Annotated in this window: 194 protein-coding genes, 1 tRNA gene, 4 pseudogenes and 1 riboswitch; of the genes and pseudogenes, 97 read left to right on the top strand and 102 right to left on the bottom strand. The window is 58.5% G+C overall.

All coding sequences use genetic code 11. The features are described from left to right. Together glyA and ACRZ95_RS16160 are read left to right on the top strand one after the other, a co-directional pair. Positions 1 to 314, top strand: a pseudogene (glyA, locus tag ACRZ95_RS16165) (serine hydroxymethyltransferase); the annotation flags it as partial. A gap of 18 nt (positions 315 to 332) precedes the next feature. Beyond that, complete coding sequence (locus ACRZ95_RS16160; protein ID WP_170641072.1) at positions 333 to 1,310, top strand: HpcH/HpaI aldolase/citrate lyase family protein; 978 nt, start codon at positions 333 to 335, stop codon at positions 1,308 to 1,310. A gap of 11 nt (positions 1,311 to 1,321) precedes the next feature. Here ACRZ95_RS16160 and ACRZ95_RS16155 read toward each other — a convergent pair whose 3' ends face one another. Next, on the bottom strand, positions 1,322 to 2,305 hold the full coding sequence (locus ACRZ95_RS16155; RefSeq protein ID WP_170679698.1) for a GlxA family transcriptional regulator: 984 nt from the start codon (positions 2,303 to 2,305) through the stop codon (positions 1,322 to 1,324). A gap of 111 nt (positions 2,306 to 2,416) precedes the next feature. On the opposite strand from ACRZ95_RS16155, the gene bcoG reads away from it, so the two are divergent. The 4 genes from bcoG (at position 2,417) to ACRZ95_RS16135 (ending at position 6,895) form a co-directional block, all read left to right on the top strand. Then, complete coding sequence (gene bcoG / locus ACRZ95_RS16150) at positions 2,417 to 3,334, top strand: 3-dehydrocarnitine:acetyl-CoA trimethylamine transferase BcoG (RefSeq protein WP_170679700.1); 918 nt, start codon at positions 2,417 to 2,419, stop codon at positions 3,332 to 3,334. Then, the gene (locus ACRZ95_RS16145; RefSeq protein WP_170679702.1) at positions 3,331 to 4,095 is read left to right on the top strand and encodes an SDR family oxidoreductase; all 765 of its coding nucleotides are present in this window, start codon (positions 3,331 to 3,333) and stop codon (positions 4,093 to 4,095) included. The genes bcoG and ACRZ95_RS16145 overlap by 4 nt, the downstream gene beginning before the upstream one ends. Beyond that, positions 4,092 to 5,516, top strand: a complete 1,425-nt coding sequence (locus ACRZ95_RS16140; RefSeq protein ID WP_170679704.1) for a carnitine 3-dehydrogenase — start codon at positions 4,092 to 4,094, stop codon at positions 5,514 to 5,516. The genes ACRZ95_RS16145 and ACRZ95_RS16140 overlap by 4 nt, the downstream gene beginning before the upstream one ends. 152 nt (positions 5,517 to 5,668) lie before the next feature. Beyond that, positions 5,669 to 6,895, top strand: a complete 1,227-nt coding sequence (locus ACRZ95_RS16135; protein ID WP_170679706.1) for a peptidoglycan-binding domain-containing protein — start codon at positions 5,669 to 5,671, stop codon at positions 6,893 to 6,895. A gap of 223 nt (positions 6,896 to 7,118) precedes the next feature. On the opposite strand, the gene ACRZ95_RS16130 is transcribed toward ACRZ95_RS16135, so the two are convergent. The 4 genes from ACRZ95_RS16130 to ACRZ95_RS16115 all read right to left on the bottom strand — a co-directional run bounded on the left by ACRZ95_RS16130 (position 7,119) and on the right by ACRZ95_RS16115 (position 10,579). Next, positions 7,119 to 7,643: a rhomboid family intramembrane serine protease gene (locus tag ACRZ95_RS16130; RefSeq protein WP_480555214.1), complete on the bottom strand. Its 525-nt coding sequence runs from the start codon at positions 7,641 to 7,643 to the stop codon at positions 7,119 to 7,121. Between the two features lie 155 nt (positions 7,644 to 7,798). Continuing rightward, entirely contained in the window at positions 7,799 to 9,424 is a 1,626-nt protein-coding gene (locus tag ACRZ95_RS16125) for an FAD-binding oxidoreductase (RefSeq protein ID WP_170679711.1), read from the bottom strand. 23 nt (positions 9,425 to 9,447) lie between these two features. Continuing rightward, positions 9,448 to 9,924, bottom strand: coding sequence for a nuclear transport factor 2 family protein (locus ACRZ95_RS16120; protein ID WP_170679713.1), 477 nt, complete (start codon positions 9,922 to 9,924; stop codon positions 9,448 to 9,450). 34 nt (positions 9,925 to 9,958) lie between these two features. Then, positions 9,959 to 10,579: a glutathione S-transferase gene (locus ACRZ95_RS16115; protein WP_170679715.1), complete on the bottom strand. Its 621-nt coding sequence runs from the start codon at positions 10,577 to 10,579 to the stop codon at positions 9,959 to 9,961. A gap of 115 nt (positions 10,580 to 10,694) precedes the next feature. Here ACRZ95_RS16115 and ACRZ95_RS16110 point away from each other — a divergent pair, with 115 nt between their 5' ends. Continuing rightward, positions 10,695 to 11,594 carry a LysR family transcriptional regulator gene (locus ACRZ95_RS16110; protein ID WP_170679717.1) on the top strand — a complete coding sequence of 300 codons (900 nt, stop codon included), beginning with the start codon at positions 10,695 to 10,697 and terminating at the stop codon, positions 11,592 to 11,594. Between the two features lie 121 nt (positions 11,595 to 11,715). Next, entirely contained in the window at positions 11,716 to 15,036 is a 3,321-nt protein-coding gene (locus ACRZ95_RS16105; protein WP_170679719.1) for an AAA family ATPase, read from the top strand. Here ACRZ95_RS16105 and ACRZ95_RS16100 read toward each other — a convergent pair. Next, positions 15,033 to 17,468 carry a GcvT family protein gene (locus ACRZ95_RS16100; RefSeq protein ID WP_170679721.1) on the bottom strand — a complete coding sequence of 812 codons (2,436 nt, stop codon included), beginning with the start codon at positions 17,466 to 17,468 and terminating at the stop codon, positions 15,033 to 15,035. The two genes, ACRZ95_RS16105 and ACRZ95_RS16100, sit on opposite strands and share 4 nt — an antisense overlap. 194 nt (positions 17,469 to 17,662) lie before the next feature. On the opposite strand from ACRZ95_RS16100, the gene ACRZ95_RS16095 reads away from it, so the two are divergent. Then, positions 17,663 to 19,183, top strand: a complete 1,521-nt coding sequence (locus ACRZ95_RS16095; protein WP_170679723.1) for a trimethylamine methyltransferase family protein — start codon at positions 17,663 to 17,665, stop codon at positions 19,181 to 19,183. Here the strand turns inward: ACRZ95_RS16095 and ACRZ95_RS16090 are convergent, their stop codons facing one another. Then, positions 19,184 to 20,158 (bottom strand): LysR family transcriptional regulator, encoded by a 975-nt coding sequence (locus ACRZ95_RS16090; RefSeq protein WP_170679725.1) that lies wholly within the window; start codon positions 20,156 to 20,158, stop codon positions 19,184 to 19,186. It lies immediately after the preceding gene. Positions 20,159 to 20,499: 341 nt separating this feature from the next. Between ACRZ95_RS16090 and ACRZ95_RS16085 the strand changes: the two genes are divergently transcribed. From ACRZ95_RS16085 to ACRZ95_RS16070, 4 genes are read left to right on the top strand one after another with little or no spacing between them, the layout of a single operon-like run. Further along, the gene (locus ACRZ95_RS16085) at positions 20,500 to 21,114 is read left to right on the top strand and encodes a CDP-alcohol phosphatidyltransferase family protein (protein WP_170679727.1); all 615 of its coding nucleotides are present in this window, start codon (positions 20,500 to 20,502) and stop codon (positions 21,112 to 21,114) included. 15 nt (positions 21,115 to 21,129) lie between these two features. Further along, the gene (locus tag ACRZ95_RS16080) at positions 21,130 to 22,326 is read left to right on the top strand and encodes an ABC transporter substrate-binding protein (RefSeq protein ID WP_170679729.1); all 1,197 of its coding nucleotides are present in this window, start codon (positions 21,130 to 21,132) and stop codon (positions 22,324 to 22,326) included. Beyond that, the gene (locus ACRZ95_RS16075; protein WP_480555210.1) at positions 22,316 to 24,028 is read left to right on the top strand and encodes an ABC transporter permease; all 1,713 of its coding nucleotides are present in this window, start codon (positions 22,316 to 22,318) and stop codon (positions 24,026 to 24,028) included. Before ACRZ95_RS16080 ends, ACRZ95_RS16075 begins: the two co-directional genes overlap by 11 nt. Continuing rightward, positions 24,024 to 24,656: an ATP-binding cassette domain-containing protein gene (locus tag ACRZ95_RS16070; RefSeq protein WP_170679989.1), complete on the top strand. Its 633-nt coding sequence runs from the start codon at positions 24,024 to 24,026 to the stop codon at positions 24,654 to 24,656. The genes ACRZ95_RS16075 and ACRZ95_RS16070 overlap by 5 nt, the downstream gene beginning before the upstream one ends. Positions 24,657 to 24,684: 28 nt before the next feature. Here the strand turns inward: ACRZ95_RS16070 and ACRZ95_RS16065 are convergent, their stop codons facing one another. From ACRZ95_RS16065 to ACRZ95_RS16050, 4 genes are all read right to left on the bottom strand, one after another. After that, complete coding sequence (locus ACRZ95_RS16065; protein ID WP_170679732.1) at positions 24,685 to 26,082, bottom strand: Dyp-type peroxidase; 1,398 nt, start codon at positions 26,080 to 26,082, stop codon at positions 24,685 to 24,687. Then, positions 26,079 to 26,795, bottom strand: a complete 717-nt coding sequence (locus tag ACRZ95_RS16060) for a hypothetical protein (RefSeq protein WP_170376913.1) — start codon at positions 26,793 to 26,795, stop codon at positions 26,079 to 26,081. The genes ACRZ95_RS16065 and ACRZ95_RS16060 overlap by 4 nt, the downstream gene beginning before the upstream one ends. A gap of 4 nt (positions 26,796 to 26,799) precedes the next feature. Continuing rightward, on the bottom strand, positions 26,800 to 27,813 hold the full coding sequence (locus ACRZ95_RS16055) for a catalase (protein ID WP_170679734.1): 1,014 nt from the start codon (positions 27,811 to 27,813) through the stop codon (positions 26,800 to 26,802). A 133-nt stretch (positions 27,814 to 27,946) separates the two neighbouring features. Beyond that, on the bottom strand, positions 27,947 to 28,996 hold the full coding sequence (locus ACRZ95_RS16050; protein WP_170679736.1) for a patatin-like phospholipase family protein: 1,050 nt from the start codon (positions 28,994 to 28,996) through the stop codon (positions 27,947 to 27,949). Between the two features lie 220 nt (positions 28,997 to 29,216). On the opposite strand from ACRZ95_RS16050, the gene ACRZ95_RS16045 reads away from it, so the two are divergent. Beyond that, complete coding sequence (locus ACRZ95_RS16045) at positions 29,217 to 30,140, top strand: SMP-30/gluconolactonase/LRE family protein (protein ID WP_170679738.1); 924 nt, start codon at positions 29,217 to 29,219, stop codon at positions 30,138 to 30,140. Positions 30,141 to 30,273: 133 nt separating this feature from the next. Here ACRZ95_RS16045 and ACRZ95_RS16040 read toward each other — a convergent pair whose 3' ends face one another. The 6 genes from ACRZ95_RS16040 to ACRZ95_RS16015 all read right to left on the bottom strand — a co-directional run bounded on the left by ACRZ95_RS16040 (position 30,274) and on the right by ACRZ95_RS16015 (position 36,459). After that, complete coding sequence (locus ACRZ95_RS16040) at positions 30,274 to 31,014, bottom strand: 4'-phosphopantetheinyl transferase superfamily protein (RefSeq protein WP_170679740.1); 741 nt, start codon at positions 31,012 to 31,014, stop codon at positions 30,274 to 30,276. Between the two features lie 207 nt (positions 31,015 to 31,221). Next, entirely contained in the window at positions 31,222 to 32,238 is a 1,017-nt protein-coding gene (locus ACRZ95_RS16035; RefSeq protein ID WP_170679991.1) for an endonuclease/exonuclease/phosphatase family protein, read from the bottom strand. Further along, on the bottom strand, positions 32,238 to 33,284 hold the full coding sequence (locus tag ACRZ95_RS16030; RefSeq protein WP_170679742.1) for a sn-glycerol-3-phosphate ABC transporter ATP-binding protein UgpC: 1,047 nt from the start codon (positions 33,282 to 33,284) through the stop codon (positions 32,238 to 32,240). The genes ACRZ95_RS16035 and ACRZ95_RS16030 overlap by 1 nt, the downstream gene beginning before the upstream one ends. Before the next feature lie 11 nt (positions 33,285 to 33,295). After that, positions 33,296 to 34,189, bottom strand: a complete 894-nt coding sequence (locus ACRZ95_RS16025) for an ABC transporter permease subunit (RefSeq protein WP_170640327.1) — start codon at positions 34,187 to 34,189, stop codon at positions 33,296 to 33,298. A gap of 11 nt (positions 34,190 to 34,200) precedes the next feature. Next, positions 34,201 to 35,082, bottom strand: coding sequence for an ABC transporter permease subunit (locus tag ACRZ95_RS16020; protein WP_170376925.1), 882 nt, complete (start codon positions 35,080 to 35,082; stop codon positions 34,201 to 34,203). 72 nt (positions 35,083 to 35,154) lie between these two features. Then, entirely contained in the window at positions 35,155 to 36,459 is a 1,305-nt protein-coding gene (locus tag ACRZ95_RS16015; RefSeq protein ID WP_170376927.1) for an extracellular solute-binding protein, read from the bottom strand. 216 nt (positions 36,460 to 36,675) lie between these two features. Between ACRZ95_RS16015 and ACRZ95_RS16010 the strand changes: the two genes are divergently transcribed. Further along, entirely contained in the window at positions 36,676 to 37,704 is a 1,029-nt protein-coding gene (locus ACRZ95_RS16010; RefSeq protein ID WP_170679744.1) for a LacI family DNA-binding transcriptional regulator, read from the top strand. A 184-nt stretch (positions 37,705 to 37,888) separates the two neighbouring features. Here the strand turns inward: ACRZ95_RS16010 and ACRZ95_RS16005 are convergent, their stop codons facing one another. Continuing rightward, positions 37,889 to 38,284: an Rrf2 family transcriptional regulator gene (locus ACRZ95_RS16005; RefSeq protein ID WP_170679746.1), complete on the bottom strand. Its 396-nt coding sequence runs from the start codon at positions 38,282 to 38,284 to the stop codon at positions 37,889 to 37,891. A 104-nt stretch (positions 38,285 to 38,388) separates the two neighbouring features. Here ACRZ95_RS16005 and ACRZ95_RS16000 point away from each other — a divergent pair, with 104 nt between their 5' ends. The 4 genes from ACRZ95_RS16000 to ACRZ95_RS15985 all read left to right on the top strand — a co-directional run bounded on the left by ACRZ95_RS16000 (position 38,389) and on the right by ACRZ95_RS15985 (position 41,509). Beyond that, on the top strand, positions 38,389 to 39,600 hold the full coding sequence (locus ACRZ95_RS16000) for a CobW family GTP-binding protein (protein ID WP_170679748.1): 1,212 nt from the start codon (positions 38,389 to 38,391) through the stop codon (positions 39,598 to 39,600). Further along, positions 39,597 to 40,232: a DUF1826 domain-containing protein gene (locus ACRZ95_RS15995; RefSeq protein ID WP_170679750.1), complete on the top strand. Its 636-nt coding sequence runs from the start codon at positions 39,597 to 39,599 to the stop codon at positions 40,230 to 40,232. The genes ACRZ95_RS16000 and ACRZ95_RS15995 overlap by 4 nt, the downstream gene beginning before the upstream one ends. Continuing rightward, positions 40,229 to 40,489, top strand: a complete 261-nt coding sequence (locus ACRZ95_RS15990; RefSeq protein WP_170679752.1) for a DUF6525 family protein — start codon at positions 40,229 to 40,231, stop codon at positions 40,487 to 40,489. Before ACRZ95_RS15995 ends, ACRZ95_RS15990 begins: the two co-directional genes overlap by 4 nt. Before the next feature lie 93 nt (positions 40,490 to 40,582). Further along, positions 40,583 to 41,509, top strand: a complete 927-nt coding sequence (locus ACRZ95_RS15985; protein WP_170679754.1) for a hypothetical protein — start codon at positions 40,583 to 40,585, stop codon at positions 41,507 to 41,509. 8 nt (positions 41,510 to 41,517) lie between these two features. On the opposite strand, the gene ACRZ95_RS15980 is transcribed toward ACRZ95_RS15985, so the two are convergent. Further along, entirely contained in the window at positions 41,518 to 42,528 is a 1,011-nt protein-coding gene (locus tag ACRZ95_RS15980; RefSeq protein ID WP_170679755.1) for a fatty acid desaturase, read from the bottom strand. 97 nt (positions 42,529 to 42,625) lie between these two features. Further along, positions 42,626 to 43,480, bottom strand: a complete 855-nt coding sequence (locus tag ACRZ95_RS15975; RefSeq protein WP_170679757.1) for a class I SAM-dependent methyltransferase — start codon at positions 43,478 to 43,480, stop codon at positions 42,626 to 42,628. A gap of 40 nt (positions 43,481 to 43,520) precedes the next feature. Between ACRZ95_RS15975 and ACRZ95_RS15970 the strand changes: the two genes are divergently transcribed. Beyond that, positions 43,521 to 44,288 carry a DUF5765 domain-containing protein gene (locus tag ACRZ95_RS15970; protein WP_170679759.1) on the top strand — a complete coding sequence of 256 codons (768 nt, stop codon included), beginning with the start codon at positions 43,521 to 43,523 and terminating at the stop codon, positions 44,286 to 44,288. A gap of 132 nt (positions 44,289 to 44,420) precedes the next feature. Here ACRZ95_RS15970 and ACRZ95_RS15965 read toward each other — a convergent pair whose 3' ends face one another. Further along, entirely contained in the window at positions 44,421 to 45,047 is a 627-nt protein-coding gene (locus tag ACRZ95_RS15965; protein ID WP_170679761.1) for an adenylate/guanylate cyclase domain-containing protein, read from the bottom strand. A 322-nt stretch (positions 45,048 to 45,369) separates the two neighbouring features. Between ACRZ95_RS15965 and ACRZ95_RS15960 the strand changes: the two genes are divergently transcribed. Continuing rightward, entirely contained in the window at positions 45,370 to 46,077 is a 708-nt protein-coding gene (locus ACRZ95_RS15960) for a response regulator transcription factor (protein WP_170679763.1), read from the top strand. Continuing rightward, the gene (locus ACRZ95_RS15955; protein WP_170679765.1) at positions 46,074 to 48,215 is read left to right on the top strand and encodes an ATP-binding protein; all 2,142 of its coding nucleotides are present in this window, start codon (positions 46,074 to 46,076) and stop codon (positions 48,213 to 48,215) included. The genes ACRZ95_RS15960 and ACRZ95_RS15955 overlap by 4 nt, the downstream gene beginning before the upstream one ends. Positions 48,216 to 48,224: 9 nt before the next feature. Here the strand turns inward: ACRZ95_RS15955 and ACRZ95_RS15950 are convergent, their stop codons facing one another. From ACRZ95_RS15950 to ACRZ95_RS15920, 7 genes are all read right to left on the bottom strand, one after another. After that, a complete protein-coding gene (locus ACRZ95_RS15950) occupies positions 48,225 to 50,234 on the bottom strand; it encodes an adenylate/guanylate cyclase domain-containing protein (protein WP_170679767.1) in 2,010 nt (669 codons plus the stop codon). Between the two features lie 202 nt (positions 50,235 to 50,436). Further along, a complete protein-coding gene (locus ACRZ95_RS15945; RefSeq protein WP_170376954.1) occupies positions 50,437 to 51,702 on the bottom strand; it encodes an ABC transporter permease in 1,266 nt (421 codons plus the stop codon). Further along, positions 51,699 to 52,505, bottom strand: coding sequence for a taurine ABC transporter ATP-binding protein (locus ACRZ95_RS15940; RefSeq protein WP_170376956.1), 807 nt, complete (start codon positions 52,503 to 52,505; stop codon positions 51,699 to 51,701). Before ACRZ95_RS15940 ends, ACRZ95_RS15945 begins: the two co-directional genes overlap by 4 nt. A 69-nt stretch (positions 52,506 to 52,574) precedes the next feature. Next, complete coding sequence (locus tag ACRZ95_RS15935) at positions 52,575 to 53,570, bottom strand: ABC transporter substrate-binding protein (protein WP_170376958.1); 996 nt, start codon at positions 53,568 to 53,570, stop codon at positions 52,575 to 52,577. Positions 53,571 to 53,604: 34 nt separating this feature from the next. Then, complete coding sequence (locus tag ACRZ95_RS15930) at positions 53,605 to 53,904, bottom strand: hypothetical protein (protein ID WP_170679769.1); 300 nt, start codon at positions 53,902 to 53,904, stop codon at positions 53,605 to 53,607. Next, the gene (locus tag ACRZ95_RS15925; protein WP_170376962.1) at positions 53,901 to 54,281 is read right to left on the bottom strand and encodes a carboxymuconolactone decarboxylase family protein; all 381 of its coding nucleotides are present in this window, start codon (positions 54,279 to 54,281) and stop codon (positions 53,901 to 53,903) included. Before ACRZ95_RS15925 ends, ACRZ95_RS15930 begins: the two co-directional genes overlap by 4 nt. A 168-nt stretch (positions 54,282 to 54,449) precedes the next feature. After that, positions 54,450 to 55,547, bottom strand: coding sequence for an aromatic ring-hydroxylating oxygenase subunit alpha (locus ACRZ95_RS15920; RefSeq protein WP_170679771.1), 1,098 nt, complete (start codon positions 55,545 to 55,547; stop codon positions 54,450 to 54,452). Positions 55,548 to 55,681: 134 nt separating this feature from the next. Between ACRZ95_RS15920 and ACRZ95_RS15915 the strand changes: the two genes are divergently transcribed. Further along, positions 55,682 to 58,159 carry an FAD-dependent oxidoreductase gene (locus ACRZ95_RS15915; RefSeq protein ID WP_170679774.1) on the top strand — a complete coding sequence of 826 codons (2,478 nt, stop codon included), beginning with the start codon at positions 55,682 to 55,684 and terminating at the stop codon, positions 58,157 to 58,159. 66 nt (positions 58,160 to 58,225) lie between these two features. After that, positions 58,226 to 59,329, top strand: a complete 1,104-nt coding sequence (locus ACRZ95_RS15910) for an enolase C-terminal domain-like protein (RefSeq protein ID WP_170679776.1) — start codon at positions 58,226 to 58,228, stop codon at positions 59,327 to 59,329. A gap of 5 nt (positions 59,330 to 59,334) precedes the next feature. On the opposite strand, the gene ACRZ95_RS15905 is transcribed toward ACRZ95_RS15910, so the two are convergent. The 14 genes and pseudogenes from ACRZ95_RS15905 to napF form a co-directional block, all read right to left on the bottom strand. After that, positions 59,335 to 60,294 carry a Rossmann-fold NAD(P)-binding domain-containing protein gene (locus tag ACRZ95_RS15905; RefSeq protein ID WP_170679778.1) on the bottom strand — a complete coding sequence of 320 codons (960 nt, stop codon included), beginning with the start codon at positions 60,292 to 60,294 and terminating at the stop codon, positions 59,335 to 59,337. Between the two features lie 11 nt (positions 60,295 to 60,305). Beyond that, the gene (locus ACRZ95_RS15900; RefSeq protein ID WP_170679780.1) at positions 60,306 to 61,433 is read right to left on the bottom strand and encodes an aminotransferase; all 1,128 of its coding nucleotides are present in this window, start codon (positions 61,431 to 61,433) and stop codon (positions 60,306 to 60,308) included. A gap of 22 nt (positions 61,434 to 61,455) precedes the next feature. Then, the gene (locus ACRZ95_RS15895) at positions 61,456 to 62,409 is read right to left on the bottom strand and encodes an ornithine cyclodeaminase family protein (RefSeq protein WP_170679783.1); all 954 of its coding nucleotides are present in this window, start codon (positions 62,407 to 62,409) and stop codon (positions 61,456 to 61,458) included. 93 nt (positions 62,410 to 62,502) lie between these two features. Next, complete coding sequence (locus ACRZ95_RS15890; protein ID WP_170679785.1) at positions 62,503 to 63,492, bottom strand: pyridoxal-phosphate dependent enzyme; 990 nt, start codon at positions 63,490 to 63,492, stop codon at positions 62,503 to 62,505. A 113-nt stretch (positions 63,493 to 63,605) separates the two neighbouring features. After that, entirely contained in the window at positions 63,606 to 64,556 is a 951-nt protein-coding gene (locus tag ACRZ95_RS15885; RefSeq protein ID WP_170679787.1) for a LysR family transcriptional regulator, read from the bottom strand. 371 nt (positions 64,557 to 64,927) lie between these two features. After that, positions 64,928 to 65,196: pseudogene (locus ACRZ95_RS15880) on the bottom strand (transposase); the annotation flags it as partial. A gap of 63 nt (positions 65,197 to 65,259) precedes the next feature. Beyond that, positions 65,260 to 65,523 carry a hypothetical protein gene (locus ACRZ95_RS15875; protein WP_170472389.1) on the bottom strand — a complete coding sequence of 88 codons (264 nt, stop codon included), beginning with the start codon at positions 65,521 to 65,523 and terminating at the stop codon, positions 65,260 to 65,262. A gap of 13 nt (positions 65,524 to 65,536) precedes the next feature. Then, on the bottom strand, positions 65,537 to 66,229 hold the full coding sequence (locus ACRZ95_RS15870; RefSeq protein WP_170679789.1) for a NapC/NirT family cytochrome c: 693 nt from the start codon (positions 66,227 to 66,229) through the stop codon (positions 65,537 to 65,539). Between the two features lie 29 nt (positions 66,230 to 66,258). Next, the gene (locus ACRZ95_RS15865; RefSeq protein WP_170376987.1) at positions 66,259 to 66,696 is read right to left on the bottom strand and encodes a nitrate reductase cytochrome c-type subunit; all 438 of its coding nucleotides are present in this window, start codon (positions 66,694 to 66,696) and stop codon (positions 66,259 to 66,261) included. Between the two features lie 12 nt (positions 66,697 to 66,708). Continuing rightward, entirely contained in the window at positions 66,709 to 67,626 is a 918-nt protein-coding gene (gene napH / locus ACRZ95_RS15860; protein WP_170679790.1) for a quinol dehydrogenase ferredoxin subunit NapH, read from the bottom strand. Beyond that, positions 67,623 to 68,441, bottom strand: coding sequence for a ferredoxin-type protein NapG (napG, locus tag ACRZ95_RS15855; RefSeq protein ID WP_170679791.1), 819 nt, complete (start codon positions 68,439 to 68,441; stop codon positions 67,623 to 67,625). The genes napH and napG overlap by 4 nt, the downstream gene beginning before the upstream one ends. A 27-nt stretch (positions 68,442 to 68,468) precedes the next feature. Further along, on the bottom strand, positions 68,469 to 70,961 hold the full coding sequence (napA, locus tag ACRZ95_RS15850) for a nitrate reductase catalytic subunit NapA (protein ID WP_170679792.1): 2,493 nt from the start codon (positions 70,959 to 70,961) through the stop codon (positions 68,469 to 68,471). A 17-nt stretch (positions 70,962 to 70,978) separates the two neighbouring features. Next, positions 70,979 to 71,251: a chaperone NapD gene (locus tag ACRZ95_RS15845; protein WP_170641165.1), complete on the bottom strand. Its 273-nt coding sequence runs from the start codon at positions 71,249 to 71,251 to the stop codon at positions 70,979 to 70,981. Continuing rightward, complete coding sequence (gene napF, locus ACRZ95_RS15840) at positions 71,248 to 71,760, bottom strand: ferredoxin-type protein NapF (protein WP_170679793.1); 513 nt, start codon at positions 71,758 to 71,760, stop codon at positions 71,248 to 71,250. The genes ACRZ95_RS15845 and napF overlap by 4 nt, the downstream gene beginning before the upstream one ends. A 583-nt stretch (positions 71,761 to 72,343) precedes the next feature. Here napF and ACRZ95_RS15835 point away from each other — a divergent pair. The 3 genes and pseudogenes from ACRZ95_RS15835 to ACRZ95_RS15825 form a co-directional block, all read left to right on the top strand. After that, a pseudogene (locus ACRZ95_RS15835) lies at positions 72,344 to 72,567 on the top strand (hypothetical protein); the annotation flags it as partial. A 106-nt stretch (positions 72,568 to 72,673) separates the two neighbouring features. Further along, the gene (locus ACRZ95_RS15830; RefSeq protein WP_170679794.1) at positions 72,674 to 74,041 is read left to right on the top strand and encodes a cytochrome ubiquinol oxidase subunit I; all 1,368 of its coding nucleotides are present in this window, start codon (positions 72,674 to 72,676) and stop codon (positions 74,039 to 74,041) included. Positions 74,042 to 74,047: 6 nt separating this feature from the next. Beyond that, complete coding sequence (locus tag ACRZ95_RS15825) at positions 74,048 to 75,058, top strand: cytochrome d ubiquinol oxidase subunit II (RefSeq protein WP_170679796.1); 1,011 nt, start codon at positions 74,048 to 74,050, stop codon at positions 75,056 to 75,058. 292 nt (positions 75,059 to 75,350) lie between these two features. On the opposite strand, the gene ACRZ95_RS15820 is transcribed toward ACRZ95_RS15825, so the two are convergent. The 3 genes from ACRZ95_RS15820 to ACRZ95_RS15810 are packed head-to-tail and all read right to left on the bottom strand — an operon-like array spanning position 75,351 to position 77,817. Beyond that, positions 75,351 to 76,514 carry a saccharopine dehydrogenase NADP-binding domain-containing protein gene (locus ACRZ95_RS15820; protein WP_170679798.1) on the bottom strand — a complete coding sequence of 388 codons (1,164 nt, stop codon included), beginning with the start codon at positions 76,512 to 76,514 and terminating at the stop codon, positions 75,351 to 75,353. Next, positions 76,511 to 77,212: a DUF4166 domain-containing protein gene (locus tag ACRZ95_RS15815; RefSeq protein WP_480555197.1), complete on the bottom strand. Its 702-nt coding sequence runs from the start codon at positions 77,210 to 77,212 to the stop codon at positions 76,511 to 76,513. The genes ACRZ95_RS15820 and ACRZ95_RS15815 overlap by 4 nt, the downstream gene beginning before the upstream one ends. Positions 77,213 to 77,253: 41 nt before the next feature. Beyond that, positions 77,254 to 77,817, bottom strand: a complete 564-nt coding sequence (locus ACRZ95_RS15810; protein WP_170679799.1) for a MarR family transcriptional regulator — start codon at positions 77,815 to 77,817, stop codon at positions 77,254 to 77,256. Positions 77,818 to 78,362: 545 nt separating this feature from the next. On the opposite strand from ACRZ95_RS15810, the gene ACRZ95_RS15805 reads away from it, so the two are divergent. From ACRZ95_RS15805 to ACRZ95_RS15790, 4 genes are read left to right on the top strand one after another with little or no spacing between them, the layout of a single operon-like run. Next, positions 78,363 to 78,704, top strand: a complete 342-nt coding sequence (locus ACRZ95_RS15805; protein ID WP_170679801.1) for a copper resistance CopC family protein — start codon at positions 78,363 to 78,365, stop codon at positions 78,702 to 78,704. Positions 78,705 to 78,706: 2 nt separating this feature from the next. Continuing rightward, positions 78,707 to 79,573 (top strand): CopD family protein, encoded by an 867-nt coding sequence (locus tag ACRZ95_RS15800; RefSeq protein ID WP_170679802.1) that lies wholly within the window; start codon positions 78,707 to 78,709, stop codon positions 79,571 to 79,573. Positions 79,574 to 79,581: 8 nt separating this feature from the next. Continuing rightward, complete coding sequence (locus tag ACRZ95_RS15795; RefSeq protein ID WP_170679804.1) at positions 79,582 to 80,892, top strand: multicopper oxidase family protein; 1,311 nt, start codon at positions 79,582 to 79,584, stop codon at positions 80,890 to 80,892. Next, entirely contained in the window at positions 80,889 to 81,320 is a 432-nt protein-coding gene (locus ACRZ95_RS15790) for a cytochrome c (protein WP_170679808.1), read from the top strand. Before ACRZ95_RS15795 ends, ACRZ95_RS15790 begins: the two co-directional genes overlap by 4 nt. Positions 81,321 to 81,476: 156 nt before the next feature. Here ACRZ95_RS15790 and ACRZ95_RS15785 read toward each other — a convergent pair whose 3' ends face one another. Continuing rightward, entirely contained in the window at positions 81,477 to 82,379 is a 903-nt protein-coding gene (locus tag ACRZ95_RS15785) for a LysR family transcriptional regulator (protein WP_170679809.1), read from the bottom strand. A 194-nt stretch (positions 82,380 to 82,573) separates the two neighbouring features. Between ACRZ95_RS15785 and cuyA the strand changes: the two genes are divergently transcribed. The 10 genes from cuyA (at position 82,574) to ACRZ95_RS15735 (ending at position 93,543) form a co-directional block, all read left to right on the top strand. Beyond that, a complete protein-coding gene (gene cuyA, locus ACRZ95_RS15780) occupies positions 82,574 to 83,587 on the top strand; it encodes a D-cysteate sulfo-lyase (RefSeq protein ID WP_480555218.1) in 1,014 nt (337 codons plus the stop codon). 32 nt (positions 83,588 to 83,619) lie between these two features. Then, the gene (locus ACRZ95_RS15775) at positions 83,620 to 84,579 is read left to right on the top strand and encodes an ABC transporter substrate-binding protein (RefSeq protein WP_170377011.1); all 960 of its coding nucleotides are present in this window, start codon (positions 83,620 to 83,622) and stop codon (positions 84,577 to 84,579) included. A 69-nt stretch (positions 84,580 to 84,648) separates the two neighbouring features. Beyond that, entirely contained in the window at positions 84,649 to 85,704 is a 1,056-nt protein-coding gene (locus ACRZ95_RS15770; RefSeq protein ID WP_170679811.1) for a betaine/proline/choline family ABC transporter ATP-binding protein, read from the top strand. Further along, positions 85,701 to 87,245 (top strand): ABC transporter permease subunit, encoded by a 1,545-nt coding sequence (locus ACRZ95_RS15765; RefSeq protein ID WP_170679812.1) that lies wholly within the window; start codon positions 85,701 to 85,703, stop codon positions 87,243 to 87,245. Before ACRZ95_RS15770 ends, ACRZ95_RS15765 begins: the two co-directional genes overlap by 4 nt. Continuing rightward, positions 87,242 to 87,964, top strand: a complete 723-nt coding sequence (locus tag ACRZ95_RS15760) for an alpha/beta fold hydrolase (RefSeq protein WP_170679814.1) — start codon at positions 87,242 to 87,244, stop codon at positions 87,962 to 87,964. The genes ACRZ95_RS15765 and ACRZ95_RS15760 overlap by 4 nt, the downstream gene beginning before the upstream one ends. A gap of 1,071 nt (positions 87,965 to 89,035) precedes the next feature. Next, positions 89,036 to 90,169, top strand: a complete 1,134-nt coding sequence (locus ACRZ95_RS15755; RefSeq protein ID WP_170679816.1) for an ABC transporter substrate-binding protein — start codon at positions 89,036 to 89,038, stop codon at positions 90,167 to 90,169. 50 nt (positions 90,170 to 90,219) lie between these two features. After that, entirely contained in the window at positions 90,220 to 91,140 is a 921-nt protein-coding gene (locus ACRZ95_RS15750) for a branched-chain amino acid ABC transporter permease (RefSeq protein WP_170679818.1), read from the top strand. Continuing rightward, positions 91,137 to 92,114: a branched-chain amino acid ABC transporter permease gene (locus ACRZ95_RS15745; RefSeq protein WP_170679820.1), complete on the top strand. Its 978-nt coding sequence runs from the start codon at positions 91,137 to 91,139 to the stop codon at positions 92,112 to 92,114. The genes ACRZ95_RS15750 and ACRZ95_RS15745 overlap by 4 nt, the downstream gene beginning before the upstream one ends. Further along, positions 92,111 to 92,860: an ABC transporter ATP-binding protein gene (locus ACRZ95_RS15740; RefSeq protein WP_170679822.1), complete on the top strand. Its 750-nt coding sequence runs from the start codon at positions 92,111 to 92,113 to the stop codon at positions 92,858 to 92,860. The genes ACRZ95_RS15745 and ACRZ95_RS15740 overlap by 4 nt, the downstream gene beginning before the upstream one ends. Then, positions 92,857 to 93,543, top strand: coding sequence for a branched-chain amino acid ABC transporter ATP-binding protein (locus ACRZ95_RS15735; protein WP_170679824.1), 687 nt, complete (start codon positions 92,857 to 92,859; stop codon positions 93,541 to 93,543). The genes ACRZ95_RS15740 and ACRZ95_RS15735 overlap by 4 nt, the downstream gene beginning before the upstream one ends. Before the next feature lie 608 nt (positions 93,544 to 94,151). Here the strand turns inward: ACRZ95_RS15735 and ACRZ95_RS15730 are convergent. Next, positions 94,152 to 96,524 carry a transketolase gene (locus ACRZ95_RS15730; protein ID WP_170679825.1) on the bottom strand — a complete coding sequence of 791 codons (2,373 nt, stop codon included), beginning with the start codon at positions 96,522 to 96,524 and terminating at the stop codon, positions 94,152 to 94,154. A 14-nt stretch (positions 96,525 to 96,538) separates the two neighbouring features. Then, entirely contained in the window at positions 96,539 to 97,738 is a 1,200-nt protein-coding gene (locus ACRZ95_RS15725) for a methionine gamma-lyase (protein WP_170679827.1), read from the bottom strand. 115 nt (positions 97,739 to 97,853) lie between these two features. Between ACRZ95_RS15725 and ACRZ95_RS15720 the strand changes: the two genes are divergently transcribed. The 4 genes from ACRZ95_RS15720 (at position 97,854) to ACRZ95_RS15705 (ending at position 101,215) form a co-directional block, all read left to right on the top strand. Further along, a complete protein-coding gene (locus ACRZ95_RS15720; RefSeq protein WP_170554944.1) occupies positions 97,854 to 98,309 on the top strand; it encodes an Lrp/AsnC family transcriptional regulator in 456 nt (151 codons plus the stop codon). A 341-nt stretch (positions 98,310 to 98,650) separates the two neighbouring features. After that, positions 98,651 to 99,538, top strand: coding sequence for a LysR family transcriptional regulator (locus ACRZ95_RS15715; RefSeq protein WP_170554946.1), 888 nt, complete (start codon positions 98,651 to 98,653; stop codon positions 99,536 to 99,538). A 104-nt stretch (positions 99,539 to 99,642) separates the two neighbouring features. Then, the gene (wrbA, locus tag ACRZ95_RS15710; RefSeq protein ID WP_170377257.1) at positions 99,643 to 100,266 is read left to right on the top strand and encodes an NAD(P)H:quinone oxidoreductase; all 624 of its coding nucleotides are present in this window, start codon (positions 99,643 to 99,645) and stop codon (positions 100,264 to 100,266) included. Positions 100,267 to 100,324: 58 nt separating this feature from the next. Then, on the top strand, positions 100,325 to 101,215 hold the full coding sequence (locus ACRZ95_RS15705; RefSeq protein ID WP_170679828.1) for a DMT family transporter: 891 nt from the start codon (positions 100,325 to 100,327) through the stop codon (positions 101,213 to 101,215). A gap of 250 nt (positions 101,216 to 101,465) precedes the next feature. On the opposite strand, the gene ACRZ95_RS15700 is transcribed toward ACRZ95_RS15705, so the two are convergent. After that, positions 101,466 to 101,542 (bottom strand) — tRNA-Pro (locus ACRZ95_RS15700). A gap of 105 nt (positions 101,543 to 101,647) precedes the next feature. After that, positions 101,648 to 102,763 carry a THUMP domain-containing protein gene (locus ACRZ95_RS15695; RefSeq protein WP_170679830.1) on the bottom strand — a complete coding sequence of 372 codons (1,116 nt, stop codon included), beginning with the start codon at positions 102,761 to 102,763 and terminating at the stop codon, positions 101,648 to 101,650. Between the two features lie 296 nt (positions 102,764 to 103,059). Here ACRZ95_RS15695 and ACRZ95_RS15690 point away from each other — a divergent pair, with 296 nt between their 5' ends. Genes ACRZ95_RS15690 through nqrF form a run of 6 tightly spaced genes read left to right on the top strand, consistent with a single transcriptional unit; the run spans position 103,060 to position 108,932 of the window. Further along, complete coding sequence (locus ACRZ95_RS15690; RefSeq protein ID WP_170679997.1) at positions 103,060 to 104,403, top strand: Na(+)-translocating NADH-quinone reductase subunit A; 1,344 nt, start codon at positions 103,060 to 103,062, stop codon at positions 104,401 to 104,403. A gap of 5 nt (positions 104,404 to 104,408) precedes the next feature. After that, the gene (locus ACRZ95_RS15685; RefSeq protein WP_170472437.1) at positions 104,409 to 105,617 is read left to right on the top strand and encodes an NADH:ubiquinone reductase (Na(+)-transporting) subunit B; all 1,209 of its coding nucleotides are present in this window, start codon (positions 104,409 to 104,411) and stop codon (positions 105,615 to 105,617) included. Next, complete coding sequence (locus tag ACRZ95_RS15680) at positions 105,610 to 106,437, top strand: Na(+)-translocating NADH-quinone reductase subunit C (protein WP_170679832.1); 828 nt, start codon at positions 105,610 to 105,612, stop codon at positions 106,435 to 106,437. Before ACRZ95_RS15685 ends, ACRZ95_RS15680 begins: the two co-directional genes overlap by 8 nt. Beyond that, positions 106,437 to 107,090 carry an NADH:ubiquinone reductase (Na(+)-transporting) subunit D gene (locus ACRZ95_RS15675; RefSeq protein WP_170679833.1) on the top strand — a complete coding sequence of 218 codons (654 nt, stop codon included), beginning with the start codon at positions 106,437 to 106,439 and terminating at the stop codon, positions 107,088 to 107,090. Before ACRZ95_RS15680 ends, ACRZ95_RS15675 begins: the two co-directional genes overlap by 1 nt. Further along, positions 107,090 to 107,698: an NADH:ubiquinone reductase (Na(+)-transporting) subunit E gene (gene nqrE, locus ACRZ95_RS15670; protein WP_170377273.1), complete on the top strand. Its 609-nt coding sequence runs from the start codon at positions 107,090 to 107,092 to the stop codon at positions 107,696 to 107,698. Before ACRZ95_RS15675 ends, nqrE begins: the two co-directional genes overlap by 1 nt. A 10-nt stretch (positions 107,699 to 107,708) precedes the next feature. Next, positions 107,709 to 108,932: an NADH:ubiquinone reductase (Na(+)-transporting) subunit F gene (gene nqrF / locus ACRZ95_RS15665; RefSeq protein ID WP_170659344.1), complete on the top strand. Its 1,224-nt coding sequence runs from the start codon at positions 107,709 to 107,711 to the stop codon at positions 108,930 to 108,932. Positions 108,933 to 108,989: 57 nt separating this feature from the next. Here the strand turns inward: nqrF and tviB are convergent, their stop codons facing one another. Next, positions 108,990 to 110,273 carry a Vi polysaccharide biosynthesis UDP-N-acetylglucosamine C-6 dehydrogenase TviB gene (gene tviB, locus ACRZ95_RS15660; protein ID WP_170679834.1) on the bottom strand — a complete coding sequence of 428 codons (1,284 nt, stop codon included), beginning with the start codon at positions 110,271 to 110,273 and terminating at the stop codon, positions 108,990 to 108,992. A gap of 15 nt (positions 110,274 to 110,288) precedes the next feature. Beyond that, positions 110,289 to 111,302, bottom strand: coding sequence for a GDP-mannose 4,6-dehydratase (locus tag ACRZ95_RS15655; protein ID WP_170679835.1), 1,014 nt, complete (start codon positions 111,300 to 111,302; stop codon positions 110,289 to 110,291). Between the two features lie 125 nt (positions 111,303 to 111,427). On the opposite strand from ACRZ95_RS15655, the gene ACRZ95_RS15650 reads away from it, so the two are divergent. Beyond that, positions 111,428 to 112,171, top strand: a complete 744-nt coding sequence (locus tag ACRZ95_RS15650; RefSeq protein ID WP_170679836.1) for a metallophosphoesterase — start codon at positions 111,428 to 111,430, stop codon at positions 112,169 to 112,171. A gap of 43 nt (positions 112,172 to 112,214) precedes the next feature. Here the strand turns inward: ACRZ95_RS15650 and ACRZ95_RS15645 are convergent, their stop codons facing one another. Next, positions 112,215 to 112,739, bottom strand: coding sequence for a CBS domain-containing protein (locus ACRZ95_RS15645; RefSeq protein ID WP_170679837.1), 525 nt, complete (start codon positions 112,737 to 112,739; stop codon positions 112,215 to 112,217). A 112-nt stretch (positions 112,740 to 112,851) separates the two neighbouring features. Here ACRZ95_RS15645 and ACRZ95_RS15640 point away from each other — a divergent pair, with 112 nt between their 5' ends. The 4 genes from ACRZ95_RS15640 (at position 112,852) to ACRZ95_RS15625 (ending at position 116,115) form a co-directional block, all read left to right on the top strand. Beyond that, the gene (locus ACRZ95_RS15640; protein WP_170377287.1) at positions 112,852 to 113,037 is read left to right on the top strand and encodes a hypothetical protein; all 186 of its coding nucleotides are present in this window, start codon (positions 112,852 to 112,854) and stop codon (positions 113,035 to 113,037) included. Positions 113,038 to 113,103: 66 nt separating this feature from the next. Beyond that, positions 113,104 to 114,129 (top strand): FAD:protein FMN transferase, encoded by a 1,026-nt coding sequence (locus ACRZ95_RS15635; protein ID WP_170679838.1) that lies wholly within the window; start codon positions 113,104 to 113,106, stop codon positions 114,127 to 114,129. Positions 114,130 to 114,144: 15 nt separating this feature from the next. Then, the gene (gene nqrM, locus ACRZ95_RS15630; RefSeq protein ID WP_170377292.1) at positions 114,145 to 114,381 is read left to right on the top strand and encodes a (Na+)-NQR maturation NqrM; all 237 of its coding nucleotides are present in this window, start codon (positions 114,145 to 114,147) and stop codon (positions 114,379 to 114,381) included. Between the two features lie 63 nt (positions 114,382 to 114,444). Further along, positions 114,445 to 116,115 (top strand): sulfatase-like hydrolase/transferase, encoded by a 1,671-nt coding sequence (locus ACRZ95_RS15625; RefSeq protein ID WP_170679839.1) that lies wholly within the window; start codon positions 114,445 to 114,447, stop codon positions 116,113 to 116,115. On the opposite strand, the gene ACRZ95_RS15620 is transcribed toward ACRZ95_RS15625, so the two are convergent. Further along, the gene (locus ACRZ95_RS15620) at positions 116,112 to 117,533 is read right to left on the bottom strand and encodes a pyridoxal phosphate-dependent decarboxylase family protein (protein ID WP_170679841.1); all 1,422 of its coding nucleotides are present in this window, start codon (positions 117,531 to 117,533) and stop codon (positions 116,112 to 116,114) included. The two genes, ACRZ95_RS15625 and ACRZ95_RS15620, sit on opposite strands and share 4 nt — an antisense overlap. Before the next feature lie 3 nt (positions 117,534 to 117,536). Next, the gene (locus tag ACRZ95_RS15615; RefSeq protein WP_170679843.1) at positions 117,537 to 118,670 is read right to left on the bottom strand and encodes a DUF819 family protein; all 1,134 of its coding nucleotides are present in this window, start codon (positions 118,668 to 118,670) and stop codon (positions 117,537 to 117,539) included. A gap of 213 nt (positions 118,671 to 118,883) precedes the next feature. Between ACRZ95_RS15615 and gpmI the strand changes: the two genes are divergently transcribed. Genes gpmI through ACRZ95_RS15600 form a run of 3 tightly spaced genes read left to right on the top strand, consistent with a single transcriptional unit; the run spans position 118,884 to position 122,869 of the window. Beyond that, positions 118,884 to 120,398: a 2,3-bisphosphoglycerate-independent phosphoglycerate mutase gene (gene gpmI, locus ACRZ95_RS15610; protein WP_170679845.1), complete on the top strand. Its 1,515-nt coding sequence runs from the start codon at positions 118,884 to 118,886 to the stop codon at positions 120,396 to 120,398. Beyond that, positions 120,395 to 121,525: a peptidase M23 gene (locus ACRZ95_RS15605; RefSeq protein ID WP_170679847.1), complete on the top strand. Its 1,131-nt coding sequence runs from the start codon at positions 120,395 to 120,397 to the stop codon at positions 121,523 to 121,525. The genes gpmI and ACRZ95_RS15605 overlap by 4 nt, the downstream gene beginning before the upstream one ends. Positions 121,526 to 121,531: 6 nt before the next feature. After that, entirely contained in the window at positions 121,532 to 122,869 is a 1,338-nt protein-coding gene (locus tag ACRZ95_RS15600) for a S41 family peptidase (protein WP_480555188.1), read from the top strand. 47 nt (positions 122,870 to 122,916) lie between these two features. Here ACRZ95_RS15600 and ACRZ95_RS15595 read toward each other — a convergent pair whose 3' ends face one another. The 3 genes from ACRZ95_RS15595 to ACRZ95_RS15585 form a co-directional block, all read right to left on the bottom strand. Beyond that, positions 122,917 to 124,443 (bottom strand): MFS transporter, encoded by a 1,527-nt coding sequence (locus ACRZ95_RS15595; protein ID WP_480555186.1) that lies wholly within the window; start codon positions 124,441 to 124,443, stop codon positions 122,917 to 122,919. A 77-nt stretch (positions 124,444 to 124,520) separates the two neighbouring features. Then, on the bottom strand, positions 124,521 to 124,880 hold the full coding sequence (locus ACRZ95_RS15590) for a hypothetical protein (RefSeq protein ID WP_170679853.1): 360 nt from the start codon (positions 124,878 to 124,880) through the stop codon (positions 124,521 to 124,523). Between the two features lie 11 nt (positions 124,881 to 124,891). Beyond that, positions 124,892 to 125,653, bottom strand: coding sequence for a DUF6478 family protein (locus ACRZ95_RS15585; RefSeq protein WP_170679855.1), 762 nt, complete (start codon positions 125,651 to 125,653; stop codon positions 124,892 to 124,894). A gap of 204 nt (positions 125,654 to 125,857) precedes the next feature. On the opposite strand from ACRZ95_RS15585, the gene ACRZ95_RS15580 reads away from it, so the two are divergent. The 4 genes from ACRZ95_RS15580 to ACRZ95_RS15565 are packed head-to-tail and all read left to right on the top strand — an operon-like array spanning position 125,858 to position 132,112. Next, on the top strand, positions 125,858 to 128,965 hold the full coding sequence (locus ACRZ95_RS15580; RefSeq protein ID WP_170679857.1) for an ABC transporter transmembrane domain-containing protein: 3,108 nt from the start codon (positions 125,858 to 125,860) through the stop codon (positions 128,963 to 128,965). Continuing rightward, a complete protein-coding gene (locus ACRZ95_RS15575; protein ID WP_480555184.1) occupies positions 128,958 to 129,848 on the top strand; it encodes a CPBP family intramembrane glutamic endopeptidase in 891 nt (296 codons plus the stop codon). Before ACRZ95_RS15580 ends, ACRZ95_RS15575 begins: the two co-directional genes overlap by 8 nt. A gap of 60 nt (positions 129,849 to 129,908) precedes the next feature. Beyond that, entirely contained in the window at positions 129,909 to 130,841 is a 933-nt protein-coding gene (gene accD / locus ACRZ95_RS15570; RefSeq protein WP_170640185.1) for an acetyl-CoA carboxylase, carboxyltransferase subunit beta, read from the top strand. Further along, entirely contained in the window at positions 130,838 to 132,112 is a 1,275-nt protein-coding gene (locus tag ACRZ95_RS15565) for a bifunctional folylpolyglutamate synthase/dihydrofolate synthase (protein WP_170679861.1), read from the top strand. Before accD ends, ACRZ95_RS15565 begins: the two co-directional genes overlap by 4 nt. Positions 132,113 to 132,187: 75 nt before the next feature. On the opposite strand, the gene zapE is transcribed toward ACRZ95_RS15565, so the two are convergent. Then, positions 132,188 to 133,246: a cell division protein ZapE gene (gene zapE / locus ACRZ95_RS15560; protein WP_170679863.1), complete on the bottom strand. Its 1,059-nt coding sequence runs from the start codon at positions 133,244 to 133,246 to the stop codon at positions 132,188 to 132,190. Between the two features lie 149 nt (positions 133,247 to 133,395). Between zapE and ACRZ95_RS15555 the strand changes: the two genes are divergently transcribed. Beyond that, on the top strand, positions 133,396 to 134,637 hold the full coding sequence (locus ACRZ95_RS15555) for an MFS transporter (protein WP_170679865.1): 1,242 nt from the start codon (positions 133,396 to 133,398) through the stop codon (positions 134,635 to 134,637). An 84-nt stretch (positions 134,638 to 134,721) separates the two neighbouring features. Here the strand turns inward: ACRZ95_RS15555 and ACRZ95_RS15550 are convergent, their stop codons facing one another. The 4 genes from ACRZ95_RS15550 to ACRZ95_RS15535 all read right to left on the bottom strand — a co-directional run bounded on the left by ACRZ95_RS15550 (position 134,722) and on the right by ACRZ95_RS15535 (position 138,503). After that, positions 134,722 to 135,177 carry a YaiI/YqxD family protein gene (locus tag ACRZ95_RS15550; RefSeq protein WP_170679867.1) on the bottom strand — a complete coding sequence of 152 codons (456 nt, stop codon included), beginning with the start codon at positions 135,175 to 135,177 and terminating at the stop codon, positions 134,722 to 134,724. Further along, on the bottom strand, positions 135,174 to 136,631 hold the full coding sequence (gene sthA, locus ACRZ95_RS15545; protein ID WP_170377338.1) for a Si-specific NAD(P)(+) transhydrogenase: 1,458 nt from the start codon (positions 136,629 to 136,631) through the stop codon (positions 135,174 to 135,176). The genes ACRZ95_RS15550 and sthA overlap by 4 nt, the downstream gene beginning before the upstream one ends. A gap of 3 nt (positions 136,632 to 136,634) precedes the next feature. Continuing rightward, the gene (fghA, locus tag ACRZ95_RS15540; protein WP_480555182.1) at positions 136,635 to 137,468 is read right to left on the bottom strand and encodes an S-formylglutathione hydrolase; all 834 of its coding nucleotides are present in this window, start codon (positions 137,466 to 137,468) and stop codon (positions 136,635 to 136,637) included. A 105-nt stretch (positions 137,469 to 137,573) separates the two neighbouring features. Continuing rightward, a complete protein-coding gene (locus ACRZ95_RS15535) occupies positions 137,574 to 138,503 on the bottom strand; it encodes an AEC family transporter (protein WP_170679871.1) in 930 nt (309 codons plus the stop codon). Between the two features lie 147 nt (positions 138,504 to 138,650). Between ACRZ95_RS15535 and ACRZ95_RS15530 the strand changes: the two genes are divergently transcribed. After that, entirely contained in the window at positions 138,651 to 139,268 is a 618-nt protein-coding gene (locus tag ACRZ95_RS15530; protein ID WP_170679873.1) for a TetR/AcrR family transcriptional regulator, read from the top strand. A 77-nt stretch (positions 139,269 to 139,345) separates the two neighbouring features. Here the strand turns inward: ACRZ95_RS15530 and ACRZ95_RS15525 are convergent, their stop codons facing one another. The 3 genes from ACRZ95_RS15525 to ACRZ95_RS15515 are packed head-to-tail and all read right to left on the bottom strand — an operon-like array spanning position 139,346 to position 146,262. Further along, positions 139,346 to 140,716, bottom strand: a complete 1,371-nt coding sequence (locus tag ACRZ95_RS15525) for an HlyD family type I secretion periplasmic adaptor subunit (RefSeq protein WP_170679875.1) — start codon at positions 140,714 to 140,716, stop codon at positions 139,346 to 139,348. Continuing rightward, positions 140,713 to 142,464, bottom strand: a complete 1,752-nt coding sequence (locus ACRZ95_RS15520; RefSeq protein WP_170679877.1) for a type I secretion system permease/ATPase — start codon at positions 142,462 to 142,464, stop codon at positions 140,713 to 140,715. Before ACRZ95_RS15520 ends, ACRZ95_RS15525 begins: the two co-directional genes overlap by 4 nt. 60 nt (positions 142,465 to 142,524) lie before the next feature. After that, positions 142,525 to 146,262, bottom strand: a complete 3,738-nt coding sequence (locus ACRZ95_RS15515) for a CHRD domain-containing protein (RefSeq protein WP_170679879.1) — start codon at positions 146,260 to 146,262, stop codon at positions 142,525 to 142,527. A 358-nt stretch (positions 146,263 to 146,620) separates the two neighbouring features. Here ACRZ95_RS15515 and ACRZ95_RS15510 point away from each other — a divergent pair, with 358 nt between their 5' ends. Continuing rightward, the gene (locus ACRZ95_RS15510) at positions 146,621 to 147,577 is read left to right on the top strand and encodes a LysR substrate-binding domain-containing protein (protein WP_170679881.1); all 957 of its coding nucleotides are present in this window, start codon (positions 146,621 to 146,623) and stop codon (positions 147,575 to 147,577) included. An 18-nt stretch (positions 147,578 to 147,595) separates the two neighbouring features. Here the strand turns inward: ACRZ95_RS15510 and ACRZ95_RS15505 are convergent, their stop codons facing one another. After that, positions 147,596 to 148,297 (bottom strand): GntR family transcriptional regulator, encoded by a 702-nt coding sequence (locus ACRZ95_RS15505; protein WP_170679883.1) that lies wholly within the window; start codon positions 148,295 to 148,297, stop codon positions 147,596 to 147,598. Between the two features lie 78 nt (positions 148,298 to 148,375). After that, positions 148,376 to 149,734, bottom strand: coding sequence for a formimidoylglutamate deiminase (locus ACRZ95_RS15500; RefSeq protein WP_170679885.1), 1,359 nt, complete (start codon positions 149,732 to 149,734; stop codon positions 148,376 to 148,378). Between the two features lie 82 nt (positions 149,735 to 149,816). On the opposite strand from ACRZ95_RS15500, the gene hutI reads away from it, so the two are divergent. The 13 genes from hutI (at position 149,817) to ACRZ95_RS15435 (ending at position 164,708) form a co-directional block, all read left to right on the top strand. Beyond that, a complete protein-coding gene (hutI, locus tag ACRZ95_RS15495) occupies positions 149,817 to 151,025 on the top strand; it encodes an imidazolonepropionase (RefSeq protein ID WP_170679887.1) in 1,209 nt (402 codons plus the stop codon). Beyond that, the gene (gene hutH, locus ACRZ95_RS15490; RefSeq protein WP_170679889.1) at positions 151,022 to 152,560 is read left to right on the top strand and encodes a histidine ammonia-lyase; all 1,539 of its coding nucleotides are present in this window, start codon (positions 151,022 to 151,024) and stop codon (positions 152,558 to 152,560) included. Before hutI ends, hutH begins: the two co-directional genes overlap by 4 nt. Beyond that, positions 152,560 to 153,351, top strand: coding sequence for an N-formylglutamate deformylase (gene hutG / locus ACRZ95_RS15485; protein ID WP_170679999.1), 792 nt, complete (start codon positions 152,560 to 152,562; stop codon positions 153,349 to 153,351). The genes hutH and hutG overlap by 1 nt, the downstream gene beginning before the upstream one ends. Continuing rightward, positions 153,348 to 155,030, top strand: a complete 1,683-nt coding sequence (hutU, locus tag ACRZ95_RS15480; RefSeq protein WP_170679891.1) for a urocanate hydratase — start codon at positions 153,348 to 153,350, stop codon at positions 155,028 to 155,030. The genes hutG and hutU overlap by 4 nt, the downstream gene beginning before the upstream one ends. 126 nt (positions 155,031 to 155,156) lie before the next feature. Further along, entirely contained in the window at positions 155,157 to 156,137 is a 981-nt protein-coding gene (bioB, locus tag ACRZ95_RS15475; protein ID WP_170679893.1) for a biotin synthase BioB, read from the top strand. Then, positions 156,134 to 157,267 (top strand): 8-amino-7-oxononanoate synthase, encoded by a 1,134-nt coding sequence (locus ACRZ95_RS15470; RefSeq protein ID WP_170679895.1) that lies wholly within the window; start codon positions 156,134 to 156,136, stop codon positions 157,265 to 157,267. The genes bioB and ACRZ95_RS15470 overlap by 4 nt, the downstream gene beginning before the upstream one ends. Further along, the gene (gene bioD / locus ACRZ95_RS15465; RefSeq protein WP_170679897.1) at positions 157,264 to 157,884 is read left to right on the top strand and encodes a dethiobiotin synthase; all 621 of its coding nucleotides are present in this window, start codon (positions 157,264 to 157,266) and stop codon (positions 157,882 to 157,884) included. Before ACRZ95_RS15470 ends, bioD begins: the two co-directional genes overlap by 4 nt. Then, complete coding sequence (bioA, locus tag ACRZ95_RS15460) at positions 157,881 to 159,167, top strand: adenosylmethionine--8-amino-7-oxononanoate transaminase (protein WP_170679899.1); 1,287 nt, start codon at positions 157,881 to 157,883, stop codon at positions 159,165 to 159,167. The genes bioD and bioA overlap by 4 nt, the downstream gene beginning before the upstream one ends. Further along, on the top strand, positions 159,164 to 159,784 hold the full coding sequence (locus tag ACRZ95_RS15455; protein ID WP_170679901.1) for a pimeloyl-ACP methyl esterase BioG family protein: 621 nt from the start codon (positions 159,164 to 159,166) through the stop codon (positions 159,782 to 159,784). Before bioA ends, ACRZ95_RS15455 begins: the two co-directional genes overlap by 4 nt. Continuing rightward, positions 159,781 to 160,542: a methyltransferase domain-containing protein gene (locus tag ACRZ95_RS15450; protein WP_170679903.1), complete on the top strand. Its 762-nt coding sequence runs from the start codon at positions 159,781 to 159,783 to the stop codon at positions 160,540 to 160,542. Before ACRZ95_RS15455 ends, ACRZ95_RS15450 begins: the two co-directional genes overlap by 4 nt. A gap of 185 nt (positions 160,543 to 160,727) precedes the next feature. Continuing rightward, entirely contained in the window at positions 160,728 to 162,089 is a 1,362-nt protein-coding gene (locus tag ACRZ95_RS15445; protein ID WP_170679905.1) for a glutamine synthetase family protein, read from the top strand. A gap of 94 nt (positions 162,090 to 162,183) precedes the next feature. Then, entirely contained in the window at positions 162,184 to 163,566 is a 1,383-nt protein-coding gene (locus tag ACRZ95_RS15440) for an aldehyde dehydrogenase family protein (protein WP_170679907.1), read from the top strand. Continuing rightward, positions 163,563 to 164,708 (top strand): iron-containing alcohol dehydrogenase, encoded by a 1,146-nt coding sequence (locus tag ACRZ95_RS15435; RefSeq protein ID WP_170679909.1) that lies wholly within the window; start codon positions 163,563 to 163,565, stop codon positions 164,706 to 164,708. Before ACRZ95_RS15440 ends, ACRZ95_RS15435 begins: the two co-directional genes overlap by 4 nt. 42 nt (positions 164,709 to 164,750) lie before the next feature. Here the strand turns inward: ACRZ95_RS15435 and ACRZ95_RS15430 are convergent, their stop codons facing one another. Both ACRZ95_RS15430 and ACRZ95_RS15425 read right to left on the bottom strand, forming a co-directional pair. After that, the gene (locus ACRZ95_RS15430; protein ID WP_170679911.1) at positions 164,751 to 167,156 is read right to left on the bottom strand and encodes a DUF2309 domain-containing protein; all 2,406 of its coding nucleotides are present in this window, start codon (positions 167,154 to 167,156) and stop codon (positions 164,751 to 164,753) included. 15 nt (positions 167,157 to 167,171) lie between these two features. Next, complete coding sequence (locus tag ACRZ95_RS15425; protein WP_170679913.1) at positions 167,172 to 168,722, bottom strand: proton-conducting transporter transmembrane domain-containing protein; 1,551 nt, start codon at positions 168,720 to 168,722, stop codon at positions 167,172 to 167,174. A gap of 116 nt (positions 168,723 to 168,838) precedes the next feature. Here ACRZ95_RS15425 and ACRZ95_RS15420 point away from each other — a divergent pair, with 116 nt between their 5' ends. Further along, complete coding sequence (locus ACRZ95_RS15420) at positions 168,839 to 169,717, top strand: LysR family transcriptional regulator (protein WP_170679915.1); 879 nt, start codon at positions 168,839 to 168,841, stop codon at positions 169,715 to 169,717. Here ACRZ95_RS15420 and ACRZ95_RS15415 read toward each other — a convergent pair. From ACRZ95_RS15415 to ACRZ95_RS15390, 6 genes are all read right to left on the bottom strand, one after another. Next, the gene (locus ACRZ95_RS15415) at positions 169,711 to 171,444 is read right to left on the bottom strand and encodes a thiamine pyrophosphate-binding protein (protein ID WP_170679917.1); all 1,734 of its coding nucleotides are present in this window, start codon (positions 171,442 to 171,444) and stop codon (positions 169,711 to 169,713) included. The two genes, ACRZ95_RS15420 and ACRZ95_RS15415, sit on opposite strands and share 7 nt — an antisense overlap. Positions 171,445 to 171,546: 102 nt before the next feature. Beyond that, entirely contained in the window at positions 171,547 to 172,458 is a 912-nt protein-coding gene (locus ACRZ95_RS15410) for an SMP-30/gluconolactonase/LRE family protein (RefSeq protein ID WP_170679919.1), read from the bottom strand. Then, positions 172,455 to 173,429, bottom strand: coding sequence for an ABC transporter permease (locus ACRZ95_RS15405; protein ID WP_170679921.1), 975 nt, complete (start codon positions 173,427 to 173,429; stop codon positions 172,455 to 172,457). Before ACRZ95_RS15405 ends, ACRZ95_RS15410 begins: the two co-directional genes overlap by 4 nt. Beyond that, entirely contained in the window at positions 173,426 to 174,352 is a 927-nt protein-coding gene (locus ACRZ95_RS15400; RefSeq protein WP_170679923.1) for an ABC transporter permease, read from the bottom strand. Before ACRZ95_RS15400 ends, ACRZ95_RS15405 begins: the two co-directional genes overlap by 4 nt. A 1-nt stretch (position 174,353) precedes the next feature. Next, on the bottom strand, positions 174,354 to 175,823 hold the full coding sequence (locus ACRZ95_RS15395; protein ID WP_170679925.1) for a sugar ABC transporter ATP-binding protein: 1,470 nt from the start codon (positions 175,821 to 175,823) through the stop codon (positions 174,354 to 174,356). Positions 175,824 to 175,827: 4 nt separating this feature from the next. Continuing rightward, the gene (locus tag ACRZ95_RS15390; RefSeq protein WP_170679927.1) at positions 175,828 to 176,841 is read right to left on the bottom strand and encodes a substrate-binding domain-containing protein; all 1,014 of its coding nucleotides are present in this window, start codon (positions 176,839 to 176,841) and stop codon (positions 175,828 to 175,830) included. Between the two features lie 224 nt (positions 176,842 to 177,065). On the opposite strand from ACRZ95_RS15390, the gene ACRZ95_RS15385 reads away from it, so the two are divergent. Continuing rightward, positions 177,066 to 178,256, top strand: coding sequence for a GAF domain-containing sensor histidine kinase (locus ACRZ95_RS15385; protein WP_170679929.1), 1,191 nt, complete (start codon positions 177,066 to 177,068; stop codon positions 178,254 to 178,256). Beyond that, positions 178,229 to 178,984 (top strand): response regulator transcription factor, encoded by a 756-nt coding sequence (locus ACRZ95_RS15380; protein ID WP_480555177.1) that lies wholly within the window; start codon positions 178,229 to 178,231, stop codon positions 178,982 to 178,984. Before ACRZ95_RS15385 ends, ACRZ95_RS15380 begins: the two co-directional genes overlap by 28 nt. 8 nt (positions 178,985 to 178,992) lie before the next feature. Here the strand turns inward: ACRZ95_RS15380 and ACRZ95_RS15375 are convergent, their stop codons facing one another. From ACRZ95_RS15375 to ACRZ95_RS15325, 11 genes and pseudogenes are all read right to left on the bottom strand, one after another. Beyond that, positions 178,993 to 180,003 (bottom strand): iron ABC transporter permease, encoded by a 1,011-nt coding sequence (locus tag ACRZ95_RS15375; protein WP_170679931.1) that lies wholly within the window; start codon positions 180,001 to 180,003, stop codon positions 178,993 to 178,995. A 1-nt stretch (position 180,004) separates the two neighbouring features. Continuing rightward, positions 180,005 to 180,955: an ABC transporter substrate-binding protein gene (locus tag ACRZ95_RS15370; protein ID WP_170679933.1), complete on the bottom strand. Its 951-nt coding sequence runs from the start codon at positions 180,953 to 180,955 to the stop codon at positions 180,005 to 180,007. Positions 180,956 to 180,967: 12 nt separating this feature from the next. Beyond that, positions 180,968 to 181,744 (bottom strand): ABC transporter ATP-binding protein, encoded by a 777-nt coding sequence (locus ACRZ95_RS15365; protein WP_170679935.1) that lies wholly within the window; start codon positions 181,742 to 181,744, stop codon positions 180,968 to 180,970. After that, positions 181,741 to 182,088 (bottom strand): DUF1636 family protein, encoded by a 348-nt coding sequence (locus ACRZ95_RS15360; protein ID WP_170679937.1) that lies wholly within the window; start codon positions 182,086 to 182,088, stop codon positions 181,741 to 181,743. Before ACRZ95_RS15360 ends, ACRZ95_RS15365 begins: the two co-directional genes overlap by 4 nt. 106 nt (positions 182,089 to 182,194) lie before the next feature. Beyond that, a riboswitch (cobalamin riboswitch) is annotated at positions 182,195 to 182,399 on the bottom strand. Between the two features lie 34 nt (positions 182,400 to 182,433). Then, positions 182,434 to 182,922 carry a hypothetical protein gene (locus ACRZ95_RS15355; RefSeq protein WP_480555175.1) on the bottom strand — a complete coding sequence of 163 codons (489 nt, stop codon included), beginning with the start codon at positions 182,920 to 182,922 and terminating at the stop codon, positions 182,434 to 182,436. Continuing rightward, positions 182,919 to 183,140: a hypothetical protein gene (locus tag ACRZ95_RS15350; RefSeq protein WP_170679939.1), complete on the bottom strand. Its 222-nt coding sequence runs from the start codon at positions 183,138 to 183,140 to the stop codon at positions 182,919 to 182,921. Before ACRZ95_RS15350 ends, ACRZ95_RS15355 begins: the two co-directional genes overlap by 4 nt. 120 nt (positions 183,141 to 183,260) lie before the next feature. Next, on the bottom strand, positions 183,261 to 183,926 hold the full coding sequence (locus ACRZ95_RS15345; RefSeq protein WP_170679941.1) for a D-lyxose/D-mannose family sugar isomerase: 666 nt from the start codon (positions 183,924 to 183,926) through the stop codon (positions 183,261 to 183,263). An 18-nt stretch (positions 183,927 to 183,944) separates the two neighbouring features. Continuing rightward, complete coding sequence (locus tag ACRZ95_RS15340; RefSeq protein ID WP_170679943.1) at positions 183,945 to 184,871, bottom strand: carbohydrate kinase family protein; 927 nt, start codon at positions 184,869 to 184,871, stop codon at positions 183,945 to 183,947. A gap of 28 nt (positions 184,872 to 184,899) precedes the next feature. Further along, positions 184,900 to 185,859, bottom strand: coding sequence for a glucokinase (locus ACRZ95_RS15335; protein WP_480555216.1), 960 nt, complete (start codon positions 185,857 to 185,859; stop codon positions 184,900 to 184,902). Between the two features lie 66 nt (positions 185,860 to 185,925). Continuing rightward, positions 185,926 to 187,227: pseudogene (locus ACRZ95_RS15330) on the bottom strand (GH1 family beta-glucosidase); the annotation flags it as partial. Continuing rightward, positions 187,227 to 188,261, bottom strand: a complete 1,035-nt coding sequence (locus ACRZ95_RS15325; protein ID WP_170679947.1) for a substrate-binding domain-containing protein — start codon at positions 188,259 to 188,261, stop codon at positions 187,227 to 187,229. The gene ACRZ95_RS15325 and the pseudogene ACRZ95_RS15330, both read right to left, overlap by 1 nt. Before the next feature lie 216 nt (positions 188,262 to 188,477). On the opposite strand from ACRZ95_RS15325, the gene ACRZ95_RS15320 reads away from it, so the two are divergent. From ACRZ95_RS15320 to ACRZ95_RS15275, 10 genes are all read left to right on the top strand, one after another. Beyond that, a complete protein-coding gene (locus ACRZ95_RS15320) occupies positions 188,478 to 189,836 on the top strand; it encodes an ABC transporter substrate-binding protein (protein ID WP_170679949.1) in 1,359 nt (452 codons plus the stop codon). Positions 189,837 to 189,891: 55 nt separating this feature from the next. After that, entirely contained in the window at positions 189,892 to 190,899 is a 1,008-nt protein-coding gene (locus ACRZ95_RS15315; RefSeq protein ID WP_170679951.1) for a carbohydrate ABC transporter permease, read from the top strand. Positions 190,900 to 190,902: 3 nt separating this feature from the next. Further along, positions 190,903 to 192,051: a carbohydrate ABC transporter permease gene (locus ACRZ95_RS15310; RefSeq protein WP_170679953.1), complete on the top strand. Its 1,149-nt coding sequence runs from the start codon at positions 190,903 to 190,905 to the stop codon at positions 192,049 to 192,051. A gap of 9 nt (positions 192,052 to 192,060) precedes the next feature. Continuing rightward, complete coding sequence (locus tag ACRZ95_RS15305) at positions 192,061 to 193,716, top strand: alpha-amylase family glycosyl hydrolase (protein WP_480555173.1); 1,656 nt, start codon at positions 192,061 to 192,063, stop codon at positions 193,714 to 193,716. A gap of 3 nt (positions 193,717 to 193,719) precedes the next feature. Continuing rightward, positions 193,720 to 194,802 carry a sn-glycerol-3-phosphate ABC transporter ATP-binding protein UgpC gene (locus ACRZ95_RS15300; protein WP_170679957.1) on the top strand — a complete coding sequence of 361 codons (1,083 nt, stop codon included), beginning with the start codon at positions 193,720 to 193,722 and terminating at the stop codon, positions 194,800 to 194,802. Positions 194,803 to 194,882: 80 nt separating this feature from the next. Then, positions 194,883 to 195,629 carry a sugar phosphate isomerase/epimerase family protein gene (locus tag ACRZ95_RS15295; RefSeq protein WP_170679959.1) on the top strand — a complete coding sequence of 249 codons (747 nt, stop codon included), beginning with the start codon at positions 194,883 to 194,885 and terminating at the stop codon, positions 195,627 to 195,629. Beyond that, entirely contained in the window at positions 195,630 to 196,670 is a 1,041-nt protein-coding gene (locus ACRZ95_RS15290) for a LacI family transcriptional regulator (RefSeq protein WP_170679961.1), read from the top strand. Between the two features lie 27 nt (positions 196,671 to 196,697). After that, entirely contained in the window at positions 196,698 to 197,447 is a 750-nt protein-coding gene (locus ACRZ95_RS15285) for a basic amino acid ABC transporter substrate-binding protein (protein ID WP_419740815.1), read from the top strand. 65 nt (positions 197,448 to 197,512) lie between these two features. Then, positions 197,513 to 199,159, top strand: coding sequence for an amino acid ABC transporter permease (locus ACRZ95_RS15280; protein WP_170679963.1), 1,647 nt, complete (start codon positions 197,513 to 197,515; stop codon positions 199,157 to 199,159). Beyond that, on the top strand, positions 199,156 to 201,117 hold the full coding sequence (locus ACRZ95_RS15275) for a beta-galactosidase (protein WP_480555170.1): 1,962 nt from the start codon (positions 199,156 to 199,158) through the stop codon (positions 201,115 to 201,117). The genes ACRZ95_RS15280 and ACRZ95_RS15275 overlap by 4 nt, the downstream gene beginning before the upstream one ends. A 10-nt stretch (positions 201,118 to 201,127) precedes the next feature. Here ACRZ95_RS15275 and ACRZ95_RS15270 read toward each other — a convergent pair whose 3' ends face one another. The 10 genes from ACRZ95_RS15270 to ACRZ95_RS15225 all read right to left on the bottom strand — a co-directional run bounded on the left by ACRZ95_RS15270 (position 201,128) and on the right by ACRZ95_RS15225 (position 212,412). Continuing rightward, complete coding sequence (locus ACRZ95_RS15270) at positions 201,128 to 203,041, bottom strand: beta-galactosidase (protein ID WP_170679967.1); 1,914 nt, start codon at positions 203,039 to 203,041, stop codon at positions 201,128 to 201,130. Continuing rightward, entirely contained in the window at positions 203,038 to 203,898 is an 861-nt protein-coding gene (locus ACRZ95_RS15265; protein ID WP_170679969.1) for an SMP-30/gluconolactonase/LRE family protein, read from the bottom strand. The genes ACRZ95_RS15270 and ACRZ95_RS15265 overlap by 4 nt, the downstream gene beginning before the upstream one ends. Next, positions 203,895 to 204,500, bottom strand: coding sequence for a 2-dehydro-3-deoxy-6-phosphogalactonate aldolase (locus tag ACRZ95_RS15260; protein WP_170679971.1), 606 nt, complete (start codon positions 204,498 to 204,500; stop codon positions 203,895 to 203,897). The genes ACRZ95_RS15265 and ACRZ95_RS15260 overlap by 4 nt, the downstream gene beginning before the upstream one ends. After that, positions 204,497 to 205,390 (bottom strand): 2-dehydro-3-deoxygalactonokinase, encoded by an 894-nt coding sequence (locus ACRZ95_RS15255; RefSeq protein ID WP_170679972.1) that lies wholly within the window; start codon positions 205,388 to 205,390, stop codon positions 204,497 to 204,499. Before ACRZ95_RS15255 ends, ACRZ95_RS15260 begins: the two co-directional genes overlap by 4 nt. 4 nt (positions 205,391 to 205,394) lie before the next feature. Beyond that, positions 205,395 to 206,159, bottom strand: coding sequence for an SDR family oxidoreductase (locus tag ACRZ95_RS15250; RefSeq protein ID WP_170472607.1), 765 nt, complete (start codon positions 206,157 to 206,159; stop codon positions 205,395 to 205,397). Beyond that, positions 206,159 to 207,868, bottom strand: coding sequence for an IlvD/Edd family dehydratase (locus ACRZ95_RS15245; RefSeq protein WP_170679974.1), 1,710 nt, complete (start codon positions 207,866 to 207,868; stop codon positions 206,159 to 206,161). The genes ACRZ95_RS15250 and ACRZ95_RS15245 overlap by 1 nt, the downstream gene beginning before the upstream one ends. Positions 207,869 to 207,923: 55 nt before the next feature. Next, complete coding sequence (gene melA, locus ACRZ95_RS15240) at positions 207,924 to 209,264, bottom strand: alpha-glucosidase/alpha-galactosidase (protein WP_170679975.1); 1,341 nt, start codon at positions 209,262 to 209,264, stop codon at positions 207,924 to 207,926. 22 nt (positions 209,265 to 209,286) lie between these two features. Then, positions 209,287 to 210,135: a carbohydrate ABC transporter permease gene (locus ACRZ95_RS15235; protein ID WP_170679976.1), complete on the bottom strand. Its 849-nt coding sequence runs from the start codon at positions 210,133 to 210,135 to the stop codon at positions 209,287 to 209,289. A 1-nt stretch (position 210,136) separates the two neighbouring features. Then, on the bottom strand, positions 210,137 to 211,060 hold the full coding sequence (locus tag ACRZ95_RS15230) for a carbohydrate ABC transporter permease (RefSeq protein WP_170555117.1): 924 nt from the start codon (positions 211,058 to 211,060) through the stop codon (positions 210,137 to 210,139). A gap of 92 nt (positions 211,061 to 211,152) precedes the next feature. Beyond that, positions 211,153 to 212,412, bottom strand: a complete 1,260-nt coding sequence (locus ACRZ95_RS15225) for an ABC transporter substrate-binding protein (RefSeq protein ID WP_480555166.1) — start codon at positions 212,410 to 212,412, stop codon at positions 211,153 to 211,155. 149 nt (positions 212,413 to 212,561) lie between these two features. Here ACRZ95_RS15225 and ACRZ95_RS15220 point away from each other — a divergent pair, with 149 nt between their 5' ends. The 4 genes from ACRZ95_RS15220 (at position 212,562) to ACRZ95_RS15205 (ending at position 218,014) form a co-directional block, all read left to right on the top strand. Further along, a complete protein-coding gene (locus ACRZ95_RS15220; RefSeq protein WP_170667152.1) occupies positions 212,562 to 213,368 on the top strand; it encodes an IclR family transcriptional regulator in 807 nt (268 codons plus the stop codon). Beyond that, a complete protein-coding gene (locus ACRZ95_RS15215; RefSeq protein ID WP_170472620.1) occupies positions 213,365 to 214,423 on the top strand; it encodes a sn-glycerol-3-phosphate ABC transporter ATP-binding protein UgpC in 1,059 nt (352 codons plus the stop codon). Before ACRZ95_RS15220 ends, ACRZ95_RS15215 begins: the two co-directional genes overlap by 4 nt. Positions 214,424 to 214,546: 123 nt before the next feature. Further along, on the top strand, positions 214,547 to 215,578 hold the full coding sequence (locus tag ACRZ95_RS15210; RefSeq protein WP_170679978.1) for a trans-3-hydroxy-L-proline dehydratase: 1,032 nt from the start codon (positions 214,547 to 214,549) through the stop codon (positions 215,576 to 215,578). 222 nt (positions 215,579 to 215,800) lie between these two features. Further along, entirely contained in the window at positions 215,801 to 218,014 is a 2,214-nt protein-coding gene (locus ACRZ95_RS15205) for an NADP-dependent isocitrate dehydrogenase (RefSeq protein ID WP_170679979.1), read from the top strand. 377 nt (positions 218,015 to 218,391) lie between these two features. On the opposite strand, the gene ACRZ95_RS15200 is transcribed toward ACRZ95_RS15205, so the two are convergent. The 5 genes from ACRZ95_RS15200 to ACRZ95_RS15180 form a co-directional block, all read right to left on the bottom strand. Continuing rightward, positions 218,392 to 220,812 (bottom strand): FAD-dependent oxidoreductase, encoded by a 2,421-nt coding sequence (locus ACRZ95_RS15200; protein WP_170679980.1) that lies wholly within the window; start codon positions 220,810 to 220,812, stop codon positions 218,392 to 218,394. Positions 220,813 to 221,006: 194 nt separating this feature from the next. Next, entirely contained in the window at positions 221,007 to 221,246 is a 240-nt protein-coding gene (locus ACRZ95_RS15195) for a hypothetical protein (protein ID WP_170463900.1), read from the bottom strand. Between the two features lie 10 nt (positions 221,247 to 221,256). Next, the gene (locus ACRZ95_RS15190; RefSeq protein WP_170679696.1) at positions 221,257 to 221,592 is read right to left on the bottom strand and encodes a hypothetical protein; all 336 of its coding nucleotides are present in this window, start codon (positions 221,590 to 221,592) and stop codon (positions 221,257 to 221,259) included. Further along, on the bottom strand, positions 221,589 to 222,746 hold the full coding sequence (locus ACRZ95_RS15185; protein ID WP_170679981.1) for an aromatic ring-hydroxylating oxygenase subunit alpha: 1,158 nt from the start codon (positions 222,744 to 222,746) through the stop codon (positions 221,589 to 221,591). Before ACRZ95_RS15185 ends, ACRZ95_RS15190 begins: the two co-directional genes overlap by 4 nt. A 104-nt stretch (positions 222,747 to 222,850) precedes the next feature. Further along, positions 222,851 to 223,756, bottom strand: coding sequence for a LysR substrate-binding domain-containing protein (locus ACRZ95_RS15180; protein WP_170679983.1), 906 nt, complete (start codon positions 223,754 to 223,756; stop codon positions 222,851 to 222,853). A 256-nt stretch (positions 223,757 to 224,012) separates the two neighbouring features. Between ACRZ95_RS15180 and ACRZ95_RS15175 the strand changes: the two genes are divergently transcribed. Further along, the gene (locus ACRZ95_RS15175; RefSeq protein ID WP_170679985.1) at positions 224,013 to 224,957 is read left to right on the top strand and encodes a PDR/VanB family oxidoreductase; all 945 of its coding nucleotides are present in this window, start codon (positions 224,013 to 224,015) and stop codon (positions 224,955 to 224,957) included. Positions 224,958 to 225,108 lie beyond the last annotated feature (151 nt).

The raw sequence follows: 225,108 nt of genomic DNA, 5'->3' as shown, positions 1-225,108 counted from the left end.
ACCTGCGCCCCAAAGGCGTGAAGGGCAACGCGACCGAGAAGGCCTTGGGCCGCGCGCATATCACCTGCAACAAGAACGGCGTGCCGTTTGATCCTGAGAAGCCGACCATCACTTCGGGCATCCGTCTGGGCTCACCCGCTGGCACCACGCGCGGCTTCGGCGAGGTCGAGTTCCGCCAGATCGCGGATTGGATCATTGAAGTGGTCGACGGTCTCGCCGCCAATGGCGAAGACGGCAATGCCGACGTCGAGGCCAAGGTCAAAGCCGAAGTCGCAGACCTCTGCGCCCGCTTCCCTATCTACCCGAACCTGTAAAACCAAGGACCCTAAACCATGAGCTTTCACCCAATCGAACAGGCTCCGGCCCGTCTGAACCGCAGCGAACTGGCTGTTCCGGGCAGCCAGCCCGGCATGTTTGAAAAAGCGGCCAAGTCGGATGTGGATGTGATCTTCCTGGATCTGGAAGACGCCGTCGCGCCCGACGAAAAAGAACAGGCTAGAGCGAACATCATCGAGGCCCTGAATGACATCGACTGGGGCAACAAGACCATGTCGGTACGGATCAACGGGCTGGATACTCATTACATGTATCGCGACGTGGTGGATGTGGTCGAACAGGCCGGTCAACGTCTGGACCTGATCATGATCCCCAAGGTCGGCACCGCCGCGGATGTTTACGCCGTCGACATGCTGGTCACCCAGATCGAGGACGCCAAAGGCTACAAAAAGCGGATCGGGTTCGAACATATCATCGAAACGGCGCTCGGCATGCAGAATGTCAGCGAGATTGCTGCCGCGTCGAAACGCAACGAAAGCCTGCATTTCGGCGTTGCCGACTACGCGGCCTCGACCCGTGCGCGGACAACCATCATTGGCGGTGTGAACCCGGATTATTCGGTCCTGACGGATGCGGATCCTGAGGGCGGCCGCATGACCCATTGGGGTGATATGTGGCACTACGCGCTGGCGCGTATGGTTGTTGCGGCGCGCGCAAACGGCCTGCGCCCGATCGACGGCCCGTTCGGTGATTTTCAAGACCCCGCTGGCTATCGCGCGGCGGCAAAGCGTGCAGCGGTTCTGGGGTGTGAGGGCAAGTGGGCCATTCACCCCAGCCAGATCGCGCTGGCCAATGAGGTCATGTCGCCTTCGGATGCCGAGGTGGACAAGGCCAAGCGGATTCTCGTCGCGATGGCCGATGCAGAGGCGGCAGGCAAGGGCGCTGTCTCGCTGGACGGTCGGCTGATTGACTATGCCTCGATCCGGCAGGCGGAGGTGCTGGTTGAAAAGGCAGGTCAGATCGCTGCTGCGTGATCTGCCAAACGTTAGACGGAGCGGGCTGTCCCATCGGACGGCCCGTTTCGGTTTTGCGGGCGAAAGGCGCTGATCGGGCGGCCGAATTCACGGGTGAACGACCGCCCGAGGGCCGACGAACAGGAAAACCCGCATCGCAGGGCGATCTGTTCGACACTCAGGCGTGTTTCCTGCGCCAGATAGCGTGCATGTTGCAAACGATAGAGCTTGTAGTACTTGCCGGTCGTCATCCCCAGTTCATCCGCAAACGCGCGGCTGAGGCTGCGCTCGGAGAGCGAGACGCGTTCGGCCAGCTCAAATGTCGTCAGCGGCGTCTCGACGTTTTCAGCAATGACATTCAGGGCGTCCAGCAGTTTGGGCGACCCACGATCTTGCAATTGTTGAGAACCGCGCTTCAGCTCGGATTGGCGGGCGGGGTCGTAGATGAACATGTTCGATGCATCAAATGCGGCAGCAGGCCCGAACAGGCTCTGTATCAGGTCGAGGGTTAGTTCCAGCGCCGTGCTGGCCCCTCCGCAGGTTAGAAACGGACCAGAATGGACAAACCGGGCGCTGGACACGTTCACTTTGGGAAAGCTTTCGCGAAAGGCATCAAACTCTTGCCAGTGGATCGTGGCTTGGTGCCCGTCCAGAACTCCGGCTTCGGCTAAAATCCAAGCCGCGGTATCAAGGGCCAGAACGCGCTTGGCAGTCCGAACAGCCTGTCGGATCGCAACTAGAAGCTCTCTATTGATCTGCTGCCGGACGCGGTAACCGGCCACGATGACCAGCGTTCCGGTCGATTTTGCTGGGTCGAAGACCCGATTGGGAGAAACTTGTATTTCGCTCGAGCTTTCCACGGGTTCGCCGTTCAGGCTGGTGATCTCCCAACCCGGACTGGCGTAGAGCGCGCGCATCTTGACGTCTCGCAATGGCTCCAGCGCGCTGGCCAGAACCATGTTGGAAAACCCGTCCAGCAACAGGAACTCGAAATGCTCATGAGGGGATGACGACAAAAGTATTCCTCCTGACGAGAAATGTATCGTTTGTTCCGAGGTTTTGAAAGTAGCGTTGCCGCATTCAGTCGCCTTCCAAGGCGCGATTCCTGCTGATCGAAGGACAAAGTTATGCCCCTTGCCATGAACCGCGAAGTTTTCATCACCTGTGCCATCACCGGATCGGGTGGGACGCAGGACAAGTCTCCGCATGTGCCGCGCTCGCCCGAGCAGATTGCCAACTCGGCGATTGATGCGGCCAAGGCGGGGGCTGCCGTTGTGCATTGCCACGTACGCGACCCGGAAACCGGTGTGCCGTCGCGCGATTTGGGCCTGTACCGCGAGGTGACAGACCGCATTCGCGATGCTGAGGTCGACGTGGTGCTGAACCTGACGGCCGGTATGGGCGGTGATATTGTATTTGGCCCGACCGAGAGCCCATTTCCGGTCAATGAAGCGGCCACTGACATGATCGGCGCGACAGAGCGGATGGCGCATATCGCCGAATGCCTGCCCGAGATCTGCACGCTCGACTGTGGCACAATGAACTTCGCCGAGGCAGACTATGTGATGACCAACACCCCCGGCATGTTGCGGGCGATGGGTCAGATGATGACCGATCTTGGCGTGAAACCAGAGATCGAAGCCTTCGACACCGGCCACCTATGGTTCGCCAAGCAATTGGTGAAAGAGGGTATTCTGGAGCCCAACGCTCTGGTCCAACTGTGTATGGGTGTCCCGTGGGGTGCCCCCAACGACATCAACACCTTCATGGCGATGGTCAATGCGGTGCCGTCTGATTGGACATGGTCGGCCTTCTCGCTGGGTCGCGATCAGATGCCCTACGTTGCGCAATCGGTTCTGGCGGGCGGCAATGTCCGCGTCGGGCTTGAGGACAACCTGTTTCTGGAAAAAGGCGTTCTAGCCACCAATGCGCAACTGGTCGAACGTGCCGTGACGGTGATCGAGAACATGGGCGCCAAGATCATCGGCCCGGACGCCGTGCGCGAGAAACTGGGCTTGACCAAGCGCGCTCCCGTCGCGAAATGAACAGGCGCGTTCTTGTAACCGCAGGCGCGGCTGGCATTGGCCGCGTCATTGCGGAGCAATTCATTCAAGACGGATCACGGGTCGCGGTCTGCGATGCAGACCCTGCCGCGGTTCAGAGCTTTGCCGAAGCGCATCCCGGCAGTATCGCCGTGGTGGCCGATGTCACCTCGGAGTCCGCCATGGACGCCTTCCTGAGTTCCGTTGAGGCGGAATGGGGCGGCATTGATGTGGTCTGCGCCAATGCCGGTACCGGCGGCCCCGCCGGGCCGATCGAAGACCTTGCCTATGACGCGTGGCAGCAATGCCTCGCCACCAACGTGAATGGTTCGTATCTGACCTGCCGCTGGGCGGCGCGGGTCATGAAGGCGCAAAAAAGTGGCCTGATCGTCATGACCTCGTCCACTGCTGGGATCATGGGCTATCCGATGCGGTCGCCCTATGCGGCGGCGAAATGGGCCCTGATCGGTCTGACCAAAACCCTCGCGATGGAGCTTGGTCCCTTTGGCATCCGCGTCAACGCGATCTGCCCCGGTGCTGTCGAAGGCGACCGGATGGAGCGTGTGTTGGCCAACGAGGCTGCAGCCCATGGTCAGAGCATTGAGACCATGCGCGCCGCCTATGTGACCGGCGTGTCCATGAAAACATGGGTCACGGCGCAGGACGTGGCGAACAGCATTCATTTCCTTGCCTCAGAGGCGGGAACCAAAATCTCGGGGCAGGTTCTGTCCATTGATGGCCATACGGAGACACTCGCGCCATGACACAAAAAGCAACCATCATCGGCGGCGGCGTGATCGGCGGGGGCTGGGTCGCCCGCTTTCTGCTGAACGGCTGGAACGTATCGGTCTTTGACCCGGACCCAGAAGCCGAGCGCAAAATCGGCGAGGTGTTGGCCAATGCCCGCCGCGCCTTGCCCGCCCTTTATGACAAGGCGCTGCCAGCCGAGGGCACTCTGACTTTTCATGACGATATGGGCGAGGCTTTGGCCGGCGCCGCGTGGGTTCAGGAAAGCGTGCCCGAGCGTTTGGACCTCAAGCACAAGATCCACGCGCAGATCGACAAGCTGTCGCCTGCCGATGCGGTGATCGGGTCTTCGACCTCGGGGTTCAAACCCTCTGAACTGAACGAACACGGCGGTCGTGTCGTCGTCGCGCACCCGTTCAATCCCGTCTACCTGCTGCCTCTGGTCGAGCTGGTGGGGGTTGCCGACACATGCGCCAAGGCGTCTGATATCCTGCGGTCCATCGGTATGTATCCGCTGACCGTCCGCAAAGAGATCGATGCGCATATCGCAGACCGTTTCCTCGAGGCTGTCTGGCGTGAGGCGCTTTGGCTCGTCAAGGATGGCGTCGCCACGACCGAAGAAATCGACGAAGCGATCCGCATGGGGTTTGGTATCCGCTGGGCGCAGATGGGTCTGTTCGAAACCTACCGCGTCGCGGGTGGCGAGGCAGGGATGAAACACTTCATGGCGCAATTCGGCCCGGCCCTGCAATGGCCTTGGACTAAGCTGATGGATGTGCCGGAATTTACCGATGAACTGGTCGACCTGATCGCCGGTCAGTCGGACGCGCAATCCGGCCATATGTCGATCCGCGAACTGGAGCGTCTGCGCGATGACAACCTGATCGGGATGATGCGAGCGCTGAAGAAAACCGGCAGCGGTGCGGGCGGCGTTCTGAACGCGCATGAAGCGATGTTGCCTGACCCCGAAGGTGATGATCTGCCGATCACCGTGGATCGTGTCATCCCGCAAAGCTGGACAGACTATAATGGCCACATGAACGAGGCCCACTATATCGAGGTCTCGGCCCAGGCGACGGACAATTTCATGCTGATGATCGACGCGGATGCAGACTATATCGCGGCGGGCAACAGCTATTTCACGGTCGAGAATTTCGTGCAGTACCACGCGGAATTGCATGCGGGGGATCGTCTGACCGTCACAACGCAGGTTCTGCGGGGCGAAGGCAAGAAAATGCACCTGTTCCACCGTCTGTACGGACCGGATGGAGAGGTCGCGGCCACCGTCGAAACCCTGCTGCTGCATATGGATTTGAACGCGCGCAAGACCTCTCTGCCGACCGAGGGTGTGGCCGCGAAACTGACCGCTTTTGCCGAAGATCACGCCAAGCTGCCGACCCCTCAAGGGGCGGGCCGCCATGTGGGGCAACGGGGCTGATACCAACGCGTGCCGCCTCTGGTTTCATGAATCCAGAGGCGGCATCTACTGGCGGGTCGATCTGCAAGGATACTGATCCGCCTTTTTTGCGCATGCTTTACGGCGTTGTGGTATAATTTCCTCCAATTGTTGTTGTGTTTTGGAGGTAACTTATGATTTTTCGTTTATTGGCAACACTTTGTTTGACCTTCGCTTTGTCGACCGCGAATCCTCAGATTGCCAGGGCAGATGCGGGTGATTTCATTGGCGGCGCGGTTGTCGGAGGCGTGGTTGGCTACGCAATCGGCAAAGATCAGCAAAAGAAGAAAGCGCAGCGCTCGACCACCCGGACATATCGGCCAAGCATTCCATCTACTTCGGAAGGGGCGCAGACGCAAACGGCGCTCAACTATTTCGGCTACAATGCCGGACGGGTTGATGGTCAGGTGGGCGGCGGCACGCGAGCTGCAATCCAACGGTATCAGGCGTCCATGGGGTACCCGGTCAACGGGTATGATTTCCAACCCTATCAGCGCGATTTCCTGATGCAGGCTTATTACTGGGGCACAAGTGGCGGGCAGGCCAGCACTCAGCTCTCCGGTCAGCCTTTGTTGATGGCCTATCGTCGGCAAGTCCAAACTGGCACGGCTGTGGCCGCTGCTCCGCAACCCGCGCCGCAACCTGTAGCGCCTGTGACTGCGACGGCGGCACCTGCTGAACCGGCGCCCGAGCCTGAAGTGACCGAAACGGCCACTGCAGCCCTGCCGAGCCTGTTTGCAGGCGGTACCGGTGGCCCGTCGCTGGCCAACCGTTGTAGCGCGGTGATGCTGCAAACCTCGACCAATGGCGGCTATACCACGCTGGCGAACATGTCGGACCCCGATTTCGCCCTCAGCGAGCAGTTCTGTCTTGCGCGGAGCTACGCCATGGCACGGGGTGAAGATTTGATGCAGGACATTCAAGGCCTGACACCGGATCAAGTAGCGGCGCAATGCGAGTCCTATGGTGAGATGCTAGCGCCACAGGTTGTATCGCTGTCGTTGACGTCGAAAGCCGATGCCGAAACGCAGATGCGCAAGCTGGCTCTGGATTCTGGCCTCAGCCCTGAAGACCTTGCCGCGACCAGCAAGGTCTGTCTGGCGATGGGCTACCGTCAGGATAATATGGACAGCGCCGTAGGCTCGGCCTTGATGCTGGTTGCCATGGGTGAACCAGCATATGGAGAGCTGATTGGCCACCACCTGCGCGAAGGTTTCGGCGTGCAAGAGCGTCGCGATCTGGCGATGCAATGGTATGATGCGAGCCTGTCCGCGCTGGATGCCGGATCTCAGGCCGTGTTCCTGCCATCACAATCGGATCGCCCGGAATTGCTACGTGCGGCGATGACAAAAACACAGTAGGTCTGGCTGACCTATTCCGCGGGCGCATGGATCGCCCGCGGTTTTTTCCAGCGCTTCGATAGCAGGAACTATGATCGGGTGCCGCGCAGACCGGTGCTCTGCGTGACCTGTTCGAAGACTTAGATATCGTAGGGGCTAGTGACAAACCCTTTGGTGCGGACAATTCCTATCGTCAAGGGGGTGTCAGCGATCCGCAATCGGCCCCTTGCCTCACTGTGCTTGTTTAAGGTTGGTCCACGTTCAAAATCCGCGGGGCGTGCACATGGGTTCGGACGAGCAAGGCCGCAGCGACGCCTGCGATTGCGCCGAACAGATGCGCCTCCCACGAGATGCCGGGCTGGCCGGGCAGAACGCCCCAAAGGATTGATCCGTAAAGCACCCCAACCACCATGGCAACGGCAAGGGTCACGGGCGACCGATCAACCAATCCCCGCGCGACCAGAAAGCCGAACCACCCGAACACCAGCCCGGATGCGCCGATATGGATGGCCGTATTTCCGAACAGCCAGACCAGCGCTCCGCCCAAGGCAATGATCACGGCGTTCAAGACCAACAGCGCCCGTGTTGCTGTTGCCGCCAGCAAAGCCCCCATCAGGATCAGCGGAGGCGTGTTTGAAATGAGATGCGGAAAGCTGGCATGCAGGAGTGGCATGCCAAAAATCCCGTCCAACCCGGTGATCTGCCTTGGGATCAGCCCGAACGCGAGGTTCAGGCGGTACCCAACCGTCCAATTGAGAACCTGTATCACCCAAAGCACCGCTATGAAGAGCGCCAGGACCTTGAACCGCGAAAAAACAACACGTTTACCGTTTTTATCAATCATCTGAAATAGATAATCGTGGCAGTGACAACGATCAATACGCCTTGCAGGATGGTCGGATCAGAGTGTGGGCGCTGACGCGCTCAGGTGGTAAAGACCTCGAAATGGATCTGGTTTTCCGCAAGCCCTAACGCTTCAAGACCGGATTTCAGGTCGGTCATGAAATCCAACGGACCGCAGAGCAAATACTGAGCGTTGGGACCGGCATTCAATGCGACCAACGCCTGCGCTGTGATCCGGCCTTTGACGTCAAAATCCTGCCCCGCCACATCCTGGGCCTTAGGCGCGCTGTAGTAGATCCGTTTCCGTGCGGTCGGGCTTGTGGCAATCAGGTCGTCAACTTCGCCGCGCAGCGCGTGAAATCGTCCGTTGCGCGCGGCGTGAATGAACCAGACCGGACGATCAGGGTGCTGTGCCACAGCCTGATGCAGCATTGCGATCATCGGGGTCGCGCCAACCCCGGCGCTGACAAGGACAAGGGGGCTGTCACCGGAAGGGATCAGGAAATCTCCGGCTGGCGGCTTGGCCTCAATCATGTCACCCACTTGCACCTTGTCGTGCAGAAAGCGGGACGCAGCACCATTAGGCTCGCGTTTGACCGTGATCCTGTAGTGGTCCTCGGCCGGGTTGCCGGACAGGGTGTATGTCCTCCGCAGTTTAGTTTCATGCGTCGGAACGTTGAGCGCAATCGGCAGGTGCTGCCCCGCCTCAAAGGCGGCAAGTGGACCTCCGTTTGCGTGTCGCAAGTGAAATGAGGTGATCCCCTCGGCCTCGGCAATCTTATCCGTAACCACCAGCTGTCTCGATGGGGTCGGCTCAGTCGACCATCGCAACGACAGCGCGTTTGGTCGGTCGATCACGGCATCGACCTGTACGTCTATCATGCGCAGAATATTGGGGTCACGCGCCTCGGCCGGAGCCCAGTCGATCTCGGCCCGCCCGGACAGATGCAGCAGTCCTCCGGTCGCGAAATCGACGAATAGCAGCCCGATGCGGGGGTTCTCCAACAGGTTGCCAATCGTATTGAAGAAATTGTTTCCGGAATAGTCGGGAATACGCAGACGGTTTGGAGCGACGACGCGGACAAAACCGGGTGTCCCTCCGCGGTGAGAGGCATCAAACCCGTTCGACGCCGCCTGTTGCGGACCATGTCGACCGGACCCGATGAACAAGGTATCCGAGGCGCTTATACGTGCGATCTGTTCGGGGTTGAGGTGGTCCGATACCAGCGCCTCTGCCGGTTTATTGCCGGCCGCCCGCCGCCAGTCGCGTTCATTGATATACTGAGGGCAGTTGCCGAAGCTCTGGCGAATGTCGATTGCGAAACCGGTGTCGGTTGGACGGGTCCGACCGCTGAACCGATTGCGTCGCCGCGTCGCCAGCTCGATGCCGACAACGCCGATATCGGCCCCTTTTCGCAGGCTTTCTGCCAGCGGATCACGCGGGTCGATCACGGTATCAACCGTCAGTCTGCGGGGATCAGGCGAATGAACGAACCCGTTTTCGCCTTCAATGATTGTCGCCCATATGCGGCCTTCTGCATCGCTGGACGCAGCCACCAGAAACGGCTGCGCCTGATAGAAGGCGCGATGCTGGTCCGGCAAGTGGTCGCGAATGTACGGAGCGGCCCTCCGGGCTATATCGCCCGCACCCGCCCGCACCTGCGCCGCCAGTTCGCCCGCGTGAAACGGAGTATCCGTGCCAGACATCGTCTTACCTCCTTAGTATGTGTTTAAAAGCCCAGATCGCTCAGCCCCGGATGGTTGTCCGGGCGACGGCCCAGAGGCCAATGGAACTTGCGCTCACCCTCTGTGATCGGCATTTCGTTGATGCTGGCAAACCGGTTGGCCATGTAGCCACTCTCGTCGAATTCCCAATTTTCGTTGCCGTAGGCCCTGAACCAATGACCACTGTCATCACGGTATTCATAGGCGTATCGTACCGCGATGCGGTTGCCGTCATAGGCCCAGAGTTCCTTGATCAGGCGATAGTCCAGTTCCTTGTTCCACTTGCGGGTCAGAAACGCCTCGATCTCGGCGCGGCCAACAGGGAATTCGGCCCGGTTGCGCCATTTGCTGTCCGGCGTGTAGGCCAGCGCGACCTTGGCCGGGGTGCGGCCATTCCAGCCGTCTTCGGCCAGACGGACCTTTTCAATCGCGGTTTCGCGGGTGAAGGGCGGCAGAGGGTGGCGAGGTTCTTCGAGTGTCATTGCACGTCTCCGATTGGGTGTTTGGCGCAGACGTTTAAGCGACGAGGCCCACGGCCGTGGCTGGCATCGGCTCGAATCCGTCCAGCGCCTCGAACCGGGCGATCCATGCCCGCACATTCGGATAGGGGTCGAGCGAGACGTTCCCCTCGGGTGCGTGGGCAGTGTAGGAGTAGGCCGCGACATCTGCGATGGTCGGTCGGTCGCCAACCAGCCAGTCGCGGCCTTCCAATCCCTTTTCAAGCTTTTGCATCGCCTTGGCTGCGGTTGCGGCGGCGAAATCGACGTCCAGAGGTGCACCAAACACCGTGATCAACCGCGCCGCGGCGGATCCGAACGCGATCTCTCCTGCGGCGAGGGTCAGCCAGCGCTGCACCGCCGCTTCGCTCATCGCATCGGTCGGCATCCAGTCGGGCGCGTATTGCCGGGCGAGGTACACGAGGATCGCGTTGGAATCCGAGACCACAACATCGCCATCCTCAAGCACCGGGACTTGCCCGTTGGGGTTCATCGCCAGAAACTCGGGCGATTTGTGTTCGCCTGCGACGAGATCGACGAAAACGGCCTCATGGGCGATACCAGCTAGCTTGGCAAAGACCAGAGCGCGGTGCGCGTGGCCGGATTTCGGGAAGTGGTGGATACGTACTGCGTTCGACATTTGTCAGCTCCTGTCATGCGCGGAATTGCTTCTGCGGCTATAAATACAGCTTGCCATCAGGGGCGATAATGGGCACTTTCAGCGGATCATTAAGCCCTAGGAGGGCGTAATACGTATGGACAAGATCGACCGAATGCGCGCCTTTGCGCTGGTGGCGCAGAATGCCTCGTTCACTTTGGCAGCCCAGCGGCTTGGGCGGTCGTCTCGCTTGGTCAGCAAATACGTGGCCGATCTGGAGGAGGCGCTGGGCGTTCAGCTTCTGAACCGAACCACCCGCAGTGTATCCCTGACGGATGCGGGGACGACCTACTTGGCGATGTGCGAACCGCTTTTGGACGGGTTTGACGAAATGGAAGAGGCGGTGCGCAATGCGCAGACCTCTTTGCGCGGTGTGATACGGATTTCCGCGCCGACAGGGTTCGGCTCACTACGGCTGGCCCCGTCGCTGGCGGCTTTTGTCGAAAAGCATGCTGAGGTCGAGATTGATCTCAACCTTTCAGACCGCCGGGTGTCGATCATCGAAGAGGGTCTGGATTTGGCGATCCGGATCGGGCCAACGCGGGACAGTTCGCTTAAGATGCGCCGGTTGGGGCCGATGCCGCTGATTGTGTGCGCGTCTCCTGACTATCTCGAACGTGCAGGTGTGCCCGCGCATCCAAGTGCCCTGGCCACGCATGAGTGCATCCTGGACGGCAACATGAGCGACCCAGCAGTCTGGCGCTTTGATGTCGAAGGCAACGAGGTGGCGGTGCACGTCAATGGTCGCCTTCAGGCCAATGCGCCTGCGGCTTCGGCGCGGCTGGCCGCTGCAGGAGTGGCCGTTGCCAGATGCCCGGCCTACACGGTGGCCGATGCCCTTAGCTCCGGGGAATTGGTCGAGCTGTTCGCCGAACACCGCGTCACGCCTTACGTCGTGGCCGCCCTTTTCCCGCAAAACCGCAGGCTGACCACGCGGGTCCGCGCGTTGATTGACCATCTGGCAAGCGATGACTTGATCTGCAACGCCGGGGCGTGACGGCTATGCCTTCAGGTGCCTAGACCCTTGACCAATCCCTGGCCCCTTGTTTTCGTAGGGTCGAGCGATGGGCAACTCTCACCTGCACTGAGGGAACGCCCGCAGCCGTGGAAGGGATGGTATGGCCGAAATCGAACGTTGGCTGAACAAGCACGGACTGGCCAAATACGCCAGCGCCTTCGCCGACAATGAGATTGAGCTGGGCGACCTGACAGAGCTGACCGACGAAGATCTGGTGACCATTGGGTTGCCTCTGGGGCCACGGCGGCGGTTCATGAAAGCGGTGCGCGCAACCACTGACGGCACCCCCCGACCTCAAAACACGGCACTGGGCGCGTCGATCGTGGCCGAACGCCGTCAGCTGACGGTCATGTTCATTGATCTGGTCGGCTCGACCGAGATTTCGCAGCGGGTCGATCCCGAAGATCTGGCCGAGGTTCTCCGGCTGTTCAAAGAGACCTGCGCGGCATCCGTTGCGGATTTTGATGGTCAGATTGCAAGCTATTACGGCGACGGGATCATGGTGTTCTTCGGGTTTCCGCTCGCCCATGAAGAAGACCCCGAGCGTGCCATCCGCGCCGGGTTGCGTATCATCCGTGAAGTGCCTGAGATCCGCACTCACGCAAAACTCCAGGTGCGGATCGGGATCGCCACCGGTCTGGTCGTGGTTGGCGATTTGCGCGGTGAGAAGATGTTCGAAGACGGCACCGCGATGGGTGAGACACCCAATCTGGCCGCCCGTCTTCAGGCGATGGCGGAACCCGGCACCATGATCGTGTCACCTCGGACCCATCAGTTGGCCGGTGGGGCCTTCGACTATGTGCTGCAAGGGTCTTTCAAGTTGAAGGGGTTCACGAAAGAAGTTGAGGCGTGGCAAGTGATCGGCGCGCGCGACACGGACAGTCGTTTCAGGCGCATTGAGGGTGCCTCGCTCGGCCCTCTGATCGGTCGCATGACAGAATATGAGACGCTGAGCGACAAGTGGAAGCTGGCCAGTGAGGGCGAAGGTCAAATCGTGCTGGTGTCCGGAGAGCCGGGGATCGGGAAATCGCGACTGATCGAGGAGTTGCGGCAGAAAGCCCCTCAAGGCGCGCATGAGCAAATCCGACTGCAGTGTTCGCCGTACCATTTTGCCAGCTCGTTTTATCCGATCATCCGGCGGCTTCACCATGTTGCCGACCTGCGATCTGAGGACTCGGATGAGGCAAAGCTGGAGAAGATATCGTCGGTTTTGAAAGACCCTTCAGATCAGGTTCTGCGATTGGCTGCGTCCCTATTGTCGGTCCCGTTCGAGGATCGGTTGGGGCCACTGACCCTGACGCCGCAGCAGATCATGGATCAGACACATGAGATGTTGTTGGACCATTTGCTAGCCCATGCATCGGAAAAGCCGGTTTTGCTGTTGTTTGAGGACGCGCATTGGCTCGATCCGACGACAAAGGCGCTAATGGATCGGCTTGTGGACCGTCTTAGGGATCTTCCGGTGATGGTCGTGATGACCTTCCGGCCCGAGTTTGACCCAGGTTGGGCGTTGCAATCCAACCTGACAAAAGTGGTTCTCAGGCAGCTTGATTTTCAGGACGTTAAACGCATCGCAAATGAGGTAGCGCGAGGGCAGGACATCCCCGACGCCATGTATGAACTGGTGGCGGCCCGATCCGATGGCGTGCCGCTTTACGTAGAAGAGGTGACGAAGGATCTGTTGGAATCCGGCGATATGCCCGATGCTCCAATCGCCCGCGCCAGCGGAGGGGCCTCTGCTGCAAGCTCGGTTCCCAGTGCCTTGCATGATGCGCTGATGGCACGTTTGGACCGCCTGAGCTCGGCCAAGGAAGTGGCGCAGATCGGGGCTGTGATCGGGCCTCAATTCTCGTACCCGCTGATCTCGAAAGTGTCGCGTTTTAGCGACACCGTGTTGCGGTCCGGTTTGGAACTGTTGGTTGAGGCTGGCATCGTCACGACCTCGGGCGATGATGCGTTGCAGATCTTCAGCTATCGCCACGCCCTGATCCGCGACACCGCCTATAACAGTCTTCTGAAAACCGAACGCCGGGTTCTGCACGCGCGGGTCGCCAAGACGCTGGACCAGAAAACCTCAGCGGTCGAGGATGCAGGCCCCGAAGTTCTGGCCCATCACTATACCCTTGCAGGTATGGTGGATGAGGCGATTGACTGTCGCTATCTGGCCGGTCAGCGCGCCGTCAAACGCTCGGCCAATACCGAGGCGAATACGCAGCTGTCCCTGGCGCTTGATCTGCTGGGCGACCAGACGACCAGTCCTGAGCGTGACAAGCGAGAGATCGAGATACAGACCCTGCGCGCAGGGGTTCTGCGCTCGACGGCAGGTATCGCCGCAGATGAGACCGGTTCGACCTATGCCCGGATACGGGACTTGTGCGAACGCATGGATGAGACAGAGAACTTGTTCCCGGTCCTCAACGGCCTCTATTCCTTTCACTTGGTTCGGGGTGAGTATGATTTGGCGCGGGTCGTGGCGCGGCAACTTCTGGACTTGGCGGACACATCAGGCGAAACGCAACATCAGATGGTAGCCCATCGGGCGATGGGCGCGGTGCTGTTTCATATCGGAGAGCTGGACCCCGCCCACACGCATCTCGAACAGGCGCTGGCGCTGTACCGCCCCGAACGCGATGCGCATCTGGCCTATGTCTATGGGTCCGACCACGCGGCCATAACCTCTTGCTTCCTGAGCCTCGCAACCTGGATACGTGGTGAGCCGGACAAGGCGTTGGAGATTCAGACTCGGGCGGTTGAGGCTGCCCGCGACCTTGAACATGCCCATAGCGTTGCGCAGGCTCTGACTTACCTGTGCATGCTGCACCTACTGCGCCGCGATCCGGACGCTGTGACGCAGGCCGTGGAGCAACTGGAAGAGCTGTCGAACAAGCACGCGTTCACCTTTATGACACTGACAGCCAATGTCTGGAGAAGCTGGGTCAAGGCCTATGCATCCCCCGGCCCGGAAACGATCCGCGACCTGAGAAAGGCGTCTGAAGCATGGTGGGCCAGCGGAGCGGGTAATCACAAACCGTTCTTCATGACACTGATTGCCGAAGTCACGCTTGCCATGGGCGACCATGAAGGTGCGTTGACCGCTTTGGCGGAAGCGCGTGAATATCAGCGTTTGACCAACGAGGGGTGGGCACAGGCAGAAACCGACCGGGTTTTTGCGCTGGCGAAATCCTCGACCAGTCCAGCCGAGGCGGAGTTCCGGCAGGCTTTGTCTCGCGCACAGGACCAGAGGGCGCGGATGTTTGCCCTGCATACGGCCATAGATTTCGCCCGAACCTGCGAGCGGTTTCACTGCGCGGCGATTGCAAAAACAGAGCTTCAGGCGGCGGCTGAGGCGATCTCGGGCGGGGATGAAACGGTTGAGATGCGCCTCGCTCGTGAGTTGTTGGCCGGGGTTGAAACGGCCTAGGCGCGCATCCGTACGTGTTCAGGATCATAGGGTGAGGCAGGGATGACCTGCGCGTCGATCAAATCGCCGCACATGTCGATCTGCACACGGGTGCCTTCGCCCGCCAGCGCTGGATCAATGAACGCGTAGGCCAGGTTCTGCCCGACCCGATGACCCCAATCGCCCGAGGTGACGGTGCCCACCACAGTGTCGCCCTGCATCAATGAGGCCCCGCCATGAGCCGGTGCTTGGGTGGCGTCGATCTGCAGCGTCACGAGTTGCTTGCGCTTTCCGCTGGCGTGGCGTTCAGACAGGGCCTCCTTGCCGATGAACTCGCCTTTGTTCAGGTTTACGAACCGATCCAAGCCGGTCTCATATGGGTCGAATTCCGTGAGAATGTCGGATTTCCAATGCAGAAAACCCTTTTCCATCCGCATGGATTCCACCGCGCGCGCGCCAAACAGCTTCATGTCATGGGCCTCGCCCGCCGCGCGCAAGGCAAGAAAGGCCGCGTAGAGTGAGGCGTTGGGGACGTGGATTTCATAGGCCAACTCGCCCGAGAAGCTGACACCCATGACCGTGGCCGGGGCGAACCCGACGAAACATTCGCGCACGGACAGCCAGGGGAAGGCCTCTTTCGACCAGTCGCCGCGCGCGCAGGAGGACAGGACATCGCGGGCCTTGGGGCCAGCCAGAACCAGAATGGTCTGGTCATTGGTCAAGGAGCGGATCTGAACATCCTCATCCTTGCGAATGTGCTGGGTCAGCCAATCCATGTCGTGATATTCGCTGGCCGCAGCCGAGCCGTACCACACACGCTCTGGCCCCCGATCCGAGGCAGGCAGGTTTGCCACGGTGGCTTCAGCTTTGACCATGCCGTGGTGGTTCAGAAGGTAGCCCAGACCCACGCGGCTGCCGCGCTTCGTGACCGTGCCGCAGATCATACGATCGAGGAAGCTGTGGCGATCGGTACCGGTGATCTCGAACCGGTTGAAGCCGTTGACTTCGCACAGGCCAACATTCTCCTGAACGTTCTTCACGTCGGCGGCGACGATGTCGAACGCCTCGTCAAAGTTGTAGGTAAGGGTCGGGTGAAAATCGGGCGATGGCTTGATGTAGTCCATCCGCTCCCACCCGTTCACAACGGTAAACTCAGCCCCTTCTGCTGCCAGTACGGGCGTCAGCGGGGTCGTCTTGGCCGGGCGTCCGGCGGGGCGATGTTCATGCGGGAAGTGGAACCGGAATTCGTTCTGATAGTCCTCGATAGCTTTCAGTGAGGTCAGTTCCACATTCGTATGACCGGTGAACCGCCGCGGATCGAGGCACCATGTGTCATAACAGGCTTCACCATGCACGATCTGTTGCGCCAGCAGCCAGCCATGGCCGCCACCTTCGCCCAGACCCGCGCGCAGGCCGATGATGCAGAAGGCGTTGCGTTTGCCGGGGATCGGACCCACCAGCGGGGCTCCGTCGATGGTATAAGTGATCGGCCCGTTCACTATGGACCGAATGCCGGTCTCTTCTAGAGCAGGCATACGCTCAAACGCTCCGGCAAGAACGTCCATGACACGCTCCAGATCGTCCGGGCAGAGGGCATTCACAAAGTTCGGATCAATCCCGTCCATGCCCCAAGTTTTGCAATCCTGCTCATAGAACCCGACCAGCAGCCCACCCTTTTCCTGACGGCAGTAATAATCGCTGATTGGGCAGCGCAGCAGAGGCATCCGGTGACCGGCTTTGGCAATACCGGGGATGTCTTCGGTCAGGAAATACTGATGCTCCATCGAGGCTACGGGATGGTGAACCCCCATCATCGCGCCCACTTCGTTTACGCGGTAGCCACAGGCATTGACGACGATGTCACAATCAATGTCGCCATGTTCCGTATGCACAGTCCAAGTGTCATCCTTGTGTTGGGTCAGCGCGGTGACCGGCGTATTGCGATAGACCTCGGCGCCAGCTTTGCGAGCGTGATAGGCCAGCGCCTGACACAGCTGGGCCGGGTCGATGTCTCCGTCCAGAGGGTCCCACAATCCACCCAACAAGTTGGTGGTTGAGATCAAGGGGTGCCGGCGGGCGCATTCCTCGGCATCGATCACCTCAAAATGCACCCCCATCCCGCGCGCCATCGAGGCGAAGTGGCGATAGCCTTGCATCTGCGCCTCGGTATTGGCCAGGCGGATGCCGCCATCGGCGTGGTGGTAGTTGATCGGATATTCGGGGTTTTCGGAGAGTTCTTTGTACAGGTTGATCGAATGCGTCTTCAGCCCGACCATGGTCTGGTTCATGCCGAAATTTGTCACCTGCGCTGCCGAATGCCATGTGGTACCACTTGTCAGCTCGTTCCGCTCGACCAGAACCACGTCGCTCCAGCCTTCCTGCGTCAAGTGGTAGAGCGCCGAGCAACCAGCAATGCCGCCGCCGATGACAACAACTTTGGTACGGGATTTCATGACGGGTGAGCCTCCGGAGTTCGCTTGCCCCGCATACGAAGTCCGTTTGTCACCATGTGCAATTGTAGAGTGATATATTGAGACGTTATCAAAATTAGAAATCTATTTTTTCGAAGTAAAAGAGATGATCTTGCGCCACGGGCAACAATTCCTCTTGCTTGATGTCACAAACCCCCTTTTTCAAAGGACTGGGAATGGCTGGACAGCGTAGCAAGCGAGGTGGGCGCGAAGGGCGTCTGGCACAACGGGCAGCCAAGCCCGCGTTTGATCCATGTCCGCCCGGTCAGATCGGTGGGATGTATAAGCCGCTCAGCGAAGCCGACCTGCGCCGCATCTATGATACTGCCCTCGACTTGCTTGAGAAACTGGGTATCGGTGAGGTGCCGGAGAGACTGCACAACGATCTGTTGGCCGTGGGTGCCGTGGACAACGGTAGAGGACGCGTTCTTTTCCCGCCTGAGCTCGTCGAAGAGGCGATTGATCAAGCCGCAAAGACCTTCACCTTGCATGGCCGCGATCCCAAGAGGTCGATCGAAGTTGGTGGCAACAAAGTGTATTTCGGAACCGGCGGCGCTGCGGTGCAGACGCTTGATATGGAAAGTGCGCTCTATCGGCCTTCGACCCTGAAGGACCTGCATGCCTTTACGCGGCTACAGGACACGCTGGCGAATATCAGCTGGTTCACACGTTGCTGCGTGGCGACCGATGTGCCGGACAACTATGATCTGGATGTTAACACCGTTTTCGCGCTGCTCAAGAACACCACCAAACCGACGGCGACGTCCTTCACGCTGGCCGAATATGTCGCTCCGATAGTCGAGATGCTGGACATCGCCGCAGGAGGGCCCGGAGAGTTTGCCAAACGCCCGTTCATGAAGGCGCATATCAGCCCGATGATATCGCCCATGCGTTATGGCGAAGATGCGGTGGATGTCACTTACGCATGCATCAAACACAATATTCCGATCTCGTGCATCACGGCGGCGCAGGCCGGAGCAACGGCGCCTGCGACCTTGGCGGGGTTTCTGGCGCAATCTCTGGCGGAAACCTTAGCGGCCCTATTGATGGTCCACGCAATCCAGCCCGGTTTTCCGATGGTGTTTTCGAACTGGCCTTTGGTCATCGACCTGCGCACTGGGGCATTTTCTGGCGGCAGCGGAGAGACAGCGGTGTTGAATGCCGCGTCGGCGCAGCTGTCCAATTGGCTTGGTTTGCCGTCTGGCGTGGCCTGTTCGATGACCGATGCCAAGGCCATAGACGCGCAATATGGGATGGAGAAAGGCATAACCTCCATGGCTGCGGCTTTGGCGGGTGGAAACTTGATCTACGAAAGCTCTGGCATGACTGCATCGCTGTTGGGGGCCAGTTTCGAGGCTTTCGTGCTGGATGATGAGATGCACTCCAACACCTATCGCGCCTTGCGCGGGGTCGAGGTGACGGACGACAACCTCGGGTTCGATGCGATTTGTGATGCCGTTCTGGGCGATGGGCACTTCTTGGGTGGCCAGGACACTCATGCCGCGATGGAGCGTGATTACTTCTACCCCACACTTGCTGATCGAGCTGAGCCGCGCACATGGGCCGAAAATGGCGCGCAAGATGCATGGGGTAGGGCAAGGGCTCGCGCGGGCGAGATTCTTCGCGAACACAACCCCTCGTACCTCACGCCTGAGCAGGAGGAGGCCATCCGGTCTCGGTTCAAAATTCTGATCTGATCATTCTACCAGTTTGAAGCTATCCGCCAGCCACGGAGTTTTCTCATATTGCGCAGTCAAAGCGTGATCTCGGATCAGTGCGCGCATCTTGCCATCTATCAGGTCCAACACGGACCGCGAACAATCGGGTGTAGAGACAATCGCAAGGGTGCGGGCAAAGCTTTTGCCCGGAAACTTGTGCATGCTGAGTTTTGGGTGAAACCTTTTGGCACGCGAGAACAGCAAAGGGGTGGTGATGGTCCAGCCCGCACCTGCGGCGACCATCGCCATCAAAGTCTGGTTGTTGCTGCATTCGAAATTGGACTGCGGTGAAAGCCCCAGCCGCCGCATTTGGGACTCGATCTGACGGGCGATGATCAGATTGCCGGAAAACCGCAAGAACGGCAGTTTGGTGCGCCCTTCGACAATGTCCGAAAGGGATTTCTCGCTAAACCGAGGGAGGACGACCACAAACGGGTCTCGTAACAACGGGCGATCCTGTAGGTCCCGTAGCCGTTCCTCTGGGGTGGTCGTGATCCCCAGATCAAGATGTCGGTTGCGCAGCATCTCGACAATAGCGTGGCTGGAATCGGTGTGGTACATGAAATCGCTGCTCGGCATATGGCCCGAAAGAAAGACGGCGAGTTCAGGGATGATATCGCTGTCGAAATCCTCGATCGTGCCGATCCTGAGGTAACTCGCTTCGGCAATATTCCCGGCGGATGCTTCGGCCTTGGCATTACGGATGGCATAGAGCGCATCGCTGATATTGCGCAGAAAGACCTGCCCTTTTGGCGTCAGAACCATCGGCCTGCGCGAGTGGTTGAACAGCTCGACCCCAAGGTGGTCTTCGAGATTGCGCAAGTGATGCGAGACAGTGCTGATGGTCAGGCCGGTCTCTTCAGCTGCGGCCTGAAGCGATCCTTTCTGGGCGCAGATCTGAAACAACTCCAAGCCTTTAAGGTTCAGGTCTTTGGAGGCTGAATGGCGGGGCATGTTTCCTCGGCGCGAACTAGGCGTGAATTAGCTACAATGATTTGAAATTATTGTTGGTAAATAATCAAATCAACGAAAAGCCGCACCTACTAACCGGTACGCCACAATCTTCTCGTGTTGCAGATGACACAACAGCGTGAAGATACGGTATTCCTTTTTTCTTTCGCCCTATCATTCTTTATTCGTACCCAAGAAAAATGGCACGATCCTGCGGATGTCGTGCAAATAGGTAGTGAGGCAACTCAGGTTGGAAAACGGCCTTCTCTTTTCGATTCTGCCCGATGCCACGGCATGTGAAAGCTGCGTCTCCGTACCAATTGTCCGCAGCCCGGAGGCCAACCATGCTTGATGCTCGCATCCGCCCTCTGATCGATCCGCCGCTGAACGCGATTGGGCGGGGGTTGGCGGCGCGTGGTGTCTCGGCTGATCTTGTGACTCTGACGGGTCTGGGCTTCGGCCTCTTGGCCGCTGGGGCGATCGTGCTGGGTCTGCAGGTTCTGGCCGTCCTGTTCATCCTGTTGTCGCGTCTGGCGGATGGTCTGGATGGGGCAATCGCGCGCGCTGGGCGAAAGACCGACTTTGGCGGCTACCTCGATATCACCTGTGACTTTCTGTTCTACGGCGCGATTCCCATGGCGTTTGTCTGGGCGGACCCGTCGGCAAATGCCATGGCCGGGGCATGGCTGCTGGTCAGCTTCTACTTTAACGGCGCGACCTTTCTGGGTTATGCGATCCTGGCCGAAAAACGCGGGTTTAAGACGCAGAAACACGGTGCAAAGTCGCTCTACTTCACTGGTGGTCTTCTGGAAGGCACTGAAACCATTGCCTTCTTCATCGCAATTTGCCTGCTGCCCAACTGGTTCGGCCCGATGGCATGGGCGTTTGGCACGGTTTGCTTTGTCACCGCAATTTCGCGCATCCTGTTGGCGCGGCAGGTCTTCACTCACTCGGAATAAACGCAAGGAAAACCCATGAAACATCTATTTGCTGCCCTCTGCGCGGCGCTGGCCGGAACAGCATGGGCTGAACCTGATCCCGCAAACTGGCAGGACGTTCTGGATGAGGCCAATGGCCAGACCGTCTATTGGAACGCATGGGGTGGTTCGACCACTATCAACGATTTTATCGAATGGGTCGGAACCCGCGTCGAAGAGGAGCATGGCGTCAAGCTTGAGCATGTGAAACTCACCGATACGGCCGATGCGGTCAGCCGGGTGATTGCCGAGAAGTCTGCGGGTCAGGACAAAGATGGAGCGATTGATCTGATCTGGATCAACGGTGCCAATTTCAGTGCCATGAAAGAGGCAGATCTTTTGTTCGGCCCCTTTGCTGAGGCTCTGCCCAACTGGCGGTTCGTAGATGTGGAAGGCAAGACCGTCACTACCGATTTCACCGTTCCGACCGAGGGGTTCGAAAGCCCTTGGGCCATGGCGCAGGTCGTGTTCATCTATAACAGCGAGGCTCTGCCCGAACCGCCTAAATCCTCTGAGGCAATTCGTGAATGGGCGGCTGCGAACCCGGGTCGGTTCACGTTCCCTCAGCCCCCTGACTTTCTGGGAACGACGTTCCTGAAACAGATGCTGATTGAACTGGTCGAAGACCCGGCCATCCTGCAACAGCCCGCTGGTGACGACTATGCGCAGGTGACGGCGCCGCTGTGGGACTGGCTGCAGGATGTCACGCCGGACCTCTGGCGTGCAGGTCGCGCCTATCCGCAAACCGGGCCAAGCCAACTGCAGCTGATCAATGATGGAGAGGTCGACATGGCGATCAGCTTCTCTCCGGGTGAGGCGACAACGGCCATTGCCAACCAACAGCTGCCGGAAAGCGCGCGGACTTTCGTTCTAGAGGATGGAACGCTGGGCAATGCCAGCTTTGTTGCGATCCCCTACAATGCCTCGGCCAAGGCGGGTGCCATGGTCGTTGCAGATTTCCTGATGAGCCCCGAGGCGCAACTGCGAGCGCAAGACCCGGATGTATTGGGCTTTAGCACCGTGCTGGACATGGCCGCTCTGCCCGCTGACGATCGCGCCGGCTTCGACGCGTTGGAGCTGGGCGTGGCAACCCTTTCGCCCGCTGAGCTTGGCCAAGCCTTGCCCGAGCCGCATCCAAGTTGGATGACCCGGATCGAAGCGGATTGGGCCGAGCGTTACGGCGTTGGCAACTGACCTCAGCCCCGGCCAACGATGGGGGCTGGCACCGACGCTGACGATAGCGTTGCTGCTGGGTCCCATCGCAGCTGGGCTTTTGGGAACGATCCTCCCGGCCTTCGGAGGCATGCGCCCGGACGGGCAAAACGGGTTCTCGTTTGATCCATGGGCGCGCCTCTGGGCAGAGCCCGGCGTGGGCCAAGCCCTATGGTTGTCGTTCAAAACCGGTTTCCTTTCAACGCTTGGGGCGCTGATCGGGTGTTTTCTGCTGATCGCAGGTTGGCAGGGCACGCGCGCGTTTTCGCGGCTCGAGGCGCTGCTGTCGCCCCTTTTGTCTGTACCCCATGCGGCAGCCGCGCTGGGGCTGGCGTTCCTGATTGCGCCGTCTGGCTGGATTGCGCGTCTGATCTCGCCTGGTCTGACGGGATGGACCCGCCCTCCCGACGTGTTGATCCTGCAAGACCCCGGCGGGTGGTCTTTGATTGCTGGGCTGATGATTAAAGAGTTGCCGTTCCTGTTGCTGATGTCGCTGGCCGCGCTGCCTCAGATCAAATCGGCCGAGCGGATGCGCGTGACGCAAGTGCTGGGCTACGGCAGGGTCCGAGGGTGGTTTCTGGCCGTGATGCCCGCGCTCTATACGCAGATCCGGCTGCCGATCTATGCAGTCTTGGCCTACGCGATGTCGAATGTGGATGTCGCAATGGTATTGGGGCCGTCGCGCCCGCCGACGCTGTCCATGTTCATCCTGCGCTGGATGACGGACCCCGATTTGGCCCTGCGCGCACCCGCTGCTGCGGCTGCGTTGGTTCAATTGGGGCTGGTGGCCGCAGCCATCATGGTCTGGCGGGGGGGTGAAAGGGCCGTGGCCGCGCTGATCAACCGTGGTGTGGAAAGCGGAACGCGCGGCATGGGCTTGCGCGACACCATCCTCAGAACCCTTGGCCTCGTGGTGTCACTCACGGCTGGGGTCGCGGTGTTTGGCGGGCTAATCAGCCAACTCATCTGGTCTTTCGCCGGACGTTGGAGGTTTCCCGACGCGTTACCGAGCAGCTTCAGCCTAATGGCCTGGGAGCGCCACGGCCCGGACGCGGTAGAGGTCACCTTGGTCACCTTGGCACTAGCCTTTGCCACCGCACTGATCGCCCTGGTTCTGGTGATCGGCTGCCTGAACGCAGAACTCCGCACCGGGCGTGCAATGAACAGAACCGGGACGGTTATATTGTACCTACCGCTCATCCTGCCTCAGATTGCTTTCCTGCCGGGCCTGCAGATCCTGATGATCCAGATCGGAGCGGCACAGGGCATCCTTCCCGTGATCCTGACCCATTTGGTCTTCGTTCTGCCCTACGTGTTTCTGGCCATGGCGGGCCCCTACCGCGCGCTCGACCGCCGCTATGCCACGATTGGGGCCGCTATGGGGCTGAGACCGGTTGGAGTGCTCTGGCGTATCCGGCTGCCAATGTTGCTAGCTCCGATCTTGACGGCGCTTGCGGTGGGGATGGCGGTGTCAGTCGGCCAATATCTGGCCACTCTTCTGGCCTCGGGCGGGCGGTTGAACACGTTGACGACCGAGGCTCTGGCCCTGTTCTCAGGCGGCGATCGCCGTGCGATAGGGGTCTGGACCATCGCACTGGCGTTCACGGCATGGCTGCCGTTTCTGCTGGCCTTGATGATCCCCAGAATTGTCTATCGCAACAAAAGCGGACTACGCCATGATTGAACAGGGCCTCTCACTGGATCAGCTTTCGATCTCTCATGCCGATGGCAGAGGACTGGTGCAGCTATCAGCTGACATTGCGCCCGGAGAGGTTCTGAGCCTGATGGGGCCGTCCGGGGTTGGGAAATCCACCATTCTTTCAGCGATCACCGGAACTTTGTCGCCCGCCTTTTGTCTTGAAGGGCGCATAGCGTTGAATGGGCGGGTTCTGAATGCCCTGCCGCCTCAGAAGCGGCGCGTGGGGATCCTGTTTCAGGACCACCTGTTGTTCCCACACCTGTCTGTTGGTCAGAATGTCGGCTTTGGCCTGCCGCCCCGTACCCCGGACCGGGCCGCGCGCATTCAGGCCGCCCTGTCCGAGATCGGGCTGGACGGGTTTGAAGCCCGCGATCCAGAGACCCTGTCCGGAGGTCAGCGCGCCCGAGTGGCTCTGATGCGGATGCTTCTGGCGGAGCCCGATGCCTTGCTTTTGGATGAGCCTTTCTCGCGTCTCGACGTTGGTCTTAGGGACAGAATGCGGGAGCTCGTCTTTACCCGAGCCCGCGCGGCACGGCTGCCGGTTTTGTTGGTGACGCACGACATCGCCGATGCCGAAGCCGCAGGGGGCAGGGTTGTGACTCTGCCTGAATAGCGGTGTTGGTCGAGATATTCAGCCTTGCCTAATTCGCCAATCCGGACAGATATTTGATCGCCGTCAGGCTTGGCAGGAACGTGTACGCACCACCGCGTGTATGGATCAGGCGGGGAAAGCCGTGCAGTCGGATCGTGCCGCCATCGGGCAGGCTGAGGTCGAACCAGCTGGTCTCCGGCGTGTTCGCCCCCAGCAGAGGGTCATTGGCCCCTGTGATTGACGGGTCGTGCAGGCCGAGGTTGATCCAGTCGCACATCACCGCTTCGAACTGCGCGCCGATATTGGCGCCGATGAAGCTGCCCAGTAAGCCGCGTTCGGCGGTGTCGGGGTTTTGGGGGTCGAAATCCGGGCCGTAGGACATGCCGCGCCGCACCAGACGTCGCGTGTAATTGGCGATGCGTTGCACGATCCGACCGCCACGCGGGTTGCCTCTCCGTAGATGCGAGCCGGCGGGACAGCGGGAGTGGGCGTTGTAGTTGAAATTGGTCAGTGAGACTTCATGCTCGGGCCATTGAGCGTCCGGTGACAGCTCATAGGGGACGCCGTTGCGCCAGCGCCCGCACATCTGGGCCGCGACGACCTCGCGCAGCGCGCCGTGGATATCCAGGTCTTCGCCGATGCGATCCAGATTATTCGGATCGACCAGTTTGTCGCGATCCGGGTGATCCATCAGATCATCGGCGGCTTTGTCCAGATAGGCCTCGAAACCGGCTGCATCCTGCGCCAGAACTCGGAACGCATTAAACGACCCGTTGAAACCAAGCGCATTGGGCGAGGGGACGCGAAACACCACGCCCTCTTGCCGTGTGGGATAGCCCAGCAGGGCGGTGCCAAGTGGGTCGATTGGCTCGTCGACACCGGCTTGCTCGGGGTCATAGACCTGTTCGAACCGGGGCTGGGAAATACCGTCGACATAGCCAAAGAACACCTTGCTGTCGGCCAGATTGCGACCGTCGCGTTTGCCCAGAATGGTGAAGGCCGCGCCAACCTGTTTCTCGACCAGGTCGAGGTGATCCAGGACGTCGGAATAGACCGACGCCATGATGTGAACCCGGTCAGGTTGATCAAACGGAGCCGGCCAGTGATCCGGTGCGCTGGTGCCGAAATCGCCCAGTTTCATCGCGCGTTTCGTCATGCCCTGCATGAATTCGCTGGGGAAGGTTTTCAGATCCTCGGGCGCAGTGCCAAGGGCGCGCAGCCCGGCATAGGTGAGGCCGATGTTGAAACAGAAGGGCGGTTTGACCTCCCACAACACCCCTCGGGTGATTTCGGGGACGGTGTCACTGCCGCCATCGACAGCGGTTGCCAGAAACTGGCGGGCCGCGGCGCGGTCGGTGACTTCAAGAAACAGATGGCGCACCAGATCGCGGCGGTAACCGCGCAGGATGTTGCCCTGAATGTCGGCGAGATCGAGTTTAGCAGTCACCAGCCTTGTCCAAATTTTTGGCGCACTTGCGCGGCGGAAACGCCCGGATAGGCGCGATAACCGCCCCCCAGCGACAGGTTAGGGTTCGCGTAGAGTTGCAGAACAAACGCACGCGGGAGGGTTTCCAGACGATGCGGCGGCTGGTTCGGAGGCAGCCCTTTGGCCTCATCCTGAAGGCCGAACAGGTCGGTCGGGAAATCGGGGGCCTGAAACAGGTCGTGTTCATGGACCCAGTCGATGAACTCCTCGACGTTGTGCTCGGTCGGGATCAGGTGTTCCGCCCCGTCCACGAGCGAGATGACGTCGTTGAACACACTGCCGATGGTGGTGATGAAATCCCGAATGTAGTTGCTGAAATCGCCGTCATAGACCGAAATCATGCAGATCTTGTCGTCGATCAGCAGAAACCGGGCGAAATGCACCGTTCCGACATTGTCGAGCCCTGCAAATATCTCTTCGACATTTTGCGCGATGGCCAGTGCAGCATGGGCACGTCCAGCGGGCGAGGGGTCTTTCAGTGGCATGATCAGGTTCATCATGCGCTGCACGTTCTCGCTGGGTTGCGGCGAGGGGCGCGGGCCACCGGGCAGTTTCGGCTTTGGGTCGCGCCAGTGCCAATAGGGCACAACGATGTAGCGCGACAGAAACTTGAACCATCCCCGATCCGGCAGGGTGTTGACATAGCGATTGAACCAACTGTTCTGACGAGTCATGACCTTACCCCTTCGAAAACGGGCAGGGGGACCCGCCGCGCCAAGCGCTTGAGATTTTGTACGAGTCGATGCGCATTTTCAGCACTGGATCATCCGAAGCCTCGATGCCGGGGGGCAGCAAACCGGGATTGAAGCTGAGCTTTTCGGACTGTTCCACCTGATCCTCGGGCACCGCATTCAGCGTCAGCATACCCATCAAGATCCGCTTGCGATGAGGCGGCCAGGGGCGCGCGGAGTTGTTGAAATCGTCTCCGACCTCACCGATTGTCATCATTAGCGAAAACCGCGCAGGTTCCTTGGCGAGACGTTCCCTAAGTTCAGCCTGCAGATAGTCATCCACCGGTGTCTCATCCGGGTCGGTGTTCAGCACACCTGCGATGGGTTGCCACGAAAACCGCACCCAGCGGCGCACGCCTTCGGCTCCGGTCACGATGAATGTATGGCAGGCGTGATAGGCCGCCCGCGCGTAGCTGGTCGGCGCTCCGATCTGGGCGGCTTGTAACACACCAAGCTGAGAATAGGCGTTTCGGTCGGCAAACCCGATGGCACCTTCGTCCGGGCTGATCGTCTCGCCCGGATAGGGGTCGCGTTCAGGCAGCATCAGCTGAAGGTAGCTCCAGATTTTCTGCCAAGGGGTCTGACCATTGTAGAGCTTGGGCTTGGCGGCTTCGGCGAAATCCAGAAACGTCTCGGGGGTCTGGGTGAAAAACTCGGGCAGATTCATCGCGATCAGGTCGGTATCGGAGCCATCAGACAGGTGAAACCGAACCGCCAGCCCCCGGACATCGGACCAGCCGTCATGCACCACAGCGCAGCCCGATCCGTTCGAAAACCGAACAATCACATCCGTCTTTTCATTGGTGAAGTGATCCGCGGCGCAGAAATTCCGGGCGATGGGCGTGGGCTTGAAATAGCCGGTCGCACTGATCCCGATTGTGTGAACGGGGCGCAGGGCCAGATCACCATCAGGACGATGCAGAACTTCTACCAGCTTCTCGGCAAGGCCGGGATCGCTCATGACTTGACCACCTGTTAACTGAAGTTACCCCAAAAATGTGGCGTTAACCATAAACACTGGTCGGGCAAAGGCAACAGGAAGAATACATAAAACCCGGCGAAGCCACTGTTTGATCACACAAAACTGAGGGCGGCTACCATTTGTTCAGCATCTCTTTGGCATGGGTCCAGTATTCACTTTGCCGACAGGTGTAGAATGCCTTCTCCATCAGATCGTAGGATTCAGGTCGGTGTGTCGCCAGCCCCACGACCTTGGGTAGCGAAGGGTTCAGGCGCACCATCCGCTCTTTCAGCACAAGATGGGCCATCCAATGCTGGTTCTCAGCCGATGTGGTCAGCAGCAGTTCGATCAAAGCCCCCCGAGGCGCGCCCGACGTGATGCCGAACCATTTCAACAGGCCCCAGTCGTCGGGGTTCTTGATCATCTCCTCCGAGATATCTGTGGGCTGTTGCCCGGTGCCGATCGACAGAGCCTCGATATGTGCCAAACCCTCGGCTCGGCCTGCCGCGATGGCCACGTTGATGCCGTTCATCACCGGGTTGTTGGCAAAGGCCCCGCCATCAGCGAAATAGCCATAGTCCACCCCGTCCGAAATGATCTGATGCGGCGGGAAATAGGATGGCGCGGCCGAGCTTGCCATGGCGACGTCCAGCAGGCCGACATCGCTCATATCCAGCCATTTTTCGTAGCCCAGCGTCTGGTTGGTGATAGTAAACGGCGACCACCCTACCTTGTCGCTGCGATGAAGGCATACGGTGTTGACCGCCAGAACCAGATCCGGCGAAAGAGAATTGACTTTGCGGTCTCCCACGAGACTGCGCCCGATCTCCTCCAGCCCGGTGGCATTGTATTGCGAGGCGGTGATGCCCGGGCCGCCGCCGAGTTTGAACCGCCGCAGCACCTCATCCAGTGCCTTGTCCAGAAAGCTGTGTTCGTTTTCACGAAAAATCTTGTCGGCATCTTCGCGGTAATGCGCGGCAAGCTCGCCGATGAGCTGACCCATATCTTTGCCTTGCGTCCGGCCATCCGCAAGCGCCACGGCGATCAGCCCACCGGTCGAGGTCCCCGCGAACCCGTCGGCCTTGTCCAGAACGCCGGTCTCCTCCTGCAGGCTTTGCAAGATCAGGCAGGTCAGGTAGCCCCTGATCCCCCCGCCATCGCAGGACACAAGTTTGAATACCATTCGATGCGCCTCATCGCTTTTTAGTTGTAAGGGGTTTTAGGATAACTGGGCTGGGAAAAGCCAGCCGTTTTGCGACCCGTTGAGGCTTGTCCCGCATAGCAAATTGGAAAAAGCCTTGCGAAAACCTGTATTTGCAAGCACAGTTCGCCGCGAAAAGGACGGGCTTGGCCCGCAATGGCCGACCCCACCGGGGCCACGGCGCAATCAGGGAGTTGAGGCTATGGCGTTGGAACTACATGAGATGTGCAGCGGGCTGGGCTTTCCAGAAGGTCCGGTTGCGATGAATGATGGCTCGGTCCTGTTCGTGGATATCAAAGAGCAGACCCTCGTGCGCCTGACCGTCGATGGCACCGTCAGTGTGGTGGCCGAAATCCCCGGCGGCCCGAATGGCGTGGCAATTGGACCGGATGGCGCTGCCTATGTCTGCAACAATGGCGGTGTCTATAGTTTCGTGCCCTACGGACCCGACGATATCACTGTTCCCGCCCCCATTCGCCCGCATTATAAGGGTGGGTCCGTGCATCGGGTCGATCTTGAGACCGGAGAGGTCACGATGCTGTTCGATTCCTATGAGGGGAAAGGGCTGATCGCGCCTGACGATCTGGTTTTCGACAAGGAGGGCGGGTTCTGGTTCACCGATACCGGGATCGAGGACGCAGAGTCTACGCGTTATGGCGGGCTGTACTATGCCACGATCGACGGCAAGACCCTGATCAAAGCTGCCACGATTCCGATGCCCAACGGGGTCGGGCTGTCGCCGGATGGCGGCACCGTCTATGTCTCGGACACGGTGTTTGGGCGGCTTTGGGCAATGAAGATCACCGGCAAGGGCCAAGTCGAGCCCGGTCCGATTCCGGGGATGCCGGGGCAGGTGGTGCAAACCTTGCCGGGGTATCAATGGCTCGACAGTCTCAAGGTCGAGGCCGACGGACGGGTCTGCGTGGCGACAATTTTCAACGGCGGGATCACAGTGTTCAGCCCTGACGGGTCGACCGAACATGTCGCCATTCCCGACCTCTTCACGACCAATATGTGTTTTGGCGGAGAGGACATGCAGGACATATGGATCACCGCCTCCAGCACGGGCAAAATCTACAAGGCCAGATGGCCTCGTCCGGGGTTGAAGCTGGAGTTTACGGCTTAATGTAAGGACCGTCGGTTTTGCGCAGTCGAGATCAGCATATGCTTGAGCCATGGCCAATAACGGAGGGTGTGTCGCAGGTGCAATCCGGCGACAAAGAACTAGAAGGACAAGGCCTTGGCCGGACTGCCGAGGCTCAGTCTGCAGGCGTGGGTGTGATAAGCCAGGTAATAACGCTGCGGTCCAGTTGTCGGTAGCCAACGTCGAAGACCGCCCCTGCCGTGACCGTATTATTCAACGATTTGGTCAACCGCAGCCTCAGGACGGTTTCACTGGGCGCGCCGTAGAGTTCGGCATGGTCAAAACCAAAGAACTGTTGAACCGCAGGGAACAGGGCCTTGTAGAGAGTTTCTTTGGCCGAGAATACAAGCGTTGCCTTCAACGCCTGCGCGTCGCTTTCCCGGATCAGCCGGGTTTCCTCGGGCTGCAAAGCGACCTTGAAAATCGCATCCAGTGAGGATCCTTCGGCGATGTCCTCTATATCGACGCCAACCAAGGTGCCGGGCTGATCGGTGATAATCGCCGCACAGCGCCCCTTTGAATGCGTGATCGAACCTGCGACGCCTGCGGGCCAGATCGGCTCACGGTTGGGACCTGTGGCGATCTGCGTCGACGCATGCCCCGTTGACGCCAAAGCGGCCATGGCTACGGCACGGCCTGCCAGATACTCGGCCTTTCTCTTTTCAACGGCCCTGTCCAAACGATCCGGCCGGTCGACGTCCAACGTCGTGAAAAGGCCATCTTCAAAACGAGATTGATCAAACCTCGCGATCACAGCAGTCGCTGTCGCAGACCCGATGTCCATGGCCACCACGTCCATCAGGAACTCATCGGAGCGCGTTTCCAGGGAAGAGAGGTGTTGGGCGGGCAGTGTCATGGCCCCCTTGGCTTCCCTCAAGCGTCGCGCCACGTCAATCCGGTTTTTCAAATTGTATGACGCCTGCACAGTGTGGCAGCTTGAATTGTCGCAAACCATTTGAAGGCATCCGCCAAAACCCATCGCTCGCGCAGAGGGTTGAGGGGCTAAGCGCCCCTCATGTCTTCAAAACGCTTAGACGCGTGCCAGACTGCGACCGGAATTGGATCATGTGTCAGAACGTGCGGAGATATCGGCCTTTGTCCACACGCAGTCATGGTCAGAAAGCGGTGTGCCAGTGGCCGAGATTGAACTCAGCACGCCTTTGTCTGCGGGCGTGAAACCCCGCCCGGCCAGCCAATCCAGTTTCATCTTTCGGTCCGGGTGTGGCGTAATCAGACTGGGGCGGGTCGTGTCGCCCTCGGCCGTAAACTCCCACGAATAGCCCTGATCTTCGGCCAGTGCGAACAAGGTTTCGCGGCGCCAGTCGAAATCGGGGGGAAGGTGGTTGCCGGTGTTCAGATCTCCTCCGATCAGAACTGGCATGTCGGGGGCGAAGGCGTCAATCTCCCGTAGCAGAAGTTCGAACTGAACTTGCCGGTGTTCAGCGGCGGAATTGCTTTCCAGATGCGTGGAGACCACGCAGATCGGCCCCCTTTCGGTTGGCACAACGGCGGCAATAGCCATGCGCCCGCCGACCCGGGGTTGTTCAGGGTCTGCTGCCCCGCTTTCGGGGGTGAACCAATGGCCGTGGTCGTCCAATCGGATCAAAGCTGTGCGCTCAAACGGGACCGAGGATAGAACGGCGTTGCCGTGCCAGCCGGTTGTGTTGAAATCATCGGTGCAAAAGGCGCGCTCGGTCGGGCCACCCAGGTCAAGCTCGTGAAACTCGACGCCAAAGGCGTAGGTCATGCCAAGGGCGCGAGCGACCTCTTCGGTGGTGTGTCGTTGCGCGGTGCGGGCCATGCCGCAATCGACCTCGGAGAGCAGAACGATATCTGGCGCAATCGGGTCCAGATGCGCGGCAGTCTCTTCGGGAAATAGGCAGCGTTCAACATTCCAGGCGGCGACGGTGATCTGCGCGGGCAGTTGCGCTGCGGTCGCCTCGCCGCCCAATTGCAGCGCGTTCATAGCCAGCAAGGATGCCATCAGCGAGCGATGCGCCTGCGTTGTGCGCGGGGCGGCCAGGATTTCAGCCCGCTGGTCAGATGTGACAGCGGGCAAAGTCGCGACAGTTTGTGTGATCAAAGGACTTTTCCCGTTTCCATGTCGAACAGGCGTAGGGCGTCGTGTTTCAGGGTGATGCGGGTCTCGCCCGTGTGCACGCTATGGTCCTTGCCGACCATGACGGTAAACGGCTGATCCGCAAGTGTGCCGTGCAGCAGACGATGCGCGCCAAGTTCTTCGAGGATGTCGACCTGGAACGAGACGGATCCGTTCTCATCCAGTTCGACATCCTCGGGACGTACACCCATGGTCACCGGGCCGCTGACGGCCTGTGGCGCGGGCATCAGCCCGTCATAGCCGTTGAGGCGGACCTGTCCGTCTGACGCTTCGGCCTCGATCAGGTTCATGGGTGGGGCACCCATGAACGAGGCGACGAAGGTAGAAGCCGGATTGTGGTAGATCTCGGAGGGGGTACCGATCTGCTCAATCCGGCCTGCGTTCAAAACGATGATCCTGTCGGCCATCGTCATCGCCTCGACCTGGTCATGGGTTACGTAAACTGCCGTCGTGCCAAGACGACGCTGCAGGGCTTTGATCTCGATCCGCATCTGGTTGCGCAGCTTTGCATCGAGGTTCGAAAGAGGTTCATCAAAGAGGAACAAGGCGGGGTCGCGCACCACCGCGCGCCCCATGGCGACGCGCTGGCGTTGACCACCGGACAATTGCGCCGGTTTGCGGTCCAGATATTCAGTCAGGTTCAGCATCTTGGCGGCGTCTTCGACCTTGGCGGCGATCTCGGACGCGGGCGTCCCGCGGTTCTTCAGGCCATACCCGATGTTCTTGCGCACCGTCATATGCGGGTAGAGGGCGTAGTTCTGGAACACCATCGCAATGTCCCGATCCGCCGGGTCCACATCATTGACCACCCGGTCGCCGATTTTCAGCGTACCTTCGGTGATATCCTCAAGCCCCGCGATCATCCGCAACAAAGTGGATTTGCCGCATCCCGAAGGGCCGACCAGAACGACAAACTCGCCGTCCTGAATGGTGAAGCTAGTGGTCTGAACGGCCTTGAAGCCGTTAGGATAGACCTTGCGGATGCCCTCTAATGATACCTGAGCCATGCGCGTATTCCTTATTTGTCGGATTCTGTGAGGCCCTTGACGAACCAATTCTGGAAGAAGATGACGATCGCCACCGGCGGGATCATCGCAACAATGGCCAGCGCCAACGCTTGTCCATGCTCGGGGATCTGACTGTCGGTGTAGGTCAGCACGATCTGCTTGATGCCCCGGACCAGCGTGAAGAAGCTTTCATCCGTCGTGATCAGCGTCGGCCACAGGTACTGGTTCCAGCCAAAGACGAACATGATGATGAAGATCGCTGCAATCATTGTGCGGCTGAGCGGGACGAGGATGTCGATGAAGAACTTCCACGGCCCTGCGCCATCGATCCGGGCCGCCTCGGCCAGTTCTTCGGGGACGGACATAAAGAACTGCCGGAAGAAGAACGTGCCTGTGGCAGATGCGATCAGGGGAACGATCAGACCGGTATAGGTGTTGGTCAGGCCCAGTTTCTGGATCGCTTCGTAGGAAGGCAGGATGCGGACCTCAAGCGGCAGCAACAGGGTGGTGAAGATCACCCAGAAGGCCAGCGTTGCAAAACGCAGACGGAAATAGACGATGGCATAGGCGGCCATCATCGAGATGATGATCTTGCCCACGGCAAAGCCGATGCCCAAAATGAAGGAGTTCATCAGCATCAAGGTTCCATCAACTGTCTGCGTGAATCCGCCTTTTTCAAACATGGCGGCGTTGAAGTTCTTGCCCAGGTCGTCGCCAAGGCCCAGTTGGATGCCCTCGCGGTGGATGGTGACCGCATCGTGGCTGGCCGTGGTCAGCGCCAGCAGAGGCGGTAGGATCATCAGCAAGGACCCAAGGATGAGGACAAAGTGGTCTCCGATCGTTTCCCAGCGGATTCGGCGGGATTTGCGGGTCACGGCGGGTGTGTCGAGTGTGGTGTCGGCCATGATATCCTCCCTCAGGTATAGTGAATCCGGCGTTCCACCAGCCGGAACTGGAAGACGGTCAGGATCAGAACAAGGGCCATCAACACAACGGATTGCGCGGATGATCCGCCAAGGTCGTTGCCGCGGAAGCCATCCAGATACACCTTGTAGACAAGGGTCATCGGGTTGTTGCCCGGCTCACCCTTCATCAGTGCGTCGATGATGCCGAATGTGTCGAACAAGGCATAGGTGATGTTGATGATCAGCAGGAAAAACGCGGTCGGGGCCAGCAGAGGAAAGGTCACGTCCCAGAACCGCCGCGTGGATGAACGGTTGTCGATCATGGCCGCCTCGCGGACCGAGCGTGGGATGGATTGCAGGCCCGAAAGGAAGAAGATGAAATTGACCGGGATCTGTTTCCACACCGCGACGATGATCATTGCCGTTGCGGTGGCGTTGTAGTCAACGCCCAGTTTGAACTCCCAGCCGAACAGCCCGAAGAACTTGGTCATGGGGCCGGTGCTTTGATCAAAGAACAGAATGCCCAGAAACCCTGCTACCGGGGGTGCGATCGCGTAGACCCACATCAGCAGGGTGCGATAGGATCTCGCCCCTCGGATCACCTTGTCAGCCTTGACCGCCAGCAACAGCGCGATGGCCAGTGAAAAGAAAGTGACCAGAATGGAGAAGACAACCGTAAACCACGCGATGCGTTTGTACTGATCATTGCCCAGCAATGAGGTGTAATTGTCCGCCCCCACAAAGGTCGAGCCGAACCCGAACGGGTCCTGCAAAAAGAACGACGATTGCAGCGCCCATCCAGCGGGCCAGTAGAAGAAGATGGCGATGATCATGAGCTGCGGCAGCAGCAGCGCCACAGGAAGCCAGATAGTGTCGAAGCCCGCGCGTTTCATTGTTAGTCCAGTTGCAAAATGGGGGATGGCCGCGCCCAAAGGCGCGACCATCTTGGGGGTGATCCCAGAACCTTAGCCCTGAGTCTTGGCGAAGCGTGCCAGCAATTCGTTGGCTTCGGCTTCAATGTTCTGGAAAGCGCTTTCCACGTCGGTCTCACCGGTCAGGATACGGCCATACTCGCGGTTCATGATGTCGCGGATCTGAACGTAGAAGCCCATGCGGTAGCCCTTGGTGTTGTCACCGGCCTTGGCTTGCAGCTGGTTTACGCCAACTTCGGCGGCAGGGTAGCGGTCATAGTGGCCGTCTGCCTTGGCGGCTTCATAAGCGGCCTCGGTGATCGGGACATAGCCGGTTTCCTGGTGCCAGAAATACTGTGTCTCAGGTGCGGTCAGGAAGCGGAAGAACTCGGCAGTTGCCTTGTTTTCCTCGTCCGACTTGCCCGACATCGCGAACAGAGCTGCGCCACCGATGAAGGTTTGGGTCGGCTCAGCAGTGACAGCTTCCCAATAGGGCAGCTCAACCGCGCTGAATTCAAAGCCCAGGTCTTTCTGCAGCAGGCCGCCGAAGGAACCGGACGAGCCCAGCCACATCGCAACTTTGCCTTCTTCGAACGGTTTTGCGTTGTCACCCCAACCGGTGCCATACCATTCGAACATGCCGTTGTCTTTCCACTCGGTCACGGCGGTGAAGTGCGCCTTGATCGCGTCGTTGTTGACGAGGATCTCGGTGTCCATGCCGTCATAGCCGTTGTTGTTGGTCGCAAACGGCAGGTTGTGGCGCGACATGAAGTTCTCGGTGAAGATCCAGGGCAGGTGCGACTGGCTGAGCGGGATGTAGCCTGCCTCTTTCAGCGCCGGTGCGGTGGTCGACTGGAATTCTTCCCATGTCTTCGGCGGGGTCACGCCTGCGGCTTCCAGAGCGTCGACATTGTAATACAGGATCGGGGTCGACGAGTTGAACGGCATCCCGATCATCTTGCCATCGCTGTCGGCATAGAAATAACGCACGCCGGCGATGTAATCGTTGATGTCGAATTCGACGCCGTTTTCAGCCAGCAGGTCCTGAACCGGAACGGTTGCGCCTTTGGCAGCGATCACGGTGGCGGCGCCTGCGTCAAACACCTGCATGATGTTGGGCTGCTCGCCCGCGCGGAAGGCAGCGATCCCGGCGGTCAGCGTTTCTTCGTAGCTGCCCTTGTAGATCGGAGTGATTGTGTACTCGTCCTGTGACTCGTTGAATTTCTCGGCAACCTTGTTGACGGTTTCACCCAGCTGCCCGCCATGGGCATGCCACCAAGTGATTTCGGTTTCTGCAAAAGCTGCGGTCGCGGTGAACGCGAGCGCGGCAGCTGTTGCGCAAAACTTCAGATTGTTCATTTCGATCCTCCGGTTCGGTGTCGGCCCTTTGCAGCAAAAAGGCCGTTGGCACTATGTGCCAGTTTTCATGCAGGCTCCCCTGCGGCGTTTTACGCGCGCAGCCTCCGACCCGCATCAGTGGAACGCGTCCGCAAACTGCACACGTGACCACATACTGTTAACGTATGACAGTTCGATGAAAGATTTCTAGCAATATTGACAAATTCGACAAAAAAGATGGACAGCTTGGGCGTGGTTGATGAAAGCAAAAAACAACTGGAAAGACCGCGCCGCGTTACGGCGCAGGCGGTTGCCGATGCGGCAGGCGTATCCCGTTCCGCCGTGTCCCGTGCGTTTACGCCCGGCGCTTACCTTGATGCGGAAAAACGTACAAAAATCATGCGGATGGCCGACCGTATGGGGTATCAACCGAATGCGTTGGCGGCGGGGTTGAAGGGGGGGCGATCGCACCTCGTAGCGGTCTTTGTGGGCAACAAGCGGAGCACCTACGACTCGGAGTTTGTGAACCGGTTGGTCGGGCAGTTGAACGCTCTGAACAAGTGGCCGATTCTGATTGATGGCAGTGGAGAGAGCGCTGAATCAGCTATGGATCAGGTTTTGCGCTATCCGCTGGATGCTCTGATTCTGCGCGGGGGCAGCATGCCCGGCGCGCTTGTGGAGCAATGCAGCAAATTCGGTGTCCCCATGATCTCGTCGGGCCGGATCGTGGAGGCGGCGGGGATCGACAATGTGTGCTGCAAGAATGCTGAGGGGATGACCCTCGCGACCCGTGTTTTGTTGGACAAGGGCCGCACACGGTTCGGGTTCATTGCGGGCGCGGCCGAGTTCGGATCTTCAGATGATCGCAGGGCCGGTGTGGTCAACACTTTGGCGGCGGCAGGATTGTCCCTGATTGCGCAAGAGGTCGGAGATTTCACGGTTGGGTCTGGTTACGAGGCAGCGCAGAAACTGCTGCGAGAAAACAGCCTCGATGCGCTGATCTGTGCCAACGATGCCAGCGCCATCGGAGCATTGACCGCGGCACGGGAGTTGGGCGTGGACGTGCCCGAAACACTCTCAATTGTGGGCTTTGACGATATTGAAATGGCTGGGTGGCCCGCGTTCGATCTCAGCACGATCAACAATCCGATCGATCTTTCGGTCGAACATGTGATCACCTTGCTTGAAAAACGTCTGGCTGAACCGGCTAAGGCCAGTGAGACCCTTCTGATCGAGCCCTTCTTTGTCCCGCGCGGTACCCATTGACGCTGATACGGCCTGAGGTTTCAGAAGTCGCGAAGAGTTCGTCGGCGTCGTACTGGTTGTTGATATTCTACACACCGCCTCTTACCCGATTTTGCAGTAAGAGGGAGAGAGGTCCCGACACAAATGCCTTTCTACTGCCGCAGGTGGCTTTGAGTTTGGGCTGACGCCCGGGCCGGAGCTTGTCTCAGACCTCTTTGATCGACGTTTCTGACAGTCTTTCCACCAGGCTTTGCTCGATCTCTTCCAGAACGCCGCGCACGCGTTTTTGCAGGGCGTGTTCGACAGAACAGGTTGGCGCCTCATCTTCAAGGCCGCTTGCGACAAGGCGCTCGTCCAGCGCAAGGTAGACGTCGGCTAGCGTGATTTCGCTCGGCACGCGGGCCAGACGCCACCCCCCGGCATGGCCTTTCTCGGACGTCAGCAAACCGGCGGCACGTAGTTTTCCCAAAACACGACGCACAACAACCGGGTTGGTTCCGGCATGGTCGGCAATTTCGGTTGAGGTGCGCACACGGTCCGGCTCTCCGGCCATGTGGCTGAGCGTATGCAGGGCAAGTGACAGGCGGCTATTGCGCTTCATATGACGGGGTTCTCCTAACCTGCTGGCAACGTAACTTTGGCTGTTGCATTAATCTAGTAACTATGAAAGTTACAAGAACCGCATCCAGAGCTATGGAGACTCATATGTCAGATACGCGCCTTCCCGTCACGGTGCTTTCCGGATTTCTTGGGGCTGGCAAGACCACATTGCTGAACCGGGTTCTCAACAACCGCGAAGGTCGCCGTGTCGCGGTGATCGTGAACGATATGTCGGAGGTGAATATCGACGCCGACCTCGTGCGCGCCGATACCGAGCTGAGCCGCACGGACGAGACGCTGGTTGAAATGTCGAACGGCTGTATCTGCTGCACCCTGCGCGATGACCTGCTGGATGAGGTCCGCCGACTGGCGGCCGAGGGGCGCTTTGACTATCTGCTGATTGAATCGACGGGTATTTCCGAACCCCTGCCGGTGGCTGCGACCTTTGATTTCCGCGATGAGTATGGTGACAGCCTGTCCGACGTTGCACGGCTGGACACGATGGTGACGGTTGTCGATGCGGTAAACCTGCTCGGGGATTTCTCCTCGCATGACTTCCTGCAGGATCGCGGTGAGACCATGGGCGAGGAAGACGAACGCACCCTCGTCCATTTGCTGACCGATCAGATCGAATTCGCCGATGTCGTGATCCTGAACAAGGTCGACGATGCCGGGCCGAAAAAGGTCGACGCGGCCCGCAAGATCATCCGCAGCCTCAATGCGAATGCCGAGATCGTCGAGGTCAATCACTCCGCTGTGGCGGCTGAGAAAATTCTCGATACCGGGCTGTTTGACTTCGATAAAGCCCATGAGCATCCCATGTGGGCCAAGGAGTTGTATGGTTTTGCCGACCACGTGCCGGAGACTGAAGAATATGGTGTTGCGTCTTATGTCTACCGGGCGCGCCTGCCCTTCGTGCCCGAGCGTATCTTTGAGGTTCTGAACGGCGATCTGCCGGGTGTGATCCGGGCCAAGGGGCATTTCTGGATTTCTGCGCGTCCCGATTGGGTGGCTGAGTTTTCGCTGGCCGGGGCGCTCTCTAGCGTGCAGCCTTTGGGCACTTGGTGGGCTTCGGTTCCGGAAGAACGCCGACCGACCCATGACAGCGCCCGCGCCTATATGCAGGCTCATTGGCAAGAACCATGGGGAGACCGCCGGCAAGAGATTGTGTTCATCGGTGCGGGGATCGACTGGCCGACCCTTCGGGCGCGATTGGATGCCTGCCTCGTACCCGCCGTTGCGGCTTTGGGCCCCGACAATTTGCCCGAATATCCCGACCCGTTCCCGATCTGGCGTCGGGCTGAGGCGGCGGCATGAGCGTTGTACGCCAAACCGTGATCGGTGCGGCCGTTGGGGTTGGCGTTGCGGATACGCCCGAGGCGCTGAGCACCTTTCTCAACCCGGGTTGCGCCGCGGCACTTTGGCGGCGTCAAACTCCGCCCAGTGTTCAAAGCTGGCTAAATAGTCTTGACCCCGAGGACCTGCCGAACGGGCGGGTGATCCTTCCGTTGGGCAAGGTGGCCGAAACAATCGGCCATCTTTGCGACATGTCCGGTTTGCCAGCATGCCCTGAGCGGGATTGGCTGGAGGCGGATATCGCCTTACTGGCAGAGGTGTTCTCAGATCTCGTCTCGGCCCGTTATTTGCGGTTGCGGCTGGATGTTGTCACGACCAACGCTTGCCGCAAGTTCCATATCGACGCCATCACCGCGCGACTGGTCTGCACTTATCGCGGCACTGGTACGCAATACGGCATTTCGCGTGATGGCGCTGAGCCGAAACGTGTCTTTACGGTGCAAACCGGTTCTCCGATCCTATTGCGCGGGACACGCTGGCCGGAAACACCGCGGTCGGGCCTTTTGCACCGTTCCCCTCCGATCGAAGGCACCGGCGAGACCCGGCTCGTACTGGTATTGGATCTGATCACCGACCCGGAAGAGGCTGCATGACCGGAAGTCTGGGGCAAAGCAGCTTGCGTCGCAGGAAGCGCGCGGGTGATCCCATGGCCGTCTTTGACAGCCTGCCCGCCCCGTTGCGGCAGTGGTTGTCCGAAGCGGCCCTGCCATGGTCGCCCGTCTCGGCGCGCCGGATTTGGGTCAAAGCGCTGGCCAAGGGTCTTACGCCGGAAGAAACGTTGCTATCGCTGAATCGGGCCGAGGCGAGTACACTGGCACGTGACAAGGTGATGGCCCTGCCGCGCGGTTAAGGCACCCACGCTCTGGGGTCGCTTTGACTTGAAACTATTACGCTCAGCCGTCACCATCCGATCATTGTTGATTGATGAATTACGGAGGGCGCAATGGCCTATAAGCTGATTAAGGGCGAGTTTCATATTTTTTACCCAGACATTCCAAAGCAGGGCCCGGAACCTGACGGAGATACTCTGAAATTCAAGCCAGATGACCCGTCGCTTGTTCAGGACCTTTGGCGTTCGGGCCAGCCCCGGCCCGGCTTCAATGGGCGTGGGATGATCAATCTGCGCTTTGAAGGGCTGGATTCGCTCGAAACCCATTTCCGCAGCGCGCATCAGAACAAACACCTTGCGGAGGCGTCGCGCGATTTTCTATTGGATTGGGCCGGGTTCGGAGACGTGGTGTTCTGGGAGGACAAGCCCAACAAGGTGAAGCAGGTCGAAAACAACCCGGTTCGCGGCTACATCCTGACCAATGGTCTGGACGGCCACGGCCGGATTGTGGCCTTTGTCTACTCGGGTGATGCGCCCGAACCGGACGGTGAGGTATTCAAACTGATGCCGGACCGCGTGGATCTGAGCTTCAACGCGCGCAGCCTGGAGGCTGGTCAGTCCTATCCACTGTTCTACCTGACGCTGCCGATATCTCTTGCGCAGCATCTCGGAGGGATTGCTGATCAGGCCCGCGCGACTGGAAATGGCCTGTATCCCGATGATGCGTCGGCCCCCGGTCAAGACTTCGAAGTAACCCCTGCGAATTATCAGGATCTGGCAATCTGGCCCAAGCTCTTCCGGCGCCTGCATGACTATTTCGCAGATGAATTCGACGATTTGACCGGGTTCGATACCTGGCTGCGCGCGGACCCGAGGGACCGGGACGATCGCATGCTTCTGCCCGAAGACTATGACGCCCATTTCCACAATGTGGTCGAGGTGACCTCGCCCACGTCGATGAGGCTGACAGTCGACCCCAAGGATATCGTGATCCTGCCGGACGATTTCACCATGCCCGACACCGGCCTGCCGTCACAGTAGCGCCAGGTCTAAAGCTCCGCCGAAGGTGCCGGGCCGCGCCAGTCCAGACTGAGATCATGGCGCAGACTATGAGGGAAGGGGATCATCCGATTGGTATCCTCGTCCCACAGCCTCCATTTCAGGCAACTCAGCGCGCCTCGGACGTCGATCGCCGCGCTGTTCCAGTCCTGCGCAATTGAGGCGTTACAGGCCTTGAGGTGATAGCAGGGGATTTTGGCGTTCAGGTGATGCAGGTCATGGAAACCGAAATTCAGCAGAACAAAATCCACAACCGGTCCTAGTCGGAGCGAACTCGCACCGTGCAGAGCCGCTGCATGGGCGGTTTTGTCGCCCGACTGCCGCCAATAGGTTTCTTCGAAGTTGTGCCCGACATAGACGACAAATATTCCGAAACTGCCTGCAAGAAGGCTACCAAGGATCAGGGCGTAAAAACTCCACCAGCCAAGAAGTGTGATGATCAGGCCCCAAAAAGCGAACATTGCGAAATTCTGCAAAAGAACATCCCGGACGCTGACGCGTCGCGTGTTTCGGGGCCAGCGGTATTGGACGAAGTAGATCAGGACCGGGCCGATCAGGAACAATGTGATGGGGTGCCGATAGGCGCGGTAGAAAAGTTTCCTGGACAGGGGCGCGGCTTCGTATTCGCGCCGGGTCATGACATAGACCTCGTGGGCGTCCCGGTGATCCAGATTGCCCAGATGCTGGTGATGCAAATTGTGATTATACCTCAGAACGCTATGCGCGATCCCGGAAAAGAGGCACAGGAGGTTCCCAAGGAGATCATTCCACGTGCGGTTTGTGAAAAAGCTGTAGTGCCCACAATCATGCTGAATGGAGTAGAGCCTAAGTATACCGGCTCCAAACAGAAACGAACCTAAGGTCAGGGAAAGCCATGCCCCGGGAAAAAGGGCAGGGATAGCAAGCCCTGCAGCGACGACGCCCGCGCTGATCGCCAGCGCTTTGAACGCCATCCCATCATCTGGTTTTGTAAATTCCTTCGGAACCTTGATCGAACTCATTACCGTCACTGAAAATGATTGAGACTATGAAATTGCTTGGCGTCCCCAATCGTTAGCACGGCTTTGGATTTCCGCCAAATTCGTTGAGGTGCGCGGCTCAGGCGTCGGTTCGGGACAGCTCCAGAAACATATAGGGCTGTATGTTTTCGAATGGCCAAACGCGGACCACCTGCGTGAGGCCCAGTTTCTGTGCCCCGCGCCCGATCGTGTTGAACACTCCGATATGTTCCTGAAAAACCGGGTCGTCGCTGAACCTGTCGATCATGCGGTCGGTGATCTCAGACCGCACGCGCAGGCGCAGGCTTGACCCTTTTAGGTGGCGTTTGATCTGGGCAAGACGAACGAAGTTGAGGCTGTTCCACAACCCATGAACTTCGTAGGTGTCCTCAACCCATGTGATCCTCTTTCGAAACAATCGCCGTGTCAGGGTCTTTGAGCGAAGCGCGGGGATGTTGAAATGCGGCTCATACGGGAAGCCGTAATTAGGGCACAGGATCAGGCAGCGGCCCTGTGGGGCCAGAAAACGCGGCAGCGTATCCAGGAAATGCCGCCAATCCGGCAAATGCTCCAGCACGTTGACCATGTAGATCAGGTGATAGGGTTGTGACGGAGTGTAGGCCTCATAGGTGCTGCGGTGGATGTCCCCGCCCAGTTTGGCGGCGTGATCCAGAACATGCTCCATCGGTGCGAAGCCTTCGGCGAAAGGCTCAATGGCGTCCAGCGTGATGTTAGGGTTCCGCTGGCGCAGCATGGTCAGCAGGATACCTGCCCCGCAGCCGATCTCCAGCGCGCGCGCGCCGGGGGGCAGGGCGCAGATTTCAGGGTCGAGATTCTGGAAATGAAACCGAGCTGCGCTAAGCCAGATGTCTTTCAGGGGAAAGTCGAACCGCGCGAAATCCTCAAGAATGTCGTCGACCGAAAAAAGGCTTTCTTGAGGGCTGACCGAATGCATACTGATCCCAAGACGAGTGGTTTGAAGGATTGATATAACAATGTGTTGGAGCGGGCCAGCGTCCTATACCATTGCCGCCGTCGGGGTGATCGCCACCGTCAAGGCCATACGCCAAGGCGAGAGCCCGCTGCTTTGGTCTCCGCTGGTGTATTTCACCGCGATTGAGGTGCTGCAGGGCTATTCCTATTCTGTCGAGGGGCAATGCGCATTGCCCCAAAATCAGGTCGCCGCGTTGCTGGCCTATATACATATCGCCTTTCAGCCGCTGTTTACCGGCATTCTCGCCTTGTATTTCATCCCAAAGGATGTACGCGGTATGATAGCGCCCGTGGTCTTAGGTCTTGGCGCAGTGACTGGAGCGTATCTGTTGCTGCAAATTTATCCGTTCGAGTGGGCAGGCCCGTGCCGACCGGGTCGTCTTTTGTGCAGCGATCATCTGTGTGTGAAGGCGGAAAGCTGGCACATAGGGTGGCATTTGCCACTGAATGATCTGGGTGAAAGCCTGCCTGCAACGATTCTTGGGCAGCAATATGATCTGAACTTCCCGGTCTATTTTACGGTGATGTTTCTGCTGCCCGCCGTTCTGGGCGCATGGAAAGTCGCGGGGTTTCAACTGCTTATCGGGCCCACGCTGGCCTGGGCCTCAACCGATAGCCCTACGGAAATGCCTGCGATCTGGTGTCTGTTCTCGCTGGGCATTGTCATGATGATCGTGTTCACGCCGCTCAAATCGGCGCTGCAAGCAAGATCATGGCCTTTGTGGACTGTGCTGCGCTGGGTGAACGGGACCAATAAAAAACCACTCTAATACCCTAACAAACCGTTCACCCGCGCATCACTTTCTTTACCTCGTGCCTAACCTGCGAACCGCGGTTCCAATCTGGTCGGAGACCCGGTTCCCCCTCAAGCCGGTGGGAGGCAAGAAACACTATGGAGGCGACTAAGTCTCGTCGTCATCCTCCAGTTGATACAGAACCCAATCGTCACTCAGGCCTTTCAGTTGTTTGGGTCCAATTTCCTGAAACTCCAGCCCCAGGCCCAAAACCAGATCGCGCACGGTGCTGGAAACCCATGTCTGCCCACCGGGTGTCAGGCTGAGAACACGGGCCGCGATTGCGATTGCGATGCCTGTCACATCGTTGGTGGTGCGCAAGCACTCGCCACAATGAATACCGGCCCGAAGCTTTAGGCCAAGCGCGTCTGCTGTGACCCGAAAGGCCTTAGCGCAGGCGATGGCGGCACTGGGGCGAGGAAAGATCGCCAGCATGCCGTCGCCCATCAGTTTCACAAGTGTGCCTTCGTGTTCTGCAACGGTTTCAAGCGCTGCCGTATCCAGAGCATCCGTGACATCGCGCCACTCGGCATCGCCCAGACGCGCAACGATCTCGGTCGAGTTCGCCACATCGGTCATCATGATCGTGACCAACAGGCTTTTGTTTTCACCATCGGCCGCGCATTCGGCGATATTGTCCTCGAACGTTTGGTCGATCAATGCGCTCGGCTGAGGGTGGATGATCGTCGGGCGAACCGGAAAGGTCTTCACGACCGCCGGTTCGTTACTCTCCATATCAACGACTGCCAGAGTGCTATGCTTGCTGCATGGCGCCCGAAGTTCAGACAGTTCGGGATCGTCGATGGGTTCAATAATTTCAAAAGATGTATTCAACATAACTGCACCAACAAATCGGGACGTTGAAACAGAGATTAAAATCAAATTGTCACCAAACCGCGATGCAGATGTTAACCAGATGTTAACAGGCCCGGTTCTTACGCACGCTAGGCTTGTGTCCGTGGCTGAACATATTCCAAAAAGAGTGTGGGGATGGTTTGGACGAAAACACTCACACGTGCCAAGCTGTGTTTAGAAACAGACATGTAGGACCGCAGAGTTGAAGAAGCTGAACGTATTGTTGGTAGAGGACGACCCGTCATTGCTTGCTCTGACGTCCGCGCTCCTTCGACCGCATTACAATGTTCTTCAGGCGTCCAATGTTGCGGATGCGCGCGCGACGCTTGCGTCCCAATCCGTGGATATCGCGCTGCTGGACCTCGGATTGCCGGATGAAGACGGTCTGGTGCTTGCGCGTTCGATGCGGGCGAAATCGGCACATCCGCCGATCATCTTCGTGTCGTCCCGCAATAGCGCGAGCGACAAGATCAGCGGGTTGGACATCGGGGGTGACGACTATCTGACAAAGCCGTTCGACCCGGATGAGCTTTTGTCCCGGATCAACGCAGTGCTCAGACGTACAAACCCCCAGGCTCAGATGCCCCGTCAAGATACCAAAGTCCGGCTGGGAGAGATCGAGATTGATCTGGACAGTCGACAGGTCTGGAACGCCCAGCACGAGGTCATACCCGTCACACGGGCCGAGTTCGACGTGCTGATGGCCATCGTCAACGCGAACGGTCGGGTGCTGTCCCGCTCGGTGCTGCTGGATGCGGTCGCCCTGTCGCCGGATCATGACGTCGGAGAGCGAACAATTGACGCTCTGGTTGCCAAGATCCGCAGGAAGCTGTCGGATGGCGGCGATGGTCCAAAGATCATCGTGACGGTCCACGGGGTGGGCTATCGACTGGGGGTGACGCGACAGTGAAACCCCGCGCCTTCATATATGATGAGCCGATCAACGCGGTCACCCAGAACTTTCTGGACAAGAAGTTCGAGGCCCAATACCGCGATTGGTACTTCGAATCCACACGCGGGCAATTCCGCACAGCGCTGCTGTTTGGTGCGTCTTTCTATGTCGTCTTTGCTTTTCTCGAAGTTTTTGTTCTTCATTCCCGCAGCTTCTCGGGTCAGGATCTGGCTGTTTGGGGCGCACGGCTGTTCATCATCTCGTTTATCTTCGGGCTGTTCTTTTTCTCACACAAACTTCCCGCGCGTACTTTGCCTGTGATCATCTCTACCGGCTGGTCCATGATGTATCTGGCAATCTGGGCCGCCTTCGCCTTCTCCGGGGATCATGAATCCAAGGATTTTCTGTATCGATTTGCGCTGATCAGCCTTGCGGGCACTGTGTTCCTGCCCTTCGTCTTCTCCCACTCGGCGGCTTTGCAACTTTTGCTGTTCGTTCCAGTCTCGTACTATCTGGTGTTCGACAAAACGAGCTTGAGCAGCGGTATTGATACCTGGATTGGCCCCTCCTTCGTTTTGGCTTCCACTGTTCTGATCGGTCTCTATGCCAAGTTCTTTTCCGAGCGCACACTGCGAGCGAATTTCGTGCAGAGTGTTTATCTGGAAAAGGCGCGCAACGATGCGGAAAAGGCGAATGAGGCGAAATCCCAGTTTCTGGCAACCGCAAGTCATGAGCTGCGCACGCCTCTGAATGGCATCGTGGGCAATATCCGCCTGATCAAATTGACCCCGCAGGATCCCGAGTCTCTGGACCAGAGACTGGATGAGATTGAACGCTCGAGCCTTGCGATGCGCAATCTGATCGACGATGTCCTCAACATCGCGCGTCTTGAGGAAAAGCCCGAAGATCGCGAATTCCGCACCTTCAACCTGTCCGAAGTTCTGCAAGACCTCGAGGCCGTCTTGCGCCCGCTGGCTCGGTCGAAGAACGTACAGTTGATCATCCCGCAGTTTGACGATGGCGTTTATCTCAGCGGCAATAGCGGCCACCTGCGGCACATCCTGCTGAACCTTCTAGGCAACGCGGTGAAGTTCACCAATGAAGGCTCAGTCACATTGTCTTTTGAGCAATCAAAGCAGTCGGTGGCCTTTACGGTCAGCGATACTGGGATTGGTGTGCCCGAACATCAGGTCAAAGATATCTTTGAACCCTTCACGCAGGCCTCGAACATCGACTCGCGCAAAACAGGTGGAACCGGGCTGGGGCTTTCGATTGTGCGTGGGCTTGTATCAACGCTGAACGGGCAGGTGTCGGTCAAAAGCAATCTGGGCGAGGGGACAGTGTTCCGGGTCGAAGTACCCTTCCACGCAGCTCCGGCACCAAGCCCGCAATCCGAGATGGCAGGATTTGCAGCCACGGTCGGGACGAAGCAAAATGTTCTGATCATCGAGGACGACCCGACCAGCATGGAGATCCTCAAAAGCCTGCTAGAGAGGGATGGTCACACGGTCACCGCAGCGGCCAACGGCAAAGAGGCGATTGCGCGCTTCCGTCCAGATGACACCGATTGCATTCTGACCGATATCCGACTGCCCGACACGACCGGCGTTCAATTGGCCCGTGACCTGAAGCAGATTGCCAAGGAAGCGGGATTGGACAAGTCGATCACGACCATCGCCGTGACGGCCAACGTGATGCCCGAAGATCTGGATGAATACACGAACGCTGGCTTTGATGCGGTTGTGTCCAAACCTTTGGACGAGCGGGTACTGTATGGTGCCATGCGAGCCTCACTCGGGCAGCCGTCGTCCGCGATATCCTATATTCCAAACACCGATGACACCAAAGAACGCCTGAGGAAATTCCTGAGCAATGAAGAGTTGGATCAGGTTTTCCTGACATTCCGTGAGTCGCTCGAAGATTGTTATGTCGAGCTTAAGAAAGCGCAGGGGCAGGGTGACAGGGACCGGATCGAGTTTCTCGTTCACCGTGTTTATGGTAGCGTCTCCAGTTTTGGAGAGACGGAATTGGCCGCCAAGGCACAATCGGTCGAGGGGCTTTTGCGAAGCGGCGCCGAGAATTACGGCGCTGAGTTGGACAAGCTAATTCAATCCTGCGGGGTCGTCATTCAGGGCCTTAAACGACAGGCCTCGTGATGTGGTCTGTCAAAGTGCGGCCTGCGCCCGTTCGATCATCACCACTGATGCCGGGTCGCCACCGCGTAGAGTGTCGGCAGATTTGAACGCGTCGATGGCCTGGGCAAAACGCCCGGCCCGGAAATGGGTCAGGCCAGATTCATAGGCCGCGATCCAAGCTGGCGGTTCAGGCGTGTCGCCGGCCATTGCGATCAGTTCAAACACGACCAATTCCTCGGTGCGGCCCGCGATCTCCATCGTGTCCAATTCACGGGCAATGATCGCGTCGCCCGCTTCGCGCCGGGTTTCGGGGCCGATCAGGATCGCGGTGCCGTATGTCTTGTTAACACCCTCCAACCGGCTGGCCACGTTCACAACGTCGCCAATGGCGGTGTAGTTCAGGCGATGCTCGGACCCGATATTGCCAACCAGCGCTTCACCGCTGTTCAACCCGATCCGAACATGTAGAGCCTCGTCCGACTGGCTTTGCAGGGCTGATGAGTTTTCAATGTCTTCCACCAGTTCCAAAGCCGCGCGGCAGGCGTGTTCTGCATGGTTCGGATTCTGCCTTGGCGCACCCCAGAAGGCCATCACCGCGTCGCCGATGAACTTGTCGAGCGTCCCGTCATGGCGTTCAATCGTTGAAGAGGCCGCATTGAAGAACGGCTCCATCAGTTCCACGACCTTTGGGCCGTGTTTCTCGGCCAGACCGGTGAAGCCAGACACATCGCAGAACAGAACCGAGATCTGCTTAGTCTCGCCACCGGGTTGCGATTTTACACCTGCGGCGACCAGCATTTTCACCAGATCGGTCGGCACGTATTTCCGAAAGGCCGACAGCCCGGCCGCCATGCTCGCCGTCGCAGCCGAGAGGTTCTCAAGCTCGACCAAACGCGAGGGACGACGTGAGACCTGCTCGACATCGAACCGCTCAATCCGGCTGAGGTCTTCAGCGACGCGTGACAGCGGGTTGGCAACGACCCGGCGCACCAGCCAGATTGCGGCGATGGTCGCCAAGGCCACCACGCCCAGCAGGATGTAGACCAGATTGACCAGCGTCCGGTCGATCCCGGACAGAAAGGCCGATTCCGGGATAACCGTCGCCACACGCCAACCGTAAAAACCCAGCGGTGTCAAAGCGACCGCATAAGCCACGTCGTCGTAGACGATCCGTTTCGTCAGGGTGCCCGCAACGACCCCGTCTGCGTCGGTCAGCAGTTTCTGGCCCGAGAGTTTCGCCACTTCGTAAAGCTCTCCCTCACCCATGCGGGCGGGGGTGATTTCGTCCGCGTTGGGATCGGGCACGGCAATGACCTTGCCATCGGCGCTGAGGATAAAGGCCGCACCGAACTCACCGGGGCGCAGGGAGCCCAGAAAGCGGGAAAGGCGGTCGGTATCAATGGCAACCGACAGCACGCCTTGCCGTTGGCGACGTACATCGATTGGGCCGGAATATGCAAACACCGTCTTGTCGCTGTTTGGCAGATCGCGCACTTCGATCCAATCTGGCGTGTCGCGGTCGATGAAGTTGTCATACCAGGGGTGTTCGCGCGGGTCGTAATCTGTTTCGGCAAAGCTGCGTTCTTCGAACTGGATGTCGCCAGGGATGAAGATATAGCGGTCTCTGCGCAGCTTCCTGTCGTGAATGTTCTCGTCGATCTCGATCATCTCAAGCCCGCTATCCCCCAGCCGGTGGGCCGCAAAGAAATTACCATCGGGCCAGCCGAAGGTGATCCACGAGATATTTGGTTGAGATTGCAGCTGAGACAGAAACACAAATTCGCGTTTGTCGGCCTGACGTGTCTCGATCACGTTTTGAATGAAGATCGTCCGGACTGCGGCCCAGGCAGCCTCGGCGGATCTGAGGGTCAGGCCAACCTCAATCCGGACCGTGTTCGAGATTTGGCTGTTGATCTCGGCGGCCAGCATCTGACTGTTGTCCCGCGCCGTTGTCCACCACAGAGAATGCACGATGAAGGTTGACACGCCGATGGACAAAGCGACGAGCATTGACACAGCGATCCCAACGGTGACACGCATTGAAGCTCCACGGCGGCCTATAGCGACTGGCGCTGCAATGCGGACAGTCAGGTTCTAGGTCAAGTCTAGGGGCTGCAACCGTCAGTTGCCAGTTGGTTTCAATCTGCGCTCTAACTTGTGTAGTTGGCGAGAGAAACGCTTGGACAGAAAAACCGGCAGATCGACGAGCGGGTCAATCTGCCGGTGTTTTTGGTATTTTAGGTCAGCTACGACCTTTCCATGGAACTAGCACGTTCTCGGCTTTGCGCATCAGGATATCGATGCCGTAGCCGATGATGCCAATCAGGACGATGCCCATGATCACGATGTCGGTCAGCTGGAATTTCGAAGCCGCGATGATCATCATACCAGCCCCTTTCTGCGCTGCGACCAGTTCCGCCGCAACAACGGTGCCCCAGCAGACTCCCATCGCAACTCGCGCACCCGTGAATATCTCGGGCAGAGAGTTCGGGACGATCACATGACGCATGATCTGCCATTTGGATGCACCCAGCGAATAGGCCGCGTGGATCTTGGAGATGTTCACCCCCGAAACCCCCGCACGGGCCGCAATGGTCATGATCCAAAGGGCAGCAAGGAACAGCAGAACGATCTTGCCGGTCTCCCAGATTCCGAACCAGATGATGACCAGCGGGATCAGCGCCAGCGGAGGGACGGGTCGCATGAACTCGACAATCGGGTCGAACCAACCGCGGAACCAGCCCGACAAGCCCATCGCATAGCCTAGCGGAATGCCCACGATGGCCCCTGCGATGAAGCCTGCGATGACCCGCAGCAACGACCAACCCAGATGCTGCCAGAGCGAGAAGTTCTGATAGCCTTCATTGGCGATCTCGAAGAAACGCGCAACGACCGTTTCAGGCGCAGGCAGCCAGATTGGGTTCATTTGCAAACCCTGTGCTGGCGTAAAGCTGATGGCGCCCTTACCGGTCAGCGATACAGTGCCGTCGCCAACATTGACTTTTGCGTCAGGACCGATCGGATTGCCATTGATCGCGATGATCTTTGCGCCATCTGCGCGTTTGGCGTCGTCGTTCTTGTCAAACAAGATGGTCGAGGACCGCCCGGTTGGGGCAGCAAATGCATCGTCTTTGGCGAAGCCCGTACCGGGATCAACCTCGAAATCTTCGGCGTCTTCTCCGAAGGGTGGGACGCGGATGAAGACGGTGGCGTCATCAGTCGTGCCGTCTGCATTCTCGACCGTGTAGGTGAATTGGGTTTCCCCCACAAACGGCCCCGGAACATGTAGCGGGATCAGTTTCGATCCTGTGAATGCCGCCCAGATTACGAAGATAACCAGAATCGAGATGATCGAGGCTGCGCGATCCGCGCGCACAGCGCTTTCATCGCCAAAGGTCACGGTTTTCAGGCTGGTAAAGTCCTGACGGCTTTGCAGGCCCTTGCGCAGCAGGTGAACGATCAAAAACGCGCCGCCGAACAGGCCGATATAAAACAGAAGTACGATCATGATGCTTGCTCCGTCCGGCCCATGATTTCTTCTTCCATTTCCCAGATCATCGATAGGATTTCATCTCGGGTTTCGGCGAAACCTTCGGACTTTTTGACATCGCGAAGGTCGGCGTTCACGCCGCGTTCCGCGAAAGGCAGATTGTATTCCTTGTGAATTCGCCCCGGACGCGGGGCCATCACGATCAGGCGCTCGCCTAGCAACAGGGCCTCCTCGACCGAGTGGGTGATCAGGATGATGGTCTTGCCCGTCTCTTTCCAGAGTTTCAGGACCAGCCCCTGCATCTTTTCCCGGGTTAGCGCGTCCAACGCGCCCAAAGGTTCATCCATCAGGATGACGTCAGGCTCATTCGCCAGACACCGTGCCAGGGCCACGCGCTGCTGCATACCGCCCGACAGCTCATAGACGGCCTTTTCCTTGAAGTCCTGAAGGCCGACGACCTCAAGAAGATGGTCCGAGATCTTGTCGCGCTCTTCCTTGGGCATGCCCTTCATGCGCGGGCCGAATTCCACGTTTTCGCGCACGTTCATCCATTCGAACAAGGCGCCTTTCTGAAACACCATGCCGCGTTCCGCGTCTGGCCCTTCGACCACGTGGCCATTTAGCTCGACCCGGCCCGAGGTGGGCGCAAGGAAGCCCGCGACGATGTTCAGCAACGTTGTCTTGCCGCATCCCGAGGGCCCGAGGACCGAGACCAACTCACCTTCTTTTAGGCTGAGCGTGACGTCCTGAAGGGCTTGCACCGAGGTACCGTTGGGCAAGTCAAAGCGCATGGACAAATCAATGATGTCCAGTTCAGGCATTCCGTTTCCTTCCTGCAGTTGTTTCCGAAGGCCAGCCGGATGACCGGCCCCCGGAATATGTATGTTGTATTAGTTGGACGCGGCCGCCAGCGGCGCGCTGTTTACAGCGCCCTCATAGGAGTCCAGCGCCGAGTCGATGCTGCCCGCATCCACAAAGACATTGGCAACGCCGCCCATGAACTCATGCGCGCCACCACCCAGCCATTTGTCAGACAGCTGCTCTTCGGCGGAGGGGAAGGTGAAGGTCGCGATGGTTGCCTCGGCATCGGCCAGGTCCATACCTGCATCCTTTGCGATCACGGCCAGCATCTCGTCTTTGGATTCACCTGCGTTCCACTGCGCGTTTGCGTCAGCAGTCACTTTGAGGAACTTGGACAGCAGTTCCGGCTCTTCCTCGATGAACGCGGTTGGTGCGCTTGTGACGTCGAACACCAGAATGCCAAGCTCTTCCTTCTCAGCTCCGGTCAGCAATACGTTGCCATGTTCAGTCATACGACGCAGAGCGCCACCCCAGCCGCAGACCATGTCCAGGTTACCCTGAGCAAAGGCTGCCGCGCCGTCGGCGGGTGCCATGTCGACGATCTCGAGCGAGCTGGTATCCACACCGAAATGGGCCATCTGCGACAGGAACCCATAGTGCGCGGCCGTGCCGATCGGCACACCGACTTTCTTGCCGTTCAACTCTCCGGCGTTGGTTTTGTCGATTTCCAGCGCTTCGGCCACGACGCAGTTGTCATTGTCCGAATAGCTAACCGCAACATCGACGGCCTGCAGGTCCTGACCAGCTGATGTGGCCACAACGAAGGGCGGAACGCCTTGGCTTACAGCGATCTGAACGTCACCGGATGCCATAGCAGCCGACATCGCAGTCCCGGTGTCGAAGGACACCCAGTTGATCTTGACGCCCATCTCTTCTTCATAGGTGCCGTTGGCCTTGGCGTATTGGAACGGCATTGGCCATTCCAGGAAATAGGCGACGGTGATTTCATCCGCGGCCGCTGCTTGTGATGCCGAGAACGCGGCAAGACCGGCGCAGGCCGTTGAGAGCAGATACTTTTTGATCATTGGTTTATGTTCTCCCTGTTGTGATGATCATTTTTTATATGGCCCGACTTTTTGTCTGACCGATACCTGAGACAATAGACCCAAGATGGTGAAACAGCGAAACAAATTGTGCTGCGGCGCTGTATAAACCGGGGGCAGAGCTGAGAAATTGGGCGCGCAGGCGCGCAAAATCCATTTGGCGGCTCTGCCGGGAATTGCTGTTTGTTTTCAACATGGTCTCATGTTGAGCCGCCCCCGTGCGCGGTTGCGCCAAAGACGTCTGGTCGAGCGTGATTGCGCTGGTGCCAGTGGAGAGAATCGACACCTCTGATCGCTGTTTCAAAGCGGGCGTCATAGTAGATCCCGTTCCTCCAACACCTTGCGCGCGACGCGGAAGCATTCAAGCGATTGAGGAACACCGCAATAGATTCCAACCACGTGAATGATCGACTGGATTTCCTCCTTGGTGACGCCATTGTTCAGGGCGCCGTTGCAGTGGATTTCCCATTCGTGCATTTTGCCCAACGCACCCAGCATGGCGAGGTTCATCATCGAGCGCGTTTTGGCGTCAATTGTGTCGTCGCCCCAGCCAAAGCCCCAGCACCAGGCAGTCATGGCCTCCTGAAACGGGCGAGTAAAGTCATCGGCCGCCGCAAGGTTCTTTTCCACATATTCTGCGCCCAGGGTCGATTTTCGTTGCTTCAGCCCGGTTTCGAACAGGGTGTCATCCATAGGTCTTCCTCGTGATTATGCGACCCGTTGACTATTGGTCAGCCAATCCGGCAGACGGGTCTCCTGCCAGATGGGACTTGCCTTTATATCCAAATTCAAAAGCAATGAGTCGCACGTCAACCTGCACAGTGGCAGGTTCTACCGTACGGAATCCAAAAGAGTTTAAGGTCAGGCGGGTTTGTCTACGCCGTCCCGCATCCATTGTTGCAGCCGGGCGATGGAATGTTCGCTCATCACGCCGCATTTGGGGTCCAGAACCAGTGGGCCGGGCACATAGCCCTTGGACTTGAGGCCGCGATACACGGATTCGACCAAGCGAATATCCTCGGCCACGGTGGTCTCGCGATCCTGTACGGCTAGTCCTCGGATCACATCGCTTTCATGGCCGCCTTCCGTATACCAGCCCCGCCAGACGGTGCATGTGTCCACGGTTTCGGCCCGCCAGTGATAGGTGTTCAGCACATTCCCCGGATAACACTGGAATGAGAACATGGGCCACAGGAACCACGATTGATAGTCTCCGGCATGGGGCACCGACAGGTCGATCGGATAGGTCATCTTGTCCAGCGCCTGACACTCGGTGGTGTGGCGCAGCACGTAGCCGCCTTGCTTGTCTGGCCGGATGTCATAGGTTTCCGGCTTCACCACGCCCTCGGCAAAGGTCGGGTGGTTCGATGGACAGTGATAGCATTCCGAGTAATTTTCGACCGAGACCTTCCAATTACAATTCTCTGGAATCTCGACCCATTCCAACGGCGCGAGGTCATCAATTTGCGGAACGAATTCCGCAATTTCTTTGCGCACGCCGGGATACCAGTCGTCCATCGGGGCGGCATCTTTGTCGAGATTGACGAAGATGAAGCCGAGAAAAATCTCGGTCCGAACTTCGGTCAGACAGATTTTCTCCCGTTCAAAGCCCGGGACCGACTTGATGTTGGGCCCTGCGCGCAGCCCGCCCGTCAGCTCATACGTCCATTGGTGATAGGGGCAGACCACGACCCGAGTGTTGCCGGTTCCGGTCACCATCTCATGCGCGCGGTGCTGACACACGTTGTAGAAAGTGCGCACCACCTCATCCCTGCCGCGAATGGCAAACAAGTTCTGACCAGCAATCTGAAAGGCAAAATAGTCGCCCACATTCGGGATATCGGCCGCATGTCCTGCGAATTGCCATGTCCGCGCCAGCAGCCCGTTCATCTCATCTTCGAAGACGGCGGGATCGGTGTAGTAGCGGGCCTCGAGCGAGTGGGTGAGCGGCTTGGTCATGATGGATCCTCAACTTGGAAACCGAGGGGCTTGCCTTGGGTAGCGTTCATTTGTGTCGTTATGTGTTGACCGTGGTACATTTGTTTGATTATCAAATCCACAGAAATCTGCGACTCTGGAACAGGAATCCTGCGATGTCCAAGAAAGAACTGCCCGAACGCGCAAAGGTCGTCATTGTTGGCGGCGGGGTCATGGGCTGTGGCCTAGCCTATCACCTTGGCCACGAAGGATGGGGAGAGGAGACCATCCTCCTGGAAAAGGCCGAGCTGACCAGCGGCTCGACCTGGCACGCGGCAGGTCAGATCACTCATTCCACAAGCTCCTATGGGCTGGGTAAGATGGTCGACTACAATATCGGCCTCTATTCGAAAACGTTGGAAGAAGAGACCGGACAGGCCGTCACGTGGCATGGTTGCGGCTCGTTCCGGCTGGCCTATACCGAGGATGAGATGGACTGGCTGCGCCACACACTGTCCGTCGGTCGCGCCCTTGGCTTCAATATTGAGCTGGTGGGGCCCGAGTTTATTGCCGAAAAGCACCCGTTCTACAATCTCGATGGAGTCCTAGGCGCGCTGTATACGCCCGATGATGGCCATGTTGACCCTTCGAACGTGACTATGGCGATGGCGGCGGGTGCGCGGCAGAAAGGCGTGAAGATCTTCCGCCACTGCCGCGCGACCAACATAACGCAGAACGATGCAGGCGAATGGGTGGTCGAGACCGAACAGGGCACGATCACCTGCGAACATGTGGTCAACGCAGGCGGCACCTATGCGCGGCAAATGGGGGAATGGTCGGATCTTCAACTGCCCATGACCTCGATGACGCACCACTATTTTGTCACCGAGAATGTGCCCGAATTTCAGGATCTGGACACGGAACTGCCGGTGATCCGCGATGACAAGATGGTCTCGGGCTATATCCGGATGGAGCAGAAGAAGGGCCTGATCGGGATCTACGAGAAAGAGAACTCGAACTCTGTCTGGCACGATGAATGCCCATGGGAGTACGAGAACTGGCTTTTTGAGGCCGACTATGACCGCGTTATGCCGTGGTTGGAGAACTCGCTGGAACGGATGCCGATCTTTGCCGAGTTGGGCATCACCCGCGAAGTGCACGGTGCAATCAGCCACCCGCCCGATGGCAACCCGATGGTTGGTCCGGCGCCGGGCGTCAAGAACTACTGGTGCTGCTGCGGCACGCAGATCGGCATCGGCTGGGGTCCGGGTTTGACCCGCGAACTGGCGAAATGGATGGTTCACGGGGCCGCCGATATCAACATGCGCGACTATGACCCGCGCCGCTTTGGCAGCTACGCCAAGAAAGATTGGCAGGTCGTCAAGGCGCATGAAGACTACAAGCTGCGCCACGAGATCCCCTTTCCGCATTTCAACCGTCTTGAGGGACGTCCGATCAAACCGTCTCCGCTATATGAGATCCTCAAGGAAAAAGGTGCGGTTTACGAAGAGGTTTTCGGCCACGAACGTCCCCGTTGGTTTGCCCGTAATGGCGTGGAACAGCGCGACCACTACTCGTTCCGCCGCAACGAAGTATTCAAGATGGTTGCGCTGGAATGCCAGGCCGTGCGTGAGCGCGTAGGGATCATGGACGTGACCGCCTTCACCAAGGTTGAGGTCTCGGGGCCGGATGCCCATGCGCTGCTGGATCGCCTGACCGCGAACAAGATGCCTCAGAAAGACGGTTCGATCACGCTGACGCACTTCTTGAACCGCAGAGGGCGGATTGAGCTTGAAACCACGATCGTGCGCATGGCCGAAGATCGCTACTATCTGGTCTGCGCCGCGTTCTTCGAGCAACGCCTTGTGGATCACCTGAACCAGAACCTCGCGGGAGAGACCGTCTCCGTCAAAACGCTCTCCGAAGATTGGTCGGCTTTGTCCCTGAACGGGCCAAAATCCCGCGAGGTGCTGGCCAAATGCACCGATGCCGACCTGTCCAATGCCGGTTTCCGGTGGCTGTCGGCGCAGAAAATCACCATCGCGGGGCACAGGGTCTGGGCCTTCCGAATGTCCTATGCGGGTGAACTAGGCTGGGAATTCCACATGCCGGATGAGGCTTGCGTTGACGTCTACAACGCGCTTTGGGCCGCAGGAGAGGCATTCGGGATCGAGAACTACGGCTCGTTCGCGATGAACAGTCTGCGGATGGAAAAAGCCTTCCCTGGCGCTGGAGAACTGACAAATGAGGTCACTTTGCCCGAGGCGAATGTGAGCCGATTCTTCAAGCTGGACAAAGAGTATCTGGGGGTTGAAGCCACCCGCGCCAGCGCCGAACAGGCCCAAGCCGGGCAAATGCCTTGGATCTGCGCCTATCTGGAAATCGAGCCAGACGGCATCGAAGATGGTCATGGGGGTGAGGCAATCCGCATCGGCGGCGAGGTCGTGGGCGCGACCGCTTCGGTTGCTTATGGTCATAGCGTCGGCAAGATCCTCGCCTTTGCCTTCGTCAAGCCGCATGTGAATGTCCCCGGCACTGAGGTCGAGGTCGTGATCGCCGGCTGCCCACGCAAGGGGCGTATCCTTGGCGAAGCGGCTTATGATCCGAAGTCCGAGCGTCCCAGAACGGATGCTCCGGCCGCAGTTCCGGCATAAATACGAAGGGGGCAGGGCGCGCGTTTCTGCCCCTTCAACAAGTTCTGCGCCAAAAGGAAGTCTAAGTTGAAGATCACCCGCATTGCCGTTTGGGAAGTCCCTCTGACCAGCCATGAAACCTACTACATGGCGGATGGGAAAACCTGCGATACAACGACATCCGTGGTTCTGCGGCTTGATACGGATACAGGCTTGCAGGGCTGGGGGGAGGTCTGCCCGATCCCTCATTATCTGCCGGCCTATGCCAAGGGTGTCGTTCCGGCCGTGACCGAGTTGGCCCCGGTCTTGATCGGGGCCGATCCTGTTGGACCCGAGGCTTTGGTGGAGAAACTGAACGCATACCTTCCGGGCCACGACTATGCGAAATCGGCCATCGATACGGCGCTTTGGGATCTGACGGCGCAGGTGGCAAGTCTGCCCTTGTACAAACTGTTGGGCGGGCGTCAGGTCAAAGATATGCCGCTCTATCATTCGATCACCTGCGTTGCCCCGCATGAAATGGCCGGGATGGCGCGAGACGCTTTTGACAAAGGAATGCGCCAGTTTCAGGTCAAGCTGGGCGCAGATGCAGACTGGCAAACGGATGTCGAACGCCTGGCCAAAGTGCGTGAGGCCGTCGGCCCCGGCCCGCTGGTCTATGGCGATTGGAACTGCGGCAGCGATGCGTTGACAGCGATCCGCGTGGGGCGTGCGGCGGCCCATCTGGATGTGATGCTGGAGCAACCCTGCGCGACGCTGGAAGAATGCGCCCACGTGCAGCGCTCAACCGGTCTGCCGATGAAGATCGACGAGAACGCCTTGGATATCGCCTCGGTCCTTCAGGCGCATCAGTTGGGTTGCATGCAGGCCGTTGCGTTGAAACTGTCCAAGATGAGCGGCCTGTCCGCGATGCGTCAGATCCGCGATCTGTGTCTGACCCTGGGCACGCAGATGTGTATCGAGGATACCTGGGGCAGCGATATCACTACGGCTGCGCTGTTGCATCTGGCGGCCTCGACCCCGGCGCGCGGGATCATGAATACCTGTGACCTCAGCCACTATGTCGGCCCCCGCCTTGCGCCGGATGGGCCCGTTCGCGAAAATGGCCGCATTGCCCCACCCGAAGGTGTTGGGCTTGGGGTGACCCCCGACACCGAAGTCTTGGGTCAGCCCGTTGCCATCCTTGACTAAGCTGGCTAGGACAGTTGCCCGGTTTCTATTTGCAACGCGCTTGAGATCGCAATGTCCTGAGCCGCCAGCCCGGTCAGATCCGCGATAGTGATCTGATCAGTCGATTGCCTGCCAAGATGAGCGCCGGACAGAATGTTCCCGAGTGTGGTGACATCGGCCTCGGTCAGGTGGCCGGTCTTGGCAAGGGTTTGGAACTCTCCGTGATCCAGACATTGCTCGGGTGAGTCGCAAACCAGCAGATCGGCGCGTGCGATCAGATCAGCCTCAAGCTCCTGTTTGCCGGGGCAGTCCGCTCCGATGGCCGAGATATGCGTGCCCGGTTGCACCCAGTCGTTTGCGATCAAAAAGCTCTGAGAGGGTGTTGTCGTGATGATGACCTGCGCCGTCTTGCTGGCCGAGGGCAGATCATCAACCCGTTCAGCCTTTAGCCCCATTGCGGTCAGGTCATCGGCTGCCGCCTTGGCCTTGTCCGGGCACCGCCCCCAGATCAGGAACGACAGAGGTCGATCCGGGATTAACTGTTGCAGACACTTTGCCTGATGGCGCGCCTGCAAGCCGGTGCCGACAATTAGCACTCGCTCAAACCCCTCAACCGCAAGCGCCTGCGTCGCCAATGCCCCGCCGATACCGGTGCGGATATCGGTCAGCCAGCCTTCGTCCTGCAAAAAGGCCACCGGCGCGCCAGTTTTAGCCGAAAAGACAATGTTCATGCCGTTCGAGCTGGGCAAGCCTATGGAGGGATTGTCGTAAAACCCGGTTGCGATCTTGATGACGAAGGTATCGTCACCCTCGATATGGCCGGATTTGACGTGGCAATCCCCGGCGGCCTCGGGGAAGCCCAGATAAGTGACTGGCGGGGTCTGAACCCGTCCCTGTGCGACGGCAACATAGGCCGCGCGGATCGCATCGACGGCCTTTGAAAAAACGAACCGATCCTGAATCTGCGCCTTGTCCAGCTGGATCATCTATGCCCCTCTTAGGCGGCGCTGTGGCGGGCCAGAAAGCCCGAGAGTTTGTCCAGACCCGCTTTCAGATCCGCTGTGGGATTTGTGTAGCCCAGACGCAGCCAGCCCTCCATATCCATGGCGCTGCCGGGGGTCAGCATCACGCCGTCTTCTTTCAGCAAAGTCACGCACAGTTCACGCGAGGACATGGGCAGGTCGTATTTCAGCAAGGCCGTGGTGCCGGATTTCGGCTTGACCCACGTGATCAGAGGCTCTTGCGCGATCCAGTCTTCGACGATCTGCAGGTTTTCACGGGTTATCCGCTGCGCGCGATCCAGAATGTTGTCGCGATTTTCCAGTGCCATAGCGGCCAGTAGCTCATCGACCTGACCGACCGAGATAGTGTTGTAATCGCGGTGGATCATCACGTCATGCAGCATGTCCTTGGGTCCCGCGATCCAGCCAACGCGCAGACCGGCCAGAGAATAAGCCTTGGACATCCCCGCCGTGCTGATCCCCTTTTCGTAAAGATCAGCGACTGCCGCCGTGAAGCCATCCCCTGTATGATCGGTACCGCGATAGACCTCATCACACAGCAGCCACGCACCGACGCTGCGCGCGATCTCGACGATCTGTTCCAGCATTTCGCGGTCCATCAACGCGCCCGTCGGGTTGTTCGGGTTGTTGATCGCGATCAGGCGCGTGTCGGGGCGGACCATGGCGCGCAATTCATCCAGATCGGGCAGGAACGCGTTTTCGGGCTTCAGGTGCAGTAACTCGATCTCGGCCCCAATGCTTTCGGGGATCGAGTAGTGCTGCTGATAGGTCGGGATCACCGAAATCACGTGATCCCCGCGCGCCACGAGGGTCTGATGCACCAGCGAGTTCGCCCCGATGGTGCCATGCGTGGTCAGGATGTTTTCGCGTGTCTGGTTTTCGTACAGGCTGCAAATCGCATCGCGCAACCGGTCCGAGCCTTCGATCGCGCCATAGGTCATCTTCATCGCTGACAGGTCGTTCAGGATGCTGTTATGCTGCCCGGCCATCTCGAACAACTCACCCAGAGTGATGGATTCCACGCAGGTTTCCGCGAGGTTGAGGTCGCATTTCGTCTCGAACTCATTCATCCACATTTCGACGCCGAAAGGTTTGATGTCCATGGGTCTTTCCTCCTGCTTTCAGTTACGCCGAAGCCGCGTCATAGACGGCGCGGGCCATGAAGATGTCCTCTAGCCCCAACCCGATTGAGCGGAAGAAGACCGGTTTGTCACCTGACGGCGTCTCGCAGGCCTCAACCTGCAATTCGGCCAGATCACCACGAACGTTGTCGGGTTGCCAACCGGCCTCGGCCGCCAGTTTCATTTCTCCGGCCGAACCGGGCGTAGTGGCGCGATAGTCGCAATAGACCTCGGCCGTGGTCAGGAAGGCCGGGTCGACCTCATGCGCGTTGGCGACATTGGTGCTGATCGAACTGACCAATGTTCCATCGGCCACTGACGCAGTGTCGAACACGGGCGTACCGGACGAGGTGCAGAGCATGACGACATCCGCGCCCTGACCGGCGGCTTCCGCGCTGTCGGCCAGTTGGACGCGGCTATCTGTCGCCTGCCACTGCGTTGCCAGTTCAGCGTTTTGCGCAAGGTTGGGGGAATAGACGCGAATAACGCTCCAGTCGCGCAGGGCCAGCACATGTTTCAGATGTGCTTGCGCCACCTTGCCAGAGCCGATGATCGACAGAACCGTTGCCTCAGGACGGGCGAGGTGGTCGACGGCCAAAGCGGTCGTGGCCGCGGTGCGTTCGGTCGTCAACTCACCGGAGTCGCACAGCATCAGGGGTTGGCCGGTTTCCATCGACATGAGCACTGTCCATGCCGTGATCACGGGCTTGCCGGGGCGCACCAGATAAGGCGAGAGTTTGGCACCAAACAGATCGGCCCCGGTGCTTGCCCCCAGATAGGTGATGAAATCGCCCTTGTCTTCGGGGAACAGCGTCAGGGTTTGTGACGGTTGCACGGCTTGCCCGCGCCCAAGCTCGGTAAACAGCGCGCGCATCGCGGCCAGCGCGTCAACTGAGGGCAAAAGCGCGGCAACGTCTGAGGCGTTCAGCACGATTGCGGATTTTGAGGTGTCGGTCATGACGGAGTCCTTGGTCTTTCGGTGCGGGGCAATCCCCGATGTGTCTTAGCGGGAGGGACGCGGGCAGGGAATGCCCTTTCATCCACGTGGGGATCAGACCCCTGCGTCCTTGATCACCGACAGAAACGTCGGCAGGCCGATGTTGCGGCCACTGATGACGACGATGGCGCGTTTGGGGGCCATCTCGCGCACCTCAGGGCTGAGCGCTGCGATCACCGAGGTGATCGAACCGCCCTCGACAATCATGCCTTCGCTATCGGCAAACCGGGCCATTTCAGGCACCAGCGCGTCCTCGGGGATCAGAACGGCGCGATCCATGAAATCGCGAATGATCGGAAAGGTATAGCGATTGCGCAGGCCGATTGCCCCCGTGATGCTGCTGGCAAGGCTTGGGAATTCCTCGACATGGACCGGTTTGCCCGCCTCAAGACTGCGCACCATGCCCGGTTCGACCTCCATCGACGACCCGACAACGGAGATATTGGGTGAAATCGACTTGGTGGCCAGCGCAATGCCAGACAAAAGACCGCCCCCGGACAAGGGCGCGATGATCATGTCCGCATCGGGCAAGTCGGTCAGCGCTTCTAGCGCGATCGTGCTTTGCCCCGCGATAACGTTCAGATCGTCAAACGGATCGGCCCAGGTATAGCCGTGCTGCTCCATCAGCCGATCCGCGTGATCTTGCGCCTCGTCCTGAGTGTCGCCATGCACGATCACCTCGGCCCCGAGGTCGCGCATCGCCTGACGCTTGTTTTCCGGACAAAGCGAGCAGACAACCACACGAGCCGTGATCCCCAGACGTTTGGACAGATAGGCCACGGCCCTGCCGTGATTGCCGCTGGACACAGCAATGATCCCGCGCGCGCGTTCCTCGGCGGTCAGTTGCAGAATACGGTTTGAGGCCCCCCTCAGTTTGAAGCTGCCTGTGGTTTGCAGGTTCTCCAGCTTCAGCCAGATTTCAAAACCTGCGCGCTCCGATAGGGCCTCAGAAAACGCCAGGGGTGTCTTGCGCACGATGGGCGCGATCCGCTGCGCGGTGCTCATGATCTCTTGCAGCGAGACATAGCTGTCGGGGGTCGTCATGTCAGGGGTCCTGCCGTTGCGTTCGATGCCATCGGGACACCATGTCAGAAACCGGGCGCGAGAAAATCCATTTTTTCTGAAGTGAACTTATGGCGGTGCAAAAGTGACGGCGCTCAGCTTTGAGTTTCAGCCAGCGCTGTCAGGAACAAATCGACACGTTTATCCCCGTGGGCCTTGCGGGAGACCAACTGAATATCGGTGTCATAGGCAAAGACCTGCGGTAGAACTGATTTCAGCTCACCTCGCTCAATCCATGGCGCGCAGGCGTGGCGGGGAAGGTAGCCGAGGTAAAGGCCGCTAAGGACCATCGCTAGCATCGCCTCCATCGTGGCCGCTGTTGCGGTGCAGGTAAAAGGCCCAAGCGCCTGATGCCTGTCGCGATCATCAAAGCTGCGTTTGGAATACTGCGCTTTGGTCACTGCCTTTTCGATTTCGTCGGGGTCATGCAGATCATAAATCGGGTTCAACCGCCCGCAGCACAACAGCTGTTGTTCGACATAGACTGTTTCGGCGCGAAGCGAGGGGGACAATTCCTGAAATGGCCCGATGGCAATGTTGAGTTCATTGTTCAGCAAGGCGCGCTCCATCTGAGGGGCGCTCATTATGGCGATGTTCAGCGAAATCTCCGGCGCTTGCGCGGCAAACCTCTGGATCACCTTGTAGATCGGACACGAGAGATTGGTCAGAATCGCATCGTCCATCGCGATGTTGAATTGACCCTGCATGTCGCTCGTATAGGCTTGAACCGACTTGTTGAAGGACCCGATCGCAACGCTGAGCGAGCGGAGTTCCTGATACACAAGAAGCCCCCCTTCGGTCAGCTGAAACCCACCGCGTCCGCGGTCACACAGGCGAAAGCCCAGCCGCGTTTCCAGGTTCGAGATTGCGGCGCTGACGGCAGACAAGCTCATGTTCAGCCCATATTGCGCGGGGGATAGCCCTCCGGCCTCGACGACATGGGCAAATACCTGCAAAAGCTTCATGTCCGCATCTTGCAAACGCAGTTGAACATCGGACGTTCCGCCCTGATCAGCCGTGCGCAAGTTTTTGGTCTTGTCTTTCAATTGATCCGCCCGTCGCTGATCCGGTTTCGCCACTATCTTTAAGTTAGGACGAACAAGAGGTGCAACTCTCAGAGCGTGTGGAACCCGGAATAGCTGAAACGCCAAAACCCCAAGAGCCGCAAGGGGGCCTTCCACTTTAAGTACAGGGCGCAAGGTCCAGCATCACAACCTGTGACCCAACACCTAGGGTCAGGATGCAAATCCTAAAAATGATTGTCGCTGCGAGGGCGATTGTACAAAGGAAGACTTTGGCGGCGATTATAACGTGTCGCCACGCGCATCCAATCCCTGAACCTACCAAACATGATCTTACATCACTGCTTGGCAGTGCATCGCGCAGTGATGTCCCGAAAGGGGATCACCATGGTTTATTCCTCGCCATGTTCGACAGCTGGGTCGACCATCATTTGGGAAAAGTGCTTTCCTCGCTCCTACGTTTCCATCGACTGTAGAGCGTCTTGTGCGGACCGTAGACCTCGTGCGCGGCTCGCTATCGTGTTCCACTACGATTGATGAAGAAAATCTCGCTCAGAACTTGTCCATCATCTCCATCATCGACCCGTGGCCTGCCGTGCGACTTCGGGAAGAAATGGGAAAGCTTGGCCATCTGCTCGTCGCTCCGCCGGATCAGATCGCTCATGCCATCGCTCCGTGTTCCAAGACGTGCATGATGCAGCGCATCGAAAATCAATGCATCCTGACTCTATGGTCTGACTTGCGTTCCTTTTATTCGGATAAGGCTCCCTAGACCGCCCGCACACACGCCAACCAGTATAGCAATCACGAGCTCAAGAGCTTCGATTTGCGCAAATTGAAAACCGGCAAAGACCAGTGTTTCAAACACGCCGACAAGCCCGCCCAGCGCCGCGCCCAGCCATATTTGTCTGGTCATCATCCCCAACGCCAGCCCAAGAATGCCGGGCAGGCTGAGGATGTTTCCACCGATTGTCCCAAGTATATCTAACATCTCTGACCCCTTGTTAATCGGCGCTGGTGTTGAGGAAGGACTGGATGTCATTGCCAGACACCGCCGCTTGTTTGTGCAGCGGTTTGCCGTCAACCGCTTCGGCTATGTCCTGATAGGTCTCAAGATATCCCGGCGGCAGGCTGTGAGCGATGCCCTGGTGGCAGTCGATACATGTCATTCCGGTGTCAATCGCACGCTGGTGCTCGCTAGCGGCGCGTGTTTCCTGCAAGGTAAAGTCCATATAGTCGAAGTTGTGACAGTTCCGGCATTCGCGGCTGTCGGATTCCTTCATCTTCTTCCAAACGGCCGAGGCCATTGCCAGACGGTGATCCTCGTATTTCTCTTGGGTGCTGATTGTGCCTGCGAGTTCGTGATAGACATCTTTCACGGCCATGATCTTGGCTTTGATCTTGTGGTTCCACTCATCCGGCACGTGACAATCCGAACAGATCGCGCGCACGCCCGAATGGTTGTTATAGTGAATCGTTTCGCGGTATTCGCCCAGATTGGTTTCCATCGTATGGCAGGAAACGCAGAATTCTTCGGTATTGGTCAGTTCAAGCGTCCAGTGAAAGCCACCCCAGAACAGGATACCCCCAAGAAAACCGGCCAAGATCAAAAAACCCGAACTGAACAAAACAGCCGGTGTCCAGAACGCGTTCCACAAGCGACCGATCCAGCCGCGTTTTTCAGGAGAGTCTGCCATCTTGGTGCTCCTTTCAGTCATACGTTGGATTAGTTGCTGTGGGATGGTTCAAACAAGTTATCGACCAAGGTAGGCGCATTTACCTGCGGCACGTGGCACTGATTGCAGAAATACCGGGTCCCTGCGATGTGATCCAACTCATTGCCGTCGCGATCGAGATAGTGGGTCATCGACAAGGTGGGCGCGTTGCGTTCGCCCGCAACTGTCCAGTCATGGCAGGACAGGCACTGGTTGGTCCGCGTGTCGATCTGGTATTGTTCGATAGAATGTGGGATCAGCGGCGGCTGCTGCCGGTAGTTCCGTACAATACGACCTTCCATCGTTTTGTGGACTTGATCCAGCGGGACCGTTTCATCCACTTCGCCGCCTCGCAGGGTCTCAACTTGTGCGGATTGCGCAAGGGCGAACCCGCTGAGGAGTACGACTGGGATCAGGGCGGCGACGCCTGTCAGGATTGGCTTGTTCATCTGTGCACTCCCTTAGATTGGTCTGGCCGTGCCCGCATCGGACGCGGGAACAGGATCGAAAGGCGCGACGACCTGATCGTCGAACCGGTGAGTAAACTTGAGGACATCCACCGCACATACATCGATGCAGCGGCCGCAATTCGAGCAATCGGGGGACAGGATCAGCGGCGTCGCGTCCGGTTTGCCTTTCAGCGCTGGCGAGATGACCTGGTTCTCCGGGCAGACGGCGTAGCAATCCATGCAATCATTGCAAGCGGTCCGGTTGGCGGCGCTGACACGCAGCAGGCTTTTACTACCGATCAGGCCATAGAAGGCGCCGACGGGACAGATATGGCCACACCAACCGTGACGGGCGACGACCAGATCAAAAATGAAGATCGCAGCGATCAGCGCCCAGACAAAGCCCGCGCCGAAAATCAGTCCGCGATGCAGCATGGTGATCGGATTGACCAACTCCCACGCAATGACGCCAGTCAAGCCCGAGACGATCAGGACCGTCGCCAGTATCCACAGACGGGTGGTGCGTTTGGGTTGCCAGCCTTTAGGCAAGTCCAGCTTGCGGTGCAACCAGTTGGCGGCATCAGTCACCGGGTTGATCGGACAGACCCACGAACAATAGACGCGCCCGCCGATCAGCGCATAGGCGACCAGAACAATGATTCCGCCGATCAAGGCGGTCAGTTCCGGCCAATGCCCGGCCACAAAGCTTTGCAGCAGCACAAACGGATCGGTCAGGGGCAGAATGCCAAGGGTCAGCGACCCCGCCAACGTTCCCTGCACGATCCAGAGACCGAACCATGGCCCCAGCAGAAACAACGCCAAAAAGAACAGTTGGCTTGTCCGACGCAGCAGCAGGAACTTGTGCGCACCGACCCAGCCTTTGGCCTCAATAGCTTCCTGACCAACCGGAACATGAGTGTGAGCGCTCATTGGCCTTCTCCCGGTAGGTTATAGGAGGGCGCAAAGCCGCCCGGCGCGGCCAGATTGTCTGTGCCAGGCCCTGGCAGGCGGTCGGGTAGGTCGATCAATCCGTCCACAAGCGGACCGCCGTGGCTTTCTTTTTCTTCCCAGCCCTTTCGATAGTGGTCCGCGCTGCTGCCGCGCGCCAATCGGGCGGGCAGTATTTTGATCGCAGCTTCGGGTAGAACACAGCTTTTCTCGCACATACCGCAGCCGGTGCAGCGGTCGGCATGGACGGTGGGAATGAACATCGCATGGTGGCCTGAACGCGCGTTGTGTGCGGTTTCCAGCGTGATTGCGTCGTCAATAACGGGGCAGACGCGGTAACAGACATCGCAGCGCAGACCGAGGAAGTTCAGGCAGTTTTCCTGATCGACCAGAACCGCAACGCCCATTTTGGCGTCGTCGATATTGTCCAAGCCCGGGTCCAGCGCGCCGGTGGGGCAAGCGGCGACGCAGGGGATGTCATCGCACATCTCGCACGGCACATCGCGGGCGGTGAAATAGGGCGTGCCGGTTGCAACGGCATCGACCCCAAGTTCCGCTAGTTTCAGGGTATCGTAAGGACAGTCCCGCACGCAGAGCCCGCAGCGGATACAGGCTGACAGGAACTCTTTCTCCGACAATGCGCCGGGTGGGCGCAAGGCTTCCGCCGGCAATGCGCGGGCGTCGCGGGCCAACCAGGCCAGCAACGACCCGGCGACCACACAGCCACCTGCCGCGCGCGCGGAATCCTGCAGGAATCGGCGCCGTTGCGGCGAGAGAGGAGTACCGGTCAGGGACATGGGGACAACCTTTGCGATCCTTCCCGGTTAAGCGCGCTCGACCTTGCAGGCGCATTTCTTGAAGTCAGTCTCTTTCGAAAGCGGGCAGGTTGCGTCCAGCGTCAACTTGTTGGTCAGCTGATGCTCATCGAACCAGGGCATGAAAACGAGACCGCGCGGCACCTTGTTGCGCCCGCGGGTCTCGACCCGGCTTGTGACCTCACCGCGGCGGGTGGACAGAACGATCTCTTGCCCACGGCGCAGACCCCGATCTTCGGCATCCTGCGGGTGCATGTAGACAACCGCGTTCGGATAGGCGCGGTGTAGTTCAGGCACCCGGCGGGTCATCGAGCCCGAGTGCCAGTGCTCCAGCACGCGGCCCGTGGACAGCCACAGATCAAATTCTTCATCGGGCTCTTCGGCGGCGGGTTCGTAGGGCGCAAAGATGATGCTAGCCTTGCCATCGGGCTTGCCATAGAACTTCACGCCCGCGCCTTCGGGCACGTAGGGGTCATAGCCTTCGCGGAAGCGATAGAGCGTTTCCTTGCCGTCCACGACCGGCCAGCGCATACCGCGCGCCTCGTGGTACATTTCGAACGGTGCCAGATCGTGCGCATGGCCACGCCCGAAATCGGCATACTCCTCGAACAGGCCTTTCTGGACATAGTAACCGAAGTGTTCCGCATCGTCGTTGTGGAACCCTTCAGCGGTCTCGGACAGCGGGAACTGGTCGATCTTGCCGTTGGCATAGAGCACGTCATACATAGTCTTGCCGCGATGCTCGGGCATGGTGGCTAGCAGCTCTTCGCCCCAAACCTCTTCGACGGAGAAGCGTTTCGAGAATTCCATAAGCTGCCAGAGGTCCGATTTCGCCTCACCCGGCGCTTGCACCTGTTGCCGCCAGAACTGGGTGCGGCGCTCGGCGTTGCCATAAGCGCCTTCCTTTTCGACCCACATGGCGGTGGGAAGGATCAGGTCGGCAGACACGGCTGTAACCGTCGGATAAGGATCGGACACGGTGATGAAGTTTTCCGGGTTGCGATAGCCGGGAAAGCCTTCCTCATTGATATTGGGCGCGGCCTGCATGTTGTTGTTGCACTGCACCCAATAGGCGTTCAGGTCACCATCCTTCAGCTTGCGGTGCTGTAGAACAGCGTGGAATCCGGGTTTGTCCGGGATGGTGCCAGCAGGAATGTTCCATGCGGTCTCGCAAATCTCACGGTGTTTGTCGTTCGTAACCACCATGTCGGCGGGCAGACGGTGGGCAAAGGTGCCAACCTCCCGTGCGGTGCCACAGGCCGACGGCTGACCGGTCAGCGAGAACGGCGAGTTGCCCGGTTCGGAAATCTTCCCGACCAGCAGGTGCACGTTATACATCAGTGAATTCACCCACGACCCGCGTGTGTGCTGGTTGAAGCCCATGGTCCACAGGCTCATGACCTTACGGTTGGGGTCGGCATATTGCTGGGCCAGACGCTCCAGCTGGTCGGCGGGCACACCCGACAGCTCGGACGTGTATTCCAGCGTGTATTTCGAAACCGCCTCGGCATATTCCTCAAAGCTGATCGGTTCCATCTTGCCGCCATTTGGGTTCTCGGCCGCTTCCTGCAGTGGATGGTTGTCGCGCAGGCCATAACCGATATCGGTGACGGTTTTGGTGATGTTGACGTGGTTTTTGACGAAGTCTTCGTTCACCGCGTCGTTCTGGATGATGTAATTGGCGATATAGTTCAGGATCGCCAGATCGGTCTGAGGTGCGAACACCATCCCATTGTCGGCCAGCTCGAACGAGCGATGTTCGAAAGTGGACAGCACATGCACCTCGGAACCCGGTTTGGTCAGACGCGTATCGGTCAGGCGCGACCACAGGATCGGGTGCATCTCCGCCATGTTCGACCCCCACAGCACGAAAGTGTCCGCGTGCTCAAAGTCGTCATAGCAACCCATCGGCTCATCAATGCCGAAGGTCCGCATAAAGCCTACAACGGCCGATGCCATGCAATGCCGCGCGTTGGGGTCGATGTTGTTCGAGCGGAACCCGGCCTTCATCATCTTGGCAGCCGCATAGCCTTCCCAGACGGTCCACTGGCCAGAGCCGAACATGCCAACGCTGGTTGGACCCTTCTTGGCAAGTGCCTCTTTCCACTTGGCGGCCATGACGTCGAAGGCTTCGTCCCAACTCACCGGCTCGAATTCACCGTTCTTGTCGTATTCGCCATTGGTCTTGCGCAGCAAGGGCGTGGTCAGACGGTCCTTGCCGTACATGATCTTGGACAGGAAATAGCCTTTGATACAGTTCAGGCCCCGGTTCACAGGCGCGTCCGGGTCACCCTGGGTGGCCACCACACGACCTTCCTTGGTGCCGACCAGAACCGAGCAACCCGTGCCGCAGAACCGGCACGCCGCCTTGTCCCAACGAATGTCAGACGTGCCGACTTGCGCCTGCGCTGTGCCTGTGGCCAGCGGAAGACCAGCCGCCGAAGCGGTCGCGGCGGCAGCAGTTGATTTCAGGAAGGTCCGGCGGGATTCAGAGATGGTCATAGCATGGGTCTCCGGTTTCAGGTCTGGCAGGAAGCGTTAAGATGCGGACGTGTCTCCGCGAGGTCTTCGAAATGGTGATAGGTCAGGGTCAGAGAGATCACGCCCGGGATCTGGTGCAGATCCATGATCGTCTCGGAGGCCAACTTTTCGGGCGTGTCCTCGACCACGACGACAACACGGCCATCTTCGGCAGTGGCATGGATTTCGACACCGTCAAACCCTAGCATCGCCTCCTGGGCGGTTTGCGCGACGTCGGGAGCGACATGGACAAGGCATCCGCAGATGTTCATTGCAAGCTCTCCTGGGGGAGTGTTTCGTGGCGCTTAAATCGGATTGTATTTGCTGGACACGCGCTGGCGCAGGCGCCGCAACCGGTACAGGCTTGTTGGTCAACGGCGGGCTCCGACCGTCCCCCAAGCAACAGTTTGAACCCAATCGCGTTGCTGTCGCAGGCGTCCTGACACACACGGCAGGTCACGCCATTCATCGAAAGACATCCTGCTGTGACATGGGCCCGCCACGGCCAATCACTCAGGTTTTCGGGTTTCAAAGCACCGGTCGTACAGGCCTCAGCGCAGGCGCCGCAGAACGTGCAGGGTGAGGCATCAAGGCTGACAACAGGCCAGCCCTGCCGATCAAAGGTGATGATGTGTTCGGGGCAAGCCGAGACGCAATCATTGCACTGGACGCACAACTCAAAAAAGTGATCCTGATCCGCGCCGGGCGGAATGATTGCTGTCCGGTCTTCGCGCAGCGGAGCGCCACGCAGAAAGGCACGGCGGCTGGCTAGCTTATTCATAGGCTTGCGGTCCGCTGTTGATCTCGAGACTTACCAAACTCTTTATCGAACTGTCGCAGGCCAAAAATTGACCTATGTCATGTTCAATTTGATTAATTCTTGATCGTTCTTAAAACTTTGCACATTTCACGCATAAGAAGAAGAGAATTTGTTCCTACCCCCGTTTTTCACCGATGCATCTCAATCCGGGCCAATCATCGAGTCTCTTCGATAGACGCCTCTGTTCAGATTGTTTGAAAGTCCGCAACGGCACATTGAGCCAAGTGTGTATTTTCAAAACCCCGCCTTGGTTTTCTTTTCACAATTCAAAGTTGATACCGGCCTCTGCGGTCAAAATATTGAACCTCTCGGTTTCTGGGTGAAGCAAGGAGAATTGAAAAATTGAGTTGGCTGAGCGATAAGAAAAACATGCAGAAAACACCTGCCACTCACAGCTATGATGCGTTTCGGCTGCCTGGGGAATTCACAAGATTTCTAGCAAAATTTGTGCATAGGTAAGAAGCTAGGCGAAAAGACCCGCTGCTTGCAAACTACCGAACACTCGTAGCAGCCGCCGATTGGTCTTTTGTCAGTTTTTAAGCGTTGGAGCAGGCGCGAGCATGGCGGCACAAAGCGCCGCATCTGGCGCAATATACCTATAGGGGTCTACGAGGAAACGCTTGAAGTGAGGGCGGTGGAGGTCACGATGAGCAATGTGGCCTCCTCTCGGTAGCATCCTGCGGATGTACCTGCGGGTCAATGGATGCCCCCATGTTGCCGAAGTTGATTGATCAAATCCCGGCCGATCAGACCATCGGATCCATGACTATCAAAACCATGCGCCACCCTGCCGCATGACCGGCTGTCGCACATCCCTTAACGCCAAATCGGTCACACCTATCTGAGTTTCAAGCAAGACTTCTACAGGTGAAAAATGGACGCGCTTCTGCTGTCCCGCATTCAATTTGGGGCAAACATATCTTTCCACATCCTCTTCCCGACGATCACGATCGCATTGGGGTGGGTGCTGCTGTTTTTCAAACTGCGCTTCAACGCAACTAAAGACACCAAATGGATGGATGCCTACCGCTTTTGGGTGAAGGTTTTCGCCCTGTCCTTTGCGATGGGTGTGGTCTCGGGCATCACCATGTCGTTTCAGTTTGGCACAAATTGGCCCGGCTTTATGGAGACCGTGGGCAATATCGCCGGGCCGTTGCTGGCTTATGAGATCCTGACGGCTTTCTTCCTCGAGGCAGTTTTCCTGGGAATCATGCTGTTCGGCTTTTCACGCGTGCCCAACTGGCTGCACACAACCGCGACTTTCCTCGTGGCGTTCGGAACGACTATGTCTGCATTCTGGATTTTGGTCCTGAACAGCTGGATGCACACCCCTGCCGGGTTCGAAATGCGGGACGGCGTTGCCTTTGCAACCGATTGGTCGGCAATTATCTTCAACCCATCAATGCCGTATCGACTGGCCCACATGCTGCTGGCCAGCGGGTTGACGGTGGCATTCTTGGTGCTTGGCTTCTCGGCCTTCCGCTGGCTGCTCGGAGATCGTGGGCAGGACGTGCGGGCAACCTTCAAAACCGGCGCCTGGCTGGGCGCGTTGTTGATCCCGGTGCAGATTTTCATGGGCGACATGCACGGGCTGAACACGCTTGAATACCAACCCCAAAAGGTCGCCGCGATGGAGGGCAATTGGGAGACCAAATCAAACGTACCGCTGGTGCTGTTTGCCATTCCCGACGAAACCGTGCGTGAGAACCAATATCAGGTCAGCATCCCCAACCTCGCTTCGATCATTCTGACGCATAAGGCAGAGGGTGTGGTGCCAGGCCTGAATGATTTTGTCGCCGCGGACGGCACCGTGCTGCACCCGCCCGTTGCGCCTGTCTTCTGGTCGTTCCGCATCATGGTTGGTACCGGTATGGTCATGCTGCTGCTCAGCTGGGCGACACTGCTGTTCATGCGGCGCGGTCCTGCGGGAGTACCAAAACTCGTGCAAATTGCATTGGTCCCGATGGCCTTTTCGGGTTGGGTCGCAACGCTGGCCGGGTGGTACACAACCGAGATTGGCCGTCAGCCGTGGCTGGTTCATGGTGTGCTGACAACTGAACAAGCCGTGGCTGATGTCCCCGCGCCGATGGTGGGAACGACACTGGCAGCCTACCTGCTGATCTACGCCCTGCTTCTGACCGCCTATATCGGTGTTCTGTTCTATTTGGCGCGGAAGGCGGCGCAGGGCGACCAACCCTCCCGCCCAGATCCGAAATACCCCAAAGCAGTTCCAGCGGAGTAAAGAACCATGACCTATTTTGGTGATCCGACACAGTGGCTGCCCCTGACCTTTGCGGCGCTTATGGGGCTCTCAATCCTTGTCTACGTGGTTCTGGACGGCTTTGATCTGGGCGTTGGGATCCTTTTCCCTTTTGCCGATGAGGCCGAAAAGGACCGAATGGTTGCCTCGATCGGGCCGTTCTGGGACGCGAACGAGACGTGGTTGGTGCTTGCCATCGGCATCCTTCTGGTGGCCTTCCCAACCGCACATGGGGTTATCCTGACCTCGCTGTATTTGCCGGTGGCGATCATGCTGATTGGCCTGATCCTGCGCGGTGTCGCGTTCGAATTCCGGGTCAAAGCCCCGGCGCATCACAAACGCAGCTGGAACATGGCGTTCTTTGCCGGTTCGGTGATGACGGCGTTGGCGCAGGGCTTCATGCTGGGCAAATACATCATGGGGCTGGACAGCACGTTCGGCACCTGGATTTTCGCCGCCATCACTGCCGTGTTTCTGGCCGTCGGCTATTCGTTCATCGGGGCCTGCTGGGTCATTCTCAAAACCGACGGGGTGCTGCAGCAAAAAGCCGTTGACTGGGCCAAAGGTGGCATCTGGGGGCTGATCATCGGCATCAGTTCGGTGTCACTGGCGACCCCTTGGGTCAGCCCGCGCATTTTTGACAAATGGTTCACCTTCCCCGAGTTCTTCCTGCTGCTGCCTCTGCCCCTCATGTCGGGCATTCTGATCGCTTTGCTATGGTATGCTTTGCGTCACTTGCCAACCCGCAACGACAGTTGGGCCTGGTTTCCCTTCGCGGCGTCCATCGTTCTGTTCACACTGGCGTTTTTCGGGATGGCCTACAGCTTCTATCCCTATGTGGTGCCCGAGCAACTGACGATTTACGAAGCCGCAAGCGCTCCGGAAAGCCTGTTCATCATTCTGATAGGGACGGTCTTTGTTCTGCCGGTGATCGCCGGATACACGGTGATGGCTTACACGATCTTTCGGGGCAAGGCGACTGAGTTGCGATACGACTGAGCCGCGACAATCTTTGAATGGCCTGTGGACCTGGAAAACGGGTTTTTTCGCAAAGTCTGGAGCGGCCGAAATCATCCATTTCTTAGACCCGAACCTCAAGAAACTCGAGCAACTGGTTGTGTTATGATCCAAAACTCTTGGAAATACGACAACAGGCCAATCTCAAAACCATTTAAAAACAAATATTAAGCCGAAATCTGTCGTGGCTGTTCAGACTTCGAGCTCCAGCTGCAACTCATCTCGCAACCCGCGGAAAATATATTCTTGGCACTCTCAGCCGTTCGGCGCGGGGTTATCGTTGGGCGGTACTTTGGCACATCTGATTTCTAAGGGTACGATTTATGGTTCCGACCGTCTCTTCAGTGTCTCTCGGATCTAGGTGTTCGAACACCCCGGTGCGAAGCTGCAAATCTTCCATCGCGTGTTCAACCACGGGCCGTGGAACCTCGTTCAGGCACGGACGCGCACCGGTCTTGATGTTTGGCAACTCTCGTAGGATCGTGCGGCACATGATCCCGGGCACAAACGGACCGTGACCTTCTTCGGCGATCAGCCTCCACTTGCGGATTACGCCTCGTCCGTTGCATTTGCCAGAAACACTCACCTCCATGCCCCCACAGTCGCTCCCGAAGGGGTAGAGCGCTTGCGAAAGCATGTAGAGTGAAAAATAGGCCCATTCTGGTAATTCGAGCCACGCGTGTTGCCTGAGCTGCGCCATAAGACGGAGAGCCCCGTTCATCACCGGCAGTTCAAGGCCAGCGCGGAAGGTTACGGTCCGAGCGCCAGTCAGGTCTGGAAGAAGCGCTATGTCGGGAACGTTGACGCTGTATCCAGCGCGGATCATACCCGGCTCCAGTTCATACAGTTTGCGATCCGTCCATCCGATGGCCGTCCGCCAGGCACCATCACGCCATTGTTGATATGGACGCCCGACGCCGCTCACGATGCTCTTGATAACGGACATGCCACGCGGTGCCCGGTTGCCGGGTAGGATTGCAATGTCGATCGTGTCAACGTCTTCTAGACCTTTGATCAGGTCTGCGACGATACACGAGGACAGGCCGGGCACGCTGGACGCGCCTGATAACACAAAAACACCGGCCTCCTTGGCATCGGAGTTCAAGGCTGCGATGCCTTGTGTGAAGGTCGCGCTATCCGACAGGTCAAGATAGTGGCAGCGATTGGCGACACAAAGCTTTGGGATTGTATAGGGGTCGCCGCGGTAGTTCTGGAACGGTCCTGCGGCATCAATAACCACGTCCGGTTTCTGATCAAACAGCGCCTCGGGTGCTGCGCTGACATCCAGTTTTAAGGTCTGCGCATTCAGGTCCTGAGCCAGAGCGCGGCCCTTTTCGGGATGCCGTCCCACCAGCCAGAGCTGATGTCCGTCTCGCGCCAGCAAGCGGGCGGTCAGAGATCCGAAAACGCCGTATCCCCCTATGATCACGACCTTCATGACCTGATGCTCCGGATTATTTCCGCATCGCGAAAGGTGGCATCTTGCCAGATCAACGCGCCAAACAACGGATGTGACAGTTCCAGGGTGAATCGGAAATATCCGCCACCAAGCTCTTCGTGGCCGACCACCAGACGCCCTGGGCATACCCATCGCGGAAAAGACAGCCGTCTTTGCCTCAGTTTCAGAAAATACCGGTCACTGACGAAGTAGAGGCCGGTCCGTGTGCTTTTGAGTCTGAGCGAGATGCCGATCCCAAAGCCGATATATTCCTCCAACCCGGTTGGTCCGGCAAAGCGTTTGGAACTGCCAACCATCTGCGGAAACCCTTTGGCCCGGCCATATTGCCGGATCCAAAATTGACCGTCCGTTGCCGCATCTTCTATGACGGTCACCACGGCGGAGCGACCGACTGAGGTGCGATCGAAAGGCAGCGGTGCACCGATAACTCGCAGGACAATGGCCAAAGCGCATCCAACGAAGTTCATCTGCATGTGGTTCACGCGCCCCTGATAGGCAAGGCTGGCATCACCCAGCAACCGTTTGCTGAATCTGCGCCGGATTGCTTTGGGCAAACGGGTCCATGCCGCAGCCCCCAGTAGGTTTTTGAACCGGTCGTCCTGGTCGCAGGCTGTATTGAATTGCGGTTGAATTGGTTCTGTTCCAAGCTCGGTCGAGGTTTCGTTCATTTCGAGCATTCTGTAATTTCCGTCATAAGAGAAATTTAGGGTCAAATTTTTTAGCGGCTCTTTTTGCCTCCGGTAAGGCTGAGCAGGGAAACAACCTTGGTTCCCATTTTCATCAACATCATCAGCTTCGGACGGGGCACTGTCAGCATGTCGCGGAACCATGTGTCGGCCGTTGTTAGGAACTCTTGCATATCCTGCATCCGCTGCAGCGTGATTGGGTCCAACCCGCTTTCGGTTTCAGCTTGGGCAACGCATGCGCGCAGAGCCTGTGTTGCGGGATCAATCTCGCGCTCTTTGCGCCCCTGAGCGATACGGATTCCCATCTCCCAAACATCTACCTCGGCCTCGTAATGCTCGCGCCGATCCCCCGGTACAGGAACGCGACGGATGAGCCGCCAGCTCACCAATTCCTTTAGAGAGTTGGACACATTGGATCGGGCAATGCCCAGAGATTCGGCAATCTGTTCCGCGTTAAGGGGTCGGGAGCTGAGGTACAAAAGCGCGTGTATTTGTGCCACCGAACGATTGACACCCCACTGGTTCCCCATGTCGCCCCAATACAGGATGAACTGGTTTGCAGCATTTGATTTCGTCATGTCGATAGTTTCTGTCATGACAGAAATATCAGGCATAAAGCACTGAAAAGCAAGAGCACGATTGGAATTTCAAACAACAAAGCTATACGGAGTGGGAGCTGAAGCGTCAAAAATGAGATAAAATACTGGCTGAAAACGGTTTTTCGCGAGCGCTTTGATTTGGGCCGTCCGCTTGATTTCAACGATAACTTTACATACGCCCAGATCGGTGCATTGCCCTTTTCGGCTTTACGTCAAGTCGCGCGCAAAAAGAAAGCGTAATAAGGGGATAAGTTGGGGGGTCGGAAAGAGGGTTTTTTAGAATAAGCTGAGAACAGAAACACTGCCACCTGTTCTCCGATTGGAGAGCTTACGCGTATTCAAAATTTTTGAGTGCGGATAGTGCTTGCAAATTTCGGCGTGCCCGCAGCATTGGTTTTCACTTGAAGTGTTAGATTCGGGCCGTGAGCAACGGCTTGGTGACACGCATCTGGTGAAAGCTCAACCCTTGGTGACGTGGCTATGGTCATTGACTACGTCGGCAGAATACAGTGCGTCAATGGAATGAACTGAGGAACATGCCGATGAAAATGCTCACCATAGTTGCATTGATTTCCACGCTTGCCACAAGCGCTTTTGCCCATTCGAAAGTGGACACCACCACACCCGAAGACGGCGCGACAGTTACTGAGGTGCCCTCTGAGATCAGCTTTAATTTCACGGATGATATTCGCCTGACAAAGGTTAACATGATCCATCAGGATGCGCATACCATCACACTCGACTTGGGAGACCAGACAAGTTTTAGCCGCGCGTTCGCGCTCCCGCTTCAAGGCATGGGTGAAGGCATCTATCGAATTGAATGGCGGGGCTTGGGTGTGGACGGGCACGTCATGCAGGGTGAATTCACATTTACAGTGGACTGAGTATGCCCGATATCTGGGGTATAGGCGCAATACTGTCCAAGCTAATACTCTATGTCGGTATTGGCGGTTCGACTGGGCTTTTGATCACTCAGATTGCTTTCACCGACCTTGTGTCGCTTCTCAGCGATAGGATGCGTCTTCAGGTTGCGCTGTTGGCGGTGCTTGCGCTTGTTGCCTCTGTCCTTGGCTTCATGCTGCGCGGCGCTGCCCTGACGGGCGGAGCCGATGGGATGACCGATCCTGAAATGCTCGGTCTGTTGTGGCAGACCTCGGTTGGCGACGTTCTCGTTCTTCGGATCACTGGGGCCATACTAATCATTGCCGGAGTGTTTATTCCCTTTGTCGGGCAATGGATCGCACTCTTTGGGGGATTGCTCGCTCTGTGGTCCTTTGCGCAGATTGGGCATATTCCTGAACTGGAACCAATAGGTGTTCGCTTGCTCTTGCTCTTGCACCTTTTAGGGGTCGCGTTTTGGATCGGCATCCTTGGACCGTTGCGCGCCCTGTCGACACGGCCAGAATATCTGAGCAACGCAGCAAAGTTGGGCCATCGGTTTGGGCAGATGGCTTCGGTTATTGTCCCTGCTATGATTTTGGCAGGGCTAATAATGGCTTGGATGTTGTTGGGCGATGTGAGGGCGCTGACGACTACCGGGTACGGGCAAACCCTTCTGATCAAAACCGCACTTTTAGGCGTGGTCCTGACGTTGGCAGCCGCAAACAAACTCCGCTTCGTTCCAGCTATGCAAGCAGGGGACGATAAGGCGGCGCGTCATCTGGCGCGCTCGATTGAAATCGAAACTACGGTCATACTGATGGTGCTTGTCGCCACCGCGACGCTCACCAGCGTTCTGACCCTACCGAATTGAGGCATTCTATGAAAAGGCGAGACTTCCTGTTCACAACATGCGCGGCGGCACTGGCACCGCGCATCGCTCTTGCATCAGCGCCCTTTGAACTGGTCGCACAGCCGGTCAATGCGCAAATTCTGCCCGAAGGTGATCCGGCTACTCCGATGCTTGGCTTTAATGGCAGTACGCCCGGTCCGGTGCTTCGCGCCCGTCAGGGTGATACATTTGATATTCGGTTCCTGAACCAGATTGGTGAAGGCTCGGCGGTGCATTGGCACGGGCTGCGCATCGAAAATGCGATGGATGGCGTGCCGGGGATGACCCAAGACGTTGTCGAGAAGGGTGCTGAGTTCGAATACAGCTTTCGAGCACCCGATGCTGGCACGTTCTGGTATCACTCCCACAACCGATCCTGGGAACAGGTCGCCAGAGGTCTCTACGGGCCGCTGATCGTTGAGGAGCTAACCCCACCCGATGTGGATCACGATCTTATTGTTATGATTGACGACTGGCGCATCACCGAAGACGGAGCGCTTGTCGACGGCTTTGAGAACAGGCACGACCAGGCGCATCAAGGGCGGTTGGGTAACTATGCCCGCGCGCTTGTCGAACCGAGTACGCCGGTCCGGCTCGGTGATCGCGTGCGCTTGCGGTTGATCAATGTCGCAACAGACCGGATATTTCCAATTGAGCTTGAAGGCATCGACGGCAAAATCGTTGCGTTCGACGGCATGCCACTGCCGGACCCGCAAGAGGTTTCGAACCTTATTCTCTCACCGGCTCAACGCTTAGATATCATTGCTGACGTAAAATCAGCTGATCACATCGCCTTTGTTTTCCCAACGCGCGACGATCCTTACCTGTTGGGTGAAATTCCGGTTGAAGGGGTAAACAGCACGCGGCAACAGTCCGCGATTCCCACACTGCCACCAAACGAGCGGAAGGAGCCAGATCTGGACAATGCGGTGGACCTGTCGCTCACCATGCAAGGCGGGGCGATGAGCCGTCCGGTAAGCACGCAAACTGACATTTGGGCGTTCAACGGACAATCTGGCCTGTCGGATACGCCGCTCCACAAGTTTGAACGTGGCCAAACGGCGCGCATAAGTCTGGTGAATGACACCCGTTTCCCGCATGGCATCCATCTGCACGGGCATCATTTCTTTGAAGTCGGGGTGGACAGTAGCTTAGGTGCTTTCCGGGATACGGTGCTGATCAATCCTGGTGAGACGCGCGAAATCGTTTGCGTGTTCGACAATCCCGGTAAATGGCTGTTGCACTGTCACATGCTGGGGCATCAGGCGGCTGGCATGAAAACATGGGTGGAAGTCGTATGAAACGCATGCTGGTAGTGGCTCTATGTGGCGTTGCGAGCGAGGCAATTGCCAGCCACGAAATGGAAGACCGAGATTTGACTAAAGGGCGTGTTCTTTACGGCGAACACTGCGCGTCCTGCCATGGCATCAATCTGGAAGGACAGCCAAATTGGCAGACTCCTGATGACAATGGTGTTCTGCCTGCACCACCGCATGATGAGACAGGGCACACTTGGCACCATGATAATCAGCTTCTTTTTGAGTACACACGACTTGGTGGCGAAGCAGCGTTAGCCGTACGTGGGGTCACTAGCTTTGCAAGCGGCATGCCGGGATTTAGTGATGAACTCACCGAAAATGAGATTTGGGATATTCTGGCTTATATCAGGTCAACTTGGCCCGACCGCGTTCAGGAAATGCAAGCGAGTCGCAATCCGCCGCACAATTGAGGAAAACGGTCTTCTCCGCGCTTTGTGGGGGTAGGGTCAGGCCCCCTTGCTGCCAAGACGCACAGGGCAACGCCTTCATTTTGAAGGGTTCCGTCACTCAAAATTCGGTTCCAACGGATTGTCTTGGTCTCTGGCCAGAGCTTGCGATTTATCGCCTCAAGACTTTGAAGACGGCTTGTTTGTCCAGAAATCAAGCAACGTTTTCGCTATCTCGGTCTGGTGGTGGGCATAGACCACTACGTCGAGCTTTTCCTGACCCAATTGGTTGCGTAGGGATATCAACTCGCCGCTTTCAATTTCCTTGTGCACCATGCTGAACGGCAGCCAACCAATACCGAGACCGTTCAGGATCATTTCCTTTGCTCCACTCGAGAAAGCCGTCTGGCAAACGGGGTTTTTACTGAAATCGGCGGTTCCGAACGGAAGTTTGCTCTTGTTCAATGCCTCACCAAAGTAGCTGTTTTCGGGATAGACGATCGCCGGCGTATCCAAAGGCACGTCACCGTTTCCGCGCACTGCGTACCGCAATCCGCCACCGATGACCGGAATGAGGTAGTCGTGACCCCAAGTGCCGCGACAAATGCCTGCTCCGAACGGCATTGGGGCGACGGTTTGCGCCTCGTAACATAGCAGCATGTTGGTATCGCCGCGCAGGAACAGAGTGACACAATCGTTCAGATTGGCCGTTCTAAGACGAAACCGGAGCCCCTTGAACGCGGCACGTGCACGCAATGCCATATCGGGGAAAGTGGAGACGACCGATGCGTGGGTCGCGGCGATCGTCACAATCGAAACGGTGGGGCCATGTTGCGCAATTTTTGTGCGCAGGTCATTTAATCTGGCGATCAAAGAGCGGATTTCGGCTTCATTCGAGGCCAGTGCGGGACTGATCTCGACCCGGTTCGATTTGCGATCGAGAACTTCAATCCCCAGCCACTCCTCAAAGCTGCGAATACGCCTTGAGAACGCGGGTTGCGTGATGTTTCTGCGGGCCGCGGCCCGTGTCATGTTCCGCTCTTCAAGAAGGGCCAGAACATCGTCAAACCACAGCATATTCATCCACACCTCCATAACACCCAAAGAAAATGTATGGGCAGCCTGCGAAATATGCACTGTTTTTATTCTTTTTCTTTTGAAACTGTTTGGCTGTAGGCAAAAGCAGGGAGAGTGTGGTGGCTGAGACAATTCAGATGACCGGCGGTGACGCGATGGTCGCGCCGGAGATGGTTTTGAGCTTGTGCAAGGAGCTATCGCTGACGCTGGCGAGATTTCCCCGGGTATCGCTTGGTCATCTTCCTACGCCTTTGGAGCCGATGGATCGCCTGAGTGAGGTTTTGGGTGGTCCGCGTTTATGGGTCAAACGGGATGATTGCACCGGCCTCTCGTCGGGTGGGAACAAGACTCGTAAGCTGGAATTTCTGATGGCTGACGCTGTCCAGAAAGGTGCAGATACCATCATCACGCAGGGGGCGACGCAATCTAATCACGCGCGTCAAACAGCAGCGGCGGCTGCAAAACTTGGCCTTGCGTGCCATATACTTCTTGAGGATCGTACGGGTTCCAATGATCCGAACTATATTCTGAATGGAAATGTCCTGTTGGATCGTTTGCATGGCGCCAGCGTCTCCAAGCGTCCCGGTGGTGCGGACATGAATGCCGAGATGGAAGCCTGCGCCGCGCAGATGAAGACAGAAGGCAAAACCCCCTACATCATTCCCGGCGGTGGATCGAACCCGATCGGGGCTTTGGGCTACGTGAATTGCGCGCGCGAGTTATGCGAACAGGCCGCCCATGCCGGCTTAAAAATCGACGCGCTGGTCCATGCGACCGGCAGCTCCGGCACGCAAGCCGGATTGGTCGCCGGTCTTGCCGCACTGGAAAGCGACATTCACCTTTTGGGCATCGGCGTGCGGGCCCCAAAAGACAAACAGGAAGGCATGGTCCATGATCTGGCTGTGCGCACTGTCGAGTATATGGAGACGGGCACGCCCATTGCGCGAGAAAATGTACGTGCAAATTGCGACTACGTCGGTGCAGGATATGGTCTTCCGACCAAAGGGATGATTGACGCGCTCAAGCTGTTGGCTCGAACCGAAGGGCTTTTGTTCGACCCGGTCTATTCGGGTAAAGGGTTGGATGGGCTCATTGACCAAACCCGCAAAGGCTATTTCGACGGCATGGACAATGTCGTCTTTCTGCACACCGGCGGAAGCGCAGCCCTGTTTGGCTATCCCGAAACTTTCGAACTTCCTGGCTACGTGGCCTGAAAATAAACAACAAACCAACAAGGAGATATCAAATGAAACTAAAAAAATACTTGATCAGCGCGGCTTTGGTTTCAGCTCTCGGCGCGCCACTCGCCGCTGAAGAGGTTAAGATCGGCGTTCCCACTTGGACTGGAGCGCAGGCTATTGCCCATGTCTTGGGTGAGATCGTGACCACCCGCATTGGCGGCACGGTGGAGTATGTGCCCGGTAACAACGCCACGATTTTTCAAGCGATGGATCAGGGTAAGGGTGATATCGATGTGCACCCTGATGTATGGCTGCCTAATCAGGAGGCCTTCACAAAGCAATATGTTGATGGTGCTGGCACCGTAACGTTGTCATCGAACCCCTATCAGGGCAATCAGGGTTTCTGCGTCTCCAAAGACTTTGCCGCAGAGATGAATATCACCGACATCGCGGATCTTGGACGCCCCGATGTGGCGGCTGCGATGGACAGCGATGGCAATGGCAAGGGTGAGATGTGGATCGGTGCACCCGGCTGGGCTTCGGCCAATGTGAACGAGGTGAAGGTGCGCGACTATGGCCTGTTGGACTTCATAGATCCGATCCGCGCCGAAGAAGCTGTGAAGACCGCGCGCATCAAGGACAGTATCGCCAAAAAAGAAGGATATGCCTTCTACTGCTATGAGCCGCATGCCGTCTGGTACATGTTTGACGTGGTGATGCTGACCGAACCGACTTACGATCCTGAAAAATACGTCATGGTGCAGCCCTCCGACGATCCTGACTGGTATAACAAGTCGATGGTAGCCAGTAAGGACGCTCTGAAGGAAGTTCAGATCGCCTGGTCCAACTCGCTTGGGGATCGCTCGCCGGCGATTGCGGAATTCTTCGCGAACTTCTCTCTGACAGCCGATGACGTGAGCTCGCTTGCGTTTGAGATCAGCGCCAATGGGCGCGATGCTGAGGAAGTTGCGGCCGAATGGGTTAACGCCAATTCCGAGCGCGTAGATGCGATGCTGGGTCTCTGAAACAGACCAAAAAACAACGGGCAGCACCTAGCGGTGCTGCCCCACTTAAAGGCACGCACGGGTGGGCGGATGAGCGACGAGACTGTAATCGAAATTTCCAATATCTGGAAAATCTTCGGGGCAAAACCAGAGGCCGCTCTGGAAGCCATTCGTGCGCGGGGGCTGACCAAGGCTGAAGTCCTTGCTGAATTCAACGCGGTGGTGGGCGTGGCCGATGTCAGCCTCAACGTCAATCGCGGTGAGATCTTCTGTATCATGGGCCTATCAGGGAGCGGCAAATCCACACTCGTGCGCCATTTCAATCGCCTGCTCGAACCGACGGCGGGCAAGATCGAGATCGAGGGCACGGACGTCATGGCGCTCGGCACAAAGGACCTCCAGGCTTTCCGCAACCGGAAAATCGGGATGGTGTTCCAGAATTTTGCTCTGATGCCCCACCGTTCGGTCCTCGACAACGTGGCAATGCCGCTGGAAATCCGACAGGTCGCCAAGAACGAGCGTATGCGGCAGGCGGCCGCCATTCTCGACATTGTCGAATTGGGAGCGTGGGGGTCGAAATTCGCTCACGAACTCTCTGGCGGCATGCAACAACGTGTGGGGCTTGCCCGTGCGCTCGCGGCCAACCCTGATGTTCTGTTGATGGATGAGCCATTTTCCGCACTTGATCCTCTGATCCGACGGCAGTTGCAGGACGAGTTCATCCGGCTGTCCAAGATCCTCAAGAAAACAACGATCTTCATCACCCACGACCTGGATGAGGCCGTCCGCATCGGGGACCGGATTGCGATCATGCGTGACGGCAAGATGGTGCAGATCGGCTCGGCTGAGGACATTGTGATGCATCCCGCTGATGACTACGTCGCTGATTTCGTGGCCGGTATATCGCGCCTTAAGGTGGTGCATGCTCATGCGGCGATGCAGCCCTTGGAAAGCTACCTCGCCACGCACGGCCCACTGCCGGCTGACATCGACCGGGTGGACCACAACGAGACACTTTCTGCTTTAATTACACGAGCCATCGACGACGAACGGCCGGTTCTGGTGTCCGAAGGTGGCGAGGACAGAGGTGTCATCACTCGCGCAGATCTGTTGCGCACCGTGATTGAAGGGACGGAAATGTCATGAGCGAAGATCTTGGTGTGAACCCCCTTGAAGACACAGAAAGCGAAGCCGCGCAGGCCTATGCCGAGGAACGCCGCGAGAATATCCGCACCTTTGTGCGCACAAGCCCCGACTACTACATCCGCAATTTCGACAAGATCGGGGCTTCCGCACGCTTTACAGCGACCTTCAATGTGATGGCCGGGCTCTTTGGTCCGATCTGGTTCGGCGCACGCGGGCTTTGGTCATGGGCATTGGCGTTTCTTGTCGTCGAGGCGATCGGCTTTGTGCAGATCGCGCGGGGCCTGTTCGGAGATCTGGGAGCAGACGCGCTAGCCCGTGTGACCTCGATCGAAGGTACCCTCGATTTGCGCTACCAGCAGCTTGCGGCAGCTCAAGAGAGCGGCTCGGATCGAGCCGCGGCCATTCAACGCCAGATCGAAGGGCTGGAAGCCAATATAGAAGGCTTCCGCGCTGAGGCAGAGTTGCTTGCCGCGCAAGGCCCATCGATTGCTCTGACCGGTGTTGTCATCTTGCTTGTCGCCAAGCTCATCCAGGCTGTGGCCGCCAACTGGGCACTGGAGGCCCGGTTCTCTGACTGGCTCTCAGACCGCACCATTCGCTCCGGCATGCCGGTCAGCCAGATAGTCTTCAGCGCAGGTTTTATGATCCTGCTGGTCGCGACTGCAATGGTCCACTATAGTTTCCCGGGCCGTTTTTCATTTCTTAGCGAATTCCCGACAGATAACTCAATTCGCCTGGCCAGTATTGACAGCGTAGAAGCATTTATCGCCTGGTGCGTCGCCAACAGTGTGGCATTCTTTGACGGGCTCACCGCGGCCATTCGCTGGTTGCTGGATGCCATGGAGGTTGCGTTGGTTCAGACCCCTTGGATCGTGGTGGCCGCGCTGATCGTTCTGTTGACATGGCTCACGGCTGGTTTGCGCATGGCTATATGGTCTGGCGCCTTTCTGGCCTATATGGGCCTTCTCGGCTTTTGGGAAAAAGCTATGACCACTTTGGCGCTTCTCGGCACAGCGGCGCTGCTTTCCATCGTGATTGGCATTCCTTTGGGCATGTTCTCTGCGCGTCGACCGCGGTTCTACGCCTTCATCCAGCCAATCATGGATTTCATGCAGACCATGCCTGCCTTTGTCTTCATGGTGCCTGTGATTGCCTTTTTCGGGGTTGGCAAGCCAGCGGCAGTCATCGTCACCATGATCTTCGGCGGGACACCCGTGGTACGCCTTACAGTTTTGGGCCTGCGCGGTGTTCCTGAGAGCGTACGTGAAGCCGCGATCAGTTTTGGCGCCAACAAGTGGTACCTTCTCACTAAGGTCGATCTGCCGCTCGCCAGCCCCTCCATTCGCGCGGGTATCAACCAGACAATCATGCTGTCGCTGGCCATGGTAGTGGTGGCCTCGCTTATCGGCGCGAAAGGGCTGGGTGAAGACGTTCTCGAGGCGCTGCAATACGCCAATGTGGGTCAGGGTATTCTCGCGGGTTTTGCCATTCTCTTCTGCGCGATGATCCTTGATCGGATCGTTCAAGGTCAGCGAAAGTGACCCCCCTTGTCCTTGTTCATGGTTTCATGGGGGGCAGCGCACAATGGGATGGGTGTCGAGATACCCTGCAGCGGCATGCAGATGTGATTGCGGTCGACCTGCCCGGGTTCGGAGCAAATGCCCATCTACTGCCAATTAACAGTATTGACGGATATGCAGATTGGGTGGTCCAGCACCTCCGCGGCCTTGGCGTCGAGAAATATCATCTGCTGGGTCACTCCATGGGCGGCATGATCGCTCAGGAAATTGCTTTGCGAGATAGTGAAAGGATTAACCGCCTTGTCCTTTACGCAACCGGCGCGGTTGGTATTTTGCCGGGGCGGTTCGAGACCATTGAGCAAAGTAAAAAGCGCGCCGCGGAAGACGGCGCGGCGGCCACCGCGCGTCGGATCGCAGCAACTTGGTTTTTGGATCGCGAAGCTGCACTCGGATATGAACACTGCGCCGCGATTGCCGCTCAAGCCAAGCTGCCGGCCCTGGAGGCCGGTCTAGACGCGATGCAAGCTTGGTCAGGGGAACAGAACCTGTCCCAAATCCAACCGGAAACTCTCGTCCTTTGGGGCGATCGAGATCGGACATATCCGTGGAGCCAAATTCATAAACTGTGGGAAGCGATCCCCAGTACATCGCTTGCAGTCGTACCGGCCTGCGCCCACGCGCTTCATGCGGAGAAATCTGATCTTTTTCAACGCCTTATATCCAACTTTTTGGATCACTGAAGTATGCATACGACTTTGACTATTGTAGGGCCGCAGCCGCCGCCAGCTTTGTCCGTGATCCGGAAGTTCGTCGCCGGGTCGATTTAGCGATCGCAGCGATTTTCCGGTGTGGTCAGCCACGCCGCAGGGAATGCCGGAATCGATGAACGGCTGGAACCGGCCGCCAGTTTAAAGTTACGACTTGAACTAGCAACGCTTCAGGCTGGAGGATGTAACTTTGGTTGGCGGAAAGGTGAGTTCATTGGCCAAAAGGCAAAGTATCTCAATATTTGACAAGAAACTTTTTTGGCCGGAGTGAGAGGATACGAACCTCCGACCCCTGCCTCCTGAAGGCGAGTTCTCGGGATGAAGTAAACAAAATAAGGGCTTTGAATGCCAGCCATTGCACTTCGGTGGCAGATAGCGTTGCGATAACGTTGCGGTTTCATTGCGAGCAAACCCGGCCTCTGTCGTATGTTGGTAAGCTCTTGTTTTTCAGTAAGTCATCCAGCACCTTATGCTCAGTGCTAGTTTGTTCTCTGTTATATTGCCCAGATCCAGCCCACTTATGCACGGTGAAGAGCTCTGCCATCGGTCAGGCCATTCACTTTCTCCAGAATAGCGTCTGCGTCAATGCAGTGATGGCGATAGAGGTCGCCGATTGTTCCCGTCTGACCAAAATGCTCGACACACATTGGGACAACGCTGAAATGGCGGCCACAGGTATCAGCCTCACAGCAATTCCGGCTCCAGGTCGAGCCGTCGCTTGGATGGCAGACCTTGAAAGTGAAGGCGGATGATCTCGGGACTGGTTTTAAAGTATTTGAAGGTCTGGTCATGTGCAAAAGCTACGCGACCGCCCTGTCCTGCTCAAACAAAGTTCTTCTGACAAGACACCCCAAAATCTGCGGATTTAGGTGCTGACAACTAATTAAAGCCTTAGAGATTGAAAGCTTGCACTGGACATTGCCTTTGTGAACAGGAAAGCATTTCAATAATGACTGTTTGAGAAAGCGGTCCTTGATGTAGCAACTTCAAATAAGGCCGGGCAAACGCAACCGGCGATAGTTAAAAATAACATGGGGGGAACTTATGAAGTATAAATCGATTGCCATTGCCGCATCCATCGGGTTGCTGGCCACAGGTGCATTCGCTGAGACGAAGGTCGGTATGATAACTACTCTGTCCGGTGGTGGAGCCGGCTTGGGAATCGATGTGCGCGACGGTTTCATGCTGGGTATCAAGCAATCTGGGCGAGATGATATCGAGGTCGTCGTCGAAGATGATCAACGAAAACCCGACGTTGCCGTACAGCTTGCTGACAAGATGATCCAATCCGAGAAGGTGGATATCCTGACGGGCATTATCTGGTCGAACCTCGCAATGGCGGTTGTTCCGGCGGCAACGGCCCAAGGTAAGTTCTATTTGTCGCCGAACGCGGGGCCGTCGGCGCTGGCCGGTCAGGGCTGTCACGAAAATTACTTCAACGTTGCTTGGCAGAACGACAACCTGCACGAAGCAGCTGGCGCCTATGCCAACACAGCAGGGCATAGCAATAGCTTCATTCTCGCGCCGAACTATCCGGCGGGCAAGGACGCTTTGACTGGGTACAAGCGGTTCTTCCAAGGCGATCTTGCCGGTGAGATTTATACCGAGCTTGGCCAAACGGATTATGCTGCCGAGATTGCTCAAATCCGTGCGTCCGGCGCAGACAGTGTCTTTTTCTTCCTTCCCGGCGGAATGGGGATTTCGTTTCTCAAGCAATACGCAGATAGCGGGGTTGATCTGCCCGTCGTGGGTCCGGCGTTTTCGTTCGATCAGGGCATCCTTCAAGCCGTCGGGCCCGCAGCACTTGGGATTGTGAATACCAGCCAATGGAACAAGGATATCGACAATCCAACAAATGCCGCATTCGTAGAAAGCTTTGTGGCCGAGTACGGGCGGCTTCCGTCTCTTTATGCAAGCCAGGGCTTCGACACGGCACAGTTGATCATTTCGGCGCTCGGATCGGCTGACGTCTCGGATCAAGACGCGTTCAGAGATGCATTGCGTGCGGCCGACTTCGACAGCACGCGTGGCGACTTTGCGTTTGGTCCAAACCACCATCCAATTCAGACTATCTATGCGCGCGAAGTGATTCAGGAAGGGGATGTATTCACCAACCGGATCATTGGTGTGGCGTTGGAAAACCACTCGGACGCCTACGCGGCAGATTGTAAAATGTAATCGGAGGGCCGCCCCCGACTCCGGAGCGGCGGCCCGTTTTTGCTCGAACCGTGACTTTAATCCTTATCGCCGAGCAGATTCTGAACGGAATACAGTTCGGCTTCATGCTCTTTCTCATGGCAGCAGGCCTGACGCTTATCTTCGGCGTGATGGGCCTAATTAATCTTGCGCACGGATCACTCTACATGGTCGGCGCTTTTGCAGCTGCGGCGGCCGCTGCGGCGACGGGGTCCTTCTTGGCGGCTGTTGCGGCCGCCATTGTTGCGGCGGCTATGGCCGGTGTCATCGTTGAATTGGCAGTCATTCGTCGGCTCTATGCCCGCGATCACCTCGAGCAAGTTCTTGCGACTTTTGCGCTGATACTGATTTTCTCTGAGGGTACGCGATGGATCTTCGGTTCATTCCCGCTGTTTCTCGAAATCCCGAGCTATTTGTCCGGTCCCGTTTCATTGCCAGGCGGCATTCAGTATCCGCTATATCGCCTTGTACTCATCCTTGTAGGGCTTTTGGTGGCGGTTGGGCTGTGGTTGCTCATCTCACGGACCCGCGTGGGCATTCAGATTCGTGCCGGAGAAAATGACCGGGAAATGATTGCAGCACTCGGCGTTGATATCGGCAGCTTGTACACGTTTGTCTTCGCGCTCGGAGCGGCGCTCGCCGGATTAGCGGGAGCACTTGTGGGTGCCATCCAATCTGTCCAGATCGGAATGGGTGAGCCGATCCTAATCCTCGCTTTCGTCGTCATAGTGATCGGGGGCATCGGGTCCATTCGGGGGGCGCTTATCGGCAGTTTGCTGGTTGGATTGACCGATACCCTGGGCGGCATCTTTCTGCCGGAACTGTTTAAACTGTTCGTGGCACCAGATGTTGCGACGTCGACAGGGTCGGCATTGGCTTCGATGTCAATTTACGTTCTTATGGCTGGCGTGCTGATCTGGAGACCCACCGGGCTGTTCGGGGCGCGCGCATGATCCCGGAAAAAGCACTAAACGCCATTCTCATGAGCCTGCTTCTTTGTGTGCCGCTTTGGGCTTGGGTCTCGGACGAACCCTTCACAATTACGTTGGCGACCCGCGCGGTCATCTTCGCTCTGGCCGCGGTTGGCCTCAATATCGCGCTAGGGCTAGGAGGGCTCGTGAGCCTCGGGCACGCGGTCTTCTTTGGGATTGGCGGCTATGCGATGGGTATTCTGGCGTTTCACGCTCAGACGTATTCGCTATTGATGGAATGGCCGTTCACGATTTCTGGAACCAAGCTCATGCCTGTGATCTGGTTGGTGGCAATACTGTTTTCAGGTGTTGCCGCCTTTATAATCGGGCTTCTGTCGCTTCGAACTTCCGGCGTGTATTTCATCATGATCACGCTGGCTTTCGGGCAGATGTTTTTTTTCTTTGCAATCAGCTGGCCCGCTTACGGCGGAGAAGACGGCCTTTCCATCTACATTCGAAATTCGTTCCCGGGAATGAACACGCTTGATCCCATACAGTTCTTCGGGATCTGTTTTGCAATTCTGAGCCTAGTCCTTTGGCTAAATGTGCGGCTCGTAAAATCACCCTTTGGGCTTGCTTTAAACGCAGCGCGGCAGAGTCCCGAGCGGGTGGAGGCGGTCGGGCTTGATCCGTTTCGGCTGAGACTGATTGCGTTGGTGATTTCCGGCATGATCTGTGGGCTGGCGGGGGCGCTTTTTGCTGACCTTAATCGCTTCGTCAGTCCGACGATGTTTAGCTGGCAGATGTCAGGTGAACTGATCGTTTTCATAATCCTCGGCGGGCTGGGCCGGACGTTCGGGCCAGTCGCAGGCGCGACTCTGTTCGTCGTACTCGAGCACGCGCTTGGAGGCATTAGCGAATATTTCCTATTCTTTCTTGGATTACTTTTGTTGGCGGTCGTCCTTTTCGCCCGCGGCGGCCTTTACGGCGTCCTCACGGGAAGGTCTGACCGATGATGCGGCCCGTTTTGCAAGTTGAAGGTCTTACTCGACACTTTGGCGCCCTGATTGCAAATGACGACGTGACATTGGACCTGAGGCCCCGCGAAGTTCACGCCGTGATCGGCCCGAACGGGGCAGGTAAATCAACACTTATCGCTCAGATCTGCGGCGGCCTGAAGTCTGACGCAGGCTCGGTTCGCCTTCTGGGCCAGGATATCACCCACGAGACCACGAAAAACCGTGCAAGGCTCGGGCTCGGACGCACCTTCCAGATTTCCGCTCTAGCGTTAGAGGACACCGTCTTGCAAAATGCGATGCTGGGCGCACTTGGGGTCAAAGGCCGACCCTGGCAATTCTTCCTACCCGTTCTTGGCGACAAAAACCTGCGCGATCATGCAGAGAATGCACTGCGTCGCGTGGGCTTGATGGACTTTGCAGACAAGAGAACAGGCGAACTCAGCCATGGTCAGCGCCGCCAACTGGAAGTCGCAGTTGCGCTGACCCTAGAACCAAAGGTGTTCATACTGGACGAGCCAATGGCCGGTTTAAGCGCGGAAGGCACGCAGCTGCTCACGAACCTGCTGAGCGACTTGCGAAATCAGGCCCCGATCCTGCTTGTGGAACACGACATGGATGTCGTCTTCAAATTGGCTGACCGAATAACGGTTCTCGATTACGGGCGTGTGATTGCCTCCGGATCAGTCGAAGATATTCGCAAAAATCCAATAGTTCAGCGCGCCTATCTTGGAGAGAACCTATGAGCCTTCTTTCCATCTCCGGCCTTGTCGCAAGCTATGGCAAAAGCCAAGCCCTCTTTGGCGTTGATCTGACGATCGAAGCGGGCCAAGTCGTCGCCCTTATGGGGCGCAATGGTATGGGCAAGACGACCACCGTTCGCGCTATTTGCAGAATGATCGGAAGCAAAGGCTCGATGGTGTTTGCCGGCACCGACATTCTTAGACTGTCGAGCCACCAAGTGGCAAGGTTGGGCATCGGCCTTGTGCCAGAAGGCCGCCGCGCATTTCGCGATCTAACGGTGCGTGAGAACCTCGTAGCTGTGTCCCGACCTGGCCATTGGGATATAGACAAGGTCGTTGCGCTTTTCCCGCGTCTCAGCGAACGCGCCGATCAGCTTGCGGGCTCATTGTCAGGCGGGGAGCAGCAAATGCTGGTCATTGGGCGGGCGTTGGTTACCAATCCACGCTTGCTCATACTGGATGAGGCCACGGAAGGGCTCGCACCAAATATTAGGCGAGAAATCTGGGTGACAGTGGAGCATCTGAAACGTGAATCTGGTCTTTCAATTCTGGTAATCGACAAATCGCTTAGCGAGTTGCGAGCGGTCTGTGATCGCGCGACAATCCTTGAGCGAGGCAGATCGGTCTGGTCAGGCGCAATTGGCGATCTGGATAGTGAAATCAGCCAGCGGCATCTCGGCGTTTAGTTGGTACAAATGCCCAAGCTTTGACAGCTACCAAGCGTCCACGAAATCGTTTTTGATGGTTCGCCGCAAAATTAGAATAGCTGTCAAATAGCGAACCGCATTGCTTCCGCCTGGATGGAATGGCTGCTGTTTCTGCAGGCTGTGAGTTAGGAGAGACACAAATTCTAGCAACGCAGCGAATGGCCGCTAAGCTGGCTGCGACGCAGTATTCGGTTGCAGTGCTCAAAGTCGGCTCTGGGCCGTTAGTTCAAAATTACGATTTGAACCAGCAACGCTCCGGGCGAGTGGAGGTAATTTTTGTTGGCGAAAAGGTAAGTTAATTGGTCAAAAGGCAAAATATCTCTGTATTTGACAACCTGTTTTATTGGTCGGTGTGAGAGGATTCGAACCTCCGACCCCTGCCTCCCGAAGACCGGTGCAGAGGGCCAAGTTATTGCATTTTAGTCAAAGGAGCCCTGTTTTCCAGGCGTTGTCGCCAATCAAACCAGCCAAGTTCAGGTTCGGCAGGTTCATTGAACCTCAGAGCACTGTCTACATGGTCCGCTAGTTATCGTGGTCTATGTTCAGTGCTAGTTTGTTCTCTACATTATTGCCCAGATCAAGCCCACTTATGCACGGTGAAGAGTTCTGCCGTGGGTCAGTCCATTCACTTTCTCTAGGATAGCGTCTGCGTCAATGCAGTGGTGGCGATACAGATCGCCGATTGTTCCGGTCTGACCAAAGTGCTCGACACCCATTGGAATAGTCTGATGTCCAAGCACTGCCCCCAGCCAGGATAGAGTCGCAGGATGACCATCTATAACGGTGACAAGCTTGCAGTGTGGCGGAAGGTCGGACATCAGGGCTTCGATGTGGGAGCGTGCCGCTTGGTTACCGCGAGAACGCGCTCGTTGAGCAGCGGTCCATCCGGCATTTAGGCGATCTGCAGATGTCACGGCCAATACACCTATGTCGCGACGGCCTTCACCAATCATACCGGCGGCCTTGATTGCCTCCGGCGCGACTGCTCCTTGATAGGCGACTACAACTTCGCAATTGGGCCCGGGTTTTCGTAACCAATAGGCCCCATCTATGGCACCTTGGCGAAACTCGTCGTCGACACGTTTGCCGGGCTGTTCAATCGGGTTGGTGGTCAGGCGCAGGTAGACAGACCCTCCAGTTTCATCGCGCAGCCATGTGCGCTCGTCGGGCTGTCCTTCGCCATCACGCTGCAGGTAGTCGAAGGCCCATTCCATAATCACCGCCAGCTCGTCGGCAAAGGCGGGTTCAAAAGCGGCCAAGCCGTCTTGGCTCATCCCGATGAGCGGTGTTCCAACGGATTGGTGTGCTCCACCTTCTGGCGCGAGCGTGACACCCGATGGTGTGCCAACCAGCATGAAGCGCGCGTCCTGATAGCAAGCGTAATTCAGCGCATCGAGGCCGCGGCTGACAAATGGATCATAGACGGTGCCAATTGGGATCAGCCTCTTGCCGAACAGGGAATGCGACAGACCCGCCGCTCCCAGAAGCAACATGAGGTTCATTTCGGCGATACCAAGCTCGATATGCTGCCCCTCCGGCGTGAATTCCCATTTCGCCGTCGAAGGGATCCGGTGTTCTATGAAGGCGTCGGCTTGCTCGGATCGGGCGAACAGTTTGCGCCGGTTCACCCAAGGACCAAGGCTTGTCGTGCCTGTCACATCCGGAGAGGTTGTCACTATACGTGCAGCCAATGGGCTGTCGCCTTTTGATAGATCGTCTAGGATCTTGCCAAACGCCATTTGGGTCGAGATTTCGCGACTGGTGTCGATTTCGATTGGCGGCACGTCCAATTTGTCATCAAAATAGCGGCGCGGACCTTTGGCAAAGAACGGGGTGCTGGCCAGGAAATCTTTGAATGCGTCTGGATCTTGCACCGTCGCGAGCGGCTCCCATTCTTCGCCCTTCGGCACACCCATATGCGACTGCCATGCGACGAACTGGCTGTTGTTCATCAGCCCGCCGTGATTGTCCTTGTGGCCTGCAATAGGGGTGCCCCATCCTTTGACGGTGTAGGCCAGGAAGCATGTCGGGCGATCATGATCGATGGCGGCAAATGTCTGGGCCATGGTCTCGACGCAGTTGCCGCCGAGGTTCTCCATAAGGGCTGCAAGCTCTGCATCCGTCCGCCTTTCAATCAAGGCAGTCACATCCCCCTGATCCCCCAGATCGTCCATGAGACGCTGTCGCCAATTCGCACCACCCATGAAAGTCAAAGCGGAGTAGTCTTGGTTGGGGCAAGCATCAATCCAGTCGCGTAGGCGGTTGCCGCCGGGCTCTTCAAAGGCCGCGCGTTGAAGAACTCCGTATTTTATGCGCACGACATCCCAACTGAATGCATCGAAGGTTTTCTCGATCCGTTCGAACAGTCCTTCTCGGACGATACCGTCCAGAGACTGTCGGTTGTAGTCGATGATCCACCACGTGTTTCGTAGGTCGTTTTTCCAGCCTTCCTGCAACGCCTCATAGACGTTGCCTTCGTCCAGTTCGGCATCGCCAACAAGTGCCACCATACGCCCTATCGGGGCGTATGAACCCCAGCTTTTGGCCTTGATGTAGTCCTGAATGATCGAGGCAAACGAGGTGATCGCGACACCTAAACCCACAGACCCGGTCGAGAAATCAACATCGTCAATGTCCTTGGTCCGGCTTGGATAACTTTGCACACCTCCAAATCCGCGGAAATTCACCATCTTCTCGCGGGTCTGATTGCCCATGAGATACTGCATTGCATGAAACACCGGCGACGCATGGGGTTTGACTGCAACCCGGTCCTCAGGCCGCAAGGCCGAGAAATAAAGCGCGGTCATGATCGACACCATCGAAGCGGACGAAGCCTGATGGCCACCGATCTTGATCCCATCCACCTTTGGTCGGACATGGTTGGCATGGTGGATCATCCAATGAGACAACCACAGCAGGCGCTGTTCAACGATCTTCAGTTGGGTGGGATCAATGTGCATGGTGGTCTCCGGGTTCAGGCGGCGCTGCGGGCAGGGTAGGGCAAAGCTTGCTCCAGGTCTGCAAGGATATCTTCAACATCCTCCAGCCCGACGGACAGGCGGATTAGGCCATCACTGATCCCATGCTCGGCCCGTTCTTCGGGCGTATATGTCGAATGGGTCATCGATGCTGGGTGCTGGATCAGTGTTTCCGCATCGCCCAACGACACCGCACGCTGGATCATATTCAAGCGGTTCATGAATTCAATTCCTCCGGAAAGACCGGATTTGATCTCGAACGCTATCATAGCGCCCGGTTGGGACATCTGTCGCTGCGCCACATCGTGCTGTGCGAAGCTCTCAAGACCGGGGAAATAAACCTCACCAACGGCAGGGTGCGCTTCGAGGAATTTCGCGACGACCTTGGCAGAAACACAATGACGATCCAGACGCAGGTTTAGTGTTTTCAGACCACGCAGGATTAGCATTGCGTTGAAAGGCGCCATTACCGCGCCGGTCATGTCCTTCATCCCAACAAGGCGGATTTCAGCAATCTGTTCAGCGGTTCCTGCAACCAAGCCAGCGACCACGTCTCCATGCCCGCCGAGATATTTGGTGGCGGAGTGTAGAACGATATCTGCGCCGTGCTCGATCGGGCGGGTCAGATACGGGCTGGCATAAGTGTTATCGACGACGACCGTTGCTCCGACCGAATGCGCAATTGCGGCGCTTGCGGCGATGTCCACCAAGCGCATGTTCGGATTGGCCGGGGTTTCGAAATAAACCACGCGAGTCTCTTCAGAAACGGCCGCTTTCAGGTTCTCAGGGTCCGTCATGTCGACATGTGTTATCGTGACCCCCCATTTCGCCAAACCATGACGCATAAAGGCGAAGGTGCAGCCATAGAGCGTTTTGTCTACGATGACTTCGTCACCTGGCGACAGCAGGGTCCAAAGCACTGCCGTGATCGCCCCCATGCCGCTTGAGAGAGCTAGCCCGGCCTCGGCCCCTTCAAGCACGGCAATGCGTTGCTCAAGAAGGTCGCATGTAGGGTTTGAAATACGGCTGTAGATATGACCTTCACGCTCGCCGGCGAACATCTCTCCACCAGCCTCTGCGGTTTCAAAGGTAAACGTGGACGTCAAATGCAGCGGTGGTGTCAGCGCACCGTCATTTTCCAGAGGGTTATAAGCGTGGTGAATGGCACGGGTGGCAAATCCGGTTGGACGAGTCATTAGAAGCTCCTGAATCATGCTGAAGCTAGTTTGCGCCTTTACTTTGGGCTAATGGTTGCGAAATATACCAACATATGTAGCAACATTGGCATATTCTGCTAAGCAAGAGGGTGAAATGGACGCAAAGGACAGGCAGATCATTCGAGCGCTGCAGCGGGACGGGCGCATGACGAACCAGGATCTTGCCGACGAGGTGAACTTGTCTCCCTCACCGTGTTTGCGCCGGGTCAAAAACTTAGAAGCAAACGGAGTAATAAAGGGATACAGCGCTGACGTTGACGCTGCCGCGTATGGGATGGCCATTACCGTCTTCGTGCGTATCAGGTTGGAGCGGCACAACGAAACGGACGTTCAGAATTTCGAAAAGCGCGTTCGGATGATCGATGAAGTTCTTGAATGCCACGTGCTGACCGGGGCAATGGACTACCAATTGCGGGTTTTGGTATCGGATCTCGAGGCCTACGAGGAGTTTATTCGTCACCGAATTCATCCTATCGGTGGGATCGCCTCGATCGATACCAGCTTTGTCTATGGAACGGTAAAGAAGACCGCTGTTTTTCCGCCCGGATAGATGGGCCGCGTTAGAATGGATTGTCTCCGAATGCCTACTTAAACTTTTGTATGCTCCGTTACTCTAAGTGCTCTTTGGATAGCCGGTAGTTAGCGGTGAAGCGTATTGAAAGCTGTAATTTGATTGTATGTTCTGTTGTTCCTTTGGAAGTTCGTATGGCGACTTCAAGAGAGAAGCTTCATTGAACCCTTGAGGCACTTTTCTGCATCTTCTGCAATCGCCCGGCAATCAACGCCAGCAATTCAGGCGTGCCGCCCCTTCGCACCAGTGACGTAGTCGTATAACTTGCAGTTCGTTACGCCCAACTGGGCGGCTCAAAAACTGCTCGGGGGGCCCCGGAGTTGGACAAACTATCAGTCATGCAAGCTTTTCGCCGTATCGTTGAACGCGGCAGCTTTGCTCGTGCGGCGGAAGACCTTGGTGTTTCTCCTGCGCTTCTCAGCAGAGAAATCAAGCTTCTGGAGGAAAGTCTGGGAACCGTCCTTCTGACCAGAACGACCCGATCCATGTCACTGACTGACACCGGCAGCCTTTATTACCAGGATGCAATTGGAATCCTCGATGCGGTTGAAAAAACGGAACAAACCATCAGGGATGGTTCAAAAGCAGTGCGAGGGCACCTTCGGGTGAATGCATCAAGCTCTTTCGGTCAAACCGTTATTGCACCGATGCTGCCCGAGTTTTTGGAAGCCTACCCCGATTTGCGATTTACGCTTTCGATGGACGACAAGGTGATCGATATGGTCGAGGGCGGGTTCGATCTATCGATACGCATCCGCGCTGCCATGCCGGATTCGGCCCTTGTTGCGCGACGGATCGGCGTGATGCGACAACGGATTTTTGCGTCTCCTGACTATTTGGAGCGATGCGGGACGCCGACCCAGCCGGCGGATCTGAATAATCACGCGATGATCGGCTTTTTGCTTGCTGATCATTTGACGAGCTGGAAGCTCTCGGCCGCCAATGGTGTCACAACATTGGAGCTTGATCCACGTGTGAGGGTTGGCAACAGCCTCGTTTTGCGGGATCTGCTGATAGCGGGGCAAGGTATCGGAACTCTGCCCGAGTTCGTCTCTGATGCTCCTGAAGCTAGCGGGGCCTTGGTGAGAGTTCTTCCTGACCATGAACTGCCTGCGCCGGAAGTGTTCGCCGTTACAGCATCTCGCTTGGGAATGGACGCAAAGGTCAAAGCCTTTCTTGATCATCTGCGCCTGGCTCTCAGGTCGTGACATTGTTCAATACAGGTAAATAGTGATGTCAAAGAGCGCGCCTTAATTGGCGACGTAACAAATTCCATTCTCTCAGGGAAAGTCACAGCCCTGAGAGGTCTCTTATGTCACGTATTCTCGTTCTCTACTACTCAAGCTATGGCCACGTCCGCGCATTGGCCGGTGCCGAGGCTGAAGGCGCCAGAAGTGTTCCCGGCATCGAAGTTGACGTTCGGCGTGTGCCCGAAACTGTCCCTGAAGAAGTCCGCCAAAAGGCCGGCTATGTCGTCGATGATACACCTATTTCCTCGCCGACAGACCTGGAAAGCTATGATGCAATAATTCTGGGAACGCCGACCCGATTTGGCATGATGGCTGGCCAAATGAAGTCCTTCCTTGACCAGGCTGGCGGGCTTTGGGCCAGGAACGCACTGGTTGGTAAAGTCGGGGCGGTCTTTGCTTCAACAGGTTCGCAACACGGTGGGCATGAGGCCACCCTTCTGACAACGCAAGTCCCGCTTCAACACTTTGGGATGCTGATTGCCGGAATGCCCTACACATTTGCTGGCCAGACTACATCAGAAGAAATCATTGGCGGCGCACCATATGGTGCCGGAACGATCGCCGGTGCTGATGGTTCCCGCACGCCGACTGAAACTGACTTGGCCGGAGCGCGGTTCCAGGGCGCTCATGTTGCAAGGATTACAGCGTGCCTCGCTGGATCAAACCTGCAAGCGGAAGCAGCGTAACCTGCGCTGCTCTGACGTTTCACTCAAATTCTCAAACGCCTTAGCCGGGAGACATACCATGTCGCGCTTAACCGATATTCTTCTCACCTCACTCGCCCCAGCGGTATGGGGAAGCACTTATCTGGTAACTACCGAAGCGCTCCCGGCTGGCTATCCGATTACCCTGGCTGCGTTACGAGCTCTGCCGGCTGGCTTGTTGTTGCTTGCAGTGACGCGCTGCGTTCCACCACGCGAATGGCTCGGCCGAACTTTCGTCTTAGGCAGCCTCAATTTCGCTCTGTTCTGGGTGCTCCTCTTCGTTGCTGCGTATAGGTTACCTGGCGGTGTGGCCGCCACCCTAGGATCGTTGCAAGCGATGATCGTGATTTTGATGGCGTGGGGATGGCTGGGAACCCCAATCCGACTTGGTGCACTTGGCGCCGCCGCGACTGGCGCAATGGGTGTGTCTCTGCTGCTGATCGGACCAGCAGCACATCTTGATTGGATTGGTATAGCGGCGGGTTTGGGAGGAGCCGCGTCAATGGCTGCTGGCACAGTTCTCAGTCGTAAATGGCAACCTCCGGTCTCGGCGCTGAGTTTCACAGCGTGGCAATTGACAGCCGGTGGTTTGATACTGCTGCCAGTCGCACTGTTCCTTGAGCCGCCTCTACCTGCGCTCAGCGCGACAAATGTCGCCGGCCTTATTTGGCTCGGGTTGATCGGTGCTGCAGCAACCTATGCTCTTTGGTTTCGCGGCATAGCCCGCCTGGAGCCCAGTGCAGTCTCGATGCTTGGCATTATGAGTCCTGTTACAGCTGTCGTGCTCGGCTGGGTATACTTGGGACAAACGCTTAGCCTCACTCAGTCGATAGGAGCAGCCATAGTTATTGGTTCTGTTGTGGTTGGCCAAAGCGTGAGTCGAAGGGATAATTCGGGTTTGAAAAAATGGAGACGAGCATGCGCGGCATGACACTGGAGGACGCCACGGCCTATTTTGCAACCTCGCGCGAAACCCTGGAAAACGCCTATAGGTCCTACAGTCCAGATGCGCTTACGAACGCAGCGGGAATTATAAATTAGAGGATATTGAGTGCCAATTCAGTAGTTGGTGGATGTCGGTAGTGAACGAACTGAGCACATCTATCGAACGAAACGTTGCGGATATCGTTGTGGCCATTCCTCTGAAAACAACAAAGGCGCCCTTGGGCGCCTTGTTTCATTGGTCGGAGTGAGAGGATTCGAACCTCCGACCCCTGCCTCCCGAAGACAGTGCTCTACCAGGCTGAGCTACACTCCGACCGTGGCGGCGGGTCTATACGCGTGGGTTTGGATGCGCAAGAGGGATTCTTGCGCGCGAAATTGGAAAAGTCTTAGCGCGCTCAGCGGGCTTGCGCTGAATGCACTATTGTAGAATCTCGGTTCTATACAGGCGAATTTTCGTGCCTCCGTGATCGACGAACGGACCAGTGGGCAGAAAAGGCAGGCGTGTCGCGCGGGCGAGGGCAGGGGCGCTGGTGATGACGCCAACGCGCCAACCCTGAAAGCGGTTCATCAGCGTTTTGCCAAGGCTGCCATAGAGCGAACGTAGTCGTTTTTCATCGCCAATCCGTGCGCCGTATGGGGGGTTCACGATGATCAGACCAGCGGGTCCGAGGGGTGGTTTGATATCGCTGACCGCACGATGCTGAAAACGGGTATGCTCCGCCACACCAGCCTGTTCGGCGTTGGCAGAGCCGGCCTCGACAGCGCCTGTATTTCGGTCGGAGCCGTAGAACTGAAGGGGGCTTTCGGATGGGCGGCACGCGCTCCGCATTGCTTGCCATGCCGCCTTGTCGAACCCGGACAGCTGCTCGAAAGCGAAAGATCGTGAACGTCCCGGCGCCAGCCCAAGGGCGATCTCGGCGGCTTCAATCACAAAGGTGCCCGAGCCGCACATAGGGTCAAGAACCGGCTCCGTTCCCTCGAACCCGCATTCGCGCAGGAACATAGCGGCCATGGACTCGCGCATGGGGGCTTTGGCGACAACGGTTTTGTGACCGCGCTTGTGCAGCGGCTCGCCTGAACTGTCGATCGAAAGCGTGCAGAGATCCTTTTCGATGCGCAGTAGAACACGCAGATCGGCCTCGGGAGAAATCGCTGCGCCCAGGGTGTCAGAGATTGCGCCCTCAATACGCTGGCGCGCCGCCCCGGCATGGTAAATGCGAGACTTGCGGCTTGTAGCTTCGACCTTGACGGGCACGTCGGGGCGAAGAAAGTTCGACCAGGGAAACTTACGCGCGCGTTTATCCAGCTGGGCCAGATGGACGGCAGGAAAGCTGCCGATGCGCACCAGAACCTTGTTGGCACCGCGCAGGACAAGATTGGCCCGCCAGACCTCAGACCAGTTGCCAGTACAGCTGACGCCGCCGGGCACGACGCGTGCGCCTGCGAATCCGTGCTGCGTGGCCTCGGCGCAGAGCGGGGTTTCGAGGCCCGGTGTTGCCACCAGGAAGATATCAAGGTCGTGGGTCATGCTCATTTTTGTTGCTTACACCGGATGCGGCAGAGGTGCGACCGGCAAAATATCGGTGTGTTAGCGCCAATATGAACATTCGATTAAGACAAAGTGACAAACAATAGATAATTTCGAGCCTAACGGGTTTGCGTTTCTGGTCGTCGGCGCGTAAAGGACCGACATCAGACACACGCCTGCGGATTCCGACCAGCAAATAGCTCTTTGCGACTCGGTCGGTTCATCATCCGCGCTATCAGATGCCTCTTCCAATTGGGCTATGATAGCTGGCGCAGGAGAGAGGCTTGGAAGACAGTAGCGAGATGCAAACTTTCAAACTGAAAAAAGGGCTGGAATTGCCGATTGAGGGTGCCCCGGATCAAACGATCCAGCCAGGGCCGGAATTCAGCCAGGTTGCCGCATTGGGCGGCGACTATTTGGGGTTGAAACCCCGTATGCTGGTTCAGGAAGGCGATGAGGTGCAGCGTGGCACTCCGCTGTTCTGCCACAAAGACGTCCCCGAGGCGATGATGGTTGCCCCGATGACCGGCAAGGTCATTCAGATCAACCGGGGTGCGCGCCGCGTTTTGCAAAGCGTTGTGATCGAAATCTCCGACCCGAATGACGCGGGCGTCGATTTCTCGGGCGTGGGCAATGGCGATACGGCCGAGGGCGTGGCAGAAAAACTCTGCGCGGCGGGTCTTTGGACGGCGTTCCGCACAAGGCCCTATTCGAAGATGCCGGCCCCTGGCACCAAACCGGCGGCGATCTTTGTAACAGCGATGGACAGCGAGCCGCTGGCCGCTGATGCCGCGGTGATCATCGGTGATGCGGGGGAAGCCTTTGCCGCCGGTCTGGCGGCGGTTGCCAAGCTGTCGGATGGTAAGACCTACCTGTGCCACAAGGATGGCGACGCAATTCCCGGTGCAGACGTTGCCGGAGTGGAAGCGGCGGCCTTTGCAGGACCGCACCCCGCCGGTCTGGCAGGTACTCACATCCACTTCCTGGAGCCGCTTGCAGGCGACAAGCAGGTTTGGACCATCGGATATCAGGACATCATCGCGATTGGTCGCCTGATGCAGTCCGGCCATCTGGATCCGAATATCGTGATCGCTCTGTCCGGACCGGGCGCACGTCAGCCGCGTTTGATCCGCACCGCAATGGGTGCATCGACAGATGAGTTGACGAAGGATGAGATCAACTTGGACGGAACACCCCGGATTATTTCGGGCTCGGTTCTGTCGGGTACTCAGGCCGAGGGACCGACGGCCTATCTGGGCCGCTTCGCGCGTCAGATCACCATCATCCGGGAAGACCACGATCAGATTCCGATGGGCTGGATTCGTCCAATGCCGTCGAAATACTCGGTCCAACCGGTTCTGGGTTCGGCATTGTCCAACAAACTGTATAATCTGACCAGCAACCTGAATGGTGGCCGCCGCGCGATGGTGCCAACAGGTGTGTTCGAACGGCTGATGCCGCAGGACTACCTGCCCACGCAGTTGCTGCGGGCCTTGCTGGTGATGGACACCGATACCGCTCAGGCACTGGGTGCACTGGAGCTGGACGAAGAGGATCTGGGCCTTGTCGGCTTTGCCTGTCCGGCGAAATATGAATATGGGCTGGCGCTTCGCGACTGCCTTGCCAAGATTGAAAAGGAGGGCTGATCCAAATGGGTTTGCGCAGCTTCTTTGATCGGATCGAGCCAAACTTTACCAAGGGCGGCAAGTACGAGAAGTACTTCCCCATCTACGAGATGGTGGAAAGCTTCATCTACACTCCGAAAACTGTAACCACCGCCGCGCCGCATGCTCGGTCGTATATCGACATGAAGCGGATCATGACCTACGTCGTGATCGCGACGATCCCCTGTATCCTGTGGGGGATGTACAATACCGGCTATCAGGCGAACTCGGCCATCGCGCTGCTGGGGCCTGAATCGGCCACCGGATGGCGGATTGCTCTGCTGCAGATGTTTGGTATCTCGCTGGATCCATCCAGCGTCTTTGCCAATGTGATGCACGGGCTCACTTATTTCCTGCCGATCTACATCGTGACGCTCGTAGCGGGTGGTATCTTTGAGGTCATCTTTGCCACCGTGCGGGGCCATGAGGTGAACGAGGGTTTCCTTGTTACCTCAATGCTTTATACGCTGATCATGCCCGCAACCGCGCCTCTTTGGCAGGTGGCCTTGGGCATCATCTTCGGCGTCGTGATCGGGAAAGAAGTCTTTGGCGGCACCGGCAAGAACTTCCTGAACCCGGCTCTGGTCGGTCGTGCGTTCCTGTACTTTGCATACCCGGCGAGCATGTCCGGTGACACAGTCTGGACGCCGGTTGACGGCTTCTCGGGCGCAACCGCGCTGTCCGTCTCCGCGTCGCAGGGCTTTCAGGCTCTGGCCGCTGATGGCATCACCTGGTGGAACGCGTTCTTCGGCTCGATCCAAGGCAGTTTCGGTGAGACTTCGACCCTTGCTTGTATGATCGGTCTGGCCTTTCTGCTGGCCACTCGGATCGCCAACTACCGCCTGATTGTAGGCTGTCTAGCAGGCACGATCGGCTTTACCCTGCTGCTGAACCTAATTGGTTCGGACACGAACCCGATGTTCGCGATGCCTTGGTACTGGCATGTGGTCATTGGTGGGTATGCCTTCGGTCTGGCCTTCATGGTGACCGAGCCTGTTTCGGCCAGCCACACCAACATGGGTCGCTACATCTATGGCGCGCTGATCGGTATCATGGTTGTGATGATCCGTGTGATCAACCCGGCTTTCCCCGAAGGCATGATGCTGGCCATTCTGTTCGGCAACGTCTTTGCTCCGCTGATCGACTACTTCGTCGTCCAAGCCAACATCAAACGGAGGGCGCGTCGCCATGTCTGATACGCAATCCCCAGATCAAAACGAGGCACCTAAAGGCGCAATTGCCAAGTTTCTGGCAGCCTCGCCGGAGTCTGTCGGCAAGACGATCATCATCGCGGTTGCTGTCTGTCTGGTCGCCTCGATGGTCGTGTCCGCGGCCGCTGTTAGCTTGCGCCCGGTGCAGGAGGCGAACCGCCTGAAGGACAAGCAGGTCAACGTTTTGCAGGTTGCGGGCGTCTATGAGCCTGGCATCGACGTGACCGAAGCCTTCGCCGCGTTTGAGCCTCATGTGCTGGAACTGGCGACTGGTGAGTTTGTCGACGATCAGTTTGATCCGGCCACATTCGACGATATCGCAGCCGCTAGCGACCCTGAGCTGAGCGTCGCGCTGGATGATGACCCGGCGGGCATTGGCCGCAAGTCGAACTATCGCGTGATCTACCTGCTGCGCGATGATGCAGGGGCCTTGGATAAGGTTATCCTACCGCTGCACGGCTATGGGCTGTGGTCCACGCTTTATGGATTTATCGCGCTGGAAAACAACGGCAACGATATCTACGGCCTGCAGTTCTATCAGCACGGCGAAACACCGGGTCTGGGGGCCGAGGTGGATAACCCACGCTGGAAGGCCCTGTGGAGTGGCAAGAAGCTGCGTGACGAAAATGGCGATCTCCAGATCACCGTATCGAAATCCCAGCCTGCTGCCGGACCCGATTTCTATATCGATGCGCTGGCTGGGGCCACGCTGACCTCGGTCGGTGTCGACAACCTGGTGAAATTCTGGATGGGGGATGCGGGCTACGCTCCGTTTCTGGCCAAACTGCAAGCAGGAGAGCTCTGATGTCCCAGACCAAGAAAGAGATGCTGGTCGACCCGCTTGTCGACAACAACCCGATCACCTTGCAAGTGCTGGGCATCTGTTCGGCGCTGGCGGTGACATCATCGCTGCAGGTGTCGATGGTGATGGCGTTGGCGGTGATCTTCGTAACCTCGTTCTCGTCCTTCTTCATCTCATGCCTGCGCAACCAAATTCCCGGCTCGATCCGGATCATCGTGCAGATGGTGATCATCGCCTCGCTAGTGATCCTGGTGGACCAGATCCTAAAGGCCTTTGCGTTTGAAATTTCCAAAACGCTGTCCGTCTTCGTTGGCCTGATCATCACCAACTGTATCGTGATGGGCCGCGCCGAGGCGTTTGCGATGAAGAACCCTCCGGTTGCGTCCTTTATCGACGGCATGGGCAACGGCATGGGCTACGGCCTGATCCTGCTGCTGGTTGGCTTCATTCGTGAGCTGTTCGGTGCCGGGTCGCTGTTCGGTGTCACCATTCTGGAGACCGTCAACAACGGCGGCTGGTACGTGCCCAACGGCATGCTGCTTCTGCCCCCGTCGGCGTTCTTCATCATCGGTCTGATCATCTGGGCCTTCCGCACATGGAAGCCGAACCAGGTGGAAGAGCGTGAATACAAAATTCAGCAGGTAGAGGCCCACTGATGGAAGGTCTGATCTCACTGGCCGTAAAGGCCATCTTTGTCGAAAACCTTGCGCTCAGCTTCTTCCTGGGGATGTGCACCTTCATCGCCGTGTCGAAGAAGATCTCGACCGCGTTGGGTCTGGGTATTTCGGTCATGGTCGTGCAGGCCATTACCGTTCCTGCCAACAACCTGCTGCTGAACTACTTGCTCAAGCCGGGTGCGCTGTCCTGGGCCGGGTTCCCGAATGTGGACCTGACCTTCCTTGGCCTAATCTCGTATATCGGCGTGATTGCGGCGATGGTTCAGATCCTCGAGATGGTTTTGGATAAGTATTTCCCGCCGCTCTACAACGCGCTGGGGATCTTCCTGCCGCTGATCACGGTGAACTGCGCCATCCTGGGTGGTTCGCTGTTCATGGTGGAGCGGGATTACAACTTTGCAGAGGCGACCACTTATGGCCTGTCTTCGGGCTTTGGTTGGGCACTGGCAATCACCGCAATGGCGGGCGTTCGTGAAAAGCTGAAATACTCAGACATTCCCGACGGCCTGCAAGGTCTGGGGATCACCTTCATCACCGCGGGTCTGATGGCAATGGCCTTCATGTCCTTCTCGGGCGTGAAACTGTAAGGAGGGCAGAATGGAAACTTTTGGTTTAGGCGTTGCCCTTTTCACAGTGATCGTCATCGCGCTGGTGACGATCATTCTGGCGGCCCGTTCGAAACTGGTCTCGACCGGTGACGTGAACATCACCATCAACGGCGAAAAGACCATCTCGGTCCCTGCCGGTGGCAAGCTGCTGCAGACCTTGGCGGCTGAAAAGCTGTTCGTTCCGTCTGCCTGTGGTGGCGGTGGTACCTGCGCGCAGTGCCGGGTGAAGGTTCATTCCGGTGGCGGGTCAATCCTGCCGACCGAGGAAAGCCACATCACCAAGCGTGAAGCGGCCTGTGGTGACCGTCTGTCCTGTCAGGTTGCGGTCAAGCAGGACATGGACATCGAAGTCCCCGAGGAAGTCTTTGGCGTTAAGAAATGGGAATGCACCGTTCGCTCGAACGAGAACGTGGCGACCTTCATCAAGGCACTGACCCTGGACCTGCCCGAAGGCGAGGACGTGAACTTCCGCGCTGGTGGCTACATCCAGATCGAGGCCCCTGCGCACCAGTTGAAATACACCGATTTCGACGTGGAAGAGGAATATCGCGAAGACTGGGATCGCTTCAATCTGTGGCAGTACGAATCTGTCGTCGCAGAACCGATTGAGCGTGCGTATTCCATGGCGAACTATCCGGACGAAAAGGGCATGATCATGCTGAACGTCCGCGTGGCCTCGCCCCCTCCGGGTTCCGATGGCATCCCTCCGGGTCAGATGTCGTCTTATATCTTCAACCTCAAGCCGGGTGACAAAGTCACCATCTCGGGTCCGTTCGGTGAGTTTTTCGCCCGCGAAACCCAAAAAGAGATGGTTTTCATCGGCGGTGGTGCGGGCATGGCGCCGATGCGCAGCCACATCTTCGACCAGCTAAAGCGTCTTGAGAACCGCGATCGCAAGATCAGCTTCTGGTACGGTGCGCGGTCGAAGAAAGAGATGTTCTTTGTCGAGGATTTCGACCAACTGGCCGAAGAGTTCGACAATTTCGATTGGCACGTCGCCTTGTCGGACGCACAGCCCGAGGACGATTGGAAAGGCTATACCGGCTTCATCCACAACGTTCTGTTCGAAGAATACCTCAAGAACCACCCCGCGCCTGAAGACTGCGAGTTCTACATGTGTGGTCCTCCAATCATGAACCAGTCGGTCATCAACATGCTGCTGGATTTGGGTGTGGACCGCGAAGACATCATGCTCGACGATTTCGGCGGGTAAGAGACAAAAAAGCCGGTGCATGGTGCGCCGGCTTTTTTTGTTGGACTCCAGACCGCATCAGAGCCTCAAGTCACTCGCGTCCCTTGGCAGGCATGATTTGATGTCGAACACCACGCTGTTGGGTTTGCCGTAAGCTCGGAACGTTGACGGATCAGCGTCTTTGTATTCCTGATGCGCGACGGCCAGAACGACTGCATCATAAGTTCCGTCCTGAGGGGAACTTGAAAGCGAGAGGCCGTATTCAGCCTCGGCTGCGGCGGGGTCAGCATGGGGATCGTGGACATCAATGCTGATGCCATAGCTCTGCAATTCTTCAATGATATCAACGACGCGTGTGTTCCGTAGGTCAGGACAGTTTTCCTTGAAGGTCAGGCCGAGAACCAGAACGCGTGCCGCACCGACATTGATGCCGTCGCGGGTCATGCGTTTAACCAGTTGAGACACAACATAACTACCCATCCGATCGTTCAGCCGCCGCCCGGCCAGAATGATCTGAGGGTGATGGCCCACGGCTTCGGCTTTGTGGGTCAGATAGTAGGGGTCCACGCCGATGCAGTGCCCCCCTACCAGACCGGGGCGGAAGGGCAGGAAGTTCCACTTGGTTCCCGCCGCACGCAAAACGGCCTCGGTGTCGATCTCCATCCGTCCGAAGATCATCGCAAGCTCGTTCACCAGTGCGATGTTCAGATCGCGCTGAGTATTTTCGATCACCTTTGCAGCCTCAGCCACGCGGATGCTTTCAGCTTTGTGCGTTCCGGCTTTGATGATCCGCGCATAAAGCGCATCGACCAGTTCCGCCACCTCTGGGGTCGAGCCCGAGGTCACCTTGCAGATATCCGCGATCCGATGGGTCTTGTCGCCCGGATTGATCCGTTCGGGGCTGTAGCCGGCAAAGAAATCAGTGTTGAAAATCAAGCCCGAGGTGCGTTCCAGCACGGGCACGCAGTCTTCCTCGGTCGCGCCGGGATAGACGGTGGATTCGTAGATCACCAGATCGCCGGGCTTTAGGACCATTCCCACGGTTTCCGAGGCTGTGAGCAGAGGCGACAAATCAGGTTGTTTGCCTGCGGTGATTGGGGTGGGGACTGTGACGATGAAGGTGTCGCATGCCGCAAGGTCGGAGGCTTGCGTCGTGAAACTCAGACCCGATGCGGCGGCAAGGTCTTCGGGTTCGACCTCTTGCGTTGCGTCCTTGCCATTGCGCAAGGCGTCGATCCGTTCGGCGTTGATATCAAATCCGATCACGGGGCCGATTTTTCCAAAAGCAACCGCCAGCGGCAGGCCGACATAGCCCAACCCAATCACGGCGATTTTGCGGGCGTCAGGATTGGTTTCCAGCATTCCGGTCTAAGCCCTTTACTTTCCGTGATAGTCGCGGAACCACGCAACAAACTGCGCGATCCCGTCTTTGAAATTGGTTTCCGGGCGGTACCCTGTCAGGCGTTGCAACAGGTCAGTATTGGCCCACGTGGCGGGGACGTCGCCCATTTGCATGGGCATGTAATTGCGGATGGCCTTTTTCCCGATCGCCGCTTCGATGGCTTCGATGAAATCCATCAGGCGCACCTTGTCACCATTGCCGATATTGACGACCCGGTACGGCGCGACGGGGGACAGACTGTCGCCGTCCTCGACCTCATCTGCGATGGCGGGCCGCACCGGTGGCACGTCGATCAGCAAACGGATGCCACGGACCAGATCCTCGACATTGGTAAAGTCGCGATACATGTCGCCGTGGTTGTAGATATCAATCGGGCGGTCTTCGAGGATCGCGTCTACGAACTTGTACAGTGCCAGATCGGGCCGCCCCCACGTGCCATAGACCGTGAAGAACCGGAACATGGTGGTCGGCAGGTCCCAAAGATGGGCATAAGAATGGGCCATCGCCTCATTGGCCTTCTTCGTGGCCGCGTAGATGGTTAGCTGCGTGTCGGCTTTTTCAACCTCGGTAAAGGGCATATCCTCATTGGCGCCATAGACCGACGAGGTCGAGGCCATCAGAAGATGCTGAACCTTGTGCTGTCGCGCGACCTCCATCACATTGAACGTGCCGACGACGTTCGAGTTGACGTAGCTGCGCGGCTCTTCCAGGCTGTAGCGCACACCGGCCTGAGCGGCGAGGTGGATGATCACCTCGGGCTGGAACTCATCCGCGACCTGCATCAGCCGTTCGTGGTTTTCCAGCATGTCCTCGGTGGTGGTAAAACCGGGATTTTGCAGCAACATCTGGTGGCGGCGTTGCTTGAGGGCGACGTCGTAATAGTCTGCCATCCCGTCATAGCCATGCACACGGAACCCTTCAGACAGCAACAGCTTCGCCAGGTGAAAGCCGATAAACCCGGCTGTGCCCGTGATCAAAACCCGCTTCATACATCCCTCACGCTTCGGCGACCTGTCTGCAATGTCTATCAAGGTTGCGCGCCCATTGGTCAACCGCCCGTTTCCGGACCGATTGCCGATTGTCCGTCGCAACCGGTCGGAGTAGAGGTCTTTGCATGGTGACGGGCTGGATCAAAGGGCTACTTGGACCGGGCGGAATGCGCGGCGCGGATGTGTCGGGCATAAGGCCCGAGGCGCGTTTTGTGGCGGTCGGAGATATCCATGGACGTCTGGAACTGTTGCAAGCCCTGCTGCCGAAGCTTGATGAGGGCCTGCCCTGGGTATTTGTCGGTGACTATATCGACCGGGGCGATTACAGCGCGCAGGTGTTGCGGCAGTTGAAACATCTGAGTTTGACCTCGAACGGGCGCGTAACCTGCCTGTTGGGCAATCACGAAGAGATGTTGCTGCGGTTTCTTGAGGATCCGTTCGGCATTGGCCCGCTGTGGATGAACAACGGGGGCGCCCAGACGCTTGCCTCCTTTGGCATTACGGATATCGACGCCGGCAAGGACGATCTGGCTGAGCGTTTGCGCATTGCCATGGGCGAGGGGCTTGTGGACTGGCTGACCGAGCGGCCCCTGATGTGGACCAGCGGCAATGTCTCGGTCGTTCATGCCGCTCTGGACCCTCGGGCATCAGTGGAAAAACAGGACCGGAGAACCTGTCTTTGGGGCCACCCCAAATTCCGACAACTGCCACGCCGGGATGGTCAATGGGTGGTGCATGGGCACACGATCGTGGATCAGGCCGAGGTTAGGGACGGGGTGATTTCGATCGACACCGGCGCTTTCGCGACCAACTGCCTGACCGCTGCTGAGTTGTACCCCGGAGGGGTCACATTCACTGCAACAGCTTAGGTCGTCTGGCCCGAGGCGAAAGACCGCCGCGGGCCAGGTTGCTTTAGCCAACGATCATCTGCTTCATGCGAAGCGCTTCGTATTCCAGCTCTTTCAGACGGAAATGCACGACGTCACCGATTGTGATCATACCGCACAAAAGGCCATTGCGGACAACCGGCATATGGCGGAAGCGGCCTTCGGTCATGGTTTTCAGAACCGCATTCAGCGTATCGTCGGGCGCGCAGCTCTGAACCTCTTTGGTCATCAGATCCTCGACCGATTGCGGCAGGGTCTGGCCGGGCGTGTCAGCCATACGGCGCACGATGTCACGCTCGGACAGGATGCCCTGAAGCGCTCCGTTCTGATCGGTCACCAGAACGGCACCGATGTGTTTTTCCTTGAGAATATTCACCACCGTGTGGATCGTCTCGTTCGGACGGACAGAGAACACCGCGTCGCCTTTCCCCTCAAGCAGTTTCGCCACGGTCGTCTGCGACTGCGACAGGTTCGATCCCGTCGACTGGCTGTAGGTGGACTTGTCCTGCTTGTCGCCGCGTGTGGGGGCCTGGTATGAGGTTGGGGCCATGGGCAATCTCCTTTTTGGTTCTTGCAAAGTCTTTCCCTTTCACCTTAGCGCAGCTAAATGGCCTGTATAGGGTGCAAATGCCCGCATCGGCGAAAACCCGGAGTCCAAGCCTGTGAGTGACATCTATCTGACACCCCCGATTGCTGCGCTGATTTTCTTTGTTGTGGTGGTCTGCGGCCATAATTTTCGCATGGTGTGGAAACAGCAGCCGGACGGGTGGCAGAAACGGGCGTGGTTGTTCGGACTTCCAGCTGGGATTGGCCTTTTGATGTTGGGTTTTTTGCCGCTGAAGTTGTGAAGCCGGTTTGACTCTGACCGGGGTGGCTGGCATATGCCGGGCACTGCTTTTCCCGGAGACTGATCCATGCGTCTACTGCCTGCGCTGGCCCTTGCCACCCTTTTGACTGGCTGCCTGTTCGACAAGGAACCCGATGTGGTGCGCCTGGCGGGTGAGACCATGGGCACAACCTTCAATGTCACCGCAATTGGCGAGGATCTCGACGAAACTGCGTTGGCGGCATCGGTCGAGGAGACTCTGGCCGCTGTCAACGCCAAGATGTCGAACTGGGATCCGAATTCCGAGGTTTCGACCTTCTCGGCGTCTACCAGCACCGACCCTGTTGCTGTCTCCGACGAGTTCGCGCTGGTTCTGGCCGCCGCAAATGACGTTCATAACAAAACCGATGGAGCCTTTGACGTCACACTCGGCCCGTTGATCGAACTTTGGGGCTTTGGTCCGCGCAAGCCCGAAGACCCTGTGCCGTCGGATGCTGATATCGAGGCCGCGCTGGCAGGCGTTGGACAAAATCGGCTTTTGACGCTGGATGCTGAGGCAGGAACGCTAGCAAAATCCGAACCTGGCGTTGGGATCAATCTGTCGGCTATCGCTAAAGGCTATGGCATTGACGCCGTCGCCGAGACCTTGCGGGACGCAGGCATCGAAAACTATCTGGTCGAGATCGGCGGCGATCTGGTCTCAAAAGGCCAGAACGACAAGGGCGAAACGTGGCAGATCGGGATCGAAAAGCCTCAGGCCGGGTCCCAGAGCCTGCAGTTGATCGTGTCGCTGGACGATCGCGGTATGGCCAGTTCGGGCGATTACAAGAACTACTTCGAACAAGACGGTGTGCGCTATTCGCATATCATCGACCCGACAACCGGGCGTCCGATCACGCACCGGACGACCTCGGTCACGGTTCTGGCGGAAACCGCCATGATGGCGGATGCCTGGGCGACTGCCATGCTGGCGCTGGGTCAGGAAAAGGGCATGAAGCTGGCCGAAGAGCATAAACTTGCCGTGTATTTCATCTCGCGGGATGTGACAGGCGGCGATGATGCCTATATAACTTCGCACAGCAGCGCGTTCAAAGACGCTCTGGGCACCAACTGATTGGTAGGAACCGAGATGAGCACCTTCATTCTGGCCTTTATTCTTCTGTCTCTGGTCATGGTTGGCATGTCGCTGGGCGTGATGTTGATGGGTAAAACCATCAAGGGCAGCTGCGGTGGTTTGAACGCGATCTCGGGCGCGGATAAATGCGTGGTCTGCCAAAAGGACATCGACCCCGACAGCCCTCTGCGTGATCAGCTGCAATGCAAACGCGCCAAGAAGATGCTGGAGCAGATGGAGCGTCAGGCCTAATCGGCATTTGCACTGTCCATCGGGAATTGGCTAGATAGCCTTCGGACCAGACCGGAGGCGCATGTGGCCAAAGCCAAGAATATCCTGTTCATCATGTTCGACCAGCTGCGCTGGGATTACCTGAGCTGCTACGGGCATCCGCACCTCCACACGCCGAATATCGACCGTCTCGCCACGCGGGGTGTGCGATTCAATCGCGCCCATATCCAATCGCCGATTTGCGGCAGTTCGCGCATGTCGACCTATACGGGTCGGTATGTGCATTCGCATGGAGCCTCGTGGAACGGGATTCCCTTGAAGGTCGGTGAGATGACGATGGGCGACCACCTGCGTAAGGCGGGGATGGAATGCTGGCTGGTTGGCAAAACCCATATGCGCGCGGATGCGGAAGGCATGGCGCGGCTCGGTCTTGAACCGGACAGCCTGATTGGCGCTCGTGTGGCGGAATGTGGTTTTGATGTCTTCGAACGCGATGACGGAATGCGCCCCGAAGGGCCGGACGGGTTTTACGACCCCGATGGGGCCAAGGCCTACAATGAGTATCTGCGAGACAAAGGCTATGAAGGCGACAACCCCTGGCATGACTTCGCAAATTCCGGGTTGGACGCAGATGGCAATGTTCTGTCTGGCTGGTTCCTGAAGAACTCCTCGGAGGCTGCAAATATCGCCGAAGAAGACAGCGAGACTCCCTATCTGACCGGGCGCGGGATCGAGTTCATGGAAACCCATGACGCCCCATGGTGCTGCCACCTAAGCTTCATCAAACCGCACTGGCCCTATATCGTGCCAGAGCCATATGCCTCGATGTACGGACCTGAACATGTGCTGCCGGTGGTGCGATCCGATGAGGAACGCAAAAATGCGCATCCGGTGTTGAAAGCGTTCATGGAGACCAAAATCGGTGAGACCTTCTCGCGCCAGGATGTGCGTGAGGCGGTGATCCCAGCCTATATGGGCCTGATCAAGCAGGCCGACGATCAGATGGGCCGGTTGTTTGACTGGATGGAGCGGACCGGCCGGATGGAAGATACGATGATCGTTCTGACCTCAGATCATGGCGACTTTCTAGGCGACCATTGGATGGGCGAGAAAACGTTCTTCCACGATACCTCGACCAAAATGCCACTGATCATCTATGACCCTTCGCCCGAGGCCGACGCGACCCGAGGCATGGTGAGCGATGCGCTGGTCGAATCCATTGATCTTGCTCCGACATTCGTAGATGTGGCCGGAGGCGGCGTCGCCAGTCATATCCTCGAAGGTCATTCCCTGTTGCCGATCCTGCATGGACAGGCACAGGACCGGCCTCGGGATGTGGTGATCTGCGAATACGACTATTCCGCGTCGCCAATTGCCGAGCGGATGAACGCCTCTGTCCGCGCTGCGGTGATGTTCATGGTCGCCAACAAACGCTGGAAGCTGATCCATTGTGAGGGCGGGCACCGTCCGATCCTGTTCGATCTTGAAAACGACCCGGAGGAGTTGGTTGATCTGGGCGACAGCGAAGATCATGCCGAGGTGATCAGTGAAATGTATGACCACCTGTTCGCTTGGACACGCCGCCCGTCACAGCGCACGACGCGGTCTGAACAGCAACTGATCGAGATGCGAACCAAAAGCCGGGGCAGGGGGATCGTGTTGGGGATCTACGACGAAAATGACATGCCGCTAGACCTGACGGTCAAATACCGAAACCGGAAAGCCAAGCCGTACAAGAGTTATCTGAAGGACTAACTGCGCCGCGCTTTCCACTGAACATATCGGGCCATGCCGCGTTCCAGCAGGTTCGGGGTCTTGCCGTCATCCAGATGCAAATCTCCACCACCGGCCCGGTACATCTCGGCAAACACATCCAGCACCTTGGATTTCACCATGCCGCGCAGCGGGACATGGGCCATCATGCCATAGGTTGCGGCCCCTCCGGTTTTGGCGAGCTCGGGGTTGGCGCGAACGGTTGCAACCGCCTGGGCGAGATCGGCCAGGTATTCATCGGTGACATGCCGGTGTTTGGCGGTGACCATGCAATGGATGCCATCTGGGTTTTGAACGCGATTGATGCTCCAACCGGCGCGCTCCAGCTGATCCGCCACGGCATAGATGTTCAGTTGCGGATCGGTTGAGCCATAGGCCAGCAGCGGCCCCTGCGGGTTTCCCAGAATGCGCAGGCCGTCTATCGCCGCTATTCCCGTCTTCAAGGTCTCGACCGCTTCGGTGGTGTCTTTCGCCAACCGGCAGTAGCCGTCCTCACCGAGTTTCTGCATCACCGCCCAGGCGGCGGCATAGGCGCCTCCTGGTCTTGTGCCCAGCAAAGCGGGCGAGGCAAAGACCCCTCCGGGCCAGTCCTGGCAGACGAACATCTGGTGCTTCAACAGGTCAAGATTGCGATACAGGATGGTTGACGCCCCCTTGGCCGCATAGCCGTATTTATGCAGATCGGCCGAGATGGACGTCACCCCCGGCACACGGAAATCCCAATCGGGCAGGTCAACGCCGTTCCGCTCCATGAAGGGCAGGATCAGCCCGCCGACGCAGGCGTCGATATGCAAGGGAATGCCTTTGGACTGCGCGATTGCGCCCATCTCGGCAATCGGGTCGATGGTGCCATGCGGGTATTCCGGCGCTGACCCGAGGATCATCACCGTTCCGGCGTCAATCAACCTCGCAAGTTTGGAGATATCGGTGGCGTAGTCCGGCGTCATCGGCAAAAGACGCGCCTTGACGCCGAAGTACTCGGCGGCCTTGAACCAGGCGACATGGGCGGTCTTGGGCAGGATCATGTTCGGACGGGTCACCTTGCGCTTTTTGCGCGCCATGTCCCGGTAGGTTTTGACCGCCATCAGACAGCTCTCGGTGCCGCCCGCAGTGACCACGCCACAGGTCGCCGGTCCGCCTTTAAGCAACCCGGCCATGGTTGAGATGATCTGCGTCTCCATCTGTTTGAGGCTCTGAAACGCCGCCGGATTCAACCCGTTTGCCGAAGAGAACGCGCTGTAGGCCTTGGCTGTGAAGGCGTCGTGGTCATCGTCCAGATGATACACAAGGCTCCACGTCCGGCCCTCGCGGTAATTCGGGTCGTTTTCGGCAAAGGATTTCAACTGGTTCAGGATCTCGCCTTCAGGGCGGCCTGTCTCTGGCAATTTCTGATGATCCATATCCTATCCTTTCCCGGCCAAAAGCAGCGCCAGTGAAATGCCCAGATAGTTCCCGATCGCAAAGCCGAGAATGCCGGTTGCCATGCCCGACATCAAGATCGCAGGGTTGCGCAAGCTGCGGGCGACCATGGGCACAAAGGCAGGCGACATGACCGCTGCGACCGAGGTGATCAGGAATGTATCCCGGTCGACCCCGGCGGTGCGTGCAAGCAGTGCGTGCAGACCGAAACTGCCGAAGGTGGCGATCAGTACAAAGCCAAGAATAGACAGATCCATATCGCGCAACTCCGCTAGATCCATCGAAGCCGCGACGCTGAATGAAAATACGTAGAGCAGGTACATGCCCATATGAGATGCGGCCCGGTTTTTGCGCAAAGACGGCGTGACCGAGCCGAGCAGACCTAGCGACGTTAGAAGAACCACGGTCATGACCTGCGATGGTGCAAAGCTGAACAGAGGAGTCAGCAGCACCGCCGCGGCCACGCAAAATGCACTAACCAGAAAAGCCACCACCCCCTGACGGAGCATATTCGGCGCATTGGCTTCGTCCGCTGCGGGCGCCTGCGTGTCGCGATCACCCGGGAACGGCTTCAGAAAGCGGGCGAAAACCAACGGGGCCAACGTCAGAACAAACAGCAGGTAACCTGCACCGACAATAGTATCTACGGTTGCAAACAACAGATAGCGGTTCTCTGGGATATCCAGTGCCAGTTTGATCGCTCCCATATTCGCAAGGCCGCCTGTGTACGTCCCCACAGCCATGCCGGACAACTGCTCGGTCTGCGCGGTGCCGCCCGCTTGGAACGCAAAGAACAGGCCCGTTGCAACAAGCGTGACCGAGACAACGGCCAGCGCCATCGACATAAGCGCGGAACCTGCGATCCGCCCCCAAGCCCCAAGGTCGACCCCAAACAGCAGCAACGGCAGGGCAAGTCCCAAACTGGCCTCCATGACCCCGTCACGGACCTGACCAGCCGCGTCAGGTTGCAGACCAGATAGCCCCAGCGCCAATCCGGCCATATAGCACAGCACAATCGGCCCCAGCCGTCCGGCCAAAGTCGAATGCCGCGCTAGCAGCATCATCGCGGCAGGCGCCAAAAGGTAGATCAGTGCGAAGACTGCGATCTCTGGCTGCATAGGTTCCCTCTCCCTGAAGGTGAGACTAGGCAGCACGACGCCGTTCGCACAAGGTGGTCTGACGTAAGGTTCACGTTCCTTTCGGGTAAGGAAATCCGGGTGTCGGGGTCAGTTTATGAAACGATTAAATCTGCGCCGATGGGCGCAAAGGCGGTTCACCCCAAAGCGGTCAGGCGATAGAAGGTTCACTAAGAGCAGTTACCGGAGACCAAAATGGCCACGCCCAAACCAGTAGTCCTGTGTATTCTTGATGGTTGGGGATTGTCCGACGACACTCAGGCTAATGCCCCTTTTCTGGCCAACACACCGACATTCGATACGATCATGCAGGGCTCGCATGCCACGCTGATTACGCATGGCCCGGATGTGGGTTTGCCCAGCGGTCAGATGGGAAATTCCGAGGTTGGGCACACCAATATCGGTGCGGGCCGTGTGGTGGCGATGGATCTGGGCCAGATTGATCTGGCGATCGAGGATGGCTCATTTTTTAACAACGCCGCGCTGCAGGCGTTCATTGCAAAAGTGAAAGCCGCGGGTGGGACGGCGCATCTGATGGGGCTGGCCTCGGATGGCGGTGTCCATGGGCATGTGAACCATATCGTTGCAGCGGCCAAAGCGATCACGGATGCCGGCGTTCCGGTGGCTCTGCATGCAGTGACCGACGGGCGCGACGTCGCTCCGAAATCTGCTTTCACCTACATCTCCGAGCTTGAGGAACGTCTGCCCGAAGGCGCGCGTATCGTCACCGTTTGCGGGCGTTACTTCGCCATGGACCGCGACAACCGGTGGGAGCGTGTCAGCCAAGCCTACAACGCCATGATCAAAGGACAGGCCCGTGCCGGTACCGCGGCGAATGCGGCAGTCGATCACGCTTACAACCAATCCGAGACGGATGAGTTCATTGTGCCGACCGTGCTGGAAGGTTATGACGGTGTCAAAGATGGTGACGGGTTTTTCTGCCTGAACTTCCGCGCCGACCGCGCGCGGGAAATCCTGCGCGCGATTGCCGAGCCGGGCTTTGACGATTTCGACACCGGCCCGCGCCCGGTGCTATCTGCTCTGCTTGGCATGGTCGAATACTCCGACGGCCACAACGCCTATATGACGACCGTGTTCCCCAAACGAGCCATCGTGAACACTCTGGGCGAATGGGTGGCCAAACAGGGATTGCGCCAGTTCCGTCTGGCCGAAACCGAGAAATACCCCCATGTGACCTTCTTCCTGAACGGCGGCAAGGAGGTCCCCGAAGCTGGCGAAGATCGCTTCATGCCCAAATCGCCCAAAGTGGCCACCTACGATCTACAGCCCGAGATGTCCTCGGCCGAGGTGACGGACAAGTTCGTTGAGGCAATCGAGGCTGGCTATGATCTGATCGTCACCAACTACGCCAACCCCGATATGGTCGGCCATACCGGAGATCTGAGCGCTGCGATCAAAGCCTGTGAGGCCGTGGATCAAGGTCTGGCTCGCGTGGTTGCCGCACTGGAAAAAGCCGGTGGGGCGATGATCGTCACTGCCGATCACGGCAATTGCGAAGTAATGGTGGATCCGGAGACAGGTGGCCCGCATACCGCGCACACGCTTAATCCGGTACCGGTGGCTTTGGTTGGCGGGCCCGAGGGGGCGACGCTCCGCACCGGGCGATTGTCGGACCTTGCGCCCACCTTGCTGGCACTGATGAACCTGCCCAAACCGCCTGAGATGACTGGGGAAAGCCTGCTGTCATGAGGGGTCTCGCCGCAGCCTTGGCGGTGCTCTTGTGTGGCTCGGCTAAGGCGCAGAACACGCCTTCTCAGGCAGCGCTGGCGGCGGCCGAGATGTTGGAACAGGCGTCAATCTCGCTGTCCGAGGCTGAAAGCGCCCGCGACCGGGTGCGCGCTCTGACAGTGACGATCCAAGCCTACGAGGCTGGGTTATCCGCCATGCGTGACGGGTTGCGCATGGCGGCCACGCGCGAGGCGCAGCTGTCGGCCGAGCTGCGCGCGCGGGAACAGGATGTCGCGCAGTTGCTGGGTGTATTGCAGACCATAGAAACGACCACCCCGCCGGTGCTGATGTTGCACCCTTCGGGCCCCTTGGGGGCTGCGCGGGCCGGGATAATGCTGTCCGAGGTGACACCAGGCCTGAATGCCAAGGCGCAGGCTTTGGAACAGGATTTGCAAGAGGTTCAGACCTTGCGAGTACTGCAGCAGGATGCGGCGGAAACCCTGACAGAAGGTCTGACCGGCGTGCAATCTGCCCGCACACGCCTGAGCGAGGCCATCGCGGATCGCACCGGGTTGCCGCAGCGCTTTGTTGAAGACCCGATCAAAACGGCGATCCTGATCTCTTCGACCGAAACACTCGATGGGTTCGCAACAGGCCTATCCGAAATCTCGGAAGGGGAGATCGCGCAAAGTGACGACTCTATTCAAAGCCGCAAGGGCGAAGTGCCTCTGCCGGTTCAAGGCGTTTTATTGCACCGGGCCGGGGAAACAGACGCAGCGGGCGTGACGCGGCCGGGGCTCGTGCTTGGTGCGCGCCCGCGTGCCCTGGTAACAACGCCCACGGCGGCTACAATTCGCTACCGAGGTCCGCTTCTGGACCTGGGAAATCTGATCATTCTTGAGCCTCAGCCCGGCCTCTTATTCGTCTTTTCGGGCTTGCAGGAAGTCTACGGAGACATAGGTCAAGTGATACCAGAGGGCACTCCGGTCGGTTTGATGCCCGGTGAAACGCCGGAAATCGGTGCTATTTTGTCAACTCGTGGTGATGGCACTGGAACTGACCGGTCAGAAACGCTCTATATAGAGGTCAGAGAAGATAACAGCCCCGTGGACCCCGAGTCGTGGTTTCGGACCAGCAAGGATGGATAAACGAGTATGAAGAAATTTGTGATGGCCGGACTGGCCGGAACGGTTGCAGGCATCATTGCAACAACTCAGATCGCAGGACCGCTGCTGGCGCAGGAGGCCGAGAGCAAGGCCGATGTCTACCAACAACTCGACCTGTTCGGTGACATTTTTGAGCGGATCCGCGCGCAATATGTCGAAGAGGTTGAGCCGGAAGAGCTGATCGAAGCCGCGATTGACGGTATGCTGACCTCACTTGATCCGCATTCAAGCTACCTGTCGCCCGATGATGCCGAACAGATGCGCGTCCAGACCCGGGGTGAGTTTGGCGGGCTTGGTATCGAGGTCACGCAAGAGGAAGGCTTTGTCAAAGTCGTCTCTCCGATCGACGACACGCCTGCCGATGAGGCCGGGATTGAGGCCGGAGATTTCATCACCCATGTGGATGGCGAAAGCATTCTGGGCCTGACGCTGGATAAGGCGGTTGAACTGATGCGCGGCCCTGTCGGCTCGGAAATCGTGATCACCGTTGTGCGTGAGGGTGAGCCTGATCCGTTCGATGTCACAATCATTCGTGACACGATCAAACTGACCGCCGTACGCGCTCGGACCGAGGGCACTAGCGTTGTCATGCGGGTGACCACGTTCAACGATCAGACCTTCCCGAACCTGCAGGCCGGAATGGAAGAGCAGATCGAGGAAGCGGGCGGAATCGACAAGGTCAATGGCTTTGTGCTGGACCTGCGCAATAACCCGGGCGGTCTGCTAACGCAGGCGATCAAGGTCTCGGACGCGTTCCTGAACGAAGGTGAGATCGTCTCGACCCGTGGGCGTGACCCACAGGACGGCGAGCGATTCAACGCGACTCCCGGTGATCTGGCCGAAGGAAAGCCAATTGTGGTGCTGATCAATGGCGGCTCGGCCTCGGCCTCTGAAATCGTGGCCGGCGCCCTGCAAGACCACCGTCGCGCGATTGTTGTTGGCACCAAGAGCTTTGGTAAAGGCTCGGTGCAGACAGTGATGCCGCTGCGCGGTGACGGCGCGATGCGTCTGACCACCTCGCGTTACTACACGCCGTCTGGCCGCTCGATCCAGGCGTTAGGTGTCAGCCCGGACATCATCGTAGAACAACCGCGCCCGGCTCCGGAAACCGAAGAAGAGGATGATCGTCCGACACGTTCCGAGGCGGATCTTCGCGGCAGTCTGAACAATGACAGCCTCAGCGAGGATGAAATCCGTCAGATCGAAGAAGACCGCGCCAAAGCTGAAGCCACCGCTGAGCTGCGGGAAGAGGATTACCAGCTGGCTTATGCCATCGACATCCTCAAAGGTCTGTCGGCGTTCAATCCTGACAGCCCGTCTCAGTAAAATCGAGTCTCAGTAAAACCCAAAGGGTCGCGCCAAGCGCGGCCCTTTCAACTTTCGATCTTGTGCAGCTTGGCTTCGTCTAGCATCAGCGCCAGAAGAATGCCCAACGAGACCGAGATCGTGGAAAAGATGAATGCCATGCTCATGCCGCTGTCAAAGGCAGTTGTGAGCGCGGATTTGACTGTATCGATCTGATCCGCGTTCAGCTTTGCCATCACCGCATGTGCAGAGTCGGTGCTAAGGGAACCGCCGTTGATCGCCCGTTGTTCGGCATCGGTCAGATCAATGCCGGCGGCGGCCAATTTGTCTCGTAGGGTAGACAGCGACACCGCATACATGATGGCGGTCGCACAGGCGACCGAGATTGCCCCATAGACCAGATGCGTCATGAAGCTGAGGCCACCAACCAGCCCGGCGCGTTCGGGTTTGACCGCACATACCGCAGCAGTTCCGGACGGCCCGACCGTCAGGGTCGCGCCCAACCCGATCATCGCCATGCCCGGCAGGATGTGGAAATAGCCCAAACTGCTGGGCAGGATCACGATACTGGCCGATCCGACAGCCGCCAGAACATAGCCCCAAAACAGCAGGCGTTTAGGCCCGAAATCATTGTAGAGCGTGCCGGAGACAATCGACCCCACCGCCAACAGGATAGTCAGAGGGGCCAGCCCAAGCGCCGATTGGAAAGTCGTCCAGCCCAGCACCTTTTGCATGTATTGCGGAAAGTACAACAACGCGACGAAGGCGGCTGAGACGTTGAACATATTCAGGCCAAGCGTGATCAGAAATTCTCTATTCTGCATTAATTGCGGCAATAGGAGCGGCTCTTTCACCCGCTTTTCAACGCGCGGAAACAGCAGGAACAGAACGGCGCTGACAAAGAAAAGCAGCAAAAGCGGGATTGACGACCAGCCCCAATCAGCCCCCACATCCAGCCCGTAGAGGAGAAGAAGCACAGCAAAGGACAGGATTCCCATACCGGCAAAGTCGATGTGTTCGCCCTGTTTGTGCTGGGTCTCCCGCTCCATCAAAATCAGTGCGGTTGCCATCGAGATGCAGGAGAACACGACGTTGGCGAGGAAGAAGTATCGCCATTCGCCTAAACTGACGGCAAGTCCGCTGATCATTGGGCCAAACACATTGCCCGTGGTCACGCCCGCCAAGATCAGACCCATGACAAGCGCGCGGTGTTCCTGTTTGGAGACTTTGGTGGCCCCAAAGGCCAAGGTGCAGGGCCAGACGCATCCTGCGCCAATGCCTTGCAAGGCGCGCGCGCCGATCAGGAAATCGAGGCCGGGTGCGAAGAAACACAACACCGAGGCAAACAGAAAGATTGACAGGCCGATGATCATCACCTTGCGGTGACCGTACATGTCGCCCAAGCGCCCTCCGGCGACCATGGTCATGGCGAAGAACAGTGCGTAAATATTCAACACCCATTGGGTGCTGGTGATATCGCTGTCAAAGCTGCTTTCGATTGACGGAACCAGCATCAAGGCCCCGGTAAAGTCGATGCCGATGCCGAATGCGGTCACCATCAATGCAATGACTTTGATGATACTTTTGCGATCCATGGCGGCTTCCGGAGTGTTGCGGCTGCCTCAATGATGCATGTAAATGGCGAAAAAGATAGGAAAACCCGGGTCTCGCCTCAGCTGGGTTCCCGGCAAATTCTGCGAAAAGCCCGCTTGAGCATGTCAAGCTCACCGCGCAATAGCTCGACTTCGGCGCGCAAATCATCGGCGGCAGGTTCGCCCGATATCACCGTAAAATCACCCAGTTTCCGGGCCGTTGAGCGCTCGGATATGACAAAGCTATGGACGCCGTCCGAGAGGGCCGCGACCGGCACCGGGATGGTCACGGTCCAGCCGTCCTCGACATCCGAGAGGGTGACGCCTTCGACATCTTCGCCACGGTAAAGCACCTGAATATCCGGCTGGGTCTGGGCGCGCAGATGTCCTTGCCAAATTCCGTTTTCAAACCGGGTCCGGGTCAGTCGTGGCTCAGTCATTCCCAAAGACCTCACAAATCAGCGCGATGGTGGCGGCACAAAGTCAGATCGCGCAGAGTGACGCTGTTCATGCCGGGGTTTTCAAGGATCAGGTCCAACCAGATCTTCTCGATCCGTTTCTCATTCAACGGCAGATGGGCCAGATCGAAATCGACGCTGGGCGACGGGCTGGCTAGATCAAGCTTGCGCAGAACCTGTTCGGTGTTCGGACCGCTGAGGATGTTGAGCCGGGCAAAGAGGTCGATCTCCTGCTCCGCGTAAATATGCGTGTCCAGGCGGATAAGGTGCTGCAGGCTCAGGCCCTGAGAGGCATCGCTTGGCAGTTGGATCGAAAGCGAGAGGAAGCTACCTTCGAAGCCAAAGACCTCCACGCCCATGTTGAAGGGGGCCAGATCACTGGGCAGACGGTTGCGGTTCTGGCGCATAGCGATCTCGGCCTGTGGGCAGTCGTGAAACACCTGCACCTGATCGCCCAGGGACGCTTTGCGCGGGGGTGAGGCAATGCCGGGCGTGGCAAGGGGCCAGCGCCACAGATCGGGGCGCCAGCTCCAATCCGTGCCGATCGGTTTGGGAAACTGGTTCGAGCCGATTTGCGGATCGGGCAGCCGAATATCCGCCGTGTCAATCACCTGCCTAAGCTGTGTTTGCAGGGCGCGCGCGCTGTCGCGCTGGCGTCGCAGTTCGGCCTGAGGGGCGTCACCCGCCATCTGCGCGGCCTTGCGCCAGCGGTCCAAAACCCTGCGGTGAAAATAGCGTTCGAGAATCCTACCCATAGTCCCTTCGTCCGACGTAGGACCTCTTTAGTCAAAGACCGGGCAAGGGACAAACCCGGAATTTGGATCTGTCGGTTTTCGGCGCGTAAGGCCACCGTCGGTTCTTGCATTACGTCGGGTCTGTGCTTAGGGTCGGGCCTCTTGAAAAAGCGGGTCGCCAGCAACCACGCCACGCATCAGTTTTTCATTCGACAAGGCCCGGCCATGGAACCCACCCTGTTTTCGTTCATTTGGAAACACTCCAAAAAACAACAGCTTGTGCTGTTGGTTCTGACGGTTCTTTCGTTTCCGTTCCTCTATGCCTCGCTTGAGCTGCCCAAGCAGATAATCAACGATGCCATTGGTGCGCCCGCAGATACGGTCACGATCTGGGGGGTGACTGTCACGCAGATTCAATACCTTATGATCCTGTGTTTTGCCTTTCTGGCTACGGTGATCGCCAGCGGTCTGATGAAGATGCGCATCAACACGATGAAGGGCGTTCTGGCCGAGCGGATGCTGCGTCGCTTGCGGTTTACCCTGATCAACCGGTCGATGCGCTTTCCGAAATCGTATTTCGCCACCACCAGTCAGGGTGAGCTGGTTTCGATGATCACTTCCGAGGCCGAACCTATGGGTGGTCTGATGGGCGATGCCATCGCCCAACCGGTGTTCCAGTTCGGTCAGATGATGACCATCGTCACCTTCCTGTTCATGCAGAGTGTCTGGTTCGGGTTGGCCAGTATCGCCCTAATCCCGCTACAGGCGTGGTTGATCCCGAAACTGCAACGCCAGATCAACCTGCTGAACAAAGAACGCATTCAGGAGGTCCGCCACCTGAGTTCCGAGATCGGCGAGAGTGCCGCCGGGATCAGCGATTTGCGCACCAATGGCGGCTGGCGCTACCGATTGGCGCAGTTCAGCTATCGTCTGGGGAACTTGTTCGAGATCCGCTTCAAGATCTACAACAAAAAGTTCTTCATGAAGTTCCTCAACAATCTGATCACTCAGATAACGCCGTTCCTGTTCTACTCGGTCGGTGGATATCTTGCGATCACGGGTGAGGTGACGGTGGGTGCTCTGGTCGCCGCTTTGGGGGCGTACAAAGATCTGAGTGGCCCGTGGAAGGATCTGCTGACCTACTACAATCAGGTGCAGGATATGTCGCTGCGATGGGAGATCGTGACCGAACGCTTCGCCCCGTCCAACATGATCCCCGAACATCTGTTCGATGGCCGGCCCGAGGTCATCCCGCACCTCACCGGTGATATCGAACTGCGCAATGTCACCGTGCGCGATGATGACGGCAAGACCATTCTGGAAGATATCGATCTGAGAATTCCCAAGGGCGCGAGGGTGGCGATTCAGTCGACCAACGCGGCCGAACGCACCGCCTTAGCGCAGCTTCTGACGCGTGAGGTGGTACCGGTTCAGGGCGAGGTCCTGCTGGCCGGGCACAATCTGAACGAATTGCATCAGGCGGTGATTGCTGCTCGGATCGGTTACGCCTATTCGCGGCCTTACCTGTTCGATGGAACTCTGGGTGACAACCTATTGATGCCGCTGCGTCCTTATCCTCAGCACGAAACTGAGGCCAAGAAGGCCCCGACCCGCCGCCAGATCGAGGCCGTTCGGTCCGGCAATCCAATAGATTCGCTCGAGGATGAGTGGGTCGATCCGGGGCTGGCCGGGCTGGACGATATCGACGACATCCGCGCGTGGTGGTTCCAACTGGTCGAGGCGATGGGCATTGACGAGTTCATGTTGCGACGCACCCTGCGCACGCAGTTTGACCCGAAATTGCATCCAGGCTTGGCGCAAGAGCTTGTGAAACTTCGCGAGACAGTGGCCCAGAAATTGCAGGACAAGGGCCTCGATCGCTATGTCTACCGGTTCGACCCGGATCAGTTTAATCCGGCAGTGCCTTTGGGTGGCAACTTGCTGTTTGCAACGCCCGCGCGGGATATCACACCCGAGTCGTTGGCTGGTGATCAGCGGTTCCGCAACATGTTGCGCAGCCATGATCTGGCCGAGGAAGCAATGAACATGGCCAGCACCGTGATCGAGACGTTGGACCAGGCCTTTGGTCGCGATGGCACCGATCACCCGCTTTTCCTACGGTTGGGAATGTCCAAAGACATGTATCACAGGCTTTTGGACATCAAGGATCGCCTGAAAACCAAAGGGGACGATGCGGTCTCAGAACCGGATTGTGCGTTGATGCTGACGGTGCCGTTCCTGTTGACGGCCGAGCAAATTGGCCCCGACTTTCCGGATGAATACAAGGACAAGATCCTTGCGATCCGAAAACAGCAATCCGCCGCCATGCATGAGGCGCTGGATGGGATGTTCGTTCCATTGTCACCTGACGCCTACTTCCCGCGCCTGACCGTGATCGAGAATGTCCTTTATGGGCGCGTTTCCCTCATGGCAGGCGCCCACGCCGAAGAGATCGAAGATCTGGTCGCCCAGGCCGTGAATGAGGCCGGCCTGCGCCGCCGCGCTGCGGCCACCATGTTCGACCTGCCCTCGGGCTTGGGGGGGAACAACCTGCCTACGGTGTTCCAAGAACGCGCATCGTTCTCGCGTGCAGGGATCAAGCGACCCGATATCCTGATCCTCGACAAGGCGCTCGCCAGCCACGATTCGGAAAGCCGCCTGCGCACCCGGCTGCGCCTGCGGGAATTGCTGCCCGAGTCGATCATGATCTTCATGGAGGATCATTTTGCCCATCCCGAAGCCTATGATCTGTTCGTCGAGGTAAAGGATGGCCGCATCGACGGTGTCTCACGCACACCCGTTCTGCATCAAGAAGGAGCTACTGCCGACCTCAGCAGAAAGCTCGAAATTATCTCGACCACCGAGCTTTTCTCGGGCATCGACGGGCGGAGCCAACGGCTGCTGGCGTTCTCGGCGCAATGGTACGACGTTGCGGCGGGGCAGGTGATCTTTTCGCGCGGGCAGACGGCGGACGCAGCCTACCTGTGCATTCGGGGTCAGGCCCGGTTGGACTGGTCGGATGAAGATGGCAACAAACGCCCCATATCGATTGTTGAGCCGGGCCGCCTGATCGGGGACCTGTCGATCATCACCGGTGACCGCCGACAACTTGATCTGGTCGCCAACACAGATTGCGCCTTCCTGCGTATTGGAGCCGAAGAACTGCGCGCCGTTGTCGAAAGCGACGCCTCGGTCGCGACGCAGTTGCTGCAAACTGTCGCGGGATACCTGACTACGCTCGCCACGCGCGTGAACACGGTTGCCAATCCGGCGGATGTCTTCCCGGACGTGGTACAGGAAACCATTCTTGACGAGGCAGATGACAATGATTGAACCCGCTGCCTATACCGCGCATGAACATCTGGTGCGCGACGCCCGCACGCGCCCTGACCTTTGGCGGTTGCTGGTCGGGCTGGTAATTATTTGCGCGCTCTATTTGGCGGCGAATACTGTACTTTTTGCGATCGTCGGAGCGCTGATCCCGCCCTCTCAGGCCCAAGGGTTTTTGCGCGGAACGTCCCCCCTCGCGACATTTGTCCTGCTGGCCAGCTTTGGGTTTCTGACGATTGGGGTCGCTGTCGCTGCAAAACAGATGCAGCAAAGGTCACTCTGGGCGATTCTCGGAGAGCGTCGTCTGGCGATCAGTCAATTCACACGGGTTTTGGTGGCCCTGGCGGTTCTGGGTCTGGCACTGGCAGCCCTACCGCCTTACGGAATGGGGGATCCGCTGACCCAGAACCTCGCCTTCTCGACCTGGATCGTGCTGCTGCCGTTCGCAGCAGGCGCCGTGCTGATTCAGACCAGCGCCGAAGAGATCCTGTTTCGCGGCTACCTGCAGCAATCTCTGGCCGCACGGTTCCAGTCACCGCTGATCTGGGTTGGGGTGCCCTCGGCCTTGTTTGCCGCCGGTCACTATGCGCCGGGGATCGCTGGCGACAATGCGCTGTTGGTCGCGGTCTGGTCCTGCGTGTTCGGCGTTCTGGCAGCTGATCTGACGGCCCGGTCCGGCACTTTGGGCCCGGCTATCGCCTTGCATTTCTTCAATAATGTGATCTCTCTCCTGATTATCTCACTGCCCGATACGCTCAGCGGTCTGGCCCTTTTCCTGCTGCCCTACGATATGTCGGACGGTGGCGTGCTGCGGCAGTGGTTGTGGGTGGATTTCGGCTCAATGATGGTTTGCTGGCTGACAGCACGCCTCGTCATCAGGCGCTGATTGCATTTCTTTCCGTAGCGTCTTATTTGACGTCAACGCCGCACAATCCAAGGCTCTGATATGAACTGGATCACAAACTACGTCCGCCCCCGGATCAACTCGATCTTCTCGCGCCGAGAAGTGCCAGAAAATCTGTGGCACAAATGCGGTGAATGCGGAACGATGCTGTTCCATCGCGAATTGGCCGAAAACCAGAACGTCTGCACCCAGTGCGGTCACCACATGGCAATCACGCCGCGCGACCGGTTCGGCCACCTGTTCGATGGCGGCATTTTTACCGAAGTTGCAGTGCCCGCGCCGAAAGATGACCCGCTGCAGTTCCGCGATCAGAAGAAATACCCCGATCGCATGAAGGCGGCCCAGAAGAAAACCGGCGAGAAAGAAGCCATGCTTGTGGCCACTGGCGAGATCGGGCGTACCCCGATTGTTGCGGCGGCACAGGATTTCTCGTTCATGGGCGGGTCCATGGGCATGTATGTCGGCAACGCGATCATCGCCGCCGCGCAAGAGGCGGTGAAACTAAAGCGTCCGCTGATCCTTTTCTCGGCCGCGGGTGGTGCTCGAATGCAGGAAGGCATCCTGAGCCTGATGCAGATGCCGCGTACCACCGTGGCCGTCGAGATGCTGAAAGAGGCGAACCTGCCCTATATCGTCGTGCTGACCCACCCGACCACCGGAGGTGTGACTGCGTCTTACGCAATGCTGGGCGACGTGCATATATCGGAACCCAACGCGTTGATCTGCTTTGCCGGTCCCCGCGTGATCGAGCAGACCATCCGTGAAAAACTGCCCGAAGGGTTCCAGCGGGCCGAATATCTGCTGGACCACGGTATGCTGGACCGCGTGACCAAACGCACCGAACTGCGTGAAGAGTTGATCACCATCACCCGCATGCTGATGAACCAGCCGCCGGCGATCAAAGGCGATCTGCCTGCGCCGGAACCGGAAGAGGCCGCCGTAGACGCGCCTGCTGAAGATACGGATCAGAAATGACCACCCAAACATCGGACGCCATCCTCGACCGGATGATGGCGCTGCACCCCAAGATCATCGACCTGACCTTGGATCGCGTCTGGCGTTTGCTAGAGGCATTGGACAACCCGCAAGACAAGTTGCCGCCGGTGATCCACATCGCCGGAACCAACGGCAAGGGTTCGACCCAAGCGATGATCCGAGCCGGGCTTGAGGGGGCAGGGCTGTCGGCCCACGCCTATACCTCACCGCATCTCGCCCGGTTCCATGAACGTATTCGTTTGGCCGGAGAGCTGATCTCGGAACCCGACCTGACGGCAGTACTCGATGAGTGTTACGCGGCCAATGGCGGCGAGAACATCACCTATTTCGAGATCACGACCTGCGCGGCCCTTTTGGCCTTCGCACGAGCCAAAGCGGATTACACCCTGCTCGAAGTCGGCCTCGGCGGGCGTCTGGACGCGACCAATGTGATCGAAAAACCTGCCGTGACGGTGATCACCCCGATCTCAATCGACCACGAACAGTTTCTGGGCAACACCCTGGCGAAAATCGCCGCTGAAAAGGCCGGTATCATCAAACGCGGCGTGCCTTGCATCGTCGGCCCGCAACCTGATGAGGCGATGGAGGTGATCGAACAGACCGCCGCACGCCTCGGCGCGCCTCTCATTGCCTATGGCCAGCAATGGCACGTCACCGAAGAAAATGGCCGCCTGATCTACCAAGACGAAACCGGCCTCCGTGACCTGCCTCTGCCCAACCTCTTGGGTGCCCACCAGATCCAGAACGCAGGAGCGGCCCTGGCCGTTCTGCGCCATCTCAACCTTGGCGATGCCGCCTATGAGGCCGCCGTGACCAAGGCCGAATGGCCCGCACGGATGCAGCGCCTCAAAACCGGCCCGCTGGTGCAAACGGCAGGGCAGGCCGAGCTCTGGCTGGATGGAGGGCACAACGCCGCGGCAGGCATCGCTCTGGCCGAGGTTCTGTCGAACCTGCCGACACGCCCGACCCATATGATCTGCGGTATGCTGAACACCAAAGACGTAACAGGCTACCTCGCGCCGCTTGCCAAACAGGCCCAGAGCCTGACCGCTGTTTCCATCCCGGGTGAGGCCGCAACCCTCAGCGCCGAAGAAACAGCCGCCGCTGCCGCCAAGGTCGATCTATCCGCATCAACCGCCAACAGCGTGGCCGAGGCGCTCGACAAAGTCGTGGCCAAAGACCCACAGGCACGTATCCTGATCTGCGGGTCCCTCTACCTTGCGGGCAATATCCTGCGCGAAAACGGCTAAGATCCGCCCGCAGGGCTTCATCTGGCCAAAAATATCCCGGGGGAGCCGCCAGTGGCGGCGGGGGCAGCGCCCCCCCTACTTCCCCCAATCCTGATCCTGCATTTCCCGTAGCCGAGACGCGGTGCGCTCAAATTCAAAGGTCCCTTCGCCCTCGACATAAAGCATCTCGGGCTCAGCCGCCGCAGAACAGATCAACCGAACCTTGGCCTCATACAGAGCATCGATCAACGTCACAAAGCGCTTGGCCTCATTGAAGTTGTTGCGCGACAGACGCGGAATATCCTCCAACACCAGCACCTTGACCGCTTCGGCGATTGCCAGATAATCCCCGGGACCCAGCATCCGTCCACACAGGTCGTAGAACGAGGCCCGCGCAACCCCATTGCGAAAAGCTGGCAGCTCAACAGCGCGGCCTTTGACCTGCAAAATCAAGGGCTCGGCCGTGCCTCCCGACAAATCCGCCCAAACGGCCCGTATCTTCTCACGCGCTTCCGGCCCGATTGGCGAGAAATAAACCGGCGCGCCCTCAAGGCGGTTCTGGCGATAGTCAGTCGGTGAGACCAGCTCCCACACCTGAAGCTGCTCTTTGATATGGGCGATGAAAGGCAAAAACAGCTGTCGGTTCAAACCGTCCTTGTACAGATCATCTGGATGCCGGTTCGAGGTCGTTACGATGACCACCCCCCCCGCATATAGCAGATCAAACAGGCGTCCGACGATCATGGCGTCCGTGATATCAGTGATCTGCATTTCGTCAAACGCCAGCAGCTTGACAGATTTCACGACATCCTGCGCGACCGGGGCTAGCGCGTCTTCAACACCATCCTTGCGTGCCTTGTGCATACCCGCATGGATTTCCTGCATGAACGCGTGAAAATGCACCCTCCGCGCCGGTATATCCTCCAGCGCATCCACAAACATATCCATCAGCATGGACTTCCCACGCCCAACCCCGCCCCACAGGTACAGCCCCTTGGGCGGTGGAGGAGCCTTGCGGAACAAGCCCCGCTTCACCGGCGCGCTCAACTCGCCCCGGATACGTTCAAAATGCGGCAGAACGGCTTCCTGCGCGTCATCCCGCGTCAGAGACCCATCGGAGATACGTTCGTTATACAGCGAAATCAGATCCGTCATGGGTTTGAGCCATAGCGCCCGCACTACGCGTTGAAAAGCGGGCATTTTCAGGCATGCATCAATTTTCCTTATGTCGAACCGCAAATCTACTGAATTGACGCGCTGAAGAAAAACAGTAGCGTCGCAAAACTTGTTTGTCTGAGGTCCCGATGCCGCACTCCGCACGTCTGCTGAATCCAATTCTGATCGTTGGCTGTATCATCATTACAGTCAGTTTCGCGGTGCGCGCTTCGTTTGGGGTGTTCCAGATCCCGATCGCATCTGAGTTCGGCTGGCTGCGCACCGATTTCTCAATGGCCATTGCGATCCAGAATCTGGCCTGGGGGATCGGGCAGCCGATCTTTGGCGCCATCGCTGAAAAGATCGGCGACCGAAAGGCCATTGTGCTTGGCGCGCTGACTTATGCCGCTGGCATGGTGCTTTCAGCCTGGTCTATTACTCCGTTTGAACACCAAATCTACGCATGGTTGGTCGGGTTTGGCATTGCAGGGACCGGCTTCGGCGTGGTTCTTGCCGTGGTTGGGCGGGCATCCTCTGACGCGAACCGATCCATGTCTTTGGCCATCGTTACGGCTGCGGGCAGTTTCGGTCAGGTTTTGGGCGCGCCAACGGCCGAATGGATGCTGACCTTCCTGCCCTGGCATCAGGTCTATATCGTGTTCGCCGTCGCTATTCTCTGCCTCGTGCTGATCCTGCCCTTCATGCGTGCGCCTCAGCAAAGCAGTAAGGCCGAGCTGGAAGAAAGCATGGGTCAAATCTTGGGGCGTGCCCTCCGAGACCCGTCTTACACGCTGATCTCACTTGGCTTTTTCAGCTGTGGCTATCAGCTCGGCTTTATCACAGCTCACTTCCCAGCCTTCGTGACCGAGATGTGCGGCCCCATCCAGCCGGGTGGCGTCCTGCATTCGATAGGCATAACGACCACGTCCGCCTTGGGTGCGTTGTCCATTTCGCTGATCGGGCTGGCTAATATCGGCGGCACGCTTTTGGCAGGCTGGGCGGGGAACCACTTTCCCAAGAAATACTTGCTGGCCATCGTATATACGGCGCGCACGCTGGCTGCTGTCGTGTTCATCATGTTTCCGATCACCCCAATATCGGTCATCGTTTTTTCGTTGGCTATGGGCTCTCTCTGGCTGGCCACAATACCACTGACATCCGGTCTGGTCGCGCATCTCTACGGTCTGCGCTACATGGGTACGCTGTATGGAATTGTCTTCCTCAGCCACCAACTTGGGAGTTTCCTTGGCATCTGGCTGGGCGGGCGGATGTATGACGTCTATGGCGACTACACGATGGTTTGGTGGATCGGTATCGCCGTGGGCGCGTTCAGCGCGATAGTCCACTTGCCCATTCGCGAGAACCGAGGTCCAACCCCTGCGGCTGCATAGCTGGGCGCACCCGCAGCGCGGCACGCGCTGCCTAGCCCAACAGGCGAGGGCGCATCTTTGATGCGTCCTTGACTGACGGAAGGGTCAGCTGCGCTGCGCCGCTCGCAGTTCCCGCTCCAGAGCGTCCAAGAACCGCGAGCGATCGGCTTTTCCAAACGGTTTGCCGCCACCCCCTGCGCCCAGAGGGTTTGCAGCCCGAAGATCCGCCATCAGGTCGCGCATCGCCAGTTGCTGGCCGATATTGGCGGCCGTGAAAGCCTCACCGTTGGGCCTTAGCACACGGGCACCGGCCTCGACACACTTGGCGGCCAGCGGGATGTCCGAGGTGACCACGACATCGCCGGAACCGCAACGCTCGGCGATCCATTTGTCCGCCTCATCCGCGCCCTCGGCGACAATGACGACCTGCACTAGAGGGTTTGCCGATGGCCGCAACCCGCCATTCGACACCAGCGCCATGGGCACGTTGTGCCGGGTCGCGACCCGCTCAGCCTCGGCTTTGACTGGGCAGGCGTCCCCATCGACATAGAGCGTAGTCACGCTTTCTTCGCCTCTTTCTTTGCGGGTTCAACAGGCTTTTTCTTGACCTTGAACTCTTCAGGGATCGGCATCCGATTGAAGGCATCCAGACCCGCGATCTTATAGGCCTCGGCCAGCGTCGGATAGTTGAACGTGTTCTGTACGAAGTAATCCACGGTGCCTTTCAGATTCAGCACGGCCTGCGCGATATGTATCAACTCTGTCGCGCCTTCGCCCACGATCTGCACACCAAGCACCCGGCGGGTTTTCAAGGAAAACAGCATTTTTAACATGCCATGTTCCAACCCCATGATATGCCCACGCGAGGTTTCGCGGAATCGCGCCACGCCGACCTCGTAGGGAATACCGCGCTCCTGCAACTCTTCCTCGGACATGCCGCAAGTCGAGATTTCGGGCACGGAATAGATCCCGTAAGGATACCAAGGGCTTTCCGGCAAGGTTGGGGTTTCAAGCGCATGACAGGCTGCAACGCGTCCTTGTTGCAGAGAGGTCGAGGCTAGCGAAGGGTGCCCGATCACGTCTCCCGTAGCATAAACATGCGGCACTTCGGTCTGGTAAGTCTTGCGATCCACGCTGATCCGGTTGCGGTGATCGGTTTCCACGCCCACAGCCTTCAGATTCAGCGTCGAGGTCGCGCCCATCCGACCGGCAGCAAACAACAGCATCTCTGCCCGGACGTGACGACCGTTCTCTAGGGTGACCTCGACATGCTCGCCCGCATCTTCGATCTTTTCGACGGCCGAGCCGAGCCGAAGATCCACCCCATTTTCGCGAATCTGATGTGTGAAATCGTGGATCAGGCGTTTGTCGATGAAATCAAGGAAGGTGTCGCGCGGCTCGATCAGGGTGACGCGCACATCAAGGGCCGAAAACATGGTGGCGTATTCTACGCCAATCACCCCGGCACCGATCACGACCAGCGACCGAGGGATCTCGGCCATTTCAAGGAACTCATCGCCATCCACAACAGTTTTGCCGTTGAAAGGCACATAGTCCGGGCGATAGGTCTTTGTTCCGGTCGCAATCAGAAACTTTGCAGCGGTCAGGCGGGTTTTCTCACCGCTATCCGTCGCCACCTCGATCTCATGCGGGCCCGTGAACGAGGCCAGCCCGTTCAGAGTATCCACATGGTTTCGGTTGAACTGATGCTCCAGCACGTCAACTTCGTGGTCGAGCGTCATGTGAAGCCGGGCTTTCAGATCCTCGGCGCGAATCTGTTCCTTGACCCGGTAGGAGCGGCCATAAAAGCTGCGCTCGCGCCAACCCGAAAGGTTCAGCACGGTTTCACGCAGGGTTTTGGAAGGGATCGTGCCTGTATGTACGGATACGCCTCCGAAACGATCGTGCCGGTCGATCACCAGCACCCGGCGTTTCAGCTTGCCCGCCTGAATCGCCGCCGACCGGCCCGAGGGGCCAGACCCGATGATGATCAGGTCATAGTCATACTTGCTCATGCCTCAGTCTCCGTACAGCGCTTCGGCGTGGAAAGTGACGTGGTCTTCCATGAAGGTGGACACGAAGAAATACGAATGGTCATAGCCTGGTTGCAGACGATAGGTCGCCTGCTGGCGGCGCTCGGCGATGGCCGAAGCCAAAGTTTCGGGGCGCAGGAGGTCGATGAACTGGTCGTTGGCACCGGTGTCGATAAGAACAGGGCCGTCAAACCCGACCTCTTTCATCAGGAGCGAGGCGTCATGCTTGGCCCAAACGGCCTCATCATCGCCCAGATAGGCGCTCAGCTGTTTGCGACCCCAATCCGCGCCGGTCGGGTTCGAAATTGGCGCAAAGGCCGAGACCGAGCGATAGCGCCCCGGCAGGTTCATCGCCAGTGTCAGCGCACCATGCCCGCCCATCGAATGGCCGGTGATTGCCTGACGATCCATGTCGATGGCAAAATTCTCAGCGATCAACGCGGGCAGTTCCTCGGCCACATAGTCCCACATGTTGAAATGTGGGACCCACGGGGTTTGCGTTGCGTTGACGTAGAAACCCGCGCCCTGGCCAAGATCATAGTCTTCGTGGTCCGCGACGCCTTCGCCGCGGGGCGATGTGTCGGGGAACACGATGGCGATGCCCTGTTCGGCGGCCCAGGCCTGTGCACCGGCCTTGGTCATCGCGTTTTCATGGGTGCAGGTCAGGCCAGACAGGTACCACAGGACCGGAACGGGGCCGTCCATGGCCTCGGCAGGCAGGAACAGGCCAAAGGTCATATCGCATTGGCAGGTGGTCGAGGCATGGCGGTAGACACCTTGCACACCACCAAAACAGGCATTTTCCGAAAGGGTTTCCATCTGGTCGAGTCCTTAGTCTAGGGTCGCGCCATGGCTATCGCCCTAAGGACGCCGCGTAAAGTGCGGCAGTCACCCTGTGCATGACTTTTTGGTGGGGTTGCGCGCTCACAAAGCGGTAAGCCATCCGATGATCAGCGGAACCGTCAGAATACTGGCCGCCGTAGACAGCAGGATCGCCGCCGAGGCGCGATGAGGCGCAACACCGTAATGCGCGGCTAGCATGTAGACATTGCCCGCAACCGGTAGTGCAGCGGCGGCAATCGCAACCGTGGCAGAGAAGGTATCGACTGGAACCAGCCAAAGCAGGGCGACGGCGACACAGGCGGGGTGGACGATCAGCTTGCAAAAGCTCAGCCAGCCCGCGATTTGGATCCGCTCCGCCGATTTTCCGGCTAGCGAGGCGCCGATCGCGAACAGTGCTCCGGGCGTTGCGGCCCCACCTAATATGGTCAGAAAATCGTTCATCGGACCGGGAACCGGGATCGCCAGCGCCGACCAGATCAATCCGGCCGAGATCGATACGATCATCGGGTTCTTGAGCAACCCAAACCCGATCAGGCGCAGCGTTTTGACCGTTAGCTTTCCGTCCCGGCCGCCATTGATCAGGATTACAATGAGTGAGGAAAACACCACCAGATCCACCGCAAGTATCAGCATGACGGGTCCGATCGCGGCCTCGGACAGCAGCATAGCCAGCATGGGCAGGCCCAGAAAGCCGACATTGCCGATGGCGGCACACTGGGCCTCAACCGCGGCGGTGGGGATGTCGAGGCCCCGTATCCAAGCCACTAGCGACGCCAGAGCATAGACCGCCAGTGTGCCGATCAGATAACCGATGATCAGCCGCCCGTTGAAAATCTCAGCAAAGGGTAGGGTGGCGGCAAAGCGGAACAGCATGGCCGACAGGGCAAAGAAAAAGACGAATTTCGTCAGATAGGCGGTGGCTTCCTCTGTGAAGAACCGCGTGCGCCCGGCCCAGTAACCCAGGCCGATGATCACGAAGAAGGGAAGGGTGCGCAGAAAAATCTCGACCATGGGTACCCTCCTAGCATGGATTGCGCGACCTGCAAGTCACGGATCGAACGGCGTTTTGGGTGACGGCCCGTCAGAGAACACCAAGAATCCTTGTGTCTGAACAGATCGGTTTATAAATTCGATCCACAACCCGCTGAAGGAGCCATCATGACCCAATCCGCCACCATCCTGCGCACCGGCCGAAAATTCGACCAGGTTCTGCGCGGGGCCCGAGAAGTTTTTCTCGCGGATGGGTTCGAGGGGGCAAGTGTTGATGACATCGCGCGGGCGGCGGGTGTCTCGAAGGCGACACTATATAGCTATTTCCCCGACAAGCGCTTGCTGTTTATCGAGGTTGCGCAAACTGAGTGCCGCCGCATGGCTGAGCGTGTGATCTCGATGATCGACGAAACCAAACCCGTGCGTGAGGTTCTGACGATTACCGCGACGCAGTTGGTCAGCTTTTTCGTGTCGGACTTCAATCGCCAGATTTTCCGCGTTTGCGTGGCTGAACGGGATCGTTTCCCGGAACTTGGACGCGTCTTTTACGAAGCTGGGCCTCAGAACGGTCAACGCAAGATGGTCGAGTATCTGGAAAAGGCCGTCGCCAAGGGCGAATTGGTAATCGAGGACGTGACGATCGCAGCAGAACAATTCGCCGAGCTGTGCAAGGTGCGCCTCTGGCTGCGTGCCGCCTTTGGCATCCAGGAAGAGTTCACACAGGCTGAGATCGACGAGGTTGCCCTGCAAGCTGTCGACATGTTCATGGCCCGCTACGGGGTTTGACAAAGTGAAATGGCCTGCAGCCCCCTCTGCAGACCATTGCCACTGGTTAAAAAAATACTCGTTACCTGAGAACCCACTCACTCAATAAAAGTTTTGGCCAACCGGTCGCTGATTGGCTGTGACAGATAGGCGATCACGGCCCGCTCGCCGGTATTGACGAACAGATCAGCCGGCATGCCGGGCACCAGATCCAGCGCGATCACCGCGTCGGGCTGCTGGGCATCCAGTTTGACCCGCGCCTTGTAGTAGGGCTCACCCGTGCGTTCGTCTTCCAAAGCGTCGGCCGAGATGTCGAAGATCTTGCCGCTGGCCTCGGGGACGTCTGCCTCTGCAAATGCGGACAGACGAATTCGGGTGGACTGGCCGATCCGCAGTTTGTCGATATCACCGGTTTTGACCCGCGCCTCGACAATCAGCGCCTGATCCGCCGGGACAATGTCCATGATGTGTTCGCCCGGACGAATGACACCGCCCGTGGTCGAAGCCGCCAGATTGACGACCCGCCCGCTGGTCGGGGCCAACAGCTCGATCCGCTTGCGGCGCTCGGCGGTGCCTGCATATTGCGGGCGCACCAGATCAAGCTGCGCTTCGGCCACCGCAAGCTCTCCCGCGATTACCTCATCCCGCAGCTTTTGCTGGCTGATCAGCGTCAGTTCCAGCTCTCTAACTTGATTTTCAGCCTGCGCGATCTGGGTGCGCAGCGAAGCATCGACGCCGTAGAGACGCTGCAGCTCAATCTGACGCGAGCTGACACGGGTGGCCGCGACCAACCCTTTGTCCAGCAGGGTCTGTAGGCTGTCCAGTTCGGTTAGAGTTATCTCGATCTGGTTTTGGGTTCTGACACGCTGTTCGGCCAGCCCTTGGGCCTCATCCTTCAGGCCCGAAATCCGCTGCTCATTGATCCGAGTTTCGGTCTGGCGGGCGCGGGCTTCGGCGTCAAACAGCTGTTTCTGCGTCAGATAGGCGGAGGTCCAGTGCAGCCGCTCCATACCCGCCTGAAAACCAGCCATGGCCGAAGCTTCATCAAACCGGTCCTGACCGCTCATCTGTGTCAGCAGGCGGGCGCGGCGCACCGAAAGCTCACCCATCTGGCTGCCCAGCACGTTCAGGTCGACGTCGATATCGGTGCTGTCCAGCCGGATCAGAGGTTGACCGGCCTGAACGAAATCTCCGTCGGCAATCAGGATGTCGCGGATGATGCCGCCGTCCAGATGCTCGACCGTTTTGCGATCGCCTTCGACCACGAAGGAGGCAGGGGCAACCACCGCCCCGTCCAGTTTCGAGGCGAAGGCCCAGTAGGCGCTGCCTCCGACAAAGGCCAACAGGGTGATGACGCCAACCCAGACATAGCGTCCGATCCGGGGGGAGGCGTCCGAGATGTCGATGAACTCTGCCTCATTCAGCGACAACGCATTGCGAGAGGCGTTGTACGGGACAATCTGTGTCATTGGGCTGCTCCTGTGATTTGCGTTTCCGGGACGGGCTGAGGGGTCGGGCGGGTGCCCTTGCCTGAACTGTCCAGAACATTGCGGCGATTGACTTTCAGCACGTCATCCTTGTCGCCGAACTGGGTCTGGGACCCGTTGCGCATGACCATGACCTTGTTGGCGGCCTGCAAGGTTGCGGGGCGGTGAGTCATGACAATTGCGATGGAGCCGCGGGCCTGAGTGGCCAGAATGGCATCGCGCAAGGCCTGTTCCCCTTCGGCATCCAGATCCGAGTTCGGTTCGTCCAGCACCAGAACAAACGGGTCACCATAGAGCGCGCGGGCGAGGGCCAGACGCTGCCGCTGACCGCCGGACAGAAAGAACCCTTGACCAATGCGCGTTTCATAGCTGTCGGGCAGGGCGCTGATCATTTCGTGAATGCCAGCTTCCTGCGCGACGCGAAAAACCTCGGCGTCGTCGATGGCGACCGAGAAACGGGCGATGTTTTCGCGGATCGTACCGTCGAACAGCTCGACATCCTGCGGCAGGTAGCCGATCTGTTTGCCCAGATCCTCGGTGTTCCATTTCGACATTGGGCTGCCATCCAGCAGAACCTCGCCCCGTTGCGGGTGCCAGATCCCGGCCAGCATTTTGCCCAGCGTCGTCTTGCCCGAGCCGCTATGGCCAATGACAGCCAGAACGTCGCCTGCGGCCAGATCAAAGTCGATACCCCGAATGGTGGCATTGATCGCGCGCGGCGGACCGGCCTGAGCAATTTTCGCGTCCAACGTCTTGAAAGCGCGGGGCAGGTGCAGGTTGGGTGTTTCCTCGGCGAAGTCCTCTGTCAGCGCCTTGATCTTGGCGTAGGAACCGCGAGCGGCCAGAAAACCACGCCATTGGCCGATAAGCTGGTCAATCGGCGCCAGCGCCCGCGCCAATACGATGGTCGCGGCGATCATGACGCCTGCAGTGGATTCGCCCGTTATGGCAAGGGCTGCACCCAGACCCAGAATGGCCGATTGCAGGCCCATACGGATGGTCTTGGACAGGACCGAAAAGCCAGTGATACGGTCAGCCGCGCATGTTTTATGCGCGTGCGCGTCGATTTGCAGGGCGGTCCAGCGACGCACCAGATCGGATTTCATGCCCAGCGCGTGGACCAGTTCGGCATTACGATCCGAAGTCTTGAACAGCGCGTCCGAGCGTCCTCGGGCCTCGGCAGCGTTTCGCATCGGTTTCTGTGCGCGTGCGTTGTTGATCAGCGCCATGACGGTCAGGGTGACGGCTCCGGCCAGTCCCAGCAGACCCAGCAGCGGGTGCAGGACATAGAGGACCAGCAGGTATATCGGAATCCACGGCGCATCGAAAAAGGCTGTCAGGGTCGAGCCCGAGATGAACTCGCGAAATCCGTTGACGTCGTCGACCAGATTCTCGGCGCTCTGCGCTTTGCCCTGAACCCGGCGGCGCATGGCGGCCCCCAGAACGGGCGCACCGACGGCCATTTCGAACCGGGCGGCCAGGCGGCCCAGGATGCGCATCCGCATCAGGTCGAGACAGGCGATCACGACAAAGACGCCACCCAGCAGAAGGGTCAGCGCGATCAGCGTGTCGACATTCTGGCTGGTCAGGACCCGGTCGTAGACCTGCAGCATGTAAAGCGGCCCGGCCAGCATCAGCAGGTTGAGAAACAGGCTGAAGAAAGCGACAGCAACAAACCCTTTGCGCAACGAGGCCCATGCGGTTTGTACGGGGTTGGATTTCTGAAACATCGTCTTGCCCTTTTCCGGTTTGGCAAACTGGGCGGTGTGACCCGCCCAGTCCGTTTTCGATTAAGCGACGAAGTCGTCTTCGGTCAGGTCGGTGGTGTTGACGCCCGCCAGACGGACCGAGCCTTCGGTGCCGAACGAGATCACAACGTCGTTGCCATCCTGAGCGACATTCACAGCGCTGCCGAAATCGGGGCCGAAGTCACCGAATTGCAACTGGTCGAGGCCGACTTCGAAGTCCTGGATCACGTCGTTTCCGAAATTCGCGCCGAAGGTGAAGGTATCCGCACCTGCGCCACCGATCAGGATGTCATTGCCACCCTCACCCGAGATCAGGTCATCGCCGTCACCACCGCTGAGTTTGTTGTCGAGATCGCTGCCGATGATGATGTCTCCATCGTCGGACCCGATCACATTCTCAATCGACTGCAGAACATCGACCTCGATCTGGTTGTCGATGACGTCCTGACCGATGACACCCGTGCCGCCTGTGGCGTTCACGTCCAGAGTGGCACCCGCATCTACCAGCGTGTCCTGCACGACCGGGCCATTGTTGCCGGCCGGTGCGTTGTGCAGATGGATGGCCGAGACAACACCCGGGATCGGGGTGTTCAGGTCGGCCTCGCTCAGGCCCACAACGCTCAGCTCGCTGGAATAGGTCACTTCACCCGTGTGCAGGTTCTGCGTAATGACCACAGTCGCCTCGCCGGTGGCTTCGCTGTCCGAGGTCGGCCCCGGTTCCTGCGCCGCGTCCAGACCGCCGCTTAAGGTGACGGTGCGGATGCCATGCTCGGTCTCGACACTGTCCACCAGCAGCTGCCCGCGGATTTCACCACCGGGGAAGTCCGATGTGTGGATGTTGTAATACAGGTTGCCCTGAAGCGCCTGTTCCACAAAAGCTGCACCATTGGCGATGTTCGCGCCGAACTGACCGGGGGCAGAGACCACGGCGTCCTTGACCGAGACATTAAAGCCCGTATCGCGGGTTGAAGTGCCGTTGCCATTGGCGCCCAGGCGCACTTCGACCGCGACATCCAGATCCGAGAAATCGGCTGTGTCGATGCCGTCGCCACCGTCGATGAAGTCATTGCCCAGACCACCGGTCAGAACATTGTCCGCATCGCCTGCGATCAGAACGTCGTCGCCCGCGCCACCATCGATATTGCCGTTGGTGGTGCCCAGATCGACAAAGATGTCATCGCCAGCGCCCAGCAGGACGTTGCCGTTGATCACGCCTTCGTCGTCATTGACGATGGTCACGTCACCCGCATCCGAAGCGTCTATTGCATTGACCGTCCCGCGGATCTCACCTTCGTTCAGGATTGCCCCCAGAAGGTTCAGGCCACCGTCAACGCGGATACCTGCGGCTGCGTCCGAGGTCTCGGAGCCTGCGATCAGGCCTTCATTGACGACCACTCCGGCAAATCCGGCCTCGGACTGGCTGGTGAACAGGCGCAGGCCATCGCCGACCTGATTGCCCTCAACCGCGTCGCCGCGACCTTGCAGGGTGCCTTCGTTCAGAACCGCCGCCGACACGATATCGCCTTCGACATCGCCGGTTTGCAGCGACACGGCCGAGCCGTTGTTGCCCAGACCCGCATCAACCAGACCGGTGTTGTTGAAGGTATAGTTGTCGGCAGTGCCATCGGCATAAACGGTGCCATTGCGCTGGTTGCCGGTGCCCAGGATTTCGCCTTCGTTGACGACCTCAAGCCCTTCGCCATCGATGTTCACCGCACGGCTGTCCGACGTGACTGTTCCACGGTTCACAAACGAGCCGCCCGTGTGATCGCCGGTCCCGAAGTAGACGCCGTTTTGTACACCCGCGAAAACACCGCCTTCTTCGTTGACCAACTGGCCCTGGAAGTTGACGTTGTTCACAGCGCGGAACGCGCCAACGGTTCCGTTTGCACCTTCGGACAGCACATTGCCTGCGTTGGTGATGGAGCCGGTGAACGTGCCTGCGTTGCCGACATTGCCGATGCGGATACCGTCGCCTGCGGCATTGGTGCCCGCCGCCGCGTTGCCGCGACCCTGGATCAGACCGTCATTGTTCAGCGTGAACGCATTCTCACCTGCGATCTCGGCGCCAAAGCCCGAACCCTCATTGCCTTCACCCGCGTCGACGACTCCGGTTTCTTTGTTGTTGAAGGTGAAGTCTTGCGCAGTGCCATCAGCATAGACGGTGCCGTTGCGCTGGCTGTCGGTGCCGACGATCTCGCCTGCGTTGTTCACTTCCAACCCGATGCCGTCGATATTGAACGCGCGGCTGTCGGACGAGATCACCCCGGTTTCGAGGTTGTTGAACACACCACCGGTGTGATCCGCACCTTCACCGGCAACCGGGTTGCCGAAATAGACGCCGTTCTGAACGCCCGAAATCTGGCCCGAGTTGTTGAACTCACCCTGGAAGGACACACCGTTGACGAAACGCACACCGGCAACGGTGCCGTTTGCACCCTCCGAGTCGATAGTGCCCGAGTTGTTGATGACCGCATCGGTGACGCCAATGTTGCCCACATTGCCGACCCGGATACCGTCGCCTGCCGCGTTGGAGCCTGCCGCTGCATTACCGCGACCCTGAATGGTGCCGGCATTGTCCAGCGTGAACGAGGATGCGCCATCCGCAGTTCCGCCGATTTCAACGCCAAAGCCCGACCCTTCATTGCCTTCACCCGCGTCGATCGTGCCGGTGACCAGGTTGTCGACTGCGAAATCATCGGCGGTGCCGTCGGCATAGACGGTGCCGTTGCGCTGGCTGTCCGTGCCAAGGATATCGCCGCCGTTCACTAGGTTCACACCCGTGCCGTCGATATTCACCGCGCGGCTGTCGGATTGGATCGTGCCGAAGTTCAGAACATCCAGATCATGCGTGCCCTGACCGATGTAGAGCCCGTTTGCAGCACCTTCGATCACCCCGGTCGAGGTGTTCAGGATCTCGCCCTCGGCGCTTGCGCCATCTGCGATGCGGATACCGGCTGCGGTGCCTTGGGTGCTTTCTGATGTGATCAGCCCGCTGTTGAGGATCTCGGTCTCGAGGATCGTACCTTCGGCACCGTTGTTGATGCGGATACCGTCACCGGCCAGACCGGTGTTCGACGCCGCCTGACCACGGCCCTGAATGGTGCCGCCAAAGCCGTTGAATATATCGGTTTCCACACGGTCGCCAACCTCATCCCCGACCTGAAGCGAGATCCCGGCGCCCTGATTGCCCTCACCGGCATCCACGGTTCCCCCCGTGAAGTTCGAGATCGAGATATCCTCGGCGGTGCTGTTGGTGTAGATCGTGCCGTTGCGCTGATCTCCGGTGCCAAGGATGTCGCCGAAGTTGCGCACGTCAATGCCCTGGCCTTGAATGTCGACAGCGCGGCTGTCGGAGGAGATCACACCGCCACGGAAATTGTCCAGGCTGCCCGAGCTCTCGGGTCCTGCAAGCTGAACGCCGTTAAAGTCGCCCGAGATCTCACCAAAGTTGCGCACGGCGGCGCTGCCGGTGACCTGAACGCCGGTGGCCAGCGCATCGGGGCCGCTATTCGCCTCGATCACACCCGAGCGGAAATTGAACACGTCAACATCCTCGCCCTGCGCCTGAACGGCGGCGACGGCGTTGTTGGTGACAATCTCGCCAAAGTTCAGCAGGCGCGAAAAGTCATTGGCCAGAACAAAAGCGGGCGTGTCGTCGACGATCGTGTTCTGGAAGAAATTGTTGAAAAGGGTTTGGCCGTCACGTGTGGTCTCTTGCGCCAGTGTTGACGTGGTCAAGAGACGGGCGCGCAGGCTTTCTACGAATTGGGACAGCATGGGTCACTCCGTCTGGTTTGTTGCGTGGTGCAGGTGGCCCGTTCGATCGGGCAACCGACGCAACAAATCAGTAGGCCCCGCCCATTGTCGGCGGAAATTCATGGTCCAAATCGGGGGTATAACCAGCGCGAATAGTCACGAATTTCGTGAAGTCTTCGCAGGCGGCAGCCTTGATTTACAAGACGATGCGATGGGAAACCGCGGGTCGCTCACTTATTTGATGACGGTGTTTCACCTATTTGTGACGGGATGTGGGGGGCAAATCCTCCTCAAATCGCCGCGCGGCCTTCTGAAACAGGGGGGGCGCGCGTAGTGTCATAGGTACCTTGACCTATTTTTTTGTTCGAATTGCCCCGCCATGAACCTCAGAGACCTGGAATACGTCATTGCCATCGCCAAGCACGGCCAGTTCAGTCAGGCCGCTTCGGCTTGCAACGTGTCCCAGCCGGCGATGTCCAACCAGATCAAGAAACTCGAACAGGAGTTGGGGGTCGAGCTGTTCCTGCGTCTGAACAATGAGGTCCGCCCGACGGCCTGCGGCGCGCGGATCGTCGACATCGCAACAAGGATGCTGAATGACGCGCAAAAAATCCGTGACACAGCGACCGAGTTCCGCGACCCCGAGGCGGTGCCCTTCACCATCGGCATGACGCCCACGTTGGCCCCATATCTGACGCAGTATTTCTCAGAGCTGTTCAGCACTTTGTTTCCGCGCATGCGGGTGACAATGATCGAAGACCTGCCGCAAAACATGTTGCAGATGGTCGAAGACCACACTTTGGATCTGGCGCTGGTGGCCAAGATCAACAACAGCGACGCGCTGGATTTCACCTCTATCTGGTCCGAGCCTCTGTTTCTGGCGCTGCGCGAGGGGCATCCGCTGCATACTCTGCCCTCGATTTCTGCCGATGAGGTGCCAGTGCATGATTTCATCCGTTTGCCCCATAGCTTCGGCTATGCGCTGGAAGATCGGTTGCCCAAGCAGGATCCCTCCAGCCGTATCAGTAAGCGCTTTGATCTGACCGCGTTGCGGTTCGAGACAATCTGCCGTCATATCTGTCACTCTGACGATTGTACGATTGTTTCCGCCCTGGCGGCCGAGCAGTTCAAGCGGGACAACTGGCCGCTTTGCTTCATTCCGTTTGATGGGCCGGGGCACTTGCGTGATCTGGGGGCGGCGACGCGACCGAATTGCCCGCGCAAACCGATGTTGGCGCGGATCGGAGAATACATTCGCGAAAAACCCCCGATCGGAGTGATCCCGACCTATCAACCCGAGGAAGTTGATCCGCCGAAACAGCCAGCGACGGTCTGAGCGTTTTCGGCAAAGGGGTTAGTAGGTGGTCCGCATCTGGTAACCTTGATGGAAGGTCATTCTGACGAATGTGACCGGTTTGCTTTGGAACCATGTCGTGCGTTCCAGTTGGAACAACGGTGTGCCCGGTGGCACTGACAGAAAGTCCTGCAACTGCCCGGTGGCCGGAACCGCCGAGAAGGCGATCTCAGCGTTGGAAAAGGGAACCTCGGATAGCAGCCATTCATTGGGGCCGGCGGTCAGAAAGCTCTCATTCACCACGTGAGGTACGGCATCAACGCTGATCCAACGCTCTTCAAACTGAAAAGGGCGGTTGTCTGCGTGATGCATGCATTGAAGATGCAGGATTTGCGCGCCTTCCTGCAGGCCCAGCTTGGCTTGCAGCCACGCTGGGCAGTCGATCTGTGTGCGGCTGACAAGCGCATAGCGGTATTCGGCATTCATATCCTCGATCGTCTGGCGGACAACGGTGATCGGCAGTTTGGCCTGCTTGACCGGGGTCGTAACGACCCGGGTGCCGCCTTTGCGCTTACGAGTAATGATGCCCTGTTCCGCCAACTCTCGCAGCGCGCGGTTCACGGTGGCACGGGCGCAGCCGAACTCGGCGGCCAGTTCCAGCTCGGTCGGAAGTAAACTACCCTGAGGCCAGATGCGGCTTTGGATACGGTTGATCACCTCGTCTCGGATATCCTGAAAACCGATATTCTTCTGTTCCGTCACGATCTGATCCCGTTTCCTCAATAAGCTTATTCATAATATGTATCGCAGGCGACTCTCGCGTAAAGAGGATGCCGAGCGTTACAAGTGAGGCAATATCTCGGCTATGGCTTTTCTGTACCGCGTCACGATCTGGTCGCGTGCCACGTGATGCCCATCCTTGACCCTATGCCGCCCAGCCGACCAGAGGTCGGTCACCATTCCGTCCTGTGCGGCAAACACAAGCCCGTCCAGTAACTGGTCAGGTCGCAAAGCGCACAGCGCCGGGTCGCTGCTGTCGATGGCAACAAGGTCCGCCAAGGCGCCCTCGGCTATCTGCCCCGCGTTTCGGCCCAGCGCTTGCGCCCCACCCGTCGCGGCGCCGCAATAGAGGGTTTGCCCAACAGACCCTTCGCCAACCACCAGCACATTGCGCGACAGGTCGCGCAGGCGTTGAGAGTACTCCAGCGTCCGAAGCTCGTCGGTCAGTGAAATCCGCACGTTCGAATCCGATCCCACACCGAACACGCCGCCTGCGGTCAGATACGTCGCGCCATTGAACGGGCCGTCGCCCAGATTGGCTTCTGTGATTGGGCAAAGGCCTGCGACAGCGCCGGACGCCGCCAATGCGCGTGTCTCTTCATCGGTCATGTGTGTGGCGTGGATCAAGCACCACTGCCTGTCGACAGTGGCATTACCCAGCAGCCATTCGACCGGGCGCGCGCCCAGGCCAGCCTGCACCTGCGCAACCTCCTTGGGCTGCTCGGCTATGTGGATATGAACCAAACCGGTGTTATGGTTCAGCACTTCTTTCAGATCGGCGGGTGAGGTCGCGCGCAGGGAATGCGGGGCAATTCCCACCCGGACATCCTCTGGCAATGCGGCGCTGGCCGCTTTGGCCTCGTCCACCAGTCGCAGGAAACGTGTCACGTCGTTGCCGAACCGCTGTTGCCCGGGTTCCAAAGGCACTTCTCCGGCCCCGGCATAGGAGTAGAGGACGGGCAGATGCGTCAGGCCGATGCCTGTTTCGACGGCGGCGGCCATGATGCGGTCGGATAGCTCGGCCAGTCGTTCATAGGGCGTGCCACCGGGTTGATGGTGCAGATAGTGGAACTCTCCGACGGAGGCGAACCCGGCCTCCTGCATCTCCATATAGACAAGTGCGGCGATGGCCTGAATCTGATCGGGCGTCAGTTGCTCAGTGAAGCGATACATCACATCGCGCCACGTCCAGAAGCTGTCCCGCCCGGCGCGCCGGTATTCGGTCATCCCCGCCATGGCACGCTGAAAGGCATGGCTGTGCAGGTTGGCCAGCGCAGGCAACAGGGTGTCGACTGTGACATCTGCGTCTTGCGCTTTGGCGTCGGCTGTCACAGCGGCGATGTGCCCGTCTTTCAAATCCAGCCTGACATTTTCTGCCCAACCTGTGGGTAGCAATGCGCGCTTCGCGAAGATGGTCATTCGGCTCTCCATTTTATGGATAGACATAAAACACATTGGAATGTACTAGAAAAGAGAGAATTGCATCCGCTGCGAGAATCAAATGCCCACAACCCACATCCTGAAGGACCTGAACGCCGCAACCATGGCGGAGAATGGCGCGCCTTATGGGGTGATCGAGTCGGCGGCAATTGTGATCGAGGGCGATAAAATCGTATGGGTCGGGCCGCGGACCGCTTTGCCCGAAACCTATGTCGGGTTGTCTGAGACGTCCTGCGCAGGGCGTCTGGTGACGCCCGCTCTGATCGATTGCCACACGCATGTTATCCACGGCAGCCATCGCGCGGTCGAGTTCGAGATGCGCTTGAATGGGGCGAGCTATGAAGAGGTTGCCCGCGCCGGAGGGGGGATCATCTCTACCGTGACGGCCACGCGTGCGGCCAGTCTGGATGACTTGGTTGCGCAAGCGCTGCCGCGCGTGGATGCGATGCTGGCCGAAGGTGTCTCGGTCCTCGAAGTGAAATCCGGCTACGGCTTGGATCGCGAGACCGAATTGACCATGCTGCGCGCCGCGCGGGCTTTGCAAGACCACCGTCCGGTGCGGGTCGTAACCAGTTTTCTTGGCGCCCATGCGGTGCCGGTGGAGTACAAGGGCAATCCGGACGCATATATAACTGAGGTTTGCATTCCGACCCTTCGGGCCGCCCATGCCGAGGGGCTGGTTGATGCAGTAGATGCCTTCTGCGAAGGGATTGCCTTTCTGCCCGACCAGCTCGTGCCGTTCTTTGATGTGGCGCGTGAGCTTGGCTTGCCGATCAAACTGCACGCCGAACAGCTGTCCAATCTCGGCGGCGCAAAGCTGGCGGCAAGCTATGGCGCACTGTCTGCGGATCATATCGAGTATCTTGATGACGAGGGTGCAGCGGCAATGGCGCGCGCGGGCACTGTTGGTGTGATCCTGCCCGGTGCTTTCTATACCCTGCGCGAAACGCAATCTCCGCCTATTGATCTGCTGCGCAAGCGCAATGTCCCGATGGCTTTGGCGACGGATTGTAATCCGGGTTCGGCCCCGATGACCTCTCTGCTTTTGGCAATGAACATGGGCTGCACCCTGTTCCGCATGACACCTGAAGAGGCGTTGAAAGGCGTGACCCTCAACGCCGCCCGCGCGCTGGGTTTGCACGATTGCGGCCAGATTGCACCCGGCATGCGCGCTGATCTGGCGATGTGGAACGTCACTCACCCGGCCGAGCTGTCCTATCGCATCGGCTTCAATTCGCTACACGCTCGCATTTTCGGAGGCGCAGTTTGACCACCCTGACCCTTACACCCGGCGCTGTTTCTCTGGCGCAGTTGGAGCAGGTGTTCCGAGACGAATGCGCCGTGCAGTTGGATCCGATATGCCATCCCGGCATTCTGGCTGCCCACGCGCGCATCGCGGATGCTGCTGCGGGTGAGGTCGCGGTCTACGGCGTGAACACAGGCTTCGGCAAGCTTGCCAGTGTCAAGATCGCGGCCGAGGATACGGCGACCCTGCAGCGCAATCTGATCCTGTCGCATTGCTGCGGTGTCGGCCCTGCGATTCCGCGGCCGCATGCGCGGTTGATGATGGTCCTGAAACTGCTCAGCCTCGGGCGCGGAGCCTCAGGCGTGCGGCTGGAGTTGATCACGCTGCTTGAGGCCATGTTGGCGAAGGGCGTCACCCCTGTGATCCCCGCGCAGGGTTCGGTCGGGGCCTCTGGTGATCTGGCGCCGCTGTCCCATATGGCCGCTGTCATGATGGGCGAGGGTGAGGCCGAATATGGTGGCAAGGTCATGCCGGGGGCCGAGGCGCTGGCGGCAGCTGGCCTGACGCCGGTGGAGCTTGGCCCGAAAGAAGGCCTCGCGCTGATCAATGGCACCCAGTTTTCAACCGCTTTTGCTTTAGCGGGCCTGTTTGGAGCCTGGCAAGCGGCGCAGAGCGCGCTGGTCACCTCGGCACTGACCACAGACGCCATCATGGGATCCACCGCGCCGTTGCAGCCTGAAATACACAGCCTACGCGGCCATCGCGGCCAGATTGAGGCCGCAGAGACCATGCGCGCCCTGCTGGCCGGGTCGGTGATCCGCGAAAGCCACCGCGACGGCGATACGCGCGTACAGGACCCGTATTGTATCCGCTGCCAGCCGCAGGTCGTCGGTGCGGCAATGGACGTGATCCGGCAGGCCGCCACAACGCTTGAACTTGAGGCGAACGCCGCCACCGACAACCCTCTGGTCTTGTCAGAGGCCGGGCTGATCGTCTCGGGCGGTAACTTTCATGCCGAACCAGTTGGTTTCGCCGCCGACATGATCGCGCTGGCTGTGGCCGAGATCGGAGCCATCGCCCAACGCCGCATCGCACTGATCGTCGATCCGGTCCTCAGCTTTGATCTGCCGCCCTTCCTGACCCCCAATCCGGGCTTGAACTCGGGCCTAATGATTGCCGAGGTCACGACGGCGGCTTTGATGAGTGAAAACAAGCATCTCGCCAACCCATGTGTGACGGATTCGACGCCCACCTCGGCCAATCAGGAGGACCACGTCTCAATGGCGGCCCATGGCGCGCGGCGTCTGGGTCAAATGGTCACCAATTTGGAGCGTATTCTGGGTGTCGAGCTGCTTTGTGCCACACAAGGGATCGAATTCCGCGCGCCGTTGCCCACCAGTGAAACGTTGCAAGGCGTGATGGCCCAGTTGCGCGCTGTGGTGCCGCCTTTAGGGGACGACCGCTATACCGCGCCGGATATCGAGGCAGCCTCAATCCTGATTTCTAGCGGCGAGATAGCGCGAAACACAAGTGTTGCCATGCCAGAGCTGGGCGCGTGATGGATCCGTTTGAAGTCACCCGAGGCGATAGCCCCATCGTTCTGGGCCTGCCGCATACCGGCACCTATGTACCACCCGAGGTGCAGGCTAAGCTGAACGCGCGTGGCAGGGCGCTGACGGATACGGATTGGCACATCCAAACGCTCTATGACGGGTTGCTGACCGGGGCGACGGCGGTCCGCGCGAGTTTCCACCGCTATGTGATTGATGCCAATCGCGATCCGTCGGGCGTGTCTCTCTATCCCGGTCAGAACACGACGACACTGGTTCCGCTGACCGACTTCGATGGGAATGGCATCTGGGATCAGCCGCCATCCGATGCGGAAATCGCCGAACGCCTCGCTGCGTTTCATACGCCCTATCATGCCACGCTGATGGCCGAACTGGAGCGGGTCAGGGCGATCCACGGCATTGCGGTCCTGTATGACTGCCACTCGATCCGCAGCACCATTCCGTACCTGTTTGACGGAGTCTTGCCCGATATGAATCTGGGCACAAATAACGGCACGACCTGCGCGCCTGAGATCGAGGCAGCGGCCCATGAGTTTGCCGCTTCATCACCCTATAGCACCGTCTTGAACGGAAGGTTCAAAGGCGGCTGGACGACACGCCACTATGGCCGCACGGCCGAGGGTCTCCACGCCATTCAGATGGAGCTGGCCCAATCCTCCTACCTGACAACCGAGCGCCCGCCATGGTCCTATGACGACCGTAAAGCCGAACGTTTGCGCCGCTGGCTATTCGACATTCTGGACGCCGTCCAAGACACAGCATTGGAGCTTGCATCATGACCGACCCCCGCAAGAACACCCGTGATATCTATCCGCCCACCGGGCCGGAGCTGAACACTAAAAGCTGGATGACCGAAGCGCCGCTGCGGATGCTGATGAACAACCTGCACCCGGACGTGGCCGAAAACCCGCATGAGCTGGTGGTCTATGGCGGCATCGGGCGCGCGGCGCGGACTTGGAACGACTTTGACACCATCGTCTCAAGCCTCAAGGATCTGGAAGAAGACGAGACACTGGTTGTGCAATCCGGCAAACCCGTGGCCATTGTGCGGACGCATACGGATGCCCCTCGGGTGTTGATCGCGAACTCGAACCTTGTGCCACATTGGGCCAACTGGGATCACTTCAACGAGCTCGATAAGAAGGGTCTGATGATGTACGGCCAGATGACCGCTGGCTCGTGGATCTATATCGGGACGCAGGGTATCGTGCAGGGCACTTATGAGACCTTCGCCGAGGCCGGGCGTCAGCACTATGGCGGCGACCTGACCGGCAAGTGGATCCTGACCGGTGGTTTGGGTGGAATGGGTGGCGCGCAGCCCTTGGCGGCGGTTTTTGCCGGGGCCTGCTGTCTGGCTGTTGAATGCAATCCGGACAGCATCGACTTCCGCCTGCGCACCAAATATCTGGATGAAAAGGCCGAAACGCTGGACGAGGCGCTTGAGATGATCGCCCGCTGGACCAAGGCGGGTGAGGCGAAATCGGTCGGCCTGCTGGGCAATGCGGCAGAGATCTTCCCCGATATCTACCGCCGGATGCAGGCCGGTGGCATGCGCCCCGATATCGTCACCGACCAGACCAGCGCCCATGACCCAGTCAACGGCTACCTGCCGCTGGGCTGGACCATGGCGCAGTGGAAGGACAAACGCGAAAGCGATCCCAAAGCGGTTGAAACTGCCGCGCGCGCCTCGATGAAGCAACATGTCGCTGCGATGGTCGATTTCTGGAACGCGGGCGTGCCGACGCTGGATTACGGCAACAACATTCGCCAAGTGGCGCAGGATGAAGGGCTCGAGAACGCCTTTGCCTTCCCCGGTTTCGTGCCCGCCTATATTCGCCCGCTGTTTTGCCGCGGGGTCGGCCCGTTCCGCTGGTGCGCCCTGTCTGGCGACCCCGAGGATATCTACAAAACCGACGCCAAGATGAAAGAGCTGTTCCCCGAGAACACCCATCTGCACAATTGGCTCGACATGGCGCAGGAGCGTATTGCCTTCCAAGGCCTGCCCGCACGGATCTGCTGGATCGGTCTTGGGGATCGCCACAAGGCCGGGCTGGCCTTCAACGAAATGGTGCGCGACGGAGAACTAAAAGCCCCGGTTGTCATTGGTCGGGATCACCTCGACAGCGGGTCCGTCGCCTCGCCCAACCGTGAGACCGAGGCGATGAAGGACGGCTCGGACGCTGTTTCCGACTGGCCGTTGCTGAATGCGCTGGTGAATACGGCCTCGGGCGCAACATGGGTGTCTTTGCATCATGGCGGTGGGGTCGGCATGGGCTTTAGCCAACACGCGGGCGTGGTCATTTGCGCCGATGGTACCGATGCAGCGGCCAAACGGTTGGAGCGGGTTTTGTGGAACGATCCGGCCTCGGGCGTGTGGCGCCACGCGGATGCGGGCTACGAGGATGCTAAGGCTTGTGCCCGCGAACATGGGCTGCGGTTGCCGGGTATTCTGGGATAGCCCTCGGTCAACGATCCGCGAATTGATGCGTCATATTGAACGTGTTATGCATGCCGGGTTGCGTCGTGAAATTTTGTAGATAATAAACTCGACGCAACGCAAGCTGCCGAGAGTTTTATAGATAAAATGATCATCCCTCATTCCGGCTGGACCAAAAAATCCGCGCAAGCTGTTCATGATCTCCCGCTGATGGATCTGCTGTTCCGGGCGCAAACCGTCCATCGTGAGCATTTCGATCCGAACAAAATCCAGACCTCGAAGCTGCTGTCGATCAAAACCGGAGGCTGCGCCGAGGATTGCGCCTATTGCTCGCAATCGGCGCGCAATGGCTCGACCCTGCCTGCATCCAAACTGATCGAGGTGCAGCGTGTGCTGGCCGAGGCGAAGAAGGCCAAGGATGGCGGCGCGACGCGGTTCTGCATGGGCGCTGCCTGGCGTGAGCCCAAGGCACGCGACATGGCAGCTTTGGTCGCGATGGTCGAAGGCGTCAAGGCCATGGGAATGGAGACCTGCATGACGCTGGGCATGCTGGACGACACGCAGGTCGTGCAGCTGCGCGATGCAGGGCTGGACTACTACAACCACAATATCGACACGTCCGAGCGCTACTATTCCGAAGTCATCACAACCCGGACCTTCGCCGACCGGATCGATACGATGAACCGAGTGCAGGAAGCGGGGATCAAAGTGTGTTCCGGCGGCATTCTGGGCATGGGTGAGCATAAGGGCGACCGCATCGATATGCTGCTGACGCTGGCCAACATGCAGCCCGCGCCGGATTCGGTTCCCATCAACATGCTGATGCCACAAGCCGACACACCTCTGGCAGATGCCAAGCCAATCGATCCGATCGACTTTGTGCGCATCATCGCGACGGCGCGTATCTTGATGCCAACCTCTTACGTTCGCCTGTCCGCTGGCCGCAGCGAAATGAGCGACGAGATGCAGGCAATGTGTTTCTTCGCCGGTGCGAACTCGATCTTCGTGGGCGAAACGCTGCTGACGGCCGAAAACCCCGAAGAGGATACCGATATGGTCCTGTTTGCCAAACTTGGTCTGCAGGCCGAGAAAACCGGGGATCAGGTGAGCCGGGAAGCCGCTGAATGAAGGCTGCTGTTCGGCTCGAATCCATGCTCGACACCGTGCAGGCCCGGCATCGCCGCCGGGTCCTGACGCCCGCGTCGGGATTGGATTTCGCGTCGAATGACTATCTGGGCTTCGCCGGATCGCAGCTTCTGCGAGAGGCCGCGCAAAAGGCTTTGGCACGCGGTGTTCCGGTTGGCTCTGGCGGCTCGCGGCTATTGCGCGGCAACCACACCGAGCATGAAGCGCTGGAGGCCGAGGCTGCCACGTTCTTCGGGGCTGAGGCCGCTTTGTTCATGGGCGGCGGTTTTCAGGCCAATCAGGCGATTTTCGCAACCCTTCCTGCGGCCGAGGATCTGGTTCTCTATGACGCTCTGGTTCACGCCAGCGCGCATGAGGGCATGCGCTCATGCCGGGCCGATCAGCGGTCGTTTCGACACAATGATGTCGCGGACGCGCGTGAAAAGGCACAGGACTGGCGGGCCGAGGGCGGCCTGGGCCAAATCTGGATCGCGGTTGAAAGTGTCTATTCGATGGAAGGGGATCTTGCCCCTCTGAACGATTTGGCGGGCTTTGCGCGAGAACAGGACGCTGTTATGGTCGTCGACGAAGCCCATGCGACCGGCGTGTTCGGACCTCAGGGACGGGGGCTGGCCCATGACCTCGACTGTCATCTGTTGACGCTGCACACCTGCGGCAAAGGTCTGGGCGTTGCCGGAGGGCTGATCTGCGGCCAAAAAGTCATGATCGACACGCTGATCAACCGCGCACGCCCCTTCATCTTTGCCACCGCGCCGTCGCCTTTGAATGCCGCTTTGGTTCGTACGGCCCTTGAGGCGCTGGCTACTCAGACAGGTCTGGTCGACGCCGCCCAGAAGCGCATTGGCCATGCCCATGATGCGGCGCGCGCAATTGGGGTCCTCAAGGCTGCGCTGAACAGTCAGATCATTCCGATCATTCTGGGTGACGATGCGTGCACGATGAAGATGGCGCAGACCTTGCAAACGCAAGGGTTCGACCTCAGGGGCATCCGCCCGCCAACGGTACCGCGCGGGACGTCGCGCTTGCGGATTTCCATCACCGGCAATGTCGATCGCGCCGATATCTCGGCCCTGTTCAACGCCTTGGCCGCATATCAATCGGAGGCCGCATGAGCGCGCTGATCATCACCGGAACCGACACCGGCGTCGGCAAGACTGTATTCTCGGCCGGTCTGACTGCCGCCCTTGGAGCCACTTACTGGAAGCCAGTGCAATCCGGGCTTGAAGATGCGACCGATACCGACATCGTGCACGACCTGTCCGGGGCAGAGGTCCTGCCTGAGGCCTACCGTCTGAACATGCCCGCCTCGCCGCATCTGTCCGCCGAGGATATGGGGGTCGAGATCGACCTTGCCCAACTGGCGCTGCCGCAGGTTGATGGCCCTTTGGTCGTTGAAGGGGCAGGGGGGGTGATGGTCCCTCTGAACCGGCAGGTGTTCTATCTGGAGCTCTTCGCGCAGTGGAAAGCTCCTGTAGTTCTGGTTGCGCGTACGTCGCTTGGAACGATCAACCATACGGCTTTGTCCCTTATGGCCCTACGCAATGCGGGGTGCGACGTCATCGGCGTTGCCTTTGTTGGCGACCCCGAACCAGAGGTCGAACAAACCATCGCACAGATGTGCAAGACCCGGCATCTGGGGCGGCTGCCATATCTCTCGGACCTGACCCGTGAAAACCTGTCGGATGCGTTCCAGACCATCGACCTTGATGCGATCCGGAGGGCTCTATGACCCCGCTGGAATTTGACGCCCGCCACCTGTGGCACCCCTACACCCATGTGCTGGATCCGGGCCCGATGCATCTGATCACCAGCTCCGAGGGCGTCTGGTTGACGCGTGAGGACGGTGGGCAGATGATCGACGCCATGTCATCCTGGTGGTGTACCGTTCACGGCCATCGTCACCCGGCCATTATCGAGGCGATGCAAGCCCAATTGGCGCAGCTGCCGCATGTCATGTTCGGAGGCCTGACTCACGCGCCCGCGGTCGAGCTGGGCCGAAGGCTGATCGGAATGCTGCCCGACGGTCTGGATCGCATCTTCTACAGCGACAGCGGCTCAGTCGCCATCGAAGTCGCGCTAAAAATGGCGGTGCAGTACCAGATCGCCAAAGGCCGCACAGCGCGTTCAGAGTTCGCCACCATCCGGGGCGGCTATCACGGTGACACCTGGAAAGCGATGAGTGTTTGCGACCCGGTGAACGGGATGCACGGGCTGTTCAAGGGCGCTCTGTCCATCCAGCATTTCCTGCCGCGCCCGACTATCCGTTTCGATCAGGACTGGTCCGAGGATGCCGCCGAAAACGGGCTGATAGCACTTGAGCAGTTGTTGGACGAAAAGGGTGACAAGATCGCGGGGCTGATCCTGGAGCCTGTCGTGCAAGGTGCGGGCGGGATGTACTTCTATCATCCGAACTGGCTGAAGGGTGCGCGGGCGCTGTGTGACGCGCATGATGTACTGCTGATTTTCGATGAAATTGCAACGGGCTTTGGCCGCAGCGGAGAGCTGTTTGCCATGGATCACGCGGACGTGGTGCCTGACATCCTGTGCCTCGGCAAAGCCCTGACCGGAGGGCACATTACACTGGCCGCCACCATCGCGACCGAGGCGGTGGCGCGCGGCATCGGCGAAAGCGAGGCCGGTGTGCTGATGCATGGCCCGACCTATATGGCCAACCCTCTGGCCTGCGCGGCAGGTGTTGCCAGCCTCGATCAATTGGTCCAACGCGACTGGCGGGCCGAGGTCACGGGGATTGCGCAACAGATGCAGGACGAACTCGCTCCGGCTCGTGACTTGCCCGACGTGGCAGATGTGCGGGTTCTGGGCGCCATCGGTGTGATCGAGATGAAGGATCGTGTCGACCCTGCCGTGGCCCATGGCCTCGCACCGAAGACCGGCGTCTGGTTGCGTCCGTTTGGGCGCAATATCTATTGCATGCCGCCCTACATCATCTCGCCAGATGAGCTGAGCCGCGTCACCGCCGCCATGGTCGACCTCGCCGGAGGTGCCGGATGAGGCATCAATGGCTGGCACGCTCGGATAGCCCCGATCTGATCCTCGTGTTCGGGGGGTGGGCGTTGGGTCCTGCACCGTTTTCTGGCCTTACAGGTGGAGAAAATGTGCTGTTCGTTGAGGGCTATACCCGACTGGATGACCCGCTGCCGGATTTGGCGCTGTTCGATCGCGTGGCTTTGATGGCCCTCTCTTTCGGCGTTGCCTCGGCCGCGCATTGGCTGAGCCATACAGGGATGCGTCCAGACCGCTTGGTCGCCGTCAGTGGAACGCTGAACCCTGCAAGTGCCGAGCATGGGATCGCGCCCGATTTGGTCCGAGCGACTGCAGATCAATTGTCTCCGGCCAGCTTTGCTAAATTCTGTCGTCGCGCGGGCGTCAGCGGAGATGTTCCTGAACTGGATATCCCGTCGGCTCGGGCCGAGTTACTTGCGGTGATCGATCGTTGCCCAGCTGAAGATCCGTGTTTTGATCGTATTTGGATTCCAACGCGCGACCGCATCGTGCCAACAAACGCGCAACAGGCCGCATGGGCCTCGCGTGCTGATAGTATTCGAACTGTCGAAGGTCCTCATGTCCCGTTCCGCGCGGGGCAAAGCTGGGCGGAGTGGCTGGCATGATGGTGCAACTCTTGGACCGGGTTCAGCGCAGCTTCAGCCGTAGCTTCCAAAGCTATCACGACACTGCCTGCCAACAGGCCTGGGTGGCCGCGAAACTGGTGGAAGTGACGCGCCAACACGACGCCCCGGCAAAGTTTGAACGTGGATTTGAGCTGGGTTGCGGAACCGGGCATTTCACGCGGCTTCTGTGTCAAGCCCACCGTTTTGACAGCCTCACCCTGAATGATATCGCACCCGAAGCCCGCCAAACGGCAGATAAGGTCGGCGCGCAGTTTATCTGCGGCGATGCGCGGCGGGTGATCTGGCCCGAGAAGACGGATCTTTTTGCCTCCGCGTCGATGATCCAGTGGATGGAAGACCCGCAGGCGCTTTTGGAACGGGCGGCGCGATCCCTCGCACCGGGCGGCTGGTTGGTGATTTCGGGCTTTGGGCGGGAACAATATCGGGAACTAAGCCAGATCGGCAGTTCGGCCCGTGCCCCCGGTTTGTGCGGCCCCGACCAGATGGCAGGGGCTGTGGAGGCTCATCTGGAAGTGCTTGCGACAGGCGAGGCGCTGCGACCTTCATACTTTCCTACCCCGCGCCATGTTCTGCGCCATCTGCGTAAGACCGGCGTCAACGGGCGCGCGAAAAGTGTCTGGACCAAATCCACACTCGCCCTGTTCGAGGCAGAGTACACACGCCAGTTTCAGACCGAAAACGGCGTCTCTCTCAGCTATCATCCCGTCTGGATCGTCGCGCGCAAGCCGCAGGTCTGAGGCCTCGCGGTTAGTACCTCGCGTCCGTCTTTTCAGCGTTTGCAGGCACTCAGGCGCAGATTGTGAAATCTCATACCGAAACGTCGCAATGATCTGTTGCGTTCGCGGTCACAGGTCGCCACGGTAGCATTTGAGATTTTGGCGTTGCTGTGGCCCGCCATCAGGAATTTGAAGGAGGGGGCAGAATGACCGCGACACTTACATTCGAACATCTCAAAACGCAGGTCTCAGCGGGTGAAGTAGATACCGTTCTGGTGTGCTTTGTTGACATGCAGGGCCGTCTGATGGGCAAGCGCTTTCATGCGGGTCATTTCGTTGCGGGCGCGTGGGAAGAAACCCATTGCTGCAACTACTTGCTGGCCACTGATCTTGAGATGGGCACACCGGACGGCTATGCCTCGACCAGTTGGGAGCGGGGGTATGGCGACTATGTCATGAAGCCCGATCTTTCGACCCTGCGCCCGGTGCCATGGCTTGAAGGCACTGTTATGGTGATGTGCGATATTCTCGATCATCACACGCATGAAGAGGTGCCGCATGCGCCTCGGGCGATGTTGAAGGCGCAGGTCAACCGCTTGAAAGCCATGGGCTATGAGGCGATGTGTGCGACAGAGCTGGAGTTTTTCCTTTTCGAGAAGAGTTTCGACGAAATCCGCAAAAACGGCTTTCGCGATCTCGAGCCGATTTCCGGCTACAACGAGGATTATCATATCCTCCAGACCACCAAGGAAGAGCATGTGATGCGCCCGATCCGTAACCATCTGTGGGATGCGGGGATACCGGTTGAGAACTCGAAAGGTGAGGCCGAAACCGGGCAGGAAGAGCTGAACATCAAATACGCGCCTGCGATGGACACGGCCGAGTACCACTCGATCGCCAAGAATGCGGTGAAAGAGATCGCCTGGCAGCATGGTCATGCGGCAACGTTCCTGCCGAAATGGCATCACGACAAGGTCGGCAGTTCCAGCCATGTGCATCAATCCCTTTGGAAAGACGGCGCGCCTGCTTTTTATGATGAAAATGATCCGCTTGGCATGTCCGATGTGATGAAAAGCTATTTGGCTGGCCTGCTGAAATACGCCCCGGATTACACCTATTTCATGGCCCCTTATATCAACAGTTACAAACGGTTCATGAAGGGTACCTTTGCGCCGACACGGATTATTTGGTCGGTGGATAATCGAACGGCTGGCTTCCGCCTGTGTGGAGATGGGACCAAGGCCATTCGGGTGGAATGCCGGATCCCTGGGTCGGACATGAACCCGTATCTTGTGATGGCCGGTATGCTGGCGGCGGGAATTGCCGGCATTGAAGAGGGATTGGAGTTGCAACCTGCGGCAACCGGCGACGTTTACCAGGGCGATACGGGGATGATCCCCGGCAATCTTGGTGCAGCATTGAGCGCTTTGCGTGGTTCGGCCATGTTGCGGGCTGCTATGGGGGATGAGGTGGTGGATCACTACGCTCGGGCCGCTGAGGTGGAAATCGAAGAATTTGCGCGTGTGGTAACCGATTGGGAAGTTGCCCGTGGGTTTGAGCGCGCGTAGAGGGCAGGAGCGAGGGGCCAGCCCCTCGCGCTCCCCGAGGTATTTTGGGCCAGATGAAGCAGGGGATCCTGTTTTTTCGGAAAATGGAGTGACTATGGGGCAGATGTTAAAGTGTGTCTCACCGATTGATGGGTCGGTTTTTGCGGAGCGGGAGGTGCTATCTCGGGACGTGGCGTTTGAGGCGGCGGCTCGGGCACGCGCCGCGCAGGCGGCTTGGGCGGCGCGGTCCTTGCACGAGCGAGTTGATCTTGTGATGGCCGGTGTCGCGGCGGTTGGTGCGATGAATGATGAGATCGTACCTGAGCTTGCCCATATGATGGGTCGGCCCGTGCGCTACGGTGGTGAGTTTGGTGGGTTCAATGAACGCGCCAGCCATATGGCGGAGATTGCTGAAAGCGCGCTTGCCGATATCGCCGTGGGCGAGGATGAGACGTTTCGGCGGTACATTAAGCGCGTTCCGCAAGGGGTGGTCTTTGTGGTGGCCCCCTGGAACTATCCCTATATGACGGCGATCAACACGGTGGCTCCGGCGCTGATCGCCGGGAATACCGTGATCCTGAAACATGCCACCCAGACTTTGTTGGTGGGCGAGAGGATGGCGCAGGCGTTCCACGTGGCTGGTCTGCCCGAGGATGTGTTTCAGAATGTCTTCCTCAGCCACGATGTGACTATTGATCTGATTGCCGGAAATGCGTTTGATTTCGTGAACTTCACTGGCTCGGTCGGCGGCGGGCAGGCGATGGAATGTGCAGCCGCTGGCACCTTCACAGGCGTCGGGACCGAGCTTGGCGGAAAAGATCCGGGCTATGTGATGGAGGATGCCGATCTGGATGCCGCCGTGGATACTCTGATCGACGGGGCGATGTTCAACTCGGGCCAATGCTGCTGCGGGATTGAGCGGATCTACGTGCATGAAAGTTTTTTTGACGACTTCGTCGCGAAGGCGGTCGAGATCGTGAAGGGCTACAAGCTCGGCAATCCTCTGGACCCTGAGACGACGCTGGGCCCGATGGCCAATGTGCGCTTTGCCGATGAAGTGCGCGCTCAGATTGCCGAGGCTGTAGCGGATGGCGCGGTGGCCCATATCGAGACATTCCCTGAGGATGACGGCGGCACGTATCTGACGCCTCAGATTCTCACCAATGTCACCCAGGACATGCGCGTGATGCGGGATGAGAGTTTTGGGCCGGTCGTGGGGATTATGAAAGTGTCCTCTGATGAAGAGGCCATCGCGCTAGTGAATGACAGCGAATTTGGCCTGACCGCCAGCCTATGGACCCGGGATGTGGACCGGGCCGCCCGAGTCGGTGATCAGATCGAAACCGGCACTGTATTTATGAACCGGGCCGACTATCTGGACCCGGGTCTGTGCTGGACCGGCTGCAAGAATACCGGGCGGGGGGGTGGCCTGTCGGTCATTGGGTATCACAATCTGACCCGTCCAAAATCCTATCATTTGAAGAAGGTGACATCATGAGCCTTGTTGGAAGCTGGTCCTACCCGACCGCGATCAAATTCGGTGCTGGCCGCATCAACGAACTGCCCGAGGCGTGTGCGACGGCAGGGATGAAGCGCCCTCTGCTGGTGACGGACAAGGGGTTGGCCGATTTGCCAATCACGACGGCGACGTTGGACATTCTCGAGGCCGCCGGTCTGGGTCGGGGTCTGTTCAGCGATGTGGACCCGAACCCGAATGAAAAGAACCTCGATGCCGGAGTCGCGGCCTACAAAGCCGGTGGTCATGACGGGGTGATTGCCTTTGGCGGCGGCTCGGGGCTGGATCTGGGTAAGATGGTTGCCTTTATGGCGGGTCAAACGCGCCCCGTTTGGGATTTTGAAGATATCGGTGATTGGTGGACCCGTGCTGATGCGGATGTGATTGCGCCGATCATCGCGGTGCCTACAACGGCCGGAACGGGGTCCGAGGTAGGACGTGCCAGTGTCATTACCAATTCCGAGACCCACGCCAAGAAGATCATCTTTCACCCGAAGGTTCTGCCCACCGTGGTGATCTGCGACCCGGAACTGACCGTGGGCATGCCGAAATTCATTACAGCAGGCACCGGGCTGGACGCCTTTGCGCATTGCGTCGAGGCCTTTTCCAGCCCGCATTACCATCCGATGAGCCAAGGCATCGCGCTGGAGGGAATGCGGTTGGTCAAGGATTACCTGCCACGCGCTTATGCGGATGGCACTGATCTTGAGGCGCGCGCGCAGATGATGAGCGCGGCGGCCATGGGGGCGACGGCGTTTCAAAAGGGCCTCGGCGCGATCCACGCCATGAGCCATCCGATTGGCGCGGTGTTCAACACTCATCACGGCACGACCAACGCGGTTTGCATGCCCGCGGTGCTAGAGTTTAACGCGCCCGCCATCGCGGATCGGTTCCAACAGGCTGCCGCCTATCTGGGTATCGAGGGCGGCTTCGACGGATTCCGCGCCTTTGTACAGGAGTTCAACGATGCGTTCAGCATCCCGCGTCAGCTGTCGGAGCTGGGCGTGATTGAGGATCGGATACCCGAGCTGGTTGAAGGCGCGATCATTGACCCCTCCTGCGGGGGCAATCCGATTGAGCTGACGAAAGAGAACCTGACGCAGCTGTTCCGCGCCGCGCTTTAGGTCAGACGGCCCGGCGGGTGTCCTCGCCGGGCCTCTCAAGTGTTACTCAGCAGCCATAGCGCGGATCTCGGCCCGCGCCATGGTGACCCATTCCAGATCCTTGGTGTAACGCCAGGCCAGATCGCCGTTTTCATCCATGGCGATCAGGTGCAGCCAACGATTGTCGAACAGCTCTTTCACGGTTTCGTTGCGTCTGAGGATGTCGTTCATCGCCTCCCGTGGGGCCTCGATGATGACCGACAGGCGCAGCGGGTCGTGCTGGAACGACTCTCCGTCATGCACGGATTGCCAAGGTAGGCCGGGGCGCAGCGCGCCGCCATTGCCTTCGACAACACCGATGCCGCCAACCACATTGTGCAACAGTTTGTTGCCGCCGCCGAACAGGCCAGGTGCGACGGTCGAGCCGTAATATTGTAGGCTGATCCAGCTGGCGACCACGACCGGAGCGGTCATGATCAGTTCCAGCACGCCAAAGCCCTCATCCGCGCGCCAGTCATAGCTGTGCAGAAAGGACTGACCCGCAAGACCCGTGCCATCGGTCCGGGACCGCGGCGCGGCAATGAAGGCGCGGCATCCGGCTAGCCCCCATTCAGGGCGCAGCTCAGCCCAGTCGGTGGCGCGGCGGGCGATGTCATTGGCCCCTTTGGCACGCGGTAGACGCGCGGCGCGCTCGGACCGGGCCAGTTGTCCGGCCGAGGTCAGCCAGGTTTTCAACTGTGCAATCTTCGCGGCCCACTGACCCGTCGCCTGATCCTGATCGAACAGAGAGACCTTGTCGGTCGTAGTGTGGTGCATCGCCGCCAGAAACAGCGTGTCCGCCGGGATGTCGATCCCCTCGGCGCGCAGCCCTTCACGTACTGCATGATCGTTCAACAATCCGGCCAGAAGGCGGGCGCTGACGTCACCGGCATGACCGCCACATGCGCCACATTGCAGGGCGCTTTCATGGGGGTTGTTCGTCACATCCGCGCCATGACCGGCGAGCATCACGATACGAGCGAAGTTTCTGGTCAAAGACATCGCCCCAAGGATGGCTTTGGCCGAGGCGACACGTGTAGGCAGGTCGATCCCGTCGTCAAGCTTCGGCGCAGGGTCGAACTTCGCGGCCTCGTGGCCCTTGCCTAGAGCGTCGCGCAGCAGTTTGCCCGCATAAACTGGACCTGTTGCCTCCACAAAGGCAAAAGACGAGACCGCGGCCAGTTTAAACCGGCCCCAGGCCCGTTTGGCCCGTGCGGTGTAACGCCGGTTAAGGTCGGCCTGCGCGCCCTCGGCCGCGTGGGAACACACGTTCGGGTTCAACAGGACCGGTCCCCGTATTTCGGTCACGTCGGAACCGGCTGCCTTGTGGGCGCTGGCGAGGCCGAAGAAACCAGCAAAACCAATGGTTTCGATACCGCTGTCCTGCGATTCTAGCGCGCGGCGGAAGACTTCGGAGCGGACGTCGATGCAAAATGCCGCTTGCACCTCGGGGCGGCCTTCGACCTTGCGCGGCTGACGGGCGCTGAGGGTTTGCGCCAGCTTGCGTTGTTGCGCGCGCTCCGAAGCGTCCTGCAGCACCGCGTCGATCACCAGATCGCGGATCGGGGTGATGGGGGCCTCATGCTGGGCAATGGTTTCAGCCCAGCGATCGGCAATCTGATCGTGGTAGAGGCCAAACAGAGCCTCTTCGAACACCATGCGAATGGCCAGCAGTTCGGTTGTGCTCGTATCCGTCTGCCCTTCCAGCTCGGCTTGCCATAGCAGATAGCGGGCATATTGCGCCCAACCGCCCAGTGTCATCAGCCAGCGATGGAAGGCGGTGCTGGCCGCCTCAGGGGTGACACCCAGTGCCTCAGAGGCGCGGCCAATCGCCCGCCATTGCGAGCGGTTGGTGCCAGCCACGAAGGCTCCGAACCCTTTCAGGCCGTGGATTTCCGGGGTCAGATCGCGTGAGGCGAACTCGCGCCAGGCGCTATAGGCACCGCCTGTGCGGTTGGGTTGCCACAGGGCCTGACCCTGATCGAAATGGCTGGCGGCCCAGGCCCCGATCCGTTCGTCAATCAGACCGGGCCAGTCGATCCCGGAGACCTCGGCAGCCAGATCGGCAACCGTGGGCAGGGGAGACAGCTTCGCGGTCTCGGACCCAAGCGCAGCTTGCAGATCTTCGAAACTGGGTGCGTCAAAGCGGCTTTCGACGCCGGCGAGGGCATCCCGCAGATCGACCTCAGAAATCTCTCCGCTTGCCAGTTTCTGCGCAAATACCGCCCGGTCCGGAGTGATCCGCGTGCCCGCAACCCGCGCCAGCCGGGCCGAGGTCACGGCCAGCGTCTCTTGCGTTTGTCCCAGAAACGGGTTTACCGCGACGTTGGAGGCAAGCGGGAACAACGGCGGGATTTGACGCACCGCATCATTGGCCAGCGCGACCAGTTCCAGAAGGGCTGCGGGATAGCTTTCGTGTTTCATATACATCTTGAGAAACCCCTCTTACACGGTTTGGCGCTTGGACCATCCGTCCAGCAGCCGGTCAAAGATTGCGTTGGCATAGAGCCCGTTCGACAGATGCACCCGAATACCAGCCGCCGCCGGGTGCGAGGCCCAAAGCGGGAAAGTCGATTGGGCCAAGGCCACCGCGCCAAAGCTGATCAGGGCAAGAATGATTAGCGTCCACTCCAACGGCCCGGGCGCAGGCGCTGCGGGCAGGGTGCCCTTGGTCAAGTACACGGCGATGATCTGCAGGACGAAGTAGCTGATCGAGGTTACGCCAGCATAGACAACAGTGCGGCGGGTCAACGCGCCGGGTGCGGCATCAGCAAAGCCCTGCGCCAGCAGATAGGCGACGCCGAAGATCAGGATCACGCCAAGGGCAATGGCCTGAACGGATTTGCCGTCTACGCCGAAGGTCATGGCGACGATGCCGTAGATCAGGATGCCGGTGGCAAATGCCAGCAACACGTTCCGCGCGCTTGGCACAGCGACTGGGCCGGGCCGGCGGATGGCTGCCACGTTGCGCACGGCCTCACCCGCGCTGAGGAACGCATGCGCTTTGTAGAGCGAATGCGCCACGATATGCAGCAGTGCCAGCGGGAACAGAGCCAGCCCGCATTGCATGATCATGAAAGCCATCTGAGCAATGGTCGACCACGCCAGCGAGGTCTTCACGGCCGGTTGTGTCAGCATCACCAGACCGCCAAACAGCGCGGTGAACCCGCCCAACATCACCAGCAATGCCATGATGCCCGGTGCGGCCAGCATCACGTCGGCAAAGCGGATCAGCAGGAACCCTCCAGCGTTGATGACGCCCGCATGCAGCAGGGCCGAGACGGGGGTCGGGGCCTCCATCACCTCGGTCAGCCACCCATGGACCGGGAACTGGGCCGAGGCCATGATGGCGGCCAGCGCAATCAGCAGCGCGGCGGCGATGGTCAGCCCGTTGGGTTCAGCCGAAGACAGGATCGAGGCAATGTCCGTGGTGCCATAGGTTGCGATCAACAGGACTACCGCAAGGGCTAGCGCGCCTTCACTGATACGCGCCACAACGGCCTTTTTCCGCGCTGCCCTTCGGGCGGTGGTCCGCTCGGGGTAGAACAGCAACAATTGGTGCAGCAGCAGGCTGGTCGCAATCCACGCAGCGAGCAATTGGATCAGGTTGCCCGACATCACCAACAACAGAACCGAGGCGAGTGCTGCCGACATCCAGCCGGTGAACGCACCCTGACGGGCCTCGCCATCCATATAGGTAGCCGAATAACGTATAACGACCCATCCGATGAAGCTGACCAGAACCAGCATGATGGCGCTGACCGCGTCAAGCCGCACGGAAAGGCCAACGCCCCAGACCCCGATCAACCCCGAGGTGCCGGAGCCGTTAAGAACCAGCATCAGGGCCGACAGCGCAGCGCCTCCGAAAGCCGCCAATGCTGCCCATTCCGACAGTCTCGAGACATGGGTTGGCCGCAGTCCCGGATTGCGGCTGGCATAGTAGGCCGATGCCAGCAAGATCAGCGGGCTGAGCAGGGGTAGAAACAGGTAGGTCATGATGCGCGTTCCTTGTGAGTCCAGCCTGTTTTGGCCGGTTGAGCAGGACATATTGCGCCTTCGTCAGTACGAAAAATACATTGTTATAGAGATTACGTTCTACTAATTAGAACGATATGCCTCTGAACTATCATCACCTGCGTTACTTCTGGGCGGTCGCCCATGATGGCAACCTGACCCGGACAGCCCAACGGCTGAACCTGTCGCAATCCGCGCTGTCTGTTCAGATCAAAGAGCTCGAGGAGCGGCTGGGTCATCCCCTGTTTGAACGTCGCGGGCGCAAGCTGCATCTGACCGAGGCCGGGCGTATCGCGCTGGACCATGCGGACGCAATTTTTGCGACAGGGCAAGAACTTGTGGCCACTCTGCAGGATGAGGGCAACGCACGTACTGCGCTGCGGGTTGGTGCGCAGGCGACCTTGTCGCGGAACTTTCAGATCGGCTTTCTGCGCCCGATGCTGGCGCGCTCAGATGTCGAGGTGATCCTGCGATCAGGCAATCCCAGCGAGTTGCTTGAGGGGCTGGAGACGCTGAATTTCGACCTGGTTCTCATGAATCATGAGCCTGCCAGTGACAGCCTGACCAGTTTTGAAACGCACCATTTGGCGGAACAACCCGTCAGTATCGTCGGCACGCCGGCGCGATTGGATCCAAAGCGCCCGATCCGGGACCTGTTGGAAGAGCAGCCCTTTATCCTGCCAACTACAAACAACAGCGTCCGCACGGCGTTCGATTCGATGGCCAGCCGCATGTCGGTCCGGCCTCAGATCGCGGCCGAAGTGGACGACATGGCCATGATGCGCCTGCTCGCGCGTGAGGATATCGGCCTTGCACTTGTGGCCCCGATCGTTGTGCAGGATGAGCTGTCCTCGGGCCGTCTGGTCGAGGCCGAGGAACATCCCCGCATCAAGGAGAGCTTTCACGCCGTCACCTTCAAACGTCGTTTTCCCAATCCGCTGGTGCGGGAGTTGCTGACATATAGCCTGCCTCAGTAGAAGTGGGGCAGGTTCTTTGCACGAGCGACGCGAACCCAGTTGGGCACGAAGGGTATGATCTTGTCTTGTGAGGGCACCATCATCTCGATGAAATTCGCGCCAGGATTGGCGATGGCGTTGGACAGGATTGGTTCGATATCGGCCTCAGAGGTGATCTGGGCGGTTTTGAAGCCGAACCCTTCGGCCACCTTGCAATAGTCGACGCGTCCGAAATCGGTGGTCCAAGGCTCATCCACATCGTCGAGCAGGATCGCCTCACCCCTGATCCAGCCAAACGTGTCGTTGCGGGTCAGAATGACGGTGATGTTCTTGCCGCTACGCTTCAAGGTCTCCATATCGCCGATGACGAACCCAAACGATCCGTCTCCGGTGAAGGAAATGACCGGGCCGTCATGGGCATAGATCGCACCAACTGCGGCAGGCACCGAATATCCCAGCGCCCCCATCGAGTAGTTGGTGATGTAGCGCCGCCCCGGTTTGCGGAACGTCAGCAGCGCCGATGGATAGATCGCACTTACGCCGGGCTCAGACGTGACAATCGCATCATCGGGCATTATCCTATCCAACACCTGAGACAGCTTGACCGGTGAGATCGTGCCTTCGGGCATCGGTATATTCGAGTTGAAGACCTTGTCCAGCGCGGTTTGTTTTATCGGGTTCAAATCCAATGGCGTCCGTTGAAGGCCGGGATGCTCAGCCTTAAGAATTTCAACCATATATTCGATCGTTGCGCGGGCATCACCAACAAGGCCAACCTTCAGCGGGAAGGTGTTTCCGACATGAGCCTCTGCAATATCAAGGTGTAGGAAGTTTTTGGTATAGGGATCGCCATAGAGTTTCCAGTGATCCGTTCCGGCGCTGTCGGTATTTGAGCCGACGAAGAAGATTGTGTCGGCCTCAAGCAGGTACTGGTTCGAATACTCCATCCCGCCGCGGCCACCGATGACGCGCAGGGCCAGTGGATGATCCTCGGGGATTGTGCCCTTGCCGGGTGTGGTGGTGCCGACCGGGATTTGCAGCCGCTCGGCAAGTTCAAGGATCGCGTCTGAGGCTTTTGAGATCAATGCACCCTGACCACAGACAATCGCAGGTTTTTGCGCCGCCAACAGCACGTCGATTGCAGCGCGGATCTTGCTGTGATCCGCGACCGGCCGGTGTGCGGGATATGTGCTGTAGTCGGGTTCGGCATACAGGTCGGTGATCTCGGCCTCTTCCCCGAAGATGTTGATCGGCACGCGGATATGAACAGGCGCCGGACGGCCCGAGGTCGCTACGCGAAAGGCTCGCCGGATCAGGAACGGGATGTCGCGTGCATTGGTCAGAACGAAGCTTTCCTTGCAGATGCTGTCATAGAGCCGGGCTTGATCGACCCCGGTCAGCCCGTGCTTTTTGTCCTGATTGATCGGGATGTCCGAGCTGAAATAGATCACCGGCACCGAGCTGAGGAAAGCCTCAGTAATGCCCGGGGTGCAGTGGGTCACACCGGGGCTGGGCGCTTCAAGCACGGCGGGGCGACCTGTGATCTTTGCGTAAGCCTCGGCCGCGAAAGCCGCCGTGCGTTCATCGCGGGTCAGCACGAACTCAATCCCGCTATTGGCGCGCCATTCCTTGTACCAGCCAATCGTTGTCTCACCGGGCAGACCGAAAACATGGGAAACGCCGTGAAGCTCCAGCATTTTCAGGATGATCTGCGCGCCGTTCATGCGCGTCGTTTGGGGCTGGTTCATCAGGTGGACCTTCGTTGGTGGCGTGTTTTGGGCAAACCCTTTTGAGGGGGTTTGCGCACACCGCCACCATGTCTAGGCGAGGATCGGAAGTCCAGAATTTGCTTAGCCGACAGCGCCCTTGGTGTTCACGTGAACTGCGTAGACGCTGGTGGTTGCGGTGATGAACAGCATATTGCCGCGCGGGCCACCGAAACACAGGTTCGCGACGGTCTCGGGTGTCTTGACCTTGCCCAGCAGCTCGCCGTCGGGCGAGAACACATGCACCCCGTCCGCGGCTGAGCACCAGACGTTGTCGTATTGGTCTACGCGCAGCCCGTCGGGCAGACCTTGATCAATCGCGGCGAAATCGCTGGGCTTGCCAAGCTGGCCGTCTGGCTGGACTTCAAAGACCTTCAGTAAAGAAGGAACGTCCGGGTCATGGCTGCAGCCGGATTCGGCGACGTACAGGCGGCTTTCATCTTTCGAGAAGGCCAGCCCGTTTGGCTGTACGAAATCTCGTGAAACGATGGTTGGTTCCGGACGGTCCGGATCAAGGCGGAAGACAAAGCTGCCGTCTTGCTCGGGCTTGGCTTTGTGACCTTCAAGATCAGAGAGGATGCCGTAAGTCGGATCCGAGAACCAGATCGAACCATCCGAACGGGTGATCACGTCGTTGGGCGAATTCAATCGGCGGCCATCGTGATGGTCAGCCATGGTTTTCAGTTGCCCGTCATGTTCGGTCCGCACTACCGAGCGGGTTGCGTGCTGGCAAGTCACCAGTCGCCCCTCGCGATCACGCGTGTTGCCGTTGGAGTAATTCGAGTTCTGGCGGAAGAGGCTGGTGCCGCCATGCGGGGTCCAGCGATACATGTGGGCATTCGGTATGTCCGAGAACAGCAACGTTTCATGCGCGGGAAACCAAACCGGCCCCTCGGTCCAGACATGGCCCTTAGCGATCCGTGCCAGCGTGAGGTTGGTGTGGATCAGGTCGCGAAATGCGGGCCGGATGACCTCATATGTCTGTGAATGACTCATGCGCTATATCCCTTTCGGCTGGCCAGAGTGACCACGCCCACAATCACAAGCCCGGTCAAAATCAAGCGAATTCCGGCGCCCAGACCGTATGAATTCAGCATCGATACGATCAGGAACATGAACAGCGCCGCCCCCCAGATGCCGGGTACGTTCGAATTGCCTCCGCCGATGGACGACCCGCCAATTACGACGACTGCAATGGACATCAGCATGTATTCGGTGCCCATGTTCAGGTTGGCCCCGCCCGAGAAGCTGGCCAGCAGAAACCCCGCCAAGGCGGCACAAACGGCCGAGTTGACATAGATGCCAAAGCGCACCGCGTTTACCGGGACTCCGCTGAGCCTTGCCGCGCGTAGGTTTTGCCCGATGGCCGAGATCCACCGCCCTGCAATTGCGCGTTCCAAAAGCAGCCATGCGCAGACGGCCAGCGCAATGCCGACCAATGCGACATTCGGAACCCCGAACGTCCCGCCAGAGGCGAACTCGGCCAGGGGTTCCGGTGGTTTGATGCGCAGCCCCCGGTTCGACCAGATCGCCAGCGATTGGTAAAGGAACGAGGCGGACAGGGTTGCGATGATGGGCGGGATGCGCAGTATCAGGATCAGCGCAAAGTTCACGATCCCGCAACCGATGCCTATTCCGATTGCAACCAGCAGACCGGGCAGGATCAACGCAGTTTGCGTGTCCATGAACTTTAGCGCCAGTGTGGCCGCCAACGTCATCGTCGCCGGGACAGACAGGTCGATATTGCCGGGTCCGAACGTGATCACCAACATCTGCCCGATGCCGACAATGGCCGAGAAAGAGGCAAAGGTCAGCGCCGCATAGAGCAGCGACCCGGCCCCAGACCCGGCCAGCAGGCTGGTGGCGACAAAGGTAATCCCCGCAGCAAGATAGGCCCAAAGCCAAGGTTTCTGAAAGATCGCCCTCAACGGGTTCGGTCCGGTGTCAGAGGTGGTTTGGTCACTCATGCCGAGACCTCCTTGCGGACAAAGAACAGGCGCACGGCGAGAACGAGGATCAAGATCGCGCCCTGCGCACCGATTTGCCAATCCGGTGAGAGGCGCAGAAAGGACAGGAAACTGGCAGCAAGTGTCAGTGTCAGCGCTCCGATGACGGCCCCGAAGGGAGAGATGCGACCGCCGACAAATTCGCCTCCGCCAAGGATGACACCCGCAATCGACAACAGCGTATAGCGCAGCGCGATATTGGCATCTGCTGCAGTGGTCAGCCCGACGAGGCACATACCGGCCAGCACTCCGAACAAGCCCGCCAACCCGTAAGCAGAGGCCCGCAGGCGGACGACAGACCAGCCAGCGCGCTCCATCGCGCGTTCATTGCCGCCAACGCCTTGAAGAACCACGCCCACCCATGACCGTTTGATCAGCAGATGTACGGCAAAGGCCACGACCAGCGGAGCAATCACGGCAACCGGCACCAGTGGGGTTTTGAAATTCATTAGGGTTTTCAGCCATTCAGGCGATGCTCCGCCGGGTGAAGGCAGGATCAGCACCGCTAGCCCGCCCCAAACGAAAGACATGCCCAAGGTCACGACGATTGCGGGCAATCCGCGCAGTTGGATCAAGGCCCCCAGCGCTGCATAGGCCAGAACCGCAGCAGCCAGAATGCCGTAACCCAGCAGAGGCGTGTCGTGCACGAATGTGGCCGTGACACAGGCGCATAAGCTGACGAAGGTGCCGATGGACAAGTCGATGTCGTTGACCATGATAATCATCATCTGCGCAATGGTCGCTAGAGCCACGGGGATCGCCAGATTGAACAGTAGGTTCAGGCCAAAATAGCTCATCGCGCGGGGTTGCAGGTAGAACACGGCCCCCAACAGGACGGCCAGAGACAGAACGGGCAGCAATAGGCGCATGCGGTCGCTGGTCATCTCAGGCCTCCTGCATTTGGAAAGAGGCGTGCAGGATGTTCTCCTCGGTGATCTCATCACCTTCCAGCTCGGCTGCAATCTGACCGGCGCGGAACACGAAGACCCGGTCACATTCGAGGATTTCGTCGGTCTCGGTCGAGTACCACAGGAAGCTGCGGCCTCTTGCGGCTTCTGCCTGGATCATCTGATAGACGTCTTTCTTGGTGCCCACATCCACGCCGCGCATCGGGTCATCCATCACAACAATCGGCGCGGAGGAGGCCAGCGCGCGGGCAAACAGAACCTTCTGCTGGTTGCCGCCCGAAAGGGAAAGGATCGGGTTCAACAGGTTGTCTGTGCGAATGCCTATACGGTCTTTCCAAGTCTGAACCATGTCCGCCTCGTCGCTTCGATCCACCATCACTTTCTGGCTGAACTCGGGCAGGGTTGTCAGCGAGAGGTTTCGCATGATCGACCAGAGCGGCATCAACCCGTCACGGGCGCGGTCTCCGGCGACAAAGACCACCTCGGGCTGGCGCGCGGATTTCCATTTTGGGGCGTGGTCGAAGTAGATTTGCGCTAGTGCTTCGGCCTGTCCGTGACCTGCAAGCCCGGCCAGCCCGACAATCTCACCCGCGCGGGCGTTCAGCCCATTTGCCGCCCGTACAACCTCGGCCCCGAGGGTCCGATCTGCCCGCCCGGCGCCCGAGGTGTCTTCATCTGGCGCGACATGCCCCATCGCATCCACGATCGAGGCTCGGGTGAATTGGCTGGCAGGTTGGTCATCAACGATCTGGCCATCTTTCATGACGATGATCCGGGTCGAGACTTCGAAAATCTCACCCATCATGTGCGAGATGAACAGCACCGCACCGCCTTTGGCGCAGAACCGTTTGATATGGTCCAGCAATTGTTGCGCGATGGCGGCGTCAAGGGACGAGGTCGGCTCGTCCAGAATAACAAGGCTGGGTTCTCGGTCGCGGTCGGCAAAGGCGATGGCGATCTCGACCATCTGACGCTCGGCTATAGTCAGGTTTCCGACCGTTGCGCGGGCGTGGATGCCATGACCCGGAAAGACAAGGTCCAGCGCGTCGAGCATCTTTTGCCGCGCAACCCGCCGCCAGGCTTTGCGCGGCATGTTGCGATAGGGAATACGCAGGTTCTCCAAAACGGTCAGGTTCGGGCAGAGCGACAGCTCCTGAAACACGCTACGAATACCTGCATTCTGCGCGTTTAGACTGTTGCGTAGGGCAGGATCTGCGTTCCGATGGTGAACGGCGCCCTGAGTTTGCGTGAGGCGGCCGTTGATCACATTCGCCAGCGTGGATTTCCCGGCCCCATTGTGGCCGACCAGTCCGACGCATTCTCCTGCGCTGATGCTCAACGTCGCACCACGCAGGGCAAGAACAGGCCCATAGGACAGATGGGCCTGCTCCAGAGAGACGACCGGAGCGGCGGTGGCTCCGGGTCCCGTATTCTCGTCGGTCTTCACGCGCTTACTGGGCCGACGCGATGACGTCTTTGGCCTGATCCTGCGTGTATTCCACGTTGGCGACCGAGCCCTTGGGCGTTGTTTTCAGGGCATCTTTCAAACCGGCCTGATCGATTCTCAGGAAGGGTACGGTCAGGTCCTTCGGCACCTCTTGCCCGTCCAGAATCTGCTGGGCGACCCAAAAGGCCAGCGTGCTGACGCCCGGCGCAATCGACAGAGAGGTTGTCTGATACCCGTTTGCGTCCTGCTCATCTGACCACCACTGAAGTTCGTCCTGACGGTTGCCCATTACGATGGTCGGCATTGGACGATCCGTGGCCCCGATGGCCTGCGCGGCCCCATAGCCGTCACCACCCTGGGTTACGACGCCCACGATCTCGGGCAGGCTGGGCAGGATACCGGCGACGGCCTTCTGCGCCACATCCTGCGCCCAATCCCCATGGACCGAGCCAACGATCTCGAAATTGGTGTTCTTCACCTCATCATGAATGCCTGCGCTGATCTCGTCATCGACGAACACTCCGGCCAGACCGCGGATTTCCAGCAGGTTGCCGCCATCAGGATAACGCTCGGCCAGGTATTTCACCTGCTCGCGCCCCATTTGCTGAAAGTCGACCGCAATGCGCCACGCGCAGGGTTCCTGAACGATGCCGTCGAAGGACACAACGGTGATACCCGCATCGCACGCGGCCTTGACCGCGCCATTGATTGCGGTGGGTGAGGCGGCGTTGATCACAATGGCATCATAGCCCTGCAGGATCATGTTCTGGATCTGAGCCGCCTGTTCAGTGGCCTGATTTTCCGAGGTCGTAAAGGCGTCAGCAGCGGCGACAACACCATCCGCGACGGCTTGATCTCCGTTTTTCTGCCAGCTTTCCAGCATGGCTTGCCGCCACGAATTACCTGCATAGTTGTTCGACAGGGCAATGCGTTTTTCGGATGTATCCGCTTCGGCAGCCGGGGCTGTCAGGGTGATGATCCCGGCCGCAGCGCCGAGCAATATGGCCTTTAATGTCATGTTTTCCTCCCAAAGCGGCCCAAGCGCCGCACGATTTTGGTGCCAGCCTGACGGGGCCGACGCGCCTAAAATTCCCAAAGGACACGCGCAAAGTAAGAGTAGGACGCGCGCATTCCTTGCGGGTTCCCGCAAATAGGCTGCGGCGACCCGCATGACACTCGATCCGCTGGTCGATATACTCGCCCATGCCGGTTGCGGCATGCTGGCGCTGCGAAAGAGAACACATGGCCGATCTTGCCTATTACTTGCGGATTTCGAACCATCTGGCGGGCAATCTGGATATCAAATCCGCATTGCGGTCGGTCAAATCCGAGATCGTGCGCATTCTGGAAATTGACCATCTGGATGTCTGCCTGATCGACGAGGAAGGGCGGCTTAACACAAGCTATGAGGTCGGCCTGCGCACCAGTTGGAGCCGCACCCGCGCCCCGGTCGAGGTCTCGCCCGTGCGCGATATCCTGCGGGGAGATTGCGACTACATGTTGACCGGAAACGCGCCGGAGGACCCGCGATATGTGTTCGAAGGCGGGGACTATGATCCCATCCTCAAACACAATATGCGCAGCCGCGTGAATGTGGCGATGAAAGTGCTGGGCCGCACGATCGGATCGTTGAACTGTTCATCCCAAAAGCTTGATTTCTATGATGAACAAGCCGTCGAGCAAGTTCGCAATATTGCCGACATTCTGGCCCCGTATTTCTATGCTCTGCGTGCGAATGAACAGGCTCGGCGCGAGGCGATCATGCGGACCGAGGTGCAGGCGCGGGAAGAGGGGCTGCGGCTTGGGGCCCTCAGCCTGACAGACGCGCTAGAATTGGAACGCCAACGGATTGGGATGGATCTGCACGATCAGACTCTGGCCGACATGACGCGGATCAGCCGGGATTTGGAGCGGTGCGAAACGCCTCAGGACTTGGATGGGCTGCGCAGCAGTATGAGGAACTGCATTCAGGGCCTGCGTGAAATCATCGACACCTCGATTCCATCCCTGCTGGAGCTGTTCGGCTTTCAGCATGCCGTACGGACCCATCTTGAACGCGCGATTGACCCGGATGAAGGGGTCGAGATTGACGTTCGTGACCTGTCCGGCGGGATGGTCGACCGGCTGCCGCAAACCAAGCGCATCGCCTTGTTCCGTATCGCACAAGAGGCCATCAACAACGCGGTCCGGCACGCCTCGGCCAGTCGGATTGAGGTCGAGATTGTATGTCAGGACGGGCTGCGCCTTCGCGTGCGGGACAATGGGCGCAGCATGGGAGCGATTGAAATCCGGCAGGCCTCGGGCGGGCTGACGCATATGCGCACCCGCGCCCGGCTGATCGCGGCGCAGTTTGACATCCGCTACAATAGCGGGACCGAGATTACGGTCTGCCTACCAGCTTCTGAATGCCCGAAAACCGAGGTGTTGGCATGAAGGTTCTGCTGGTCGAAGACGATGCAATGCACGCGAACTACCTGCGGGAGCTGGTTCAGGATGCCTTGCCCGAGGTGACCGATCTGAGCCTCGCCTCGAACGGCCGGGAAGGGGAAGAGCAGGCCCGACAGAACGGTGTCGAGGCCATTGTCATGGACCTGCGCATGAAAGAGCGCAACGGGATTGAGGCCGCGCGGACGATTTGGTCGGAACGCCCCGCAACCCGCATTCTGTTTTGGTCCAACTACTCGGATGAGGCCTATCTCCGCGGCATTGCGCGGATCGTTCCGAAAGAGGCCGCCTATGGCTATGTTTTGAAGACGGCCAGCCCCTCGCGAATGCATCTGGCTTTGCGTGCCGTTCTGATTGAGGCGCAGATCATGGTGGATCGGGAAATTCACCAAATCCAGCGGGAACAGAGCCGCTCGGGCGAGGCGCTGACGGAGGTTGAGCTGGCAATCCTATCCGATCTCGCCCTTGGTTTGCCCGACAAAACCATCGCGCTGCGTCGTAAGCTTGCCCTGAGGACGGTGCAGAACCGGCTACTGTCGATCTATGAAAAACTGGATGTGGGCGATCTGCCGGTGGATGGCAACGATATCGCGATCAACAAACGTGTCCGGGCTGTCTCAAAGGCCATGACCTCTCAGATACTGAATCGCGAGAGCATCTTTTCGGCGGAAAATGAGTTGGGAAGCTGGCTTGAGCGTCGGCAAAACTTGGGATGACGGCCGTGCTAGTCAGATCGTGAGGATTTGAACAGGTAAAGGAACACGAATAGCGACCCGATCGAGGTTGTAACGATCCCCACCGGCAACTCTTGCGGGGCCAGAAGCAGCCGAGACAGAATGTCTGACAGCGTCAGCAAGATGGCCCCGACGACGGCGGATGTGATCAAGAGATTGCGGTGGAGCGTTCCGGCAATGCCTCGGGCGATATGCGGAACCATAAGGCCAACAAACCCGATCACACCCGCCACCGACACAAAGCTGGCCGTGGCCAAGGCGGCGACCAGAAACATCCGAAATCGCAGGCCTTGAACTGGAATACCGAGTGTTGAGGCCGTGAAATCCCCCGTCAGAAGGGCGTCAAGCCAACGGCTTCGGTAGAGGGAATAGCCCAGGATCAGGGTCAGCCCTAGCACGACAAGTGGAAAGGTCTCCCACCGGGCCAGACCAAGGCCGCCTAGCATCCAGAAAATGACGGAATGCGCGGCGCGGCTGTCGCCTGCGAAGATCAGATAGTTGGTGATGGCCGAAAACAGGAAAGATACAGCCAGGCCTGCAAGGATCAGTTTTTCCGGCGCGCTGGTGCGCAGGCTTTGAACCAGGGCCAGAACAATGCCGGACGCGATCAGGCCTCCGCAAAAGGCCGCAAGTGGCAGGGTCCAGATGCCCAGAACATCGCCTGTTACAGTGATGACCAAGACGGCACCCGCAGCGGCCCCTGACGAAAGACCAAACAGAAACGGGTCAGCCAGGTCATTGCGCGTTGTCGTTTGCAAAACGACCCCGACAACGCCCAGCCCGGCCCCAATCACTGCCGCAAACAACGCGCGGGGCAGGCGCAGGTCAAAGACAATCCGGTGCAGAGGGGACATGTCGCCCTCAGTCACACCAGTACCCAGCCCAATCGCGGTGAAAACCTCGGCCATAGGGATCGGGGTAGTTCCGTAGATCGTCGACAGCAGCAAAAGGGCGGTCAGAATGACCGCCCCTAACAGTACCGCCCGGCCCGTTTTCGTCATCTTAGCTGTTACCCCGGTGCATTGCCGTTGCCATCTTCTCGATCGCTTCGATGTTTGCCGGTCCCGGTGTCAGCTCTTCGTAACGCAGGCCGATCCAGCGCTCGTTCTTGACTGCATCGGTCTGCGACATCACCGGGTGTTCCTGCAGGAACTTGAAGGTATCCGCCGCGCCGTTGCCAGTTTGATAGTCCAGCAGGACAAGGAATTCGGGGTTCGAGGCGGCGACGGCCTCCCACGAGGTGCGGCCCCAGCTTGTGTCCATGTCATGGGTGACGTTGACGCCGCCAGCCGCTGCGATCATCGCGTCAGGAATGGCGTATTTGCCTGCGGTAAAGGGCGCATCGGCCGGGCCGTCCAGCAGGAAGACACGGGGTTTTTCCAGATCGGCGGTTTTGGCCTCGATCGCGGCCAGATGGTCTTTCCAGCCCGAGACCAGCGCGTTCGCTTTGTCTTCGACCTGCATGACCGTGCCCAGGCGTAGAACGTCGTCAAACAGCAGATCCATGGTGGCTTCGGGACGGTCTTTGTTCAGGTGAATGCAGCTTTCGGTCAGCACCATTGTCTTGATGCCAAAGGGCTCCAGCGTGTCGGGGGTAACGTCGCCGCCGGGTTTCATGCCGTAGTACCATCCGGCGAAGAACATGTCGGGCTCAACCGCGACGAGGTTTTCGACCGTCGGATATTTCGGAGCGAGTTCGGGAATGTCACCGCGTTGCGCGTCGAAATCGGGGCTGGTCTTGTACCAGCCGGTGATGCCGGTCAGACCAACGATGCTGTCCTGAAGACCCAGCGCAAAGGCCATGTCGGTCATGTTCATGTCATGAACCACGATCCGCTCGGGCTTGCTGTCGAACACCAGAGGTTCACCGCAATTGTCGACGGTGATCTCTTGCGCGGCAGCGCCGCCCGCCAGCGCGCTTAGGACCGCAGCGGACAAAAGTTTCAGTTTCATCAATCTCTCCTGTTAAGATGAAAGCTCTCGTTTTCGGATGTCCAGCGCGGGGATCACGCGTCCTTCGTGCTGGAAACACAAATAGTCAACACCAAAAGTCTCGCGCACGCGGTCTGGTGTCAGAACCTCGGAGACCGGGCCGAAGGCCGTCAGCTGCGCATTCTTCATGAGGGCGACGTGGCTGGCGAATTCGGGGATCATGACCAGATCGTGGACGATCATCACAACCGTCACGCCCAACTCGGCGACCAGAGACAGCATGTGCCCTTTGGCATCGGGGTCGAGATGGTTGGTCGGCTCATCCAAAAACAGCAGCGAGGGGTTCTGCGCCAAAGCCCGTGCGATATGAGCGCGCTGGCGCTCTCCGCCGGACAGTTTTGCCATCTGTTTGCCGGCCAGATGGGACAGCTCGGTGGTGTCGAGCACGCGCTGCAGGTCCGTTTGAAGAGCTTCTGCGGATTTGTCGGCCCTGATCGGGATTTGCCCAAGGGCCACATAGTCGCGCAGGTGCAGCCGCCCGTCGGGTACTTCCTGCTGGCCGACAACGGCAATCCGTCTGGCCCGCTCCAGCGAGGACAGTTTCCGCAGGCTTTGATCCTGAATACGCACATCGCCTAGCGCCAGTTTTGCGACCCCGCACAAGAGGTTGAGCAGCGTCGTTTTGCCCGCCCCGTTCGGGCCAGCGACGGCCAATATCGCGCCTTCCTCAAGCGAGAACGAGGTGTCGCGCAGCAGAACATCGCCGTTCAGGGCGTAATATTCCAGATTTTCAGCGACCAGAAAGCTCATGCCGTGCCCTCCGGTGGCAGGCAGGGCATGCGCGACAGGGTTTTGGTATAGAGCGCCAAAGGACGGGTCGAGGCGCTGGTCCAGCCATTCTCACTGTCGCGAAATTGATGGGCGAACTCAGCCAAAGCGCTCAGATCAGCAGGGGATTGAATGTCGCCGAACAGATATTGCGCCTTGCCATTGGCCTGCAGCCCGACGGTCATCGGGCGATCACACCCGGCCATACAGTCGATCAGGCGTGTCGAGAACCCTTCGGGCAGCTGGCGGTCCAACGCTTCTTTTGCCTCGTGCGCAGGGATCGGCCCATTGCAGGTGCCGCATATCAGGACGAAATGATCAGCCATGGCACGCGTCGCCGACTTGAACGAAAGCCGATTGAAGGCAAAAGCCATGAGTTGCATCAGCACGCAGATGTGCCATCGAGCCTCCTTCCGGGACACCCCGCCCCGGGTTGGTTAAACTGTGATGGCAGGTCTCCTGACTTGCGGGTCATTGCTCGGCCAACCTTCCCGACCTTTGGGGCCAGTGGTTTTGTGGCGTCGCTCTCCGCTTACAGTTGCGGGGGCAGTCACGGCATTGGCCTTTGGGCCGCACCGTATTCCCATTTTCATCCCTCAGACACAGGCCGTCGGGAACCATCCAGAGCAGCTAGTCTGCTCACGCTCCTATTGTCAAGCACAGGAATCGCGCTAGCGGACCACACGCAGGATCGGCCTGCGCGCGGGTTGGCCCGGTCCGACGCCATTTGTCGGGAACTGGCTAGCCAGGGTCAAACCGGCCTGTATCAGATGGGCGTCCGGATAGCCTCCGGTCAATTCGTTCAAGGCATCGCGCGCTGCCGGAGTTTCGTCGCGGCGCATGTGATGCAGCATCCGGAGCAGGGCGTGCTCGTCACATGTCAGTTCTTGCCGTGTTTCAGCACAAAGCGGGTCTTTGAAGGCCAGACCCAGAGGGCGGGTGTGTAGCGTGGCCTTGATAATCTTGAAGACCAGATGCGCCAGAACAAGCCCCTGATCGCGCCCCCAACGCTCGGTCGCTACCGAAAAGGCATGTTGCCAAGCCTGTGTTTCCGGCTCTGTGAAGCTGAGGATGAAGTGCCGCATGACAGGCAGCAAACCGCGTTCGAAACCGTCAAATTCGATGCGGGGCAGTGTGTGGTTGGATGCCGAGTGTTTCATGCGCGTTCCCTTTTGGGGTCGAGGGCTTTCGCGGCCAATGGGTGGACGTTTTGCGGAAGCGTATTGGGATCAACTGGCGTTTCAAGACGCGGTGATGCAGCGCGGACGGAAAAGCTGAGATCAGCCTCAATCGCCTGCCTCAGTTTTGGTTTCAATGCGCAGCCATGGCGACTGGCAACAGCGTCCATGGCCAACAGATCGGCGAGGGATTTTCGCATGTCAGGTTATCTTTCGGTCGCAAAAATGGGACCGGGCGATGATTCCAACGGAATCTGACTGGGTCAGCCATTAACTGACTAAATTAGTCAGAAAATGCAAGCGCGAAATTCTTAATGAAGTCAGTAGTCGGCAACCAACAGGAAATCCGGCGCTGCATCTTCTTCGATTGTTGCAAAGCGGGGGATCGGGTCTTCAAATACGTTGTCCGTCCGGTCGTCATTCACGGTTGAGACTTCGCCAATCAAGCAATCCCCACCTTCCGCCCAGAAGGCATGCCAGATGCCGGGCATCAAGGTCACGCTCTGACCTGGCTTCAGGCGCAGATGCTCTCCGGGCCCTATGGTGACAGGGCAGGCATCGCTGGGAACAGTGACTGGGGTATCCCGGTCGATACCGCCATCGGGGTCCGAGGCATAGATTTCCATAACCAGATCGCCGCCGCCTCGGTTGATGATGTCCTCGGCTTTGACGATATGGCGGTGCATCGGCGACAGCTGTTTGTCGCGAGAGATCAGCAGCTTTTCGGCATAGAGCATACCGCGCCCCCGGCTCAGATCGCTGACGTTGCCGTTGCGCAGGGTGAACAGGAACAACCCAAGTTCATCGAACTTGCCTTGACCATAGTCGGTGATATCCCAACCTAGCCCATGGGCACGGATACTTTCCGCCTGAGTGTTGCGCATCTGCTCAGGTGTCCAATCTGCAAAAGGCGGCAGAACGGCACCAAATGAACTGATGAATGCCTGGGCTTCGGTCTTGATACGGTTGATTTCGGATCGTTTCATCTCGGACTCTTCGTAGGGCTATAATTCATGCGACCAGGGCGGGTTGGCCCCGGCGCGCGAGACGGTCACAGCAGCCACCTCTGCGCCCAAGGTCAAGGCGTCGCGTAGCGCATCCGGGGACAGTGCTTTCAATCCGGGCTTTGTCAACTGGCCAGCCCGTTCCAGCGAGGCCAAAACCCCGGCATTGAACGTGTCCCCCGCGCCAACCGTATCCACAACTTGCACCGGTTTGACTGGGACTGAGACCACAGCACCGTTGGCCTGATAACCTGAAGCGCCCTCACTTCCGCGGGTGACGATGACGGCAGAGGGGCCTGCTTGAAGCAGCAAAGGGACTTTTTGATCATGGCTTTCCGGGCCAGGGATGATCCAGTCCAGATCCTCATCCGAGACTTTGACGATATCGGCCTGTTCAATCATCTGGTTCAACCGCGTGCGGTAGCGGGTCTGATCCTGTATGAAACCGGGTCGGATATTGGGGTCCAACATCACAGCACAGTTCGCGCCATGTTGCGCCAGCATCGCGGCATAGGCATCCGCGCAAGGCTCACAGGCAAGGCTGATGCCACCAAAATACAGCGCTGAAACCGCGGGGAGTTGGCGCGGCATATCCTCGGCCCGTAGCATCCGACCCGCCGTGTTTTCATCGACAAACGTGTATGTCGCGTGGCCATCTTTCAGTTGAACAAATGCTAGCGTGGTCGGCCTGTCCGAGGCAATCACATGTGTCGTGTCCACGTGGCTGGCCCGCAGGTCATCAGCCAATTGCCGCCCGAACATGTCCGAGGACAGACCGGTCAGCAGGCCAACCGGCGCGCTCAACCGGCCCAAAGCAATAGAGGTATTGAATATGGCGCCACCGGAATGGGGAACGAAACCGTCCCGCCTGGACAGGGTCGGTTCGGCAATCATGTCGATCAGGGCTTCACCGCAACACAGGATCATCCCACATCCTCTTCCAAAATACGCTCAGTTATCGCTGAAGCGCATTTTTACAGAAGTTGTTAGCGCCAACAATGCCAAATTCGGCCTGTTCCGAGATATAAAGGTTCATCGACTGCCGCAACTCACTGAAACGTCCGCCTGCATTGAACGCGTTGCGGAAGGTTTCGCCAAACATCCAGCGGTTTTTCTCGGCGACGCCGCCTACAAGGAACACGCCACCGGCAGGCATCACGGTGACGGCCATATCACCCATCAACGCACCCAGATGGCTGATGAACAAATCTGCGGTGCGAACGGCGACCGGGTCCTTGCCGTCGCGTGCGTCCTGCAGGATATCTCGGGCAGTGCGAACTGGAGGCTGAGCTTGCCCAGCCGCCATGCCTGCGGCCCGATACAGGATTGGCAAGCCGGTTCCGCTGAGGAACATTTCGGCCTCAAGCACTAGGCTGTCGTCGAAAAAGCATTCGGGTGCCAGATGGCGGGCGGCGTCGAAGATATCGACCTCATCCCGCGTGCGCGGGGACAGGCCCACATGGCCGCCTTCGCCTGAAACGGTGTGGAAATGCCCCTCAGAATAGAGCAGTGCACCGACACCCAAACCGGTTCCAGGCCCGACGACCAAACGCGTACCCATCGGCGGAGTGGCAGAGCCTTGCAGGACGGATACGTCAGCCTCTGTCACTTCGGCCACGGACCAGGCTGCTGCGGTGAAGTCATTGATCACATAGGTGTTGGCGGCCCCTGTCGCCTTGGCCAGGGCCTCCTCGGACAGGTCCAAATTCGCGTTGGTCAGTTGGATGCGCCCGTCGCGCACCGGTCCGGCCCCAGCCGCGACCACGGCTTGTGGCGCGGTGCCAACTTCATCGCGTATATGATGCAACGCGTCCAGCAGATCGGGCAGGGTGCCCGTCGGGTGTTTGTGCAATGCGGTCAGCTTACCATCAGAGACAATGCCCAGACGCGTATTCGTACCACCTATATCGGCCACCAATGTCCAATGTGGGCGCAAAGACCCGGACGGCTGGCGATAGGCCTGCCGGTCGGCGGCACCCTCGGAAAGTGCGGCTTTTACGGCAGCGAAGGAGGCTTTGGGGCTGCGGTCCAGCGTCTCAAAATCCACGTCTACCAATCCAAACCGTTTTTCATAGCCAAAGGCCCATTCGTAGTTGTCCAGCAAAGACCAGATGAAATACCCCTTTACGGGCACATCCGCATCCAAAGCCTGTTGCACCGCCGTCAAGTGATCGTCCAGATAGGCGATGCGCTCATCATCCTGCTGGCGCTCGGCGCTCGCCATGCCGTTCTCTGTAACATAGATCGGAAGATCACCGGTATAGTCTTCTGCGGTCCTTTTCAGAAATCGGGTCAGGGCGGCGGGGTCGATTTCCCAACCCATCTGAGTTTTGGGCAGAGGGCCGGGCACTTCGGTCAGGCTTGGCCATGCACTGTCTGCCGAGGTGATCAGCTTGCGGGTGTAGTAGTTCAAGCCGCACCAATCAACAGGCGCCCCGATTGTGTCCAAATCATCTTGCCAACCCTCGGGCAAATGAGGCTCCAGTCCCTCCAGCACGTTGTCGGGATAGGCTTTTTTGAACACGCCGCCCAAGAAAAACCGGTTGTAGATCCCGTCATAGAGCGCGGCCGCCTGCTGCGCAGCCGCGCTATCATCCGCAGGCTCCGCCCATTCGAGGTTGAAGACAGCGCCCAGATTGGACATGCCTAGGCTGCGCATTGTTTGAATAGCGCTGCCATGGGCCAGAAGAACATGATGCATCGCACGTGCAGCCGCGCGAATATCACGCAAACCTGGCGCGTGGTGGCCTTCGAAATGGCTGAGCCAGCTGACGCACCACGGCTCGTTGATCGGCGCGACCGAATACATGCGATCTCCGATCCGGCCCATGATCACTTGGGTGAAATCGGCGAACCACCCGGCGATATCCCGATTGCGCCAGCCCCCCAGATCGGCAAGTGCCGAAGGTAGCTCCCAGTGGTAGAGCGTCGCACAGGGGCGGATGCCACGTTCAAGCAGCGCGTCCGCCAGACGGTCGTAATAGTCGAGCCCGGCTTGATTTACATGTCCGCGACCTTCGGGCAACACACGCGCCCAACTGGTCGAAAAGCGATAGCAGTCAAAGCCTGCATCCTGAACCAGATCAAAGTCTTGTTCGAACCGATTTAGGTGATCGCAGGCGAGTGCGCCATTTTCCGCGCCGACGACATTGCCGGGGGTGGCCGCGAAACTGTCCCAATGCGTCCGGCCCGCACCGCCTTGAGCGTGGCCTTCGATCTGGTAGGCGGATGTCGCGACGCCGAACAGAAAGTCGCCGGGGAAGTCGTTGCGTGTGTATTTCATCATCGAACCCCAGTAGGCGCAGGCCCGGTTGACCGCCCGACGACCAACTCGGCCTCAAGCAACCTCGTATGTACCGGTGAAGACGGAGACTTGATCCGCTGGATCAGCATCTCGGCCGCCATTTCGCCAGCGTCCCGAACCGAGGACCGCGTTGCAGTGAAGATCGGCACATCCTGTCCGTTTTTGAGATAGGAAAGATCATCGTCATGGGCGATGACCGAAATATCTCGCCCCATCTGCAGCCCGGCTTCTTCTAGCGCGCGGCGCACGCCTATGGCTGTGATCATCGACGATGCCAGTATCGCAGTCGGAGGTTCCTCGATGTGCAGCATCTGATGGGTTTCCCGGTGACCATAGACTTCGGTCATTTCGGCGCTGCGCATTAAGGCGGCATCCGGCGTCAGCCCGGCCTGCTGCAGGGCGTCCAGATATCCGGCGCGACGGCGTTGGGCAAAGTCCATATCCTCCAGCCCGTTGATCAGGGCGATGCGACGGTGGCCCAGATCAATTAGAAACTGCGTCGCGCGCTGGAACGAACTTTTGTTGTTCACATCAATCCAGTCATATTCGGCCTGCACGCCGGTTGAGCGGCCATGAACGATGAACGGCACCGCCATGCGCGTCAGAACCTCGATCCTTGGCTCGTTGACCTTTGGACCCTGCAGCACGACACCATCGACCGCCCCGCGTTGGAACAGGTTGCGATAGGCCGCCTCGATCGAGGTGTCATCGGCGTTGGTGAACATCATGTCATAGCCATGCTCGGCATATGTTTTCGACGCTCCGGCGACGAAATCGCCGAAGATCGGGTTCACCATTTCATGCCTTGATGAGCTGGGGATGACGTGACCGATGACCATGGACTTGCCCGTCGCCAACCCTTTGGCGCGGCTGTTAGGGCGGTAGCCATGTTTGGCTGCAGCAGCCTCAACCCTCAGACGTGTTTCAGCGTTGACCTCAGGATAGCCGTTTAGTGCCCGGCTGACCGTGGTTTGCGAAAGGCCCAGTGTTTCAGAGAGCTGCTTGAGGTTCATAGGTAGTCAAAGCGCCTTCAAATCGAAGGCTTTACTGGTGAGGTCCTGTTTTGTGCGCCGGCCAACCTGTTGTGATAACAGGCAAGCATGTTTTTCTGACTTATTCGAAAATACGACTCATTGACAGAGTAAAAATGTTAGCGGATAACAATAATCATTCAAAGCGCTTTGAAAAACGTGAAGCGAAGGCGCTGGAGAGTATTGGGAGGAGATTTCATGAAACGCACGCTGTACGCAGGTGTGGCCACGTTTGCCCTGACTGCCGGGGCTGTTGACGCACAGGGTCAAATGATCCACCCCGTTGGAGAGGGCGGCTTTGACTGGGACGGGTTCCAGGCTTTTGCAGACGCTCATGATCTGAGCGGTCAGGACCTCACCATTTTCGGCCCTTGGCTTGCAGGTGAAGGACAATCCTTCGAAAATCTGGTCGCCTATTTCGATGAGGCAACGGGCGCAAACTCCAGCTATGTCGGCTCGGACTCGCTGGAACAGCAGATTTTGATCGACGCAGCAGCCGGATCAGCGCCAAACCTGACGGTTTTCCCGCAGCCCGGATTGGCGGCGAACATGGCCAAGAACGGCTATCTGACGCCGCTTGCCGAAGGATCGGCAGACTGGATCAAGAACAATTTCGCCGCCGGTCAGTCTTGGGTCGATTTGGGAACGTTCGAGAACGCAGACGGAGCCAAGGATTTCTACGGCTTCTTCTTCAACGTGAACGTGAAGTCTCTGGTTTGGTACATCCCTGAGAACTTCGAGGACTTCGGCTATGAGGTTCCGGAGACGATGGAAGAGTTCAAAGCGCTTATGGATCAGATGGTCGAAGACGGTGAGACGCCGCTCTGTGTCGGTCTCGCATCCGGTGGCGCGACCGGTTGGCCGGCAACGGATTGGGTTGAGGACCTGATGCTGCGCACGCAACCGCCCGAGGTTTACGACCAGTGGGTTTCGAATGAGATGAAGTTCGACGACCCGCGCGTGATTGCCGCGATCGAGGAATATGGCAGCTTTACCCGCAATGACGACTATGTGGTTGGGAACGCAGATGACACGGCTGCAATCGATTTCCGCGACAGCCCCAAGGGCCTGTTTGACAGCCCGCCTGCTTGCATGATGCACCGCCAGGCCTCATTCATTCCGGCCTATTTCCCGGAAGGGACAGAGCTGGGCGTGGATGCCGATTTCTTCTATTTCCCGGCCTATGCTGAGAAGGATCTGGGAACACCGGTTCTGGGCGCTGGCACCTTGTTCACCATCACGAACCCAAGTCCGGCGACTGAAGTGTTTATGGAGTTCCTCAAAACTCCATTTGCGCATGAGATCATGATGTCTCAGGACGGGTTCCTGACGCCGCATCTGGGGGCAAACCCCGAGAACTATGCCAATGACACGCAACGCGGTCAGGGTGAGATTCTGACCAACGCCACCACGTTCCGCTTTGACGGCTCAGACCTGATGCCGGGTGCGGTCGGCGCGGGGACGTTCTGGACCGGCATGGTCGACTATTCCTCGGGCGCGAAGGACGCGGCCACTGTTGCAGGTGAAATCCAGTCGTCGTGGGATGCCGCGAAGTAACTGAAGTTATGGGGCGGCTATGCGGCTGCCCCGTTTCCAAACCGACGAGGGCATCATGACACCGGCACTTCAGGGCCTGCTGACCATCATCATCGGTGTGTCGGGTTGCGTGGGCTACTTCTATATCTCGAACCAGTTTCTGGACAAAGTCCTGTTCCCGCCGCGCGGGCCGAATGCAGGGCGCAACATCAACCGCGCGAACATGATCCGGCCCTGGCTGTTCTTGTTCCCTGCGCTCGCGGCGCTTGGCCTCTATCTGGCCTATCCGGTGGTTGAGACGCTGCGTCTTTCTCTCACGGAGCGCGTGCCTGGCGGCGGGTACAGATGGGTCGGTCTGGACAACTACACCCAGATGGCGGCCGAGCCTAAATTCTGGGAAGCCATGCGCAACAACATGTTCTGGCTGATCGTCGTACCCGCAATGTCGACCGGTTTTGGTCTACTCGTGGCGCAGCTGACCGATCGCATCCGCTGGGGCAATTTTGCCAAATCGCTTATCTTCATGCCGATGGCGATTTCCTTCGTAGGGGCCTCGGTGATCTGGAAGTTGGTCTATGACGCGCGGCCGGCGGAACAGGATCAGATCGGCATTCTAAACGCCCTCTACATCTTCTTCGGCGGGACTGAGCCGCAAACGTGGCTGACCGTTCCCTTCTGGAACTCGTTCTTCCTGATGATCGTTCTGGTCTGGATTCAGACCGGATTTGCCATGGTGATCCTGTCGGCTGCCTTGCGCGGCATCCCAGAAGAAACCGTCGAGGCCGCCATTCTGGACGGTGCCAACCCGTTCCAGATCTTCTTCAAGATCAAAGTACCTCAGATCAAAACAACCATTCTGGTGGTCTGGACGACGATTACGATTACCGTCCTGAAGGTCTTCGACATTGTCTTTGCCATGACCAACGGCCAATGGGAGACGCAGGTGCTGGCCAACTACATGTACGACAAACTGTTCCGCGCCAATGATTGGGGGGTGGGGTCCGCCTCGGCCATGGTTATCATGTTGCTGGTGACTCCAATCCTGATCTGGAACGTGCGCAATGCGCGCAAGGAAATGGAGTAGGCCATGAGCGATATTGCAGGAACCAAACCGGCACTGCGCTGGGTCGTCCATGCCTCGGTTGTCTTTCTGGTGGTGCTGTGGGTGATTCCGACCCTCGGCCTGCTGATTTCATCTTTCCGGACCGCGGATCAAATTTCGGGCAGTGGCTGGTGGCGGTCGATCTTTCCGTCCGAGCAGAACCTAACCTTGCGTAGTGCCGCACCTGAAACGCAGGTGCTGGAGAATGGCCTCTATGTGATAGAAGGCCAGCTTTTCGGGGATGACGAGCAGGTGAAGATCTCGAACTGGGGCATCAGTGCCCGTGAGGTTGATGCCTTTGTCCCCGGCGACACCGCCGAGCTGCGTCGAGGCGGCACGATCACCGTTGATGCGGACGGCGCTTACAGGATGGAGAACAGCGAGGAGTTCACCGGAAACCGAGGCGCGCGCGTGTTCGTCACGGCCGAATTGCCGCCGGAATTCACCTTGGACAACTACCGAAAAGTCCTGCTGGATCAGAGCAGTTCGGACAGTATGGCCAAGGCATTTTTCAACACGTTGACGGTGACAATTCCCGCGACAATCATCCCGATCCTTGTTGCTGCATTCGCGGCCTATGCGTTGGCGTGGATGGAGTTTCCGGGCCGTGCGCTGCTGATCGCGGCCGTCGTTGGATTGTTGGTTGTGCCCTTGCAATTGGCGTTGATCCCGCTGTTGAAATTCCACCTGAATATCGGGATTGGCAAAGGCTATCTGGGCGTCTGGCTGGCCCATACTGGCTTTGGTATGCCGCTGGCGATTTACCTGCTGCGCAACTACATGGCCGGATTGCCGCGCGATCTGATCGAGAACGCCCGTGTCGATGGCGCGACCGAGTTCCAGATTTTCACCAAACTGATCCTTCCGCTCAGCTTCCCAGCGCTGGCCTCTTTCGCGATCTTTCAGTTCTTATGGACATGGAACGACCTTCTGGTCGCCAAGGTCTTCCTGATCGATGCGACCGGCCAAACCACTGTGATGACCAACCGCATCGTCGAGCTTTTAGGCACGCGAGGCGGCAACTGGGAAATTCTAGCGACGGCGGCCTTCGTGTCGATCTTTGTGCCGCTGGTCGTGTTCTTTGCAATGCAAAAATACCTGGTCCGGGGCCTGTTGGCCGGATCCGTCAAATAGAGGCGTCTGATGAACGTGCAAAACACTGTAGACCTATCCAACTCAACCAAAGCGCCTTCAGATTGGTGGCGGGGCGGCGTGATCTACCAGATCTATCCGCGCAGCTTTCAGGACAGCAATGGCGACGGAATTGGTGATCTGAAGGGGATCACCCAACGGCTCGACTATATCGCCTCGCTCGGCGTCGATGCGATCTGGATTTCGCCTTTCTTCAAGTCGCCGATGAAGGATTTCGGCTATGACGTGAGCGATTATCGTGATGTCGATCCGATGTTCGGCTCGCTTGAGGATTTCCAAGAGCTACTGGGTCAGGCCCACGCAAAGGGTCTGAAAGTGATGATTGATCTGGTGTTGTCTCATACTTCGGATCAACACCCGTGGTTCAGCGAAAGCCGTGCCTCAAGGGACAATCCGAAGTCCGATTGGTACGTCTGGGCCGACCCCAAACCCGATGGGACGCCGCCGAACAACTGGTTGTCGATCTTCGGAGGATCTGCCTGGCAGTGGGACCCGCGCCGACTGCAATACTACCTGCACAACTTCCTGACATCGCAGCCGGACCTGAACTTCCACTGTAAACAGGTGCAGGACGCGCTGCTGGACGTGGCCCGGTTCTGGCTCGAGATGGGGGTCGATGGCTTTCGTCTGGACACGATCAACTTCTATTTCCACGACAAGCAATTGCGCGATAACCCCGTGCTGCCGGTTGAGGAGCGCAATGCCTCGATTGCGCCCGCAGTGAACCCGTATAACCACCAGAACCACCTCTATTCCAAAAGTCAGCCTGAAAACATCGCCTTCCTGGAGCGACTGAGGGCGCTGACAAACGAATACGAAGGACGCGCCTGTCTGGGTGAGGTCGGTGACGCGCAACGCGGGCTTGAGATCATGGGGGAATACACCTCGGGTGATGCGCGTATGCACATGTGCTATGCGTTCGAGTTCCTAGAAAAACGAGCCTTGACAGCAGCTTACGCGAAACAGGTGTTCGACCAGCTTCAGGCCAAGGCTGGAGACGCTTGGCCTTGCTGGGCGTTCTCGAACCATGATGTTCAACGCCATGCCTCTCGCTGGGACCTCAGCGATGCAGCAGCGCGCCAGCACGCGGTTCTGATGATGTGCCTGCGCGGTTCGGCTTGTCTGTATCAGGGTGAGGAACTGGGACTGCCCGAGGCCGATGTGCCTTTCGAGCGCTTGCAAGATCCTTATGGCGTTGAGTTCTGGCCGGAGTTTAAAGGCCGCGACGGATGCCGGACGCCAATGGTCTGGGCAACTCAGGACGAACAATCGGGCTTTAGCACCGGCGAGCCATGGTTACCTGTCAGTGCCGAGCAATCCGAACGCTCGGTTGATCGTATGGAGGCGGACGACCAATCCATGCTGCATCACTATCGCCGCGCGATTGCTCTTCGACAAGCGCATCCGGCGCTGGCTGCGGGGGCGCAATCAGAGATGGAGCAAGTCGGCCCGGCCCTAGTTTTCCGCCGCGAAAACGCCAGCGAAGAGGTGTTTTGCGCCTTCAATCTGGGGCGCGAAGCGGGGCAGGTCGATCTGCCCTCGGGCAGCTGGCAGGCAATTGGTGAGGACATTGGCAGTGTCACGGGTGAAGGTCGCGTCACGCTGCAACCTGCCGAATTCTGCCTGATGCGCAGGGACAAGGGGTAAGTCATGTCAGAACTCAAACTCACAGATGTGGCGAAATCCTATGGACCGGTTGATGTCCTGAAACACATTGATCTGGATATCGAACAAGGCGAGTTGATCGTCTTTGTCGGCCCGTCCGGATGCGGAAAATCCACTCTGCTCCGGATGATTGCTGGGCTGGAGAAGATCACCGGTGGCACGCTGGAGATCGAAGGTCAGGTCATGAATGACGTGCCGCCCGCGCAGCGCGGCATCGCGATGGTGTTCCAGTCCTATGCCCTCTATCCACATTTGACCGTGCGCGAGAATATGTCTTTTGCGCTTAAGATCGCCAAGCGGCCCGCCTCCGAGATCGACGCTGCTGTTGAGCGCGCGGCGCAAATTCTGCAACTGGACCCATATCTTGATCGTCTACCCAAGGCCCTTTCCGGTGGCCAACGCCAGCGCGTCGCAATCGGGCGGGCGATTGTGAGGGATCCTAAGGTTTATCTGTTTGATGAACCGCTCTCGAACCTCGATGCAGCACTTCGCGTCGCCACGCGGATTGAGATTGCACGCCTCAAAGAGGCGATGCCCGACAGCACCATGATCTATGTGACCCATGATCAGGTCGAGGCGATGACTTTGGCCAGCCGTATCGTGGTTCTGGCCAACAAAGGCATCGCCCAGGTCGGCACCCCGCTTGAGCTATATGAAACCCCGGACAATGAGTTCGTGGCCCAGTTCATCGGCTCGCCTTCAATGAACCTGCTGCCCGGAACAATCACCGGCACTGGGCAGATGACAACGATAGCCCTGGATGGCGGCGGCTCAGCGATTTCTGCGATTCCAACCGGGACGGAAGATGAAGGCAAGCAGGTAAATATCGGCGTCCGACCCGAAGACTTCACTTTGACGAATAGCGACCCGATCTTGAGCGGCGAGGTTGATTTCACTGAAGCGTTGGGTGAGGTGACTCTGCTCTATTTTGCCAAATCCAATGGCGCGGATCAGGTCATCGCCAAACTGCCCGGTATTCAACGGAACCTTCGCGGGCAGCAGGTTTCGGTGACAGCACGGCCGGAAAAAGTGCATCTTTTCCATAACGGTCTGTCCATGCGCAAGTGATTCAGCGCGCGCTGCTTCAAGCCGCTTGACAACTCGTTCAACCCTGTTCAACCATTATTGAAACGTTTCAATGGTGGTAAATGCGGGTTTCTGCACAGCTATACACAGTTCGGAATTGTGATGATCTAAGCGATCAACTGCAATTGGCAGCGGCATGTGGCTATGCAGATGTCGAAACGACGGGGTTGCACGACCTGACGGCGCCTCAGATGGCCCGGATCGTTGCGCAATCTGGTTTGCGGGTCCGTTCGGCGCATTTCGACTGGGAAGAATTCGAGGGGCGTTTACCCGAAATTCAGAACCTTTTGGAACGATTGGAATGCCCGGTTGCCGTCATGCCTTGGCTGGCACCAGAGGCGCGGCCCGACACTGCCGAGGGATGGAAGGCTGTGTCGGGCCAGTTAACACAATGGGCTGCGCAATTGTCCGGCTCGGGCGTTCGGCTGGCCTATCACAACCACGATTTCGATCTGGTCGGTTATCCCTCGCAGACGCCGTTGGAGATGTTCCTGGAAACAGGGAACGTCTTTTGGCAGCCCGATATCGGTTGGCTGGGGGCGGCGAACTTGGACCCTGCCGAGATAATTGGGCGCTATGCCGACCGTGTGGTCTCGGTCCATGCCAAGGACGTGGACCCCAGCCAAGAGGGCGACGCCCGGTGGCGGGATCTGGGGCAGGGCGATATTGACTGGAACGCAGTTCTTGACGCGCTGCATCGTACCGCGTGTTCGGATCTGTTCGTTGAGCATGACGAGTCGCCGAGTCCGGCGACGACGCTGACAATAGGCAGGCGCTTTCTGACCGACCTTTTGAAAGGTCGCAACTAAATGGCCCGCGCAACGATCAAGTCTATCGCCAAGCAGACAGGCTACTCCGTCGGGACCGTTTCCAATGCCTTGCGCGGAGAGGACTCGGTCAAACGCGAAACCCGTGAAGAGATACAGAAAGTGGCCGTGGAGCAGGGTTACAAAGTAAACCTTGCCGGGCTGAAATTGCGCACGAACAAGTCCTACCGGATCGCGGTACTGGTGGGCGTCTCCACCGACGCAACCGAGGAGTGGGAGGGTGTCGAGTTCACCCGAATTGTGGCTGGCATCTCAACCGCCTTGCAGGGGTCACGTTATGAGCTGAGCGTGTGCAGCGTGGCCGATTTGGACGAAGCGATGGCCGCCCTGCGCGCGATCGTACAGGAACGCTCGGCGGATGGGGTGATCTTTTCGGGCACTCGACATAACGACCCGCGTATCGCCTATCTACAAAACCAGAACTTCCCCTTTGTGACCTATGGCATGAGCGACAGTTCTGAACCTCATCCCTATGTCGATTTCGACAGCGAAAGCGCGGCGCACGACGCCACAGAGCGGTTGTTGCGTTTAGGTCATCGGCGGATTGCGCTTATCAACCCACCCGCCGATTTGGTTTACACCGGACAGCGTCAGACTGGTTATGCCGCCGCGCTACAGACGGCGGGCGTGCCCGTTCAACCCGATCTGATCTACAACGGCCCCACAACGGCGCAAAGCGGCCAAGAGGCTTTTCGCAGCCTGATGCAGCGCAAAGACCGCCCGACCGGTATCATTTGCGCCAATGAGGCGATGACATTGGGCGTTTTGTCCGCCGCCGCCGAAGATGGCATCAGGGTCGGGCGCGATGTTGTGGTCATTTCGACCGATGACCTCCAACTCAGCAAGTATTTCGTGCCCGCGCCCAGCGCCTACTACGTGCCGATTGACGAGACCAGCCGGTTGCTGGGCGCGTTCATGTTAAAATCATTGGACGGGGTCGATCCGTCTGAAATTCAAAAGAAGATCAGGGCCACGTTAATCGAGCGGCAACCTGACACACCTCCGCCGAACCCGGCGATTTGACCTGACCCAACAAAGGAGAAACCAAACATGTTCAAACATCTACTTGCCGCGGCAGCCGTTGCCACGATGACGGTCCCGGCCGCTTTTGCCGCCGATTTGGAAGGCCGCGTTCTGAAGATCGGAACAGATGCAACCTATCCGCCGATGGAGACCGTCGATGAGACAACGGGCGAGATCGTGGGCTTTGACGTCGACGTGATGAACGCCATTTGCGAACGCGTGAACTGCGTGCCGAATTTCGTCAACACCGCGTGGGACGGCATCTTCGCAGCCCTTCAGCAAGGTGAGTTCGATCTGGTCATCTCGGGCGTGTCGATCACGCCGGAACGGGAAGAAACCATGGATTTCTCAGAGCCTTATATCGTGGTCAGCCAGGCCATCCTGTTGCAAGTCGACAAGGGTGACACGACCTTGGATGACTTCAAAGCCGGAGGTCTGAAACTGGCCGCTCAAACCGGAACAACCAATGCGCAATTGGCGGAAGAGCTGGTAGGGCGCGAGAATGTCAGCCTCTATGACAACTTCTCGGCTGCTATTCTGGCGTTGCAGAACGCCGACGTCGAAGGCGTGATCATCGACGGAACTTCGGCCACCGCGTATGAGCAGGAGTTCGCGGGTGAACTGACCGTGGGCATAACGGGTCTGCAATCCGATCCGCTGGGCATCGTGTTTCAGGAAGGCGATCCGACCGTCGATGCGATCAACGAAGGTCTAGCCGCAATTCAGCAAGACGGCACTTTGGATGAGCTGAAAGCCAAATACTGGGGCACCAACTGATCCTTTGAACCCCTTCCAGCCCCGGCGGGTTCTGCCGCCGGGGCTTTGACTTAGCGGAGAACCCCATGTCGCGCCTCAGCTCGATCCGCCCGAGCAACCTCGTGTTGCTCGCAGCCGCGCCGTTTATCATCTATCTGTTTGCCACCTCATCCAAATACCTGCGATCTCTGGTCGCCATTCTGGGGATCGGCAACAATGCGGGGCCGATATTCGTGGGGTTCCTGTTGGTCCTTGCGACGGCGATCCTCGGTTATCTTTGCGCCCGCCACACCCGGTTCGAAGCGCAAGCGCCCGCATGGCTTCGGATTTCCGCTTTGGTGGCGTTTCCGGCGGCGGTTGGCCTGTCCATTCTGGCTTTTGTTGCCCCGGATGTCCTGATGCCCTTTGCCGAGTCCGTCTTCCTTCATGCGCTCAGCGAGAATACCTCGACCCTGATTGACCGCTCCAACCAAACCTGGGTTCTGTTTCCCGAAGTAGTGGCACAAGTTCAAAGCGGCCTGCAGATCCTTCTAGCGGTCTATGCCGTGATCGTCGCGCTATGCCTGATCTCTGTCCGTTTGGCGAAACCTTTGCGCGGACGCGTGCAGCTTGGGTTCGAAATTCTGACGGGCGCCGCGCTGTTCTACCTGATGTTTATGGCCCATTGGCAGTTCGCAACAGGCGTCGCCATCACGTTCCGCGCGGCGATCTTTGCCTATATCTTCGCAGCGATCCTTGGCCTGATCTGGGTCGGGCTTCAGTCATTCAAGCCAAAGGCCCGGACAACGATGGTCTATGGCGCGATCAGTCTGGCGTTGCTTGCAGTATCCACCTTTTTCTTCATGCAGCCCAAAGTCAGCTATGTCCTTGTCGGCAATACCGAGGGCCGTATTGCCATTGTGCGTGGTACCCCTCAGGCGCAGGCCGATGTGATCCGCTTCGGTGAATTCGAGGGTGGCGGCGATCAGCAAATCCGCATCCGAAGCGCTCCGGACGCGGCATCAGCGATTGAGCAGATTGAGACCGTAGAAAGCGTCTCGGGCGCGTTTGTTCCGGTTGAGGCCCATACGCAGGGCTATCCGGTGATCTGGCAAACCAGCTTTCTGCCGGACAAGTTCCGAAACCCGGGTCTGGCCTTTGCCGTTTTCGGTTTCCTTTTGCTTACACTGACGGTGGGTGGGGCTCAGCACAAACTGCACCCACTTGCGGTCGGGGCCGAGTTTTTCGTGGACACGATCCGCGGAATTCCGATGCTGGTGATCATCCTCTATATTGGCCTTCCTCTGGCAGGCGCGGTCAAGGATGCCACCGGCGGTGGTATCGACATGACCAACATGACCCGCGGGATCATCGCCATTTCGGTTGGGTATTCCGCCTATATGGCCGAGATTTTCCGATCCGGCATCGAAGCTATACCCAAAGGCCAGCTCGAGGCTGGCAGCTCGCTGGGCCTGTCGCGCTGGCAAACCGCGCGGCTGATCGTGCTGCCGCAAGCATTGCGGATCGTGACACCGCCCCTGGGCAATGAATTCATCGCGATGATCAAAGACACCTCTCTTTTGTCGATCCTGTCTGTGCGCGACATGACCCAACGCATGCGCGAGTTCCAGGCCTCTAGCTTCCTGCCCTTTGCACCCTTCAACACGGCGGCGATCCTCTATGTCGTGATCACTCTGGGTTGCGCCAGCTTCCTGAAATGGATCGAACGGCGAACCGCGAAGGACACCAGATGAGCAAACTTGAACTGGGGGTTTGCTACTACCCCGAACAATGGGACCCGTCCCAATGGCGGGACGATGCCGCGCGTATGGTCGAAATGGGCCTCGATTGGGTGCGGATTGCCGAGTTCACCTGGGGCCTGATCGAGCCCCGGCGCGGTCACTTTGAATGGGGTTGGCTGGATGAGGTGATCGGAATTTTGGGTGAGGCTGGCCTGCTGGTCATGATGTCTACGCCCACGGCTTCGCCACCCAAATGGCTGATCGACGAGTACCCGGAGATTTTGCCCGTGGGCCCTGACGGTCGCGTGCGCGGCTTTGGATCGCGCCGGCACTATTGCTTCTCCAGCGATGTCTACCTTGAAGAGTCCAAACGGATCGCCACCGAATATGCCCAGCGCTATGGGCAAAACTCGCATGTTCACGCGTGGCAGATCGACAATGAATACAATGACCACGACACCGTCCTCAGCTACTCGGACGCGGCTCGCAATGGGTTTCGCCGATGGCTGCAAGAGAGCTATGGCACGATCGAGGAGTTGAACCAGAGATGGGGTACGGTTTTCTGGAGCACGCAATACGCGAGCTTTGACCAGATTGAGCTGCCAAACGGATTGGTCGCGGCCGCGAACCCGACGCAATCTCTGGATTTTGCGCGTTATTCCTCCGGCCGGGTCCGACTGTTCAACAAAGCTCAGGTAGATATTCTTCGGGCGCATTCGCCGGGCCGCGATATCACGCATAACTTCATGGCGGGCAGTTTCGAGTATGATCACCACGCGGTGGCCGCCGACTTGGATATCGTAGGCTTCGACAGCTACCCGCTGGGCAATCTGCTGGGGTCATCCCTGTCTGATCAGGACAAGCATCGCTACTTGCGAACCGGGGCGCCGGACTATCAGGGGTTTCACTGCGATCTGTATCGCTCGCAAGGGCGCGGGCGCATGTGGGTGCTAGAGCAACAACCCGGTCCCGTCGACTGGGCAGAAAAGAACCCTTCGCCCGCAGATGGCATGGTTCGGCTATGGACCTGGGCGGCCTTTGCCCATGGCGCGCAGGCGGTGATGTTCTTTCGCTGGCGGCAGGCAAAGTTCGCTCAGGAGCAGTTCCACACTGCGCTTTTTCGGTCGGATGGTAGTCCGGATCAGGCAGCGGTTGAGCTGGCGCAGGTGGTGAAGGATCGCGCGGCATTACCCCCGGCCAAAAGGCAGAAGGCCCAAGTCGCAATGCTGATCGACTATACGTCGATCTGGGCGGCGGAATTCCTGCCGCATGACGATGCGTTTCCAAATGCGAACATCCTGCGAGACTGGTACGCGGGTTTGCGCGGTTTCGATGTCGATCTGGATTTTGTCGGGCCGGAGGATGACCTGAATGGCTATGCCTTGATCGTGCTGCCGCAGAGCATGATCGTCAGCGACGGGTTGGCCTCAAGACTTCAAGCGTCGTCAGCGAAACTGTTGATCGGGGCGCGGTCGGGTAGCAAGACGCCAGATATGCACAGCCCTGACACCCTCGCACCGGGAGTGTTGAGCGATTTGACAGGTGTTCGCGTTTTGAGGGTCGAGTCCTTGCCTGACCTTGCAGACGAAGCCGTGCAGTTGGGCGAGCAAAACCCGCTGCACTTCACAGGTTGGCGCGAAATTGTCGAGACAAGTGAACAAGCTATCGGCCATTTCGTCAGCCGATATCAAAATGGCAGTCCGGCGGTCATACGCTCAGACAGGGCGACCTACCTTGCGATGGTTCCGAGCGGCGCGTTGTTGCAAAACATCTTGCGCGACGTGTTGGATTGGGCTGGGCTGGAGGTCTCCGAAACGCATCACGATTTGCGGCTCACCCGACGCGGGGACCTGCGCTTTGCCTTTAACTTTGGCGATCAAGACCAACCACTGCCCGCGAACACAAAGCGCTCGCTTCTGGTCGGAGAAGACCCGGTCGCCCCCCACAACCTTGCGATCTGGAAGGAGTAGCGCGGCCGGCTCAACCCTCCGGTGACGCGTTTTCGAGGACAATAACATCGCAGCCCGCAATGGTGTGTCCGTTCCATTCCACCGGATCGGCATTGTAGTTGATCAGGAACGTATGCGCGGCTGATTCCCGAAGCCTCAGGCCCTCGGGCAACGGCTGCAAATTCAGCCCGGTGTGGTCCGCCGCCAGCCCGATGAGACGATCCCAGAGCGCCTCATTCGGGAAACCCGCCAGATACCAAACGCCATCCCCTGTTTTCACGGCTGGAGTCCCATCTTCAAATTGCAAGAGGTCCGCGCCGTCTCCGGACAGACGATCGATCCAGTGCTGCGCCGCTCCGCCCCCCACGACCGGGCGTTTGACATTGGGCGGCAGGGTTTCAACCAGATCGACATGGCAATCGATGCCATCAAGGCCGGGGCGGCCCGACAGAGGGATCTGGAAATCACGGGTGATCGCGCCGCTGCGTGGGCCAAGGATGGCAAGATCGCAGGCCTTTGCCAAACGCGTTTCCAACTCGGCGTCGATTGTGGCCAGACCTGGCGCAAGGATCACCGCGTAACCTTTCGGTAGGTCCTGAGGTGAAACGATGTCAACCGATAGCCCGGCGCGACGCAACGCGCGATAGGCCGAGAATACCAGCCGGAAATAGTCAAAACCTGCGCCCTGCGGCTGCGTGGTCCACGCCCAGTCCGAAGCATAGTCGAACAGGATCGCAACCTGCGCCTGTTTCTGGTGCACCGGTCCGATGGCCTTCAATTCATCCGCCGTCTGGCGTGCCTCGGCCAGACCGGGGGCCGCGCGGCTGTCCGGTGTCAGCAATCCGGCGTGCATCTGCTCTTGCGCAAATGGTGCTTGGCGCCAGCGGAAATAGCTGACCACCTCGGCCCCGTGGGCCACGGCCTCAAGCGACCAAAGCCGGACCATGCCGGGCAGGGGGGCGGGGTTGAACGGGGCCCAGTTCACGGGGCCCGGCTGTTGCTCCATCACCCACCAACGACCTCGGCCAACCGCGCGATAGAGGTCGTGGTGAAAGCCCTGCATATCCGGATCGCCCTGTTGCAGGAATCTGGCCTTGTGTTCGGCATCATCCTCTAACCGGTCCGACAGAAACCCGATGGGATAGCTATCCCAGGTGGCGATATCGAGGTCCGCACCAACATCGAAATGGTCGAACTCAAGCACACGTCCCATGTAGTTATGCGACAGCGGCGCATCGGTCAGCGGGCGCAACACTTCGGCTTGAGCCTTGTTGAACGCCGCCACCTGGTCTGAACTAAAGCGTCGGAAGGCCAGAACATGGGCCGGGTTCGGCTCGGTCACGGTCAGGTTTGGCAGGTCGATCTGGTCAAAGTGGTCGTATTCCATCGACCAGAATACATTGCCCCAAGCCTCGTTCAGGGCGCCGATACTGCCATATTGATCCGCCAACCAAAGACGAAACGCCTTTAGCGCCGGGGCGCTGTAGCTGATCGTGGTGTCGTGGCAACCGTATTCATTGTCGATTTGCCAGGCGGCGACGTGTGAATTGCGGCCATAGCGTTCGCCAAAGATCCGGGCGATGCGGACGCACTCGTCGACATAGCCCGCATGGCTGAAGCAATAGTGCCGACGTGACCCGAATTTGCGCGGTTGACCTTGGGCGTCGACGGCCAGCATATCGGGGTGTTTGTCCAGCATCCAGCGTGGAGGCGTCGCTGTGGGTGTCCCCATAACCACCTTCAAACCGGCCGATCCCAGGACCTCGACCGCGCGATCCAGCCAGTCGAATTGCAGATCGCCGGGGGAGGGTTCCAAACGGCTCCAGGCGAATTCGCCGATGCGCACCCAGCTCAGGCCCGTTTCGACCATGCGCGCGGCATCTTCGGCCCAAACAGCCTCGGGCCAGTGTTCGGGGTAGTAGCAAACGCCGAGTTCGGGGGTCATAGAAGGACTCTGTGTTCCGGTTGGCCCTGGCCTGCGTTCAGTTCGGCAAAGGTCATTCCGTTCGTGGGTTGGGTTTCAAGCGTTTCCGCGCTCAGCCCTTGGCGGGCGGTTGTGCAGAACAGTGTCGTCAGGTCGTCTCCGCCAAAGGCGGGGCAGGATGTATGGGCGGCGTCAATGGTGACCGCGCGCAGGAACTTGCCCGTCGGATCATAGGCCGCGACCCGGCTCGCCCCCCATTGAGCGATCCAGACGTTCCCGGCGGTATCAACCACCGCGCCATCCGGGTTCAAACCGTCTTCGTTCAGATCCAGAAAGACCGAAGGCTCTCCTTCGGGCCAGCCAGTTTCGGAGTTCAGATCCCACCGCATGACCTGTCGTGTCGCTGTGTCTGCGTAATAGGCGCAGGACCGGTCCGGAGCGAAACAGATCGCGTTTGAGATGGAGATACCCGGCACCAAACGGCGCAATTCGCCCTTGTAGAACCGGTAGATTGAACCGGCGCCAGGTTCCGCGCTTTTGCCCATCGTCCCGATCCAAAACCCGCCCCACGGATCGGCGCGACCGTCATTCGAGCGGGTGACGGGATTTTCAGCCTCTAGCGGGGCAATCAATGATTTCTCGCCCGTGGCCAGCGAAAATCGCCACAACCCGGTTTCTGAGGCCATCAGCAGAGTATCACGGTCCACCCAGCCTGCGGCCGAGACATATTCGTCGAAGTCCCAGCTTTTCTGCGCCTCGCCCTCACGGGTCAGTAGGCGTTTGCCGAGGATATCGAACCACAACAACTGCTTCCGCTCGGGATGCCAGAGGGGACCTTCGCCCAGCATACAAGGGCGGTCGTCGAAAGTGACGCTCATGCAACGGCCTCGTCATAGGCGGCTACGATCCGGATGGCGCGTTCCGAGATTTCTGCGATCTCCATGTCCGGCTTGAACAGGGCCGAGCCGATGCCGAACCCGTCCGCGCTGGCTGCGATCCATTCGTCGAAGTTGTCTGTACCCGCGCCGCCAACCGCGAAGACCTGCGTGCCCGCAGGCAAGACCGCCCGCAACGCTGACAGACCTGCGGGGCCTGCCAAGGAGCCGGGGAACAGCTTCAAACCGGTTGCACCCGCTTTGAGGGCCGAAAAGGCCTCGGTCGGGGTGAAGATGCCCGGCCAGGATTGCAGCCCCAGTTCACGGCTGCGCCGGATCACATCAGGATCGGCATTGGGCGAGACAATCAGCTTGCCGCCCACATCCCGCACGGCCTCAACCTGTTCAGGGGTCAGCACCGTGCCCGCGCCGATCAGGGCGCGATCGCCGAACGCCTCGACCAGAATCCCGATGCTCTCAAGAGGATCCGGAGAGTTCAGCGGCACCTCGATCCGGTTGATCCCGGTTTCGATCAGAAGTCGACCGACTTTCTCGGCGTACGAGGGGGTTAACCCTCGCAGAATGGCAATAATAGGGCGGCTCATACGGTTTCTCTTGTCATATTGCGGGCCTTGTTCAGCCCGGCCAGAGTGGATGTGGTGGCGTCGGCCATCTCGACAAAGGCGCCTTGCGGTTGCAGAGCTTTCGCGTATGCGGCCGATAGACCCTCGGCCCCGATGATCGCGATCTGCTGACCCAGCCAATAGGGGCGTGAGGCCGCAAGTTCCGCCCCAATCAACAACCCGGACAATCGCGCACGGGCCGTGCTGCCATCCTGTCCGTGCAGCAAATCTGCGGCACGCAGGCTGAACAGACGGGCGGCGAGCTGTTCGGGTTTGGACAGAGTATCCTCAACGGCCTCAGTAAACGCGGTCTCGTCCCAGCCTTCACTTACCGAGTGCCGAAGGACCGATTGACCACGTAGGAGGTCGAACAGCTCTCCGGTCATGAAGGTGCGGAAGCTGACGACCTCATTCGCGCTGACCTGCACCCATTTCGTGTGGGTGCCGGGCAAGCAGATCACGCCGTCCCAATTGGGATGTGTATCCAGAAATCCTGCGATCTGCGTTTCTTCGCCGCGCATCACGTCAGGCGGGGACACCTGTTTCAAACCGGGCACGACAAAGGCGCGGATCCGAGGATCGGTGGCAGGCACGCGGATCGGAACGCCCTTCACAGGCGCGGTTGGAACGGCGGCATAGGGTGCTTCGACCCATCCCTGACGAGCACCGACCATCCCGCAGGCGACGACATCGACAGGGGCACTGCCCAACCAGCCTTCGATCAGTGCCAACAGGGCGTCCTCAAATCGGCCCTTGGAGACGCGCGCCATGCCCATGTCCGACTGGGCTTGGTCAATAGGAGACGCACCCTCCATCGCCCAGACGCGCAAGTGCGAAGTGCCCCAGTCCGCTGCGATCCATTCTGGTTTCATCGTTCTACCCCGTTACCACGACGCCACCATCGGCAACCATGCATTGTCCGGTCATGGCGCGGCTGGCGTCTGAGGCCAGAAACAAGGTGGGTCCGATCATGTCGTCGGGCTTTAGATGTTCTTTAAGGCATTGGCGATCCAAATGTGCGGCGAGGTCTTCGGGCGTGGCCCACATGTCCATCTGCTTTTGCGTCAGAACCCAACCGGGAGCCAGCGCGTTGACGCGGATGCCTTTCGGACCAAGCTCGCGCGCCAGCGAGCGGGTCATCCCGGTAATCCCTGCGTTCGAGGTCGTGTAAATCGGATAGCCCGCGTTGCCCATCATGTAGCTGATCGAACTGAAATTGATGATCGAGCCGCCATTCTCCATCTGCCGCGCCGCTTCCTGACAGGCGAAGTAGTAGGCCTTCAGGTTAACCTCGATCATCCAGTCCCAGAATTCAGAGGTTGTCTCTTCCAGAGAGTGGCGCTGATCGTTGGCGGCGTTATTGACCAGCACTTTGATTGGTCCATGGGCCTCGGCGGCCTTTTGCATGGTGGCGTGCAACAGTTCCGTATCGGTCATATCGCCCTGCATGAACAGGGGCGCGCGGCCGTGTTTGGCACGCATTTCTTCCACGAAGGCGCTTGCGTCCGAGCGGCCGATAAAGGCCACGTTGGCCCCTTGCGCCATGAACCCGTCGGTCAGCGAAGCGCCAACGCCCGAGCCACCACCGGTGATATAGACTGAGGCCCCTTTGAGGTCTTGGAATACAGCAGGTTGGTCCATTAGTGGCTCTCTCTTGTAACGAGGCGTGTGTCTTTGCCGACAAGGAAATCAAGGTCAGCGCCCTGATCGGCTTGCAGCACGTGGTCGATGTAAAGTCGGGCGTAACCGCGCGTGTAATGCGGCGCCTCCGGCTGCCAAGCCGCGCGGCGAGTGTCGAGTTCTGCCTCATCGACCAGCAGCTCAAGCTCTCCCTTGCTGGCTGAGACGCGGATGCGGTCGCCGGTCTTGACCAATGCCAATGTGCCACCGGCCTGCGCCTCGGGGCTGACGTGCAGGATGACAGTACCGAAGGCGGTGCCGGACATGCGCGCGTCCGAAATGCGGATCATGTCGCGCACGCCTTCTTTCACCAGTTTCGCCGGGACCGGCATGTTGCCGACCTCGGGCATGCCGGGATAGCCCTTGGGTCCACACCCTTTGAGAACCAGAATGGTCTCGGCCGTCACAGGCAGGTCTTCGCGGTCGATATTGGCCTTCAGGTCTTCGATGCTTTCGAAAACAAAGGCTTCGGCTTCGGTTTCCAGCAACTCATCCGTCGCTGCCGAGGGTTTCACGATGGCTCCGTTCGGGGCAAGGTTACCGCGCAGAACGCGCAGACCGGCTGCGGGCTTCACCGGGTCACCGAAGGGCCTGATCACGTCGCGATTGTAGCACTCTGCCCCCTCGTAGTGAGCCGAGATATCTTTGTTCAGAACCGTTTTGGCAGGGCGCAAGAAAGACTTGAGTTCATTCAGCACCGCGGGCACGCCACCGGCATAGCAGAAATCCTCCATCAAGTATTTGCCAGAAGGCATGCAGTTGACCAGCAGGGGAATTTCAGATCCGATCTCAAAGTCTTTTAGCGTCAGATCGACACCAACTCGACCCGCCAGCGCTAGCAGGTGGACTACGGCGTTGGTCGAGCCACCCACAGCGGCATTGGCCAGAATGGCATTCTCAAATGCTTCCTTAGTCAGGATGTCCGAGGGTTTGAGGTCTTCGTCTACCATCTCGACAATCCGTTTGCCGGTCAGGTGTGCCAGCGCCATGCGCCGTGCGTCAACGGCGGGCAGGGCGGCGTTGGTGGGCAGGGACATGCCCATCGCTTCGACCAGCGAGGCCATGGTCGAGGCCGTACCCATCGTCATGCAAACCCCGGCGCTGCGCGACATTCCGGATTCAGCGTTCATGAAATCCTGCAGGGTCATCTCGCCCGCACGGACCTCTTCCGAGAACTTCCAGACATCGGTGCCCGATCCGATATCCTTGCCCTTGAACTTGCCGTTCAGCATCGGCCCGGAACTGACCACGATTGAGGGCAGATCGACCGAGGCCGCGCCCATCAGCTGCCCTGGCGTGGTCTTGTCACATCCGCCCAGCAGAACAACGCCGTCAATGCCGTAGGCGCGGATGGATTCCTCAACATCCATGGCCAGCAGATTGCGGAACAGCATGGCGGTGGGCTTCATCTGGGTCTCGCCCAGCGACATGACCGGGAATTCGACCGGGAAGCCCCCAGCCTCCCACACACCGCGTTTCACGCCTTCGGCCAGATCGCGCAGGCCCGAGTTGCAGGGCGTCAGTTCCGACCAGGTGTTGCAGATGCCAATGATGGGCCGCCCATCAAAGGCATGATCGGGGAAGCCTTGGTTTTTCATCCAGGAACGGTGGATGAACCCGTCTTTGTCGAGTTTTCCGTACCAATGCGATGAGCGGCGTTTCTTTGTCATTCTGGCTTTGGATCTTTGGCTTGGGCTGGAATTGAGGTTCGTGATGAATTGAAGATCATGCGGCGCGAAGTGGGCGGCACCAGTCGGGCAGCCAGTCCGAATGCGCGGTCAGAAGGTCCGTGACAAGGCTGCGGATTTGGCGCAGGTCCAGTTCGGCCGCGGTATGCGGATCCATCATGGCGGCATGGTAAATGTATTCGGCGTTTTGCTCGGTCAGCGCCCGGACGGTTAGCTCTTGCACGTTGATTTGGGTGCGCATCAGCGCCACCAGTTGCGGCGGGATGTCGGTAACGACCGAGGGCTGAACGCCGTTTGAATCGACCAAACAGGGGGTTTCCACCGCAGCGCCCAAGGGCAATTGCGGAATCTGACCCGTGTTGGGCAGGTTTCCATAGGCCGTATAGGGCGTGTCCGTGACGACGGCGTTCATCAGATCCGCCGCGAATTCGTGGCTGCGAATAACCGAGACATCGCGCCCGTCTGTCAGTGTCTTAGCCTGTTCTTTCCAATCCGCGACCTGCTCGACACAGCGGGTTGGGTATTCATCCAGCGGGATCGAGAATTGCTCAATCAGGTCTTGCCGCCCGTCCTTGATGAACCACGGCACATATTCTGCCAGATGTTCCGAACTCTCGGTGCAGAAGTAGCCCAAATGGTCCATCACCTCGTACCGCACCTTATTGGGGCAGCGTGGCATCAACAGAGGTGGTTTCGGCAGAGAACCATGGGCATAGCCCCGGCGCAAGGCGGGATACAGGTCGCGGCCCTGATGATCCAGCCGCAGGAAGAAAGCCACATGGTTCACGCCTGCGACCTTGTAGCGGATCTCATCCTTGGGCAGGTCCAGATCATGGGCAAGTTCTTCGACTGTATTCTGGACCGAATGGCACAGGCCGACATGTTTCAGGTCCGGGAATTGCTCGGCCAGAGCCCAGGTGTTGATCGCCATCGGATTCACATATTGCAACAGCGTCGCGTTGGGGCAGAGCTGCATCATATCCTGTGCCACGCCCCACAGAACTGGAACGGTGCGTAGCCCGCGCATGATCCCTCCGATCCCGAGCGTATCTGCGATGGTCTGGCGCAACCCGTATTGCTTGGGGATCTCGAAATCCGTCACCGTGCAGGGTTCATACCCGCCGACCTGAAAGGCAGTGATGACGAAATCAGCCCCCTCCAACGCCGCGCGGCGGTCGGTGTGGGTGGTCACCGTTGCTCCGGTGCCGACCGAACGGATCATGGCCCGCGCTACGGTTTCGCTTTCGGCCAGACGCTGCGGGTCGATATCCATAAGCGCGAAATGGCTGTCGGCAAGCGCAGGGGTCAGCAGCGCATCGCCCACGATATTGCGCATGAAGATCGTGGAACCCGCGCCGATAAAGGTGATTTTGGTCATTTTGCAAAACTCTCGTTTGGCGTTATTTAACAGCTCCAAGGGTCAAACCCGCGATGAAGTGTTTCTGCATCAAGAAGAACATGGCCACCGGCGGCAAGGCGGCAACGAGGGAGCCCGCGCTCATCAGTTGATATGCCGCGCGGTACTGCGCGTTGAAACTGGTGATCCCAGCGGTCACAGGTTGGCTTTCGGCCCCTTGTGTCAGGACCACGGCCCAGAAATAGTCGTTCCAGATGAAGGTGAAGATCAGCACGCTCAGCGCCGCGATGGCGGGTTTCATCAGGGGAAGGACCACGTACCAGAAGATACGGACCTCGCTGATGCCTTCGACCCGGGCGGCTTCGATCAGCTCAAAAGGCAGCGCGCGGATGAAATTTCGCATGAACAGTGTACAGAACCCGGTCTGGAACGCGATGTGGAACAGGACCAGACCGGTTTTGGTATTGTAGAGGCCAAGCTCCAAAGTCAGGTCGCGGACCGGAACCATAAGGATCTGGAACGGGACAAAGTTGCCCGCCACGAACATGAAGAAGATCCACAAGTTCGACTTGAATTTGTAGATCCCCAGCGCGAACCCTGTCATGCAGCTGAGTGCAACCGCTCCGATCACCGTTGGGATTGTGATCAAGAACGAGTTCAGCAGATATCGCGGCATGTCCGAGTTGAAGAAGACCTGTCCATAGTTGACCGCGCCTTCAAATCGGGACGGCAAGCCCCAGTAGTTTGCGTTGGTGAAATCCGCCTCTGGCTTGATTGAGAACAAGGCAACTGCAAGCAAGGGGCCGAGCCACAGCAGCAGGGCAATGGGCAGCATGGCCTGATAGGTGATCTGTGCCGCGCGGGGTTGTTTTTCGATGGGTTTGGGAAACATCTCAGTGCCCCCTTTCTTCGCGGTACATCGACCACAGGAAGTAGGCGATGAAACACAGCATGATGAGGAACAGGATCACAGCGATGGCGGCGCCATATCCCATGCGGAAGCCGTATTCGGACAGGGCGACCTCGAACATGTAATAGGCTAGCACGCGCGACGACCCGAACGGCCCGCCCTGCGTCATGATCGAGATCAGGTCGAAGGACCGCAGAGCGCCAATGATTGTCACGACAAAGGCGATAAACGTGGCGGGGCGTAGTTGCGGCAGGATGATGTGCCACAGCATCCGCCCTCCCTTTGCACCGTCCAGACGTCCAGCCTCGATCTGTTCGGGGTCCACGGCGTTTAGGCCGGTGAGATACAGGATCATGCAATAGGCCGTCTGCGGCCACAGGCCAGCGACGATGATGCCGTAAGTGACCAGTTTTTCATCTCCCAGCACATTCAGCGGGCCAAGACCAAAGAAACTGAGGAATTCGTTCAGTAGCCCGAATGTCGGATCGTAGAACCATGTGAAAACCAGCCCGACAACGACCTGAGAGATCACGAACGGAAAGAAAAATAGAGACTTGTAGAGTCGAATGCCCCAGACCGTCTGATTCAGGAACAGGGCGATGAACAGGCCCGCGGGGATCGCTGCGAGATACAGGATCAACCAGATCAGGTTGTTCTTGAGCGAGATATAGAATGCATCGCGATCCACCCACTCCCAATAGAGGTCCTCGTAGTTGCGGAAACCAACATATTCAGCAGCGCCCAGCCCATCCCATTCATAAAGTGACAGGTTGAAGGACTGAAAGACCGGGATGATCACATAGACCATGAAGAACAACAGGCCCGGCGCAAGAAAGAGCCAAGGCGCGATGCGTTGTTGGTTGCGATGGAACCAGCTTTCCTGTTCCGGTGTGTCGACGGCTGACATGGGCTATCTCGGATCTGGGGGCGAAGGCGAGCTTCAGCTCGCCTTGCAATTGAGGAAGGCGTAGGACGGGTTTTCACCCGGCCCCTGCCAGATCAGTTGTCGTAGATACGGCTACGAGCGCGTTCCAGTTTGGCTAGAATCTTGTCCAGATTGTCGGGCTTGACCATGAATTCCTGGAAGCCTTCCATCGAGACCTTGGCCATTTCAGCTGGTGCGTCACGATCCCAGAACTGTGCGACACCACCGGGGCTGTTCGAGGACAGCATGGTGAACCCTTGCTGCAGGAACTTGTCGTCATCCACCGAGGATTGCGCGTTGACCGGAAGCTGGCCCAGGTTGGAACCGTTGTTGATTTCGGTCTGAACGTCCGGAGACACGACGAAGCGCAGGAACTCACGCGCGGCTTCCTTGTTCGACGCGTTGGCCGGGATGTGGAACGTATCGGTCGGCGCATCCTCGGACAGTTCAACATCGGGGTTGATCGCGACGAACTGGTAGAAGTCCAGCTGATCGTCGCTCAGACCCGCTTCGCGCAGAGGTGCAACAGCGAAGTTGCCCATCAGATAGGCGGCGGCGTCTCCGTTCACCATGAAGGGCAGGGCTTCCTGCCAGCTATAGGTCTGGTGGTTGTCGATGAAGGCACCCATGTCGACCAGCTGCTTCCAGTTGGCGAAGGTCTGCTTGACGCGATCGTCTTCCCAGCTGATTTCGCCATTGGCGAGCTGGTTGTGGAAGTCGAACCCGTTGGTGCGCATGTTCAGATAGTCGAACCAGCCACCGGCGGTCCACAGGAACTTGGTGCCGATGGTATAGCAGGCGCGGCCCGAGGCGACGATCTTCTCGCAGTTCGCGAGCTCTTCTTCCCAGGTGGTCGGCTCGGTCAGGCCAAGCTCATCAAAGATGTCTTTGCGGTAGTAAACGCCCCACTGATAGTAGGTATAGGGCACGCCCCACTGCTTGCCATCAAGGGTCATTGCACCTTTGGTCGAGGCCAGATTCTCGGCGATCTCCGGCTCGGCCCACAGGTCCGAAACGTCTTCGAACAGACCCGCCTCAACATAAGGCTTCATGCGGTTTGCGGCATACCATGTAGCAACGTCCGGCGTGTCAGCCGTCAGGAAGTTGCGGATCTGCGTCTTATACGCCTCGCGGTCGATCACTGTGGTTTCGATGGCCAGATCCGGGTGCTGAGCCTGAAACTGTTCGATCATCGCTTCCATCGTCGCACGCGGCGCCGGGTTCGAGGTGTCAAGAAAGATGCGCAGTTCGCCGGTCAGTTCGGCGGCAACGGGTGCAGCTAGTGCCACACTCGCCGCCAGTGCGGCAGCGGTGCGCTTGAACATGGAATGCATGGTGTCCTCCCTTAGCTTCCATTTTAGTTCCAAATAGTGAAACCGTGTTTTATATATTGAAAACTACACATCGACTCGGCTAGTCTTGTCAAGACCCTCGTGCAAACACCGTGGCTGAACGGGGGTCAAACGGAGGAGAACACACACCCGTGGCTGGTGACGGAACAATAGGCAAAGCATGTGATGTGCTGGAGCACGTGGCCTCGTTCGAGCGCCCGGTGCGGTTTGCCGAACTGCTGGAGAGCAGCAGCTTTCCCAAAGCAACGCTCTATCGCTTTCTGCAATCGCTGACCAATCAGGGCATGCTGGCCTATGAGCCAGACCGCCAGACCTATTCGCCGGGCCTGCGGCTGGTCCGTCTGGCGCATACGGCGTGGACGCAAAGCTCTCTGGCCCCTATCGCGCGGCCGTTTCTGGATACACTCAGCTCCGAGACAGGTGAAACGGTGCATTTGGCGCAGCTGGACTCCAATCAGGTGCTGTATGTCGACAAACGCAACGCGGCGCAGCCTGTCGAGATGTATTCGCAGGCCGGCAAGGTCGGCCCGGCCTATTGCACCGGCGTCGGAAAAGCGATGATGGCGTTTCTGGATGGGCCCGCATTAGATCGCGCCGTATCCCAGCAAAGCTATCACCGTTTCACGGACAAGACGCTGACCTCGGAGGCGGCGTTGCGGGCGGATCTGGAACTGATTCGCAGCCGAGGCTACGCGATCGACGACGAAGAGCATGAACCCGGTATTATCTGCGTTGCCTGTCCGGTTCTGACCTCGGGCGGGCGCGTTTTGGGCGCGATTTCGGTAACCGGTTCAACCGGGCGGATGGATTTCAATCAACTAGAGGCCTGGGTCCCTCGGGTGCGGCGCGTTGCCGACCAGATCGCGACCGAGGCGCAGGCTTGGCGGTTCCCTGAAACCCGCCCGAATGGACAGAACAACAGGATGCAATCGACATGACAGGTGTAACGCTCAATCAGGCGATCAAACGCTACGGCCAGACTCAGGTGATCCACGGGATTGATCTGGAAATCGAAGATGGTGAATTCTGTGTATTCGTCGGCCCCTCGGGCTGCGGTAAGTCCACCCTACTGCGGATGATCGCGGGTCTCGAGGAAACCTCGGAAGGCCAAATTCATATTGGCGCGCGCGAAGTGACCCACATGGATCCTGCAAAACGCGGCGTGGCGATGGTGTTCCAGACCTACGCTTTGTACCCGCATATGACGGTCGCCGAGAATATGGGTTTTGGCCTGCGCATGAATGGCGTTCCCAAGGCAGAGATCGACCAGAAGGTTCAGGACGCCTCCGGCATTCTTAAACTGGATCAATATTTGAAACGCAAGCCCAAGGCCCTGTCTGGTGGTCAACGCCAGCGAGTCGCCATCGGGCGTGCGATTGTGCGCGGTCCCGAGGTGTTCCTGTTCGATGAACCGCTTTCCAACCTAGATGCCGAGCTTCGGGTTGAGATGCGGGTCGAAATCGCACGCCTGCATCAAGAGATCGGCGCCACCATGATCTATGTGACCCACGATCAGGTCGAAGCGATGACAATGGCCGACAAAATTGTCGTGCTACGCGATGGCCGGATCGAGCAGGTGGGCGCGCCAATGGACCTGTACCGCGATCCGGACAACCGCTTTGTGGCGGGCTTCATCGGCTCGCCAGCGATGAACTTTCTCGAATGCGACTATGCAGACGGCCACGTCACGCATCCGGCCCTTGGTCAACCGTTGCCGGTATCGGCCCAAGTTCCGGCTGGGGTAAACAAGGTGACCCTTGGCATGCGGCCCGAACACATCCAGATCGACCGCAGTGCCGACACCTGCACCGTTGATTTGACCGAGGCGCTTGGGGGCGTGTCCTATTCCTATCTTCTGACCCCGAATGGCGACAAGCTGATCGTTGAAGAACGGGATGACCAACGCAGCACGACAGGCGAGAAGATCGGGATCACGGTCCAACCCGAACGTGCCATGGTGTTCGACCCTGAGACTGGCGTTCGGTTTAGGTAGCATCGATTCAAGTTCAACCGGTGTGTTTTGAGCGCAGGTTTAGGCTTGACCGAAACGGGGTCGTCCTCTGAACTGGCCCACACGAGGCCAGTCGGCCCGACTCATTTCGAGTAGAGAGGCCCCATGCGCAGCGTCAAAACCGTCCACGTGATCTCGGCCCATGCGGAAGGCGAGGTGGGCGACGTCATCGTCGGTGGCGTGCAACCACCACCCGGAGAAACCCTGTGGGATCAACGCACATTCATTGCGCAGGATCAGAACTTGCGCAATTTCGTGCTGAATGAACCCCGAGGCGGCGTCTTTCGCCACGTCAACCTGCTAGTCCCTCCGAAACATCCGCAGGCGGATGCGGCGTTCATCATCATGGAGCCGGAGGACACGCCGCCCATGTCGGGGTCAAACTCGATCTGTGTCTCCACTGTTCTTTTGGACAGCGGCATCATCCCCATGCAAGAGCCGGAAACGCGTATGACACTCGAGGCTCCCGGCGGTTTGGTACGGGTCCGGGCAGAGTGTGGGGATGGTAAGGCCCAGCGTATCCATGTGCAAAACCTGCCAAGCTTTGCCGACAAGATCGCGGTCCCCCTGGAAGTGCCGGGTGTGGGCACCCTTGCCGTGGATACGGCCTATGGAGGCGATAGTTTCGTGGTGGTCGATGCGGATGCTAGGGGGTTGGAAATTGTGGAGGCCGAGGCCCGCGATATCGCCCGTTTGGGCGTTGCCATCACCAATGCCGCCAATGATCAGCTTGGCTTTACCCATCCGCAAAACGCGGCTTGGAACCATATCTCTTTCTGTGCTTTTTGTGGGCCTTTGAAGACAACCGAAACCGGACTCACAGGCAAATCCGCCGTTGCGATCCAGCCCGGCAAAGTTGACCGCTCGCCAACCGGAACGGCGGTCTCGGCGCGCATGGCCCTTATGGCCGCGAAGGGCCAGATGAAGGTTGGTCAATCTTTCGAGGCCGTTTCTATCATCGGATCGCGTTTTACCGGCCGGATTGTCGAGGAAACCAAGGTCGGGGACCGCGCGGCCATCATCCCCGAGATCAGCGGCCGAGGCTGGATCACCGGCGTTCATCAGCACATGCTGGACCCGGATGACCCATGGCCTGGCGGATATCGGCTAAGTGATACCTGGGGCGTTGGGCGCTGAAGGGCGCGAAATCACAGGCCCATCGGCGTGTTTTTCCCCAACCGTGGCAATTTGCGCCCCCAGTAGACGATTGATCCCAACGCAAACCTGATTTAAGGGAAGCCCTGTCAAATCAGAGTCACTCAGGGGTGTTATGTCATTAGCGCCCCTCCCGCGCCGCAATGAAGCGGCCCAAACTCTTGCAGCGATTGCCCCTTAAAGGCTTAAAAAAGGTGAAAGAATATGGCAGATAAATCGAACTTCGACATATTGTATACCATTGTAGACGAAGCGCCTGAGCTGGCCAGCGCCTCATTTCTGCCCATCATTCGCAAATTCGCCTCGGCGGCGGGTGTCAGCGTTGGCACTAAGGATATTTCGCTTGCAGGCCGTATCATTTCGACGTTCCCAGAGAAGCTGACCGACGCGCAGCGCATCACCGATGATCTTGCCGCATTGGGCGATCTGGTAAAAACGCCCGACGCCAACGTGATCAAACTGCCAAACATTTCGGCCTCGGTTCCTCAGCTTGTCGCCGCGATCGAAGAGCTGCAGTCGCAGGGCTACGACATCCCCAACTACCCCGAAGAGCCTTCGAGTGACGAAGAAAAGGCGATCCGCGCGCGCTATGACGCGATCAAAGGCTCGGCGGTGAACCCGGTTCTGCGCGAAGGCAACAGTGACCGCCGTGCGGCGCGGGCGGTGAAGAACTACGCCCAGAAGAACCCTCATTCGATGGGGGAATGGGTGTCGGACAGCAAGACCAAAGTGTCCTCAATGTCTGGCAACGATTTCTACGCCAATGAGAAATCGGCGACGATCACCGCAGCGCAAGCCGGTGACGCGAAGATCGAATTTGTCGGCAAAGATGGCAGCGTGACCGTGCTGAAAGACGGCTGGCCGCTGGAAGAGGGAACCGTTGCCGATGCGACCTTTATGTCGGTCAAAGCGCTGTCGTCCTTCCTAGCAGATGCCATTGAGGACACCAAGAAAGATGGCACCATGTTCTCGCTGCACATGAAGGCGACGATGATGAAGGTCAGCGACCCGATCATCTTCGGCTATGCCGTTCGCGCGTGGCTGGCTCCGGTGTTCGAGAAATTTGGCGCAGAGCTTGAGGCCTTGGGTGTTAACCCGAACTCGGGTCTTGGGGATCTGCTGGACCGCGTGAAGGACAATGCTGACATCGTGGCCGCCATCGACGCCCTCAAGGGTGACCGTCCGTCCATGTATATGGTCGACTCGGACCGTGGCATTACCAACCTGCACGTCCCGTCCGATGTGATCATCGACGCCTCGATGCCCGCCGTTATCCGCGCAGGCGGCAAAGGCTGGGATGAAACCGGAGCCAAAGGCGACACCAACTGTGTTATCCCTGACCGTTGCTACGCGTCGGTCTATGACGAATCCATCAACTTCTTTAAAGCCAATGGTGCGCTGAACCCGGCCACTGCCGGCGCGGTGGCCAACGTCGGCCTGATGGCTCAAAAGGCCGAAGAGTACGGCTCGCACCCGACCACGTTCCAGGCACCTGCGGATGGCACAATCCGTGTCGTTCTTGCCAATGGTGAAACTCTGCATTCGCATGAGGTCGAGGCCGGAGACATCTGGCGGGCCTGCACAGTGAAAAAAGCGCCCATCGAGAACTGGATCCAACTGGCGATGGACCGTCAGCGCCTGACCGGGTCCGAGGCGATCTTCTGGCTCGACGCAAACCGTGCCCATGACGCCGAGTTGATCCAATATGTTAAGCCCGCGCTGGAAGCGGCTGGTGTTGCAGATAAATTCTTGATCATGGCCCCGCGTGAGGCGACGCGTCAGTCGCTGGAGACCATCACCGCCGGAAATGACAGCATCGCCATCACCGGCAACGTGCTGCGCGATTATCTGACTGACTTGTTCCCGATCCTCGAACTGGGCACCTCGGCCAAGATGCTGTCGATCGTCAAACTGATGAACGGCGGTGGTCTGTTCGAGACCGGTGCAGGTGGGTCCGCTCCGAAGCATGTGCAGCAGCTGGTCGAAGAAAACCACTTGCGTTGGGATTCGATGGGTGAGTTCTGTGCGCTGGGTGAATCCCTGAACTTCCTCGCCGACAGCAAGGGCAACACCAAGGCGGGTGTTCTGGGTGCGGCGGCGGAGGCGGCAACGCAGGGCATTCTGGACAACAACCGGTCCCCCAGCCGGAAGGTTGGTCAGCCGGACAACCGTGACAGCCACTACTGGTTCGCGCGCTATTGGGCCGAAGCGCTGGCCGCGCAGTCGGATGATGCGGAATTGGCAGCTGAATTTGCCCCGCTTGCAACTGCTCTGGCCGACAAGGAAGAGCAGATTTTGGGTGAGCTTGCCGCGGCCCAAGGTGGGGCTGCCGATCTGGGTGGGTACTACCACACCGATCCCGCCAAAACGGCGGCTGTGATGCGTCCGAGTGCGACGCTGAACGCCATCATCGGCTAAGAAAACGACCCGCGCCCTAGTGGCGCGGGTCTTTCCCACTGGTGCGGAAACCCGACCAGTTTTTCCTTTCGCTTCAAACTGTTGCGAAGCTTTGCCCGCAAGACATGACTAAAACTGCATGATCTACGGGATTCCCCCAATACACTGATCCGTCCCCGCTTGATAACTTGTCCAAGACAAGAGATTCACCGGTGAGGCCTTCGGGCCTATCACTCACTCAAAAAATGGCCAGCATTTGGGGTGCTGGCCATTTGTTTGTCTGAAGTCTGCTTGAGCGTAGCTGGGTCGAACGCGCCTTTGCAGTGCCACGCGACTTTGATGCAGAAATGAAAAAGCCAGCCCAGAGAAGGACTGGCTTAAACATGATTGTTCGACGTTTAGCCCCGAAGGACTTTGCCCGCCGCGTCAAAGGGCGGCTCGTGCAGGATAGTGGCTTTGTGGGGTTGGCCCAGAACCATCACTTCAACCTCGTCTCCGGGTTGGGCGTTTTTGACATAACCCAAAGCCAGCGACATACCGACGGTATAGCCATAGGTGCCCGAGGTGACGCGACCGATGCCTTCGCCGTCCTTGAAGATCGGCTCACCGCCAGTGGCGTCCGCGTTGGAGGCCGTCACGTCGGCCTCATCCAGACGCAGCAAGACCAACTGTTCACGCGCAGGGTTTTCCAGCACTTTCTGCGCGGCGTCTTTGTTGAGGAAATCCTTCTCGAACTTGCACAGGCGGTCCAGACCCACCTCATGCGGCCAGTATTCGGGACTGTATTCGCGGCTCCAGGAGCCATAACCCTTTTCAACACGCATCGACATCAGGGCACGGCTGCCAACTGGTCCTGCGCCGAATTCTTTGCCTGCCTCAAGCAGAGCATCGTAGAGGCGCGCCTGATCTTCGGTCTTGCAGTGCAGCTCCCACCCCAGATCACCGGTGAAGGAGACACGGAGGGCCAGAAGCTCAACGCCTGCCAGCTCAATCTTGGCTGAGCGCATGAAGGGGAAGTCCTCATTCGCCAGCGACGTGTTGGTCAGCCGCTGCAGGATCTCGCGCGATTGCGGACCAGCCACGTTGAAGCCACACATGGCCTCGGTGTGGCTTTCAAATGTGGTGCCTTCGGGCAGGGGGACCTGCTTGAAGAAGCGCTTGTGATAGCGTTCCGCCATACCCGATCCAATGACCCAGAACTCATCCTCGGCCACACGGGTGACGGTGAAGTCCCCGGCAATGCCACCGCGTTTTGAGATCAGCGGCGTTAGACACGACCGGCCGATCGCCTTGGGCATGTTGTTGGCGAAGACCGCATTCAACCAATCCGCAGCGCCGGGGCCTTTGCAGATGTATTTGGCAAAGTTCGAGATGTCGATGATCCCCGCACGCTCGCGCAGCATTTTGCATTCTTCACCAACCGGGGCCCACCAGTTTTGACGAGTGAAGCCGTTTGTATCCACGACACCCGGCTCATCAGCGAACCACAGCGGGTGTTCCCAACCGACGTTCAGGCCAAAGACAGCGCCCATGGCTTTCTGCGTCTCGTAGATGGGGCGCACGCGGGCGGGGCGGCCTGCGCTGCGTTCTTCGTTCGGGAAGTGAATGGCGAAACGGTGCGCGTATTGGTCCTGCACCTTGGCCTTGGTGAATTCCTTGGTGGCCCAGGTGTCAAAGCGCGCCATGTCCCATGCGAACATATCGTATTGGGTTTCCCCTTCGATGATCCACTGCGCCGCCATCAGGCCCATGCCGCCCGACTGCGAGAAGCCGGGGATAATGCCGTTGCAGCAGAAATAACCATCCACCTCGGGTACTGGTCCCATCAGCACGTTAGAGTCTGGAGACCAGATCATCGGGCCGTTGATAACGCGCTTGATCCCGGCCTCAGCCACAGCGGGCAGACGTTCGATCGCGTTCATCATGTTCTCTTCAATCCGCTCCAGATCGTCTGGGAACAGGTCATGGGCGAAATCCAGAGGTGTGCCTTCCTCGGCCCAGAATTTCATGTCCTTTTCATAAGCGCCGACCAACAAGCCGTTACCTTCCTGACGCAGGTAATACTCGCCATCGCGGTCCGAGACAGAGGGCAGGCGGGTGCCGTGGCTTTCGACGTCAGACATCGCCTCGGTCACGAAATACTGGTGTTCGGTGGGCTGCAGCGGCAACTCGATCCCAGCCAGCTTGGCCACCTCGCGACCCCAGAGGCCCGCTGCGTTCACGACCCAAGGCGTTTTGATGTCACCTTTGGGGGTCTTCACGATCCAAGTGCCGTCTTCCTGCTGCTCAGTCGCGGTGACAGGGGTGAAACGATGGATCTCGGCCCCACGCTGGCGGGCACCGACCGCATAGGCGTTGGTCACGCCCGACGGATCAACATTGCCGCCATCTGGTTCGAACATCACGCAACGGATGCCTTCGTAATTGACCAGCGGGTTCAGCTTTTGCGCCTCTTCAATGCTAATCTCATAGAAATTCATGCCATAGAGCTTGGCCTTTGCGGCCTGCAGCTTCAGCTGGTGTTCCCGCTCTTCTGTCTGAGCCAGATAGAGCGAGCCGGGCTGGAAGACACCGCAACTTTGGCCGGTTTCTTCCTCCAGCGAGTTATACAGGTTCATCGTATAGTGCTGGATGCGGCTGATATTGGTGCTGTCATGCAGACCGTGAATGTTGGCTGCCGCATGCCAGGTTGAGCCAGAGGTCAACTCATCCCGCTCCAGCAGGACCACATCGGACCATCCCAATTTGGCCAAATGGTAGAGGATCGAGCAACCGATCACCCCGCCGCCGATAACTACCGCCTGTGCTTCTTCGCGCATTTCATCTTCCTGATTTGCTGTGTCATGTCAGAACCGGTCTTTCGTTAAGAATATGGCGATTCAGACCCATAACTGTTCTAAACGCGTCAACTGAGAACCCTGTTTGACCAGAGATGCAGCCTGCATTCACTTCTTGGGGATACGGGCACCGCCGGGTACCGCGCATTATTTCACCTATGCTTTGCCGACATTGCTCAGAACTCCAGTCTGTGGGCGCGGCCATAGTCAGCCAGCCGTTTGTTCAGATTGCTTGCCTCTGGGTGGCCGGATTCCAGTGCAAAAACGAAAGCGTGGGTAAGATAGAAACAGGCGGCATCAATGTCCTGGGCCAGCTCTCGTTCGTCGGCAGCAATCGTATACAGGCGCACAAGCGCCTCTTGGTCGCAATTGGCATGTGCCTCTAGCAGTTCACGGTCTAAGGCTTCGCGATCCATGGCTATCCCTTTAGCGAAATGGCGATGTTTTTAGTGCGAACGTAGTTGTAAAGCGCCTCAAGCCCTTTTTCGCGGCCACCCCGAATTCGATGCAATTGGCCATGGCATCCTCTTCGGTATCGATTGGCGCGTAGCAGGTGACGGGGCAAAGACCTCTTGCGTGATGTGGCGGGCAGGGTTGACACCGGCCAGCAAGGTCGAGCTTCCAGCGGCCACAGACAGAGCGAGCGAACGACCGGCGATCGAAACGGTTATCTTCCACCGCGATGGAGGCGCCCTTGTCGCCCTCCACCCACGACCCGGCCAGGAAATTCCTGGCCAAGCCGTCGTTCAGAAAAGTGGTCATGCCTCCGCGCGTGCCTTTTCGATCTGCGTTGCGACCCAGTGGTGGAAGCAATGGGTGGGGCCGTCCATTGCAGGCGAGAAGCGACCACCGTCAAATTTGATGCCATGGCGGCCTTTCTGCATGCCTTCGACCACGAAGACGTCCTCTTCAAACACGGTTTTCCAAAGCGCCGCGTTTTGCGCGCGCAGGCCTTCATGTTCGGGGCTGTCTTCGGGTTTCTGAGCATAGTACAGCTCAATCCGCTCGTTCGACCGCTCATGATTGATTGGGTCGATGATGAAGGCAAAACCGTGGTCACGCTGAACGCCCAGCAGGGTGTTGGGGTAGACCACGATGTATTCCGCGCCTTCGTGCCACTTTTCGCTCAGGCCATCAAAGTCCGCCAGTTTCGAGCCGTCTTCCCCTTCGAATTGACGATATACAAGGGTGCCCTGACCCGAGTATTTACCCAGCTCGTTGATGTTGTAATGGTCTTCCAGACGGGAATAGCTGTTCAGACCTGGGTGAACCCAGGGCAGGTGGTAGCTTTCGCAGAAGTTTTCGACCGCCAATTTCCAGTTCGAATCCAGCTCAAGCCGGACCGACGCGCCAGCGCCGCCGTGATACATAGGCTGTTCGAACTCTTTCCAGCGCTCCATCAGCTCGCCGTGAACTTCTTCGAACTCGGGGGCGTTGCCGTCGACGTTCACAAAGATCACGTCGCGCCAGACGTAGGAGCGGATGCGGATCAGACCCAGTTCCGAGAAATCCAGATCTTCGTGGGTATTCTGACCGGGGCCGCCGACATGAGGAGCGGTGCGCAGCTCACCATTCAGGCCGTAGCACCAGCTGTGGTAGGGGCAACGGATCGCGCCGCGGATTTTTTGAGGCTTGTCGACTAGGATCATGCCGCGGTGGCGGCAGGTGTTCTGGAACACGCCAATCTGACCGTCGCGATCACGGACCATCAACAGGGGCATGCCAAGGAAATCAATGGGATAGGCATCCCCTGCTTCAGGGATGTCCTTGCCGAAGCCGATCCCGGACCAGTTCGCAAACAGGACCGAGTCGCGTTCCTCGGCAAACACTTCAGGGTCGATATAATGCGCGTTCGGCAGCCCCTTTGCTGTGTTTAACGGGGTCAGAACAGACGAAAGCGGTGCATGCTTGTTCATCAGTCACTCCTAAGACTTTTGAATTGGCGTTTTTCTAGGCTCCCATTGGCAGCGCAGAGGCCCTGCATTCAATACTAAAAATCCTAACCGCTAGATGAGGGGAGCTAAACCGAATTCTCCTCAAGCTCATTCAGCAGCCATTCTTTCAAGGCCAGCGCCCCTTCTGACAGGCTATCGTTTTCCCGTTCAACCAGATAGAAATTATGCGGCGCAGGTATGTTGAAGTCCTCTAAAGCCACAAGTTTTCCTGAATCCAGCATGGGTTTTAGCAAACGCTTCCAGCCGAGGGCGACGCCAGCGCCCTTTCTGGCGACCTGCAGGGCCAGAGCATAGCTGCTGACACGCGCCTGCGTCTGAATACTCTCATTAAACCCTAACGCCTGAAACCAGTCCGTCCATGTGGTCCAGTTGCTGTGTTTGGTTGCAAGGTGAATCAAACGGTGTTCTGTCAGGTCCCGGAGACTGGCCCCTTTGAGATCTTCCGCCAGTTCGGGGCTGCAAACCGGTGTCAGGATATCCCGATACAGCTTGGTATGCGGCAGAGAGGCATTCGGGTCTTTGCCGTATCGAATGAAAAAGTCCACGTCAGAACGATCTGCGAAATACGTGTCCTCGGCCATTTGGTTCACTTTTACGTGCGGATAGTCCTGCCAAAACCGAATGACCGACGGGGAAAGCCACAAGGCGGCTACCGCTGTTGTGGACCCCACGGTGACATGATTGTCGGAATCCCCACTGCGAATCTGCTCAAGAACTTTTGAGATCTTCAGGAAAGAGCTTCCCAGTGCCTCTAGCAGCTCTGCACCATCCTCTGTCAGTTCAACGCCGCGATGTTTGCGTATGAAAAGAGGGGATGCCAGCTCGGTCTCCAATGCTTTGATTTGATGACTGACAGCACCGGGCGTGACGGACAATTCGCTTGCAGCAACCTTGAAACTGAGGTGCCGGGCGGCGGCCTCGAAAGCAGAAAGCGAGGCAAGCGGAGGCAGATTGTAGTGACGTCGCGACATAGGGGATACGTGGCTCTGAGGTTTTAGATTGAGCTACCTTCACCTGAGTGCGAAAAATATTGCAATTGAAAACTATCGTTTTTTCTGCAGTTTTGCGCCCGATGAAGTTCCGCCTTTCTCGAAAGCCGGTATCGCAGTTCTTTGCCCTCCCTCCGAGGCGCGCCCCGACCCAAGCCAGGTAGTAGTCAACACCAAGGCCGACACAACGACCGCCTCTCTGCGGTTCTTTTCGGCGCAAAATAAGATGAGTAACCCGATGAACACTCAGAAAGCGCGTCTGATCCGAAAAACTGAACTCAGCTCGGACACTTCGGATTTCTGCTTCGAAATCGAACAGGGGCGTTTCACCGGACTTGAACCCGGCGCGCACGTGGATATCCACCTTGGCGACGATCTGGTGCGCCAGTATTCGCTCTGGAGTTGGAGCCAGGACGGCCGCACCCTGAACGTCGCCATCAAGCGTGAGGATGGTGGTCGCGGTGGCTCGTTGGCAATGCACGCATTGGAAGAGGGCGCCGAACTCGCCATCGGAGGTCCGCGCAACCATTTCAAACTGGAAAGCCATGATCGCCACGTGACCCTTATCGCGGGCGGTATTGGTGCCACCCCGATGGTCGCAATGGCCCGGGAGCTGCTGAATCGAGGACAGGATTTCCGGGTTTATTACTTGGTCCGATCCAAGGATCTAGCCGCGATGGATGACAAGTTTCGCGCTTTGGGTCTGGATGAGTGGTACCATCTGCATTGCGACGACACAGACGGGCAGTTCGATTTGACCGCTGTCATGCAATCCATGCCGATGGGCGCTGATGTCTACACTTGCGGTCCGGAACCGATGCTGAACGCGGTCCTTGAGTCAGGCAGCGCTCTGCGCGGTGGGGCCATCCACTTTGAGCGTTTTGCAGCTGCATCCGATATTGAACACACGCCCAATGACAGCTTTGAAGTCGAGGTCCAGTCGACGGGAGCTGTCTTCAAAGTGTCGAAGGAAGAAACTATTCTCGACGTCCTCAGAACCAACGGGGTTCATGTGGATTTCGGTTGCTCCGAAGGTTTGTGCGGGTCGTGCATGGTGGACGTCGTCGAAGGTGAGGTGGACCACCGGGACGGCATTCTGACTCCCGAGGAACAAGCCTCGAACAGCTACCTATGCACCTGTGTCTCCAGGGCGAAATCGGACCGTCTGGTCCTAGCACTTTAAGAACAGTGCCGTTGCATGCCGGATGGCCCGGGGTGCAACGGCTGCAAGAAACGAAAAATGGGAGGAAATTGATGTCGATTAAAGAACCGTTTACGGATTTGGACATTAAGACCGCGGATAGTGGTTTTTATGAGAATAACAGCGTTCCGAT

This window comes from Ruegeria sp. AI3 (genome assembly GCF_056541245.1).
Note: the sequence above shows the minus strand (reverse complement) of the source record. Positions and strands in the feature narration are given on the sequence as shown.

Bases quoted from the DNA above. Each gene is read 5' to 3' on its own strand.
- ACRZ95_RS16160 (WP_170641072.1), top strand. From the start codon at position 333: ATGAGCTTTCACCCAATCGAACAGGCTCCGGCCCGTCTGAACCGCAGC.
- bcoG (WP_170679700.1), top strand. From the start codon at position 2,417: ATGCCCCTTGCCATGAACCGCGAAGTTTTCATCACCTGTGCCATCACC.
- ACRZ95_RS16145 (WP_170679702.1), top strand. From the start codon at position 3,331: ATGAACAGGCGCGTTCTTGTAACCGCAGGCGCGGCTGGCATTGGCCGC.
- ACRZ95_RS16140 (WP_170679704.1), top strand. From the start codon at position 4,092: ATGACACAAAAAGCAACCATCATCGGCGGCGGCGTGATCGGCGGGGGC.
- ACRZ95_RS16135 (WP_170679706.1), top strand. From the start codon at position 5,669: ATGATTTTTCGTTTATTGGCAACACTTTGTTTGACCTTCGCTTTGTCG.
- ACRZ95_RS16125 (WP_170679711.1), bottom strand. From the start codon at position 9,424: ATGTCTGGCACGGATACTCCGTTTCACGCGGGCGAACTGGCGGCGCAG.
- ACRZ95_RS16120 (WP_170679713.1), bottom strand. From the start codon at position 9,924: ATGACACTCGAAGAACCTCGCCACCCTCTGCCGCCCTTCACCCGCGAA.
- ACRZ95_RS16115 (WP_170679715.1), bottom strand. From the start codon at position 10,579: ATGTCGAACGCAGTACGTATCCACCACTTCCCGAAATCCGGCCACGCG.
- ACRZ95_RS16110 (WP_170679717.1), top strand. From the start codon at position 10,695: ATGGACAAGATCGACCGAATGCGCGCCTTTGCGCTGGTGGCGCAGAAT.
- ACRZ95_RS16105 (WP_170679719.1), top strand. From the start codon at position 11,716: ATGGCCGAAATCGAACGTTGGCTGAACAAGCACGGACTGGCCAAATAC.
- ACRZ95_RS16100 (WP_170679721.1), bottom strand. From the start codon at position 17,468: ATGAAATCCCGTACCAAAGTTGTTGTCATCGGCGGCGGCATTGCTGGT.
- ACRZ95_RS16095 (WP_170679723.1), top strand. From the start codon at position 17,663: ATGGCTGGACAGCGTAGCAAGCGAGGTGGGCGCGAAGGGCGTCTGGCA.
- ACRZ95_RS16090 (WP_170679725.1), bottom strand. From the start codon at position 20,158: ATGCCCCGCCATTCAGCCTCCAAAGACCTGAACCTTAAAGGCTTGGAG.
- ACRZ95_RS16085 (WP_170679727.1), top strand. From the start codon at position 20,500: ATGCTTGATGCTCGCATCCGCCCTCTGATCGATCCGCCGCTGAACGCG.
- ACRZ95_RS16080 (WP_170679729.1), top strand. From the start codon at position 21,130: ATGAAACATCTATTTGCTGCCCTCTGCGCGGCGCTGGCCGGAACAGCA.
- ACRZ95_RS16060 (WP_170376913.1), bottom strand. From the start codon at position 26,795: ATGACTCGTCAGAACAGTTGGTTCAATCGCTATGTCAACACCCTGCCG.
- ACRZ95_RS16055 (WP_170679734.1), bottom strand. From the start codon at position 27,813: ATGAGCGATCCCGGCCTTGCCGAGAAGCTGGTAGAAGTTCTGCATCGT.
- ACRZ95_RS16050 (WP_170679736.1), bottom strand. From the start codon at position 28,996: ATGGTATTCAAACTTGTGTCCTGCGATGGCGGGGGGATCAGGGGCTAC.
- ACRZ95_RS16045 (WP_170679738.1), top strand. From the start codon at position 29,217: ATGGCGTTGGAACTACATGAGATGTGCAGCGGGCTGGGCTTTCCAGAA.
- ACRZ95_RS16040 (WP_170679740.1), bottom strand. From the start codon at position 31,014: ATGACACTGCCCGCCCAACACCTCTCTTCCCTGGAAACGCGCTCCGAT.
- ACRZ95_RS16030 (WP_170679742.1), bottom strand. From the start codon at position 33,284: ATGGCTCAGGTATCATTAGAGGGCATCCGCAAGGTCTATCCTAACGGC.
- ACRZ95_RS16025 (WP_170640327.1), bottom strand. From the start codon at position 34,189: ATGGCCGACACCACACTCGACACACCCGCCGTGACCCGCAAATCCCGC.
- ACRZ95_RS16020 (WP_170376925.1), bottom strand. From the start codon at position 35,082: ATGAAACGCGCGGGCTTCGACACTATCTGGCTTCCTGTGGCGCTGCTG.
- ACRZ95_RS16015 (WP_170376927.1), bottom strand. From the start codon at position 36,459: ATGAACAATCTGAAGTTTTGCGCAACAGCTGCCGCGCTCGCGTTCACC.
- ACRZ95_RS16010 (WP_170679744.1), top strand. From the start codon at position 36,676: ATGGACAGCTTGGGCGTGGTTGATGAAAGCAAAAAACAACTGGAAAGA.
- ACRZ95_RS16005 (WP_170679746.1), bottom strand. From the start codon at position 38,284: ATGAAGCGCAATAGCCGCCTGTCACTTGCCCTGCATACGCTCAGCCAC.
- ACRZ95_RS16000 (WP_170679748.1), top strand. From the start codon at position 38,389: ATGTCAGATACGCGCCTTCCCGTCACGGTGCTTTCCGGATTTCTTGGG.
- ACRZ95_RS15995 (WP_170679750.1), top strand. From the start codon at position 39,597: ATGAGCGTTGTACGCCAAACCGTGATCGGTGCGGCCGTTGGGGTTGGC.
- ACRZ95_RS15990 (WP_170679752.1), top strand. From the start codon at position 40,229: ATGACCGGAAGTCTGGGGCAAAGCAGCTTGCGTCGCAGGAAGCGCGCG.
- ACRZ95_RS15985 (WP_170679754.1), top strand. From the start codon at position 40,583: ATGGCCTATAAGCTGATTAAGGGCGAGTTTCATATTTTTTACCCAGAC.
- ACRZ95_RS15980 (WP_170679755.1), bottom strand. From the start codon at position 42,528: ATGAGTTCGATCAAGGTTCCGAAGGAATTTACAAAACCAGATGATGGG.
- ACRZ95_RS15975 (WP_170679757.1), bottom strand. From the start codon at position 43,480: ATGCATTCGGTCAGCCCTCAAGAAAGCCTTTTTTCGGTCGACGACATT.
- ACRZ95_RS15970 (WP_170679759.1), top strand. From the start codon at position 43,521: ATGTGTTGGAGCGGGCCAGCGTCCTATACCATTGCCGCCGTCGGGGTG.
- ACRZ95_RS15965 (WP_170679761.1), bottom strand. From the start codon at position 45,047: ATGGAGAGTAACGAACCGGCGGTCGTGAAGACCTTTCCGGTTCGCCCG.
- ACRZ95_RS15950 (WP_170679767.1), bottom strand. From the start codon at position 50,234: ATGCGTGTCACCGTTGGGATCGCTGTGTCAATGCTCGTCGCTTTGTCC.
- ACRZ95_RS15945 (WP_170376954.1), bottom strand. From the start codon at position 51,702: ATGATCGTACTTCTGTTTTATATCGGCCTGTTCGGCGGCGCGTTTTTG.
- ACRZ95_RS15940 (WP_170376956.1), bottom strand. From the start codon at position 52,505: ATGCCTGAACTGGACATCATTGATTTGTCCATGCGCTTTGACTTGCCC.
- ACRZ95_RS15935 (WP_170376958.1), bottom strand. From the start codon at position 53,570: ATGATCAAAAAGTATCTGCTCTCAACGGCCTGCGCCGGTCTTGCCGCG.
- ACRZ95_RS15930 (WP_170679769.1), bottom strand. From the start codon at position 53,904: ATGACGCCCGCTTTGAAACAGCGATCAGAGGTGTCGATTCTCTCCACT.
- ACRZ95_RS15925 (WP_170376962.1), bottom strand. From the start codon at position 54,281: ATGGATGACACCCTGTTCGAAACCGGGCTGAAGCAACGAAAATCGACC.
- ACRZ95_RS15920 (WP_170679771.1), bottom strand. From the start codon at position 55,547: ATGACCAAGCCGCTCACCCACTCGCTCGAGGCCCGCTACTACACCGAT.
- ACRZ95_RS15915 (WP_170679774.1), top strand. From the start codon at position 55,682: ATGTCCAAGAAAGAACTGCCCGAACGCGCAAAGGTCGTCATTGTTGGC.
- ACRZ95_RS15905 (WP_170679778.1), bottom strand. From the start codon at position 60,294: ATGATCCAGCTGGACAAGGCGCAGATTCAGGATCGGTTCGTTTTTTCA.
- ACRZ95_RS15900 (WP_170679780.1), bottom strand. From the start codon at position 61,433: ATGGACATCAAACCTTTCGGCGTCGAAATGTGGATGAATGAGTTCGAG.
- ACRZ95_RS15895 (WP_170679783.1), bottom strand. From the start codon at position 62,409: ATGACCGACACCTCAAAATCCGCAATCGTGCTGAACGCCTCAGACGTT.
- ACRZ95_RS15890 (WP_170679785.1), bottom strand. From the start codon at position 63,492: ATGACGACCCCCGACAGCTATGTCTCGCTGCAAGAGATCATGAGCACC.
- ACRZ95_RS15875 (WP_170472389.1), bottom strand. From the start codon at position 65,523: ATGTTAGATATACTTGGGACAATCGGTGGAAACATCCTCAGCCTGCCC.
- ACRZ95_RS15870 (WP_170679789.1), bottom strand. From the start codon at position 66,229: ATGGCAGACTCTCCTGAAAAACGCGGCTGGATCGGTCGCTTGTGGAAC.
- ACRZ95_RS15865 (WP_170376987.1), bottom strand. From the start codon at position 66,696: ATGAACAAGCCAATCCTGACAGGCGTCGCCGCCCTGATCCCAGTCGTA.
- napH (WP_170679790.1), bottom strand. From the start codon at position 67,626: ATGAGCGCTCACACTCATGTTCCGGTTGGTCAGGAAGCTATTGAGGCC.
- napG (WP_170679791.1), bottom strand. From the start codon at position 68,441: ATGTCCCTGACCGGTACTCCTCTCTCGCCGCAACGGCGCCGATTCCTG.
- napA (WP_170679792.1), bottom strand. From the start codon at position 70,961: ATGACCATCTCTGAATCCCGCCGGACCTTCCTGAAATCAACTGCTGCC.
- ACRZ95_RS15845 (WP_170641165.1), bottom strand. From the start codon at position 71,251: ATGAACATCTGCGGATGCCTTGTCCATGTCGCTCCCGACGTCGCGCAA.
- napF (WP_170679793.1), bottom strand. From the start codon at position 71,760: ATGAATAAGCTAGCCAGCCGCCGTGCCTTTCTGCGTGGCGCTCCGCTG.
- ACRZ95_RS15830 (WP_170679794.1), top strand. From the start codon at position 72,674: ATGGACGCGCTTCTGCTGTCCCGCATTCAATTTGGGGCAAACATATCT.
- ACRZ95_RS15825 (WP_170679796.1), top strand. From the start codon at position 74,048: ATGACCTATTTTGGTGATCCGACACAGTGGCTGCCCCTGACCTTTGCG.
- ACRZ95_RS15820 (WP_170679798.1), bottom strand. From the start codon at position 76,514: ATGAAGGTCGTGATCATAGGGGGATACGGCGTTTTCGGATCTCTGACC.
- ACRZ95_RS15815 (WP_480555197.1), bottom strand. From the start codon at position 77,212: ATGCTCGAAATGAACGAAACCTCGACCGAGCTTGGAACAGAACCAATT.
- ACRZ95_RS15810 (WP_170679799.1), bottom strand. From the start codon at position 77,817: ATGACAGAAACTATCGACATGACGAAATCAAATGCTGCAAACCAGTTC.
- ACRZ95_RS15805 (WP_170679801.1), top strand. From the start codon at position 78,363: ATGAAAATGCTCACCATAGTTGCATTGATTTCCACGCTTGCCACAAGC.
- ACRZ95_RS15800 (WP_170679802.1), top strand. From the start codon at position 78,707: ATGCCCGATATCTGGGGTATAGGCGCAATACTGTCCAAGCTAATACTC.
- ACRZ95_RS15795 (WP_170679804.1), top strand. From the start codon at position 79,582: ATGAAAAGGCGAGACTTCCTGTTCACAACATGCGCGGCGGCACTGGCA.
- ACRZ95_RS15790 (WP_170679808.1), top strand. From the start codon at position 80,889: ATGAAACGCATGCTGGTAGTGGCTCTATGTGGCGTTGCGAGCGAGGCA.
- ACRZ95_RS15785 (WP_170679809.1), bottom strand. From the start codon at position 82,379: ATGAATATGCTGTGGTTTGACGATGTTCTGGCCCTTCTTGAAGAGCGG.
- ACRZ95_RS15775 (WP_170377011.1), top strand. From the start codon at position 83,620: ATGAAACTAAAAAAATACTTGATCAGCGCGGCTTTGGTTTCAGCTCTC.
- ACRZ95_RS15770 (WP_170679811.1), top strand. From the start codon at position 84,649: ATGAGCGACGAGACTGTAATCGAAATTTCCAATATCTGGAAAATCTTC.
- ACRZ95_RS15765 (WP_170679812.1), top strand. From the start codon at position 85,701: ATGAGCGAAGATCTTGGTGTGAACCCCCTTGAAGACACAGAAAGCGAA.
- ACRZ95_RS15755 (WP_170679816.1), top strand. From the start codon at position 89,036: ATGAAGTATAAATCGATTGCCATTGCCGCATCCATCGGGTTGCTGGCC.
- ACRZ95_RS15745 (WP_170679820.1), top strand. From the start codon at position 91,137: ATGATCCCGGAAAAAGCACTAAACGCCATTCTCATGAGCCTGCTTCTT.
- ACRZ95_RS15740 (WP_170679822.1), top strand. From the start codon at position 92,111: ATGATGCGGCCCGTTTTGCAAGTTGAAGGTCTTACTCGACACTTTGGC.
- ACRZ95_RS15735 (WP_170679824.1), top strand. From the start codon at position 92,857: ATGAGCCTTCTTTCCATCTCCGGCCTTGTCGCAAGCTATGGCAAAAGC.
- ACRZ95_RS15730 (WP_170679825.1), bottom strand. From the start codon at position 96,524: ATGCACATTGATCCCACCCAACTGAAGATCGTTGAACAGCGCCTGCTG.
- ACRZ95_RS15725 (WP_170679827.1), bottom strand. From the start codon at position 97,738: ATGACTCGTCCAACCGGATTTGCCACCCGTGCCATTCACCACGCTTAT.
- ACRZ95_RS15720 (WP_170554944.1), top strand. From the start codon at position 97,854: ATGGACGCAAAGGACAGGCAGATCATTCGAGCGCTGCAGCGGGACGGG.
- wrbA (WP_170377257.1), top strand. From the start codon at position 99,643: ATGTCACGTATTCTCGTTCTCTACTACTCAAGCTATGGCCACGTCCGC.
- ACRZ95_RS15705 (WP_170679828.1), top strand. From the start codon at position 100,325: ATGTCGCGCTTAACCGATATTCTTCTCACCTCACTCGCCCCAGCGGTA.
- ACRZ95_RS15695 (WP_170679830.1), bottom strand. From the start codon at position 102,763: ATGAGCATGACCCACGACCTTGATATCTTCCTGGTGGCAACACCGGGC.
- ACRZ95_RS15690 (WP_170679997.1), top strand. From the start codon at position 103,060: ATGCAAACTTTCAAACTGAAAAAAGGGCTGGAATTGCCGATTGAGGGT.
- ACRZ95_RS15685 (WP_170472437.1), top strand. From the start codon at position 104,409: ATGGGTTTGCGCAGCTTCTTTGATCGGATCGAGCCAAACTTTACCAAG.
- ACRZ95_RS15680 (WP_170679832.1), top strand. From the start codon at position 105,610: ATGTCTGATACGCAATCCCCAGATCAAAACGAGGCACCTAAAGGCGCA.
- ACRZ95_RS15675 (WP_170679833.1), top strand. From the start codon at position 106,437: ATGTCCCAGACCAAGAAAGAGATGCTGGTCGACCCGCTTGTCGACAAC.
- nqrE (WP_170377273.1), top strand. From the start codon at position 107,090: ATGGAAGGTCTGATCTCACTGGCCGTAAAGGCCATCTTTGTCGAAAAC.
- nqrF (WP_170659344.1), top strand. From the start codon at position 107,709: ATGGAAACTTTTGGTTTAGGCGTTGCCCTTTTCACAGTGATCGTCATC.
- tviB (WP_170679834.1), bottom strand. From the start codon at position 110,273: ATGCTGGAAACCAATCCTGACGCCCGCAAAATCGCCGTGATTGGGTTG.
- ACRZ95_RS15655 (WP_170679835.1), bottom strand. From the start codon at position 111,302: ATGAAGCGGGTTTTGATCACGGGCACAGCCGGGTTTATCGGCTTTCAC.
- ACRZ95_RS15650 (WP_170679836.1), top strand. From the start codon at position 111,428: ATGGTGACGGGCTGGATCAAAGGGCTACTTGGACCGGGCGGAATGCGC.
- ACRZ95_RS15645 (WP_170679837.1), bottom strand. From the start codon at position 112,739: ATGGCCCCAACCTCATACCAGGCCCCCACACGCGGCGACAAGCAGGAC.
- ACRZ95_RS15635 (WP_170679838.1), top strand. From the start codon at position 113,104: ATGCGTCTACTGCCTGCGCTGGCCCTTGCCACCCTTTTGACTGGCTGC.
- nqrM (WP_170377292.1), top strand. From the start codon at position 114,145: ATGAGCACCTTCATTCTGGCCTTTATTCTTCTGTCTCTGGTCATGGTT.
- ACRZ95_RS15620 (WP_170679841.1), bottom strand. From the start codon at position 117,533: ATGGATCATCAGAAATTGCCAGAGACAGGCCGCCCTGAAGGCGAGATC.
- ACRZ95_RS15615 (WP_170679843.1), bottom strand. From the start codon at position 118,670: ATGCAGCCAGAGATCGCAGTCTTCGCACTGATCTACCTTTTGGCGCCT.
- gpmI (WP_170679845.1), top strand. From the start codon at position 118,884: ATGGCCACGCCCAAACCAGTAGTCCTGTGTATTCTTGATGGTTGGGGA.
- ACRZ95_RS15605 (WP_170679847.1), top strand. From the start codon at position 120,395: ATGAGGGGTCTCGCCGCAGCCTTGGCGGTGCTCTTGTGTGGCTCGGCT.
- ACRZ95_RS15600 (WP_480555188.1), top strand. From the start codon at position 121,532: ATGAAGAAATTTGTGATGGCCGGACTGGCCGGAACGGTTGCAGGCATC.
- ACRZ95_RS15595 (WP_480555186.1), bottom strand. From the start codon at position 124,443: ATGGATCGCAAAAGTATCATCAAAGTCATTGCATTGATGGTGACCGCA.
- ACRZ95_RS15590 (WP_170679853.1), bottom strand. From the start codon at position 124,880: ATGACTGAGCCACGACTGACCCGGACCCGGTTTGAAAACGGAATTTGG.
- ACRZ95_RS15585 (WP_170679855.1), bottom strand. From the start codon at position 125,653: ATGGGTAGGATTCTCGAACGCTATTTTCACCGCAGGGTTTTGGACCGC.
- ACRZ95_RS15580 (WP_170679857.1), top strand. From the start codon at position 125,858: ATGGAACCCACCCTGTTTTCGTTCATTTGGAAACACTCCAAAAAACAA.
- ACRZ95_RS15575 (WP_480555184.1), top strand. From the start codon at position 128,958: ATGATTGAACCCGCTGCCTATACCGCGCATGAACATCTGGTGCGCGAC.
- accD (WP_170640185.1), top strand. From the start codon at position 129,909: ATGAACTGGATCACAAACTACGTCCGCCCCCGGATCAACTCGATCTTC.
- ACRZ95_RS15565 (WP_170679861.1), top strand. From the start codon at position 130,838: ATGACCACCCAAACATCGGACGCCATCCTCGACCGGATGATGGCGCTG.
- zapE (WP_170679863.1), bottom strand. From the start codon at position 133,246: ATGACGGATCTGATTTCGCTGTATAACGAACGTATCTCCGATGGGTCT.
- ACRZ95_RS15555 (WP_170679865.1), top strand. From the start codon at position 133,396: ATGCCGCACTCCGCACGTCTGCTGAATCCAATTCTGATCGTTGGCTGT.
- sthA (WP_170377338.1), bottom strand. From the start codon at position 136,631: ATGAGCAAGTATGACTATGACCTGATCATCATCGGGTCTGGCCCCTCG.
- fghA (WP_480555182.1), bottom strand. From the start codon at position 137,468: ATGGAAACCCTTTCGGAAAATGCCTGTTTTGGTGGTGTGCAAGGTGTC.
- ACRZ95_RS15535 (WP_170679871.1), bottom strand. From the start codon at position 138,503: ATGGTCGAGATTTTTCTGCGCACCCTTCCCTTCTTCGTGATCATCGGC.
- ACRZ95_RS15530 (WP_170679873.1), top strand. From the start codon at position 138,651: ATGACCCAATCCGCCACCATCCTGCGCACCGGCCGAAAATTCGACCAG.
- ACRZ95_RS15525 (WP_170679875.1), bottom strand. From the start codon at position 140,716: ATGACACAGATTGTCCCGTACAACGCCTCTCGCAATGCGTTGTCGCTG.
- ACRZ95_RS15520 (WP_170679877.1), bottom strand. From the start codon at position 142,464: ATGTTTCAGAAATCCAACCCCGTACAAACCGCATGGGCCTCGTTGCGC.
- ACRZ95_RS15515 (WP_170679879.1), bottom strand. From the start codon at position 146,262: ATGCTGTCCCAATTCGTAGAAAGCCTGCGCGCCCGTCTCTTGACCACG.
- ACRZ95_RS15510 (WP_170679881.1), top strand. From the start codon at position 146,621: ATGAACCTCAGAGACCTGGAATACGTCATTGCCATCGCCAAGCACGGC.
- ACRZ95_RS15500 (WP_170679885.1), bottom strand. From the start codon at position 149,734: ATGACCATCTTCGCGAAGCGCGCATTGCTACCCACAGGTTGGGCAGAA.
- hutI (WP_170679887.1), top strand. From the start codon at position 149,817: ATGCCCACAACCCACATCCTGAAGGACCTGAACGCCGCAACCATGGCG.
- hutG (WP_170679999.1), top strand. From the start codon at position 152,560: ATGGATCCGTTTGAAGTCACCCGAGGCGATAGCCCCATCGTTCTGGGC.
- hutU (WP_170679891.1), top strand. From the start codon at position 153,348: ATGACCGACCCCCGCAAGAACACCCGTGATATCTATCCGCCCACCGGG.
- bioB (WP_170679893.1), top strand. From the start codon at position 155,157: ATGATCATCCCTCATTCCGGCTGGACCAAAAAATCCGCGCAAGCTGTT.
- ACRZ95_RS15470 (WP_170679895.1), top strand. From the start codon at position 156,134: ATGAAGGCTGCTGTTCGGCTCGAATCCATGCTCGACACCGTGCAGGCC.
- bioD (WP_170679897.1), top strand. From the start codon at position 157,264: ATGAGCGCGCTGATCATCACCGGAACCGACACCGGCGTCGGCAAGACT.
- bioA (WP_170679899.1), top strand. From the start codon at position 157,881: ATGACCCCGCTGGAATTTGACGCCCGCCACCTGTGGCACCCCTACACC.
- ACRZ95_RS15455 (WP_170679901.1), top strand. From the start codon at position 159,164: ATGAGGCATCAATGGCTGGCACGCTCGGATAGCCCCGATCTGATCCTC.
- ACRZ95_RS15450 (WP_170679903.1), top strand. From the start codon at position 159,781: ATGATGGTGCAACTCTTGGACCGGGTTCAGCGCAGCTTCAGCCGTAGC.
- ACRZ95_RS15445 (WP_170679905.1), top strand. From the start codon at position 160,728: ATGACCGCGACACTTACATTCGAACATCTCAAAACGCAGGTCTCAGCG.
- ACRZ95_RS15440 (WP_170679907.1), top strand. From the start codon at position 162,184: ATGGGGCAGATGTTAAAGTGTGTCTCACCGATTGATGGGTCGGTTTTT.
- ACRZ95_RS15435 (WP_170679909.1), top strand. From the start codon at position 163,563: ATGAGCCTTGTTGGAAGCTGGTCCTACCCGACCGCGATCAAATTCGGT.
- ACRZ95_RS15430 (WP_170679911.1), bottom strand. From the start codon at position 167,156: ATGTATATGAAACACGAAAGCTATCCCGCAGCCCTTCTGGAACTGGTC.
- ACRZ95_RS15425 (WP_170679913.1), bottom strand. From the start codon at position 168,722: ATGACCTACCTGTTTCTACCCCTGCTCAGCCCGCTGATCTTGCTGGCA.
- ACRZ95_RS15420 (WP_170679915.1), top strand. From the start codon at position 168,839: ATGCCTCTGAACTATCATCACCTGCGTTACTTCTGGGCGGTCGCCCAT.
- ACRZ95_RS15415 (WP_170679917.1), bottom strand. From the start codon at position 171,444: ATGAACCAGCCCCAAACGACGCGCATGAACGGCGCGCAGATCATCCTG.
- ACRZ95_RS15410 (WP_170679919.1), bottom strand. From the start codon at position 172,458: ATGAGTCATTCACAGACATATGAGGTCATCCGGCCCGCATTTCGCGAC.
- ACRZ95_RS15405 (WP_170679921.1), bottom strand. From the start codon at position 173,429: ATGAGTGACCAAACCACCTCTGACACCGGACCGAACCCGTTGAGGGCG.
- ACRZ95_RS15400 (WP_170679923.1), bottom strand. From the start codon at position 174,352: ATGACCAGCGACCGCATGCGCCTATTGCTGCCCGTTCTGTCTCTGGCC.
- ACRZ95_RS15390 (WP_170679927.1), bottom strand. From the start codon at position 176,841: ATGACATTAAAGGCCATATTGCTCGGCGCTGCGGCCGGGATCATCACC.
- ACRZ95_RS15385 (WP_170679929.1), top strand. From the start codon at position 177,066: ATGGCCGATCTTGCCTATTACTTGCGGATTTCGAACCATCTGGCGGGC.
- ACRZ95_RS15380 (WP_480555177.1), top strand. From the start codon at position 178,229: ATGCCCGAAAACCGAGGTGTTGGCATGAAGGTTCTGCTGGTCGAAGAC.
- ACRZ95_RS15375 (WP_170679931.1), bottom strand. From the start codon at position 180,003: ATGACGAAAACGGGCCGGGCGGTACTGTTAGGGGCGGTCATTCTGACC.
- ACRZ95_RS15370 (WP_170679933.1), bottom strand. From the start codon at position 180,955: ATGAAACTGAAACTTTTGTCCGCTGCGGTCCTAAGCGCGCTGGCGGGC.
- ACRZ95_RS15365 (WP_170679935.1), bottom strand. From the start codon at position 181,744: ATGAGCTTTCTGGTCGCTGAAAATCTGGAATATTACGCCCTGAACGGC.
- ACRZ95_RS15360 (WP_170679937.1), bottom strand. From the start codon at position 182,088: ATGGCTGATCATTTCGTCCTGATATGCGGCACCTGCAATGGGCCGATC.
- ACRZ95_RS15355 (WP_480555175.1), bottom strand. From the start codon at position 182,922: ATGAAACACTCGGCATCCAACCACACACTGCCCCGCATCGAATTTGAC.
- ACRZ95_RS15350 (WP_170679939.1), bottom strand. From the start codon at position 183,140: ATGCGAAAATCCCTCGCCGATCTGTTGGCCATGGACGCTGTTGCCAGT.
- ACRZ95_RS15345 (WP_170679941.1), bottom strand. From the start codon at position 183,926: ATGAAACGATCCGAAATCAACCGTATCAAGACCGAAGCCCAGGCATTC.
- ACRZ95_RS15340 (WP_170679943.1), bottom strand. From the start codon at position 184,871: ATGATCCTGTGTTGCGGTGAAGCCCTGATCGACATGATTGCCGAACCG.
- ACRZ95_RS15325 (WP_170679947.1), bottom strand. From the start codon at position 188,261: ATGAACCTCAAGCAGCTCTCTGAAACACTGGGCCTTTCGCAAACCACG.
- ACRZ95_RS15320 (WP_170679949.1), top strand. From the start codon at position 188,478: ATGAAACGCACGCTGTACGCAGGTGTGGCCACGTTTGCCCTGACTGCC.
- ACRZ95_RS15315 (WP_170679951.1), top strand. From the start codon at position 189,892: ATGACACCGGCACTTCAGGGCCTGCTGACCATCATCATCGGTGTGTCG.
- ACRZ95_RS15310 (WP_170679953.1), top strand. From the start codon at position 190,903: ATGAGCGATATTGCAGGAACCAAACCGGCACTGCGCTGGGTCGTCCAT.
- ACRZ95_RS15305 (WP_480555173.1), top strand. From the start codon at position 192,061: ATGAACGTGCAAAACACTGTAGACCTATCCAACTCAACCAAAGCGCCT.
- ACRZ95_RS15300 (WP_170679957.1), top strand. From the start codon at position 193,720: ATGTCAGAACTCAAACTCACAGATGTGGCGAAATCCTATGGACCGGTT.
- ACRZ95_RS15295 (WP_170679959.1), top strand. From the start codon at position 194,883: ATGCGGGTTTCTGCACAGCTATACACAGTTCGGAATTGTGATGATCTA.
- ACRZ95_RS15290 (WP_170679961.1), top strand. From the start codon at position 195,630: ATGGCCCGCGCAACGATCAAGTCTATCGCCAAGCAGACAGGCTACTCC.
- ACRZ95_RS15285 (WP_419740815.1), top strand. From the start codon at position 196,698: ATGTTCAAACATCTACTTGCCGCGGCAGCCGTTGCCACGATGACGGTC.
- ACRZ95_RS15280 (WP_170679963.1), top strand. From the start codon at position 197,513: ATGTCGCGCCTCAGCTCGATCCGCCCGAGCAACCTCGTGTTGCTCGCA.
- ACRZ95_RS15275 (WP_480555170.1), top strand. From the start codon at position 199,156: ATGAGCAAACTTGAACTGGGGGTTTGCTACTACCCCGAACAATGGGAC.
- ACRZ95_RS15270 (WP_170679967.1), bottom strand. From the start codon at position 203,041: ATGACCCCCGAACTCGGCGTTTGCTACTACCCCGAACACTGGCCCGAG.
- ACRZ95_RS15265 (WP_170679969.1), bottom strand. From the start codon at position 203,898: ATGAGCGTCACTTTCGACGACCGCCCTTGTATGCTGGGCGAAGGTCCC.
- ACRZ95_RS15260 (WP_170679971.1), bottom strand. From the start codon at position 204,500: ATGAGCCGCCCTATTATTGCCATTCTGCGAGGGTTAACCCCCTCGTAC.
- ACRZ95_RS15255 (WP_170679972.1), bottom strand. From the start codon at position 205,390: ATGAAACCAGAATGGATCGCAGCGGACTGGGGCACTTCGCACTTGCGC.
- ACRZ95_RS15250 (WP_170472607.1), bottom strand. From the start codon at position 206,159: ATGGACCAACCTGCTGTATTCCAAGACCTCAAAGGGGCCTCAGTCTAT.
- ACRZ95_RS15245 (WP_170679974.1), bottom strand. From the start codon at position 207,868: ATGACAAAGAAACGCCGCTCATCGCATTGGTACGGAAAACTCGACAAA.
- melA (WP_170679975.1), bottom strand. From the start codon at position 209,264: ATGACCAAAATCACCTTTATCGGCGCGGGTTCCACGATCTTCATGCGC.
- ACRZ95_RS15235 (WP_170679976.1), bottom strand. From the start codon at position 210,135: ATGTTTCCCAAACCCATCGAAAAACAACCCCGCGCGGCACAGATCACC.
- ACRZ95_RS15230 (WP_170555117.1), bottom strand. From the start codon at position 211,060: ATGTCAGCCGTCGACACACCGGAACAGGAAAGCTGGTTCCATCGCAAC.
- ACRZ95_RS15225 (WP_480555166.1), bottom strand. From the start codon at position 212,412: ATGCATTCCATGTTCAAGCGCACCGCTGCCGCACTGGCGGCGAGTGTG.
- ACRZ95_RS15215 (WP_170472620.1), top strand. From the start codon at position 213,365: ATGACAGGTGTAACGCTCAATCAGGCGATCAAACGCTACGGCCAGACT.
- ACRZ95_RS15210 (WP_170679978.1), top strand. From the start codon at position 214,547: ATGCGCAGCGTCAAAACCGTCCACGTGATCTCGGCCCATGCGGAAGGC.
- ACRZ95_RS15205 (WP_170679979.1), top strand. From the start codon at position 215,801: ATGGCAGATAAATCGAACTTCGACATATTGTATACCATTGTAGACGAA.
- ACRZ95_RS15200 (WP_170679980.1), bottom strand. From the start codon at position 220,812: ATGCGCGAAGAAGCACAGGCGGTAGTTATCGGCGGCGGGGTGATCGGT.
- ACRZ95_RS15195 (WP_170463900.1), bottom strand. From the start codon at position 221,246: ATGGATCGCGAAGCCTTAGACCGTGAACTGCTAGAGGCACATGCCAAT.
- ACRZ95_RS15190 (WP_170679696.1), bottom strand. From the start codon at position 221,592: ATGACCACTTTTCTGAACGACGGCTTGGCCAGGAATTTCCTGGCCGGG.
- ACRZ95_RS15185 (WP_170679981.1), bottom strand. From the start codon at position 222,746: ATGAACAAGCATGCACCGCTTTCGTCTGTTCTGACCCCGTTAAACACA.
- ACRZ95_RS15180 (WP_170679983.1), bottom strand. From the start codon at position 223,756: ATGTCGCGACGTCACTACAATCTGCCTCCGCTTGCCTCGCTTTCTGCT.
- ACRZ95_RS15175 (WP_170679985.1), top strand. From the start codon at position 224,013: ATGAACACTCAGAAAGCGCGTCTGATCCGAAAAACTGAACTCAGCTCG.